Source organism: Tessaracoccus sp., assembly GCF_016714275.1.
In the GTDB taxonomy this organism is placed as follows: Bacteria; Actinomycetota; Actinomycetes; order Propionibacteriales; family Propionibacteriaceae; genus Arachnia.
In genome coordinates this window covers 451514-679353 of record NZ_JADJNP010000001.1, presented here as the reverse complement: position 1 = coordinate 679353, position 227840 = coordinate 451514, and the positions used below count along the sequence as shown (strand labels likewise).

At 69.0% G+C, this 227840-nt stretch carries 197 protein-coding genes, 1 tRNA gene, 3 pseudogenes, 1 riboswitch and 2 other annotated features (2 of these 204 running past the window's edge); of the genes and pseudogenes, 121 read left to right on the top strand and 80 right to left on the bottom strand.

Annotated elements, in window-relative coordinates:
• From IPJ61_RS03165 to IPJ61_RS03155, 3 genes are all read right to left on the bottom strand, one after another.
• Positions 1–994 carry the 5' portion of a sensor histidine kinase gene (locus IPJ61_RS03165; protein ID WP_297102931.1) on the bottom strand. 446 nt of this gene lie to the left of the window's left edge, so 994 of the gene's 1440 nt are visible here — the first part of the coding sequence; its start codon is at positions 992–994; its stop codon lies off the left edge, out of view.
• The gene (locus IPJ61_RS03160) at positions 991–1716 is read right to left on the bottom strand and encodes a response regulator transcription factor (protein ID WP_297102928.1); all 726 of its coding nucleotides are present in this window, start codon (positions 1714–1716) and stop codon (positions 991–993) included. The genes IPJ61_RS03165 and IPJ61_RS03160 overlap by 4 nt, the downstream gene beginning before the upstream one ends.
• A 90-nt stretch (positions 1717–1806) precedes the next feature.
• On the bottom strand, positions 1807–3003 hold the full coding sequence (locus IPJ61_RS03155; RefSeq protein WP_297102926.1) for a cytochrome P450: 1197 nt from the start codon (positions 3001–3003) through the stop codon (positions 1807–1809).
• A gap of 38 nt (positions 3004–3041) precedes the next feature.
• On the opposite strand from IPJ61_RS03155, the gene IPJ61_RS03150 reads away from it, so the two are divergent.
• The gene (locus IPJ61_RS03150) at positions 3042–4430 is read left to right on the top strand and encodes a cryptochrome/photolyase family protein (RefSeq protein ID WP_297102923.1); all 1389 of its coding nucleotides are present in this window, start codon (positions 3042–3044) and stop codon (positions 4428–4430) included.
• Between the two features lie 58 nt (positions 4431–4488).
• On the opposite strand, the gene IPJ61_RS03145 is transcribed toward IPJ61_RS03150, so the two are convergent.
• From IPJ61_RS03145 to IPJ61_RS03120, 6 genes are read right to left on the bottom strand one after another with little or no spacing between them, the layout of a single operon-like run.
• Complete coding sequence (locus tag IPJ61_RS03145) at positions 4489–5544, bottom strand: FAD-dependent oxidoreductase (RefSeq protein WP_366505142.1); 1056 nt, start codon at positions 5542–5544, stop codon at positions 4489–4491.
• Positions 5484–5756: an FAD-dependent oxidoreductase gene (locus tag IPJ61_RS03140; RefSeq protein WP_297102917.1), complete on the bottom strand. Its 273-nt coding sequence runs from the start codon at positions 5754–5756 to the stop codon at positions 5484–5486. The genes IPJ61_RS03145 and IPJ61_RS03140 overlap by 61 nt, the downstream gene beginning before the upstream one ends.
• Complete coding sequence (locus tag IPJ61_RS03135; protein WP_297102913.1) at positions 5753–6475, bottom strand: class I SAM-dependent methyltransferase; 723 nt, start codon at positions 6473–6475, stop codon at positions 5753–5755. Before IPJ61_RS03135 ends, IPJ61_RS03140 begins: the two co-directional genes overlap by 4 nt.
• A complete protein-coding gene (locus tag IPJ61_RS03130) occupies positions 6472–6783 on the bottom strand; it encodes a lycopene cyclase domain-containing protein (protein WP_297102910.1) in 312 nt (103 codons plus the stop codon). The genes IPJ61_RS03135 and IPJ61_RS03130 overlap by 4 nt, the downstream gene beginning before the upstream one ends.
• Positions 6776–7183: a lycopene cyclase domain-containing protein gene (locus IPJ61_RS03125; protein WP_297102908.1), complete on the bottom strand. Its 408-nt coding sequence runs from the start codon at positions 7181–7183 to the stop codon at positions 6776–6778. Before IPJ61_RS03125 ends, IPJ61_RS03130 begins: the two co-directional genes overlap by 8 nt.
• Before the next feature lie 60 nt (positions 7184–7243).
• A complete protein-coding gene (locus IPJ61_RS03120) occupies positions 7244–7795 on the bottom strand; it encodes a MarR family winged helix-turn-helix transcriptional regulator (RefSeq protein WP_297102903.1) in 552 nt (183 codons plus the stop codon).
• 221 nt (positions 7796–8016) lie between these two features.
• On the opposite strand from IPJ61_RS03120, the gene IPJ61_RS03115 reads away from it, so the two are divergent.
• The 5 genes from IPJ61_RS03115 to idi are packed head-to-tail and all read left to right on the top strand — an operon-like array spanning position 8017 to position 14287.
• Positions 8017–9078, top strand: coding sequence for a polyprenyl synthetase family protein (locus IPJ61_RS03115; RefSeq protein ID WP_297102900.1), 1062 nt, complete (start codon positions 8017–8019; stop codon positions 9076–9078).
• Complete coding sequence (locus tag IPJ61_RS03110; protein ID WP_297102896.1) at positions 9078–9950, top strand: phytoene/squalene synthase family protein; 873 nt, start codon at positions 9078–9080, stop codon at positions 9948–9950. Before IPJ61_RS03115 ends, IPJ61_RS03110 begins: the two co-directional genes overlap by 1 nt.
• A complete protein-coding gene (gene crtI / locus IPJ61_RS03105; protein WP_297102893.1) occupies positions 9947–11533 on the top strand; it encodes a phytoene desaturase family protein in 1587 nt (528 codons plus the stop codon). Before IPJ61_RS03110 ends, crtI begins: the two co-directional genes overlap by 4 nt.
• Entirely contained in the window at positions 11530–13764 is a 2235-nt protein-coding gene (locus IPJ61_RS03100) for an MMPL family transporter (RefSeq protein ID WP_297102890.1), read from the top strand. Before crtI ends, IPJ61_RS03100 begins: the two co-directional genes overlap by 4 nt.
• On the top strand, positions 13757–14287 hold the full coding sequence (gene idi, locus IPJ61_RS03095) for an isopentenyl-diphosphate Delta-isomerase (protein ID WP_297102887.1): 531 nt from the start codon (positions 13757–13759) through the stop codon (positions 14285–14287). The genes IPJ61_RS03100 and idi overlap by 8 nt, the downstream gene beginning before the upstream one ends.
• 12 nt (positions 14288–14299) lie before the next feature.
• On the opposite strand, the gene IPJ61_RS03090 is transcribed toward idi, so the two are convergent.
• Together IPJ61_RS03090 and IPJ61_RS03085 are read right to left on the bottom strand one after the other, a co-directional pair.
• On the bottom strand, positions 14300–14758 hold the full coding sequence (locus tag IPJ61_RS03090; RefSeq protein ID WP_297102884.1) for a DoxX family protein: 459 nt from the start codon (positions 14756–14758) through the stop codon (positions 14300–14302).
• Between the two features lie 3 nt (positions 14759–14761).
• Complete coding sequence (locus tag IPJ61_RS03085) at positions 14762–16117, bottom strand: NAD(P)/FAD-dependent oxidoreductase (protein WP_297102882.1); 1356 nt, start codon at positions 16115–16117, stop codon at positions 14762–14764.
• A gap of 171 nt (positions 16118–16288) precedes the next feature.
• Between IPJ61_RS03085 and mptB the strand changes: the two genes are divergently transcribed.
• The 14 genes from mptB (at position 16289) to IPJ61_RS03015 (ending at position 31910) form a co-directional block, all read left to right on the top strand.
• Positions 16289–17653: a polyprenol phosphomannose-dependent alpha 1,6 mannosyltransferase MptB gene (gene mptB / locus IPJ61_RS03080; RefSeq protein WP_297102880.1), complete on the top strand. Its 1365-nt coding sequence runs from the start codon at positions 16289–16291 to the stop codon at positions 17651–17653.
• Positions 17654–17702: 49 nt separating this feature from the next.
• Complete coding sequence (locus IPJ61_RS03075; protein ID WP_297102878.1) at positions 17703–18662, top strand: ABC transporter ATP-binding protein; 960 nt, start codon at positions 17703–17705, stop codon at positions 18660–18662.
• Positions 18662–19537 carry an ABC transporter permease subunit gene (locus tag IPJ61_RS03070; RefSeq protein ID WP_297102876.1) on the top strand — a complete coding sequence of 292 codons (876 nt, stop codon included), beginning with the start codon at positions 18662–18664 and terminating at the stop codon, positions 19535–19537. Before IPJ61_RS03075 ends, IPJ61_RS03070 begins: the two co-directional genes overlap by 1 nt.
• Before the next feature lie 27 nt (positions 19538–19564).
• Complete coding sequence (gene thrC / locus IPJ61_RS03065; RefSeq protein ID WP_297102874.1) at positions 19565–20983, top strand: threonine synthase; 1419 nt, start codon at positions 19565–19567, stop codon at positions 20981–20983.
• Positions 20976–21662 (top strand): DUF1707 SHOCT-like domain-containing protein, encoded by a 687-nt coding sequence (locus IPJ61_RS03060; protein WP_297102872.1) that lies wholly within the window; start codon positions 20976–20978, stop codon positions 21660–21662. Before thrC ends, IPJ61_RS03060 begins: the two co-directional genes overlap by 8 nt.
• Positions 21655–22263: a DUF1707 SHOCT-like domain-containing protein gene (locus IPJ61_RS03055; protein WP_297102870.1), complete on the top strand. Its 609-nt coding sequence runs from the start codon at positions 21655–21657 to the stop codon at positions 22261–22263. Before IPJ61_RS03060 ends, IPJ61_RS03055 begins: the two co-directional genes overlap by 8 nt.
• A 63-nt stretch (positions 22264–22326) precedes the next feature.
• Positions 22327–23307 (top strand): vWA domain-containing protein, encoded by a 981-nt coding sequence (locus IPJ61_RS03050; RefSeq protein WP_297102868.1) that lies wholly within the window; start codon positions 22327–22329, stop codon positions 23305–23307.
• Positions 23213–24205, top strand: coding sequence for a hypothetical protein (locus IPJ61_RS03045; RefSeq protein ID WP_297102867.1), 993 nt, complete (start codon positions 23213–23215; stop codon positions 24203–24205). Before IPJ61_RS03050 ends, IPJ61_RS03045 begins: the two co-directional genes overlap by 95 nt.
• A gap of 59 nt (positions 24206–24264) precedes the next feature.
• Positions 24265–26538 carry a maltose alpha-D-glucosyltransferase gene (gene treS / locus IPJ61_RS03040; protein ID WP_297102865.1) on the top strand — a complete coding sequence of 758 codons (2274 nt, stop codon included), beginning with the start codon at positions 24265–24267 and terminating at the stop codon, positions 26536–26538.
• A 158-nt stretch (positions 26539–26696) separates the two neighbouring features.
• The gene (gene dnaK / locus IPJ61_RS03035; RefSeq protein ID WP_297102863.1) at positions 26697–28538 is read left to right on the top strand and encodes a molecular chaperone DnaK; all 1842 of its coding nucleotides are present in this window, start codon (positions 26697–26699) and stop codon (positions 28536–28538) included.
• Entirely contained in the window at positions 28535–29080 is a 546-nt protein-coding gene (locus IPJ61_RS03030) for a nucleotide exchange factor GrpE (RefSeq protein ID WP_459251247.1), read from the top strand. Before dnaK ends, IPJ61_RS03030 begins: the two co-directional genes overlap by 4 nt.
• Positions 29081–29167: 87 nt before the next feature.
• On the top strand, positions 29168–30328 hold the full coding sequence (gene dnaJ / locus IPJ61_RS03025; protein WP_297102861.1) for a molecular chaperone DnaJ: 1161 nt from the start codon (positions 29168–29170) through the stop codon (positions 30326–30328).
• 10 nt (positions 30329–30338) lie between these two features.
• Positions 30339–30764, top strand: a complete 426-nt coding sequence (locus IPJ61_RS03020) for a heat shock protein transcriptional repressor HspR (RefSeq protein ID WP_297102859.1) — start codon at positions 30339–30341, stop codon at positions 30762–30764.
• Between the two features lie 195 nt (positions 30765–30959).
• Positions 30960–31910 carry an L-lactate dehydrogenase gene (locus IPJ61_RS03015; protein WP_297102857.1) on the top strand — a complete coding sequence of 317 codons (951 nt, stop codon included), beginning with the start codon at positions 30960–30962 and terminating at the stop codon, positions 31908–31910.
• 37 nt (positions 31911–31947) lie between these two features.
• Here IPJ61_RS03015 and IPJ61_RS03010 read toward each other — a convergent pair whose 3' ends face one another.
• From IPJ61_RS03010 to IPJ61_RS02990, 5 genes are all read right to left on the bottom strand, one after another.
• Positions 31948–34341: a CHAT domain-containing protein gene (locus IPJ61_RS03010; protein WP_297102855.1), complete on the bottom strand. Its 2394-nt coding sequence runs from the start codon at positions 34339–34341 to the stop codon at positions 31948–31950.
• A 2-nt stretch (positions 34342–34343) separates the two neighbouring features.
• Positions 34344–34811 (bottom strand): hypothetical protein, encoded by a 468-nt coding sequence (locus IPJ61_RS03005; protein ID WP_297102853.1) that lies wholly within the window; start codon positions 34809–34811, stop codon positions 34344–34346.
• Positions 34808–35380 (bottom strand): RNA polymerase sigma factor, encoded by a 573-nt coding sequence (locus IPJ61_RS03000; RefSeq protein WP_297102851.1) that lies wholly within the window; start codon positions 35378–35380, stop codon positions 34808–34810. The genes IPJ61_RS03005 and IPJ61_RS03000 overlap by 4 nt, the downstream gene beginning before the upstream one ends.
• The gene (locus tag IPJ61_RS02995) at positions 35377–36957 is read right to left on the bottom strand and encodes a S8 family peptidase (RefSeq protein ID WP_297102849.1); all 1581 of its coding nucleotides are present in this window, start codon (positions 36955–36957) and stop codon (positions 35377–35379) included. Before IPJ61_RS02995 ends, IPJ61_RS03000 begins: the two co-directional genes overlap by 4 nt.
• Positions 36958–37114: 157 nt before the next feature.
• On the bottom strand, positions 37115–37810 hold the full coding sequence (locus IPJ61_RS02990; RefSeq protein WP_297102848.1) for an MgtC/SapB family protein: 696 nt from the start codon (positions 37808–37810) through the stop codon (positions 37115–37117).
• 188 nt (positions 37811–37998) lie between these two features.
• Between IPJ61_RS02990 and IPJ61_RS02985 the strand changes: the two genes are divergently transcribed.
• The 9 genes from IPJ61_RS02985 (at position 37999) to IPJ61_RS02945 (ending at position 48897) form a co-directional block, all read left to right on the top strand.
• Positions 37999–40548, top strand: a complete 2550-nt coding sequence (locus IPJ61_RS02985; RefSeq protein WP_297102847.1) for a glycogen/starch/alpha-glucan phosphorylase — start codon at positions 37999–38001, stop codon at positions 40546–40548.
• A gap of 225 nt (positions 40549–40773) precedes the next feature.
• Positions 40774–41892, top strand: a complete 1119-nt coding sequence (locus tag IPJ61_RS02980; RefSeq protein WP_297102845.1) for a chymotrypsin family serine protease — start codon at positions 40774–40776, stop codon at positions 41890–41892.
• Positions 41893–41933: 41 nt separating this feature from the next.
• Positions 41934–42284, top strand: a complete 351-nt coding sequence (locus IPJ61_RS02975; RefSeq protein ID WP_297102843.1) for a hypothetical protein — start codon at positions 41934–41936, stop codon at positions 42282–42284.
• Between the two features lie 101 nt (positions 42285–42385).
• Positions 42386–42480, top strand: a riboswitch (TPP riboswitch).
• Positions 42469–43272, top strand: a complete 804-nt coding sequence (thiM, locus tag IPJ61_RS02970) for a hydroxyethylthiazole kinase (RefSeq protein WP_297102841.1) — start codon at positions 42469–42471, stop codon at positions 43270–43272. It overlaps the preceding riboswitch by 12 nt.
• A complete protein-coding gene (thiE, locus tag IPJ61_RS02965; RefSeq protein ID WP_297102839.1) occupies positions 43269–43949 on the top strand; it encodes a thiamine phosphate synthase in 681 nt (226 codons plus the stop codon). Before thiM ends, thiE begins: the two co-directional genes overlap by 4 nt.
• Entirely contained in the window at positions 43946–44803 is an 858-nt protein-coding gene (thiD, locus tag IPJ61_RS02960) for a bifunctional hydroxymethylpyrimidine kinase/phosphomethylpyrimidine kinase (protein ID WP_297102837.1), read from the top strand. The genes thiE and thiD overlap by 4 nt, the downstream gene beginning before the upstream one ends.
• Positions 44804–44895: 92 nt before the next feature.
• Positions 44896–45567 (top strand): TenA family protein, encoded by a 672-nt coding sequence (locus tag IPJ61_RS02955; protein WP_297102835.1) that lies wholly within the window; start codon positions 44896–44898, stop codon positions 45565–45567.
• A gap of 74 nt (positions 45568–45641) precedes the next feature.
• Positions 45642–48209 (top strand): ATP-dependent chaperone ClpB, encoded by a 2568-nt coding sequence (gene clpB, locus IPJ61_RS02950; RefSeq protein WP_297102833.1) that lies wholly within the window; start codon positions 45642–45644, stop codon positions 48207–48209.
• 67 nt (positions 48210–48276) lie between these two features.
• Positions 48277–48897 carry a DUF1707 SHOCT-like domain-containing protein gene (locus IPJ61_RS02945; RefSeq protein WP_297102830.1) on the top strand — a complete coding sequence of 207 codons (621 nt, stop codon included), beginning with the start codon at positions 48277–48279 and terminating at the stop codon, positions 48895–48897.
• 61 nt (positions 48898–48958) lie between these two features.
• Here IPJ61_RS02945 and IPJ61_RS02940 read toward each other — a convergent pair whose 3' ends face one another.
• Genes IPJ61_RS02940 through IPJ61_RS02930 form a run of 3 tightly spaced genes read right to left on the bottom strand, consistent with a single transcriptional unit; the run spans position 48959 to position 52239 of the window.
• The gene (locus IPJ61_RS02940) at positions 48959–50197 is read right to left on the bottom strand and encodes a PQQ-dependent sugar dehydrogenase (RefSeq protein WP_297102828.1); all 1239 of its coding nucleotides are present in this window, start codon (positions 50195–50197) and stop codon (positions 48959–48961) included.
• A 49-nt stretch (positions 50198–50246) separates the two neighbouring features.
• Positions 50247–51563, bottom strand: coding sequence for an MATE family efflux transporter (locus IPJ61_RS02935; RefSeq protein ID WP_297102826.1), 1317 nt, complete (start codon positions 51561–51563; stop codon positions 50247–50249).
• A gap of 34 nt (positions 51564–51597) precedes the next feature.
• Complete coding sequence (locus IPJ61_RS02930) at positions 51598–52239, bottom strand: LysR substrate-binding domain-containing protein (RefSeq protein WP_297102825.1); 642 nt, start codon at positions 52237–52239, stop codon at positions 51598–51600.
• Between the two features lie 302 nt (positions 52240–52541).
• Here IPJ61_RS02930 and IPJ61_RS02925 point away from each other — a divergent pair, with 302 nt between their 5' ends.
• Together IPJ61_RS02925 and IPJ61_RS02920 are read left to right on the top strand one after the other, a co-directional pair.
• Positions 52542–52892 carry a DUF5997 family protein gene (locus IPJ61_RS02925; protein WP_297102823.1) on the top strand — a complete coding sequence of 117 codons (351 nt, stop codon included), beginning with the start codon at positions 52542–52544 and terminating at the stop codon, positions 52890–52892.
• 25 nt (positions 52893–52917) lie between these two features.
• Positions 52918–53724, top strand: a complete 807-nt coding sequence (locus IPJ61_RS02920) for a spermidine synthase (protein ID WP_297102821.1) — start codon at positions 52918–52920, stop codon at positions 53722–53724.
• A 1-nt stretch (position 53725) separates the two neighbouring features.
• Here IPJ61_RS02920 and IPJ61_RS02915 read toward each other — a convergent pair whose 3' ends face one another.
• Positions 53726–55201: an alpha/beta fold hydrolase gene (locus IPJ61_RS02915; RefSeq protein ID WP_297102819.1), complete on the bottom strand. Its 1476-nt coding sequence runs from the start codon at positions 55199–55201 to the stop codon at positions 53726–53728.
• A gap of 127 nt (positions 55202–55328) precedes the next feature.
• Between IPJ61_RS02915 and IPJ61_RS02910 the strand changes: the two genes are divergently transcribed.
• The 10 genes from IPJ61_RS02910 to fbaA all read left to right on the top strand — a co-directional run bounded on the left by IPJ61_RS02910 (position 55329) and on the right by fbaA (position 63749).
• Entirely contained in the window at positions 55329–56483 is a 1155-nt protein-coding gene (locus tag IPJ61_RS02910; RefSeq protein ID WP_297102817.1) for a sensor histidine kinase, read from the top strand.
• A complete protein-coding gene (locus IPJ61_RS02905; RefSeq protein WP_297102815.1) occupies positions 56480–57133 on the top strand; it encodes a response regulator in 654 nt (217 codons plus the stop codon). The genes IPJ61_RS02910 and IPJ61_RS02905 overlap by 4 nt, the downstream gene beginning before the upstream one ends.
• 43 nt (positions 57134–57176) lie before the next feature.
• On the top strand, positions 57177–57845 hold the full coding sequence (locus tag IPJ61_RS02900) for a sortase (RefSeq protein ID WP_297102814.1): 669 nt from the start codon (positions 57177–57179) through the stop codon (positions 57843–57845).
• Complete coding sequence (gene pyrE, locus IPJ61_RS02895) at positions 57842–58408, top strand: orotate phosphoribosyltransferase (RefSeq protein ID WP_297102812.1); 567 nt, start codon at positions 57842–57844, stop codon at positions 58406–58408. The genes IPJ61_RS02900 and pyrE overlap by 4 nt, the downstream gene beginning before the upstream one ends.
• Before the next feature lie 62 nt (positions 58409–58470).
• On the top strand, positions 58471–59166 hold the full coding sequence (locus IPJ61_RS02890) for a LemA family protein (protein ID WP_297102810.1): 696 nt from the start codon (positions 58471–58473) through the stop codon (positions 59164–59166).
• Positions 59167–59552: 386 nt separating this feature from the next.
• Positions 59553–60095, top strand: a complete 543-nt coding sequence (locus tag IPJ61_RS02885) for a YceI family protein (RefSeq protein WP_297102808.1) — start codon at positions 59553–59555, stop codon at positions 60093–60095.
• A 111-nt stretch (positions 60096–60206) separates the two neighbouring features.
• A complete protein-coding gene (locus tag IPJ61_RS02880; RefSeq protein WP_297102806.1) occupies positions 60207–60839 on the top strand; it encodes a TrmH family RNA methyltransferase in 633 nt (210 codons plus the stop codon).
• A 10-nt stretch (positions 60840–60849) separates the two neighbouring features.
• Positions 60850–61386, top strand: coding sequence for a hypothetical protein (locus tag IPJ61_RS02875; protein WP_297102805.1), 537 nt, complete (start codon positions 60850–60852; stop codon positions 61384–61386).
• A 109-nt stretch (positions 61387–61495) separates the two neighbouring features.
• Complete coding sequence (locus IPJ61_RS02870; protein WP_297102804.1) at positions 61496–62677, top strand: glycerate kinase; 1182 nt, start codon at positions 61496–61498, stop codon at positions 62675–62677.
• A gap of 46 nt (positions 62678–62723) precedes the next feature.
• Positions 62724–63749 (top strand): class II fructose-bisphosphate aldolase, encoded by a 1026-nt coding sequence (gene fbaA / locus IPJ61_RS02865; protein WP_297102802.1) that lies wholly within the window; start codon positions 62724–62726, stop codon positions 63747–63749.
• Between the two features lie 239 nt (positions 63750–63988).
• Here the strand turns inward: fbaA and IPJ61_RS02860 are convergent, their stop codons facing one another.
• Positions 63989–66652, bottom strand: a complete 2664-nt coding sequence (locus IPJ61_RS02860) for a glycoside hydrolase family 32 protein (protein WP_297102800.1) — start codon at positions 66650–66652, stop codon at positions 63989–63991.
• Positions 66653–66826: 174 nt separating this feature from the next.
• Here IPJ61_RS02860 and IPJ61_RS02855 point away from each other — a divergent pair, with 174 nt between their 5' ends.
• Positions 66827–67876 carry an LLM class flavin-dependent oxidoreductase gene (locus IPJ61_RS02855; protein ID WP_297102798.1) on the top strand — a complete coding sequence of 350 codons (1050 nt, stop codon included), beginning with the start codon at positions 66827–66829 and terminating at the stop codon, positions 67874–67876.
• A 278-nt stretch (positions 67877–68154) separates the two neighbouring features.
• Here IPJ61_RS02855 and IPJ61_RS02850 read toward each other — a convergent pair whose 3' ends face one another.
• Positions 68155–70380 carry a S8 family peptidase gene (locus IPJ61_RS02850; RefSeq protein WP_297102796.1) on the bottom strand — a complete coding sequence of 742 codons (2226 nt, stop codon included), beginning with the start codon at positions 70378–70380 and terminating at the stop codon, positions 68155–68157.
• Between the two features lie 214 nt (positions 70381–70594).
• Entirely contained in the window at positions 70595–73300 is a 2706-nt protein-coding gene (locus IPJ61_RS02845) for a S8 family serine peptidase (protein ID WP_297102793.1), read from the bottom strand.
• 293 nt (positions 73301–73593) lie between these two features.
• Here IPJ61_RS02845 and IPJ61_RS02840 point away from each other — a divergent pair, with 293 nt between their 5' ends.
• From IPJ61_RS02840 to IPJ61_RS22495, 9 genes and pseudogenes are all read left to right on the top strand, one after another.
• Complete coding sequence (locus tag IPJ61_RS02840) at positions 73594–75111, top strand: sugar ABC transporter ATP-binding protein (protein WP_297102791.1); 1518 nt, start codon at positions 73594–73596, stop codon at positions 75109–75111.
• Positions 75108–76121, top strand: a complete 1014-nt coding sequence (locus IPJ61_RS02835; protein WP_297102789.1) for an ABC transporter permease — start codon at positions 75108–75110, stop codon at positions 76119–76121. The genes IPJ61_RS02840 and IPJ61_RS02835 overlap by 4 nt, the downstream gene beginning before the upstream one ends.
• Positions 76122–76228: 107 nt before the next feature.
• Positions 76229–77272, top strand: coding sequence for an ABC transporter substrate-binding protein (locus IPJ61_RS02830; protein ID WP_297102787.1), 1044 nt, complete (start codon positions 76229–76231; stop codon positions 77270–77272).
• 202 nt (positions 77273–77474) lie between these two features.
• Entirely contained in the window at positions 77475–79244 is a 1770-nt protein-coding gene (locus IPJ61_RS02825; RefSeq protein WP_297102786.1) for an L-fucose isomerase, read from the top strand.
• A gap of 139 nt (positions 79245–79383) precedes the next feature.
• The gene (locus IPJ61_RS02820; RefSeq protein WP_297102783.1) at positions 79384–80793 is read left to right on the top strand and encodes a rhamnulokinase; all 1410 of its coding nucleotides are present in this window, start codon (positions 79384–79386) and stop codon (positions 80791–80793) included.
• A gap of 7 nt (positions 80794–80800) precedes the next feature.
• Positions 80801–81784, top strand: a complete 984-nt coding sequence (locus tag IPJ61_RS02815) for a LacI family DNA-binding transcriptional regulator (protein ID WP_297102781.1) — start codon at positions 80801–80803, stop codon at positions 81782–81784.
• A 79-nt stretch (positions 81785–81863) separates the two neighbouring features.
• Positions 81864–82301, top strand: coding sequence for an RbsD/FucU family protein (locus tag IPJ61_RS02810; RefSeq protein WP_297102779.1), 438 nt, complete (start codon positions 81864–81866; stop codon positions 82299–82301).
• A 62-nt stretch (positions 82302–82363) separates the two neighbouring features.
• Positions 82364–83821: pseudogene (locus IPJ61_RS22120) on the top strand (TIM-barrel domain-containing protein); the annotation flags it as partial.
• A gap of 55 nt (positions 83822–83876) precedes the next feature.
• Positions 83877–84743: a glycoside hydrolase family 31 protein gene (locus IPJ61_RS22495; protein ID WP_459251246.1), complete on the top strand. Its 867-nt coding sequence runs from the start codon at positions 83877–83879 to the stop codon at positions 84741–84743.
• 235 nt (positions 84744–84978) lie between these two features.
• Here the strand turns inward: IPJ61_RS22495 and IPJ61_RS02790 are convergent, their stop codons facing one another.
• The 4 genes from IPJ61_RS02790 to mmsA all read right to left on the bottom strand — a co-directional run bounded on the left by IPJ61_RS02790 (position 84979) and on the right by mmsA (position 90974).
• Entirely contained in the window at positions 84979–86889 is a 1911-nt protein-coding gene (locus tag IPJ61_RS02790) for a hypothetical protein (RefSeq protein ID WP_297102773.1), read from the bottom strand.
• Between the two features lie 103 nt (positions 86890–86992).
• Positions 86993–88099, bottom strand: coding sequence for a substrate-binding domain-containing protein (locus tag IPJ61_RS02785; RefSeq protein WP_297102771.1), 1107 nt, complete (start codon positions 88097–88099; stop codon positions 86993–86995).
• Between the two features lie 78 nt (positions 88100–88177).
• On the bottom strand, positions 88178–89401 hold the full coding sequence (locus IPJ61_RS02780; RefSeq protein WP_297102769.1) for a sugar ABC transporter permease: 1224 nt from the start codon (positions 89399–89401) through the stop codon (positions 88178–88180).
• Positions 89402–89420: 19 nt separating this feature from the next.
• Positions 89421–90974: a multiple monosaccharide ABC transporter ATP-binding protein gene (mmsA, locus tag IPJ61_RS02775; RefSeq protein ID WP_297102766.1), complete on the bottom strand. Its 1554-nt coding sequence runs from the start codon at positions 90972–90974 to the stop codon at positions 89421–89423.
• A 215-nt stretch (positions 90975–91189) separates the two neighbouring features.
• On the opposite strand from mmsA, the gene IPJ61_RS02770 reads away from it, so the two are divergent.
• From IPJ61_RS02770 to IPJ61_RS02755, 4 genes are all read left to right on the top strand, one after another.
• On the top strand, positions 91190–92314 hold the full coding sequence (locus IPJ61_RS02770) for an ROK family transcriptional regulator (RefSeq protein ID WP_297102764.1): 1125 nt from the start codon (positions 91190–91192) through the stop codon (positions 92312–92314).
• A complete protein-coding gene (locus IPJ61_RS02765; protein WP_297102762.1) occupies positions 92314–93093 on the top strand; it encodes an ATP-binding cassette domain-containing protein in 780 nt (259 codons plus the stop codon). Before IPJ61_RS02770 ends, IPJ61_RS02765 begins: the two co-directional genes overlap by 1 nt.
• 314 nt (positions 93094–93407) lie before the next feature.
• Complete coding sequence (locus IPJ61_RS02760; RefSeq protein WP_297102760.1) at positions 93408–93944, top strand: SigE family RNA polymerase sigma factor; 537 nt, start codon at positions 93408–93410, stop codon at positions 93942–93944.
• Positions 93937–94971 (top strand): hypothetical protein, encoded by a 1035-nt coding sequence (locus tag IPJ61_RS02755; protein WP_297102758.1) that lies wholly within the window; start codon positions 93937–93939, stop codon positions 94969–94971. The genes IPJ61_RS02760 and IPJ61_RS02755 overlap by 8 nt, the downstream gene beginning before the upstream one ends.
• Before the next feature lie 20 nt (positions 94972–94991).
• On the opposite strand, the gene IPJ61_RS02750 is transcribed toward IPJ61_RS02755, so the two are convergent.
• Positions 94992–95753, bottom strand: coding sequence for an IclR family transcriptional regulator (locus IPJ61_RS02750; RefSeq protein ID WP_297102756.1), 762 nt, complete (start codon positions 95751–95753; stop codon positions 94992–94994).
• A 133-nt stretch (positions 95754–95886) separates the two neighbouring features.
• Here IPJ61_RS02750 and eda point away from each other — a divergent pair, with 133 nt between their 5' ends.
• From eda to IPJ61_RS02730, 4 genes are all read left to right on the top strand, one after another.
• Entirely contained in the window at positions 95887–96504 is a 618-nt protein-coding gene (gene eda / locus IPJ61_RS02745; protein WP_297102754.1) for a bifunctional 4-hydroxy-2-oxoglutarate aldolase/2-dehydro-3-deoxy-phosphogluconate aldolase, read from the top strand.
• 1 nt (position 96505) lies between these two features.
• Positions 96506–97606, top strand: a complete 1101-nt coding sequence (locus IPJ61_RS02740; RefSeq protein ID WP_297102752.1) for a sugar kinase — start codon at positions 96506–96508, stop codon at positions 97604–97606.
• 27 nt (positions 97607–97633) lie between these two features.
• Positions 97634–98398, top strand: coding sequence for a 2-dehydro-3-deoxy-D-gluconate 5-dehydrogenase KduD (gene kduD, locus IPJ61_RS02735; protein WP_297102749.1), 765 nt, complete (start codon positions 97634–97636; stop codon positions 98396–98398).
• A gap of 120 nt (positions 98399–98518) precedes the next feature.
• Entirely contained in the window at positions 98519–99073 is a 555-nt protein-coding gene (locus IPJ61_RS02730; protein WP_297102747.1) for a Uma2 family endonuclease, read from the top strand.
• Positions 99074–99104: 31 nt separating this feature from the next.
• On the opposite strand, the gene IPJ61_RS02725 is transcribed toward IPJ61_RS02730, so the two are convergent.
• Positions 99105–100877 (bottom strand): glycoside hydrolase family 35 protein, encoded by a 1773-nt coding sequence (locus IPJ61_RS02725; RefSeq protein WP_297102745.1) that lies wholly within the window; start codon positions 100875–100877, stop codon positions 99105–99107.
• A gap of 123 nt (positions 100878–101000) precedes the next feature.
• Here IPJ61_RS02725 and IPJ61_RS02720 point away from each other — a divergent pair, with 123 nt between their 5' ends.
• Complete coding sequence (locus IPJ61_RS02720; RefSeq protein WP_297102743.1) at positions 101001–102032, top strand: LacI family DNA-binding transcriptional regulator; 1032 nt, start codon at positions 101001–101003, stop codon at positions 102030–102032.
• 116 nt (positions 102033–102148) lie between these two features.
• Positions 102149–102778, top strand: coding sequence for a hypothetical protein (locus IPJ61_RS02715; protein WP_297102741.1), 630 nt, complete (start codon positions 102149–102151; stop codon positions 102776–102778).
• 28 nt (positions 102779–102806) lie between these two features.
• On the opposite strand, the pseudogene IPJ61_RS02710 reads toward IPJ61_RS02715, so the two are convergent.
• The 4 genes and pseudogenes from IPJ61_RS02710 to IPJ61_RS02695 form a co-directional block, all read right to left on the bottom strand.
• Positions 102807–103142, bottom strand: a pseudogene (locus tag IPJ61_RS02710) (transposase); the annotation flags it as partial.
• Positions 103123–104472 (bottom strand): IS30 family transposase, encoded by a 1350-nt coding sequence (locus tag IPJ61_RS02705; protein WP_459251260.1) that lies wholly within the window; start codon positions 104470–104472, stop codon positions 103123–103125. The pseudogene IPJ61_RS02710 and the gene IPJ61_RS02705, both read right to left, overlap by 20 nt.
• Positions 104412–105248 (bottom strand): DDE-type integrase/transposase/recombinase, encoded by an 837-nt coding sequence (locus tag IPJ61_RS02700; RefSeq protein WP_297102739.1) that lies wholly within the window; start codon positions 105246–105248, stop codon positions 104412–104414. Before IPJ61_RS02700 ends, IPJ61_RS02705 begins: the two co-directional genes overlap by 61 nt.
• Positions 105159–105290: a sequence feature (AL1L pseudoknot), on the bottom strand. Its footprint overlaps the gene before it by 90 nt.
• Positions 105245–105574 carry a transposase gene (locus IPJ61_RS02695; RefSeq protein WP_297102737.1) on the bottom strand — a complete coding sequence of 110 codons (330 nt, stop codon included), beginning with the start codon at positions 105572–105574 and terminating at the stop codon, positions 105245–105247. (Overlaps the previous feature by 46 nt.) The genes IPJ61_RS02700 and IPJ61_RS02695 overlap by 4 nt, the downstream gene beginning before the upstream one ends.
• Before the next feature lie 162 nt (positions 105575–105736).
• Between IPJ61_RS02695 and IPJ61_RS02690 the strand changes: the two genes are divergently transcribed.
• The 4 genes from IPJ61_RS02690 to IPJ61_RS02675 all read left to right on the top strand — a co-directional run bounded on the left by IPJ61_RS02690 (position 105737) and on the right by IPJ61_RS02675 (position 110310).
• Positions 105737–106051 (top strand): DUF3502 domain-containing protein, encoded by a 315-nt coding sequence (locus IPJ61_RS02690; RefSeq protein WP_366505124.1) that lies wholly within the window; start codon positions 105737–105739, stop codon positions 106049–106051.
• A 91-nt stretch (positions 106052–106142) separates the two neighbouring features.
• The gene (locus tag IPJ61_RS02685) at positions 106143–106775 is read left to right on the top strand and encodes a YesL family protein (RefSeq protein WP_297102735.1); all 633 of its coding nucleotides are present in this window, start codon (positions 106143–106145) and stop codon (positions 106773–106775) included.
• Between the two features lie 7 nt (positions 106776–106782).
• Positions 106783–109155, top strand: a complete 2373-nt coding sequence (locus tag IPJ61_RS02680; RefSeq protein ID WP_297102733.1) for a glycoside hydrolase family 2 TIM barrel-domain containing protein — start codon at positions 106783–106785, stop codon at positions 109153–109155.
• Positions 109156–109275: 120 nt separating this feature from the next.
• Positions 109276–110310: a LacI family DNA-binding transcriptional regulator gene (locus IPJ61_RS02675; RefSeq protein ID WP_297102731.1), complete on the top strand. Its 1035-nt coding sequence runs from the start codon at positions 109276–109278 to the stop codon at positions 110308–110310.
• On the opposite strand, the gene IPJ61_RS02670 is transcribed toward IPJ61_RS02675, so the two are convergent.
• From IPJ61_RS02670 to IPJ61_RS02645, 6 genes are all read right to left on the bottom strand, one after another.
• Entirely contained in the window at positions 110275–111378 is a 1104-nt protein-coding gene (locus IPJ61_RS02670) for a Gfo/Idh/MocA family protein (protein ID WP_297102729.1), read from the bottom strand. The genes IPJ61_RS02675 and IPJ61_RS02670 overlap by 36 nt on opposite strands.
• The gene (locus IPJ61_RS02665; protein WP_297102728.1) at positions 111357–112058 is read right to left on the bottom strand and encodes a ThuA domain-containing protein; all 702 of its coding nucleotides are present in this window, start codon (positions 112056–112058) and stop codon (positions 111357–111359) included. The genes IPJ61_RS02670 and IPJ61_RS02665 overlap by 22 nt, the downstream gene beginning before the upstream one ends.
• Positions 112055–113239 carry a Gfo/Idh/MocA family protein gene (locus IPJ61_RS02660; protein WP_297102726.1) on the bottom strand — a complete coding sequence of 395 codons (1185 nt, stop codon included), beginning with the start codon at positions 113237–113239 and terminating at the stop codon, positions 112055–112057. The genes IPJ61_RS02665 and IPJ61_RS02660 overlap by 4 nt, the downstream gene beginning before the upstream one ends.
• Positions 113240–113473: 234 nt before the next feature.
• Entirely contained in the window at positions 113474–113746 is a 273-nt protein-coding gene (locus IPJ61_RS02655) for a hypothetical protein (RefSeq protein WP_297102724.1), read from the bottom strand.
• Between the two features lie 9 nt (positions 113747–113755).
• On the bottom strand, positions 113756–115027 hold the full coding sequence (locus IPJ61_RS02650) for an ATP-binding protein (RefSeq protein ID WP_297102722.1): 1272 nt from the start codon (positions 115025–115027) through the stop codon (positions 113756–113758).
• 114 nt (positions 115028–115141) lie between these two features.
• Positions 115142–117385: a beta-L-arabinofuranosidase domain-containing protein gene (locus IPJ61_RS02645; RefSeq protein WP_297102720.1), complete on the bottom strand. Its 2244-nt coding sequence runs from the start codon at positions 117383–117385 to the stop codon at positions 115142–115144.
• Between the two features lie 155 nt (positions 117386–117540).
• Here IPJ61_RS02645 and IPJ61_RS02640 point away from each other — a divergent pair, with 155 nt between their 5' ends.
• Entirely contained in the window at positions 117541–118860 is a 1320-nt protein-coding gene (locus IPJ61_RS02640; RefSeq protein WP_297102719.1) for a glycoside hydrolase family 27 protein, read from the top strand.
• A 12-nt stretch (positions 118861–118872) separates the two neighbouring features.
• Positions 118873–119802: an aldo/keto reductase gene (locus tag IPJ61_RS02635; protein ID WP_297102718.1), complete on the top strand. Its 930-nt coding sequence runs from the start codon at positions 118873–118875 to the stop codon at positions 119800–119802.
• An 88-nt stretch (positions 119803–119890) separates the two neighbouring features.
• Here the strand turns inward: IPJ61_RS02635 and IPJ61_RS02630 are convergent, their stop codons facing one another.
• Positions 119891–121000 carry a LacI family DNA-binding transcriptional regulator gene (locus tag IPJ61_RS02630; RefSeq protein ID WP_297102717.1) on the bottom strand — a complete coding sequence of 370 codons (1110 nt, stop codon included), beginning with the start codon at positions 120998–121000 and terminating at the stop codon, positions 119891–119893.
• Positions 120997–122823 (bottom strand): heparinase II/III domain-containing protein, encoded by a 1827-nt coding sequence (locus IPJ61_RS02625; protein WP_297102716.1) that lies wholly within the window; start codon positions 122821–122823, stop codon positions 120997–120999. The genes IPJ61_RS02630 and IPJ61_RS02625 overlap by 4 nt, the downstream gene beginning before the upstream one ends.
• Positions 122824–122938: 115 nt before the next feature.
• On the opposite strand from IPJ61_RS02625, the gene IPJ61_RS02620 reads away from it, so the two are divergent.
• The 8 genes from IPJ61_RS02620 to kduI all read left to right on the top strand — a co-directional run bounded on the left by IPJ61_RS02620 (position 122939) and on the right by kduI (position 131018).
• Positions 122939–124900 carry a DUF2264 domain-containing protein gene (locus IPJ61_RS02620; protein ID WP_297102715.1) on the top strand — a complete coding sequence of 654 codons (1962 nt, stop codon included), beginning with the start codon at positions 122939–122941 and terminating at the stop codon, positions 124898–124900.
• 25 nt (positions 124901–124925) lie between these two features.
• A complete protein-coding gene (locus IPJ61_RS02615; RefSeq protein ID WP_297102714.1) occupies positions 124926–125450 on the top strand; it encodes an ABC transporter substrate-binding protein in 525 nt (174 codons plus the stop codon).
• Positions 125451–125482: 32 nt separating this feature from the next.
• A complete protein-coding gene (locus IPJ61_RS02610; RefSeq protein ID WP_459251245.1) occupies positions 125483–126256 on the top strand; it encodes an extracellular solute-binding protein in 774 nt (257 codons plus the stop codon).
• A gap of 113 nt (positions 126257–126369) precedes the next feature.
• The gene (locus IPJ61_RS02605; RefSeq protein WP_297102713.1) at positions 126370–127302 is read left to right on the top strand and encodes a carbohydrate ABC transporter permease; all 933 of its coding nucleotides are present in this window, start codon (positions 126370–126372) and stop codon (positions 127300–127302) included.
• On the top strand, positions 127302–128186 hold the full coding sequence (locus IPJ61_RS02600) for a carbohydrate ABC transporter permease (protein ID WP_297102708.1): 885 nt from the start codon (positions 127302–127304) through the stop codon (positions 128184–128186). The genes IPJ61_RS02605 and IPJ61_RS02600 overlap by 1 nt, the downstream gene beginning before the upstream one ends.
• A 2-nt stretch (positions 128187–128188) precedes the next feature.
• Positions 128189–128872 (top strand): hypothetical protein, encoded by a 684-nt coding sequence (locus tag IPJ61_RS02595; protein WP_297102707.1) that lies wholly within the window; start codon positions 128189–128191, stop codon positions 128870–128872.
• 14 nt (positions 128873–128886) lie between these two features.
• Positions 128887–130068, top strand: a complete 1182-nt coding sequence (locus tag IPJ61_RS02590; RefSeq protein ID WP_297102705.1) for a glycoside hydrolase family 88 protein — start codon at positions 128887–128889, stop codon at positions 130066–130068.
• Positions 130069–130199: 131 nt separating this feature from the next.
• On the top strand, positions 130200–131018 hold the full coding sequence (gene kduI, locus IPJ61_RS02585; RefSeq protein ID WP_297102703.1) for a 5-dehydro-4-deoxy-D-glucuronate isomerase: 819 nt from the start codon (positions 130200–130202) through the stop codon (positions 131016–131018).
• Here kduI and IPJ61_RS02580 read toward each other — a convergent pair.
• Together IPJ61_RS02580 and IPJ61_RS02575 are read right to left on the bottom strand one after the other, a co-directional pair.
• Entirely contained in the window at positions 131002–132684 is a 1683-nt protein-coding gene (locus IPJ61_RS02580; RefSeq protein WP_297102701.1) for an ATP-binding cassette domain-containing protein, read from the bottom strand. The two genes, kduI and IPJ61_RS02580, sit on opposite strands and share 17 nt — an antisense overlap.
• A gap of 405 nt (positions 132685–133089) precedes the next feature.
• A complete protein-coding gene (locus tag IPJ61_RS02575; protein ID WP_297102699.1) occupies positions 133090–135150 on the bottom strand; it encodes a type 1 glutamine amidotransferase family protein in 2061 nt (686 codons plus the stop codon).
• A 121-nt stretch (positions 135151–135271) separates the two neighbouring features.
• Between IPJ61_RS02575 and IPJ61_RS02570 the strand changes: the two genes are divergently transcribed.
• From IPJ61_RS02570 to IPJ61_RS02560, 3 genes are read left to right on the top strand one after another with little or no spacing between them, the layout of a single operon-like run.
• Positions 135272–135757, top strand: a complete 486-nt coding sequence (locus IPJ61_RS02570; protein WP_297102697.1) for a SigE family RNA polymerase sigma factor — start codon at positions 135272–135274, stop codon at positions 135755–135757.
• Positions 135754–137157 (top strand): serpin family protein, encoded by a 1404-nt coding sequence (locus IPJ61_RS02565; RefSeq protein ID WP_297102695.1) that lies wholly within the window; start codon positions 135754–135756, stop codon positions 137155–137157. Before IPJ61_RS02570 ends, IPJ61_RS02565 begins: the two co-directional genes overlap by 4 nt.
• Positions 137154–138371, top strand: coding sequence for a serpin family protein (locus IPJ61_RS02560; RefSeq protein ID WP_297102693.1), 1218 nt, complete (start codon positions 137154–137156; stop codon positions 138369–138371). The genes IPJ61_RS02565 and IPJ61_RS02560 overlap by 4 nt, the downstream gene beginning before the upstream one ends.
• Positions 138372–138389: 18 nt before the next feature.
• On the opposite strand, the gene IPJ61_RS02555 is transcribed toward IPJ61_RS02560, so the two are convergent.
• Genes IPJ61_RS02555 through IPJ61_RS02535 form a run of 5 tightly spaced genes read right to left on the bottom strand, consistent with a single transcriptional unit; the run spans position 138390 to position 144093 of the window.
• Positions 138390–140306 carry a glycoside hydrolase family 127 protein gene (locus tag IPJ61_RS02555; RefSeq protein ID WP_297102691.1) on the bottom strand — a complete coding sequence of 639 codons (1917 nt, stop codon included), beginning with the start codon at positions 140304–140306 and terminating at the stop codon, positions 138390–138392.
• A gap of 7 nt (positions 140307–140313) precedes the next feature.
• The gene (locus tag IPJ61_RS02550) at positions 140314–140919 is read right to left on the bottom strand and encodes a YesL family protein (RefSeq protein WP_297102689.1); all 606 of its coding nucleotides are present in this window, start codon (positions 140917–140919) and stop codon (positions 140314–140316) included.
• A 6-nt stretch (positions 140920–140925) separates the two neighbouring features.
• A complete protein-coding gene (locus IPJ61_RS02545; RefSeq protein ID WP_297102687.1) occupies positions 140926–141810 on the bottom strand; it encodes a carbohydrate ABC transporter permease in 885 nt (294 codons plus the stop codon).
• Positions 141807–142712, bottom strand: a complete 906-nt coding sequence (locus IPJ61_RS02540; RefSeq protein WP_297102685.1) for a carbohydrate ABC transporter permease — start codon at positions 142710–142712, stop codon at positions 141807–141809. The genes IPJ61_RS02545 and IPJ61_RS02540 overlap by 4 nt, the downstream gene beginning before the upstream one ends.
• Before the next feature lie 4 nt (positions 142713–142716).
• A complete protein-coding gene (locus IPJ61_RS02535; RefSeq protein WP_297102683.1) occupies positions 142717–144093 on the bottom strand; it encodes an ABC transporter substrate-binding protein in 1377 nt (458 codons plus the stop codon).
• A 118-nt stretch (positions 144094–144211) separates the two neighbouring features.
• Here IPJ61_RS02535 and IPJ61_RS02530 point away from each other — a divergent pair, with 118 nt between their 5' ends.
• The gene (locus IPJ61_RS02530) at positions 144212–145216 is read left to right on the top strand and encodes a LacI family DNA-binding transcriptional regulator (protein ID WP_297102681.1); all 1005 of its coding nucleotides are present in this window, start codon (positions 144212–144214) and stop codon (positions 145214–145216) included.
• 32 nt (positions 145217–145248) lie between these two features.
• Here the strand turns inward: IPJ61_RS02530 and IPJ61_RS02525 are convergent, their stop codons facing one another.
• The 4 genes from IPJ61_RS02525 to IPJ61_RS02510 form a co-directional block, all read right to left on the bottom strand.
• A complete protein-coding gene (locus tag IPJ61_RS02525; protein ID WP_297102679.1) occupies positions 145249–146568 on the bottom strand; it encodes a glycoside hydrolase family 2 TIM barrel-domain containing protein in 1320 nt (439 codons plus the stop codon).
• Positions 146569–146708: 140 nt separating this feature from the next.
• The gene (locus tag IPJ61_RS02520; RefSeq protein WP_297102677.1) at positions 146709–147101 is read right to left on the bottom strand and encodes a sugar-binding domain-containing protein; all 393 of its coding nucleotides are present in this window, start codon (positions 147099–147101) and stop codon (positions 146709–146711) included.
• A gap of 18 nt (positions 147102–147119) precedes the next feature.
• The gene (locus tag IPJ61_RS02515; protein ID WP_297102675.1) at positions 147120–148946 is read right to left on the bottom strand and encodes a glycoside hydrolase family 127 protein; all 1827 of its coding nucleotides are present in this window, start codon (positions 148944–148946) and stop codon (positions 147120–147122) included.
• 151 nt (positions 148947–149097) lie between these two features.
• Positions 149098–149838 carry a transposase family protein gene (locus IPJ61_RS02510; protein ID WP_297102673.1) on the bottom strand — a complete coding sequence of 247 codons (741 nt, stop codon included), beginning with the start codon at positions 149836–149838 and terminating at the stop codon, positions 149098–149100.
• A 238-nt stretch (positions 149839–150076) separates the two neighbouring features.
• On the opposite strand from IPJ61_RS02510, the gene IPJ61_RS02505 reads away from it, so the two are divergent.
• Entirely contained in the window at positions 150077–151081 is a 1005-nt protein-coding gene (locus IPJ61_RS02505) for a LacI family DNA-binding transcriptional regulator (RefSeq protein ID WP_297102671.1), read from the top strand.
• A gap of 23 nt (positions 151082–151104) precedes the next feature.
• Here IPJ61_RS02505 and IPJ61_RS02500 read toward each other — a convergent pair whose 3' ends face one another.
• A complete protein-coding gene (locus IPJ61_RS02500) occupies positions 151105–152559 on the bottom strand; it encodes a DEAD/DEAH box helicase (RefSeq protein WP_297102670.1) in 1455 nt (484 codons plus the stop codon).
• A gap of 212 nt (positions 152560–152771) precedes the next feature.
• On the opposite strand from IPJ61_RS02500, the gene IPJ61_RS02495 reads away from it, so the two are divergent.
• The 7 genes from IPJ61_RS02495 (at position 152772) to IPJ61_RS02465 (ending at position 162757) form a co-directional block, all read left to right on the top strand.
• A complete protein-coding gene (locus IPJ61_RS02495) occupies positions 152772–153992 on the top strand; it encodes an MFS transporter (protein ID WP_297102668.1) in 1221 nt (406 codons plus the stop codon).
• Between the two features lie 105 nt (positions 153993–154097).
• Positions 154098–154850: a DeoR/GlpR family DNA-binding transcription regulator gene (locus IPJ61_RS02490; protein WP_297102666.1), complete on the top strand. Its 753-nt coding sequence runs from the start codon at positions 154098–154100 to the stop codon at positions 154848–154850.
• 44 nt (positions 154851–154894) lie between these two features.
• Positions 154895–156247 (top strand): dihydrolipoamide acetyltransferase family protein, encoded by a 1353-nt coding sequence (locus IPJ61_RS02485; protein WP_297102664.1) that lies wholly within the window; start codon positions 154895–154897, stop codon positions 156245–156247.
• A gap of 5 nt (positions 156248–156252) precedes the next feature.
• The gene (lpdA, locus tag IPJ61_RS02480) at positions 156253–157614 is read left to right on the top strand and encodes a dihydrolipoyl dehydrogenase (protein WP_297102663.1); all 1362 of its coding nucleotides are present in this window, start codon (positions 156253–156255) and stop codon (positions 157612–157614) included.
• A 23-nt stretch (positions 157615–157637) separates the two neighbouring features.
• Positions 157638–160097 carry an alpha-ketoacid dehydrogenase subunit alpha/beta gene (locus IPJ61_RS02475; RefSeq protein WP_297102661.1) on the top strand — a complete coding sequence of 820 codons (2460 nt, stop codon included), beginning with the start codon at positions 157638–157640 and terminating at the stop codon, positions 160095–160097.
• A 174-nt stretch (positions 160098–160271) separates the two neighbouring features.
• Positions 160272–161603: a PHP domain-containing protein gene (locus IPJ61_RS02470; RefSeq protein WP_297102659.1), complete on the top strand. Its 1332-nt coding sequence runs from the start codon at positions 160272–160274 to the stop codon at positions 161601–161603.
• Positions 161600–162757, top strand: coding sequence for an SDR family NAD(P)-dependent oxidoreductase (locus IPJ61_RS02465; protein WP_297102657.1), 1158 nt, complete (start codon positions 161600–161602; stop codon positions 162755–162757). The genes IPJ61_RS02470 and IPJ61_RS02465 overlap by 4 nt, the downstream gene beginning before the upstream one ends.
• Here the strand turns inward: IPJ61_RS02465 and IPJ61_RS02460 are convergent.
• Positions 162747–163070, bottom strand: a complete 324-nt coding sequence (locus IPJ61_RS02460; protein ID WP_297102654.1) for a hypothetical protein — start codon at positions 163068–163070, stop codon at positions 162747–162749. The genes IPJ61_RS02465 and IPJ61_RS02460 overlap by 11 nt on opposite strands.
• Positions 163067–163867, bottom strand: a complete 801-nt coding sequence (locus IPJ61_RS02455; protein ID WP_297102652.1) for a class I SAM-dependent methyltransferase — start codon at positions 163865–163867, stop codon at positions 163067–163069. The genes IPJ61_RS02460 and IPJ61_RS02455 overlap by 4 nt, the downstream gene beginning before the upstream one ends.
• Before the next feature lie 729 nt (positions 163868–164596).
• Here IPJ61_RS02455 and IPJ61_RS02450 point away from each other — a divergent pair.
• From IPJ61_RS02450 to IPJ61_RS02430, 5 genes are all read left to right on the top strand, one after another.
• Positions 164597–166090 carry a methylmalonyl-CoA carboxytransferase subunit 5S gene (locus tag IPJ61_RS02450; RefSeq protein ID WP_297102650.1) on the top strand — a complete coding sequence of 498 codons (1494 nt, stop codon included), beginning with the start codon at positions 164597–164599 and terminating at the stop codon, positions 166088–166090.
• A gap of 28 nt (positions 166091–166118) precedes the next feature.
• On the top strand, positions 166119–167657 hold the full coding sequence (locus tag IPJ61_RS02445; RefSeq protein ID WP_297105473.1) for an acyl-CoA carboxylase subunit beta: 1539 nt from the start codon (positions 166119–166121) through the stop codon (positions 167655–167657).
• 12 nt (positions 167658–167669) lie between these two features.
• Complete coding sequence (locus IPJ61_RS02440) at positions 167670–167930, top strand: hypothetical protein (protein WP_297102649.1); 261 nt, start codon at positions 167670–167672, stop codon at positions 167928–167930.
• Positions 167931–167938: 8 nt separating this feature from the next.
• On the top strand, positions 167939–168298 hold the full coding sequence (locus IPJ61_RS02435) for a biotin/lipoyl-containing protein (protein WP_297102647.1): 360 nt from the start codon (positions 167939–167941) through the stop codon (positions 168296–168298).
• A gap of 96 nt (positions 168299–168394) precedes the next feature.
• The gene (locus IPJ61_RS02430; protein WP_297102645.1) at positions 168395–169138 is read left to right on the top strand and encodes a CDP-alcohol phosphatidyltransferase family protein; all 744 of its coding nucleotides are present in this window, start codon (positions 168395–168397) and stop codon (positions 169136–169138) included.
• Here IPJ61_RS02430 and IPJ61_RS02425 read toward each other — a convergent pair.
• The gene (locus tag IPJ61_RS02425; protein ID WP_297102643.1) at positions 169074–169985 is read right to left on the bottom strand and encodes a hypothetical protein; all 912 of its coding nucleotides are present in this window, start codon (positions 169983–169985) and stop codon (positions 169074–169076) included. The genes IPJ61_RS02430 and IPJ61_RS02425 overlap by 65 nt on opposite strands.
• Positions 169986–170004: 19 nt before the next feature.
• A complete protein-coding gene (gene cls, locus IPJ61_RS02420; RefSeq protein WP_297102642.1) occupies positions 170005–171444 on the bottom strand; it encodes a cardiolipin synthase in 1440 nt (479 codons plus the stop codon).
• A gap of 336 nt (positions 171445–171780) precedes the next feature.
• Between cls and IPJ61_RS02415 the strand changes: the two genes are divergently transcribed.
• Together IPJ61_RS02415 and IPJ61_RS02410 are read left to right on the top strand one after the other, a co-directional pair.
• A complete protein-coding gene (locus IPJ61_RS02415) occupies positions 171781–172485 on the top strand; it encodes a FadR/GntR family transcriptional regulator (RefSeq protein ID WP_297102640.1) in 705 nt (234 codons plus the stop codon).
• Between the two features lie 46 nt (positions 172486–172531).
• Positions 172532–172726 carry a twin-arginine translocation signal domain-containing protein gene (locus IPJ61_RS02410; protein ID WP_297102639.1) on the top strand — a complete coding sequence of 65 codons (195 nt, stop codon included), beginning with the start codon at positions 172532–172534 and terminating at the stop codon, positions 172724–172726.
• 12 nt (positions 172727–172738) lie between these two features.
• Here the strand turns inward: IPJ61_RS02410 and IPJ61_RS02405 are convergent.
• Positions 172739–174035: pseudogene (locus IPJ61_RS02405) on the bottom strand (IS3 family transposase).
• Positions 173627–173755 (bottom strand) — a sequence feature (AL1L pseudoknot). It overlaps the preceding pseudogene by 129 nt.
• Between IPJ61_RS02405 and IPJ61_RS02400 the strand changes: the two are divergent.
• Complete coding sequence (locus IPJ61_RS02400) at positions 173925–174407, top strand: dihydrodipicolinate synthase family protein (RefSeq protein ID WP_459251259.1); 483 nt, start codon at positions 173925–173927, stop codon at positions 174405–174407. The pseudogene IPJ61_RS02405 and the gene IPJ61_RS02400 overlap by 111 nt on opposite strands.
• A 52-nt stretch (positions 174408–174459) precedes the next feature.
• A complete protein-coding gene (locus tag IPJ61_RS02395) occupies positions 174460–175833 on the top strand; it encodes an AI-2E family transporter (RefSeq protein WP_297102635.1) in 1374 nt (457 codons plus the stop codon).
• Positions 175834–175894: 61 nt separating this feature from the next.
• On the opposite strand, the gene IPJ61_RS02390 is transcribed toward IPJ61_RS02395, so the two are convergent.
• The 3 genes from IPJ61_RS02390 to phoU form a co-directional block, all read right to left on the bottom strand.
• Complete coding sequence (locus IPJ61_RS02390; protein ID WP_297102634.1) at positions 175895–176647, bottom strand: phosphoglyceromutase; 753 nt, start codon at positions 176645–176647, stop codon at positions 175895–175897.
• Positions 176648–176664: 17 nt separating this feature from the next.
• The gene (locus IPJ61_RS02385; protein ID WP_297102632.1) at positions 176665–177645 is read right to left on the bottom strand and encodes a polysaccharide deacetylase family protein; all 981 of its coding nucleotides are present in this window, start codon (positions 177643–177645) and stop codon (positions 176665–176667) included.
• A 104-nt stretch (positions 177646–177749) separates the two neighbouring features.
• Positions 177750–178415, bottom strand: a complete 666-nt coding sequence (gene phoU, locus IPJ61_RS02380) for a phosphate signaling complex protein PhoU (RefSeq protein ID WP_297102630.1) — start codon at positions 178413–178415, stop codon at positions 177750–177752.
• 201 nt (positions 178416–178616) lie between these two features.
• Here phoU and IPJ61_RS02375 point away from each other — a divergent pair, with 201 nt between their 5' ends.
• Together IPJ61_RS02375 and IPJ61_RS02370 are read left to right on the top strand one after the other, a co-directional pair.
• A complete protein-coding gene (locus IPJ61_RS02375; RefSeq protein ID WP_297102628.1) occupies positions 178617–179765 on the top strand; it encodes a sensor histidine kinase in 1149 nt (382 codons plus the stop codon).
• 1 nt (position 179766) lies between these two features.
• Positions 179767–180444, top strand: coding sequence for a response regulator transcription factor (locus IPJ61_RS02370; protein WP_297102627.1), 678 nt, complete (start codon positions 179767–179769; stop codon positions 180442–180444).
• Between the two features lie 105 nt (positions 180445–180549).
• On the opposite strand, the gene IPJ61_RS02365 is transcribed toward IPJ61_RS02370, so the two are convergent.
• On the bottom strand, positions 180550–181047 hold the full coding sequence (locus tag IPJ61_RS02365) for a hypothetical protein (protein WP_297102625.1): 498 nt from the start codon (positions 181045–181047) through the stop codon (positions 180550–180552).
• Positions 181048–181240: 193 nt separating this feature from the next.
• Between IPJ61_RS02365 and IPJ61_RS02360 the strand changes: the two genes are divergently transcribed.
• From IPJ61_RS02360 to ispF, 12 genes are all read left to right on the top strand, one after another.
• Positions 181241–181726 (top strand): CarD family transcriptional regulator, encoded by a 486-nt coding sequence (locus IPJ61_RS02360; protein ID WP_297102623.1) that lies wholly within the window; start codon positions 181241–181243, stop codon positions 181724–181726.
• A 314-nt stretch (positions 181727–182040) separates the two neighbouring features.
• Positions 182041–182736, top strand: coding sequence for a triose-phosphate isomerase (locus IPJ61_RS02355; RefSeq protein ID WP_297102621.1), 696 nt, complete (start codon positions 182041–182043; stop codon positions 182734–182736).
• A gap of 13 nt (positions 182737–182749) precedes the next feature.
• Positions 182750–183598 (top strand): class II fructose-bisphosphate aldolase, encoded by an 849-nt coding sequence (locus IPJ61_RS02350; RefSeq protein WP_297102619.1) that lies wholly within the window; start codon positions 182750–182752, stop codon positions 183596–183598.
• Positions 183599–183616: 18 nt separating this feature from the next.
• The gene (locus IPJ61_RS02345) at positions 183617–184147 is read left to right on the top strand and encodes a YjbQ family protein (protein ID WP_297102617.1); all 531 of its coding nucleotides are present in this window, start codon (positions 183617–183619) and stop codon (positions 184145–184147) included.
• A 170-nt stretch (positions 184148–184317) separates the two neighbouring features.
• Positions 184318–184923 carry a PTS glucitol/sorbitol transporter subunit IIC gene (srlA, locus tag IPJ61_RS02340; RefSeq protein ID WP_297102615.1) on the top strand — a complete coding sequence of 202 codons (606 nt, stop codon included), beginning with the start codon at positions 184318–184320 and terminating at the stop codon, positions 184921–184923.
• Positions 184920–185942 carry a PTS glucitol/sorbitol transporter subunit IIB gene (srlE, locus tag IPJ61_RS02335; protein WP_297102613.1) on the top strand — a complete coding sequence of 341 codons (1023 nt, stop codon included), beginning with the start codon at positions 184920–184922 and terminating at the stop codon, positions 185940–185942. The genes srlA and srlE overlap by 4 nt, the downstream gene beginning before the upstream one ends.
• Before the next feature lie 40 nt (positions 185943–185982).
• The gene (locus IPJ61_RS02330) at positions 185983–186354 is read left to right on the top strand and encodes a PTS glucitol/sorbitol transporter subunit IIA (RefSeq protein WP_297102611.1); all 372 of its coding nucleotides are present in this window, start codon (positions 185983–185985) and stop codon (positions 186352–186354) included.
• 1 nt (position 186355) lies between these two features.
• Positions 186356–186847, top strand: coding sequence for a transcriptional regulator GutM (locus IPJ61_RS02325; protein ID WP_297102609.1), 492 nt, complete (start codon positions 186356–186358; stop codon positions 186845–186847).
• The gene (locus tag IPJ61_RS02320; RefSeq protein WP_297102606.1) at positions 186823–188130 is read left to right on the top strand and encodes an NAD(P)H-dependent oxidoreductase; all 1308 of its coding nucleotides are present in this window, start codon (positions 186823–186825) and stop codon (positions 188128–188130) included. The genes IPJ61_RS02325 and IPJ61_RS02320 overlap by 25 nt, the downstream gene beginning before the upstream one ends.
• A gap of 164 nt (positions 188131–188294) precedes the next feature.
• On the top strand, positions 188295–189218 hold the full coding sequence (locus IPJ61_RS02315; protein WP_297102604.1) for a sugar-binding transcriptional regulator: 924 nt from the start codon (positions 188295–188297) through the stop codon (positions 189216–189218).
• Between the two features lie 61 nt (positions 189219–189279).
• Positions 189280–190041, top strand: coding sequence for a 2-C-methyl-D-erythritol 4-phosphate cytidylyltransferase (ispD, locus tag IPJ61_RS02310; RefSeq protein WP_297102602.1), 762 nt, complete (start codon positions 189280–189282; stop codon positions 190039–190041).
• Complete coding sequence (gene ispF, locus IPJ61_RS02305) at positions 190038–190511, top strand: 2-C-methyl-D-erythritol 2,4-cyclodiphosphate synthase (RefSeq protein ID WP_297102599.1); 474 nt, start codon at positions 190038–190040, stop codon at positions 190509–190511. Before ispD ends, ispF begins: the two co-directional genes overlap by 4 nt.
• Before the next feature lies 1 nt (position 190512).
• On the opposite strand, the gene IPJ61_RS02300 is transcribed toward ispF, so the two are convergent.
• Genes IPJ61_RS02300 through cysS form a run of 4 tightly spaced genes read right to left on the bottom strand, consistent with a single transcriptional unit; the run spans position 190513 to position 196603 of the window.
• Entirely contained in the window at positions 190513–191949 is a 1437-nt protein-coding gene (locus tag IPJ61_RS02300; RefSeq protein ID WP_297102597.1) for a glycine hydroxymethyltransferase, read from the bottom strand.
• Positions 191950–191993: 44 nt separating this feature from the next.
• Positions 191994–194177, bottom strand: a complete 2184-nt coding sequence (locus IPJ61_RS02295; protein WP_297102596.1) for a glycoside hydrolase family 3 protein — start codon at positions 194175–194177, stop codon at positions 191994–191996.
• Between the two features lie 27 nt (positions 194178–194204).
• A complete protein-coding gene (gene rlmB / locus IPJ61_RS02290; RefSeq protein ID WP_297102593.1) occupies positions 194205–195146 on the bottom strand; it encodes a 23S rRNA (guanosine(2251)-2'-O)-methyltransferase RlmB in 942 nt (313 codons plus the stop codon).
• A gap of 8 nt (positions 195147–195154) precedes the next feature.
• Entirely contained in the window at positions 195155–196603 is a 1449-nt protein-coding gene (gene cysS, locus IPJ61_RS02285; RefSeq protein WP_297102591.1) for a cysteine--tRNA ligase, read from the bottom strand.
• A gap of 101 nt (positions 196604–196704) precedes the next feature.
• On the opposite strand from cysS, the gene IPJ61_RS02280 reads away from it, so the two are divergent.
• Complete coding sequence (locus IPJ61_RS02280) at positions 196705–197316, top strand: class I SAM-dependent methyltransferase (protein WP_297102589.1); 612 nt, start codon at positions 196705–196707, stop codon at positions 197314–197316.
• An 8-nt stretch (positions 197317–197324) separates the two neighbouring features.
• On the opposite strand, the gene IPJ61_RS02275 is transcribed toward IPJ61_RS02280, so the two are convergent.
• Together IPJ61_RS02275 and IPJ61_RS02270 are read right to left on the bottom strand one after the other, a co-directional pair.
• Positions 197325–199067: an ABC transporter ATP-binding protein gene (locus IPJ61_RS02275; protein WP_297102587.1), complete on the bottom strand. Its 1743-nt coding sequence runs from the start codon at positions 199065–199067 to the stop codon at positions 197325–197327.
• On the bottom strand, positions 199064–200698 hold the full coding sequence (locus IPJ61_RS02270; protein WP_297102585.1) for an ABC transporter transmembrane domain-containing protein: 1635 nt from the start codon (positions 200696–200698) through the stop codon (positions 199064–199066). Before IPJ61_RS02270 ends, IPJ61_RS02275 begins: the two co-directional genes overlap by 4 nt.
• 38 nt (positions 200699–200736) lie before the next feature.
• Here IPJ61_RS02270 and IPJ61_RS02265 point away from each other — a divergent pair, with 38 nt between their 5' ends.
• Entirely contained in the window at positions 200737–201453 is a 717-nt protein-coding gene (locus tag IPJ61_RS02265; protein WP_297102583.1) for a DsbA family oxidoreductase, read from the top strand.
• Positions 201454–201584: 131 nt separating this feature from the next.
• On the top strand, positions 201585–204485 hold the full coding sequence (locus tag IPJ61_RS02260; protein WP_297102582.1) for a hypothetical protein: 2901 nt from the start codon (positions 201585–201587) through the stop codon (positions 204483–204485).
• Positions 204486–204494: 9 nt separating this feature from the next.
• Here the strand turns inward: IPJ61_RS02260 and IPJ61_RS02255 are convergent, their stop codons facing one another.
• Complete coding sequence (locus IPJ61_RS02255; protein ID WP_297102580.1) at positions 204495–205871, bottom strand: DUF4032 domain-containing protein; 1377 nt, start codon at positions 205869–205871, stop codon at positions 204495–204497.
• Positions 205872–205923: 52 nt separating this feature from the next.
• Between IPJ61_RS02255 and IPJ61_RS02250 the strand changes: the two genes are divergently transcribed.
• The gene (locus tag IPJ61_RS02250) at positions 205924–207330 is read left to right on the top strand and encodes a sulfatase family protein (RefSeq protein WP_297102578.1); all 1407 of its coding nucleotides are present in this window, start codon (positions 205924–205926) and stop codon (positions 207328–207330) included.
• Here the strand turns inward: IPJ61_RS02250 and metB are convergent.
• Positions 207327–208487 carry a cystathionine gamma-synthase gene (metB, locus tag IPJ61_RS02245; RefSeq protein ID WP_366505109.1) on the bottom strand — a complete coding sequence of 387 codons (1161 nt, stop codon included), beginning with the start codon at positions 208485–208487 and terminating at the stop codon, positions 207327–207329. The genes IPJ61_RS02250 and metB overlap by 4 nt on opposite strands.
• A 110-nt stretch (positions 208488–208597) precedes the next feature.
• On the bottom strand, positions 208598–209695 hold the full coding sequence (locus IPJ61_RS02240) for an ABC transporter ATP-binding protein (protein ID WP_297102575.1): 1098 nt from the start codon (positions 209693–209695) through the stop codon (positions 208598–208600).
• A gap of 187 nt (positions 209696–209882) precedes the next feature.
• Between IPJ61_RS02240 and IPJ61_RS02235 the strand changes: the two genes are divergently transcribed.
• Positions 209883–210641: a DedA family protein gene (locus tag IPJ61_RS02235; RefSeq protein ID WP_297102573.1), complete on the top strand. Its 759-nt coding sequence runs from the start codon at positions 209883–209885 to the stop codon at positions 210639–210641.
• 30 nt (positions 210642–210671) lie between these two features.
• Here the strand turns inward: IPJ61_RS02235 and IPJ61_RS02230 are convergent, their stop codons facing one another.
• The 3 genes from IPJ61_RS02230 to manA all read right to left on the bottom strand — a co-directional run bounded on the left by IPJ61_RS02230 (position 210672) and on the right by manA (position 212656).
• Positions 210672–211277: a class I SAM-dependent methyltransferase gene (locus tag IPJ61_RS02230; RefSeq protein ID WP_297102571.1), complete on the bottom strand. Its 606-nt coding sequence runs from the start codon at positions 211275–211277 to the stop codon at positions 210672–210674.
• 59 nt (positions 211278–211336) lie between these two features.
• Positions 211337–211412 (bottom strand) — tRNA-Thr (locus tag IPJ61_RS02225).
• Between the two features lie 56 nt (positions 211413–211468).
• Positions 211469–212656 (bottom strand): mannose-6-phosphate isomerase, class I, encoded by a 1188-nt coding sequence (gene manA / locus IPJ61_RS02220; protein ID WP_297102569.1) that lies wholly within the window; start codon positions 212654–212656, stop codon positions 211469–211471.
• Between the two features lie 149 nt (positions 212657–212805).
• On the opposite strand from manA, the gene IPJ61_RS02215 reads away from it, so the two are divergent.
• Positions 212806–213081 carry a DUF3263 domain-containing protein gene (locus IPJ61_RS02215; RefSeq protein WP_297102566.1) on the top strand — a complete coding sequence of 92 codons (276 nt, stop codon included), beginning with the start codon at positions 212806–212808 and terminating at the stop codon, positions 213079–213081.
• On the opposite strand, the gene IPJ61_RS02210 is transcribed toward IPJ61_RS02215, so the two are convergent.
• The gene (locus IPJ61_RS02210; RefSeq protein ID WP_297102564.1) at positions 213014–213520 is read right to left on the bottom strand and encodes a hypothetical protein; all 507 of its coding nucleotides are present in this window, start codon (positions 213518–213520) and stop codon (positions 213014–213016) included. The two genes, IPJ61_RS02215 and IPJ61_RS02210, sit on opposite strands and share 68 nt — an antisense overlap.
• Before the next feature lie 184 nt (positions 213521–213704).
• Between IPJ61_RS02210 and groL the strand changes: the two genes are divergently transcribed.
• Positions 213705–215336: a chaperonin GroEL gene (gene groL, locus IPJ61_RS02205; RefSeq protein WP_297102562.1), complete on the top strand. Its 1632-nt coding sequence runs from the start codon at positions 213705–213707 to the stop codon at positions 215334–215336.
• 255 nt (positions 215337–215591) lie between these two features.
• On the opposite strand, the gene IPJ61_RS02200 is transcribed toward groL, so the two are convergent.
• The 3 genes from IPJ61_RS02200 to IPJ61_RS02190 are packed head-to-tail and all read right to left on the bottom strand — an operon-like array spanning position 215592 to position 218697.
• Entirely contained in the window at positions 215592–216119 is a 528-nt protein-coding gene (locus tag IPJ61_RS02200) for a GNAT family N-acetyltransferase (protein WP_297102560.1), read from the bottom strand.
• A gap of 26 nt (positions 216120–216145) precedes the next feature.
• Positions 216146–217585, bottom strand: coding sequence for a DUF6297 family protein (locus IPJ61_RS02195; RefSeq protein WP_297102558.1), 1440 nt, complete (start codon positions 217583–217585; stop codon positions 216146–216148).
• A complete protein-coding gene (locus IPJ61_RS02190; protein ID WP_297102556.1) occupies positions 217582–218697 on the bottom strand; it encodes a Fic family protein in 1116 nt (371 codons plus the stop codon). The genes IPJ61_RS02195 and IPJ61_RS02190 overlap by 4 nt, the downstream gene beginning before the upstream one ends.
• A 375-nt stretch (positions 218698–219072) precedes the next feature.
• On the opposite strand from IPJ61_RS02190, the gene IPJ61_RS02185 reads away from it, so the two are divergent.
• The 4 genes from IPJ61_RS02185 to IPJ61_RS02170 are packed head-to-tail and all read left to right on the top strand — an operon-like array spanning position 219073 to position 225723.
• A complete protein-coding gene (locus IPJ61_RS02185; RefSeq protein ID WP_297102554.1) occupies positions 219073–220542 on the top strand; it encodes a DUF3375 domain-containing protein in 1470 nt (489 codons plus the stop codon).
• A gap of 2 nt (positions 220543–220544) precedes the next feature.
• Entirely contained in the window at positions 220545–221183 is a 639-nt protein-coding gene (locus IPJ61_RS02180) for a DUF4194 domain-containing protein (RefSeq protein WP_297102552.1), read from the top strand.
• Positions 221180–224500: an ATP-binding protein gene (locus IPJ61_RS02175; RefSeq protein WP_297102550.1), complete on the top strand. Its 3321-nt coding sequence runs from the start codon at positions 221180–221182 to the stop codon at positions 224498–224500. Before IPJ61_RS02180 ends, IPJ61_RS02175 begins: the two co-directional genes overlap by 4 nt.
• On the top strand, positions 224497–225723 hold the full coding sequence (locus IPJ61_RS02170) for a Wadjet anti-phage system protein JetD domain-containing protein (protein ID WP_297102548.1): 1227 nt from the start codon (positions 224497–224499) through the stop codon (positions 225721–225723). Before IPJ61_RS02175 ends, IPJ61_RS02170 begins: the two co-directional genes overlap by 4 nt.
• Here IPJ61_RS02170 and IPJ61_RS02165 read toward each other — a convergent pair.
• Together IPJ61_RS02165 and IPJ61_RS02160 are read right to left on the bottom strand one after the other, a co-directional pair.
• Positions 225720–227135: an FtsX-like permease family protein gene (locus IPJ61_RS02165; RefSeq protein ID WP_297102546.1), complete on the bottom strand. Its 1416-nt coding sequence runs from the start codon at positions 227133–227135 to the stop codon at positions 225720–225722. The genes IPJ61_RS02170 and IPJ61_RS02165 overlap by 4 nt on opposite strands.
• Positions 227132–227840: the 3' portion of an ABC transporter ATP-binding protein gene (locus tag IPJ61_RS02160; RefSeq protein WP_297102544.1), read on the bottom strand. It continues 17 nt past the right edge of the window; only the last 709 of its 726 coding nucleotides appear in the window; its start codon lies beyond the right edge, outside the window; the stop codon is at positions 227132–227134. The genes IPJ61_RS02165 and IPJ61_RS02160 overlap by 4 nt, the downstream gene beginning before the upstream one ends.

Genomic DNA, 227840 nt, shown 5'->3' with positions numbered 1-227840 from the left:
CGACGGCATCGACGGGGCGGGCCTCGACCCGCGCGTCGGCGTCGAGCCGGGCCAACAGCAGCAGGTCGCCGACCAGCTTGCTCATGCGCTGCGACTCCGACCCGATCCTGCCCAGCGCGAACGACGAGTCCGCGCCGTCGGGCGAGCGGTCCGCCAGCTCGGCATAGCCGCGGATGGCGGCCAGCGGGTTGCGCAGCTCGTGCGACGCGTCGGCGACGAACCGGCGCAGCTTCACCTCGGATTCCTCGCGGGCGGTGAGCGCTCCCTCGACGCGGTCCAGCATCTGGTTGAACGCGGTCGACAGCCGCGTCACCTCGCTGTCCTCCGGCATGTCCGGAGCATCGACGCGGGGTACCGCCACCGCGCCCTTCTCCAGCTCGAGGCTGCCCACCTCGTCGGCGGTGTTCGTCAGGGCGACAAGGGGTTTCACGGCCCGGCCGACGACCTCGCGGGTGACGAGTGACACGACGATGACCGCGACCAGCGCGACGCTGCCCGCGAAGGAGCCCAGCCAGAACAGCGACCGGTTGATCTCGCTCGTCGGGAGGCCGACGAACACCCGCCCCTGCGAGCGGTCGCGCGCCTCGACGCGGTACTCGCCGATCTCGGAGAGTCGTACAGTGTGCTTCGCGCCGTCGGCCGGGACGGCGAACAGCTGTTCCTGGGCGTTGACCGGGAGGATCGTGGCCTCCGGGGGCTTGTTAGCTGTGCTGCTGTCGGTGAGCATGAACGCCAGCCCGCTGCCGTCAGTGAGGACGATGCCGCGGATGGTGTTGACCCGCGTCCCGGGGTTTGTGAGGCCGAGGGTGTCTGCCTGACCCGGTCCCTGGGAACGCTTCTGCGCGGCGTCGAGTTCTCGGTCGAGCTGGTTCACCAGGATGCCGCGCGCACCGAGAACCGTCGCCAGGCACATCAGCACGGCCATCACCGCCACGGTTAGGACGATCCGAGGCTGGAGCTGCGCGGCGAGCGTGCCGCGACGGGGCGAGTTCACGCGCCCGCGGGGCGCAGCACGTAGCCGACTCCGCGCATGGTGTGGATCATGGGCTCGCGGTCGGCGTCGATCTTCTTGCGCAGGTAGGAGATGTAGAGCTCGACGACGTTGGCCTGGCCGCCGAAGTCGTAGTTCCAGACGCGGTCGAGGATCTGCGCCTTCGACAGCACGCGCTTGGGGTTGCGCATGAGGTAGCGGAGCAGCTCGAACTCGGTCGCGGTGAGTTTCACGGGCTCCCCGCCGCGCGTGACCTCGTGCGAGTCCTCATCGAGGATCAGGTCGCCGACGACGATCTGCGTGTCCGGGCGTGCCGTCGTCGCGCCCGAGCGGCGCAGCAGCCCGCGCAGGCGGGCGATGACCTCTTCGAGGGAGAAGGGCTTGGTGACGTAGTCGTCGCCGCCGGCGGTGAGGCCCGCGATGCGGTCGGCCACGCCGTCCTTCGCGGTGAGGAAGATGACGGGAACGTCCGCCTGCTCCGTGCGGATGCGCCGCATGACCTCGAGCCCGTCGAAGTCGGGCAGCATCATGTCGAGCACGAGCGCGTCGGGCTGCACCTCGCGCGCCACCCGCACCGCCTCGGTCCCCGACGTCGCGGTGTACACCTCCCAGCCCTCGTACCGCATGGCCATGCTGAGAAGCTCAGTCAGGCTGGGCTCGTCGTCGACGGCGACGACGCGGATGGGCGTGCCGTCGGGCCGGGTGAGGGGTGCAGTTGTCGCCATGGCACAACCTTGGCACCGGAACCCCGCGCATGGCTATGGGTTTCCTGTGTCCTTGCTGTGAACACGTGTGTCGGCCAGGTGGTCTCCGGATCAGGACCTAAGGCTCACGCGAAAGCCGCGGAGGCAGTAGCCCGCGATCAGGTCGTCCCATTCGATACGAGGCTCGGCCACGATCCGAGGGGCGAGCGCGAGCATCCGCGTCAGGAGGACGTCCGTCTCCCGCAGCGCGAGTGCCTGGCCGGGGCAGCGGTGGGCACCGTCTCCGAAACTCAGCCCCACAGCATGGACTCCCCGGCCGAGGTGGCGGCCGGGACACAGCGAGCCCGGATCAGGGCCGACCGCGGACGGATCGACATTCGTCTGCCGTACGTGCACGTCGACGAGGTCGCCGGGTTCGAGCCGCCAGTGCTGGTCGCCGTCAAGCAGGACGAGGGGCTCGCGGATGCGGCGGTACAGGTGTCCTACGACCGGCTCAAGACGGATGAGCTCTTCGAGGAGGACGAGACGTGCGTCGGCGTCGCCGGCGCGGTACGCGGAGCGGAGGTCGGCGTCGGTGAGCAGATGCCACAGCGCCATGGCGATGAACTCGCGGGTGGTCACCATGCCCGCCGTGCCGTAGGTGACGCACTCGACGAGGATGTCGGTGTCGGTGTACCCCTCAGCGATCAAGTGACTGATCACGTCATCGGCAGGGTCTCTGCGGCGCTTCCTGATCGCTGGCCGGACATCGGAGAGGTAGAAGCTCAGGAGGGGGCGCAGTCCGTTGATCGCGGCCGCCGCCCACTGCCGCCGGGTCCGGCCGAGATCGGGTTTGGTGATGTCGAAGGAGGGCTGGTTGAAGAAGCGCGCCAATCGCGCAGCAAGCGCCTCTACCGGGGACTCCGTCAAGCCGACGACCTGGCGGGTGACGTCGACGGAGTAGAGGAGGGCGAGGTCCTCGATGAGGCACTCCCGGGCGGCCTCGGCACCGGCCAGGAGGCGCTCTGCGGCGTCCACCATGAGCGGCTGGTAGCGCTCGGTGACCACCCGCGGGGCGAAGAAGCGGCCCACCTTGCGCCGCTGTTCGTCGTGCAGGCTGCCGTCGGAGAACAGGATCGGGTGGTGCTTCAGGAGCCCCTTTGGCACGAACTCGGAGGTGAAGCCTGCCTGGGTCGTGGACCCGCGGGCTTGCAGCACCTGGCGTGCGGCGTCGTAGGTGCCGATCCGCCAGATTCCGGGGGCCTTCTCCACCGCTGGTTCCTGAGACTCGTCGGGCGGCACCGCCCGGCGCCTGCGCGGCTCCGCCATCGGGACTCCTTTGGGTCGCTGCGGCAATACTACCGACCATGAGCGATGCGCCCGGTGTGAGTGTTGTGTGGTTTCGCGACGACCTTCGCGTCCGCGACAACCCGGCTGTGACCGCGGCCGTAGACAGCGGCCTGCCCGTCGTGGCGCTGTTCGTCCTCGACGACGAGTCCCCTGGCATAAGGCCGCTGGGCGGGGCCGCCCGGTGGTGGTTGCACCACAGCTTGGAGGACCTTGCGGTCTCCCTCGATCACCTCCGCATCCCCCTGATCCTGCGTCGTGGGCCTGCCGCCACCGAGGTGCGCCGAGTGACCGACGCGGTGGGTGCGGCGGGCGTTTACTGGAATCGCCGCTACGGCGGCGCGGAACGAGCTGTCGACACCAGCCTGGGGCTGAGCCTGCGGAAGGCCGGCACGATAGTCGACAGCCACGCGGCATCGCTGCTGTTCGAGCCGTGGGCAATCAGCACGCGCACAGGCGACCCTTACGCGGTGTTCTCGCCGTTCTGGCGGGCCTGCACGTCCGGTCCGGAGCCTCGGCCACCGCTTCCCGCCCCTCGTGTCGTCGACCGCCCCGCGGATGTCTCTGCCGTCGACTCTCTTCCCCTTGCCGCCCTTGCGCTGCGCCCGGTGAGCCCCGATTGGGCGGGCGGGCTCAGGGAGGCATGGAGGCCCGGCGAGGCCACGGCCACGCGCATGCTCGACGACTTCCTCGCCGACCACGTCGATGGCTACAGCGACACTAGGGACGTGCCGTCGAGCCCGACCACCTCGCGCCTGTCGCCGCATCTCAGGTGGGGCGAGGTCAGCCCCTATCAGGTGTGGCACGCCGCGCAGGAGGCGCGCGGAGGAGCGGCCCGCAATGAGGGGATCTCTCGTTTCCTCACGGAGATCGGGTGGCGGGAATTCGCCTGGCACACGCTCCATCACTTCCCGCACCTTGCCACCCAAAACTGGCGAGGCGGCTTCGACCATTTCCCGTGGCCGACGATGCGACCGACGATGCTGCGAGCGTGGCAGGAGGGGCGCACGGGCTTCGGACTCGTCGATGCAGGTATGCGCGAGCTCTGGCGGACGGGATGGATGCACAACCGGGTCCGCATGGTGACCGCGTCGTTCCTCACCAAGAACCTGTTGATCGACTGGCGCCGGGGTGAGGAGTGGTTCTGGGATACGCTCGTCGACGCGGACCCAGCCAGCAACCCGTTCAACTGGCAGTGGGTCGCGGGCTCGGGCGCCGACGCCGCACCCTACTTCCGCGTCTTCAACCCGGAGCTGCAGGCGAAGAAGTTCGACCCCGACGGTGCCTACGTCCGCGCCAATGTCGCCGAGTGGGGTACTGAGGAGTATCCAGAGCCGATCCTCGATCTCGCGGTCTCCCGCGAGGAGGCGCTGGCCGCGTATGCAGTGGTGCGACAGATTGGCCCCTGAGCCAGGTCACAGAGCTGATCCTCGGGTTCGCCGCGATCCGGGTTGGAGACACCGAAGCTCAGGGAAGGGCCGTCCAGGTGCGCTGGGTGGGGGAGGCCAGAAGCCCGCTCATCGGGGTGGTCCAGACGTCTTGTCCTTGCACTCCCCATCGGTTGAGCAGGGTGTTGGCCGCGAGGAAGCCGGTTGTGGCGGCCCGCTCCATCAACGCGACCGGCAGATCACAGGCCACCCAGTCACCCGCGAGAACCAATGCTGGCGACGGCGTCCGCACCCCGGGCCGTTCGTTCCATCCGCTGGGGCCGATCACCGTGCAGTCGTCCTTCGCGAGCACCTCGCGCTCCAGGATGCCGAAGCCGGTCGTCTCGGGGAAGACGCGGTGGAGTTGCGCGACGAGTTCGGCAACCACGCCGTCGAGAGACGCCCGCGTGCTCACGGCCGTCGGATCGCATGCGTAGGCATGCAGCTCGACGACCGACGCGCCGTCGTGCTCGGAGGACCAGCGCGCGGCTCCCCTCTCGAAACGCTCCAGGACGGAGACGTTGTCGAGCGGTCCGTAGCCGCTCGTGCCGAGGAATGGCGGCCGGTCTGCCGCAACCGCCCTGTCGAGCCAGAGCCTGACGACGACGAACGGCGGCGCGTTGTGCGTCCGCGCGACGGACGCCCGCCATGCGTCCAGGGGAGCTGAGGTCGTCGACGCCGCCAGCAGCCGTGCAGCGCGCGGGTCAGTCGCCACGACGACGGCATCGGCCGTCAGGACACCGTCGTCGAGGGTGAGCGTCGCGCGGTCGCCGGTGACCTCCACCGAACGCACCGGGCTCGACAGGCGAACGTCCACGCCGTTGTCGGCCAGGAGGCGTCCGAGCGGTGCCCAGAAGACCCGGTCGTAGTCGTCGTCGGGCACGTCGAAGACCAGCCCTTCCGCCGATCCCAAGAAGTAGGTGTGGAACATCGCGACCAGTTCGCCGGCCGCGAAGTCCTCGGGGTCCGCGAAGAAGGACCGCGCGAAGACCTCGAGCGCCAGGTCCCCGGCGTCCGTCGGAAACTTGAGGCGATCTACTGGCGGAAGAACGCATGAAAGCCCCGGCTCATTGTGCGGCCGCCGTCGAGCCCCCACGACGACACCCGCCCCCCGAGCCGGCCGTCGGACTCCAGCAGCGTCACGCGAACGCCTCGCTCGGCGAGCACGGTTGCCGCGGCGAGCCCGGCGATACCGCCCCCCACGACGGCAACGTGCCGGTCCTCGGTGATGCGCGGCCGCCCGGCAGGAGCGGCGTGTCGCACGGCGCGGCGGTCCCTGCCGGGACGTGAGGAGCGATGCCGGGTCACGATGCGAGGGCCTTTCGCGCCACGAAGGTATGGAGGATGCCGTGCTGCCAGCCGGACACGCTGCGGCACGCGACATCGACGAACCCGGCGGTGGCGAGCCGATCCATGAACCTCGTCGTCGAGTCGAAGGCTCGCACGCTCTGCCAGAGGTAGTGGTAGAGCGCCGGGTTCCGGTCGATGACCACACCGAGCGGAACGATGACACCCCACGAGACGGCGTCCCAGGTCGCGGTGGCGCGTGGGTTGCCGGCCACCGAGTACTCCTGAGTGACGAGCCAGCCTCCTGGAGCCAGGAGGTCGTACACCTCCGCGACGGCAGCGTCGCGTTGGTCGGCTGCCACATTGCGGAACAGGTAGCCGGCGAAGACCCCGTGCCAGGAGCCGCGCCGGAGTTCGTCGAGGTCGAGGCCTCCCGATCGGCCCTGCAGGAACCGGACTCCATCGGGCCAGCGCTTAGCACGGGCCTGCTCGAGCATTCCTTCGGAGAGGTCGACGCCCCAGATCGTGGGGCCGTTGCGTGACGCGCGAAGCAGCGCGCGGGTCGACGCCCCGGAGCCGCAAGCGAGATCGACCAGCCGGAGCCCGCCAGGACGGGGGCCGACTCGGGTCACCAGCTGGGACGCGGCCGAGTCGAGGTGGCGGTGGTAGCCGGGGTTGAGAGAGACCATGAGGTCGTAGTTGCCCGCTCCCCGGTCGAAGGCCCGTGCGAGGTCCCTCATCTCGCCTCCCTCGGCTCGAGCCGGATCCAGCAGATGATCGTGAGCGTCACCATGGCGAAGCCGAACCCGAAGTCCTCGACGGGGATGTCCCACGGAAACCTGACTCCTACGTGCTGCGTGGGGTTGTAGATGACGATCGGCGCCGAGAGCTTGGTGAGCCAGCCGTCGACCCAGATCTGGAAGAAGAACACGATGGCCATCGACGTCCAGTAGCGGCCCGATCGGAAGATGCCGGTCTTCGCCCAGCCGAGTTCCCAGGCGATGACCGCGGCGACGCCGACCAGCGTCAAGCCGGTGTACTCAGGCACCGTCGCTGCTCCTTTCCGGGTGGGTGCGGCTCTCGTCGGTGACCCGCACCAAGCCGTCGGGCCAGCGGTACCTCAGTCGCCCAGGGGTACGAGCCAACGTGAGGATGCGGCCGACGGCGTCGTAGGTGAGCAGAGCGCACAGGGGGATCACGATGAAGAACAGCAGTTCCTCCAGGGGGAGGGGTCCCAGGTGCACTCCGGAGACGAACCGCTCCTCGTACCACCAATGACGACGCAGGATGCCGACCACGTCCCAGGTGACGAACAGCACGAGCATCGGCATCATTGCCAGCACGAGCCTTCGCGGGGCGCGGTAGACCCGGGCGCCGATGCCGAACTCCAAGGGCAGTGTGACGGCCAGGCAACCGGCCAGCACGATCAGATACTGCCAACGATCCACTGATCTTCCTCCCGCTCGTCGTGAACGCGTAAACCCTCCTGTGTGCGCCCCATACCCAATTCAGTGCGGGCCGCCATGTGCCCAGGGAGCGTGTGTGAGGGACAGCTCGTCGGCCATGTCGGTGAGGAAGCGGATGACGACCTCGCGCTCGTGCGGAGTCAGCCGGGCGGCAGCGTTGAACCGGCGCGCCTGCTGTCGTCCGACGGTCGACATCGCTGCTTGATGGGTCTCGGAAGTGACACGGATGACGAGGGCGCGGCGATCGCTGGGGTGCGACTCCCGTGTGATGTGGCCGCCGCGTTCCAGCCGATCCAGCAGTTTGGTGGTCGAGGCCGTGGAGATTCCGAGATGGCTGGCGATGGCGCTGGGTGTCACGACTTCGCCTCGGTGGGCGCTGGCGATCAGGAAGTGAAGCGTTCTCATGTCGGTGCGGTTCAGCCGCATGTAGGCGTTCGACGCCTCCGTCAGCAGGTCTTCCGCCTTCCGCAGGCGAGCCAGGGCGGCCATCAGATCGTTGATCTGCGCGATGTCGGCGCTGGAGAGTGACGAGCGATCCACCAGTTGACTGTGCGGATCGCTCGTTTCGACATCGAACAAGCTGAACCCGCTCATCTGGGTATGGGGCTCGTGACTCACACGAAGAGATTACCACCTATGACTAGATGCATACTATACAAGATGCTAGCTAAGCTAGTAACGTGCGAGGCGCGTAGATCAAGGAGGAAGGGGTTCATGGTGAAGCATGGCTTCAGACCCGCCTGCCCGTGGCTCATCCACGGGGGTACACGGTGAATGCGGTGGCGTGCTCTGGCCAGTCGTGCGAAATGACGTGCTTGACCGCGCTGCTGGAGGATTTCTTCGACCGCGAGAAGGCTCGAGCCGCGGCTTACGGACCGCACTTCGCGCGCCTGTGGACCTTGGCCGGACGGGCGGTGTCCGGCGGGAAACTGGTGCGGCCGCGACTGCTGATCGACAGCTATGAAGCCCTGATCTCGGACGATGCGTGGTCGGCGGATGGGGTTGCGGCGGTCACTCACGACGAGGTGGCGCGCCTTGCGGTCGCCGTCGAGTTGCTGCACTACTCGTTCCTGCTGCACGACGACGTGATCGACGGCGACCTCCTGCGCAGAGGCCGGCCCAACCTGATCGGGGCGATGCTGGACGACAACCGCACGCCGCTGGGCGACATGTCCCGCTCGATGCACTGGGCCCAGACCTGCGGCATCCTCATGGGAGACCTGCTGCTTTCCGCGAGCCACCAGATCTTCGCTCGCGCCGAGGTGCCCGATGTGCAACGCCGCCGCCTCCTCGACCTCCTCGACTCGACGATCCTCGACTCCGTCGCCGGGGAGCAGATCGATGTCGGGCTGAGCGACGCGATCATCCCGCCGGACCTCGCGACGATCCTCGACATGACAACCCGCAAGACGGCCACGTACACCTTCGAACTCCCGATGCGGATGGCCGCCGTGCTCGCAGGGGCATCGGGCGGCGTCAAGGACCTGTTGGGGGCCATCGGACGGCATCTCGGTCTCGCGTTCCAGCTGCAGGACGACCTGATGTCCGTTTTCGGTGACCCCGCCCACCACGGCAAGGACCACTACTCCGACCTGCGCGAGGGCAAACAGACGGCCATCATCGCCGCCGCCCGAACGACGCAGGGGTGGCCCCGTATCGAGGCCCTGCTCAGGATGGAGGTCTTCTCGACCGCCGAGGCCACCAAGCTGTCCGCTCTGCTTGTCGAATGCGGGGCGCGGGCTCGCGTCGTCGGCCTCGCCGAGCAGGAGCTGCGTGCGGCAGGTGCGCTGATCTGCAACACCGGCGACGAGCTCCCGTACCGCATGCGCACCGTGCTGCTCGACCTGGTGGAGCGCCTGCGTGGGAGGTGTGTGTGATGCCCCGCGCGCTCGACGCGTATACCCGAACCGCCGAACGTGCCGCGGGGGAGGTGATCGCCTGCTACTCGACCTCGTTCGGCATGGCCACGCGGCTGCTGGGCGTGCGGCACCGCCAGCACATCAGGAATGTGTATGCGCTGGTCCGGGTGGCCGACGAGATCGTCGACGGCGTGTGTCAGGAGGCAGGTCTCGATCTCGAGGCGCAGGAGACCACGCTGGAGAGGTTCATCGCCGAGACGCACCGCGCCGTCGAGAGCGGCTTCAGCAGCGACCTTGTCGTGCACGCTTTCGCGCGCACGGCCCGCGAGGCAGGCATAGGGCGCGATCTCATCGACCCCTTCTTCGCCTCCATGCGTTCCGATCTTCATCACGACGACGCTCCCTTCGACGATCGAGCCCACGACACCTACGTCCACGGGTCGGCAGAGGTGGTCGGCCTGATGTGCTTGGCTGTCTTCGTTCGCGACGAACGGCTCAGCCCCGCAGCCCGTGACCAGCTCGCCTTCGGCGCAAGCAGGCTCGGCGCGGCCTTCCAGGACGTCAACTTCCTCCGCGACCTCTCCGACGACACCTACCGGCTCGGCCGCGCCTACCTGGGAACCGCGCAGCGGCTCACGACTGCCGACCGCGACCGGATCGTCGCGCGGATCAGGAACCAGCTCGCCGACGCGGAAGCTGCCATCTGCTTGCTCCCCATCGACGCGAGGGTCGCCGTCCGTAGCGCCGCCGCGCTGTTCTCGGCAGTGACCGACACGGTCGCGAGAACCCCCGTCGAGGAGCTTTATCGTCGCAGGGTGCGGGTGTCGGACATGCGGAAGGGAACCATCGTCGCCCGCGCGCTCGCGCGGACGTGGAGGGAACGGGCATGACGCGAACCATCATCATCGGAGCCGGCGTGGCGGGGCTTGCCACCGCGGCGCTTCTCGCGCGCGAGGGGCACGACGTAGAGGTCTTAGAACGCCGGCCCGTCGTGGGTGGCCGCGCCGGCAGCGTGGAGCGCGACGGCTTCCGGTTCGACGCCGGCCCTTCGTGGTACCTGATGCCCCGGGTCTTCGACCACTTCTTCGACCTCCTCGGCACCACCAGCGTCGAGCAACTCGATCTGCGCATCCTCGATCCCGCCTACTCGGTGTTCAGCGAGCCTTTTCAGGACGGGTCGCCAACCCCGCCGCTCGTCATCCCTTACGGTCAGGGCGCGACGGAGGAGGCGTTCGAGCTGCGCGAACCGGGCGCGGGCGCGGTGCTGCGCCGTTACCTTGCTTCGGCGGAACGGGCCGCGGTCATGGCCGAAAAGTACTTCCTCTACAACCCCTACACCCGCCTGGGCTCGCTGCTGCGCCGCGACATCCTCCGCGCCCTGCCAGAGCTGGTCAGGCTCCTGACGACGTCGCTCGGCACCTATGTGGCGCGCCGGTTCCGTGACCCCGTCCTTCGCCAGGTGCTGGGGTACCCGGCGGTCTTCCTGGGCGCCAGCCCCGCGTCGGCGCCAGCCATCTACCACCTGATGAGCGCGCTCGACCTCGCCGAGGGCGTTCAGTATCCGATGGGTGGATTCTGGGAGCTGGTGCACCGCCTGAGGGCGCTGGCCGAGGCGCAGGGTGCAAAGATCACCACCGACGCCGACGTGACGGCGATCGTCACCTCGGCAGGACGCCGCCGACGGCGTGTCGTCGGGGTCGACTGGCGAACCGGGGACGGCGTCGAACGGCGCAGTCCCGCAGACCTCGTGGTGTCAGCCGCAGACCTGCACCACACGGAGACGCGGTTGTTGCCAGAGGACGCGCGCACCTACCCGGAGAGCTGGTGGCGGCGGCGGATCAGCGGCCCCGGGGCGGTGTTGGCGCTGCTCGGGGTCCGCGGCGCGCTGCCGGAGTTGCCGCACCACTCGTTGTTCTTCACCCGCGACTGGGACGCCAACTTCGAGGCCATCTTCGGTGAAGCACCCCGCATCCCGGACCCCGCGTCGATCTACGTGTGCAAGCCAAGCCACACCGACGCGACCGTTGCCCCTGCAGGCCACGAGAACCTCTTCGTGCTCGTGCCCGTCCCCGCCGATCCCGGGCTGGGCCACGGCGACGTCGACGGCAGGGGGTCGCCGGCCGTCGAACGCGCGGCAGACGCCGCGATCGCGCAGATCAGCCGGTGGGCGGGGGTCCCCGATCTCGAGAGCCGTATCGTGGTGCGGCAGACCGTCGGGCCTCAGGACTTCGCCGAGCAGTACAACTCGTGGAGCGGCGGGATGCTCGGTCCCGCCCATGTCCTGCGCCAAAGCGCCATGTTCCGGGCACCGAATCAGTCACGCAAGGTCGCCGGCCTCTACTACGCGGGTGCGACAACGGCACCCGGCGTCGGCGTCCCGATGTGCCTGATCAGCGCCGAGCTCGTCAGCAAGCGCATCAAAGCCGACCACAGCGCCGGCCCCACCTCGCCTCAACCCAGGAGTACTCGATGACCATCCGCCCTGCGCGTCATGCCGGACCAGCAGCTCAGCCGCGCGACGCGCCGCCCGTTCCCCGGCACCGGGCGCCGCGGCGGTGGACCCGGGTGTTGCTGTCTGCCGCCTTGATCCTCATCTGGCTGACCGCGTCAGGCATCGGCGGGCCTTACTTCGGTCGTGTGAGCGAGGTGTCCTCGAACGAGCAGGCCAACTATCTGCCGACCTCCTCGGAGGCCACCCAGGTTAACGCGCTGCTCGGCGACTTCAACGACTCGGAGGCCATTCCGGCGATCGTGGTGTTCACCTCCGAGGCCGAACTCGCCCCCGATGCCGTCGAGACGATCAACCGGCTGGTCGCCGACCTTCCGACGCTCGACGGCGTCGCCGACGAGGTTTCCCCTGCGATCCCGTCCGAGGACGGACTCGCGTTCCAGGCGTTCGTGCCCATCGACGCGTCGGCGGATATCGGCGAGGTGGTTATCGCCGTCGGCGAGCAACTGCGCGCGGGCGCGCCGGAGAGCGTCGCTGTTCACATCACCGGACCGGCAGGCTTCACCGCCGACCTTGTCGAGGCGTTCTCCGGCATCGACGGGCTCCTCCTCGCGGTCGCACTCATCGCCGTCTTCGTCATCCTCATCGCTGTCTACCGTTCCCTTTTTCTTCCGCTCGTGGTGCTCATCACCAGCTTGGCGGCCCTGACCGTCGCGCTCCTGGCCATCTGGTGGCTCGCGAAAGCGGGCATCCTGCTGCTCAGCGGACAGACCCAGGGCATCCTCTTCATCCTCGTGATCGGCGCGGCCACCGACTACTCGCTGCTGTACGTCGCCCGTTACCGCGAGGAGCTGCGCGCCGAGCGTGACGCCTGGCGTGCGACGGTGCGCGCCCTGCGCGGTTCTCTTGAGCCGATCCTCGCGTCGGGGAGCACGGTCATCGCCGGCCTCGTGTGCCTGCTGCTGAGCGATCTGAAGTCGAACAGCACGCTGGGTCCGGTTGCCTCCATCGGCATCGTGTTCTCGATGATGGCCGCGCTGACGCTGCTGCCCGCGCTGATGTTCCTGCTCGGACGCGCGGCGTTCTGGCCACGCCGGCCGATCTACGAGCCCGAGGTCGTAGCCGCCGAGCACGGCGTCCACGCGACAGGAGCCTGGGCCTGGGTCGCCCGCCAGATCCGTCGCCGTCGTCGTCCGATCTGGATCGTGACCGTCGCGCTGCTCACGGTGGGTGCCTTCGGCGCGACCCAGCTCGACGCCGTCGGGGTGCCGCAGTCCGAGCTCGTGCTCGGATCGTCGCAGGCCCGCGAGGGCCAGGTGCTCCTCGGGCGCCACTTCCCTGGTGGATCTGGCAGCCCGGCCATCGTCGTCGTGCCGGTGGATCGACGTGACGACGCCTCCGCGGTGCTGCTCGGCAGCCCGGGGATCGACGGGGTCAGCGTGGTGTCGGCCGACTCTCCCAGCGGGTCGGCGCCGGTCACGGCTGACGGCATCCAGGCTCTCGGCCCGCCGGGCACCCCGGCGCCCGAGCCGACCGTCGTCGACGGCTCGGTGATGCTCCAGGGAACGCTCACCGAGGCACCCGACTCCGGGGCGGCGGCGGAAACCGTTCGCGGTCTCCGCGCCGAACTGCACGAGAAGGTGCCCGGCGCGATCGTCGGCGGCGTCACCGCCGTCGCGATAGACACCAACGACACCTCGATCCGCGACCGCACACTGATCATCCCGGTCATCCTCGTGGTCATCCTGCTGGTTCTGGCGCTGCTCCTGCGTTCGCTGCTCGCCCCTGTGCTCCTGATCGCCACCACGGTGTTGTCGTTTGGCACCGCGCTCGGCGTCGCCGCGCTCGTCTTTACCCATGTGCTCGGCTTCCCGGGCGCGGACCCGGCCGTGCCGCTCTACAGTTTCGTGTTCCTTGTGGCGCTCGGCATCGACTACAACATCTTTCTCATGACCCGAGTGCGCGAGGAGTCGCTGCACCATGGCACGAGACAAGGCATCCTTCGGGGCCTGACGATCACCGGTGGCGTCATCACATCCGCAGGGCTCGTGCTCGCCGCCACCTTCGCCGCGCTGTCGGTGATCCCGATCCTTTTCCTGGTGCAGATCGCGTTCATCGTCTCCTTCGGCGTGCTGCTCGACACCTTCATCGTCCGCTCACTCCTCGTCCCCGCGCTGTCCTATGACATCGGCCGGGCCATCTGGTGGCCCTCCCGGACCCTCACCCGCCGTTCGAAGGCTCGCCACCATGGCTGACCTCGTCGTGCTCCTCGATCCAGACGGCCGCCCCTCCGGTGTGGCCGACCGGGTCAGCGTCCACACCGACGACACGCCCTATCACCTCGCGTTCTCCAGCTATCTCTTCGACGCTGAGGGCCGCGTGCTCCTCACGCGGAGAGCGCTCGGCAAGAAGACATGGCCCGGTGTCTGGACCAACAGCTGCTGCGGCCATCCCCGACCTGTTGAGGCGGCGCACGACGCCGTCGTGCGGCGGATCACCGAGGAACTCGGGCACCGGCCTCACGGCCTTCGACTGGTGCTGGACTCGTTCGCCTACCGCGCGGTCGACGCCAGTGGAGTCGTCGAGAACGAGTTGTGCCCGGTCTGGGTCGGCAGGTTCGACCCTGAGCTGCTCGCGCCGAACCCGGATGAGGTCATGGACGCCGCGTGGGTGCCCTGGCGCACCTTCGTGACGGCGACTGCCGAGGCCCCGCGGCTTTTCAGTCCGTGGGTCGTCCTGCAGGTGCCGATGCTGGAGGCCGCGCTGAAGGACGTCTGATCCCGGGGAGCCTCAGTTCTTGTCGGACCCGTCGTCGATCAGGTCCGAGCCATCACCGGGCGGGCGGACGAACAGGTGATCGACGCCGAGGCGACCGCTGCCGTGGGCAAGGAACAGCAGGCCGAGCACGCCGAGGACGGCGTTGTACTCCCACCCTCCGTCGTTGAGGTACAGCCCGTTGTCCCAGCGCACGACGAACACGATCACACCGTTCATCGCCGCCATGCCAAGGCCGATCAGGCGAGTGCCCAAGCCGAAGGCCAGCAGCGTGCCGCCGATCAGCTCGAACGCGATGGTGACGACCACGATGCCGAACCCGATGGGCAGTCCCGCCCCTTGGACGATGGTGATCTGCGAGTCGATTCCGGCGACCTGCCAGCGGTGCCAGCCGTGCGCGATCAGCACGAGCGCTGCGACGAGGCGCGCCACGAGCAGCGCGATGTCCTGGACCACCCGAAGGAATGCCTTCACCGTCTACCCCCTCAGGGGGTCGTCATCCCCTTCGATCAGCTGATCCGACACGTGCGTGCCGAGTCGTTCGAGGGCCAACCTACCCACCATTTGCTGGTTGGTGACGACCAACTGCGATCTTCCGTTCGAAAGGAAGGTCATCGCCCAGCTGAGAAGCGTGGTCACGCGCTGCTTGAACCCGGCAATGTAGAACAGGTGGAGGAACAGCCAGGCCACCCACGCGAGGAACCCCGTCAACCGCATCTTGCCGACCATGGCGACGGCCTTGAACTTCGCGATGGTCGCCATCGAGCCCTTGTCTTTATAGACGAACGGGCCCGGTGCGGCCGTGTGCTCGATCCGCGAACGAATGGTCGCCGCGACGTGGCGTGCACCCTGGATGGCGCCCTGCGCGACCCCGGGGACGCCGGGCACGAACGCCATGTCGCCGACGACGAACACCTCGGGGTGGCCGGGCACCGTCAGGGTGTCCGGCTCGACGACGAGGCGGCCGGCGCGGTCGAGATCGGCGGCGGTCTGATCGGCCAGCAGCTTGCCCAACTCGCTGCCCTGCACGCCTGCCGCCCACACCTTGCACGATGACGGGATGAACTCGTGCGTCCCGTCCTTGAGCTTGATCGTGACGCCCTCCTTGTTGAGGTCCGTGACGATGGCGTTCAGCTTCACCTCGACGCCCATCTTCTCCAGGGCTTGCTGTGTCGCGGCGCCGAGTTCCGGTCCGAAAGGCGGCAGTACCTGGGGGGCGCCGTCGATCAGGACCACGCGCGCGGTTGCCGGGTCGAACGTGCGGAACTCGTTGCGGAGCGTTGAGCTCGCCAGTTCGCGGATCTGTCCGGCCATTTCGACGCCGGTCGGCCCGGCGCCGACGACGACGAACGTGAGCCGACGCCGTCGGCCCTCCTCGTCGGGGGTGAACTCGGCGACCTCGAAGGCCTTCAGGATGCGGGCACGCAGCTCCAGCGCGTCGTCGATCGACTTCATGCCCGGCGCGAACCTCGCGAAGTGGTCGTTGCCGAAGTACGACTGCCCGGCGCCCGCGGCGACGATCAGCGTGTCGTAGGACGTCTCCCGGTACTGGTTGTGGAAAGACCACTTGACCACGCGGTTCTTGACGTCGATGTCGTCGACGAGGCCAAGTAGCACCTGGGCGTTCTGCTGGTTGCGCAAAATCTCGCGGGTGGGAGGGGCGATCTCGCCCTCCGACAGCACACCGGTTGCCACCTGGTACAAGAGCGGCTGGAACAGGTGATGGGTGGTCTTCGCGATCAGCGTGACCTCGACGTCCGTGCGGCGCAGGGCCTTGGCGGCGAAGAGGCCGCCGAAGCCGGACCCGATGATGACGACGCGGTGCTTTGCCATGCTGTGCTCCAGGTTTCGTGCTCGGTGCTTCCTGAGGCAACCCTAACCTCCGGCGGCCTATTCCCCGTATCTTCCGTCCACCGGAAGCGTCGACCGCACGACACCTACCGACAACACCACGAGGAGCGGGCTCCTCGGTAGTCTTCTCCCGACAGACAGAGAGGTGCGCGCGTGAGTGAGCATCGGCCGTGGTGGTGGGTGGTCGCCGGGCTCGGCGGCGTTCTGCTGGTGCTGTTCGGCCTCAACCTCGACCTGACCGGGCTTTTCGAGCGGCCCGCTTCCTGGTGGGTCGTACTGTTCACGCTGCCGGGCTACGCCCTCTTGCTCTTCGCGTGGGGGAGGCTCGGCCCAGGCTGGCGCCGCCCGCGGCTGACGGCCGCGATCTGGGGGATTCCGCTGCTCCTGGCCCTGCCGATGCACTCCCGCGACGCCTACGCCTACGCCGCCGCCGGCCGCCACGTCGCCCAGGGGATAGATCCGTACCGCGTGCCGCTCGGTGAGGCGGGCCAGCCCGGGCTGCTCGTCGGTGAGCACTGGGCTGACACGACCTCGGTCTATCCGTCGCTGCAGCTCGACGTCTTCGGGCTGGTCTCGCGGCTCACCGGCGGCGACCTCTTCTGGACGACGGTGGCCCTGCGCCTGCCCAGCGTGCTCGCGTTGGCGATCCTCGCCGCCGTGCTGCCCGTGCTTGCCGGCAGGCTAGGTATCGACCCGCGGTGGGCGTTGTGGGCGGGCTGGCTGAACCCCGTGCTGCTCGTCCAGTGGATCGGCGGCGCCCACAACGACGCGCTGATGGTGGCGCTGGCGATGGCGGCGCTGCTTGCGGCCACCGACGTCGGCTGGCGGGGGTGGCGCGGGCTGGTCGTCGGCGGCGTGCTGCTCGGGCTCGCGATGGGGTTCAAGCAGTCCGCGGCGCTGTTCGGCCTTGGACTCGTCGCGGTCGCCTGGGCTGCGCGAGCGGGAGAGGCCACCCGGTTGGAGGCGCCGTGGCGTGGGTGGCCCCGCCTCGCCGCGACCGCGGTCGTCCCCGGAGCGATCACCGTCGCGGCCTTTCTCGCCTCCTCGCTCAGTTGGGGCCTCGGCTGGCGCAACCCGACGGCGGGCAGCCCCGCCGAGGCGGTCAGCCTCGCGCCGTTGTCCTGGGCGGCAACGGGCCTGCGCGTCGCCGGCGTCCCGGGGGAGACCGTGAACGTCGTCGTCACCGGCGTTTCTGCGCTCCTGATCCTCGTCGGTGTCGTGTGGGTGTGGGTCCGGTTCGGGCCCCGGGGCGACGCCGTCGGACACCCCCTTCCCTTCCTGGCTGCGGTGCTCGCCATCGCTTGCGTCGCAGGCCCCGCGCTTCAGCCCTGGTATGCGACCTGGCTCGTCCCTGTCGTCGTCCTGTGCCCGCTCACCCCTCGTCAGCGCGGCGCCTGGGCGGGGGGTGTCGCCGCCGTCGCGCTCCTCCCCGCGCTGCAGGACGTCCTCCCGCCCCCGCTCGCGCTGCTCGCCGTCGCCGTGCTTGTCCTTCCGGCCGTCCTCCGGCGTACGCGCTAAAGACCGGGGTGTGATGTCCGGACCGTGGACGGGACCTAAGGTCGGGGACATGTCGACTGAATCCTGGTCCCGTGGCGAATGGGCCATCCAGGCGTCGGGGCTTACCAAGCGCTACGGCGGCCGGCCGGTCCTGCGGAGCCTCGAACTCAACGTGCCCCGCGGCGGCGTCCACGGCCTGCTCGGCCCCAACGGCTCCGGCAAGACCACCACCATCCGCATCCTGCTGGGTCTGGTGCGCGCGAACCACGGCCGCGCGCACATCCTGGGCCACGACGTCCCGAAGGACCTGCCCGCGGTCATCGGCCAGGTAGGCGCCATCGTCGAGTCGCCGAAGTTCGCGCCCCGGATGACCGGCAGGCACAACCTCGATGTCCTCGCCGACTCCATCGGCGTCCCTCGCCGTCGCGTCACCGAGGTGCTGCTCGAGGTCGGCCTTGCCGCTGACGCGGACCGTCGCTTCGCCACCTATTCGCTCGGGATGAAGCAGCGCCTCGCCATCGCCGCCACCCTGCTCAAGAGCCCAGAGGTGCTCATCTTCGACGAGCCCACCAACGGCCTCGACCCCGTCGGCATCCACGACATCCGCTCCACCATGCGCGCCCTCGCTGACAGCGGCCGGACAGTGCTCGTTTCGTCGCACATCCTGAGCGAGATCGAGCAGATCGCTGACTCGATGTCGATCATCGCGCAGGGTCGCACCGTCGCCGAGGGAGACATGCAAGGCTTTCTGCGGCGCGGCGAGCCCCACGTGCGCGTCGGCATCGACCGGCCGACCGCGGCGGCAGACGTGCTCCGCATGGCGGGCTGGCGGGTCGAGCCGGGCGACGGCACGCTGCGGGTGCTGAGCCGGGGAACCGCGGAGGTCGACGCGGCTGCCGTCGCCCGCGTCCTCGGCCTCGCCGGCCTCTGGCCGCACGAACTGACCACCGAACGTCAGAGCCTCGAGCGGGTCTTCTTGGAGCTGACCGCCGGAGGCGACTTGAACTCGACGCAGGGGAGGGCGGGCTGATGCTGGGCAACCTGTTGCGCGCGGAGTTCTCGCGCCTCCTCTACCGCCGCCGCGCCACCTACAGCATCGTGCTGATGCTGGCGGTTGGTCTGCTCGCGCCGACCCAGTGGATGCCGGAGATCGGCCCCCTGAGCGCGGAGGACCATGCGTTTGCGCGGGAACAGTACGTGGCCTGCCTCGAATGGGAGGACATTCCCGGCGCCTGCGTATACGAGGACTTCCTGCGCTCCCCGTGGGGGTTCCCGGACGTCGTGTCGTCGCTCGCGTCGAGCGTCCTGCTCTTCGCGTTCATCGTGTTCCTGATCGTTGTCACCTACGTGGGATCCGACTTCGCCTCTGGAGCGCTCGGCACGCAGCTCACGTTCACGCCGCGCCGGTGGGCCGTCGTGTTGTCGCGCACGCTCGCCGCGGGCGTGTTGGGCGCGGTGCTGATGGCTGTCGGCCTCCTTGCCGCAACCGTCGAGTCCGTCGTCTGGTACATGGCGATGTTCGGGTTCAACGCGGCGACGCCGGCGGTCGGGCTGCTCGGAGTCATCGGCGCCTCGATCACCTACGGGGCGCTGCTCGGCGCCATCGGCGCGTTGCTTGTCTTCCTCCTGAACGGCACCGTGCTCGCCATCGCCGCCGGCCTGCTTGCGGTCACCGCGACCGGGTGGGGTGCCATGATCATGGGCGACGGCTCGGCGAACCTCTGGTACTACTTCGGGCCGGTCTGGCAGGGCCTCACGTTGGTCCAACCGGAGCTGGTGAGTGGGGATGTCTCTGCGGTCCTGCCGGTCCAGCGACTGACCGGACTCGCCTACCACCTCGTGGTCATCGCGGTGCTCGCCGCGCTCGCCGTCCCCCTGTTCGAGCGCCGCGACGTCAAGGGGTGACCATCCCACCCCGGTAGGATTCGGCGCATGCGTTACGTCTCGACCCGCTCGACCACGCCCGGCAAGGGATTCAGCGACATCCTGCTCGAAGGACTCGCCGCCGACGGCGGGCTGTTCCTCCCTGAGACGTACCCCCAGGTGTCGACCAAGACGCTCGACGCGTGGCGCACGCTGCTCGCCAAGGGAGGCTACGCCGCGCTCGCGTTCGAGGTCGTCCGGCTGTTCGTCGACGACATCCCCGACGACGACCTCCGCGGCATCGTCGACCGCGCCTACGCGCCCGAGAAGTTCCTGGATCCCGCGATCGTTCCGGTGACCCGCCTCTCTGATGGGTTGTTCCTTGCGCACCTCAGCAACGGGCCGTCGGCGGCGTTCAAGGACATGGCCATGCAGCTGCTCGGCGAGCTGTTCGCCTACGAACTGGCGCGGCGTGGTGAGACCATCACCATCGTCGGCGCGACGTCGGGCGACACGGGGTCGTCGGCGGAGTACGCGCTGCGGGGCAAGCCCGGGGTGCGGGTGTTGATGCTTTCGCCGCGCGGGCGGATGAGCCCGTTCCAGCAGGCGCAGATGTTCTCCATCGACGACCCGGCCATCGTGAACCTCGCCGTCGATGGCGTGTTCGACGACTGCCAGGACCTTGTCAAGGAGCTCAACGCGGACGCGGACTTCAAGGCCCGGCACCGCATCGGCGCCGTGAACTCGATCAACTGGGCGCGGCTGATGGCCCAGGTCGTCTACTACTTCGCCGCCTGGTTGCAGATCTCCGACGGCGGCCCGGTCAGCTTCGCCGTGCCGTCTGGCAACTTCGGCAACATCGCCGCCGGGCACATCGCCCGCCAGATGGGTCTGCCGATCCACCGCCTGATCCTTGCCACCAATGAGAACAACGTGCTGGAGGAGTTCTTCCGCACCGGTGTCTACCGCGTGCGGGGCGCCGCGGAGACGCTCGCGACCAGCTCCCCGTCGATGGACATCTCGAAGGCGTCCAACTTCGAGCGCTTCGTCTTCGACCTGCTGGGCCGCGACGCCGCCCGCGTCGTGGAGCTTTTCGGCCGCGACCTTCCCTCCGACGGTGCCTTCGACCTCGGCTCGACGATAGAGTTCCGCACGCAGATCCTCCGGTACGGATTCCTCGCCGGCACCTCGACCCACGCGGATCGCCTCGCGGAGATCCGGCGCGTCTACGAGGCCGACGGCGTCGTCATCGACCCGCACACCGCCGACGGGGTGCATGTGGCCAGGGGGAGCGAGGTCGAAGGCCCCATCGTGGTGCTGGAGACGGCGTTGCCGGTGAAGTTCGCGGAGTCGATCGTGGAGGCCATCGGCATCACGCCGCCGCGCCCTGAGCGGTTCGTCGGCATCGAGGAACTGCCGCGCCACGTCGTCGACATCCCGAACTCGGCCGACGCCATCCGGGCGGTCATCGAGGACGCGCATGGCTGATGAGTACCCCGACGCCGGCCTCCGTGTGACGGCGGCCCAGCGCGACCGCGCCGCCGCTGAGCTGCGGGAGGCTGCCGCGGACGAGCGCCTGAGCTTCGACGAGCTGGAGGCGCGGCTGCCGGTGGCGCTGGGGGCGAAGACCCGCGGAGACCTGGTATCCGTCTTGAAGGACCTCGTGCCCGCGGCCGACATGGGCGCGGTCGTCGGTGCCGAGTCGCCGATGGGTCACGGCGTCGGCTTCGACTGGGAGGACCCGTGGGTCATCCAGACCCACTGGGACACGGTGCGCCAGATCGGCGAATGGAAGCTGCCGCCCTTCATTGAGCTCGTCTCCGGCGGCGGAACGATCGTGTTGAACGCCGTCCACGCCCGGGTGCTTGCTCCGATCATCGACATCGTCCTGACGGGGAGGGGTGGCATCCGGATCGTCGTCCCGGAGGGCTGGGGCGTCGACACCGAGGGTTTGAAGGTGGATCGTGGAGAGGTCCCGGGGCTGCACTCGAGCGTTCGCACGCGCCCCGAGCGCGGGCAGCCCCGCCTGATCCTTCGCGGCAACTTCTCCGGATGGGTCCAAGCCCGGCACCCGAACTGGTCGGACCGCAGGGCCCTGGCGAAGTGGGACCGCCTCGGTCGCCCTTCGCCCGTGTTGGCGCTTCCCGTAGGCTCGGAGCATGTCTGACGCGAACATGCCGGCGAATCGCATGAGGGCCGGAGATCGGGAGCGCGACGACGCGCTCGTAGCCCTGCAGCGTGCCTATGAGGCCGGTCGCCTTGAGCTGGACGAGATGCACGAGCGTCAGGAGTCGGCCTTGACGGCGAAGTTCGCCGACGAGCTCGCCCCGCTGCTCGCCGACCTCCCTGAGGGTCAGGAGCTGGCGACGACCTCGCCCGCGCCGGTCGCACCTACGCACAAGGCGCTCCCCGCCGTCGTGCCTGCCGACGCCGGGTTCAGCCTTACGGTGATGTCCGGCAAGGACGTCGTCGTCGAGTCCGGCACCCAGACGCTCACCGACTTCGCCTGGTGGGGCGGCAACAACTACGACGTCACCCGCGCCATGGGGCCGGGCCGTGTCGTCACCCTCAACCTCCACGCGGTCATGGCGGGCAGCGATATCTTCGTGCCGGCAGGGGTGCGCGTTATCGACCAATCGATGGCCATCATGGCGGGCAACGAGATCAAGCCGGAGGCCCAGGGCGACGGTTCCAACGGCACGCTCATCATCAAGGGCTTCCTGTGGTGGGCGGGCAACGAGATCAAGCGCGCGCCGGACGCGCCCTGATCAAGTTTGCATCTGCGAACACGTCGTGATAGTTTGCAGGTGCAATCTCTCGAGGAGGAGCGCATGTCTGTCTCGCGTCGAACGAAGTGTTTTCGGTTGATGGTCGCCGCGACGGTGGCTGCCACTGGATGGGTCGGGGTCTCGGTCGAGGCTCACGCCGATCCGACCAGTGACCAGGCGACGACGCCGACGATGATCATTCTGGACGCGTCGGGGTCGATGAAGAACGACGACGCGCCCGGCCCTCGCATCGACGCGGCGAAGGATGCGGTTCGCGAACTGGTGTCTGGGCTGCCTGCGGGGGCACAGGTGGGTCTGATGGTCTACGGCACTGGCACGGGAAGCGCCAAGGCCGACAAGGCCGCCGGCTGCAAGGACGTCAAGACGTTCGTTCCTGTGGGGCCGATCGACAAGACGTCGTTCCTGGCCACGGTGGACGGGATCGAGGCATCCGGCTATACGCCGATCGGCGCCGTGCTGCGCGAGGCTGCGAACCAGCTCCCTCAGGAGGGCCCGCGGTCGATCGTGCTGGTCAGCGACGGACAGGACACGTGCTCTCCTCCGCCGCCGTGCGAGGTGGCCAAGGAGATCGCGGCCGACGGCCTCGAGCTCACCGTTCACACCGTCGGCTTCAAGGTGGACAAGGACGCGCGCAAGGACCTGAAATGCATCGCAGAGTCCACCGGCGGCTCGTACGCGGACGCGAAGGACGCCAGGCAGCTGGACAAGGCGCTGCGGCAGAAGGTGGAGATCGCGATCCGGGGCTACGACGCCATGGGCACGCCGGTCAGGGGAGGCGCGTCCCGCACCGCAGCCGACCTTCCCCTGCTCGAGCCCGGCCAGTACGTCGAGACGTTTCCTGCTACGTCGTCGTCGCCGAACACCGCGGAGCGGTACTACCGCATCCAGCCCGCCGAGGGCTGGACGCCGCACATCACCGTCACGGGGCGTGGTTCCCCCGAACTCCGTGAAGGACACCTCGGGTACTCTCAGCCGGCTCGCGCTCGCGACAGTCACGCCCGATGGCGAGAGGTGCGCGTATGACGGCGACGCGAAGATCTGGGCGGCCGACGTCAACCAGCCGGTGGTCGCCTCGGTGGTCTCGAAGTGCGAGGGTGACGCGACCATCGTCAAGGTGTCCCGTGAGGACCAGGTCCTCTACGCCGCTGCGATGACGGTGGAGATCATCGTGCGCTTCCAGCCGCCGACGGACACCTCGAACGTCCCGGAGCCTGAGAAGAGGGGGGTCCCGAAGCCACCGCAGATCGGCCCGGCTCCCGTCGCCATCGCCGGTGGCACCTCGTTCAACTCCGCGGTGGAGATCGAGTCCGGAAAGACGTACGCCGCCACCGCAGCGAAAGGTGAGTACACCTACTTCAAGATCCCCATGACCTGGGGCCAGCAGCTCGCTTACCGGTTCCGGCCGACGGCGGCGCCGGTCACGGAGTCCATCCACGGAGGGCGACTCGGCGTCTGGCTGCATGACCCCATGCGGATCAACCGTGGCTACGAGGCGGAGATCTGGCGTGACCCGAACAAGAGCGAGAATGCCGACGTGACGGGCGGAACGGAGGAGGTCCTCCGGGCGACGTCGCGGAAGGCGAACCTGGACGGCTTCTACTACCTGGCGGTCAACTTCTGGACACTCGGCCAGGAACTCGGCGACTACCAGGAGTACGCCTTCGTCGTCGAGACGTCGGGCGAGATCGAGAAGGGCCCCGTCTACCTGACGGGCGCGACGCCGTCGGTCTCGGCGACGCCCGAGTCCGCCCCGACCCCCGAGCCGACACCCCTGGAGCCGTCCCCGACCTCCGAACCCGCGCCCCCGTCGGGCGGCGACGGCGGAGGCTCGGTCTGGCCGACGGTCGGCATCGCGGCGGCCGCGGCCGCGGCTGGTGCCGGGGCCGTGTTTCTGCTCCGCCGCCGTGGGGGCGCTTCCTGAGTTCACGCGTCCGGTGGTTGGCGCGCCGCTACGCTGACGCTGGCAAGGAAGGAGCTCCCGTGAGCGAAGAGCACGAGCCGCACGCCGATACCATCCCGATTCCGGCACCGGGTGTCCTGGAGGCCCATCCGGCGGTCGCCGACGCGGTCGAAAGGGAGATCAACTTCGACGAGGCGTTCTACCCGGCGCGACCCCGGGCCTTGCGGCCGCGGGCCAGGCGGAGGCTTGCGCCGAGCGGGTCGCTCGTGCCGCCCTTCGAGCCCGTCGCCACGAACCGCGCCTATGTCGAGTGGCTCGAGAATCACGCGATGCTCGGCGACGCGAAGACGCTCAGCCGCCAGCTCTCGGGCCGCCCCGAGATGTGGAGCCAGGCCTACGCCAGCCCGCATCCCCGCCGTGCCGTCGACACGGCCTCGGTGTGGTTCACGGCCTACCCGCTGTCGCAGATCACCGCCGACGGGGAGTCATTCCTCAAGGCCCTGGGGTCGGAGGCGTTGTGGGCGGCGTTCGCGAGGATCGGCATCCGCGCGGTCCACACGGGGCCGGTCAAGCTGGCAGGCGGCATCTCGGGCTGGCGGCACACCCCGTCGATCGACGGCCACTTCGACCGGATCTCCATGACCATCGACCCGCTGTTCGGGACCGAGGATGAATGCCGTGCCATGCAGGCGACGGCGGCCTCGCATGGGGCGACGATCATCGACGACCTCGTCCCCGCACACACCGGAAAGGGCGCGGACTTCCGCCTCGCCGAGATGAACCACGGCGACTACCCGGGCATTTACCACATGATCGACATCCCGAGGGAGGCGTGGCATCTGCTACCCGACGTGCCCCCGGGGCGCGACTCGGTGAACCTGGACGCGGAGGCTGAGCGGCGGCTGAAGGACGCTGGGTTCATCATCGGCGAGCTGCAGCGCGTCATCTTCTACGAGCCCGGCGTCAAGGAGACGAACTGGTCGGCGACGGCGGCGGTTGTCGACACCCTCGGCGAGCCGCACCGGTGGGTGTACCTGCACTACTTCAAGGACGGGCAGCCGTCGATCAACTGGCTCGACCCCACGTTCGCCGGGATGCGGCTGGTGATGGGCGACGCCCTGCACGCGCTGACCGACCTCGGCGCGGGCGGCCTGAGGCTCGACGCCAACGGCTTCCTCGGCGTCGAGCGGGCCAGCGAGGACGACGAGGGCCCGGCCTGGTCCGAAGGTCATCCGTTGTCGGTGGCCGCGAACCAGCTGATCGGGTCGATGGTGCGCAAGGTCGGCGGGTTCACCTTCCAGGAGCTGAACCTGTCGATGGACGCGATCCGCGCGACGTCGGCCGCGGGCCCCGACCTCTCCTACGACTTCGTCACCCGCCCCGCCTACCAGCACGCGCTGCTGATGGCCGACACCGGGTTCTTGCGGTTGACGCTGCGCGAGGGGCTTTCGATCGGCATCGACCAGGCCTCGCTCGTGCACGCGCTGCAGAACCACGACGAGCTCACCTACGAGCTGGTGCACTTCGCAACGGTGCACCGTTCCGACACCTATCTTCTCGGCGGCGTCGAGTACCTTGGCGCGGAGCTGGCCGAGAAGATCCAGGACGACCTGCGCCGTCGGATGGCCGGCCCGGCCGCGCCGTACAACGCGATCTTCACCACCAACGGCATCGCGTCGACGACGGCCTCGGTGATCACCGCGGCGCTCGGCATCGTCGACCTCGCGGCCATCACCGACGACGACGTGCGCCGCATCCGCGACGCCCACCTCCTGCTGGCCTCGTACAACGCGCTCCAGCCCGGCGTTTTCGCGCTGTCCGGATGGGACCTTGTCGGCGCCCTGCCCGTCGATCGCGATGACGTCGCCGACCTCATCGCCACCGGGGATACCCGGTGGATCGAGCGCGGCGCGTTCGACCTGATGGGTGCCAACCCGGAGGCGGCGCGCTCGGCGTCGGGCCTCCCGCGGGCGCGGACGCTGTACGGTCCGCTGGGCGCGCAGCTGGACGACCCGGAGTCGTTCGCGAGCCGTCTGGCGTCGATGCTCCATCTCCGCGAGGCGCACGGCATCGCGACGGGCGCGCTGCTGGACGTGCCGGAGCCCGACGACGCGGCGATCCTCGTGCTGGTCAACCGGCTTGCGGTCGGCGCCGTGCAGGTGAGCGTCTTCAACTTCGCCGAGCGCGAGGCGTCGACGGCCATTCGATCCGAGGAGTTGATCGTCGGCGCGACCGTCGTAGACCTCGGCACGTCCGACGAGGTCGGCGTCGTCGAGGCCGACGGTGGCCGGGGCGGGCGCCTCGACGTCGTCCTTGCCCCATTCGGCGTGAAGGCGCTGATCCTCACTTACTGACCGGATGTGGGTCTTCGCCGAGGGGAATAGACGCGGTGGACGCAAGGTTGAGTCTGATGTACTCAATCTTGAACTTGAGTGTGGCGGGCTCATGTGCTTAACTTGAGCCAGCCCCGCTCAAGGGAAAACCTAGACATCCATCCGCAGGAGGAAAACTCATGGCTCGTGCAGTAGGCATTGACCTCGGCACCACCAACTCGGTCGTCGCCGTCCTCGAGGGCGGCGAGCCCACCGTCATCCCCAACGCCGAGGGCGCGCGCACCACGCCGTCCGTCGTCGCGTTCACCCCTTCCGGCGAGGTCCTCGTCGGCGAGGTCGCCAAGCGTCAGGCGGTCACCAACGTCGACCGCACCATCCGTTCCGTCAAGCGCCACATGGGCACTGACTGGAAGGTCACCGTCGACGGCAAGGACTACCGTCCCCAGCAGATCTCCGCGTTCGTGCTGCAGAAGCTGAAGCGCGACGCCGAGGCGTACCTCGGTGAGGCGGTCACCAACGCCGTCATCACCGTTCCCGCGTACTTCTCCGACGCCGAGCGCCAGGCCACCAAGGAGGCCGGCGAGATCGCGGGCCTCACGGTTGACCGCATTATCAACGAGCCCACGGCTGCTGCGCTGGCCTACGGCCTCGACAAGTCCGAGCAGGAGCAGACCGTTCTCGTGTTCGACCTCGGCGGCGGCACGTTCGACGTCTCGCTGCTCGACATCGCCGACGGCGTGTTCGAGGTCAAGGCCACAAAGGGCGACAACCGCCTCGGCGGCGACGACTGGGACCACGTGGTCGTCGAGTGGCTGGCCACGCAGTTCAAGAACAAGCACGGCGTCGACCTGCTCAAAGACAAGATGGCCCGCCAGCGTCTCCAGGAGGCCGCCGAGCGCGCGAAGATCGAGCTGAGCTCCGCCTCGGAGACCTCGATCAACCTGCCTTACATTACCGCCTCCGCCGAGGGGCCGCTGCACCTCGACGAGAAGCTGACCCGCTCCGAGTTCCAGCGCATGACCCAGCACCTGCTCGACCGCTGCCGCGCCCCGTTCAACGCGGTCATCTCCGACGCCAAGACCTCGGTCAACAAGATCGATACGGTCCTGCTCGTCGGCGGCTCGACCCGCATGCCCGCCGTCGCGGAGCTCGTCAAGGAGCTGACCGGCGGCAAGGAGCCCAACAAGGGCGTCAACCCCGACGAGGTCGTCGCCCTCGGCGCCTCGCTCCAGGCCGGCGTGCTCAAGGGCGAGGTCAAGGACGTGCTGCTCCTCGACGTCACCCCCCTCAGCCTCGGCATCGAGACCAAGGGCGGCGTGATGACCAAGATCATCGAGCGCAACACCACCATCCCGACCAAGCGCTCCGAGGTGTTCACCACGGCCGAGGACAACCAGCCCTCCGTGATGATCCAGGTGTACCAGGGCGAGCGCGAATTCGCTCGCGACAACAAGTCGCTCGGCAACTTCGAGCTGACCGGCATCCTGCCCGCGCCCCGCTCCGTCCCGCAGATCGAGGTGACCTTCGACATCGACGCCAACGGCATCGTGCACGTCGCCGCGAAGGACCTCGCCACCGGCAAGGAGCAGTCGATGACCGTGACCGGCGGCTCCGCCCTCGGCAAGGAGGACATCGACAAGATGGTCAAGGACGCCGAGGCGCACGCCGAGGAGGACCGCAAGCGCCGCGAGGCCGTCGACATGCGCAACGAGGGCGACGCGCTGGTGTTCCGCACCGAGAAGCTGCTCGCCGAGCACGCCGATACCATCGGCGAGGACGTCAAGGCCCCGGTCGTCGAGGCGACCGAGGCCCTGAAGGAGGCCCTGAAGGGCGAGGACAACGACGTGGTCAAGGCCGCCATCGACGACCTCAACACCAAGGCCGCCTCCATGGGCCAGGCGATCTACGCCGCGGCCCAGGCCAAGGCGCAGGAGTCGGCTCCGGCCGAGGACGCCGAGGCTGCCGGTGACGACGACGTCGTCGAGGCGGAGATCGTCGACGAGGAGAAGGACGACAAGTGACCGATTCGCAGTTCGATCAGAACGGCGAGGCTCTGGGCGAGGGTGCCACCGCGGCACCCTCGCCCGAGGGCGTTTCGCCCGAGGTGACGGCCGAGGAGGTCGCCGTCGTCGACCGAGAGGCGGAGTTGGAGGCGCTGGTCGCCGAGCGCACCTCCGACCTGCAGCGCCTGCAGGCCGAGTACGTCAACTACAAGAAGCGCGTGGACCGCGACCGCGACCTGGCCCGCCAGGCCGGTATCGAGCGGGTGCTCAGCGACTTCCTGCCCGTTCTCGACTCGATCGCGCTGGCGAAGCAGCACGACGACGTCGCCGGCGGGTTCAAGCTGGTGGCCGACGAACTCGAGAAGGTGACGGCCCGGCATGGGTTGGTCGCGTTCGGTGAGGTCGGCGACGCGTTCGACCCGGTGCGCCACGAGGCGCTGATGGCGGTCCCGATGGATCAGCCCGTCGAGGTCGTCACGGTTTCGCAGGTCATGCAGCAGGGCTATGAGCTGGGTGGCCGCGTGATCCGCCCCGCGCGCGTCGCGGTGGCGAACCCCTGAGCCGGGGCCGCTGGTTGAGCCGACGCGCGAGCGCTAGCGAGCCGTCGTGTCGAAACCAAGAAACGGGATTGAGGAGATGAGCGAGAAGTGAGTCAGAAGGACTGGGTCGAGAAGGACTACTACAAGGTTCTCGGCGTCTCCAAGAACGCGTCCGCAGACGAGATCAAGAAGGCGTTCCGCAAGATCGCCCGGGATAACCACCCGGATCAGAACCCTGACGACAAGTTGGCCGAGGCGCGCTTCAAGGAGGCGTCCGAGGCCAACGCGGTGCTGAGCGACCCCGACAAGCGCAAGGAGTACGACGAGACCCGGAGCCTTTTCGGCGGAGGGTTCCCGTTCGGCCGTCCCGGCCAGCGACCAGGCGCGCAGCCGGGCGGGTTCGAGGACCTGTTCCGCAGCGGCGCCCAGGGTGGCGGCGCGGGACAGAACCTCGGCGACATCTTCGGCGGACTGTTCAACAGCGGCGCGACGCGTCGAGCATCGGGTCGCGGGCCTCGTCGGGGAGCCAACATCGAGGGCGAGGCGAGCATCTCGTTCGAGCAGGCCGTCGAGGGAACGACGATCACGCTGCGCACGGTCTCCGACCAGCCGTGCGCGGCCTGCCGGGGGACCGGCGCGAAGGCGGGAACGCTGCCGCGTGTCTGCCCCACCTGTGAGGGTTCGGGTATGCGTTCGACGCAGTCCGGAGGCGTGTTCCAGCTCAGCGAGCCATGCGAGGACTGCCTCGGTCGCGGCCTCATCGTCGACGACCCCTGCCCCGACTGCGGCGGCTCGGGTCGCGGCAAGTCGACGAAGACGATGCAGGTCCGTATCCCGGCGGGCGTCGAGGACGGGCAGCGCATCCGGCTGAAGGGCAAGGGCGCGCCCGGCGAGAACGGCGGCGAGCCTGGAGACCTGTACGTCACCGTGCACGTGGCCGCGCACAAGCTGTTCGGCCGCAGCGGGTCCAACCTCACGCTCGAGGTCCCCGTCACGTTCGCCGAGGCGTCGCTGGGAGCGGAGATCGAGATACCGACGCTGCAGGGCGCCAGGGTCCGGCTGCGGATCCCCGCGGGCACCCCGAACGGGCGCACCATGCGCGTCCGCGGCAAGGGTGCGAAGAAGAAGGACGGCTCTTCCGGGGACCTCCTGGTCACCATCAAGGTCGCCGTGCCGGACTCGCTGAGCGACGAGGCGAAGGCCGCGCTCAAGGAGTACGCCGAGAAGGCGCCGCAGGCCAACCCTCGCGACGCGCTCTTCGGCGGGTGACGGCGGCGCGATGAGCCAGCACCTCCAGCCGTTCGACCCCGACGCCGCGGTTTTCCCGGTGTCGGTGGCGGCGTCGCTCGCGGACATGCACGCGCAGACCCTGCGCGGCTACGACCGGCTCGGCCTCGTGGTGCCTCAGCGCGCCCGGGGCCGGGGCCGTCGGTACTCCCTGCGCGACGTCGCCAAGCTGCGCCACGTGCAGCAGCTGAGCCAGGTCGAGGGCATCAACCTGGAGGGCATCCGCCGCATCCTCGCGCTCGAGGCGGATGTCGACGCGCTGCACGACCAGATCGAGCGCCTCACCGAGACGCTGCGCCGCGTCCAGTCCGACGACGCGGCCCGGCGAATCTTCACAGCGGAGTCCGGCGGTGCCGTCCACCATGGCCGGTTCCGCCCCGTCTCACCGCTCGCCCTGCCGCCCGCGTCGGGGCGTTAGTGGCCCGTCGCGCCTAAATGCGCGGGTACGCGGCGCCATGCGGGCGATTGACGTCGTTGTCGTCGGTCGACGTAGTGCGCCGCTATGACTCCCTCCTCCGCCTTGTCACTCATCCCGCCTGACGCCGCGTCCTGATCCGCACCTTCAGGCGCGACGGGCCACTAGGATCATGCTCGTCTACAGAAAGGCGAGCACATGGGTACGCGCAAGGGGACGAAACTGTCCATCGTCGGGGCGGGTGCCGTCGGCACGTCTCTCGCCTATGCGGCACTGATCAACGGCCTGGCCTCGGAGGTCGCGCTACAGGACATCAACGAGAAGAAGGTCCGCGCGGAGGCGCTCGACCTCGCCCACGGCGCCGCGTTCATGCCGCCGGCGCGGATCAGCGGGTCGTCCGACGTCGCCGTCACGCAGGGCTCCGATATCGTCGTGATCACCGCCGGCGCGAAGCAGCAGCCCGGGGAGACCCGCATGGATCTGGCGGGCAAGACCGTCGACCTGATGAAGAAGATCGTCCCCGGCATCGTCGAGCAGTCACCCGACGCCGTCCTGCTGCTCGTCACCAACCCCGTCGACGTCATCACGCAGGCCGCGCTGAAGATCTCCGGGCTGCCCTCCGGGCGGGTCATCGGCTCCGGCACCGTGCTCGACTCCTCCCGCCTGCGGTGGCTGATCGCCAGCGAGTGCGAGGTGGCCATCAGCAGCGTTCACGCCGTCATCTGCGGTGAGCACGGCGACTCCGAGGTGCCCATGTGGAGCACCGCCTCCATCGGCGGGGTGCCGCTGCTGGAGTGGGAGGAGCAGACGGGCAAGCTCGGCCGCGGGCGCCGCGACGTCATCACCCGGCAGACGATCGACGCGGCCTACGAGGTCATCGAGGGCAAGGGCGCCACCAACTACGCCATCGGAGTGGCCGGCAGCCGCATCCTCGAGGCGATCCTGCGCGACGAGCACGCCGTCCTCCCCGTCGCCTCCCGGCTGGACGGCTGGCACGGCATCTCGGACGTGTGCATGTCGGTCCCGAGCGTCGTCGGCCGTCACGGTGTGCTGCGCACGCTCGAGCCGTCGGTCAACGCGATGGAGTTGCGAGGCTTGCAGGCGAGCGCCGCGCACATTCGCGAGGTCGCCGCCGGCCTCGGGTTCTAGGCCGCTCCCTCTCCCCGGCCTGAGGAGCGACAGACCACTAGTCGACCCTCCAGGAGGAGCCGAAGCAGGCGAACACGCCAGCCTCCTGCCGATCCTCGGTGGCGCGGGCGAGCGCCGTGGCGGCGTCGGCCCCTCGGGCCAGCTCCTCGTGGTAGCGCGCCATCACGGCGGCTGACGTACGGTCGCCGACGGGGGAGACCGGCGCGACGACGCAGCCCACCCCCGAGGCGAGCAGCGTTGCGGTCAGCCCCAGTGGCTGATCGCCGGGGCGGTGAGACGCGCGGCCCACCTCGCATGCGGACAGCACCACATGGCTCGCGCGCATCTCCACGCCCTCGAGTTCGTGGGCGACCACCGTTCCCTCATCGAGTCGCAGACTGGAGAACAGCGGGCTGTCACTGCGGTGCCGCCCGTGCGCGGCGACGTGCACCAGGTCCGACGACGCGAGCGCGCCCGCGAGCGTCCCCGGACGGTCGCCGCGCCAGAGTGCCAGCACGCCGTCGACCTCGGCCGCGGCCGACGGCAGATCCGGCCCGCCCAACGCCGCGACCCGTGGACGGGTCACGGTGACGGCGCCCGTGGCCCAACTCGAGGCAGTGGGGGCGACGGTGACCGGCCGGCCGCGCAGGGCGGGGAGCGCCAGCCACGGGACGCTGGTGAGGATCCGCGAGGGTGTGATCACGAGCGGGCGGGTGCTCGCCAGGGGCGCACCGACGGCGTCGGACAACGCCTGCAGGCGCGCGGCGAGAGAGGCGTCTACCACCGCCGACAACGGATGCGACGGCGAAAGGTGCGCCCGCGCGGCGAGATCGGAGTGCACCGCGGAGACCAACGACTCGAGCTGATCGATCTCGCCGAGCCGGACGAGGTGGCCGCGGTGGCCGTCGGTGACCGCCGCCCAGAACTCGCCGCCTCGGGGCACCACGACGGCGAGCCGCGCCCCGGCCTCGCGCACGGCGCGCCGAAGCTGCGCGGCGGGCAGCGTGACCGCCATCGGGGGAAGCCGGGACTCCGCGGTCCAGCTGAGCGTGCGGAGTTCCTGTTCCGCGTCCGCGAGCTGCGCGAGCGTCTCGGTCGTCGGGGTCTCGGCCCGGAGGCGGCGGAGCCGGCTAGCGGCGTCGGCCAAGCGTGGGTCGGGGAGCGGGTGCACTCTCGGCACGGGCCGCGTGGCGGCCCGCCAGCGCTCGGTGGCGTCGATGAGGCCGCTGACGGAGTCTCCCGCAAGCCCGATGTCCAGCAGCGCCGCCGCTTCGCCGTGCAGCGCCACGGCGGCGCGAAGGTCGAGGCTCGCGACCCCGAGCTGCGCTCGGAGAAGAGTGGCGTGCGCGGCGCGGAGTCGCCGGCGAGCCGCGGTGCGGTCGCCCCGCGCGGAGGCATCCGCGGCGAGGGCGACGAGGCCGGCGAGGCGACGCGAGGTCACCGGGGACTGCGCGAGGCCACGCGCGGCGCGGGTGACCACCGCGCGCCGTGGGTCGTCGGGAGACAGCGTGGCAAGCGCGATGGCCGCGGCCTCGGGGGCGACCCAGCGGTCGCCGACCTCCGAGGCTTCGCGCCACAGCGCGAGCGCGCCGTGCGCCGTCGGCCGGGCAAGGACGGCGATCAGGCGACTCCGCCGACGCAGCGCCGGCTCCCCCCGCGCCGCGAACCGGCGCGCCGCGGCCCGTGCCCGCGTCACCGCCTCGTCCGGGAGACCGAGCAGCAGCGCAGCCCGCGCCAGTTCGTGGTCAAGCTCGGCCCGCGTCTGACACGAGCCCCGCGGGGGGATGATGCCCCGCAGCAGTGCCCTCGCCTCGGGAATCAGGCCGGCCTCCAGCATCACCCGGGCGCGATCGAGACGGGCGACGGTGCGGTCGAAAGGAACGTCGATCTCGTCGGCCCGCGCCGTCGCCGCGAGCGCGGCCGGAAGGTCGCCGCGGAGGAACTCGAGCCAGCCGAGGTTGTGCCGCGCCATCGACTCCAGCGGGGCCGCACCGACGGCTGCGGCCAACTCCGCGGCGGCGGCGAGGTCCGCGGTCGCGTCGTCGAGGTGCCGCAGCTCGGACGCGAGCGTCCCGCGGTTGATCAGCGTGCGCATCCGATCCTCTTCGGTGAGCGCGGCGGTGTCGACGGCGGTCAACGTGCGCCAGGCGGCCTCGAGCTCGCCCGCGCGGGCGCGCATCGTGCCGGCCTGCGCGGCTGCCGCGGCGGCCAACTCTGCGAACCCCTCTCGCCGGGCGGCCGCCTGCGCGTCGGCCGACGCGGCCAGCGCCGCGTCGAGGCCCTCCCGTTCGAACGCCACCCAGGCGGCGGAGATGGACAACCGCACACGGAGTCTTTCCTCGCCAGGTCCGCACAAAGCGACCGCGCGCCGGAGCAGCGCGTCGGCGTCGGCGATGCGCTGCTCCTCAAGCGCGGTGCGCGCCTGCGCGTGGAGCTCCTGGGCGGGACGCACCACTAGACCTCGATCGTGGGGGTGACCACCACCCTCGCCCCAGGCTGCGGCGTCCGGATCCGGAATCGGATGGCGCCGTGCCCGATGGTCGGCCACGTGAGTCTTCCCGTCGCGTCCGACGTCGCCGCCAGTGACTCGCCGCCAGCCATCAGGTCCACCTCTACGCCGCCGCCCGTGACCCAGCCATCGACGCGGACGCCGTCGTCGACGCTGCTCATCGTGACCATGAGGGAGAGCGAGGAGGCGGTGAACGTGATCGAGTCGACAGCGGTGTCGGCCCGGGCAGGCTCTAGCGCCCCGGCCGTGAGGACCGCGAGTTCCGCCTCCATCAGTTCGAGCGAGATCGCGAGGCTGAGCCGTTCGATCAGGCCGGGCGGGATGGGGTCGTATTGGTCCTGGGCGGCGGCGAGCGCCGTGAGGAGGGCCTTGTCCTCCGCAGTCAGCGGGCGGTCGGCGTCGTAGGCGGTCATGACGGGCTCCAGCGGGGATCGTTGCTGAGGGAGGTGCGAAGAGTGGCGAGGCAGCGGCCTCGCGTGGGTCCGATCGAGCCGACCGGCATGCCGAGCGCCGCGGAGATGGCGGCGTAGTCGGGTTTGGCGGCGAAGGCCACCACCCGCAGCAGCGCCTGACAGCGCGGGTTCAGCGTCTTGACGTGCTGCCAGAGGATCTGGGCGGTGTCGGCCTCCTCGGCCGCAGCCTCCGGACCTGCCGTCATCGACGGCGGGTCGTCGGGCAGTTCGTCGTGGGCGGGTCGGCCCGCCGCGCGCCAGGCGTCGCGTCGCACCGTCGTCAGGAGCCAGCCGAACACCGCCTGCGGGTCACGGACGCCGTCGGCATGCTGCACGAGGCGCACCCACGCGCCCTGCACGACGTCCTCCGCTTGACTTGCGCTGAGCCCGGACGAGCGGGCGGCGGCCCAGAGCGGCTTTGTCAGCAGGGAGACGAGGTCGGCCATGCGGCCCGTGTCACCGTCGAGATAGTCGCGGAACGCGTCCGCGGCGTCGGCGGCGAGCGAGCCGGTACCTGTGTGGGCGGTCATGGCGTCCACCCCACTTCGGCGCTGACGGCCCGCCAGGCACGCTCGACGGCGGACGTCTGGTCGACCTCGGCCAGCGTGGGGTCGTCCGCCAGCCGTGCGGCGATCTGGCCGGCGAGCACCGGGCCTGCGAACGAGGTGCCCGACCAGGTGCCGAACCCGCCGCTGAAGTTGTCGGGGTCGATCGTCGCGCGGGTGCGGCCCTTCGCGGTCCCGGCCAGGCCTGTCGCCGGGTCGAACGTCCGCCGTGCCCGGGGCTCGAGTTCGCCGTCGATGTCGGTGGGAAGGGTGCTGACGAGCGCCGCCCCCGGCCGCCAGCAACCGACCCAGTCGCCGTCGTTGGAGAAGTAAGCGACGGTGCCGTCGGGGTTCAGCGCCCCGACGCTCACCAGGGGCACGCGGCCGACATCGAACGCCTCCGTCTGGCCCGAGAATGCCGCAGGGTACAGCTTGTCGGTCGTCGACTGGTTGCCCGCCGACGCGACGACGGCGACGCCCAGCCTGCCGAACTCCTGGAGCACGTTGCGCAGCGGGGCGTCCTCGAGCTGGTCCTTCGGGTCCTCGTGGTAGTAGCCGAGGGAGAGGCTGATGACGTCGATCAGGTCCGCTTCGTCGCCGCTGCCGGCGAGAATGTCGAGCTGGCGCTCGAGCAGCTTGGTGAGAACGGGGATGAGGGCTCCCTCGGGAACGGTGCCCGCGTCGTCGAGCATGTGGACGACCTGAATGCGAGCCTCCGGGCAGGTCTGGCGGATGAGCCCCGCGATGAACGTGGCGTGCCCACGGTAGGGCGCGACCGACCCGTCGAGCGGGTTGCCGGGCTCGCTGGGCGTTGTCTGGGGCAGGTCGCCACCGATGCCGAGCGTGAGGCCCTGCGCGGACACCTTCTCGGTGATGCGGTTCTCGTCCGCGAACCAGGGGTGCGGGCCGAGTCCGGAGTCGGGAACGACGACCAGTGGGGCGCGCTTCAGCTCGCGCGCCCGGCACGCGGGGTCGTCGAGGACGACGGCGACAGGCGTGCGTCCGCCCGAGCCCGGGTGCTGGTACTCGCCCGCGGGCTGGACCGGTAGCGGCACGTAGTAGGGAAGCGGAACGTAGTACGGGAGGGGCACGTAGTACGGCAGCGGGACGTAGTACGGCATCGACTCGTAGCCGGCCACGGACATCACGTGGTCGAGTTGGAGTTGGCGCGCGACGCGCAGCCGTTTGAGGTGCTCAAGGCGATCCAGGCGGCGGATCAGTTGAGGTTGGGTGAGCCGCCGGCGGGCGGCGAGCAGGATCGGCCAGGCGTCGACCGGCGTGTTGGCAGGCGAGACGAGTTCGACGCTCGTGACCCAGATGCGGTCGAGGACCTCGATGTCGCGTCCCTCGCGCGCCCGCTCGACCCCGGGGGTCTCGTGGATGCGCACCTCGAGGCCGAGCTCCTCCGCGACGTCGGTCAGCGCCTTCAGCGGGATGTCGCGGCTGAGGCCGGGGAGTCCGCGGACGAGGACGCGGTCGTTCAGGTAGGGCGTCGGGCGCGGGGCGCGGCCGTCCGGGAGCCGTTCAGCGGTCTGCGGGTCGAGCACGCGAAGTGTGGACATGGGGTTCCTTCCGATCACGGCGTCCGTTCAGGAACCGCTCGTCAGCGCTTCCTTCACCCCTCAGGAGCGCCGCCGCGCGCTCCTGATACATCGGATTTTTCCACTCGGCCGTTCGATGCGGAACCCCTCGTCGGCCGCGCTTTCGGCGAACGTCGAATCAGAGTTCGTCGTCGCGGGGGAAGTCGACGCCGAGGACGCCGTCGATCTCGCTCAGTTGGGTCATGACATCGCGCAGCGGCGGGCCGGATCTGAACCGCATCTCGGCGCGCACGACCTTGAGTCCTTCCAGCTTCGCTTGGCGGGTGTTGATCAGCGTTGTCTCGCAGCCGAGCGCCGTCGCCTCGTGGAGGAGGTCGCGGAGGACGCCCCTGCCGTCCTCATACGTCACGACCACTGTCGATCGTGCCCCAGCCTGGGGGATGAGGCGTGCGAGCGGCGCGATCGCCATCACAGCGACGAAGTGCAGCACGGTCGCCGCCGCGGCGAGGGGCAGCAGACCTGCGCCACAGGCCATGCCGATGGCGGCGGCCAGCCAGATCGACGCGGCCGTGGTGAGTCCGCGCACGACGTCGCGGTTGACGAAGATCACGCCCGCGCCGAGGAAGCCGACGCCGGAGACGATCTGGGCGGCGATGCGCGACGGATCGCGGGTGACCTCGTACTCGGCGAGGTAGACGAACCCCTCGACGGAGATGAGGGTGAAGACGCACGCCCCGAGGCCGACGAGCGCGTGGGTGCGGAATCCGGCGGCCTTGTGCCGGAACTGCCGCTCCAGCCCGATGAGTGAGCACAACACGAACGCGATCCCCACCAGCAGCAGCTGCAGCGGGACGACGCCCCAGTCGAAGATCATGTCCGCTCCTCACCGCTGTGTAGCCTGGTTCCCGGCACTGTAGACCGGCCAGTACCGGGTCCGGGTGACCGGCTCGCCGTGTCTCTGAGCCTTCGACCCGCGTTCGCGACGATGGCGAGCGCCCTGCGCTCCGCGGACAGCGGTCGGGCGAATGTGCCAATCCCGGGACCAGTTACTACTCTTTGCTCATGCCTGAGAACGCCCAGCCGACCCTGGCCGACGAATCGCCGAACACGGACACCCGCAACTACGGCCCCACCAGCACGCCGAAGCATCCCCTGGCCACCGCGCCGGTCGGGATGCCCGCGCACTCGGTAGACGGGTTCGTTCGCGAGTTCCTGCACGAGCTCAACACCAACCAGGGCGTCACCCTCTCCCGCTCTACCGTCAACGACCAGTACCTCGCCCTCGCCAGCACCGTCAAGAACTACTTGATGGCGCGCTGGCTTGAGACGGGTCGCAAGACCCGCGAGGCACAGGTCAAGACCGTGGGCTACCTCTCCGCCGAGTACCTTCTCGGCCGCCAGCTGGGCAACGCCCTCTTGGCCACCGACCTCAACGACATCGCGGCCCGCGGCCTCGAGCTCTGCGGCCTCGACCTCGCGACCCTGCGTGCGCAGGAGGTCGAGCCCGGCCTCGGCAACGGCGGCCTCGGCCGTCTCGCCGCGTGCTTCATCGACTCACTCGCCACCATGGACGTGCCGTGCATCGGCTACGGCATCCGCTACGAGTACGGCATCTTCCGCCAGACCTTCGTCGACGGCCGCCAGGTCGAGCAGCCCGACACGTGGCTGCAGCTCGGCGCCCCATGGGAGTTCCCGCACCCCGAGGCGTCGGTCCAGGTGAACTTCGCCGGCCACACCGAGCGCTACGAGGGCGAGGACGGCCGCGAGCGGACCCGCTGGGTCCCGGGCTGGAACGTCCTCGGCGTGCCCTACAACTACATGGTCCCCGGCTACCTGAACGGCCGCGTGAACACGCTGCGCCTGTGGTCGGCCACCGCCTCGAAGGCGTTCGACCTGCAGATCTTCAACTCCGGCGACTACGCCCAGGCCGTTCGCGCGCAGACCTTCGCGGAGAACATCTCCAAGGTCCTCTACCCGGAGGACTCGACGCCGCAGGGCAAGGAGCTGCGCCTGCAGCAGCAGTACTTCTTCGTGGCCTGCTCGCTGCGCGACTTCATCGACAACGAGCTCGAAGAGGGCTTCGACCTGCACAACCTCGCCGAGCGGATCCATTTCCAGCTGAACGACACGCACCCCGTCATCGCGGTGCCGGAGCTGATGCGCATCCTGATCGATGAGAACGACTTCGAGTGGGAGGAGGCGTGGGAGGTCACCCGCAACTGCTTCGCCTACACCTGTCACACCCTGCTGCCGGAGGCGCTGGAGGTGTGGTCGACGGAGCTGCTCGGCCGCCTGCTGCCGCGCCACCTGGAGATCATCTACCGCATCAACGACGACTTCCTGGCCGAGGTGCGCGAGGCGTTCCCCGGTGACGAGGTCCGCGCCCGCCGCATGTCGATGATCGCCGAGCACCCGGAGCGCGGCGTCCGGATGGCGTTCCTCGCCACCGTCGCCGGCACGAAGGTCAACGGCGTCGCCGCTCTGCACTCGCAGCTGCTGGCCGACAAGGTCCTTCCGGACTTCTCGGAGATGTGGCCCGCCAAGTTCACCAACGTCACCAACGGCGTGACGCCCCGGCGCTTCGTCCGCATGGCGAACCCGAAGCTGTCGGAGCTCGTCAACGACGCCATCGGCACCGGCTGGGTGACTGACCTCGAACGCCTCAAGGAGCTCGAGCCCTACGCCGACGACCCGGACTTCCGCGAGCAGTTCCGCGCCGCGAAGGCCTGGAACAAGGTCCGCCTGACGAATGTGCTCCGCGCTCGCGACGGCATCGACCTGCCGGAGGGCCACCTGCTCGACGTCATGGTCAAGCGCCTGCACGAGTACAAGCGCCAGTCGCTGAAGCTGCTGCACATCGTCTCGCTATACGAGTCGGTGCTGTCGGGCCGCGTGGCGGCGTCGGATCTGACGCCCCGCACCGTCGTGTTCGGTGCGAAGGCCGCCCCCGGCTACAAGATGGCGAAGGACACCATTCACCTGATCAACAAGGTGGCGCAGAGGATCAACGGCGACGCCGTGCTTGAGGGCCGTCTCAAGGTCGCGTTCCCGGCGAACTACAACGTGACCCTCGCGGAGAAGCTGATCCCCGCCGCCGATCTCAGCGAGCAGATCTCGCTGGCTGGCATGGAGGCCTCCGGCACCGGCAACATGAAGTTCGCCCTCAACGGCGCGCTGACGATCGGCACGGACGACGGCGCCAACGTCGAGATCCGTCAGTTGGTCGGTGACAAGCACTTCTTCCTGTTCGGCATGGACGAGCCCGCGGTCGCAGAGCTCGGCGCAAAGGGCTACAACCCGGAGTCGTTCTACATGGCCAACCCCGCGCTGAAGGCGACGATCGACCTGATCCTGTCGGGCCACTTCTCCGAGGGCGACCCGCACCTGTTCGACTCGGTGATCTACAACCTGCTGAACCAGGACCGGTTCATGGCGCTCGCGGACTTCGAGTCCTACGTCGCCGCGCAGGAGAAGGTCGAGGAGCGCTACGCGGACCAGGACCTCTGGACCCGTTCGGCCATCCTGAACGTCGCCCGCACGGGCTTCTTCAGCTCGGACCGCTCGATGCGCGACTACCTGCAGCGCATCTGGCACACCGCGCCGATGCTCTGACCGATCCCGAACCGACTGTCGTGTGAGGGGGTGCCACCGTCCAAGGTGGCACCCCTCCCGTATTCCGGTCCTGCTACTGGGATGCCTAGGCGCACGGAGTCTGTGCCGACCGCTCGATTTTCACGGGCACTCGTTGCCCAGGTGCCTGTCGTGCTACCCTCACGTTGAGGTCGCTCAATTTGACTGAATTCAAGATAGACGGTGGTGTCTAGCGATGGAGGCAAAGTGGCTGCGAGTATCAGGCGGTGGCAGGCGTTGTTCGCCGCTGTCGCGTTGGGTCTGTCAGTGTTCGTCGTGACGGATGCTGTCGCGGAAACGGGGCCAGATGAGTTGGAGAAACTCGCGCAAGAAGCTGCCCCAGCCCATGCAGATGGTGACTATGGGCGCTCTAGTTCACTAGAGGAGGAGGAGCGGTTGCGAGCGGCGGCCCTCCCCGAGGCGGTGTCGCCAGGGTTCTACCTCGAGGGCGACGAAATCGTGGTGCGCATCTACTCGGATGTCGAGGCTCCCGCCGTTGAGTCGAGGACTGTTCCGAGCAGGTTCACCAGGGCCTCCCTTGAGGCACTGAAGACCTCCGTGGCTGGCCTGGCTGGCGCGGAGGGTGTCTACTTCGGGCTGTGGTACGACGCTGAGCGCGATCTGGTCCAAGTCAGTGGCAACCTGTCCGAGGATGCGTTGCCGGAGGAGCCCCTTCGATTGGGCGAACTCCGTCTGGAGACCACCGAAGGAGGTGGGCGGCTCTCGCGCTCGAGCGACACCTCTCCCCATTGGGGTGGTGCCAAGATTGTGAAAAGCACTGGAGGCGGGCCCTGTTCGACGGGTTTCGCGGTGAAGAACTCGGCAGGCACGAAATTTATGCTGACGGCAGCCCACTGTGGCGCGCTGAACACGGTGTGGAAGTCCGGCAGCTATACCGTCGGAAAGATTGTGAAAAGGGCCCCTTACCCCACCTTTGACCTGGCTCTGATTGGCGAAAAGAGTTACGGTACCTACATCTACATGGGTGGATCAACCGGATCCGGGACGGCCACGGGTGCCGCCGCCAATCCGGCTCTCTACACCAAGTACTGCACGAGTGGTAGCTCCTCTTACGAGAACTGCGACATGGACACACTCTCGCTCACCGGCGTGCTCTGCGCCCCTGACGGATGTACGAGTGGACTCGCCGTACTGGTCGGAATCAGTCCCGTTCGCCCTGGCGACTCGGGAGGCCCCTTGGTGCTGAAGGGCGCAAGCAAGGTGTATCCGCGTGGAATCGTCATTGCCGGAAGCGGACTGACGACCTACGCGGAGCGGTGGGGACCCATACAGTCCTACTTCTCAGTGTCAAGCGTGACGTCGTGACCCGGCGTACTCGCGCGTTGGTAGGTATCGGCCTCTCGCTGATGTTCATTCCTCTGGGCTGTTCCAGCGACTCGTCGGCGTTAACGCTCGACACGAGTGAGACCGCGAGCCTTCGTCTGGCGGGCCTCATCGTGGATCCTCTTCACGGCGAGGTGAAGGATGGGCACGCCTGCTTCTGGGTGTCCGGTACCGAGGGTTGGTCCACATCGCTGATCTGGCCGCCGGGAACAGTGGCGAAGGACAACCCGCTGCGGGTTGAGGACGGCCACGGAAACGTGCTCGCCACAGTCGGTGACACCATCGAAGGCTGGGGAGGCAACTCCACCGACGGTGAGGGCTGCCACGAGGGGAGCGAGCGCTTCTACCTCAGGGCTATCGAGCCTCCCTCCTGACCGCGGTCCTGCGCCGCAGCGAGGCTGCCCGGTGGTCGAAGTCTCTGACTTGGCTCGGCCTCGTGGGCGCGCCCTCCGCCCATAGGTGGAGCCCGCTATCGTAAGACCTGCCGGGGTGCCCCAGAAGGGGCTGAGATCACACCCGCAGAACCTGATCTAGGTAGTGCTAGCGATAGGGAGCCAGATGAGCCACGTGTCCCAGGTCCTCGATGCCGTGCGTCGCACGACGCCGCTCGTCCACTGCATGACCAACACCGTCGTGCCGGAGATCACCGCCAACGTGCTGCTGGCCGTCGGCGCCGCGCCCGCGATGATCGACCTGCCCGAGGAGGCCGAGATCTTCGCGGGCATCGCGTCCGCGGTGCTGATTAACGTCGGCAACGGCTCGGCGCAGCAGCATGCGGGCATGCGGCGCGCGGCGCCCGCCGCGTCCGCGGCGGGGCGGCCGTGGGTGCTCGACCCGGTCGCCGTCGGCGGGCTGCCTGTCCGGACGGCGCTGGCGCGCGAGCTGCTGGCCCATCGGCCTGCGGCGGTGCGGGCGAACGCCTCCGAGATCCTCGGCCTTGTCGGCGACGGAGCGGGCGGCCGCGGCGTCGACGCCACCGACGAGGTCGACGCCGCCGTGGGCGCGGCACGCCACCTGAACGAGACCTGCGGCGCCGTCGTCGCGATCTCCGGACCGGTCGATGTGGTCGTCTCCGCAGACCGGCTCACCCGAATCACGGGCGGCGACGCGCTCATGCCGCTGGTCATCGGCACCGGCTGTGCGCTCGGCGCGACGACGGCCGCGTGCCTGGCCGCGGCCCGTGGCCTCGGCCTCTCCGAGCACGACGCCGTCGTGGCCGCACATGCGCTGTTCGGCGCTGCCGGGCTTGTCGCGGCACGTTCTGCGGCCGGTCCCGGCAGCTTCCGGACGGCGTGGCTCGACGCGCTGTACGCACTGGCGCCCTCCGAGGTCGTCGATCTCGTCGCGATCGACGAGGCATGACGACCGCCGCGCCTGGCGTGGCCGAGGCGATCGACTGGCGGCTGTACTTCGTCACCGACACGACCCTCAGCGGCGGCCCGGACCGCGTGCCGTGGGTCGTCGAACAGGCGGTGCTCGGAGGTGCGGGCGTCATTCAGGTGCGGGACAAGGAGCTCCCCGACGACGAGTTCCTCGCGCTCACCCGCGCCGTCGTCGCAGCCAACGAGCGCGCCTTCGCGGCCGACGGACGGAGCGCGAGCATCGTCGTCAACGACCGGCTGGACGTCGCGGCGGAGCTCGGGCTGCACCTGCACCTCGGTCAGTCCGACGGCGACATCCGCGAGGCGCGCCGCCGCCTAGGTGCGGGGGTGACGATCGGTCTGTCGGTGGCGGCCCCCGCCCACCTGGAGGCCGAGCTGGCCGACCCGACGGCGGACGTCGTCGGGCTCTCGCCCATCTGGGCGACGCCGACCAAGACCGACACCGACCCCGCGCTCGGCCCCGACGGCGCCCGCGCGCTGGTGCGCCAGGCCGCGGGGCGGGTGAAGACCGTCGCCATCGGCGGCGTCAACGCGCGGAACGCGCGCGCGGTGATCGAGACCGGGGTCGACGGCATCTGCGTCGTCTCTGCGATCGCCGCAGCTCCCGACCCCCGCGCCGCAGCCCAGGAACTGCTGGCGCTCTGGAGGAACCCGTGACCCCGAAGATCGCGCTCAGCATCGCCGGCTCCGACCCGAGCGGGGGAGCAGGCATCCAGGCGGACCTCAAGACGTTCAGCGCGCTCGGCGCCTACGGCTGTGCGGCGCTGGCCGGGCTGACGGTGCAGAACACGCAGGGCGTGCGCGCGGCCATCCCCGTCGATCCGCGGTTCGTCCGCGACCAGATCGTCGCGGTCATCGAGGATCTTCCCATCGCCGCGACCAAGCTCGGGATGCTGTCCAACGCCGAGGTCGCGGGCGCCGTCGCTGACCTGATCGAGGAGCGCCGCGACGACTTCGGAGTGATCGTCCTCGACCCCGTGATGGTCGCCACCTCCGGCGACCGGCTGCTGTCCGACGACGCCGTCGAGACCGTGCGCGCGCGCCTGATGCCCCTTGCCGACGTCGTCACGCCTAACCTTCCCGAGGCCGCCGTCCTGCTCGGCGAGGCCCCGGCGCAGACCGTCGGGGAGCTCGGCGAGCAGGCGTCGGCGCTGGTGACCGCGGGGGCCCGCGCGGCGCTGGTCAAGGGCGGTCACATGGCGGGCGACGAACTGACCGACGCGTTCGCCGACTCCCAGGGCCTGATGCTGCTTCGCGGACCCCGGGTGGACACCCGAAACACGCACGGCACCGGATGCACGCTCAGTTCGGCGATCGCGGCGTCCGCAGCCCTGCTCGGTGACACCCGCGTGTCCGGCGTCTCGCTTGCGGCCGTCGAGCGCGCCCGGGGGTATCTGCTGTGCGCGATCGTCGCCGGCGCCGACTGGCGGCTCAGCCGCACCCCCGACACCGGCCACGGCCCGGTGAACCACCTCATCGAGGGGGCCCGCGTCAACCCCTTGGCGTTCTAGCCCACGACTCGCCGGATCCTGCTCGATCCGGCACCAGCGACCGCGTTGTGCGCCAAAACTCCATGGGGCTCCGACAGATCGAAAGGAAACAGATGTTCAGCGAAGAAGCATGGGACGCGACGGCGGGGATTCGCGCGCGGATCGACTGCCTCCCGCTCCTCGTAGAGCTGGCCGACGGGACCCTCGCCCCCGCGCGGTTCGTCGAGTACCTCGTTCAGGATGACTTCTATCTGCGCGGATACGCCCGAGCGCTCGCGATGCTCGCCTCCCGCGCCCCCTCGCTGGAGGCTGCGGGCTTCTGGGCCGCCAGCGCGGGAGGCGCGGTCGCGGCGGAGCGGGAGATGCACGGCTCCCTGCTCGGTGACCCGGTCCTCGCCGCGATGCCCCGTTCCGGACAGCCGTCGCCGACGACGCGCGCTTACTCGGCCATGCTGCAGGCCGCTACCGCCTATGAGCCCTATGCCGTCGGGGTCGCCGCGGTGCTGCCGTGTTTCTGGGTGTACGCGGAGGTCGGCCGCGCGCTGGCCGCGACGGCGCAGGGGATCGCCGACCACCCCTACGGCTCATGGGTTGCTGCCTACGACGACCCGGCGTTCCAAGAGGCGACCCGCACCGCGATCCGGCTGATGGACGAGGCGGCAGAGGCAGCCGACGCCGCGACGCGTGCCGCGATGCTCGAGGCCTTCGTCGAGGCCACCTGGTACGAGGAACAGTTCTGGGCCCGTTCCTACGAGCTTCAGCGCTGGGACGTGAGTGTCGGCTGAGGAATATTCCGCTTGCCCCTGGGATTGAGTGAGATAGACTCAACTTTGAATTCAACCGAGGAGACACTCACTTCATGAACACGGAAAGGCTCACCACCAAGTCTCGCGACGCCGTCACCGCGGCGGTCCGCCAGGCCCTGACCAACGGAAACCCGAACGCGGAGCCGGTGCACCTGCTGCACGGGCTCCTGCTCACGCCCGACAACACCGTCGGCGCGCTGCTGGAGGCGGTCGGGGCCGATCCCGCGGCCATCGATGCCGCCGCCGTCGCCGCCATCAAGAAGCTGCCCGCCACCAGCGGCAGCTCCGTCAGTCAGCCCGGGATCAGCGGGCCGCTGGCGCGCGTCCTCGCGCAGGCTGAGACCCTTGCCGACGCCTTGGGCGACAGCTTCGTCGCGACGGAGCACCTGCTGATCGCGCTCGCCACGGTCCCGTCGGACGCGCTGACCCTGTTGACCAAGCAGGGCGTCGATGCTGATGCGCTGAAGGAGGCCTTCGAGGCGTCCCGCGGCGGCAAGCGCGTGACGTCGGCCGAGTCCGAGGGCGGCGAGTCCGTCCTCGACAAGTACTCGCTCGACCTCACCGAACGCGCCCGCGAGGGCAAGCTCGACCCTGTTATCGGCCGCGACTCCGAGATCCGTCGCGTCGTCCAGGTGTTGGCCCGGCGCACGAAGAACAACCCTGTGTTGATCGGCGAGCCGGGCGTCGGCAAGACCGCCGTCGTCGAGGGCCTCGCGCAGCGCCTCGTCGCGGGCGACGTGCCCGACTCGCTGAAGAACCGCCGCCTCGTCTCGCTCGACCTGGCCTCCATGCTCGCCGGCGCGAAGTACCGCGGCGAGTTCGAGGAGCGCCTCAAGGCCGTCCTGAACGAGATCAAGGAGGCCGAGGGGCAGATCATCACGTTCATCGACGAGTTGCACACCGTCGTCGGCGCGGGCGCGTCCGGCGAGGGCGCGATGGACGCCGGGAACATGTTGAAGCCGATGCTCGCCCGCGGCGAGCTCCGGATGATCGGCGCGACGACGCTCGACGAGTTCCGCGAGCGGATCGAGAAGGACCCCGCGCTGGAGCGCCGCTTCCAGCAGGTGTTCGTCGGCGAGCCGTCCGTGGAGGACACCGTCGCGATCCTGCGCGGCCTCCGCGAGCGCTACGAGGCGCACCACAAGGTGCGGATCACCGACTCCGCGCTCGTCGCCGCCGCCAGCCTCTCCGACCGGTACATCACCTCGCGGCAGCTGCCCGACAAGGCCATCGACCTCGTCGACGAGGCCGCGTCCCGGCTGCGGATGGAGATCGACTCCTCGCCGGAGGAGATCGATATGCTGCGCCGCGACGTCGACCGCATGACCATGCAGAAGTTCGCCCTCGAGAAGGAGGACGACGACGCCTCGCGCGAGCGCCTCGCCGCGCTCACCAGCGAGCTGGCCGACGCCGAGGAGGAGCTGCGCGGCCTCGAGGCGCGCTGGGCGGCGGAGAAGTCCGGGCTGAACCGGGTCGGCGACCTCAAGGAGCGGATCGACCAGCTGCGCGTCGAGGCCGAGCGCCTGTACCGCGAGGGCAGGCTCGAGGAGGCGTCGCGGATCAGCTACGGCGAGATCCCCGCCGTCGAGCGCGAGCTCGCTGAGGCCGAGGAGAGCGACAAGACGACGTCGATGGTCTCGGAGGAGGTTTCTGCCGGCGACATCGCCGAGGTCGTGGCCTCCTGGACGGGCATCCCCGTCGGCAGGCTGCTGCAGGGCGAGTCCGAGAAGCTGCTCCAGATGGAGGAGCGGATCGGCGCGCGACTGATCGGCCAGCGGGCGGCCGTCAAGGCCGTGTCCGACGCGGTGCGCCGCAGCCGCGCGGGCATCTCCGACCCGAACCGCCCCACCGGATCGTTCCTGTTCCTCGGCCCCACCGGCGTCGGCAAGACCGAGCTGGCCAAGGCGCTCGCCGACTTCCTGTTCGACGACGAGACCGCGCTCGTGCGCATCGACATGAGCGAGTACTCCGAGAAGCACTCCGTGGCCCGCCTCGTCGGCGCGCCCCCCGGCTACGTCGGCTACGAGGAGGGGGGCCAGCTCACCGAGGCCGTGCGCCGTCGGCCCTACTCCGTGATCCTGCTCGACGAGGTGGAGAAGGCCCACCCGGACCTGTTCAACATCCTGCTGCAGGTGCTCGACGACGGTCGCCTGACCGACGGTCAGGGACGCACGGTCGACTTCCGCAACACGCTGCTGATCCTGACCTCGAACCTCGGCTCGCAGTTCATGGCCGACCCGCTGCTCTCGCCGGAGAACAAGCGCGAGTCGGTGATGGGTGTCGTCAGGCAGGCTTTCCGGCCGGAGTTCCTGAACCGGCTCGACGACGTGGTGCTGTTTGATGCGCTGTCGGCGGAGGACCTGGCGCGGATCGTCGAGATCCAGCTGGAGCGGCTCAACCGTCGCCTTGCGGGTCGGCGGATCACTGTCGAGGTGTCCGAGGCCGCGCGGTTGTGGTTGGGCGAGGTCGGCTTCGACCCGATCTACGGCGCCCGTCCGCTCCGCCGGCTGGTGCAGAGCACGCTGGAGGACCAGCTAGCCCGAGGCCTGCTCTCCGGCGAGATCCACGACGGCCAGACGGTGCGGTTCGACAAGGTGGGCGACGGCGTCGCGATCGTCTGACCCACTCCCTGAGCTGGTATCGGGCTGCGTCGAAAGGTGAAGCCCGTCACGGAGTACCCTGGTGCGCATGGCTGGCGACAACATGCGTATCGGGGACTCGGAACGCGACGAGGCCGTCTCCATGCTGCAGGAGCACCACGCCGAAGGCCGTCTTTCCACCGAGGAGTTCGACGAGCGCATGGGCAAGGCCCTCGAGGCGCGCACTGGCAGCGACCTCGTTGGGCTCTTCACGGACCTGCCAGCGCCCCGCCCCGGTCTTACTCGGACGTCGGCACCGCAGCCAGAGCCTGTTGTCGCGCCCTGGGCAGGTGCGCCGCAGGTGCCTGCGACCTGGGGTGCCGACGACGACCAGATCCAGCACCGCCCCATGGCCCGGCCGTGGTTCGCGCAATGGTGGATCATCCTTCCTTTCGTCCTCATGGGGACCCGCGGCATCTGGTGGATCATCCCAATGGTGGCGCTGTGGATCTGGGTGATCTGGCCGGCGATCGAGCAGAACAAGCGGCGCCAGCAGGTGGCCGCCGCCCCGATGCGCCCACTGACGCTCGAGGAGCGGGACCAGGTGATCTTCGCGCTGAACACGGCGGGCGACGTCGCGGCCATCAAGCGCTACCGCGAACTCACCGGCGCCGACCTGTACACCGCCACCATGACCGTCAAGGCCATGCAGCGCGAGTTGGGTCGATAAACCTCGCTCCTTGAGCCCGACGCGAGGCACCAACCGAGCGCTGTGCCGACAGGTCGAAAGGTCAGGCGGGCCGCAACTCCAGCAGGCGCCCGCCCGAACCGTCCTCGAGCAGCCAGATCGCGCCGTCCGGCGCCTCCGCGACCGCGCGGATGCGCTCGCCCATCGGCCAGTCCTCCGCCAGTTCGGCGTCCTCGCCGTCGAGGTCGACCCTGATCAGGGCCTCGCCGGAGAGCGCGCCGAGGAACGCGTCGCCGGTCCATGCGGGGAACAGGTCTCCGGTATAGATCAAGAGGGAGCCGGGTGAGACGCTCGGGTTCCACCAGACCTTGGGCGCCGCGAACCCGTCGCCGGGGTCGTGGTCCGGGATCTCGCCGCCGCCGTAGTGCGAGCCGTTCGACGCGACCGGCCAGCCGTAGTTCGCGCCGGGCTCGATGAGGTTCAGCTCGTCGCCGCCTTGGGGGCCCATCTCGGAGGCCCACAGTCTGCCGTCGGCGTCGAACGCGAGACCGAGAACGTTGCGGTGGCCAACCGACCAGAACTGCTGCGCGACGGGGGAGTCCTCACCCTGGAAGGGGTTGCCCTCGGCGGGCTGGCCGTCGAGGGTGAGGCGCAGGATCTTGCCCAGGTTGCCGTCCATCTCCTGCGCCGGGTCCATCTTCTGACGGTCGCCGGAGCTGACGAAGAGGTAGTCGCCCTGGATGGCGAGGCGATGAGAGAAGTGTCCGGTGCCGCCCACCTTCGGGGTCTGTTCCCAGATCACATCGAGGTCCGCGAGGCGGGCGGCAGCGACGTCGAGGGTGCCCGTTCCGACGACGGCACCGGAGGTTCCGCCGCCGCCCTCGACCCAGCTGAGGTACACCCGCCCGTCCTCCTCGAACGTAGGCCCGGGGATGATGTCGCCGAGACCGCCCTGGCCGGCGACGACGACGTCAGGCGCGCCGCCGACCTCGCGGACGCCGTCGGGCCCGCGGAGCCAGATGTCGCCCTGGCGGCCGGTGATGACCAACTGGTCGGTTCCGGGAAGGAAGGCCATCGCCCAGGGCTCGTCGAAGGTCTCGTGCTCGGTGATGTCGAGCTCATGCGTCTCGGGGATCGGGCTGGTGGTCTCCGTCGGTGCGGGTTCCGCGGAGGGCGACGGCGAGGCCGTCGGCGCGCTCGGTGACGGAGCCGGGGACGCGGGGCCGGATGGCGCCGGCAGCGGCGTGGAGGTGCACCCCGCCACAGCCAGGAGGGGAAGGCAGCAGGCAAGGGCGAGGCACCCCGTCAGGGCCGTGCGGGGGAGCAGCGCCAGTCGTCTCATGCACCGACGGTACCCGGCGGTTCCGCATCTGTGTCCGCAGACTGCCGGTTCAGGGTTGGGAGGCGCCGAGCGCGAGCCAGCGGTCGCTGCGGGCGCGGAGGCCGAGCGTGAGCGCGCGGGCCCCCATGAAGACGACCGTGAAGGACACCCACAACCAGGTCATTCCGGGTCGGCCGGCGGGGACGAGCAGCGCGCCGAGTGCGACAGGGGCGTAGACCGCGACGGTGAGGGCGCCGGCCTTTGCGAGGTAGGCGCCGTCGCCCGCGCCGATGAGCACGCCGTCGAGGAGGTAGACGTAGCCGGCGAGCGGCAGCGTCGCCGACACGATGAACAGCAGCCAGGAAACCAGGGCGCGCACCTCGTCGTCCGGGGCGAAGAAGGACGCAATGGGAGCGTGGAGCGCCACGACGGCGAGCCCGATCAGCAGGCCGCCGCCGACGGACCAGCGCGTCATGAGGCGGGTCGATTCGCGTGCCTCGCGCGCGTCCGCGGCCCCGAGCGCGGTGCCGATGATGGTCTGTCCGGCGATCGCGAGCGCGTCGAGTGCGTAGGCCATCAGGCCCCAGACCTGCATGACGACGTGGTGTGCGGCCAGCCCGGCCGCGCCCTGCGCCGTCGCGACGAAAGTCGTGACCAGGAGCGCGAGCCGCAGGGTAACGGTGCGCAGCAGAAGGGGGACGCCGACGGCGAGGCTACCCATCATCTCGTGCCAGCGCGGCCGGAGGCGCGCCGAGCGGCGTCGCGCCCGCCGGGCGACGAGCGCAGCGGCGGTCACGCCGAGGGCCGTCTCGGCGAGCGCCGTCCCCAGGCCGGCGCCGCCGATGCCCAACCCGAGCCCCAGCACGAGGGCGACGTTCAGCACCAGGTTGAGCGCCGCCGCGCCGATGGAAAGAACGAGGGGTGTACGAGCGTCGGCCAGGCCGCGGAAGGTGCCCGTCGCAGCCAACATCACGAGCATTCCGGGGAGCCCGGGGAGCGACCAGCGCAGGTACGCGACTGCCTGCGCGTGCACCTCGCCGGCCCCACCGAGCGCTGAGACCAGCGCGGGTGCCGCGAGCCACGCCGTCGCCCCCGCGACGACGCCGATCAGGCCCGCCAGCCACATCGCCTGGACGCCCAACTCGATGCCGCGGACGGTCTCGCCCGCGCCGATCCGCCGCGCGACGACCGCCGTCGACCCATAGGCGAGGAAGATCATCAGCCCCGTGACGGTGGTGAGCAGGCTGCTGCCGAGCCCGAGTCCCGCGAGCGGGACGGTGCCGAGCAGGCCGACGATCCACGTGTCGGCCAGCATCATCAACGGCTGCGCGACGAGCGCCGCGAACGCGGGGATGGCGAGGGAAAGGATGCGGCGGGTGAGGGTCATGGCGCGACCACCCTAGCCGTCCGCGGGGCAGCTCCTAGCGCCGTCGGCGTCGGGGCTTCGGCGCGGACGCGCCGCGTCGGACGGGCGCCCGGGCGGAGGCGCCGCCGCTCTCGGCCTGAGGGGTCGGGTGCGCGGCGGCGGTGCGAGAGCTGTTGACGGTGCGGCCGCGGACGACGCCGATGAAGTCCTCGATGGACGGGTGCTCGTTGTCTTGCCGCCAGGCGAGACCCACCGGCGAGGGGGCGGCATCCGCGATGGGCCGGTAGACCAGGTCGCGACGGTTGTGCATGCGCGCGATCGACATCGGCACCCGCAGCACGGCGACCTCGGCGACGGCGGCGTCGATGCTCACCTGCCCGTGGTCGTCGAGGACGTTCTCGTCGGCGAGGTCCGCAAGCGTGATCTCGGCGAACGCCGCGATCGGGTGCTCCTTCGCCGCCCACGCGACGACGACCTCGTCGTACAGCGGAATTAGGTGCAGTCCCGCTGTGTCGATCGGTCGTCGGACGAAGCACATGTCGACGTCTCCGACGACCAGCGCCCGGCGCTGGTCCGCTTCGGCGACCTCGACGACGCCGAGCGGCGTCGGGAACCGCTCGTCCCAGACCCTCCGCCACTTGGTGAGCGTCACGCCCGGCACGAAACCGATCCGCAGTGGGGCCGCCGTGCTGATCATGGGGCAGAGCCTAGTCCCGCTGGCCGAGCCAGGTACCGCTGGTTGAGCGTCGCCGCTGGTTGAGGTACCCACTGCTGGTTGAGGCAAGCACCGCTGGTTGAGCCGGGCCGCGAGGTACGAGCGCCCGTGTCGAAACCAATGAGCTGGCGCATGTCCATGCACGATCCACGGCTCATTGACTTCGACACGACGGTTCGCTAGCGCTCACGCGTCGGTTCAACCAGCGGGACCAGCTCAACCAGGGGTGCTCCGGCCCAACCAGGGGTGCTCCGGCCCAACCAGCGGGGGATAGGCTCTCCTCCATGAGCCAGACGATGAAGCCGCAGACGGCGGCGGGGAAGCTGGGCATCTACCTGCCCGCGGCGCCCGAGGAGTTCCGCACGCAGCCGATCACCCGGGCAGAGCTGGATGCGCTGCGCGCGGACCCGCCGCAGTGGCTCGTCGACCTCCGCAAGAACGGGCCGTTCCCGCGCGAGGTGATGGCGCAGAAGCTCGGCGTCTCGCGCTCGGGCCTCGCCCGCGGCGGCATCACGGAGGCCCTCGATGCCGAGCAGATCGGCGTCCTGCTCGCCGACCCGCCGGACTGGCTGATCCGCGAGCGCGAGTCGCTGCGAAACGTCCTCGCCGAGCGCGCCCGGCTCCAGCAAAACTAGCCGTATCCGAGACCGTGGCGGACAGATGAACGACCGCGTCGTAGCGGACCGCGACGTGACCGGCGCGTTCTGGGTGCGCTTCGGGCCGACCCAGCAGTCGTTCGTCGATCCCGACCGCCCCGACTTCCTGCTCTTCGAGTACGTCCAGCACGTCGCGATGCTGCTCGACCACACGCTGCTCGACGCCCCTGCCGGCCGGCGGCTGCGCGTCGTCCACATCGGCGGGGCGGGCATGACACTGCCGCGGTGGATCGCGTGGCGCCGCCCGGGGACAGCGCAGGTGGTGTGCGAGCCCGACGTCGCGTTGACCGAGGAGGTGCGGCGGAAGGTGCCGCTGCCACCGCGCTCCGGGATCAAGGTTCGTGATGTCGACGGCCGCGCCGGACTGCGGGCCATGCCCGACGGGTGGGCGGACGCGGTGATCGTCGACGCGTTCGACGGCGCCCAGGTGCCCGGCGAGCTGGCGACGGCAGAGGCGCTCGACGACCTGCGGAGGGTCTCGCGCGAGGAGGCCGTCGTCGTCTTCAACGTCACCGACCGCGCCCCCTTCGCCTGGGCCAAGCGGCTCGCCGGCGGCCTGGTCGACCGCTGGCCGCACCTGATGGTCGGCATGGAACCGGTCGTCCACAAGGGGAAACGCTTCGGTAACGTGCTGCTCAGCGCCTCGGACGCCCGCCCCGACGTGCGCGGCGTCGAACGCGAGTCGCGAGGCCTCCCCGTTGGCTACCGTTGGCTGACCGCCCGCGATGCCCGTGCCTGGCCCGGGGGCGCGGAGCCCTTCGCCGACGGCGCGGCCGAGCCCTCGCCCGGCCCCGCAGGTCGCGGCTGGTGACCTAGAGCACCTTCTCGGCGAACGCCCGCGCGAACTCGCCGGGCTGCTGGAAGATGGGGCGGTGGCCGGAGACGTCCAGCTCGATCCACTCCTTGGACGGCGCCCGCAGCGCATCGAACCACTCGCGCGCGGGCTCGGCCCGGCCGGGGGCCTCGTTCCGGCCCTGGATCAGGACGACGGGCACGTCGAGGGCTGCGGCGTCGCGGCGGAGGTCGATGTCCTGGAGCTGCGGGTACAGCACCGCGAACGTGTCCAGGAACGCCGCGAGATTGTGGACGCGTTCCAGCGGCGTGTACTCCTGCGCGAACAGGTGCTCTGAGAAGCCCCCCTGGCCCTCGGCGCCCCGCGAGTGGTCATACGGGTACACCTTGTGCTCGTGCGCGAGCGCGTCCTCGTAGGAGAAGAGGTCCGCGTACGGCGGGGGACCGTTGCGGACGAGGTCCCGCTCCAGGTCGTCGCGGCCGGTGGCGCGCGCCCAGGCCAGGGTGTCGTCGTAGAACCGCCGGTCGGTCTCCGGGATGCTCACCATCTGGCCGGTGCCGACGAATGCGTGGTAGAGGTCCGGGCGTTCCTTTGCAGCCAGCACCCCGAGCAGCGTTCCCCACGACTGCCCGACGAGGTAGACCTTCTCCACCCCGAAGCGCGAGCGCAGGTACTCGGTGACCGCGATGGTGTCGGCGACGGCGCCTTCCAGCGTCAGCGTGGAGACCGGGTCCAGCTCGGCGTACGACTTTCCGGCTCCGCGCTGATCCCACGTCGCAACGATGGCGTGCTGCTCGAGCGAGACGTCGGCCGTCATCGCGCCCATCTCGCTACCGCCGGGGCCGCCCGCGAGGAACAGCACGACCGGCGCCGAGGTGGACCGGCCGCGGATGAGCAGCGCGAGCTCGTGGCCGTTCGCGGGGACGGTTGTCAGTTCCGCGATGCTGCCTGGGAGCTCGTGTCCGTCGGCGCCGACGATCGGGGCGGTGCGCGCCGGCGCCATGATGACCGCGCACACGAAAAGCAGCACGGCAAGCCCGCCCGCTCCGACGATCCGGCCCGCCCATGCTGCGGCGTCCCGACGGCGGGCGGCCGCGCCGAGCGACACCAGCCCGAACAGAGCCCCGAGCGCGAGCGGGAGCAGGGTGAAAACGCCGTGGACGCCGCGCCCGGTGACCAGCATGACGAGCCCATAGGTCGACTGCTTCGGCCAGATCGCGTACGCGCCCAAGGTCGCCCAGCGCGCGGCCTCGAACGCGACGGCGAAGAGGAGCGGGGTGAGAGGGACGGCCAGGCGCGACTTCGATAGCCAGCCGGCCGCAAGGCCGATGGACGCGCTGAGGCTCGCCGTCACGATGGCCTCGACGGCTGTGAACGGGCCGCGGGGGAGCAGCACGCCTTGGATCACGCCCCACCCGACGGCGAGGGCTGCGGCGAGCGCGGACATCGGGATGGCGACGGCGGCGCTGCGGGATGGGGCTTCGATGGCGGGCATTTCTCCTCCTGGGTCTTCTCCCTCCAGGCTCCTCCGCGCCAGCGGCGGCGTCGTCGGGCCGGCGGCGGAACCGCGGATCCATCCCCAGACGGATGTGAGGGCGCCCCCGTCGTCCTACCCTGGGAGGATGAGGCGCAGGGAAGCGACGTGGGCGTCGCCGTGGCTAGCGGATTCGCTGGTCGCGGTCGCCCTCGCCGCGGTTGCGCTGGGGCTCGCGGTCAGCGCGCCGCACGGGCCTGCGGGTCGGCCGGCCGACGGCGCCACGTACGCGCTGATCGCGCTCGGCGCCCTGCCCTACGCGGTGCGGTCCCGCTGGCCGCTCGCCGCGTTGGTCGTCGCGGCCGCCCCGCTCGCCGTCCTCATCGTCCGCGGCGACTCCTCGTCGGCGCTGGGCGCCGGCGCCTTCCTGCTCGCCTACTCTGTCGCCTCGCTTGCGCCGCGGCGGCACCTGTGGGCAGCCGTCGGCGTCGTCGCGATCCTGCTGATGGTGCTTCGAGGGCTCGTGCCCGCCTATATGACGGTGCCGCAGCTGATCAACAACGCGTTCCTGTTCACGGGCGCGTTCGTGCTGGGCGATTGGGCGCGGCGACGCCGCGAACAGCTCTCCTGGGCCGAACAGCGGTCGGCGATGATCGAGCGCGAACAGGCCCAGCTGGCTGCGCAGGCGGTGATGGAGGAGCGACTGCGCATCGCGCGCGACCTGCATGACATCACGGCGCACTCGCTGGGCGTGATCGCCGTGCAGGCGGGTGTCGCGGCGCACGTCATGCGGTCCGCGCCGGACGAGGCGGAGGCGACGATGCGGTCGATCGCGGGGACCAGCCGCGAGGCGCTCGGGGAGATCCGCGGCCTCGTCAGCGCGCTGCGCACCAGCTCCGACGACGACTATGCACCCACCCCTCGGCTCGCCGATCTCGAGCGCCTGGCCGACGAGGCGAGCGCCGCGGGCCAGGACGTCGACTGGCGGCTGGGGCCCGTTCCCGAGGACGCGATCCCCGCCACCACGCAGGCTGCTGCTTACCGGATCGTCCAGCAGGCGCTCAGCAACGCGCGCGAGCACGCGTCGAGCCGTCCAGTCGTCGTCGAGCTGGCGACGAAGGACGGCGAGCTGATCCTCACCGTCGCCAACCCGTTGGGCGCAGCCCCGCCGCGTGGGGAGAAGGGCCACGGGATTCTGGGGATGCGGGAGCGCGCCGAGCTCGCCGGTGGCAGGCTGGAGGCGGGCGCCGCCGACGCGACCTACCGCGTCGCCGCGCGCTTCCCGATGCGGAGGCCGTCATGATCAGGGTCGCCATCGCCGACGACCAGGCGCTCGTCCGCGGCGCCTTCGCGCTCCTGCTGCGCTCCGATCCCCGCGTCGAGCTCGTGGGGGAGGCCGCCGACGGTGTCGAAGCCGTCGCCCTCGCCCGCCGCGAGCAGCCCGACGTCATGCTCATGGACGTGCGCATGCCGAGGCTCGACGGCGTCGAGGCTACGCGCCGCATCGTCGGCCTGCCCGGCAACCGCACCCGCGTGCTGATACTGACCACCTTCGACCTCGACGAGTACGTCTTCGGCGCACTGCGCGCCGGGGCCGCAGGATTTCTGGTGAAGGACGTCGAACCCGAGGGCCTGCTGCGCGCCATCGAGGTGGTCGCGGCGGGTGAGTCGCTGCTGGCACCGCGGGCGACGACGCGGCTGATCGAGGAGTACCTCGCCCGCGGGCACGCGCACCAGGGTCCGCCGCCGCCCGGCCTCGTCGACCTCACGGCGCGCGAGCGCGAGGTGCTCGCCGCCGTCGGCCGCGGCAGAACGAACGCGGAGATCGCCCGGGAGCTCTTCATCACCTACGCCACGGCGAAGAGCCACGTCAGCCACCTGCTGACCAAGTGCGACGCCCGCGACCGCACCCAGCTGGTCATCCTCGCGCACGAGTTCGGGCTGCTGGGTTGAACGGCGGCCTCGGGCTGTCGGCGGCGGCTGCAAGAATGGGGGCATGAAGGCGAAGCGGGAGGACCGACGACGCGTCTCGCCGTTACTCGTGTTCGCCGCGGTTCTACTCGCCGGCGTGCTCATCGCGGGTGGGGCGCTGGCGTGGTACGTCTGGGGAACCACCGCGATCGCCATCCGGGTCGCCGAGCGCGAGGCGACAGAGCTTCGCGCGGCCTGGGCGGCCTCCCCACCCCCAGTCGCGCCGTCTGAGCCTCCAGCCATCGACCCGCCCGGGCTCGGCCATGCCGCGTGGGTGCTGCGGATCCCTGCGATCGACGGCGAGTGGCCTGTCATCGCCGGGGTCGACGGCGACGAGCTCGCCCGCGGCGTCGGCTGGTATCCCGGCAGCGCGCTGCCCGGGCAGGTCGGCAACTTCGCCGTCGCCGGGCACCGGATCTCGCACGGCGAGCCGTTCCGGCGGCTGCTTGAGTTGAAGGTCGGCGACGAGGTGATCGTCGAGACGGGCGCTGCCACCTTCACCTACACACTGGTCTCCGCCCCCGGCGACCTCACCGTCCAGGCCGACGACTCCTGGGTACTCGACCCCGTCCCCGGCCACCCGGACGAGGTGCCCACCCAGGCCCTCCTCACCCTGACCACCGCAGAAGACCTCGTAACCACGCCGGACCGCGCCGTCGGCTTCGGCACCCTGACAAAGACGGAGACTCCATGACCGACCGCACCGCTTCCACTGAACGGATCGACCGCGCCGCCCTCATCGAACAGATCAAGAACCTCGCCGTCGTGCATGGCAAGGTGACGCTCGCCTCCGGCCGTGAGGCCGACTACTACGTCGATATGCGCCGCGTGACGCTCGACGGCGTGGCGTCCCCGCTTGTCGGGCGCGTGATGAACGAGCTCATCGCAGACCTCGACTTCGACGCCGTCGGCGGACTGACGCTCGGCGCGGACCCCGTCGCCACCGCGATGCTGCACGCGCGCGCCGCGGAGGGCGGCCGTCTCGACGTCTTTGTCGTGCGCAAGGAGGCGAAGGCCCACGGCATGCAGCGAAAGATCGAGGGCACGGAGGTCGCGGGCCGGCGCGTGCTCGTGGTGGAGGACACCTCGACGACGGGCGGGTCGGCCTTGACCGCCGTGGACGCCGTCCGCGAGGCGGGCGGCGAGGTCGTGGCCGTCGCCGTCGTCGTCGACCGGGCAACGGGAGCCGCCGAGCGCGTCCGGGAGGCGGGCCTCGAGTACCGCTACGCCGTCGGGATCGACGACCTGGGGCTCTGACCTCCTGCCCCTCTGGGGAGGGGTCCGGTACCGTGAATGCAGATCGTTAGGAGAAACCGACCATGACCTACGTCCTCATCGTGCTCGTGCTCGTCGTGTTGGGCGTCCTCGCCTGGGGCGTGGGCGCGTACAACGGGTTCGTCCGCAGCCGCAACGTCATCCAGGAGTCGTGGCGCCAGATCGACGTCGAACTCAACCGCCGCTATGACCTCATCCCCAACCTTGTTGAGACGGTGCGCGGCTACGCGGCGCACGAGCGCAACACGCTCGAGGAGATCACGGCGCTGCGAAACCAGGCCCGCGCCCTCGCGGGCCAGGCCGGCGGGCAGCCGAGCGAGCAGCGGGCCGCCGTCGAGTCCGAGCTGACGCAGGCCGTGCACAACCTGCTCGTCTCGGTCGAGGCGTATCCGGATCTGAAGTCGAACACGAACTTCCTCGAGCTGCAGCGCGAACTGACCGACACGGAGGACCGCATCGCCGCCGCCCGCCGGTTCTATAACGCGAACGTGCGCGACTACAACACCCGGGTCGAGTCGGTGCCGAGCAACATCATCGCCGGCTACGCGAAGTTCGAGAAGGCCACCTACTTCGAGGTCAACGACCCCGCGGTTCGCCAGGCCCCCGGAGTGAACTTCGGCGAGATCTCGCAGCGCCCGGCGGCGCAGCCGCCACAGGTCGGCCAAGGCCTCGGGCAAGAGCCCCCGGTCCAGGCGCCGCAGATCCAGCAGCACCAGCAGCCGTTCGAGCAGGAGCGCTAACACCGGTCCTGTGGGGCGGAGCTGGGGCTAAGGCTCGGCGGCGTCCCAGGCATTGCACGACGGCCCGACCCCGCTCTGGGGTCGGGCCGTCGTCGTCGATGCCTGCCGTGCTCCGTGATGCCTGCTGTCCGTATCGCGACGCCTGCTGTACTCCGCGACGCCTGCCTCCCGACGAAGAAGCCTGGGCTGCACCGTCCCGCCTGCCCTTGAAGGCCCTCAAAGGCAGGCGTCGCGACGTAGCGCAGGCGGCATCGGTGGGAGGCAGGCGTTGCGGATCGGGAGGCAGGCGGCGCGCGTCTGCTGAGGGCGAACGAATGACGCAGTAGTTGAAGACTCAATCAATTTGGTCTAGGGTGGGACTCACAAGCCAAGAAAGGACCTCCACAATGAGCCTCGCCGATCTCAAGGGCACCTTCGTCCTCGATCCCACCCACACCACCTTCTCCTTCGTGACCCGCCACGCGATGGTCACCAAGGTCCGCGGCTCGTTCGAGCAGTTCGAGGGCTCGGCGGAGGTCGACGGTGCGAACCCGGCCGCCAGCTCGCTGAACGTCTCGATCTCCACCGCGTCGGTCAACACCCGCAACGCCGACCGCGACGCGCACCTCCGCTCCGCCGACTTCTTCGATGCCGACCAGTTCCCCTACATCACGTTCGTGGGCACCGGCTTCGCCATCCAGGGCGACGTTGTCGAGGTGACCGGCGACCTCACCATCAAGGACGTGACGAACTCCGTCACCTTCCCGCTCGAGTACCAGGGCTCCGCCAAGGATCCGTTCGGCAACACCCGCGTCGGCTTCGAGGGCTCCATCCAGGTGCTCCGCTCCGACTTCGGCCTCACCTGGAACGCCGCGCTCGAGACCGGCGGGTTCCTCGTCTCCGACAAGGTCACCCTCGAGCTCGAGATTTCCGCGATCCAGACCGCGTGACCCCGTCCCGCTGACGGAAAAGTGCGGCGAGATGAACCTTCCGCCCCTTCTTGGGGGAGGATGTGGCATCTCGCCGCACTTTTCCGTCAGATCCTCCAGTAGCCTCGGCCCGTGACTGACGAGCCCCACGACCCGACCGCCCTGGCGGTGGGCGTGGGGCCGCACGCGTTTCCGTGGCCTGACGATGAGCGGCTCGACCCCGAGCTGCTGCGTGACGGTGACCGGCGCAACGTCGTCGATCAGTACCGGTACTGGCGGTTGGACGCCATCGTCGCCGACCTGGACCGCACCCGTTCTCGCCTCCACGTCGCCATCCAGAACTGGGAGCACGACTTCAACATCGGCTCGATGGTGCGCACCGCGAACGCCTTCAACGTGGCCGCAGTCCACATCGTCGGGCGCCGGCGGTGGAACCGCCGCGGGGCGATGGTCACCGACCGCTATCTCCACGTCCACCACCACGACGACGAGGCCGCGCTCTTCTCGTGGTTGGCGGAGCGGGGAGTCACTCCCGTCGGCGTCGACAACCTTCCCGGCTCCGTCCCGCTCGAAAGCGCGACGCTGCCCGCCGACTGCTGCCTGATCTTCGGCTCGGAGGGACCCGGGTTGACCGACGACATGGTTGCCGGTTGCGAGGGGCTCGTCGCCATCACGCAGCACGGCTCGACGCGCTCCATGAACGCCGGCGCCGCCGCGGCCATCGCGATGTACCACTGGCAGCTTCTACACGGGCCGACTCAGTAGAGTTGCGGCCATGCCAGATCGCTTCTCGGCGGGCCTCACCCCGCTGCCGACCGCAGCCCGCGTCACCCGTCAACGCGGCGCGCTGCGCTGGCGGATCGGATCGACGATCATCTCTGCGCTGATCCTGACGGCCGTCATCTATTTCCTCGGCCGCGATTGGCCGCAGGCGTGGACGTACACGTTCATCGGGCTGTGGGTGGCGTCGTCAGTCTTCTGGCTGACGGTCTCCATCGTCGGCCTTTACCGCGCCAAGCGCGACCTGGCGCGTATCCAGGAGGGCGTCGCGTTCCACTTCGACATCGCGGGGGTCGAGTTCGTCAACCCCGCCGCCGGGCGGGTCCTCTGGGAGGATGTCACGGCGCTGCGGCTCGTCGGCCGCAGCGGCGGCGCAGGCCCAGCCGTTGCGGTGTTCGCGCAGGGGAAGGAACTGGCGCGCGTCCCGCTGAGCTTCCTCGACGCGAGCCCGGCGGTCATCGACTCCGCCGCGCGGGCCTACTCGCTCGGACGGGCGCATCTCGACGTCGCGGCGCTGGACAGCGTCCTATAGGAAGCAGTGATCAGTGCTTCCTTAGGGACCCGGTCGAGCGGCCGGGAGGGGCTGTGACAAACCAGACATTTGCCCGTCTGATCTCGGAGGTGCGTGGTGGAATGTGCCCATGCGCATCGTGATCGCTCCCGACAAGTTCAAGGGTTCCCTGGAGGCCGGTGAGGTAGTCACGGGGCTTTCGCGTGCTCTTGCCGATGGCGGGCTGGACGCGGAGATCGTCGGGGTGCCGATGGCCGACGGCGGGGAAGGCACGGTGGATGCCGCGCTGAGCGCCGGGTACCGTCCGGTCCGGGTGTCTGTTCATGGCCCGCTGGGCGGCGTGGTCGAGGCGACGATCGCGGTGGACGCGGCCTCCGCGACTGCCGTGATCGAGATGGCCGCCGCGTCCGGCCTCGGCACGCTTCCGAGGAACGCAGAAGGCCAGCCGGCCTTCGATGCGCTCCGGGCCTCGAGCCGTGGAACGGGGGAGTTGATCGCCGGCGCGCTCGACCTGGGCTGTCGGCGGATCGTCCTCGGCGTGGGGGGCAGTGCGAATACCGATGGCGGCGCGGGGATGCTCGCCGCCTTGGGGGCGCGCCTCCTGGATGCTGCCGGGAATGCGGTCCCGGACGGCGGTGGCGGCCTGGGAGAGCTCGGCTCCGTCGACCTCGGCGGGCTGGATTCCCGCCTGGCCGACGTCGAGTTGATCCTTGCCGCGGACGTCACGAACCCGCTCCTCGGGCCGCGGGGCACCGCTGCCGTCTTTGCACCCCAGAAGGGGGCGGATCCCAGGGAGGTCACGCTCTTGGAGGCGAACCTCGGGCGGCTCGTCGAGGCACTGGCGGCCGCGCGGGGCGAGTCGGCGCGGCGCGTCGCCGACGAGCCGGGGGCCGGGGCGGCCGGTGGCGTCGGCTACGCAACTCTCCTCGTGGGCGGCGTGCAGCGCGCGGGCGCGCGCGTCGTGATGGAGCTGGTCGGGCTCGACCGCGCCGTGCGCGGGGCCGATGTCGTCATCACGGGGGAGGGCAGCCTTGACGGTCAGAGCCTGGGAGGCAAGACACCCGTGGGGGTCGCCGTGCGGGCCCGGGAGCTGGGAGTGCCGGTGGTTCTGGCGGTGTGTGGACGCGCGGCGCTGAGCGCCGCAGAGCGGGATTCGGTGCCCTTTGACCGCATCTGGGCCCTCACGGACATCGAGCCAGATCCCGCCAGCTGCATGCGCAACGCGGCGGCGCTGCTCGCCCGAGTAGGCAGGGAGATCGTGGACTACTTGGACCCCGGCCTCCCAACGGACAGTCCTCTCGCGATAGGGTGACCCCGTTGGCGAAACCGTCAGGTTACACACGAGAAAAGGGGCTTCCATGCCAGTTGCAACTCCTGAGGTCTATGCGGAGATGATCGATCGGGCCAAGGCGGGCAAGTTTGCCTACCCGGCCATCAACGTCTCGTCGTCGCAGACCCTGAACGCTGCCCTCCAGGGCTTCACCGAGGCCGGCTCCGACGGCATCCTCCAGGTCTCGACCGGTGGCGCCGAGTACTTCTCGGGCCCGACGATCAAGGACAAGGTCACCGGTGCAGCCGCCTTCGCCGTGTACGCCCAGGAGGTCGCGAAGAACTACCCGATCACCGTCGCGTTGCACACCGACCACTGCCCGAAGGACAAGCTGGACAGCTTCGTCCGGCCGCTGCTCGCGATCTCCGAGGAGCGCGTCGCCCGCGGCGAACTGCCCCTGTTCCAGTCGCACATGTGGGACGGCTCCGCGGTGCCGATGGAGGAGAACCTCCAGATCGCCGACGAGCTCCTTGCCCGCACGTCGAAGGCGCGCATCATCCTCGAGATCGAGGTCGGCGTCGTCGGCGGCGAAGAGGACGGCGTGAAGGCGGAGATCAACGACAAGCTGTACACCACCATCGAGGACGGCCTCCGCACCGTCGAGGTCCTCGGCCTGGGTGAGAAGGGCCGCTACATCACGGCGCTCACCTTCGGCAACGTGCACGGCGTGTACAAGCCGGGCGCCGTAAAGCTGCGTCCCGAGGTGCTCAAGGAGATCCAAGACGCCGTCGGCGCCAAGTACGGCAAGGAATCGCCGTTCGACCTGGTGTTCCACGGTGGCTCCGGCTCCACCGCGCAGGAGATCTCCGACGCTGTCGACTACGGTGTCATCAAGATGAACATCGACACGGACACGCAGTACGCCTTCACCCGCCCCGTCGTGGACCACATGTTCCGCAACTACGACGGCGTGCTGAAGATCGACGGCGAGGTCGGCAACAAGAAGGCCTACGACCCGCGTGCATGGGGCAAGGCCGCCGAGTCCGGCATGGCCGCCCGCATCCGCGAGGCCTGCGAGCAGCTCCGCTCCGCCGGCACCTCGATCGGCAACTAGGGAAGCACTGATCAATCGGGCACCGGCTGCGGCGCACCAGGCGGGCGATCTGAACTCTCAACATCTTCGGCGTTATGTCCAATAGCACCCTCAGATCTTGAGAGCCCAGCTCATCCCGCCTGGCACGTCCTCGCTCGGCACCCCATTGATCAGTACTTCCTAGCGCTCGACACGACGAACCGGGCAGGAGCTGCACGCTCCTGCCCGGTTCTTTGTCGCCTACCGGCTCTGCCGTCGGGTCACTTCTTCCACATGGTCGGCTTGACCGGCGTCACCTTCAGCGAAACGATCTCGCCCTTCCCTCCTGTGGCGAAGCCGTCGATTCGGGTGGCGCCCTTGTCGGGGAACACCTGATCGGTCATGGTGCCCAGGCCGTCGGCGGTGAACAGCTCGACCGACGCGCGGTCGAGGTAGACGGTGAAGGCGACGGTGCTCGTCTTCGTGGCCTTGTGCCCGCGCTTGTGCGTGGACTTCTTGCCCGGCTTCGTGACCTTCTTCGTCACCGGCAGTTCCTGCACGGACGCGAAGTTCGCGGCGAAGTCGGTGGTGCCCGAGTTGGTGCGGTCGATGAAAAGGCGACCACTCGTGGCGTCGTACCCGATCAGCGTCCCGTGCTCACGGTTGCCATACACGCGCAGGCCGAGGGTGTCGGCGCTGCCGGGCCGCAGCACGACGTCGAGCTTGACGACGTCGCCGCTCAGGCCCAGCGGGGTGGTGCCGGACCGCAGGGTCTTCCCCTTCACCGACCGTGCCTTGCGCTTGTCCAGCCGCGTGTCGAGCTGCCCGATGACGGACTGCTGCAGGCGCGGGCCCTTCGGCGTGGAGACGAGCTTCACGGTGCGGGGCAGCGTCATCGAGCTGCGCCAGGTCGAGGTGGGGATGTCCTGGGCGTAGTCCCAGTTGTTCATCCAGCCCTGCATGACGCGGCCCTTCACGCCGCCGACGTTGCTGTAGCTCACGGTCGCGTAGTAGTCGCGGCCCCAGTCCAGCCAGTCGTAGGCCTCGAGGCGGCTGCGCGCCTCCTGGTCGCCGAACATGATGTGGTCGACGAGGATGTGACCCCAGCCTGCGCGGTTGTTGTCGACGATCTGAAGCTCCGCCTTCTTGCCCCGGAGGTCCGACACGTCCCACGAGGCCCAGTTGAGGGTCTCGCTGTTGTTGCCGGTCGCGCTGCGCACGACCTCGCCGTCGACGACGAGGTTGATCGCCGTCGCGCCCGAGCGCACCTGCGCAGGCTCGTCGGCCTGGACGACGTGGTCCAGCGTGAGGTGGCCCCATCCGCCGGTGGCCTGGTCGTTGATGCGGAGCTGGGCGGACTTGCCCTTCAGGTCCGCGACGTCCCACGCCTGCCAGTTCAGGGCGCCGTCGTTCTGGCCGGTCGCGGTCCGCACGACCTGCCCGTCGACGACCAGTTGCGCCGCGAGCGACCCGTCGGTGCGCTTGCCGCCACCGACGAGCATCGACACGTAGTCCTTGTCGATGGTGAACGACGGCGAGGTGAGGGTGCCGACGTTGTCGTCGCCCTTCGGGCCGCCCTCCCAGGTGTTGATCCGCCATTCGCCCTTGTAGTAGTCGCCGCCGGCGTTGGAGGGATTGCGATCGGCGGTGAAGTCGCCGCTGACGGTCCAGCCCTGGCCGGTGATGGGTTGGCCCTGCTCGAAGTCGAAAAGCACCTCGGCGCCCGCGGGGGCCTCGTTGCCGAGCTGTGCCCCCTCAACCCACGGGTGGCGGCCGCCGCCGACGAGGAAGTTGATGTGCGGGGAGCTGATGGTGAACTCGTCGGACGTCATGGTGCCGATGGGCCAGTCGTGGTCGAGGAAGCCGTTGACGAGCCCGTTGCCCTCGAACCCGCTGACGGGGCTCTGATCCGGGAGCGTGCCCTGCGCGGGCGCATCGCCCCAGGGACCGTTCTTCCAGTTGCCGGGCTCATTGGCGACGGTCCACTTGTCGTAGCCGCCCTCGAAGTCGTCGAAGACGGTGCCCTGCGGAAGCGCGTGCGACGTCACCGTCGACTCGCTGGTGAACGTCGTGCCGTCGAAGTTTCCGACGAAGTACTGGCCGCCTGAGCCTCCTCCTACCGCGCCGGGGTTGAGGTTGACGACCATGACCCACTTGGTCTTCCTCGGGTTTCCGTCGACAGCGAGTTCGAACAGATCCGGGCACTCCCAGATGCCGGCGGTGGAGTTGGCAGGACCGAAGTCGGAGAGGTGCGTCCAGTCCTTGAGGTTGTTCGACTTGTAGATGACGACCTTGTGCTCAGTGGCCTCGACGGCGACCATCACCCAGTAGGAGCCCTTCTTTCCCTCGTACCAGAACACCTTCGGGTCGCGGAAGTTCGCGGACGAGCGGTCGAGGACCGGGTTGTAGGCGTACTTGGTCCACGTCTTGCCGTTGTCGAGGCTGTAGGCGAGCGACTGCGCCTGCCTGCCCGCCAGCGTCGGGTGCTGATCCGTGTACGCGGAGGTATAGACCGCCACGAGGGGAGCGGGCCCCTTGCGGCTCTTCTTGAAGCCGGCGCTGTTGTGCGTGTCGATCACGATCGAGCCGGAGAAGATGTCCTCGATCGAGCGGCCGTCGTCGTTCAGCGTCTGCGGGATGGCGATCGGCTGCTCCTTCCACGTGAGCAGGTCGGTGCTGGTGGCGTGTCCCCAGCTCATGTTGCCCCATGTCGTTCCGTAGGGGTTGTGCTGGTAGAACAGGTGGTAGGTCCCGTCGACATAGACCATGCCGTTGGGGTCGTTCATCCAGTTCTTCTTCGGGGTGAAGTGGTAGAGCGGGCGGTACTGCTGATCGGCCGGATTGACCGGGCCGGCCGCGGTCGGCGAGGCGATCGCCGAAGCGGCGAGGCCGCCGATGATGAGCGCGGCCGTGGCGGTTCGCCAGGCGCGGCGGGGACGTAGCATGTGTTACTCCTTCTCCGATCACCGACGGTGGTGGGATGACGCCGGTGTCGGAGCCGACGCTAAGTGGGGCCCCAAAGCCGGTCAAGGACCTAACCTGTGTAACCAACCAAGGTAGATCGTTGAATTTTCTATCACATTGGGAATGATCTGAGAGCCCCGCTCGTTGGAGTCGATGTGAGAGCTTTCGGTTTCCTGTCCTTCGGGCATTACTCGCCAGCACCTGGGTCGCGGACGCGCACGGCCGGCGAGATGCTGAAACAGACCATTGAGATCGCCGAGGGGGCCGACGAGCTCGGCGTCAACGGCGCCTACGTGCGTGTGCACCACTTCGCCCGCCAGGCCGCGTCGCCCATTCCGCTGCTGACGGCGATGGCGGCGCGGACGAAGCGGATCGAGGTCGGCACCGGCGTCATCGACCTGCGCTACGAGAACCCGCTGTACCTGGCGGAGGAGGCGGCGTCGCTCGACCTCATCGCCGACGGCCGCGTGGCGCTCGGCGTGAGCCGGGGATCGCCGGAGACCGCGATGCGCGGGTACGAGGCGTTCGGTTACACCGGGTCCGCCGACCCTCGCGGCGCTGACATCGCGCGCGACCACTTCGCGCGGTTCTGGGCGGCGGTCAACGGCGAGAAGGTCGTCGATGCCGATCCCCGGATGGCTCCTCCCGGCAGGCTTGCCATCGAGCCGCGCTCCGCGACGCTGCCCGAACACATCTGGTGGGGCAGCGGGTCCCGCGACTCCGCCGTCTGGGCGGGACGGATGGGCCTCAACATGATGAGCTCGACGCTGCTGACGGAGGCGACGGGTCAGCCGTTTCACGAGCTGCAGGCCGAGCAGATCCGGCTGTTCCGCGACGCCTGGCGGGAGGCGGGTCACCCGCGCGCCCCGCGCGTATCCGTATCCCGCAGCGTCTTCCCGATCGTCCATGAGCTGGACGCCGCGTACTTCGGCAACGGGGGGCGTGGCGACCGCGACCAGATCGGCATCATCGACGACATGCGTTCGACCTTCGGCAAGACCTATGCCGACACGCCTGACCGGCTCGTCGAGCAACTCCTCGCCGATGATGCCGTCATGGCCGCGGACACGCTCATGCTGACGATCCCCAACCAGCTCGGCCCGGAGTACAACCTCCACGTGCTGGAGTCGTTCGCGACGCACGTGGCCCCCGCCCTCGGCTGGAAGCCGAACGGGGAGGGCCCCGTTCAGGGTGACCCCGCCTAGGTTGTGCGAATGAGCGAAGTCCGGTTAGGCGGTTACCTGATCTGCGGCAATGCCGATGAGTCCGAGCTCGTGGACAAGCATCTGCCCGTGCACGCTGAACTCACCCGCGCTGAGTCGGGGTTCATGTCGTTCGAGGTGACCCCGACGACGGATTCGACCTCTGTGGCGATCAGTCTCGCTCCGGCGATGTGGCGCGGATGTCGTTCCCGGAGGGGCGGTGAAGACGGAACTCCGCAGTGCCCAACACCGAGGCCACGTGGTCGGCTACCCGGGATGAGCTATCCCTGACGCCCGTCGAACGCGAAGGAAGGGCTCGTCCAGCTCTGGTAGTTGCCGTCGCCGTCGGCCTTGAGTGCCGTCATACGCAGGACGTACCTGCCCGGGGCGGCGAGCACAAACGCGCCTCTCCGGTCCGGGACCTTTCCGTCCCAGGAGAACAGGTTGAACAGCGGTGAGCGGCCGACGTAGTCGAGGCGCTTGACCTCGACCTTCCTCCGTTCGTCAGGCTTTCCGTTCACCACCGGGATCAGTTCGAAGGTGAGCCGGCGCAGGGGGTAGGCCAGGTGCGTTGCGATCGTCGCGGGGTCCTTGCCGCCGCGGAACACCTTCGCAGGGGCGACGTTGTACACGTCCATGTTCGGGTCGACGCAGTCGGAGCCGCGCCACTTCCCGCAGATCAACCCGACGAGTGCCGGCATCCCGACACCGACGCTCGGGAACACGTTCAGCTTGCCGTAGTCGCCGGCCATGCCCGCAAACGGCACCCGCAACGTCGCACCCTCCGCGGAGGTCAGGACCACATAGCCCGAGTAGACGGCGCCCTGCAGGGCCTCGCGGTCCGGCTGGATCGTCACGGTCACCTTGGCAGAGCCGCGCGCCGGGACCCGGACTCGCGTCGTCGAGAAGGCGACCCTGCTGTTGTACCGCACGGCGACGAGCTCGTTCTGCCAGTCTCCGGGGTCCGTGGAGACCGCGTCCTGCTTCGACAACGTCCAGGTGGCGGCGCGCGACGAGGTGTTGCTGATGGTCAGGGTCCTGCGGAACGCGCCGTCGGCCGACTCGCCGGCCGACAGCTTGCTCGGCGTGACGAGGGTTGTGCTCTGGATCGCTCGGTCGACCTGGATCAGGCCCGCGCCCTGCCGGTGCGCGGCGTCGAGGATGCCTTCAGAGGGCTTCTCGCGGAACTTCGCGGGGACGGCGGTGTTCTGCAGCCGGGTCCGTACGTCGTCTGGGCGCAGCCTTGGGTTGGCCTGCAGCATCAATGCGGCGGCGCCCGCCACGTGGGGTGTGGCCATGGAGGTGCCGGAGACCACTTCGTAGCCGTCGCCGCGCTCGACGGGCAGCAGGGAGTTGATCGATCCGCCCGGCGCGCCGAGGTCCGGTTTCAGCGCCAGGTTCGCCGCGAGGCCCCACGAGGAGAACGCCGACACGAGCCGCGAGCTGTCGAACGACGCCACGGCGATGGCCTTATCGGACGCTGCGGGGGAGCCCAACGTCTGCGTGTAGAGGTCGCCGTCGTTGCCCGCTGCGTTCACCACGACGATCCCCCTCTCCCACAGGCGGTCCGAGGCGACCGACGTCGGATAGGTCGGCCAGGACTGGAAGCCTGCACTGATGCTCATGTTGATCACGTTCATGCCGTCGCGCTGGGCGCGCTCCAGCGCCGCGAGGATGACGTCGGTGTCGGTCGAGCCGCTGCAGCCGAGCACGCGGTAGGCGCCGATGGTGACCTGAGGGGCAACGCCCTTGATCTTTCCGTTGGCGCCGAGGATGCCCGCGACGTTCGTGCCGTGCCCCGAGCAGTCGTCGGGAGACCTGTCGGGCTTGAGGGTCGGGTTATAGGTGGGCGACATCGGATCGGCGTTGTAGGCATCGCCGACGAAGTCATAGCCGTACCGCACGCGGGCGGTAGGGAAGGGCGTCTTCCCGTTCCTGCCGGAGCCGCCGAGGTCGGGATGGTCGTAGTCGACGCCGGAGTCGATGATGCCGACCTTTATCCCCTTACCGCTGAGCCGGAGCTTGCCCTGCGCGACGTCCACGCCCGTGAGTTTCAACGCCTGCGCCGCGGCCGGCTTGCTCGCCTGGCGCTTCGGCGCCGCGACGGCGACGACCGGGTAGACGGCCTTGACGCCCGGGAGACTTGTCAGGCTGCGGGCGGTCTCGGTGTCGGCGGAGACCGTCACCCCGTTGAACAGCGTCGTGAACGTGCGCTGGACACTCGCCTTCTTCCCGCTCTTCCTCAGGGTGTTGGCAAACCCCTGATGTGTCTTGTCCACGGTCGCCTTCTTGCCGCCGGCTGCCGTCGGCTGCCCGTTGAACTCGACGAACCACTTGCCGTTGCCGAGGTTCTGGTAGTCCCCCGCCTTCCGCGCCGTGCTGGGTGTCGTTCCGTAGCGCCCGAGCCCTTTGTCCTTGGGTCCCGCCGACGCGAGTCCTGGGCTGAAGGTGAGCGCGAGTGCCGTCGCGATGACAGCCCCTCGCCAGAGCGTCTTTCCCTTTGCCATCCTTGGCCTTCCTGTCATGGATCCCCCCCACGGTGCCAGGGCCAACTTATGGCATGAAAGTCGAAACCATGTAGCCGGATGGCCTTATTGACCGCGTCAAGGGCCAAGTCAGACCGCGTTTCGTGGGACATAGCCGCCCCCGCCGACCCCTACCTCTGGGGGTTACCGGCGAGGCAGGAGTCGGCGGGGGCGAATGGGTCGGGAGTGGGGTCGGTTAGCGCCCAGGCTGTTCAGCCGTCGTGCCGATCCTGTCCTTGTTCGACGGCCGACCGGCGTCGGGTCGGGGGTCGAAGCGGAACGCCGGGGTCGTCCAAGCCTGGGTGTTCCTGTCACCGTCGGCCTTCAGCGCCGTCATCCGGAGCGCGTAGGTGCCCGCGGGTGCGTCCACCCGAGCGCCCTTCTTGCCGGGGACCTTGCCGTCCCAGGAGAACAGGCTCAGCTCCGGCGAGCGACCCACGTAGTCGAGGCGCATGACCTCGCGACCCCGGCGCTCATCCAGCTTGCCCGCGGGCGTGACCGGGATGAGGTGGAAGGTGAGCCGGCGCACAGGGTACGCGACGTGCGTGACGATCGTCGCGGGGTCCTCGCCGCCGTGGAAGACCTTCGACGGGTCGGGCTCCTGTACCGTGACGTCGGGGTCAACGCACTCGCCCTCGAACCACTTCCCGCAGGTCACCTCGACGAGCGCGGGAACGCCGATGCCGAGGTCGGGGAAGACGTCGAGGTTGCCGTAGTCGCCCGCCATGCCGGCGAACGGCACGCTCAGCGTCGTCCCCTCGTTCGACGTCAGGACGACGTAGCCCGAGTACACGGTTCCCTCCGGGGCGGCGCGGTCCGGGGCGATCGATACGGTGACCCTTGCGGTGCCGCGCGCGGGCACCCGCACCTTGTTCCGCGAGAAGGCCACCCGTGTGTCATAGAGCGCGGGGAGGAACTCGTTCTGCCAGGCCCCGGGCTCCGTCGAGACGGCGTCCTCCTTCGACAGCGTCCAAGTGACGGTGCGCTTCGAGGTGTTCCTGATGGTCAGGGTCTTGCGGAAGCGGCCGTCGGCGGACTCACCCGCCGACAGCTTGGCCGGAGTGACGAGCGTCGTGCTCAGGATCGCCTGGTCGATCTGGATCAGCCCGGCGCCCTGGCGGTGCGTGGCGTCGAGGATCCCGAGGTCCGGCAGCTCGCGCAGGTTGGCGGGCATTGCGGTGTTCTGCAGCCGGGTCAACACCTCGTTCGGCCGCATCGATGGCCTCGCCTGCAGCATCAGCGCGACGGCGCCCGCAACATGCGGCGCGGCCATGGAGGTGCCCGAGTTCACCACGTACCCGTTGCCCATCTCGACGGGCTCCAGCGAGTAGATCGATCCGCCCGGTGCGCCCAGGTCTGGCTTCAGCGTCAGGTCGGCCGCAAGGCCCCACGAGGAGAAGTCCGACACCAAGCCGGCGGATGGGTTCGGGCGGTCGATCCCGTTGCCGGTGACGGTCGCGGTGAGCGGTCCGGAGGAGAGGGCTGCGACGACGGCCTGGCCGTCCTCCTGCGAGACGGTCACCACGGGAATGGTGATCGGGGTCTCACCCTCGACCGTCGCGCTGACGAAGCCCGGCGCGTTGTTGTAGATCACGAGCGCGCTCGCGCCCGCATTTTGGGCGTTGACCGCCTTTATGTGGAACGCGCAGGTGCCGCGCGAGACGATGGCGACGGCCCCCGTCGCGTCACCGCCGGCCTCGCAGCCCAGCGGGTCGGTCAGTCCCGTGACCGGTAGCCCGCGGATCGCGGTGGTGGCCGCGGGCGATCCCGTGGCCGGCTGATATCCCGCCGAGATCGGGGTGCCGTAGACGGGCGCGAAGGTCATCTCGGAGAGGCGCACCTGGCTGTTGTCGAACGACGCCACGGCGATCGCCTTGTCGGAGCTGGCGGGGGAGCCGAGCGACTGCGTGAAGTAGTCGCCCTCGTTGCCCGCGGAGTTCACCACGACGATGCCGTGCCGCCACAGGCGGTCGGAGGCTACCGATGTCGGATAGCTCGGCCACGACTGGAAGCCGGCGCCGAGGCTCATGTTCACGACATCCATGCCGTCGCGCTTCGCCCGCTCGAGGGCGGTGAGGATGATGTCGGTGTCGGTTGAGCCGTCGCAGCCGAAGACGCGGTAGGCGCCGAAAGTGACCTTCGGTGCCACGCCCTTGATGGTGCCGTTGGCGCCCACGATGCCGGCGACGTGCGTGCCGTGGCCCTGGCAGTCGTCCGGGTACTTGTCCGGCTTCGGGACCGGGTTGAAGGCGGGCGAGGTCGGGTCGGCGTTGTAGGCGTCGCCGACGAAGTCGTAGCCGTACCGCACGCGCTTGGTGGGGAACTTCGTCTTCCCGTTCTTGCCGGAGCCGCCGAGGTCGGGATGGTCGTAGTCGATGCCCGAGTCGATGATGCCGACCTTCACGCCCCTGCCGCTCAGGCGCAGCTTGCTCTGCGCGATGTCCGCGCCCGTCAGCTCGATCGCGTGCGTGATGTCCGGAGTGCTCGTCTGGCCGCGAGGCACCTGCACGGGGAACACCGGATAGATCGCCTTCACGCCCGGGAGTTCCGTGAGCGCCTGGGCTGTCTCGCTGTCGGCGTCGACGGTGACCCCGTTGAACAGCGTCGTGAAGCTGCGCTGAACGCGTGCCTTCTTACCGCTCTTCCTCAGGTTGTCGGCGAAGCCGCGGTGCGCCTTGTCGACGGTTGCCCGGCTTCCACCGTCCGCAGTGGGCTGTCCGTCGAACTCGACGAACCATTTGCTGCTGCTGATGTGCTGGTAGCTGCCCGAGCGGCCGGGCGGCTGGCCGTAGCTGCCCAGGTCCTTGTCTTCGGGGCCGGCCGTCGCCAGTCCCGGGCTGAGTGTCAGGGCGAACGCCGTCGCTACCGCGGTGGCGTGCCATAGTCGTGTCGAAACTGCCATCGTTGGCCCTTTCATTGTTGTTCCCCCGGCCACCCACAACCTATGCCGATGGGTGGCGGTGGCGGAACCCCCGAAAGTTGACCCGGTGTAGAGGGTGCCCCGTCGCCGGGGTGGCGCCGGCTGCAGCTCGGAGGAGGCGCCGTCGCCGGCCCTGGCTCGGCCGAGATTACGATTGTGTAACGAATCCCCCTGGTGCAGCGATCTCTGCTAGCGTTAACAAGGAGTCGCTGCTAGCGTTAACATCGCGTCGGGTCGGAGGCCCGATCGAGGCGACACGGTACGAAGGAGTGCGGGTGACGAAGCTGCTTGAGCTGAAGAACGTGAGCAAGACGTTCCCAGGCGTTAAGGCGCTGCAGGGGGTGAACCTCGACCTGAATCCAGGCGAGGTGCTCGGCCTTTGTGGCGAGAACGGGGCCGGGAAGTCGACCCTGATGAAGATCCTGACCGGCATCTACACGCCGGATCCGGGCGCGGAGATCTGGCTGAAGGGCGAACAGGTCGTGGTCCGCGACGTGAACCACGCCCGGTCGCTGGGTCTCAGCATCATTCATCAGGAACTGAACATGGTTCAGGACCTGACGGTGGCGCAGAACCTCTACATCGGGCGCCCCGGCAGCCACAAGGGAGGCTGGATCGACGACAGGGCGCTGAACCGCCAGGCGGAGGAGCTCTTCTCCCGGCTCGGCATGAGGATCAACCCGAGGGCCAGGATCGGGGACCTCTCGGTCGCCGTCCAGCAGATGATCGAGATCGCCCGGGCGCTGTCCTACGACTCCCGGATCCTCGTCATGGACGAGCCGACCGCCGCCTTGACGGTGGCCGAGACCGAGGCGCTGTTCGGCATGATCCGCGACTTCATCACCCCCGAGACGGGACTGATCTACATCTCGCACCGCATGCCGGAGATCGAGGAGATCACCAACCGAGTCACGGTGATCCGCGACGGCCAGTACGTGGGCAGCGTGAACACGCCCGAGGTGGAGATGCGCGAGATCATCTCGATGATGGTCGGCCGCGAGGTCTCCGCGGAGGCGCGGCCGCGCAACAAGCCGCTCTCCGACGAGGTCGTGCTCAAGGTGAGCGGACTCAACAGCAAGAACCTGCTGCGCAACGTCAGCTTCGAGGTCCGCAAGGGTGAGATCCTGGGCTTCGCCGGGCTGATGGGTGCGGGGCGCACTGAGGTGGCCCGCGCCATCTTCGGGGCGGACCCGCGCACCAGCGGGGACATCGAGATCCACGGTCGGCAGGTCCAGATCAGGACCGCAGCCGACGGCGTGCGCTGCGGCATCGGGTACCTCTCGGAGGACCGCAAGCACTTCGGGCTGCTGCTGGACCAGGACATCAAGGCCAACACGGCGATGGCGGCGATGAAGGACTTCAGCGTCGGCGGCTACATCCTCGACTCCAAGATCCGCGAGGTCGGGATCGAGTACGCGAAGAAGCTCCGGGTGAAGACCCCGTCGGTCAACCAGCTGATCGGCAAGCTGTCAGGCGGCAACCAGCAGAAGGTCGTCATCGCCAAGTGGCTGGTGCGCGACTGCGACATCCTCATCTTCGACGAGCCGACGCGCGGCATCGACGTCGGAGCCAAGGAGGAGATCTATGCGCTGCTCGAGCAGCTGAGCGCCGAGGGCAAGGCGATCATCATGATCTCCTCCGAACTGCCCGAGGTGCTGCGCATGTCCCACCGGATCGCGGTAATGGCGCAGGGACACATCACAGGCTTCCTCGACAACGCGGAGGCCACCCAGGAAAACATCATGGAACTCGCCACCGTCGGCAGGGCCCAACTGACAGGAGAAGTCGCGTGACCACCACCAACAACCAGCAGCCGGCAAAGGACGCCGGAACGCCGGGCCCGCTGATGGGGTTCCTGAAGTCGTCGCTCCAGCAGGTCTTCGTGTTCGCGGCGCTGCTGCTGATCTACGTCTTCTTCCTGTTCGCTGCGCCGAACTTCGCGCAGTTCTCGATCGTGATCGACATCGTCCAGCAGTCGGCCTACATCGGCGTGATGGCGCTGGGCGCCACGTTGGTCATCGCCACCGGCGGCATCGACCTGTCGTCCGGCACCGGCATGACCCTGGTGGCCGTGATGGCGGGCGTGTTCCTGTCCGGAGACTGGCTCAACATGCCGCTCGGCGGCGGCCTCCTGCTGATTCTCGCCGTCGGCGCCGTCGTCGGCCTGATCAACGGCCTCAACATCGCGTTCCTCGGCCTGCCGCCGTTCATCGCCACGTTGGCGATGATGATGGTCGCGCGCGGACTCGCGCTGATCATCTCCGGCAAGGCGTCGATCTCCATCAAGAACCCCGGCTACGGCTGGATCGCCAACGGGCAGGTCATCCCCGGGGTGCCGAACGCGGTGCTCGTGTTCATCCTGCTCGCGATCATCGCCTCGCTGATCCTGAACAAGACCCTGCTCGGCCGCTATGCCCTCGCGATCGGCTCGAACGAAGAGGCGACCCGCCTGTCCGGCGTCAACATCAAGATCTGGAAGATGCTCGTCTACGTGGTGGCGGGCGTGTTCATCGCGCTCGGCGCCATCCTCTACTCGGCCCGCTTCGGCTTCGTGCAGCCGGCCGAGGGCCTCGGCTTCGAGCTGAACGTGATCGCGGCGGTCGTCATCGGCGGCACCTCGCTCGCGGGCGGAAGGGCCAACATCCTCGGCACCGTCGTCGGCGCACTGATCATGGAGACCCTGAAGAAGGGGCTCCTCATGATGAGCATCGCGCAGGAATGGCAGTTCGTCGTGACCGGCATCGTCGTGGTCATCGCGGTGTTCGTCGACAACGTCCGGCGCAAGCGGGCCGCGGCCATCTAGCCGCCGCCCCGTGAGCCTCCTGCCGAGACACAACTGAATACGAAACTCGGGGGCGACCGCTCCCACAAACCGCCAGGCGATGCAGTCTGGCCACAGAAAGGTATGACATGCGTCTACTGCGTTCCGCTCTCGTCGCGTCGTCGGTCTTGGCCCTCGGCCTGACCGCTTGCGGCACCTCGACCTCGGGCACGACCACGGATCCGACCCAGCCGGCCAAGACCACCCCGGCACCGGGCGCGACGGATACCGCGACCACGCCCGCCACCGGCGACATCCCCAAGGGCAACGGCGAGCTCATCTACCTCGTCTCCAAGGGCTTCCAGCACCGCTTCTGGCAGGCCGTGAACGAGGGCGCCGAGCAGGCGGGAACCGAGTACGGCTACAAGGTCCAGTTCGTCGGTCCGGACGACGAGACCAAGGTCACCCAGCAGCTCGACCAGCTGGGGGCGGCCCTCGACGCCAAGCCGATCGCCATCGGCCTCGCCGCCCTCGACACCGGCGCGGCGCAGCCGGTGCTCGACAAGATCCAGGCGGCGAACATCCCGCTGGTGGCCTTCGACTCGGGCGTCGACTCCGACCTGCCCGTGGCCACGGTCCAGACCGACAACCAGGCCGCCGCCGAGGAGGCAGCCAAGCACATGATCGAGCTGCTGGGCGGCACCGGCACCCTCGGCGTCATCTGCCACGACCAGACCTCGCAGACCGGCAAGCAGCGCTGCAACGGATTCGTCGACTACGTCAAGGCCAACGCCACCGGCATCAAGCTTCTAGAGCCCCAGGTCGCGGGCGAAGTCGGCCTCGCGGCGAACACCGCCAAGGCGATGATCCAGGCCAACCCCGACATCACCGGCATTTATGGCACCAACGAGGCAGCCGCCACCGGTGCCGTCCAGGGCGTCACCGAGTCCGGCGCGAAGGACATCAAGGTGGTCGGCTTCGACTCCGGAAAGACCCAGCTTGAGGCGATCCGCGACGGCCGGATGGCCGGCGCCATCACCCAGGCCCCGGTCAAGATGGGCTATGAGACCGTCGTCGCCGCGATCAAGGCGGTCAACGGCATCGAGCAGCCGAAGGTCATCGACTCCGGCTTCGCCTGGTACGACGCCAGCAACATCGACGATCCGGAGATCGCCGCCAACCTCTACGAGTGAGCCTCACTCTCTCTGGGAGGCACTGATCATCATGTCCTGGACGCAGCGCACCGGCTCATCCCGCTCGGCGCCTCCTCGTCGAGGACGGCATTGATCAGTGCTTCCGTAACCCCGCAGCGGCACCGTCCCTTCCGGGGGCGGTGCCGCTGCACATATCGCCCCTAACCAGAAGCAATCGAAGTCGAAGAAGGTGTTCTTCTCCATGTCCAACTACCCCAAGATCGGGATCCGGCCCATCATCGATGGGCGGCGGCGCGGCGTCCGCGAGAGCCTCGAAGACCAGACCATGAACATGGCCCTGCGCGTCAAGGAACTCTACGAGTCCGAGCTGCGCTACACGGACGGCAGCCCCGTGCAGGTCGTCATCGCTGACTCCACCATTGGCCGCGCCCCCGAGGCCCAGGCCGCGGCGGCCAAGTTCAAGCGCGAGAACGTCGGGCTGACGCTCAGCGTCACCCCGTGCTGGTGCTACGGCTCCGAGACCATCGACATGGACCGCACCATGCCGCACGCGATCTGGGGCTTCAACGGCTCCGAGCGCCCCGGCGCGGTCTACCTCGCGGCGGCGCTCGCGGGGCACGCCCAGCTCGGCATCCCCGCCTTCGGCATCTACGGCGAGGAGGTGCAGGACGCCGACGACGACTCCATCCCCGATGCCGTGCGCCAGCGCCTGCTGGAGTACGCGACCGCGGGCCTCGCCGTCGCGCAGATGAAGGGACAGTCCTACCTGTCCATCGGCGGCGTGTCCATGGGCATCGCCGGCTGCGTGGTCAAGGAGGAGTTCTGGAACTACTACCTCGGCATGCGCAACGAGTACATCGACATGGTTGAGATCGAGCGCCGCATCAAGCTCGGCATCTACGACCCCGAGGACTACGAGAAGGCCTACGCGTGGGTGCGCCAGAATCTCGTCCAGGGCGAGGACTTCAACGACGAGGCCTTCCAGCGCCCCGCCGAGGAGCACGAGGAGTGGTGGCCGTACGTCACCAAGATGGTCCTCATCGGCCGCGACCTCATGGAGGGCAACCCCAAGCTCGCCGAACTGGGCTTCGAGGAGGAGGCCGCCGGGCACGGCGCGCTCATCTCCGGCTTCCAGGGGCAGCGCCAGTGGACGGACTACCTGCCCAACGGCGACCTGATGGAGACCCTGCTCAACACGTCCTTCGACTGGAACGGCAAGCGCCGCCCCAGCCTCATGGCGACTGAGAACGACAACCTCAACGGCGCGTCCATGGTGTTCAACTACCTACTGACCAACCGGGCGCAGATCTTCTCCGACGTCCGCACCTACTGGAGCGCCGACGCCATCGAGCGCGTCACCGGGTACCGCCCGGAGGGCCGCGCGGCCGACGGCATCATCGACCTGCGAAACTCCGGCGCCACGACGCTGGACGGCACGTTCGGGGCCTTGGACGCCGACGGCAACCCCACCATCAAGCCCTGGTGGGACGTCACCGAGGCCGACATCCAGGCGATGGTCGAGGAGACCACGTTCCACCCGGCCAACACCGGCTACTTCCGCGGCGGCGGCTTCTCCACCCACTTCCGCTCGGCAGGCGACGTGCCCGTCACCATGACGCGCATCAACTGGGTCGACGGCCTGGGACCGGTCCTGCAGCTGGCCGAGGGGTACACCGTCGAGCTGCCCGACGAGGTGGCGAAGACGATCGAGCTGCGCACCGATCCCGGCTGGCCGACCACGTGGTTCGTCCCGACCCTGACCGGCGAGGGCGCCTTCTCCTCGGTGTATGACGTGATGAACGCGTGGGGCTCCAACCACGGCGCCATCACCTACGGGCACATCGGCCACCAGCTGATCACGCTGGCGTCGATGCTCCGGATCCCGGTGAACATGCACAACGTGTCGAGGGACCGGATCTTCCGGCCCAAGAACTGGCTCGGCTTCGGCACCGCTGATCTCGAGGGCGCCGACTACCGCGCCTGCCAGACCTTCGGCCCGCTGTACGCCTGATCAATCCCGACCTCGGAGCCGGGAGGCGTACACAAATCTGCCTATACGTGGCCAGCTGTGCGTAGTGCACACGGCTGCGGCTGTGCGCAGATTTGTGTACGCCGACCGGCCCGGAAGACCTGATTTCCAAGGAGCAAGAGTGTCTGTTACCGCCCTGGCAGTAGATCTCGGATCGTCTTCCGGCCGCATCGTCGCCGGCACCTTTGCCGACGGTCGCGTCGTGGAGACCGAGGTGCGCCGCTTCCCACACCAGGCGCGGATGGTCGACGGGTACCTCGCCTGGGACCTGGACCTCATCTGGTCCGAGGTCACGGCGGGGCTCCGCGACGCCGTCGCCCGTTTCCCCGACGCCGTCTCCGTGTCCGTCGACACCTGGGGCGTCGACCATGTGCTCCTCGACGCCGACGGCAACCGCGTCGCCCCAGGCCGCGCCTATCGTGACCTCCGCACGGCGCGCACGCACGACGCGTTCCGTGCCCGGCTGGGCGACGACGCCGCCTGGGCCGCGACGGGTATCGCCCCGGCCACCATCAACACGGCGAACCAGCTTTTCGCGCTTCTCTCCGAGGAGCCCGACCTCGCCGCCGCGACGGCGCAGGTTCTCATGCTCCCGGACTATTTCACCTTCCTGCTTTCGGGTGTCCGTGGCTGGTCGCGGTCCCATACGTCGTCGTCTGGCCTGTGCCGGCCGGGTGCCCGGGAGTTCTCCGACGAGGTGCTGGGCGCTCTCGGGATTCCCCGGTCGTGGTTCGGCGAGGTCACTCCCGAGCACAACGTCGTCGGCCCCTGCATCGTGGAGGGCCTCGATCAGCTGACGGTCGTGCGCGCCGGCGCCCACGACACCGCCTGCGCCGTCCACGCCCTGCAGCGCGACGACAGCCGGGAGTCCTATTTCCTGAGCTGCGGCTCCTGGTCCGTGCTCGGCGTGCTGCGCGACGAGCCGCTGCTGAGCGAGGCGGCTCACCGGATGGGCCTCACGAACGAGGCCCGCGGCGATGCAGGTCTGCGCCCGCTGTTCAACATCACCGGGCTGTGGATCCTGCAGGAGTGCCAGCGCGACTGGGAGTCGGCAGGCAACGTGCACGATATCGTCGAGCTCATCCGCCTGGCCGAGGCCGCGCCGTCGCTGGGTGTGCTGATCGATCCGGACGAGCCGCAGTTCGCCGAGACCGGCGGCATGGTCGCTCGGGTCACCGCCGCGTTGGCGACCCAGGGTGTCGACGCCGCCTCCCTCAGCGAGGGCGACATCGTCCGCGTCGTGCTCGAGTCGTTCGCGGCCCGGTATGCCCGCGGCGTCGCCGACCTCGCGGCCCTCACCGGCAGCGCGCCGACCCAGCTGAACCTCGTCGGCGGCGGCTCCCGCAACGCGCTGCTCTGTCAGCTGACGGCCGACGCGCTCGGCGTCCCCGTCATCGCGGGACCGGTCGAGGCGTCGGCGCTGGGGTCGATCCTCGCGCAGCTGGAGATCATGGGTCATCTCGATGAGCAGGATCGGGGCGACGTCATTGCCGCCACCGCCCGCACCGTTCTCTACGGACCGGGGGAGTGAGCACCGCGTGAACGCCGCTCGGCGGGCGAACCTCCGCGACATCGCGGAGGCGTCCGGCGTCTCCATCCAGACCGTTTCGCGCGTCGTGCGTGGGCTCGACGTCGTCGCAGAGCCCACCCGCTCCCGCGTCATGGAGGCCGTCGCGCGCCTGGGCTACCGGCCCAACCTCGCCGCCCGTTCGCTGTCGGCCCACCGCACCGGGCAGGTGCACGTGATCGTCACGACGCCGCTGTATCACGGACACGCCACGACCTTCGTGTCCATCTGTCAGGAGCTGGACAAGCTCCAGTTCCACGCCATCACCACGGTGCCGCCCGTCGGTTCGGTGCGTGACCTCGACCCCGACGGCCTCGTCCCTGTCAGCGCCGACGGCGCCATCGTGATCGGCGGCCGGATGGTGCCCGCGCCGTGGGTGAAGGGCCTCGCCGCGCGCGTCCCCATGGTGATGGTTGGGCGCCTGCACGAGCTGCCCGAATCGGTACCCGGCGTCGCCGTCGACCACCGTGCCGGCGCCGTGGAGGCGGTGCGGCACCTCGTTGCGCGGGGGGCGCGACGGATAGCGCACGTCGCAGGGCCCCTGCACTGGGTCGACGCGCACCTGCGCCTGGCCGGCTATCGGGAGGTCTGCGCGGAGGCGGGGATCGAGCCGCTCGTCCTGGAGGCAGACTCCTGGGACGCGCGCGCCGCGCTGTCCCTCGCGAAGGACCTTCCCGCCGACGTCGACGCCGTCTTCGCCTCCAACGACCAGCTGGCGCTCGGCTGCATGACAGCCCTCCAGCAGCGCGGCCTGCGCGTTCCCGAGGACGTCAAGGTCGTCGGCTTCGACGACATCTCCGGCGCCGACGCATTCCTCCCGGCGCTCACCACCGTACGACAGGACTTCACGCGGGTCGGCGAGCTCGCCGTCGCGTCGCTGAGCCAGATCCTGGCGGGGGAGCCCGCCAGGCTCTCAACTCTCACCCCCAGCCTTGTCGTGAGGGCCTCGACATGAGCCCCCGACGGGACGGTCACCTCCCCCGATCGGGTAGTCGACTGTCCCCGAACCGCAGAGAACAAAGAAAGGAACCCGCATGCTCCACGGACCCATGCTCCACCCCGAACTGATCGGTGCGCTCGGCCGCGCCGGCCACAGCAGCAAGATCCTGATCGGCGACGGGAACTACCCGGCGATGAACGGCGTGAATCCCGCCGCCGAGCGGATTTACCTGAACCTGGCCCCCGGCCTTTTGACGGTGAGCCAGATCCTCGCCGTGATCAAGGAGACCATCCCGATCGAGGAGGTCTCGCTCATGGTCCCGGCCGACGACGCCGTCGGCATCGAGCGCCCGGACAGCATCCCGGCGCACGACGAGTACCGCGCCACCATGGAGGGCACACCGTTCGCTGAGATCAAGCGCTGGGACTTCTACGAGGTGGCGAAGTCGAGCGACGTGACGGTCTTCATCCAGTCGGCCGACCAGCGCCTGTACGCGAACGTGCTCCTCACGGTGGGCGTTCGCACGAACTGACCTCGCGTGCCGGTAGCTTGTGTCGCTGACTCCCTGCCACCGACCAAGAGACCGAGGCCGTCGTGACCAGCTACGACAACTACGTCCGCTACACCCAACTCGGTTCCGTGGCGGCGACGCCCACCGGCATCGTCGGTGACCTGCACGGTGAGCGGTTCCGAGTCGACGTCCTGCGCGCCGACATCGTGCGGTTCAAGGTCAGCCGGGGCGGTGTGTTCGACGAGGCGCCGACGCACGCCGTCTCGGCAGACCTCACCGATGTGCGCGCCGCGTTTGCCGTCGAGGAGTCCGACGGCGAGCTGCGCGTCGTGACCGAGGCGCTGACCGTTCACGTCGGCCTCGACCCGTTCCGCGTCGGCGTGCGGCGCGCGGACGGCAGCGCGGTGCTCGAAACAGCGCCGCTGCACGACGGCGGGTTCGCCGCCTACGCCACGTTGAACGACGCGTTCACGTTCGCGCGCCGTCGGACCCCCACCGACTCGTTCTTCGGGCTGGGGGAGAAGACCGGCAGCGGAAACCGGAGCGGCCGCGACTTCACGCTCTGGAACACCGACGTCCTCAACCCGACGGCGTCAGGCGAGTTCACCGCGGGGCGCGCGGCCGACGACCCCCGCGCACGCAACACCAGCGCAGAGTTCGACCCGTACTACATGTCGATCCCGTTCTTCTATCACCGCGACGGCGTCACCGGTGCCATGAGCGGGTCGTTCGTCGACAATGGCTACCGCGCCACGTATGACTTCGCGCCCGGCCACCAGTACCGCGTGCACTTCGCCGGCGGCCAGTACACCGAGTACGTCTTCGCGGGGCCGACGATGAGCGACATCCTCGAGGCGTACACCTGGCTCACCGGACGGATGGAGCTGCCCCCGCTGTGGGCGCTGGGCTATCACCAGTGCCGCTGGCATCGCTACACGCAGGAGGACTTCGAGGTGTTGGCGGACCGCCTGCGGGCCGACGAGGTGCCCTGCGACGGCCTCTGGCTCGACATCGAGTACATGGATGGCTACCGCGTCTTCACCTGGAACCGCGAGGTCTTCCCGGACCCGGAGGGGATGATCGCCCGGCTCACGGAGAGGGGATATCGCCTGACCAGCATCATCGATCCCGGCGTGAAGGCGGAGCCCGGCTACTGGGTCTTCGACCAGGCGAGGGAGCGCGACGTGCTGTGCCGCACCGAGGGCGGCGACACCTACATCGGCCAGGTCTGGCCGGGGAACACCGCGTTCCCCGACTTCGCCACCGAGGAGGCTCGCGCCTGGTGGGGCGAGCTCAACGCGGCGCATGTCGCGTCGGGCATGGCGGGCATTTGGAACGACATGAACGAGCCGGCCACCGGCGACATCTCGCCGTTGTCGATGCGGTTCGACAAGGGCCGCGCCTCGCACGAGCGGTACCACAACCAGTACGCCTTGCTGATGGCGATGGGCACCGTGCAGGGGTTGCTCAAGGCGCGTCCCGACGAGCGCACCTTCGTGCTCTCGCGCGCGGGTTCGCCGGGCATCCAGCGCTACGCCGCGAACTGGATGGGCGACAATATCTCGAACTGGGAGCACCTCGGCCTCAGTCTCCCGAATGGCCGCCGGCGTGGGCGTGTCCGGCCAAGCGTTCGTCGGTGCCGACATCGGCGGTTTCGGCGAGTCGACCACCTCCGAGCTGTTCGCCCGCTGGATGCAGTACGGCGCGCTGACGCCGTTCTGCCGCAACCACTCCGTGATCTTCCAGCGCGATCAGTACCCCTGGTCGTTCGGTCCCGCGGTGCTCGACATCGCCCGGAGCGCCGTCGAGCTGCGCTACCGCCTGCTGCCCTACATCTACACCGCCTTCGTCGAGGCTGCGGAGACCGGAGCCCCGGTCCAGCGGCCGCCGGTATTCGAGGACCAGTACGACGGCGTGGTCGTCGACATCGACGACGAGTACCTGTTCGGCCCGAACCTGCTCGTCGCGCCTGTCCTGGAGGAGGGCGCCGTCGCGCGCTCGGTCTACCTGCCGCGTGGCCACTGGTACGATTGGCACACCGACGACGTTCTGGACGGCTACCGCTTCGTCTCCGCCGACGCCCCGCTCTACCGCATCCCCCTCTACGCCCGCGCCGGCGCCGTGATCCCGATGTGGCCGTCGGCGCCGCTCACCACCGCCGGTTATCGCCCGGAGGAGATCGAGCTGCACGTCTTCCCTCCGGTCGTCGACGGCAAGTACACCTCGGAGCTTCAGGAGGACGACGGCCACTCGCGCGCGGCCACGACCGGCGCACGGCTGCGCACCCGCCTCGTCGTGACCAGGGCAGGCGAGGACGTGACGCTCCGCGCGGAGACGACAGGCGACGGCTTCGAGGGCTTCGCCCGCCAGCGCTTCACGGTGGTCGTCCACGGCGAGAACACTCGCGTGCTGACGGTGGACGACGCCGGCGCAGGCTTCGAGCTGGACCTGTCGACCTCCTGAGAAGGTTCTTTGGTCGGTGAGTCGTTGGCGACCCGCGTGCGTGGCCATGCGGGTAAGCAGCGACCGGTTGCAACCGGGTCTGGATCGCCGAGGACGTGATCGATGCGTTCGCCGATCGCGTGGGTCGCCGAGGCTGAATCGGTCGGGTACCCGCGGTCGTAGAGGTCAGATCCGTCAACGGCCTGTGTCTACTAAGAGTTGGTGATTCCACCAGAGGTGGTGGAATCACCAACTCTTAAGACGGACTATGCCTTGTGCTTGCAGCTCGGACGCGGTGGCGGAGGGCGAAGACCAGCGCCCAATCCTGGTCGTTGGCGAACGGGTCGTCGCTCGCTGCGGGCTCGCCGTTGACCGTGCGCGGGAAGACGTGGGCGCAGGTCGCGCGACCGTCGTCGTGGATCAGGGAGAGCACGGCGCGCAGCGACGCCTCCGCGCGAGCCACGTAGGTTTCGTCGCCGGTGGCGGCTGCGAACAGCGCGAAGGCGTTGCCGCTCAGCCCGCTCCAGTAGTGCGGGAACGTGTCGCCGTAGAGCCGGCGCTTGCCGAACCAGAACCCGTCCCAGTGCCGGATGGCCACCTCGTGCAGGCGATAGTCGGGCTGGATGCCCTGGAACTGCTCGAGGGCGGGCAGTTGCGCGCGGGCCGCTGCCAGGAGGTCCGGATCCGCGCTGAGGAGGTGGGCCTGGAGCAGAATGTCGACGGCGGGGGCGACGATCGACTGCTCGTAGCGCACCTCGTGCGGCGGGTAGGCCGAACCGGTGGCGGCGATCCGGCGGGCATGGTCGAGGAAGAGGGCCTCTGCTTTGTCGCGGTCCGCGGCTCGCCCGGCCCGGGAGAGGGCCCCGCAGAGGTCGAGGATGGGGAGCTCGATCGGGTAGAACCGCGCGCCGCCGTCGTCGTAGAACCGCAGGATCACGCGCAGGGCCGTATCGAGGTCGGCGTCGACCCCGGTCAGCCGGTGGAGCGCGAGGAAGAACGTGGCGGCCCAGGGGCTGTTGTAGAGGCGGCGGACGCTGCCGTCGCGACCGGCGTCGTCGAACACCTCGCCGGTATCGGTGTCGACGAACTCGCGGCGGACGAATCCAGCGAAGCGGGCGAGACTCGCGGTCAGCTCTGTGACGATGTCGTCGCCGGGCGTCGCAACGGCGCCGCCCTGGATCGCGGCCAGGTACCCGGCCAGGAGGACGCCCATGCCGATGCGCTCGCGCCCGGCGTTGTAGTCGCCGAGGTGGTTGTAGTAGACGCGATCGGTCTCGTTGTCGTAGATCAGGTAGGCGCCGTCCAGCGTGGGCAGCGGGCCCGTGTACTGCTGCCGTCGGGCGATGAAGAGGACCCGGTTCAGGAGCAGCTCCACCAGCGTGGCCTTGACCAGGATCCTGGTCCGGACGGTCTGTTCGTCGGCCGTGACCGTGATGGTGTGCGCGCCGAGGGCGGGAGCGGGGAGCTCGTACCGGAACGAGCCGTCGGGCTGGCGCTGCAGCGGCGTGCCGTCGGCGGTGACCCTGCGCGCAGCGAACGACGGCCGCACCACGAGCGCCGCTGACTCGCCCGCGAAGAGCACATGCCGGTCCCAGGCGGCGGAGACGAAGCGGGTGTGGGTTCCGGCCTGGGCGAGGAAGTCTTCCGGTCCCGCGCACGGGAAGATCGCCCAGGCGATCGTCGTCGCCTCGCCGGGCGCGAGGACAAGGAAAGAGGGGTGCAGGATGAGGCAGCCGCGGTCGTTGCTCGAGAGGCTCAGGTCGCGCTCGATCGAGTAGGAGTCCAGCGACCCCTCGGTGAGGACGAGGCCCAGATGCGGGGCCGCGCCGCCCATCCGACGCGCGAACACGTAGCTGGAGGTGCCGCCGCAGAACACATGGGCGTGACAACGGAGCTTCTGCTGGTCGACGGTCAGGTCGTAGCGGTCCTCGAGAGGCAGGGTGATACCGAGGTCGCCCTCGGACGAGAAGTACGGCTTCGTGCCCTCGTTCCTGATGGTCACCGTTGTGCGCACGACATCGCCCTCGCGAGTGTTCTCGGAGGTCGTGACCAGGCCCGAGGTGACCGAGGCGCCGCTGCGCGGGTCGGCCATTCTGACCTCGGCGTAGGGGAAGTCCGGCCGAAGCCAGTTCATGGAGTGTTCGTCGCCGGAGAAGACGAGCTGCATCGTGATGTCGATTCTGCGGCCGGGATGCGCGGGTCAGTCGAAGGGGCCGAAAGCGCCAGATGGGGGTGTCCGGCGAACCGGACACCCCCACTTTTGCTTTTTGTCAGCCCTCGAGCAGTGCGAGGCGCTCAGGATCGTTGGCGAAGACTTCCTTGATGTTGGCCTTCGTCACGACCACCGGGTCGAGCTGGAAGATCGGCACGTCGATCTGGCCATTGTTGGCCGTGTCGTCGCCGGCGGGAAGGGCCTCGCCCTTCTGCGCGGTCTGGATCAGCTCGATCGTCTTGGTCACCAGCTTGTCGGTGGGCTTTGCGACGGTCGAGTACTGCTTGCCTTCCCAGATCCACTTCACCGACTCGTTCTCGGCGTCGAGGCCGGTCACGACGGGCTGGTCCTGGCCGGCCTGCTGGGCAGAGGTCAGGATGGCTCGGGCGATGCCGTCGTTGGGCGAAAGCACACCGTCGATCTTCTTGTCAGCGTAGAAGCCCGACAGCAGCGAGTCCATGCGGGACTGAGCCTTGGCGTTGTCCCAGTCGGGGGTCGCGGCCTGGGTGAACTCCTTCTGGCCGGACTGGATCACGAGCGTGCCGTCGTCGATCTTCGGCTGCAGGACCTTCATGGCGCCCTCGAAGAACAGCGGGGCGTTCGGGTCGGCGGGGCCGCCGGCGAACAGCTCGATGTTGTACGGGCCGTCACCCTTCAGTTCCTTGAGGCCGTCGAGGAGCGACTGGCCCTGCAGCTCACCGGTGCGGACCGAACCGAACTGCACCACGCCGTCGATGGCCTTGGTGTTCTCGATCAGGCGGTCGTAGCCGAGGATGAGGATGCCGGCGTCCTTGGCGTTCTGGAGGACCGGGCCGAGCTGCTTGCCGTCGACGGGGCCGACGACGATCGCCTTTGCGCCGTTCTGGATCATCGACTCGATCTGCTGCTGCTGCTGCGGGACCTTGTTGTCGGCTGCCTGGACCAGGGGCTTGAAGCCGGCCTTGCTCAGCTGATCCTTGAACATGACCTCGGCCTCCTTCCAGTTCTGGGTGCCGAGCCAGGGGAGCGCGACGCCGATGGTCGCGTCCGCGGCGAAGCCAGCCGCGGGAGCGCCGCTTCCGGTGCCGCCGGGCTGGGGGGCGGGCTCGGTGCCGCGGCCGCCACCGCAGGCCGACAGGCTGAGCGCCGCGACGATCGCCGCGACGGCTGCTGTCTTGAACTTCATGGGGTTTCCTTTCCTATGCGCCTGCCGGACGGTCCTGCAGACGGCGGGCCCGTGGCCCGAGGTGGTCGTTGGGATGGGTTACTGGGAGACGGTCACGGCGGGCTTCGCCGCGGCCGGCTTGCGCTTGAATATCGATGAGCCGCCCTGCTTCTTGTTGGCGACGTCGATCGCGACGGCGGCCAGCAGCACGAGGCCCTTGATGACCTGGGTCTGATCGGCGCCGACGCCCATCAGGATCAGGCCGGAGTTGAGGACGGCCATGACAAGGCCGCCGATCATGGAGCCGACGACGGTGCCGATGCCGCCGGACACGGCCGCGCCGCCGATGAACACCGAGGCGATCGCGTCGAGTTCCCACATCGTGCCGTCGTTGGGGCCTGCGGCGCCCGTTCGGCCGATGAAGAGGATGCCGGCCAGCGCGGCGAGGAACGACATGTTCGCCATCACCAGGAAGTAGACCTTGCTGACGTTGACGCCGGACAGCGCCGCGGCCTGCCGGTTGCCGCCGACGGCGTAGATGTGACGGCCGAAGCGGGTGCGCTGGGTGATCACGGTGTAGATGATGACCAGCGCGACGAGGATCAGGCCGGGAACCGGGAACGAGGTTCCGGGGCGGCCGCTGCCGAACAGCCAGGTCACGTAGCCGATGACCACGAGGAACAGGATCACGCGGGTCAGCGTGACCCACATCGGCAGCTCGTGGCCGCGACCGATGATCGCCTTGCGGCGGCGGATCTCACTCCACACGAACCAGGCACCGCCGACGATGCCGAGCAGCAGCGTCGAGTTGTTCAGGCCGAGGTCCGGGCCCCATTCGGGCAGGTAGCCGGCGCCGAAGAACGCGAACTCGCTGGGCGCGGGGACGGAGATCGACTTCGACACCCAGATCGTGAGGCCGCGGAAGACCATCATGCCGGCCAGCGTCGTGATGAAGCCGGGAATGCCCATCTTCGCCAGCCAGAAGCCGTGCCAGGCACCGATCAGCGTGCCGACGAGCATGCCGAGCAGCAGGCCGACCCACCACGGAAGGCCCCACTGGCTGGTCGAGATGGCAACGGTCATGCCGACGAAGGCGGCCACGGAGCCCACCGAGAGGTCGATGTGCCCGATGACGATCACCATCACCATGCCGATGGCCAGCACGAGCACGTATGCGTTGCCGGCAAGCAGCGCCTGGGCGTTCGACGGCGTGAGCATCTTGCCGTCGGAGAGCACGTTGAAGATGATGGCCAGCAGCACGAGCGCCAGCACCATGGTGTATTGCTGGAGATTTCCTCCGAACACCTGCTTCAGATACTTCATGAAAGTCCTTGTCCCGTCGTCAGGAGAGCGATGCCGGGTCCGCCGGCGCGGTGGAGGTGGTTGTCATGCGCCGCATCAGGCTTTCCTGATCGGCGTCCGCGGCGGCGAGCTCGCCCGTGATCTCGCCCTCGCGGATGGTGTAGATGCGGTCGCTGATGCCGAGCAGCTCCGGCAGCTCGGAGGAGATGACGATGACGGCCTTGCCCTCGTCGGCCATCGCATGGATGAGCTTGTAGATCTCGTACTTGGCGCCGACGTCGATGCCACGGGTGGGCTCGTCGAGGATCAAGACCTCGGGGGTCGTGAACATCCACTTGGCGAGCACGACCTTCTGCTGGTTGCCGCCGGACAGCGTGGCCACGCCGGCGTCGACGCTGGACGTCTTGATCCGCAGGTCCTTGCGGTACTGCTCGGCTATCTCGCTCTCCTCGTCCATCTGCAGGAGGCCGTTCTTGACGATCTTCCGCAGGTTGGCGGAGACGATCGTCGTCTTGATGTCGTCCAGCAGGTTCAGGCCGAGCACCTTGCGGTCCTCCGTGACGTAGGCGAGGCCCGCCTGGATGGCCTGTTCGACCGTCTTGGGGGCGACCTCTTTGCCGTCGATGAACATGTGACCCGAGCGCCAGATGCCGAAGCTGCGGCCGAAGATCGAGCGCGCCAGTTCGGTGCGGCCGGCGCCCATCAGCCCCGCGAACCCGACCACTTCGCCGCGGCGGACGTGGAACGAGGCGTTCTTGGTGATGAATCGGCCCGGGATCGTTGCGCTCTCGACGTTCCAGTCCCTGACCTCGAGCAGCACCTCGCCGATGTGCGGTGTGTGCTCCGGGTAGCGGTTCTCGAGCGAGCGACCGACCATCGCCTTGATGATGCGGTCCTCGTCAACTTCGCCGGCGACGACGTCGTAGGTGTCGACGGTCTTGCCGTCGCGGATGACGGTGACGGCGTCGGAGACGGCCGCGATCTCGTTGAGCTTGTGCGAGATCATGATGCAGGTGATGCCGCGGGCCTTCAGGCCGAGCATCAGCTGGAGCAGGTTCGCCGAGTCGTCCTCGTTGAGGGCCGCGGTGGGCTCGTCGAGGATGAGCAGCTTCACGTTCTTTGACAGCGCCTTCGCGATCTCGACCAGCTGCTGCTGGCCGACGCCGAGGGTCTTGACGGGCGTGTCCGGGTCAACCTCGAGGCCGACGCGCGCGAGCAGGTCCATGGCCTGCAGGCGGGCCGCATCCCAGTCGATCAGGGCACCCTTCATCACCTCGGAGCCCAGGAAGATGTTCTCCGTGACGGAGAGCTCCGGGATCAGCGCCAACTCCTGGTGGATGATGACGATGCCCTTCTCCTCCGAGTCCTTGATCTTGGAGAACTGGGCCTCCTGCGCCTCGAAGATGATTTTTCCTCCGTAGCTGCCGTGTACCCAGACGCCGGACAGCACCTTCATCAGGGTCGACTTCCCGGCCCCGTTCTCGCCACAGATGGCGTGGATGTCACCCTTGCGGACGCGCATGGTGACATCATCGAGCGCCCTGACTCCAGGGAACTCCTTGACGATGTGAGACATCTCCAGCAGGACGTGCATATACCCCGTGTCTCCTTCGACTCTGGACCGCTCGTCACCGAGCGGTCGTTGGCATCAACTGCTGAAGGCAACCGTAGGAATCGAGCGGCTTGGCGTCAACTAGTAAACTCAAAAGTTACCAAATCGAGACCTAAGGCCTCGTGTGCCGTCGTTAGGCGGGGTGTTGAGTTCTCGTAGTGAACCCAAGGCTCAGGCGGCGATGGTAGCGTGAAGGGGTGGTAGAAGCCCCTGCGGCGCGGGGCTCGCAGTCCTCGCTGCGGGAAGCCAACAGCGCCAGCATCGTCGAGGCCGTGCGGATCTATGGGCAGATCACGCAGGTCGAGCTTGCTGCGGCAACTGGGCTCTCTCCGGCCACGGTCTCGAACCTCGTCAAGAGCCTGCAGTCGGCCGGCATCGTGGAGACGTCGGCGACCGTGCGGTCCGGCCGCCGCGCCCAGGCCGTGTCGCTCGCCCGCTCCTCGGACCTCGGCGTGGGCGTGCACATCGGGCACCGCACGGTGGAGGTGCTCCTCGCCGACGCCTCGTGGAGCGTCACCGCCACGCAGCGCCTTCCCCTCCCGGCCGATCATCGCTTCGACACCACGCTCGACCGAGTGGCCCTCCTGGTTGCGGAACTGACGGAGCGCGTTGGCGCCACGCCCAGTGACATCGGCACCGTCGGCCTCGCGATCCCCGGCTCCGCGCTCGCCGGGTGGGAGCAGGTCGACGTCGCCGACATCCTCTCGCGACGGCTGCAGCGCCCGATCTCCCTGGTGTCCGAGACGGATGCCGTCGGGATCGCCGAGACCCGCTTCGGCGCGCTGCGGGGCGTCGGATCGGCGATGGTCATCCGCGCCTCTCACACCACGGAAGCCAGCGTCCTGTTGCACGGCCGCCCCCTCCCCGCAGGCGGGGGCTTCGGGCACGTGCGGGTTGATCCGACCGGCCTGATCTGCTGGTGCGGAGCCCGCGGCTGCCTCAACACGGTGGTCTCCCTCGACGCGCTGACCGACTTGTTGCGCGTCTCGCACGGTCCGCTCAGCCTGCGCGCCCTGGTGCAGCGGGCCAAGGACGGCGACGCGGGCTGTCGCCAGGCCGTCGCGCACGCGGCCGACGTCATCGGCGCGGCCGCGGCAGACGCCGCCATGCTGTTCGCACCCGAGCGCATCTGCTTCACCGGTGAACTGGTCAGCACCGGCGACGTCTTCCTTGGCCCCGTGAGGGCGGCTTTCCGCGCCAGGCCACTGCTGGCCGACGTCGGCTCCCTCGCCGTGGTGGCCGACTGTGCCGACGCCGAGGCCCGCGGGGCGCTCGCCCTGGCGACCGATGACGCTGGCCCGGGGGCGGAAGGAGCCTTCTGATGGATACCCCTACGGGATCGCCGCACGCGCACAACCCCGCCGCGCTGCTGAGCGTGCACGGCGTCAGCAAGCACTTCGGTGGGGTGCAGGCCCTCGTCGACGTCGACCTCACCGTGCATGCCGGGGAGGTCGTCGCGCTCGTCGGAGACAACGCGGCGGGAAAGTCGACGCTGGCTCGGATGATCTCCGGCATCTACCAGCCCGACGGCGGCGTCATCGCGATCGACGGGACGCCCGTCCAGATCCCGAGCGCGCAGGCGGCCTTCGCACTCGGTATCGCCACCGTCTTCCAGGAGTTCGCCCTGGTCGAGGAGCTCGACATCACCGCCAACATCTTCCTGGGGCGGGAGTTGGAGGTCGGCGGCCTCCTCGACCAGCCGCGGATGGACGAGCTCGCCCGGCGCTACCTCGGGCGGCTGAACACCCGCATCCCGGACCTGCGCGTGAAGCTGAGGAGCCTCTCCGCCGGCCAGCGGCAGTGCGTCGCCATTGCGCGCACCCTTGTGGCCGAGCCCCGGCTCGTCGTCCTGGACGAACCGACGGCGTCGCTGTCGGTCGCTCAGACCGCGGAGGTGCTGAGTTACATCGAGGACCTGCGCGACCGCGGCCTCGGCGTCATCTTCATCAGCCACAACCTCACCGACGTGCGCGCCGTCGCCGACCGCGTCGAGGTGCTGCGCCACGGCCGCAACAACGGCACGTTCGGCGCGGCGACGGCGACCTTCGACGAGATCATCGCTGCCATCACCGGTGCCAGGATGCTGCCGCGGCTGGTCTAGGGAAGCACTGATCAATCGGGCACCGGCTGCGGCGCACCAGATCGGGCGATCTGAACTCTCGATATCTTCGGTGTTATGTCCAATAGCACCCTCAGATCTTGAGAGCCCAGCTCATCCCGCCTGGCACGTCCTCACTCGGCACCCCATTGATCAGTACTTCCCTAGCGTTCCTGCATCCTCGGCCTCAACACAGATCTCTCTATAGGTCCGGCCAGGCCGATATACGGGCTGGCTCGGCGTATACAGAGATTTGTGTCGGGGAGGGGCGTCAACCGAGCGCGGGTGCGACCGCGTTGAGAGGGTGAGGAGGAAGCATGACCGAGCATCCCGCGGCCTCGGCGACACTGTCGCTGGAGGAGGAACGCGACTTCGACCGGTTCGTCGCCGCAAGGGGCGGCCGGCTGTGGCGCGCCGCGTGGCTGCTCACCGGCGACAGGCACAAGGCGGAGGACCTGGTCCAGACCGCGTTGGCGAAGTCGTTCTCGCGCTACGTGGCGCTGGGCGACGACGAGTCGTTCGAGGCCTATGTGCGCACCGTGATCTACCGCACCTACGTCAGCTGGTGGCGCCGCCGCTGGAACGGTGAGGTTCCCACGGAAACCCCGGTCGAACCGGGCGGTGGGCTCCGGCAGGCGGACGGCGCGGAACGCGTCGACCTGGTCCGGGCGCTCGCCGAGCTGCCGAAGATGCAGCGCGCGGTCCTGGTGCTGCGGTTCTTCGAGGACCGCTCCGTCGCCGAGACCGCCGCGCTGCTCGGCATCGCCGAGGGCACGGTCAAGACACACACCTCCCGCGGCTGCGCGACCCTGCGCGGCTCAACTCACCTGACTGAGAAGGCGCACCATGACTGACATCCACAACCTGCTGCACGACAACACGCCCGACGAGCCCTCGACCGAGGGGTGGGCGGAAAAGGTCCGCGGCCACCGTCGGCGCGGCAGGACACTGACCGGCGTCGCGGCGGGTGTGCTCGCCGTCGGCTTGGCCATCCCGGTTGGCGTCTCGCTGATGAACCGGCCCACGCAGGTGACGCGGCCCGCCGACGCGGTGTCACCCGCCCCGGCACGCCCGACGCTGCCCGACCGTGACGCAGCGGAGGTGTGCGCGGAGACGCGCGAGTTGATGACCATCGCGATCGCGGCCACCACGTACGCACACCCGGGCGCGCCTGTGCTCAAGGAGGGTGCCGTGCGGGCCTGGCTCTGCGGCGACGATCAGGCGGACACGACCTTTGGCACCCGCGGCCCGCTCGACCCCCTCACGGCCGATGTCGACAAGGCCGTCTCCTGGTTCCTGAACGCCACCCCCGCGGACTCGGACCAGGCGTGCACCATGGAGTATCGGATGACGTACACGGTCGCTTTCGAGTACGCCGACGGATCCATCACGCCCGTCCAGGGTGAGTTGCACGGCTGCCGCACGACCACCGACGGTTCGAAGTACGCCAATGGCGGCGAGGAGTTCCTCGACCTGCTGACCGACCTGTGGACCGCCAACCGCGCCGCCGACCTCTCGGCCGACGCCACGCTGTGCTCCACGCAGGCATCGATCCTGCCCGCGAAGCCGGAGAACGCCGTATCCGCCGCGGTGTGCTTCATCGGCAACAGCGGAACGCTGGGCACCGCCCAACTGGGCGACGTTGCGCCCCTTGCCGCCTCCATCGGCGCGAACACCGTCGTGTCGGACGGGATGAACCTGGACTTCGGCGTGGAGACTATCATGCTCGACCTCGCCGACAAGGCCGGCGACATGATCCAGTTGCAGCGTCTCGCCGACGGCAGCTACGTGTTCTACGCCGACAGCCAGGCCAAGGTCTGGACGCCGACGGCCGACGAGTCCGCCCTCCTCGACGCGGCGATCGCCAGCGCGAAGGGCTGACCGGCAGGCCGTGGCGACCGTCACAGCAGCAGGCGGAGGCCCTCTGGGAGAAGCGGGGGGACCTCGCGGGCGATGATCCCCGCGAGGTCCGCCTCGCGCTCGCGCGTCATCCGCGTCGCGAGTGCGGTGATCGACAGTGCGCCCACGGGCGTCGAGCCTCGCAAGACGACGGTGCCGAGGCAGGCGACGTCGGGCTCGTTCTCCCCATGCTCGACGGCGTAGCCGAGCGTGCGCGCAGCCTGCACCGAGTCGTGCAGCCGGTCGGCGCTGACGGGGCGAGACTCGGGGACGCTGCGCAGGTAGCTGGGCAGGAGCCGGTCGGGGACGCCGCGCGCCGCGAGCAGGGCGCGGCCCATCGCCGTCGACGCCACGGGCATGCGCTGCCCGACGGCGGACCAGACGCGGATGGCGCGCTCCGGCTCGACCTTGTCGAGGTAGAGGACGTGGTCGCCCGCGAGGACCCCGAAGTGCACGAGCTCATTTGTGGCGTGCGCGAGCGCGACGAGCGCCGGGTGCATCGCGGTGGCGAGGTTCCGCGGGCCGTAGCTGCGCTCGGTGAGCTCGAACGCCATGGTGCCGAGGCGGTAGCTGCCCTGCTCGCCGTCTTGTTCCGCGAATCCCCGAAGCCGCATGGTGGAGAGCGCCCGGTACGCCGTCGACTTGTTGACGCCCGTGGCCTCGGCGAGTTCGGCGAGGGTCGCGCCGTCGGGGCCCGCGTCGGCCAGTGTGAGGAGGAGTTGCAGGGCGCGGTCGACCGACTCGACGCGCGGCGGCTCGGTCATGGGCGCTCCCTTCAACAGGTCATTGTGTCACCTTCGCTTGCGGCCGTGAGGCGCGTGTGGCAAGCTGAATCCAGCATATTGAAACACAGCGTTTCATACAATGAAATCTTGAGACCTGGCCAAAGGGGGCCTCATGCAACTGGGTGACAACCGGATCGTCCCGGTGGTGGTGATCGAGCGGGCCGACCGTGCCGCAGGGCTCGGCGAGGCCCTGGTGGCGGGCGGCATTCCTGTCGCTGAAGTGACGCTCCGGACCGCGGCGGGGATCGATGCGATCGCGGCCATGGCGGAGAACTCCGACCTCCTGATGGGGGCGGGAACGGTGCTGACTGCCGACCAGGTCGACCGCGCGGTCGATGCCGGGGCCAGGTTCATCGTCAGTCCGGGCCTGAACCCGCGGGTCGTCGAGCGGGCGCTCGCGCGCGGCGTCGATGTCGTGCCGGGCACGGTCACGCCGTCGGAGATCATGGCCGCCCTCGAACTGGGTCTGACGACGCTCAAGTTCTTCTCCGCGGATGTCTACGGCGGGGTGAAGGCCCTCAAGGCCCTCGGCGCGCCGTTCGGCGGTGTGCGCTTCATACCGACGGGCGGCGTCTCGGCCGCCAACATCGCGGAGTACCTCGCGCTGCCGAACGTCGCCGCAGTCGGCGGCTCGTGGATGGTGCCGTCGGCCGCCATCGACGCGGGGGACTTCGACACTGTTCGCCACCTGTGCGCGTCCGCGGTGGCCGCCATGAACGCGGAGTTCTGACATGGCGCTCGATCTTCGTAACCCCGAGGACTGCCGCTACCAGGCCGTCGGTCTCGGCGAGGTCATGCTGCGCCTCGACCCGGGCGACTTCCGTGTCCGCACCGCCCGCTCGTTCACCGCGTGGGAAGGGGGCGGCGAGTACAACGTCGTGCGCGGCCTCTCCCGGGTCTTCGGGCTGGATACGGCGGTGTTGACGTCGTTCGTCGACGACGAGGTTGGCCGCCTGATCGAGGGCTTCATTCTCGCCGGGGGCGTCGACAACCGGTGGATCCACTGGGCGAAGAGCGACGGCGTGGGGCGCAACGCCTCCAACGGGCTGAACTTCACCGAGCGCGGCTTCGGTGTCCGCGGCGCGAGGGGCGTCTCGTACCGCGGGCAGACGGCCGTCTCGCAGCTGCGCCCGGAGGATCTCGACCTCGACGAGCTGTTCGGCCGCCAGGGCGTGCGCTGGCTGCACACCGGCGGCATCTTCGCGGCGCTGTCGGAGCAGAGCGCGGCGACGGCCCTCGCGGTGATGAAGGCCGCGAAGAGGCACGGCACGTGCATCTCCTACGACCTCAACTACCGCCCCAGCCTGTGGAGTGCGATCGGCGGCCAGGCCCGCGCGCAGGAGGTCAACCGCGAGCTCGCCCACCTCGTCGACGTCATGATCGGCAACGAGGAGGATTTCACAGCCGCGCTCGGCTTCGAGGTCGAGGGCGTCGACGAGAACCTCACCACCCTGCCGATCGAGGGCTTCCGCGCCATGATCAACCGCGTCGCGGAGGCCTATCCGAACTTCGCGGCGATCGGCACGACGCTGCGTACGGTTCGATCGGCGTCGAATAACGACTGGGGTGCCGTCGCCTGGTCCCCGGATACGGGCTTGGTGCAGGCGACGCATCGTGAGGGCCTCGAGATCCTGGACAGGGTCGGCGGCGGCGATTCGTTCGCATCCGGCCTGATCTACGGCCTGCTCACCGGCCGGGGACTGCAGGCCGCCGTCGAGCTGGGCGCCGCGCACGGCGCGCTGGCCATGACGACCCCAGGCGACACGTCGATGGTCACCGGCGCCGAGGTCGCGAAGCTGGCCGCCGGCGGTGGCGCCCGTGTCGACCGATAGCCTCCGACTGACTCTCAAGGAGAAAGCATGATTCTCGACTCGTTCCGGCTCGACGGGAAGGTCGCGCTCGTGACGGGCACCTCTCGCGGCCTCGGCCAGGCCGCCGCGCTCGCGCTGGCCGAGGCCGGCGCCGACCTTGCGCTGCTCGACCGTTCTGTTCCGACGGAGACCGTCGCGCTGCTCGAGGGCCTCGGCCGCGCGCCGCTCGCCCAGCAGCTCGACTTCGCCACGGCGACGCCGGAGGAGTTGGAGGCTGCGGTCCAGGCCGCTGTCGACCGCTTCGGACGGATCGACATCCTGGTCAACAACGCAGGCACCATCCGCCGCGCGCCGCTGCTCGAGCATCCGGCCGAGGACTGGGACGAGGTTCTCGCCGTCAACCTCGACTCGGTGTTCCACCTCTCGCGCGCCGCCGCCCAGCGGTTCGTAGGCCAGCGGAGCGGAAAGATCATCAACGTCGCGTCGATGCTTTCCTTCCAGGGCGGCATCCTGGTGCCGGGATACACGGCGAGCAAGCACGCCATCGCCGGCCTCACGAAGTCGTTCGCGGCCGAGCTCGCCGCTCAGGGTGTGAACACGAACGCGATCGCGCCCGGGTACATGGCCACCGACAACACCGCGGCGATCCGCGCCGATGTCGAGCGGGAGAAGGCCATCCTCGGCCGCATCCCCGCCGGGCGCTGGGGCACGAGCGCCGACCTGCAGGGAGCGTTCGTGTTCCTCGCGTCCTCGGCGTCGGACTACGTCAACGGCGCGATCATCCCGGTCGACGGCGGCTGGCTCGTCCGCTGACCGACGTCGCCGTCGCGACGGGCGACTGAGTTATCCACAGGTTAGCGGTGGGTTTGTGCTCGTCCTGCGGCTCCGGTGTGATGGGCGGCATGAGCGAAGGGGAGAGGTACCATGAGCGTCATGACGACCGAGGCGCCGAGCTTCCTGCCATACGGGCGGGAGTTGACGCGCGCGGATCTTGAGGGTGTGCCCGATGACGGGCACCGATACGAACTCGTTGACGGGGCGCTCATCGTGACCCCCGCGCCTCGCGTCCGCCACCAGGACGTCTCGGGCAACCTCTATGTCGCCCTTCGGGACGCGGCGCCGAGTGGACTTCTGGTGCTCTACGCGCCGGTTGACGTCGTGCTCGCCGAGGACACGGTGATCCAGCCCGACCTACTTGTGGCGCCGAAGGAGGCGTTTACGGAGGTGGACCTTCCGACCGCCCCGCTACTGGCTGTCGAGGTGCTGTCTCCGTCCACGCGCGGGGTGGATCTGCTGCTGAAGAAGGACCGTCTCCAGCGTGCCGGGTGCGCGCACTACTGGGTCATCGATCCGGATGTCCCGTCGATCATCGCGTGGAGTCTCGTGGACGGGGCCTATCGAGAGGTTGCTCGCGCCTCGGGTTCGGAGTCGTTCGAGGTGGCGGAGCCGTTCGCGGTGCGCTTCGCGCCGGCGTCGCTCGTGGGCTGAGGGACGGCAGCTTCTTCGTTCGGTAGGAGGGCTACTCCTCGGCCGGGCCCAGGTCCGGACGCGGAACGAATCGTGCAACGGTCTCGGCGGTGCCCTCCAGCTCCAGGAAGACGACGACGTTCGCTCCAGCCCGCGTGGCGGGGCCGGGCACGTACAGCGTTCGCTGCGGGCCGTTCGACCAGTAGCGCCCGAGGAAGAAGCCGTTCACGAACGCGTATCCCTTCGCCCAGCCGTCGGTGCTGAGGAACAGGTCCGACGGCGCGTCGAGTGCGAACTCGCCGCGCAGCGCGACCGGCCCGGGGGCGGGCGACGTCGCCTGCTCGCCGTCTGCCTCGTCGCCGGTCAGCGCGGCGCCGATCGCGGCGACATCGATGGGCGTGGCCGTCCATCCGGTCAACGGCACCCCGCCGACGCGCGGCTGGCCGATAAGGCCCTTCGCCTCGCCGATCCGCGGGCCATAGTTCACGCGCCCGAGGTCCTCGACGAGGATCGAGATCGCGCAGCCGCGGGGGATCGCGAGTGACCGCTCGTGCCGCATCCGCGACATCCGTCCGACGCGCACGGCGTCGACCTCGACCCAGGCCAGGTCGCGCACCGCGTCGTCGACGGTGAGGAGCGCTGTCGACTCCTCGCCGAAGGCGGCCGCAGGGAGCTCGGCGGTGTACTCGATGAGCGCGCCGACGTGGCCCAGGTCCTCGAAGGTCGGGGGAGTCTCTCCCTCCACGGTTGGCGCAGGCAGAGCCAAGCGCCAGTCGCCGAGAACGGAGAGCGGGGCGGCCACCTCGGGGCGGGCGATGGCGGGAGCGGGCGGCTCGTCTGCCACCGGAGCATATCTGGCGATGACGTCGCGGAACGCGAAGTACTTCGCCGTCGGGTCGCCGGCCTCGTCGAGTGGGGCGTCGTAGTCGTAGGACGTGGCCAACGGCAGGTACCGGCCCTTGTGGTTCGCGCCGTTCGTCAGGCCGAAGTTCGTGCCGCCGTGGACCATGTAGATGTTGACCGAGGCCCCCGTCGCGAGCAGCGCATCGAGCTCCGCGGCGGAGTCGGAGGCCGATGTCGTGTGGTGCGTGTTGCCCCACCAGTCGAACCAGCCGCACCAGAACTCCGAGCACATCAGCGGACCCGTGGGCTGATGCTCGCGCAGCGTCGCGAGGCGTTCCACGGCGCGCGACCCGAACGAGCCTGTGAGATGCAGTCCCCGAAGGCTGCCGTCGCGCAGCATCTGCGGCTGCGGTTGATCTACCGTCGTCAACGGCACCGTGATGCCCGCGTCCTTCGTGACGCGGACGAGTTCTGCGAGGTACTCCTTGTCTGCGCCGTAGGCCCCGTACTCGTTCTCGATCTGGACGAGGACGACGTTGCCGCCGAGGTCGATCTGGCGCGGACCGATGATCTCGTAGACGCGACGAAGATACGCCTCGACCTCGGCCAGGTATGTCGGCTCCGAGCGGCGTAGGCCGATGCCGGGCATGGCGGTCAGCCAGGCCGGAAGCCCCCCGTTGTGCCATTCGGCGCAGATGTAGGGTCCGGGACGGACGATGGCGTGCATGCCGGCCTCAGCGACGAGATCGAGGAAGCGGCCCAGGTCGGTCGTGCCCGACGCGGACCACTCGCCCCTTCGCGGCTCGTGAGCATTCCAGGCGACATAGGTCTCGATGGTGTTCAGGCCCATCCGACGGGCCTTGGCGATGCGGTCCGCCCAGTCGCCAGGGTGAGTCCGGAAGTAGTGCAGCGCCCCGGATAGGATGCGGTGCGGCCGACCGTCCAGGAGGAAGTCGTGGTCACCGATGGCGAAGCGTGACATGCGCGCGAGACCTCTCGTGAGGGGTTGAGCGATCGCGATGTTTACGCAATCATTGTGGGTGACTCTAGCGCACGGCGGCGCGGGAGGACAGGTTTCCTGCCCGTCTCGGAGGGCGAAGGTGAGATGACAGATACAGCGGCAGGCCGCGGCGGCATCGCGCACCGCGGCGCCACCCAACGCCAGGTCGCCGAGCGTGCCGGCGTGTCCGCCCAGACCGTCTCGCGGGTGGCCAACGACGCGAGCAACGTCGAACCAGCCACCCGGGACCGGGTGCTCGCGGCCATGCGTGAGCTGGGCTACCGGCGCAACCGCATAGGTCTCGCGCTGCGCTCGGGCGAGTACCGCAGCATCGGCGTCGGCATGTTCACGCTGGCCACCTACGGCAACGTGCGGACGTGGGAGGCGATCGCGCTGGCGGCGAACGAGGTCGGCTACTCGGTGATCCTCGTCCCCGTCGACGGGTCGAATCCCTCGGGGCTCGCCGCCGCGCTCGAGCGGCTCGGTGAGCAGCCCGTCGACGGCATCCTCCTCCTGTTCGAGCGGCGAACGCTTGCCCGCAGCGAGGTGGAGTTGCCCGCAGGGTTGCCGGTGGTGCTCATCGACTCGGTCGGCGACGCCATCATCGACACCAACCAGGCTATGGGCGCGTGTCAGGCCACCGAGCACCTCCTCGGCCTCGGGCATCCGACGGTGCACCACGTCGCCGGCCCCGTCGACTCGTACGCGGCCGTCCGCCGCGAAGAGGCGTGGCGCTCGTGCCTATGGGAGCGGGGCATCGCGGCGCCTCCGGTGCGGCGCGGCGATTGGTCCTCCGGGTCCGGCTATCGGGCGGGCCTTGAACTGCTGAGCAACGGCGGTGCCTCCGCGATCTTCGCGGCCAACGATGAGATGGCCCTCGGGGTGCTTCGGGCGCTGCACGAGAACGGCGTGGACGTGCCGGGTGAGACCAGCGTCGTCGGCTTCGACGACATGGCTGACGCCGCGTCGTTCTGGCCGCCGCTCACTACCGTCCGCCAAGACTTCGCCGCCGTCGGCCGCGCCGCGGTGCAACAACTTCTGGATCGCATCGCCGGCGTCCGGCTGTCCGAGCCGGTGCCGCCGGTCCCGACGGAGCTCGTGGTTCGCGCGAGCACGGCGCTCTATAGGGGGAGGTAGGCCGCAGGGGGGACGTGACAAGGGGCGCTGGATATGCTTTCCTTGTATCGATACATATTGCCGCGCGGTGCTGACTCTCGGGAACCGCACCGCGGGTAGGGGACAAAGGAGCACCCGTGACCGCCATTCGCACAGACGCCCATCGTCATACCCTCGACCGCCGCATTTACGGCCAGTTCGCCGAACACCTGGGCCGCGGCATCTACGAGGGACTCTGGGTCGGCGTCGACTCGGGCATCCCCAACCGCAACGGCCTACGCATCGACGCCATCGACGCGCTGCGTGCGATCAAGGTCCCCGTCGTCCGCTGGCCGGGTGGCTGCTTCGCTGACGAGTACCACTGGCTGAAGGGCGTCGGCGAGCGGCGTGAGGGCATGGTGAACACGCACTGGGGCGGCGTCGTCGACCCCAACGAGTTCGGAACGCACGAGTTCTTCGAGCTGCTGGACCAGCTGGGCGCGGAGGCCTACATCAACGGCAATGTCGGCTCAGGAACCGTCGCCGAGATGCGGGACTGGGTCGAGTACATGACCCTGAGCTCGGGCACGATCATGGCCGACCTCCGCAAGAAGCACGGCCGGGAGGAGCCGTGGACCGTGCCGTTCTTCGGGGTCGGAAACGAGTCCTGGGGCTGCGGCGGCAACATGGACGCGGACTACTATGCGGCGCTCTACCGCCAGTTCCAGACCTACGTGCGCAACTACGGCGACAACGAGATCGTCAAGATCGCCTGCGGCGCCAACTGAACCGGCCTGGGTTCGTCGGAGGGTGTTGTTAGGCGGCGACGGGGTTGTCGTGGCCTCGGGTTAGAGCATAGTGGTTGTCTTCGTACTCGACCGGTGGGATGTCTCCGATCGAGGAGTGGAGACGTTCGTGGTTGTACCAGTGGACCCAGGAAGCGGTGGCTTGCTCGACTTGTCTCCAGGACGTCCAGACGTCTTGTTCGTGGTCGATGACTTCGGTCTTGAACAGCCCGATGGTGGATTCCATGAGCGCGTTGTCGAGGGCGTCACCCACACTCCCGATGGAGCCGGTGATCCCGGCCTCGTGGAGGGCTTCGGTGAACGCCAGCGAGGTGTACTGGGCGAGTTCAACCGGTCGATGCAACACCGGGTTGTTGAAGCGAGCGTAGCTGCTCTTCGAATACCTCGGCGGGTGTCTTCCAGTCCAGGCTCTTGCGTGGCCGGTTGTTGAGCGCGAGAGCGACCGCTTCTAGCTCCTCGGCGGACCATCGCGAGAGGTCGGTGCCTTTCGGGAAGTACTGACGCAGCAGTCCGTTGGTGTTCTCATTCGTCGGCCGCTGCCAGGGCGAGTGGGGATCAGCGAAGAACACCTTTGTGCCGGTCTCGAGCGCGAACTGGGCGTGCGCGGAGAGCTCCTTGCCGCGGTCCCAGGTGAGCGTCTTGCGGAGCTGTTCGGGAAGCTTTGTCATCGACGCGATCAGCGCGGCGTTCATCGCGATCGCCCCGTAGCCGCTCAGCGCGGGGCCGTTCTTCACCGGCGGGATCTCACCGTAGCCTTCAAGCCGCGGCAGATGCACCAGCAGGGTCGAGCGGCTTTTGCGCTCGACGATCGTGCCGATCGCGGACCGGCCCGTGCCGATGATCAGATCGCCCTCCCAATGCCCGGGGACGGCGCGGTCTGCGGCCTCCGCAGGGCGTTCGGAGAACACGACATCCTCGGTGACATGCCCGTGCGGGCGGTTCTGTGATCGAGATCGTGGGCGTCGTAGCGCGCGGCCGGTTCGCAGGCAGGTGACCAGCTCGCGTTTGAGCGCACCACGGCCCTGGATGAACAGCGACTGGTAGATCGCCTCATGGCTGATGCGCATGGATTCATCATCAGGGAAATCAACCTTCAGCCGGTGCGAGATCTGCTCCGGACTCCATGCAGTCGCCCACCGCCGATCCTGCCGATGCGGCTTGTTCAGCCCCTTCCATGCCGGCGGTTCCGGCCCGACGACGATGCTGCCGTCCGGTCTGCGGACGTTGCCAGCAAGGCGCTCCTGGACGTACTCACGCAACCGGTCGTTGGTCGCGAGCCTTGCCGTCTTCGGTCGCTTCGCTGCCTGCTGCGCCTTCCACTGCGCCACCAACGCCCGATACTCCAGTGTCCCGCTGCGCGTGGCCGCGTTGCGGCGCAGCTCTCGGGAGATCGTCCCCGGATCGCGGCCGATCCTCCGCGCGATCTCACGCACCCCGACCTGCTTAGCGCGCAGCAGCGCGATCTCCTCACGCTCTTCGAAGGACAAATAGCGGCCGGTCGGATCGGCCAGTGAGATCGGTGGCATGCCGCCAGCGTGGCGAAACCACCGGGACCCCACCGGGGTCGACACGCCGACCTCGGCCGCAGCGTCCTCGCTGGACATTCCCGTGGCGATCAGCCGCCAGAACGCACGCTGCACCGCGCGTGAGGGCTCCGGCCTGCCCGGTGAACGCATCGGCGGACGCAACGCCCGATCCGCCCGCCATTGCCGACGCCGACCGGACAGCCCCTGCTCCGCCATGGCCGTCTTCTTCTGCTCCCTTGTCGCCACAACCCACCTCCGTCATCGAGGTGTTGCGACGACCGCTTGATTCCGCCCTGGGAGCCGGCGTCGGAGTGGTGGAGCAGCCCGTCGCCGGTGAACTCCATGCTGGTGCGTCGGCGGGTGAACAGGGCTTGTTCGAGCGCTGAGAGCACGAGCGGGGTGGTCTTCGTGGTGGTGACGCGCCAGCCGAGGATCCGGCGGGAGTACACGTCGGTGATGAAGCTGATGTAGCAGAACCCCGCGATCGTCCACACGTAGGTGAAGTCCGCGACCCACCACAGGTCAGGCCGCGACGGCCATGCCCAGCGCCGTCGAACGTGGTCCGGGTGTCGGGGCGCTCGGGGATCGCGTCGTGTGGTGACCGTGCGGTGTTTCCCGCGCCGGACACCGTCGATCCCGACGAGTTTCATCAACCGTTCGACCTGGTCACGACCAATTTCGATGCCGGCCCGCAACGCGGTCTTCCAGAGCTTCCGGCGCCCGTACAGGCGCCGGTTCTTGACCCACAGCGTGAACAGCGCGTTCGCCGCGTACGCGTCGTCGAGTTCTTGCTCGGTGGGTTCGAACCCGCGAGCGGCGTGGGCGTAGTACGTCGACGGGGCGATCCCGATACCGTGCTCGTTCAGCACGGTCAGGATCGGCTCGACCCCGAACTTGTCCGCGTAGGTGCGGGTGTAGTCGATCACTGTCCGAGTCGGCGGTCGAGCTCCGCTGCCGCGAAAAACGCCGAGGCGGTCTTCAGGATCTCGTTCGCCCGGCGGAGCTGGGCGATCTCGCGGCGGAGCCGCACGACCTCGGCATCAACCGACTCACCCCCGGCAGCAGCGGGGGTGACGCCCTCGCCTCGGTCACGGCGGATCCAGTTCCGCAGCGTTGACGGGTTGATCCCGAGGAGCTCGCCGACCTCCTCACGGGCCTTGCTCTGTGACACCCCACCCTCAGCGAGCCGGTCGGTATACATCCGAACCGCCCGCGCCTGGGTCTCCGTGTCGTACTTCTTCGTTGCTGGCATGATCCCTTCCCTTCGTGTGTTAGATCATGCCCTCCGACAACCCCAGGCCGGTTCAGCATCGAGGGAGTCGACTACATCATCACCGATGACGGCCTGCTCGACCGCCCCGAGGGCTGGGACCCGTCGAAGGATGGCCTGGACTCCAACTTCTGGGCCGGCCGCATGGACGAGTTCGAGCCGCGTCGCACCACCGACCACCCGGACATCGACAAGATCTACGAAGACCTCATCAGCCGGGCGAAGCAGTACCCGTATGAGACGCTGATCATCGACAAGGACCCGATCGAGTCCGACCTCGCCGCCATGGCGGCCGTGCTCTCGGAGTACGTCCCGCAGCTCCAGTACGGCAAGTTCGACGATCCGGCCGCGGCCGTCGCCGAGATGCGCGAGAAGCTGAAGGCAGCCGGCTACGAGACGGTGCGCGAGAACATCCAGGGCCAGGTCGACGCCTGGGCCACCGAGCGCGGCCTGAAGTAGTCCTCCCCTAGAGAGGGGCTGTGCGGGCCGTCCGAGCGCCGACCCGCACAGCCCCTCACTTACCTTTTCCTTCCACGATCAGGAGTAGAGCGTGCGCAACCTGTTCACCGCGGACTCCCCGCTGATGCGGTTCCTTGGCCGCTTCGCCGACTTCATGCTCCTCAATCTCCTCTTCGTCTTCACCTCGATCCCGCTCGTCACCCTCGGCGCGTCGGTCACCGCGCTGAACGCCACGGCCATCAAGCAGGTCAAGGGCGACGACGAGTCGCTGATCGCCGACTACTTCGACGCCTTCAAGCAGAACTTCCGCCAGTCGACGGCGATCGGCCTGATCGCCGGGGGTCTGCTCCTCGTGCTGGCCGCCTGGTACGTCGTGATCGACAACCTGAACATCAACGAGCTGCTTCGGGTTGGGCTATGGATCGCCTTCTCCTTCGTGACCTTCCGGGTGGCGCTGATGCTGCTCTGGGTCTTCCCCTACCACGCGGTGTTCGACGACAACATCCGCACGGTCTTCCGCAACGCCCGCCTGATGTCGCTGCGGCACCTCCCGTGGTCGCTGATGATGGCCGTCGTCCTGGGGCTGCCCGTCGTCGTCACGGTCTTCTATCCGCAGTTCGTCGGCTACGGCCTGCTCTGGCTGCTGGTCGGCTTCGCGGCACTCGCGTACGCCAACGCCACCTTCTTCGTCCGCATCTTCGCGGCCTACGCCCACGACTTCTAGGAAACGCATGCGCTCCTTCCCTGTCCCCGCCTGGTCCTTCCTGCTCGCCGACGAGCCGGACGCGTGGAGGAAGAACTTCGACGACGCGGGCTGGCGCCCCGTCGTCGTGCCGCACGACTGGAGCGTCGAACAGCCCTTCTCGTCCGCGTGCTCCAGCGGCACGGGCTACCTTCCCGGCGGCGTCGGCTGGTACCGGGCGCACGTCGACCTCGGCGGCCTCGGCCTCACCGAGGGGCACCGCGTGCGGTTGCGCTTCCGCGGTGCTTACAAGAACGCCGACGTATGGGCCAACGGCTACCACCTCGGCTCACGGCCGTCGGGCCATGCCGAGTTCTCGTTCGATCTCACCGAGATCCTGTCCTACAGCCCCGACGACGACCTCGTCGTCAGCGTCCGCGTCGAGCGCACCGACCTCGCCGACTCGCGCTGGTTCAACGGCACCGGCGTCACCCGTCCCGTTGAGCTCGAGGTGCACGACGCCGTGGGCCTCGCCGAGTACGGCACCACCTTCGTCACCCTCGGCGCGGAGGCGTCGACGGCGACCGTGCGGATCGCCCAGGTGGTGGAGAACCACCTCGCGGAGCCCGCCGTCGTCACGCTCCGGCAGGAGCTGCGCGCGCTCACGGGCGACGCGGTGCACGCATACGCGCGCACCGTCGAAGTCCCGGCCGGCGGCTCGCTGGAGGTCGTCTTCGATGAGGACATCGCCTCACCCCGACTGTGGTCCGATGACCGCCCCAACCTCTACCGACTGGTGACAACGCTGACTCACCCCGGTGGCGAGAGCGAGTACCGGGAGACCGTCGGCATCCGAAGGTTCGCATTCGATCCCGACAAGGGATTCTCCGTCAATGGCGAGCCACGAACCTTCAAGGGCGTGTGCCTGCACGAGGACGCAGGCTGCCTCGGCGTCGCCGTCCCGGCCGAGGTGTGGCTGCGGCGGCTGCTGACGCTGAAGGAGATCGGCTGCAACGCCGTCCGGATGGCCCACAACCCGCACGGCCCGGACCTGTACGCGCTGTGCGACCGGCTCGGCCTCTTCGTGATCGACGAGGCCTTCGACGAATGGGAGAACCCGAAGAACAAGTGGTGGCAGGGCCACAACGTGTACCCGCCGAAGCACGAGGGCTACGCCAAGCACTTCCCGGCCTGGCACGAGCGCGACCTCGCCAACATGGTGCAGGCGCACAAGAACCACCCGTCGGTCGTCGCATGGAGCATCGGCAACGAGATCGACTACCCGAACGACCCGTACGTGCATCCGCTGTTCGCGGAGATGACCGGCAACAACGATGCCAACAAGCCGGCGGCCGAGCGCATCTACGACCCTGACCGCCCGGACATCCGGCGGCTGACAACCATCGCCAACCGGCTGATCGACATCGTGAAGGCGACCGACGGCACCCGGCCCGTCACGCTCGCCGCGGCCTTCCCCGAGCTCTCCAGCCTCACCGGGCTGCTCGACCGGCTGGACCTCATCGGCTACAACTACAAGCAACACCTGTACGAGGAGCATCACGCGCGGTTCCCCGATCAGCCGCTGCTGGGCAGCGAGAACGGGCATGGTTACCGAGAGTGGCGCGCCGTCATCGACAACGACTACATCTCGGGTCAGTTCCTCTGGACGGGCATCGACTACCTCGGTGAGGCGCACGGCTGGCCGATCCACGGCTCTGGCGCTGGACTGCTCACCCTTGCCGGGTTTGTGAAGCCGCGCGGGCAACTGCGCCGCAGCTGGTGGTCCGACGAGCCGTTCGTCCACCTCGTGACGCGCCCGTCCAGCGACTCGGACTGGACCTTCTGGCAGCCCGGGTCGTCCCGTTCCTGGGAGCCGGACGAGCCCGTCGAAGTGCTGTGCTTCACCAACGGGGAGGAGGTGAGCCTGACCACGGGCGGCGTGGAGGTGCTGATGTCGGTCGACGAAGAGGAAGGACTCTGGCGGGGAACCGTCACTCCCGGGGCCGACCCTTTGCTTGCGCAGGCCCGCCGCGGCGACGTCGTCGTCTGGGACCGCCTGGAGCGCCGCGGCCCCGCCGTGGAGCTGACCGCCGGGGTGTGGGCGCCGACCTGGCCGGACGCTGGGCCGGGCGATGCGGCGCCCTGGCCCGACCTGGCGGCGCCGCAGGGGGAGCGCGTCCTCCAAGTCGAGGTGACGCTGCGCGACGCCGACGGGAACCCCGCAGCGGACGACCTGCTGGTGACCGCCGTCGTCGAGAACGGCACGCTGCTCGGCCTGGAGAACGGAGACCTCGCCGACAACACGCCCTACGGCTCGTCGTCGCGCCGCACGCTGGACGCCCGCCTCGTGGTCTTCGTTCGCGGGGACGACTCGACGACGCTGCACCTGGCCGCCGATGGCCTCGCCACGCTTACGCTGTAGGAGTCCGTTGTCCCGCGCAAGGATTTACCAGTAACTGCCCCCAACTGGCACGATCGTGCCAGTTGGGCCGGGTTCTTGGCGTTTCCGTGCGGGCCCGATCTCGAAGGAGGGCGTACACCTATGGTCACGATGCAGGATGTCGCCCGGCACGCCGGCGTGTCCGTGATGACGGTCTCCAACGTCGTCAACGAGCACCCGCACGTGCGCAAGGCCACGCGGGAGAAGGTCGTCGCATCCATCGCGGAGCTCGGATACCGGGTCAATACCACCGCGAGGAGCCTCCGCCAGGGCCGCACCGGGGTCATCGGGCTCGCGATTCCCGAGATCGACCGCCCGTACTTCGGGTTGCTCTCCACCCTGCTGATCGAGCGCGCGCGAGAACACGACTACGAGATCGTCATCGAGCAGACGGGGTCGCGCCGCGAGGGCGAGATGGACGCCATCCAGCACTCTCGGCTCCGCAGCTACGACGGCCTGCTGCTCCACGCGGCCCAGCTGGCGCAGGACGACGCCGCGCTCCTGCGCGGCGACTACCCGATCGTCGTCCTCGGCGAGCGCGCCCACTCCGCCCCGGTCGACCACGTGGTCATGGCCAACGAGGCAGGGGGAGCGCTCGCGGCCCGGCACCTCATCGAGCGCGGCTGTCGACGGCTCGCCATGGTCGGTGGCCGGCCGTGGTCCCCGGGCGACGTCGACGTCGCGACCATCCGGACGAAGGGGTTCGTCGAGGCGATCGAGTCGGCAGGCCTCCCATTCGAGCCGGAACAGGTGGTCCGAACTCGCTACGGCCTTGAGGAGAGCCGCGACGCGGTGCGGGGCCTGCTCCGCGACGTGCCGGACGTCGACGGGGTCTTCTGCGCCACCGACTGGGTCGCCTTCGGAGTGCTCCGCGGGCTGGCCGACGCGGGCAAGAGCGTCCCCGGCGACGTGCGCATCGTCGGCTTCGACGACGTCCCGCAGGCGGAGTTCACCACGCCTTCGCTGACGTCCATCGCGCCCGACCATGAGGCGATGGCCGACGCCGCGGTCCGACTGCTCGTCGGCCGCATCTCGGGGGAGCGTGCCCGCGACGACTACCAGGAGGTCGTGGGGCAGGTCACGCTGCGCGTGCGCGAGTCCTCAGGCGCCGACCTTCGGGTGGTCCCGCCAGCCTGAGGTTAGCGGCACGCGGGGCGGGATCGTCGTCCGAGACCCGATCTCGACGAAGCGGTGTCCCCGGGCCGAGGTCAGGACGCCGGTCATGATCTCGAGCGCGTGCAGGGCAAGGTCGCCGCTCGCCCGGTGGGTGCCGGTGCGCATGTAGTCGATCAAACCGATCCCGCGTGAGCCGTCGGCATAGCCCGCGGCGGGCGGGAGCGTGCGCCAGTCGTCGTCGCCGAGCTGGATGAGCCGCACCTCGCCGCCGAACGTGTTCGGGTCCGGGACGACGAGCGACCCCACCTCGCCGTGGATCTCGATGTTGTTCGCGTCCGTGCGCACGGCGTCGAAGCTCACGGTGATCGTCGAGAGGACGCCGTTGGCGTGCGTCAGGATGCCCGTCACGTGGGTCTCCGTCTCGACCGGGATGGTCTCGCCGGCGCGCGGGCCGCTGCCGATGACCCGCTCGTCGCGGGTGCGGCTCGCCGATCCGACGACGCCCGCGACGGGTCCGAGGATCTGGAGGAGGGCCGAGATGTAGTACGGCCCCATGTCGAGCAGCGGACCGCCGCCGTCCAGGTAGTAGAAGTCCGGATTCGGGTGCCAGAGCTCGTGGCCCGGGGCCACCCACGTGGCGATTGCGGAAACCGGCCGTCCGATGAGCCCATCTTCGACCGCGGCGCGCGCGGTCTGCGTCCCCGTGCCGAGGACCGTGTCGGGCGCGCAGCCGACGGCGACGCCGGCGGTCTGGGCAGCGGCCACGATGGCCCTCGCCTCGTCGAGGGTCGCGGCCAGCGGCTTCTCGCCGTAGACACCCTTGCCGCGCGCAATGGCTGCGAGCGCGACCTCGGCGTGCGCTGCCGGAACGGTGAGGTTCAGCACGGTGTCGACGTCGGCGTCGGACAAGAGCTCGTCCACCCCCAAGGCGCGGGCGCCAGGGACCGTGGCGGCGACGGCCTCGGCGCGCGCCCGGTCGAGGTCGGCGACGGCGACCACCCGCACGTCGTCGCGCCCGACGAGCGTGTCCAGGTACGCGCCGGAGATGACCCCGGCGCCGACGATGCCTATGCCGTGCGGGCGGCCCACAGCATTCCCCTCTCGATGACGGTGCGGACGGATGCGTCCCGGAGGACGTCGACGCTGTGCCCGGGAGTCGCGACGAACACGCGGCCGGCGCCCCACAGGCGCGTCCAGACCGCTGGGGAGGTGATGGGCCGGTGCCACGGGTGATAGGGCTGCACGGGGTGCGTCGTTGTCGCGAGCACGTCGATGAGGTCGTCGTGCAGCACCCAGTACTGCTCCGTCGTGAGCTCGAAGTCGCTGAGACCCGCGGTGATCTCGTGGCCGCGGCCGAGTTCGGTGAGTTCCACGCGGTACGTCAGGTAGTTGTCCGTCTCATCGCCACGGCGCTCCGCGGGCGGCCTGCCGGGATGCGTCGCGAACTGGCCGCCGACCAGCTGCAGGTAGTCCGAGTTGTTGCGGTAGGAGTCGGCGATGCCGCCGTGCCAGCCGGCGAGGCCGATGCCGTTCTCGACGGCGGCGCGGAGACCGTGGAGCGCCTCGGGGGAGATCTCGGACATGGTCACCGACTGCACGACGAGGTCTGTCGCGGCCATCGCGTCGGCGTCGGCGTAGACCTCGTTCGACTCCTCGACGCGCACCGTGAACCCGTTGCTCTGCAGGAAGGGGATGAACAGCTCGGTCGCCTCGACGGGGTGGTGTCCCACCCAGCCCCCTCGGACGACGAGCGCGCTGCGGGTGGTCATGGCATCTCCACTGCCGTCATACGACTGTCGTCTGCCGCGCTGGCTTCGATGGCGGCAAGGACCCGCTGCACGTCCCGCGCGTCCGCGAACGACGGCGATGCATCGCCGCGCTCGTCGCCCGCGATGGCCCGCACGAAGTCGACGACCTCGTGCGTGAAGCCATGCTCGTAGCCCAGCCCGTGGCCGACGGGCCACCAGGCCGACACGTAGGGGTGGTCGGGCCCTGTCGCCTGGATGCGGCGGAAGCCGGTCGTGGCGGCGTCGTCTCGCGCGTCGTAGTACTCGAGTTCGTTCATGCGCTCGAAGTCGAACGCGATCGAGCCGAGCTCGCCGTTGATCTCGATGCGGTTGGCGTTCTTACGCCCTGTCGCCATGCGGGTCGCCTCGAAGACGCCGAGGGCACCGCCTTCGAACGACGCGGTGAAGGCGACGGCGTCGTCGACGGTGACGGGGAGCCGCTCGGCGTCGGGTTCAGCCTGACCGCCGAGCCCGACCTGCTCGCGCAGCACCGGGCGGGAGTCGACGAAGCGTCGGGTCACGGCAGAGACGGCGGTGATCGGCGAGGAGATCAGCCACTGCGCCGTGTCGATGCTGTGCGCGCCGATGTCGCCGAGGGCGCCGGAGCCCGCGCGCTCCTTCGACATGCGCCAGGTCCACGGCGCGTCGGCGTCACTCAGCCAGTCCTGCAGGTACTGTGCGCGCACGTGCCGGATCGTGCCGAGGAGGCCGTCGCCGATCATGCGCCTCGCGAGGGAGAGCGCGGGTGTGCGGCGGTAGCTGAAGCCGCACATGGCGACGAGGCCGGGGGCCGCGCCCGCTGCGGCGGCCATCGTCTCCGCCTCCTCGAGCGAGTTGGCCAGCGGCTTCTCGCACAGGACGTGCTTCCCGGCGGATAGCGCCGCGAGCGCGATCTCGGCGTGCGTGTCGCCGGGGGAGCTGATGTCGACGACGTGGATGTCGGGGTCCGCCACCACGGCGCGCCAGTCGGTCGAGGCGGCCTCCCATCCGAGCGTCTCCGCGGCTGCGGCGGTGCGGGCGGGGTCGGTGCCGACGATCACCGCGGCGCGCGGGCGCAGCGGCAGGTCGAAGAAGCGCGGCGCGGTGTGCCACGCCTGGCTATGGGCCCGGCCCATGAAGCCGGTGCCGATGAGGGCGACGTTCAACTCGTGCGTGGGAGACATCTTCGTTCCTTGGGGTGAGGTGGTCGAGATGGAGTCTGCCAGGGCGTTGGCAGGAATTACCACTAACTCGGCCCAACGGGCATGACTGTGCCAGTTCGATGCAGTTCTTGGTAGTTCCTTCAGTGCAGGGCGAGCGTCAGTGAGATCCAGGAGTCGGGTGGGGTGTTGAGGTAACGCCGCGCGACAAATCATGTATCGTTACAAGATACGATGCCGGGACCTCCTTTTGCACAACTACGTGCGAGCGGCCCAGGTCGCGAGGTTGGCGATGAGGGAGTGGTGCCCCTCAGAGTCGTACGAGCGGGCGTCGTGGCCGAGGAGGTCCCCGGCGTTGACGACGAGCAGGCCCACGCCGGCGAGGCGGGTCATCGCGCCATCGACGTCCTCGTCGATCTCGACGGCGAAGCCGGCCCCGCGCAGGGTCTCGGCGAGGAGAGGGCTGGTCTCGGGGAACGGGTGCCAGGGGTCGGCATAGCGTCCAGAGCCGCTGGCGATCACTGCGCGCATTGGTTTCACCTATCCGAGCAGAGCCAGCGGAACCACCGCTACGCCGTCCTGGCGTCGATAGGCCTGCTGACCTGTGCTGATGACGACCTTGTCGACAAGCCGATCTCCCAGTCGGTGTTGGAGGAAGTGTAGGTGGCGCACGTCTCGGTCGCCGATGACCGCCGCGAGCTTCACCTCGAAGGCGAGGATGCGGCCGTCGTAGCGCTCCAGCAGCAGGTCGACCTCCTGCTCTCCGCCGCGTGTCCGGAAGTGGTGGGTCGTCGCTTCGGCCGCCTGACCAGCTGCTCGTACCGTGAGTGTCGACAACGACTCGAAGAGCTGACCGAAGAACTCGGCATTCCCCGAGCCGGGCGATGTCAGCGAGCTCGGTGTGACGTCGAGCACCTGGGCGGCGAGTGCCGGATCCACGAGTTGGTGCTTTGGTGCCGCGGTGAGCCGTGAGAAGTGCGACCCCGTGGGCGCCCACGCCGTCACAGGGTCGAGGATCCAGAGGGACTCAAGCGCTTCGCGATAGCGCTGTGTCGTCGCCTTTGCGGGTTTGTCGTGCTCTCCCGGCGTAGCCGCATTGACGATCGAATCGTAGGACGCGGTGGTCGATGAGGCCGCCGCGTAGGCGCGCAACCAACGAAGCAGCGACTCGGAGGAACGCACGACGAGATTGTTGTCCGGCAGTTCTCGTTCGAGGAGGTTGGTGACGTAGCCCTGCAGGGTGGCTCGCTGCCGCCGCCCGTCCATCTGGTTGATCCGGGGGAAACCAGATGCGCAGACTTGCTCGGCGTAGTCGGCGAGCGTGAACTCCGTGCTGCCCTGGATCTCTGCGGACCCTTCGAAGAGGTCGGCGATCGATACCGTCGGTGATGTCATGGCCCGTTCTGAGAGTGCCATCGGGCGCATGCGTACCGACATGATGCGCCCGGCCCCCGTATGTATTGCCGTCCCGCGAGGTACTACGGCGCTACCGGTGAGGAGGAACTCCTGATCGGTGTGGTCATCGACCAGCCGTCGAATCGCGTCCCACAGGGGAGGGTGGATCTGCCATTCGTCTATACACATCCGACGGTGGGATGTCAGCTGCATCCTGGCGTCGGCCTGGACCAGCTGAAGTGTGGCCTGATCGTCGAGCCGGAGAATGGCATCGCTGCGCCGGACCGCTGTCTCTGTTTTCCCGATCCCTCGGGCGCCCTCGATGCTGATCGCGGTGCCGGGTCCGATCAACGCGTCAAGCTCGACGTCCAGATACCGCGGAAGATAGCCCGCAGCGCGGTGCGCTCCACTTAGCATGCGTTGATACTAGTCCATCTGCCGGACTGAAACTAGTCTATCTGCCGGATAAAAACTAGCCCATCTGCCGGGCCAAAACTAGCCTATTTGCCGGACTGGAACTAGGGCTGCCTCTCAGCGGAGCAGGCGGACGGTGGCGACGCCGGGGGTTGGGAGGCCGTCAGCGGCGGAGAACTCGACGTCGACCGTGTCCCCGGTGTGGGCGTGCAGGGCCTCGGTGACGTCGTACTCTCCGGTGAGCCACTCGCCCGCCGAGTCGAATGTCTCCTCGCCGACGACGTGACCCGCGACGGTGACGACGACGCGGCCCGGGCCGGCGGTGACGTAGCTCACAGCCAGCCGGCACCAGGGGTTCTCTTCACGGCGGAGCCGCACGCCCATGGACGCGCGGGTGGAGCGCCAGCGGCGGTCGCCGGTGAGGCCGACCTCGGTGGCGGTGCCGCGGAAGCCGTGGTCGGACTCGGGCTGCTGTTCGCCGAGCGCCACCTTGTCGATCGTGCGGGCGTCCAGCGAGACGCCCTCGTCCTGGGTGACCAACCCGGCGCGCCGGGCGGCGACCTCGCCGTCGGCCACGGGCCAGTAGACGGTGTAGCGCGCGTCGTGCAGGTGCGCGAACGGCTCAAGGTCGATGGTCGCGCCCGGCGGATCCAGCGCGGGGACGCGGTAGGTCAGCCGGCCGGTCTCCACGATGTCGGTGGCCCCGTCCGCGACGATCGGAAGGTCGCCGAAGCCCATCAGCGCGCCCTGGGCGATGTGACCCATCCTGCTGTCGTCGGCCATCAGGCCGGCGAGGTGATCCGTGCCAGCGCGGGCAGCGAGCACGATCGGGCCCGCGAGGTAGGCCTGCCACGGGGACCCGTTGGGCAGGCGCTCCGCGCGCGGCGTGAGGGGAACCCGGAAAGAGACGACGTCGCCGGGGGTCCATTCGCGGTCGAGGAGCAGCGCGCCAGGCGTCCCCTCGCCGACGACCGACTCCCCGTTGATCACGACGTCGACCAGCGCGCCCCAGCCGGGAACGCGCAGCCGCAGCGGGAACCGGTGGGGCGCGTCCAGCAGCAGTGTGAGGCGCACGACGTCGTCGAACGGAAAGCCCGTCTCCAGCCGCACTCTGCCGCCGAACTCGGGCGCGTTCAGCTCGGCGGGCACGAACAGGTTGACCGCCAGCGCATCGTCCTCGATGCCGAAGACGAACTCGCCGTGCTTGGCCTGCACCTCCATGCCGGTACCGACGCAGCACCAGAAGCCGAGGTCGCGCGCGGAGTAGTTGCGGTAGTGCCGCGGACGCATGCTAGTGAAGTAGACGAACCCGCCGCGCTCGGGGTGCTGCGAGGCCAGCACATGGTTGAAGAGGGCGCGCTCGGCGAAGTCGAGGTGCTCCGGGCGAAGCTCCGCCTCGGCGAGCGCCCGCGTCAGCTTCAGCATGTTGTACGTGTTGCAGGACTCGGGGCCCTCGCGGTCCTCGATCACGGGCGTGAAGTCGCCCGCGTCGTGGAAGTGCTCGCGGACGCTGTTGCCGCCGAACGCGACGGTGCGGCGCTCGACGACCGTGCGCCAGAAGAAGTCGGCCGCGCCGCGGAGGGCCTCGTCATCGGCGACGGCCGCGGTGGTGGCGTAGCCGACGGCCTTCGGGATCTGCGTGTTGGCGTGCAGCCCGGTCAGGGCGTCGCGGCGGTCGAGGAGCGGGTCGAGGATCGCGCGGTGCGAGAACCGGCGCGCCATCGCCGCGCAGTCCTCGCACCCGGTGAGCGCCGCGAGCTGTGCGAACGCGTCGTTCATGCCGCCGAACTCCGTGTCCAGCATGGCCTCGAACGTCTCGTCGTCGAGGTCGGCGGCGATCTCCAGCCACCAGTCGGCGAGCCGGACGATGACGGCGAGCGCCGCGTTGCTGCCGGCGATGACGTGCGCGTCGATCAGGCCCTGGAAGGTTTTGTGCAGGTTGTACCACGGCACCCAGTGCGCGCTGGAGCCTAGCCTCCGCGCGGCCTCGACACCGCCGGCGAGCGACGCGAAGAGCGCGGCCCCGCCGGGGACGCCGCCGACGTAGCCGGTGCCCAGCGCGTCCTGCGCCCGGGCCAGCTCGGCGACCATCGCGTCGAGGCGAGCCTTCGGCGCCGACTCCGCGGTCGCGGCCCAGAGCAGGGCCAGTGCGGAGAGGTAGTGGCCCGCGGTGTGACCGTCGAGGCCCGAGTCCTCCCAGTTGCCGTAGCTCGCGGCCTTGGCGGGCAGGCCGGCCTCGCGGAGAAACGGGGCCAGCAAGCGGTCGGGGTGCAGGCCCATGACGTAGTCGAGGTCGATGCGAATGGCGTCCGCGAACGGGCCGGGCAGCAGGCGGATGCGGTCGAGGGGGAAGAACTTCATCGGTTTCCTGTGATGGTGGACACGGCTGAGCCTGACCCTACTATGATCATGTATCGATACAAGAATACGCGCGTATCGCGCCCCGAGCACAAGACCTACGTCGCGCACCGGCTCCCCGTTGGCCGCCGCATCACGGAAGATGAGGAAACCGCACCATGACCCTGAAGCCCGCACTCACCCCGCCCATGGGCTGGAACAGTTGGGACTGCTACGGCACCACCATCACCGAGGATGAGGTCCTTGCCAACGCACGATTCATGGCCGAGCACCTTGCGCCCTTGGGCTGGGACACGATCGTGATCGACGCCGACTGGTCCGATCCCGGCGCCCGCTCACACGGCTACAACCAAGAAGCCGAGCTGCGGATCGACGAGTTCGGTCGGCTCGTGCCGGACCCGATCCGCTTCCCCAGCGCGGCCGACGGCGCGGGCTTCGCCCCGCTCGCCGCCGAGATCCACGCGCTGGGTCTCCGTTTCGGCATCCACATCATGCGCGGCATCCCGCGCCGCGCCGTGTCGGCCAACACCCCGATCCTGGGCAGCGACGCGCGCGCTGCCGACGTCGCCGACCCCGTGAATCGCTGCGAGTGGAACCCGCACTACGTCGGTCTCGACCACACGAGACCGGGTGCGCAGGCCTACTACGACTCCCTCGCCGCGCTCTACGCGGAGTGGGGCGTCGACTTCGTCAAGGCCGACGACCTTCTCTGGCCGTACCAGCGCCCGGATATCGAGTCGTTCTCGGGTGCCCTGCGCCGGTCCCCGCACGACTTCCAGCTCAGCCTGTCGCCCGGCCGCGACATGTCGCTCGCGCGGCTTGACCACCTGCGCGAGAACGCGACCATGTGGCGCATCTGCGACGACGTGTGGGATCGCTGGCAGGACGTCGTCGATAACTTCGCGCGGTTCGCACGCTGGGCGCCGTATGCGAGCGAGAAAGGCTGGCCCGACGGTGACATGCTGCCGCTGGGCAGGATCGGCATCCGCGCCGAGCGTGGCGAGCCGCGCCAGGACGGGTTCACCCGCGCAGAACGCGTCTCGCTGATGACGCTGTGGGTGATCGCGCGCTCGCCGCTGATGATCGGCGGCGACCTGCCAACAGCCGACCCGGCGACCGTCGCGCTGCTCGCCAACACCGACGCAATGAAAGTGCTTCGATCATCGTCGAACAATCGCGAACTGGCGCGGGAGGGCGCCTTCGTGTTCTGGGGCGCCGACGGTGACGACGGCGTCCGCTACGCCGCTGTCTTCCACCTCGGCGACGCGCCGGTCGACATCGCCCTCGACGCGCAGGCGCTCGGGCTGCCGCCGTCGGGAGGCGAGGTCCGCGAGCTATGGACGGGCGCCGTCGTCCCGCTGGAGCCTGTGACGGTGCAGAGCGATGCCGCCCGCGGCGTCGCGCCCGGCAGCGCGGCCCTGCGTCTTTCCCTTGACACCCACGGCGCCGTGCTCCTCCGCTTCACCCCCACCATCTGAAAGGATCGACCCATGAAGTACCTCTCTCAACGATCCGTCCCGCTGCCCGCGTCCAACGTCGTCCTCGGCCTCATGCGCATCCAGGGGCTCAGCGACGAGGCGCTCCGCACGCTCATCCGAACCGCCCGCGACGCCGGCATCAACACCTTCGACCACGCCGACATCTACGGTGATCCGCGGCACGCCTGCGAGCAGCGCTTCGGCGACGCGGGCGCCGTCCCCGCCTCGGAGCGCGACCAGGTCGTGATCCAGTCGAAGGCCGGCATCCGTCCCGGCTTCTTCGACTTCTCGAAGGACCACATCCTCGCGACGGTCGACGAGTCGCTGGCCGCCTTGAACACCGACTACCTCGACGTCCTCCTCCTGCACCGCCCCGACACCCTCGTCGAGCCCGACGAGGTGGCTGCGGCGTTCGACGAGCTGGAGGCGGCGGGCAAGGTCCGCGCGTTCGGCGTGTCGAACCACACCCCGGGGCAGATCGAGCTGCTGAAGCAGTCGGTCCGTCAGCCGCTGGGCATCAACCAGGTCCAGCTGAGCGTTACGCACGCGCCGCTGATCGCCCACGGGGTGGCGATGAACATGGCCGGCGAGACGCAGGCGGCCAGCCTCGACAATGGCCTGCTCGACTACTCCCGCCTGAACAAGATCACGCTCCAGGCGTGGTCACCGTTCCAGGCCGGGTACTTCAACGGCATCTTCCTGGGTGACCGCGAGAACTACCCCGAGCTGAACGACGTCATCGACGAGCTGGCCGCGGCCTACGACGTGACGCCGACCGGCATCGCGGTGGCCTGGATCACCCGTCACCCTGCGGACATGCAGGTGGTGCTCGGCACGACGAACCCGCAGCGCGTCGTTGACTCCGCCGCCGGCTCGGAGATCCCGCTCACCCGCGAGGAGTGGTACCGGATCTTCCGCGCCGCGGGCCACCGCCTGCCCTGAGCGGACACAGATCTCTCCATACGCGAGGCCAGGCCGGATATGGGCCTGGCCTCGCACATACAGAGATGTGTGTCGGCGAATCAGTCCCTCAAGAAGGGATGTCGACCGCAGCTGTGGTCTCGCGGACGTTCAGGGTGGGGCTCACCACGACGCGCTGCGCCGGAGCGCCCGGGTCGGCGAGGCGTCGGATCAGCAACTCGACGGCGGCCTCGCCGACGGCGGCGCGCGGCGGGCTGACCGCCGTCAGGGCCGGGTTGTACAGCTGGGCGACCTCGTCGTCATAGGCGATCACCGACAGGTCGCCCGGCACCGAAAGGCCTCTGGCAAGGGCATATTCGACCACGGTTATCGCCTCGGGGTCCGAGTGGACCAGCAGGGCGGTGGTGCCCGAGGCGATGACGGTGTCGATGATCGCGGTCACGACGTCGGAGAACTCGGCGGAGCGGTGGTCGGGGATGAAGCGCTCGAAGTGCTCGGTCCGGTCCAGGCCGAGCTCCTCGCATGCCCGCTCCCAGCCCGCGGCGATCTTCCGCGACGTCGGCGACAGACGCGAAACGACCAAGCCCACCCGGCGGTGCCCGAGGCTCGCCAGGTGGTGCGCGGCCAGCAGGCCGCCGAGCGCGTGATCGGTGGTGGCCGACTCCATCGGCTGCTTCGTGTCGGGCCGCACGACGTCGCGTTCCACGAGTACGACGGGAAGGTCCTGCGCGCTCAGCCACTTGGCGACGTCGGCCGCGTACGGGCTGTCGACGCTCGGCGCGAACACGAGGCCTTCGACCTGCTCGGTGTGGACGAGGCGCTCCAGGACGGGTCGCTCGTCGATCAGCTCGTAGGAGGACCCGCGCAGCAGCAGCCGCATGCCGTGGCGCTCCGCCGCGGCCTCCATGCCGCGGATGACGCCCGGCCAGTAGTAGTCGAGGGACGGCACAAGTACCGCCAAAGACGGCGCCCCGTCTCGGGTCTTGGGCCTCGTGGTCGGTGCAGAGGCGAGTGCCCGGCCCGCGACCGGGACGGCGCCGCCGTGAACGCGCTCGAGAAGGCCCTCCTCCTCGAACTGTGCGAGGTCGCGGCGCAGCGTGACGGGGCTGACGCCGAGGTCGGCGGAGAGGTCGGAGATGCGGACCAGCCCGTCGCGCTCCAGCGCGGAAAGGATGTGTGCGCGCCGCCCGGCGGGAAGGGCGCCCCGGGAGACGCTCACGGCCCGACCTGCCGCACGACGACCTCGCACGCCTCGCGCCCTGTCACGTCGAGCTCGATCCGAGCCAGTTGGGAACCCCACACGCTGCTGAGCATAGGGTCGTCCAGCGGCCGGAGCGAAACATGTGCCTTGATCTCCCCGGACCATTCCATCCGGACGGGAGGAGCGCCGTCGAGGGGGGCGACCGTCGCCCCTCCCTCGTAAAGAGTCACCGCGCCCGCTGCCAGGAAGTAGGAGACCGTGCGCGGTTCCGGCCGGTCGCCGGCCCGGGGATCCAGGCGCCACGCGTCCCGGACGGTGACGACGCCGTCGGTCAGCCGCGCGGTTCGCCGCCAGCTGTGGAGGCCCCGAACGTCGTAGGCCTCGTGCAGATCGAGCGCCAGGCCGTCCGGCAGCACTTCTACGGTGGACGCGCGGCGCTCCCTGCCAACGGCCTGCGCGGTGCCGCGGACCAGCGGGACGTTGTGCCACGCGCTCTGCGTCATCCACAGACGGTACCGGTTCGGGCCGAAGGTCTCGGCGGTGTAGGTCGGGCGGCCCGCGTCGACGAGCACGGGCACGCCGTCGCTGGCGACGACGACCTCGCCGACGTCGTTGTGGTTGTGGTGTTCGTCGTTGTGCCCGCCCTTGACGGCGAGCGTCAGTCCCGCGGCGCTCCCCGCGCTCGGGCGGACGAGGCGTACCTGGATCGACTCCAGCCACACGTCCGCCGGCAGCGGGGGAGGCGCGGGCTCGACGCCGACCCAGGCGGGATCGGTTGCCGCGAGCAGGAGACGCCCGAGCTCCGACCACTCGTTGGCGACAGGCTCGCCGGGCCGACGGCGCGAGGCCGCGAAGGCGGCAGCCTCGTCGTCGCCGACCCTCCGCGCCGCACGGTGCAGCGCGGCCCAGGCAACCTCGGCGCTGTCGCGTGCCTGGCCGTCGGCGAGGTTCAGGACCCAGCCGTCGCCCAGCTGCATGCGGTGCGGGAAGCCGACGGTCGCCCGGAGCGCGGGTGAGGTGGCGAGCGGGTCGAGGGCGCCGTCGGTGGCGTGGCGCAGGATCTCCGCGGCCTCCAGCGCGCGACAGGCACCGTTCCACCAGTAGTGGTAACCCTCGTCGACCGCGCCATCCGGCGGCAGCGCCGCGAGGTAAAGGCCAAGCCCGTAGCCGGCAAGGTCCACGACCCGGTCCCGGAAGGGGGCGTCGCCCTCGCCGTCGAGGAAACGCAGCGCCCCGACGAGCACGTTGCCGTGAATCCAGGGGTTCCAGTTGTGGACGTCGCTGCCTTCGCCGATCCAGTGCCAGTCGCGGCGTCCGACGAACGGATCGAACACGCGGCGACGGGTCTCGCGCCGGACGCGGGCGCGGAGACCGGGGTAGGCCTCGTCGAGCTGAGCGCCCAGCAGGTGGTCGGTCCACGCGAGCTGCGCGACGACGTCCCCGGCGCCGAGGTCGAGGTACGGGTCGTCGGGGTCCGGCAACACGTGGGCGCGCTTGGCGAAGGTGTCGTCGTGCGCGGGCCAGCACCACGAGCTCTGCTCGCACAGCTGCAGGACGCCGTCGGCGACGGCGTCGACGTAGCGGTGCTCAAGGGTGGCGGCCGCGGCGACGGTGGCGTGGGCCAGCCGCCGCTGCCGGCCGAAGACGAGCGCCTCGTGTGCGGCACGGTCGCCGTCGCGGTGTACCCGCGCTGCCGTGCTGGCCAACGGCAGCGGCCACGGCGCATCCAGGTCCGCCGTTGCGCGGTCGACGCGGTCGCGCAGCGTCGGCTGGTCGGCGGAGCCGGACCCGAGAGTCCAGACCGAGCGGTCGCCGGCGGGAGGGAGGGGGAGCGCTGTCATGCCGCTATCCTATCCTAAACGATCAATAACGATCATTACAGTTCAGTAACAAAGGTTGCGCGTCGTAAAACGATCGTTTATGGTCGTCCTATCGCACTCCAACAGTGAGGATGCAATGGAGCTCGCACACGACGCCTACGGGCGTGATTGGTGGACACGGTTAGCCGACGATCTGCTGGCCGCGCTGCGCCCGTACGCCTCTGCCAACAACGCGCGGATCACTCCGCCGGGGGCCGAAGGCGGGTACGGCCGCGACGTTGACGGCCTCGAGGGCTTCGCGCGCAGCCTGATGATCGCCGGCTTCCGCATCGCGGGAGAGCGCGGCGAGGGCGTGGATGACCTGATCGAGTTCTATGCCTCGGGCATCGCCGCGGGCGTCGACCCCGCCGCCCCGGACCGGTGGGTGCGCCCGAGCGAGCATGCGCAAGCGAAGGTGGAGTCGGCGTCGATCGCGCTCGTGCTCGACCTCACCCGCCCCTGGATCTGGGACCGCTTCTCGGACACCACGAAGCAGCAGGTGATCGGCTACCTCGGCGAGCTCGTCGGCGACGACACCTTCCCCCGCAACAACTGGCTGTGGTTCCGGATCGTCGTCGAGACGTTCCTCCGCTCGGTCGGCGGGCCCTGGTCCGCCGACGACATCGCGGCCGACCTCGCGCTCCACGAGTCCTTCCTCCGCCCGGACGGCTGGATCGCGGACGGCGATTCGCAGGCCTTCGATCAGTACACCGGCTGGGCGCTGCATCTGTACCCGGCGCTCTGGCCGCGCATGTCGGGAGCTGCGGAACTGATGGGCGACCGCGCGCCGGCCGACACCGCGCGCCTCGACCGTTTCCTCCTCGACGCGCGTCAGCTGATCGGCTCCGACGGCTCCCCTCTCATCCAGGGCCGCAGCCTCATTTACCGCTTCGCCGCCGCCGCCCCGTTCTGGGCGGGCGTGCTCTCCGAGGTCCCAGCGACGTCGCTCGGCGCCCTGCGCGTCGCCGCGGGCCGGATCGTCGAGCACTTCGTCGACCGCGGTGCCCCCAACGTGGCCGGCCTGCTCGACATGGGCTGGCACCACGAGTGGCGCCAACTCGCGCAGTCCTACTCGGGACCTGGCTCGCCGTACTGGGCCGCGAAGGGCCTCATCGGCGTCATGCTTCCCGCCGATCACCCGGTGTGGACGGCCCCCGCCGAGCCGCTCCCCATCGACGAGGGTGACATCCTGGCTGCCATCGCCGCGCCCGGCTGGGTCGCGCACGGCACTTCCGCGGACGGGATCGTCCGCGTCGTGAACCACGGCACCGACCATGCGATGCCGGGAACTCTGGTCGGCGATTCACCGCTCTACGCGCGCATCGGCTACTCGACAGCCACCAGTCCGCTCCTCGACGACGACGCCTGGGTTCGCCCGCTTGAGCAGTCCGTCGCGGTGGTCGACGTCGTGGGGCGCGCCACGCATCGCGCCGCGCTCAGGCTCCTCGGCGCCCGCGTCGAGGGCGAGGTCGGCGTCGCGGGATCGACGTCGACGGCGCACTGGATCACGCCTGGGCCCGAGCGGGTCAACCACGGCTCGGGCCTTGAGGGGGAGACGGAGCCCGCGGGCGCGCTCACGGTGTGGTCGCTCGTCCGTGGTCCCTGGGAACTGCGGCTGGCCTCCCTCGACGACCTGCCCGAGGGCCTCGACCCCGAGACCCTCAGGCTCAGGTTCGGTGGCTGGCCGCTGGCCGCCGACGCCCGGGACGCCATCGCGGGCGAGAACCCCCTCTCCACCCGCGGCCTGACCAGTCGACTGACCGCCGTCGTCGGCCGCGCGGAGACCACGTCTTACACCCACCACGAGGCCAGCCCCCTGGGCGCGGTCTCCGTCACCCCCACCCTCACCTTCGGCGTCCGCGCCGGCGAATGGGTCGGAGCAGTCGTCGAACTGTCCGGCCGCCCCGTCGGAGACGACGAGTCGACGGTGACCCTCACCGAGGACGGCGACGTCCTCATCGCGGAGGTGACCTGGCCCGATGGCCAGGCCACCACCACTCACCTCATTGGGACCCGAGGCGCGACGGACGCGCCGGAGGCGGATCGCGACCTCATCTAGGGGTCCGGAAAAGGAGATGCAGACCATGAACCGTGTGATCAAGGGAGCAGTGGGTCTCGCCGTCGGCGCCACCATACTGCTCACTGCCTGCGGTAACGGAGCCACCCCGCCCGCGGGCGGGCAGAACACCGGCGGCACCGAGAAGCCCGCCGGCGACGTCACGCTCACGATGTCGGGCTGGAGCCTCGCGACCACGCCAGAGTTCCAGGTGTTGGCCGACGGCTTCGCCGAGGCGTTCCCTGGCATGAAGGTGGAACTCAAGGAGTACGACGCGGGCGAGTACAACACGCTGCTCACCGCCGACCTGGCCGCGAAGGCAGGCCCGGACATCATCACGCAGAAGGAGGTCAAGTTCACGCCCGTGTTCGTGCAGGGCCAGCAGCTGATGGACGTGTCCGACGTCGCGCTTCCCGACGGCATCGGCGGTGCCGCCTCCTACAACGTCGACGGCGTGCAGTACGCGACCCCTTACCGCCAGGACAGCTGGGTCATCTACTACAACAAGGACCTGTTCAAGGCCGCGGGTGTCGAGGAGCCCAACGGCACCTGACCTGGGACGACTATGCCGCCACCGCAAAGAAGGTGACCGACAACCTCCGCGCGGCGGGCAACGACAAGGCCTACGGCGCCTACCAGCACGGCTGGCAGTCGGTCGTGCAGGGCTTCGCGAACGGGCAGACGCCGGGCGCCGACATCCTCGCCGGAAAGTTCGACCAGTTCAAGCCGTACTACGAGCGCGCGCTGAAGCTGCAGGACGAGGGCGCGCAGATCGACTTCAACACGCGCCAAGCGAACCAGCTCACCTACCAGGGCGAGTTCGGCACACAGAAGGCCGCCATGATGCCCATGGGCACCTGGTACGTCGCCACCCTGATCGCGCAGCAGGCGTCCGGCGAGGCTGAGAAGTTCGACTGGGGGTTTGCTCCGGCGCCGCAGTTCGACGCCTCCACCACGGGCCTGGACAAGACCCCGGTGACGTTCGGCGACCCGACCGGTCTCGGGATCAACGCCAACATCGCACCCGAGAAGGTCGACGCGGCCAAGAAGTTCCTGACCTACGCGGCCAGCGAGGAGGCCGCGAAGGCTCTCGCGGGCATCGGCATCACGCCCGCGCTGATCAACGACGCCGTCGTCGACGTCTACTTCTCCGCCGACGGCGCCCCGCAGGACGACCTGTCGAAGTTCGCATGGTCGACCCACGAGGTCAAGCCGGAGAACCCGGCCAGCGCCAACACCGCAGCGATCCAGACCATCCTTGGTGACCTGCACACCGCGGTGATGTCCGAGTCGTCCTCCATCGACGCCGAGATCGCCACGGCGGTCGACCGGGTCAAGAACGAGGTCGGGATCGGCTGATCGCGTGAGTTCCGGGCGGGGCGCCCTCGACGAGGGTGCCCCGCCTCCGGAGGAAGCATTGATCAGTGCTTCCCTAGCCCACGACCAGCCGCCTACAAACGAGAGGAGAGCCGATGACCAGCGCAGTGCAGTCGACCGCGGTCGCGCCGCCGTCGCGACGACATCGCCCCGGCGCGAAGCTCAAGCGCCGCAACACGATGATCGCCTGGACGTTCATCCTGCCCAACTTCACCGGTTTCGCCGTCCTGACGCTGATCCCGGTCCTGACGCTGTTCTACATCGCCTTCACCAACTGGAACGCCTTCGGCGTCGCCGACTGGGTGGGTCTCGCCAACTTCCAGCGTCTGCTCAAGGACAACAGCTTCCGCATCGCGGTGACGAACACGTTCGCCTATGCGCTGATGTACATCCCGCTGACGCTGGTCGTCTCCCTCGGGCTCGCGATGCTGCTGAACACCAAGCTGCGGGGCGTGGCGTTCTTCCGCACCGCGGCGTTCTTCCCCTACATCACATCCATCGTCGCCATCGCGATGGTGTGGAACATCCTGTTCAGCCCCGAGTACGGCCCGATCAACCAGATGCTCCGCCTGATCGGTCTGGACAACCCTCCTGGCTGGCTGACGTCGACGACCTGGGCGCTGCCCGCCGTCGCGCTGATCAGCATGTGGCGCGACGCCGGCTACTACATGATCCTGTTCCTCGCGGGCCTCCAGACCATCCCGCGCGAGCTGTACGAGGCCGCGCAGATGGACGGCGCAAACGCCGTCCAGCGGTTCTGGAACGTCACGCTGCCGGGGCTGCGCCCGACAACGTTCTTCGTCACGGTGATGATGACGATCGGTTCGTTCAAGATCCTCGACCTGATCCTCGTCCTGACGAAGGGCGGACCCGGCCAGGCGACGCTGGTGATCTCTCAGTTCATCTTCCGCGAAGGCTTCGAGCGCAACAGCTTTGGCTACGCCTCGGCCGCCGCGATCGTGCTGTTCCTGATCTGCATCACCGTCACCGTCGTCCAGTTCCTCGTGAACAAGAGGAGGGAGGCCTGATGTCCGCCGCACTCACCCGCACGCTCCGCCTCCCGGCGCGAGGCGTTGGTCGCAATCCCGTGCTCTACCGCGCCGGCCGTGTCCTGCTGTACCTCGCGCTGATCGGGTTCTCGTTCTGGCTGCTGCTGCCGTTCTTCTGGCTGGTGATCAGCTCGCTGAAGATGCCCAACGACGTCTTCAGCATCCCGATCAAGTGGTGGCCGGACCCGCTCACCTGGAACAACTACGCCGACATCTGGGCGAAGACCGACATGGTGACCTGGATCCGCAACACCATGCTGCTGGCCACCGTCGTCACCTTCCTGCAGGTGTTCACCGGTTCGTTCGCTGCCTACGGCTTCGCCAAGATGCGCTTCCCCGGCCGCGACGTGCTGTTCCTCGCCTATGTCGGCACCATCGCGGTGCCGTGGCAGTCGTACATGATCCCGCAGTTCATCATGATGTCGCGGATGAACCTCTCGAACACCTTGTGGTCGATCATCCTGCTGCAGGCGTTCGGCGCCTTCGGCGTGTTCCTCATGAAGCAGTTCTACGAGTCGATTCCCGAGGAGCTGTCAGAGTCCGCTCGGCTCGACGGCCTCTCCGAGTACGGGATCTGGCGCAGGATCATCCTGCCGCTGTCGACCCCGGCTATCGCGACGCTCGCGCTGCTGACGTTCGTCAACACCTGGAACGACTACATGGGTCCGCTCATCTACCTGCGCGACCGCAGCCTCTGGACCATCCAGATCGGCCTGCGGAACATGGTGAGCAACCTGCTCGATGCCAACTTCTCCCTCATGTTCGCGGGCCTCACCATCTCGGTGATCCCCATCGCGATCATCTTCCTCCTCGGCCAGCGCTACTTCGTCGAGGGCATCGCGACAACGGGAATGAAGGGCTGATCGTGGCGAGGTTCACCCACGACAACTACGCGCTGGTCTTCGGCGTCGCCTACCTGGGGCTGATGACCAACGCGCTGCTCGTGCTGTCGTGCCTGCCGATCGTGGTGCTGCTGCTGGCCACCGACCCGGCCGACACGTGGCTGCTGCTTGCCGTCGTCTCCCCGCTGGGGGCGCCGGCGTTGACAGCGGCATTCACCGTCTTCCGCCGGTACTCCGACGACGGCAGCGTCGACGTGTTCCGCGGTTTCTGGCGCGCCTGGTGGGCGACCGCCCGCCGCGCGCTGCCGCTGGGCCTCGTCGGCGGCGCGGTGCTCGTCGTCGCGGTGCTGGACATCCGGGTCCTGGCGACGACGGAGTATGCGGCCCTCGCCGTGCCGCCGTTGGCCGTCCTCGCGCTGCTGGTGGTCGCGCTCGTGCCGATCGCGCTGGCCGCGATCGCCGAGGCCCCCGCGACGAGGCTCCGCGAGGTCGTCGTCATCGCAGCGGTGCTCGGTCTCCGTCGCTGGTACCTGACCGTGGTGTCGCTCGTCGTCGTCTCCAGCCTCGCCGCGTTCTTCGTGGTGAAGCCGGCCCTGGCGCTGGGTCTCGCCGCCGCGCCGCTCCTGTATGCGGTCTGGGCCAACGCCCGCTACACCCTGAAACCTGCCATCGTCGACGGCGCGCCCTCCGCCGTCGGCGCCGAATGAAAGCGACTGCTCCCATGACGAACGCGACCACCGGCCACGCACCGGCTGATCTCCTTGTCCCCGACGCGGTGGACGCCGCGCTGCGGACGCTGCGCCGCAACATCGCCGCCTTCGGCGCCGTCTATCCCGACGACACGACGGCCGAGGGCAGATACCTGCCGCGCAGCCCCCGCGGCGGCCTCGCCGAGGGCGGCAACTCCGGGTGGACGACGGGTTTCTGGCCCGGGATGCTCTGGCTCGCCTGGGAGCTCAGCGAGGACGACACCTTCCTCACGGCCGCGAGGGAGCACGCCGTCGACTTCGATCGCCGCGTCCGAGCTGACGAGGACCTCGACCACCACGATCTCGGGTTCCTCTACACGCTCGCCTGCGTGAGCGCCTGGCGGCTCACCGGCGACGAGGCCGCCCGCGCCGCCGCGCTGGCGGCGGCCGACCGGCTGATGCGCCGGTTCCTGGAGCCTGCGGGGATCGTCCAGGCCTGGGGCGATCTCAGCGATCCTGCGCAGCGCGGACGCACGATCATCGATAGCTTGATGAACATGCCGTTGCTGACGTGGGCCCATGAGCAGACGGGTGAGGAGCGCTTCGCCGAAGCCGTCCGCAGGCACTCCGAGCAGCTGCGCCGCCACATCCTGCGCGACGACGACTCCACCTTCCACACGTTCTACTGGGACGCGGAGACGGGCGAGCCGCTGCGCGGCGGCACAGAACAGGGCGCTGCCGACGGATCCTGCTGGGCCCGCGGTCAAGCCTGGGGGATCTATGGCTTCGCGCTGAACCACCGCGCGGTCGGTGATCCCGCGCTGCTGGAGGCGTCCCGGCGCTGCGCCGACTACTTCCTCGCACACCTGCCCGCCGACGGCGTCGCTCACTGGGACCTCGTCTTCGGCGAGGGCAGTGGCGCGGAGCGCGACTCGTCCGCGGCGGCCATCGCCGTCTGCGGCCTCGCGGAGCTGGCCGCCCAGCTCGACGACGACGCCGCCGCAACCCGGTATCGCGAGGCCGCAGACCGGATCCTCGCGTCGCTGATCGCCGGCTACGCCCCGGGCGACGGCACCTCCGACGCGTTGCTGCTGCACGGTGTCTACGACCTGCCGAAGGGCAACGGCGTCGACGAGGGCAACCTATGGGGCGACTACTTCTACCTCGAGGCGCTCACGCGCGCCACGAAGCCCGACTGGGCGCCGTACTGGTGACACCCGCTGGTTGAGCCGGAGGCCGACCACATGGCGACTGCCGCCGAACCGCTGGTTGAGCCGCCGCACGAGGCGCAGCCGAGTCGGCGTGTCGAAACCAATAACCCGACAAAAACAACCAAGGAGAAACAATGGAACAGCGTTACGCCGTGAACCCCTACCAGGTCCCGGGCATGGACACTTCCGAGCTGCGGGACCGGTTCCTGGTGGCCGACCTCTTCGCGCCCGGCGAGGTGAGGGCGGTGTACACGCATCACGACCGGATCGTGCTCGGCGGCGCCACCCCCGTCGGCGCCCCGCTGCCGCTGCCGACGTTCCCGGAGATCCGCGCCGAGTACTTCCTCGAGCGGCGCGAGGTCGGCATCATCTCGATCGGCGAGACCGGAACGGTCACCGCTGACGGCGAGAGCTACGAGCTGCCGAAGGGCGCCTGCCTCTACCTCGGCCGCGGCGTCCGCGACGTCGTGTTCGACGGCGAGGGCGCGCAGTTCTACCTGTTCTCCGCCCCTGCCCATACCGCGTATCCGACGGCGCTCGTCCTCCCCGGCCAAGGCACGGTCCGAGAGCTGGGCGACCAGGTGACGTCGAATCGCCGCTCGCTGAACCAGTACATCCACGAGAACGGCGTCAAGAGCTGCCAGATCGTGATGGGCGTCACGCAGCTACATGAGGGCTCGATGTGGAACACCATGCCTGCCCACACGCACGACCGCCGCACCGAGTGCTACCTGTACTTCGACGTCCCCGCCGACGCGCGCGTCGTGCACCTGATGGGCGAACCCAGCGAGACAAGGCACCTCGTCGTCGCCGACCGCGAGGCAGTCATCTCCCCGAGCTGGTCGGTCCACTCGGGCGTCGGCACCGCCGCCTACTCGTTCGTCTGGGCCATGGCCGGCGAGAATCAGGCCTTCGACGACATGGACGGGTTCCCGATCAGCGAGATGCGCTGAGCCCCTGAGGCTGCCATCCGCCGGTCAACTGCGCTCGGAACATCCTCACGAACTCGCCGTCGCCTGCCACGAGGTCGTCGAAACTTCCCACCTCGACGATGTGACCGTCCCGAAACACGTAGATGGCGTCCATTTTTCGCAGGGTCCATGCTCGGTGGGACACGACGATCGTCAGGCGTTCGGCGCGCTGCCGGTAGAGCTCGTCGAAGATCTCCTCCTCTGCCACGGCGTCGATCGCGGACGTGGGCTCGTCAAGCACCCAGATCGCAGGCGCCCTGAGATGGATCCTCGCCAGAGCCAGGCGCTGCCACTGCCCTCCAGAGAGGCCGACCCCTCCCCACTGCTGGCCGAGCTGCGTGTCGAGGCCATCGGGCATGCCCCGCACGAATGCGCCGAACTGGGCGGCTTCGAGCGCCTGCCACACCCGATCGTCGGACACGCTCGCGTCCGGCGTACCCAGCAAGACAGCCTCTCGGACGGTGAACTCGTAGCGGCCGAACTCTTGAGACAGGAGGCCGAACAGCGAGAGCCTTGCTTGGGGCGCTAGCGTCGCGAGGTCGACGCCATCCACGGCGACGCCGCCGGTTCGCGTCGGAACTACGCCCAAGATCGCGTTGACCAAGGTTGTCTTCCCCGCACCGTTCATACCCACAAACGCGATCATCTGTCCGTGAGCTACCTTTAGGCTGGCCCCGCTCACTGCCGCGGACTCCGCGCCTTCGTAGACGACGGTCACGTCCTCGACCTCAAGGATCCCCACCGAATGAACGATGGCCTGCGGAGTCGCTTCGGGAACTGAAGCAAGGAACTCGCGATAGCGGGTGATCATCGGCGCGGTCTGCACCAGACGAGCCAACGCATCCCCGGCGGCGGCAGTGGCCTGGACGCCGGAGAGAACGGCCACCACGCCAACGGCGACGCCGCCAGCGCCTGACCCTGCGCGAACGAGAAAGGCGAGGGCGCCACACAGTAGTAGCGAGGTCGTTGCCGCGCCCAGGACATTTCCTCGAAGCAGTCTCGCCATCATCGAGTTCTTCAGTTTGTTGCGCCGACGCTGATGCTCGGTGACCATGCCCACCAGACGCTCCCCGCTCCCGAGCGTTGCCAGCTCGGTACCGGTCCGCTGCGAAACCGATTGTTCGGAGCCGTAGCCAACATGCCGATTCTCGGCGCCGATGGAGGCCCAGCCAGCGTCGAGCACCCGTGCGGCCCAGGAGGCAACCATGAGCAGTGGTACCACTGCGAGCACCACCAGGATGCCGGCGATGGCGTCGATATGCATCACGGCCGCGCACACACCAATCGCTGCCAGGATGCTGCGAAGCCCGGTCACGACGGCAAAGCTATGCCCAGCCACTTGGTCCAGTGAGTCGCGACAGGCTTGGAGCTCGGCGTTCGTCTCCTCCGTAGCGAGGCGATCCGGAGTGAGGCGACAGACCGCCTTCAGCATCGTCCGCTGTTCCTGGAGGTAGACCTCGCTGGTGATGCGCTCTGTGACGAAACCACCGAGATCTCCAGCGACCTGTGCAACGCCGACAGTGACACCGAGCGCGATCAGCGCAACTGCGACATTCTCACCGCTGTCGAGCGCAGTAGTGACCCACTGAAGTAACAGAATCTGTGCGGCAGGGAGCGCAGACAGCGCGAGATTCAGCCCCAGGGTCAAAGCGAACGACCATGGTGCGGCCCGCCAGGCACGTACAAGCCCATACCACGCGCCTTCCAAACACGTTCCGGATCGGCTGGTCGCGCTGGTTGGGCATCTACGGCTCCTTTAGGGACGGGCTTCGACTACACTAGCCGCGCCCACGCGGGGCGCCGGGTCTGGATGTCCGGTCGGTGTGCGAACTGTGACGCACCGGCTTCGGGGACGCCGGCGACGAAGAAGGTCGGTTGCCTGAGCTGGCGCTACTTGGCGGACCGAACGGATCCGACGCTACTTGGCCGTTCTTGGAGGGATTCCTCCCAACGGGGCCGGTTAGCGTCGGATCGGTCCGCTGTCCCGGGTATCCCGGGGTCAAGTGCTCCGGGACTCGCCGAGTCGGCTCAACTAGGGCTGGGGGAATCTGAGTCAGACCTCTACGTAGGCTGCTGCGTGGCCCGGCAGCCAGCCGGGGGCTCCGGGCACCTGCGAGATGACGCGCCGGCCGCTCAGCGCGCCGATGTCGATCGGATGGCTGCGGTGGTTGATGACGACCGCGCGGTCGCCGAACCGCGCCACCTCCAGGCCCCGAGACGGAGGTAGCACCGCCAGCGGGGAGGACCCGATGAGCGCCTCGACCGGCGTGCGGCGCAGCAGCACCAACGGGTGCTGTTCGCGCTTGCCGTACTGCGGCGGGACGATCGGCATGTGCTGGCGGCAGTACGCGTACCCGTACTCGAACCCGAACGAGTAGACGGTGCCGGCACCGCGCCGCGTCTCCGCCAGGGCGGGCAGCCCAGAGCCCAGGTAGCTGCCCAGCGCGGTGGCCGCGGGGTAGGCGACGATCGACCAGCCGTGGGGGATGAGCTCGTCCTCCCAGGCGATGCAGTCGAACTCGTGGGGTTGCTCGACGATGCCCAACGCCCGGGCGGGGCCGCAGCCGGGGCCGTGGAACACCGTGCCGCCGCCGTCGACGAACGCGGCGACGGCGGACTCGAGCGCCGCGTTGTCGCCGACGTCATACAGGGGGTTGGCGGGGATCACGAGGGTCGCGTAATCGGCGAGCGCCCCGGCCGCGACCTGGTCCGGATGCAGGATGTCGACGTGCCAGCCGAGATCGGTGAACTGCCGGTACCAGCCGAGCAGATCCATCCGGTGCCTGCCGCCCTCGTCGAGCTCCAGGGGCTCGTACAGGTTGGTCTCCGCGGGGAACAGCAGCGCGACCTCGCGGGCCCGGGGCTCCGTCAGGAGCGGGATGACCTGGGCGGCCCACGCGTTGCCGTCGCGCACCGACTGCTTGACGCCGTCGTCCATCCGGTAGAGGACGCCGCCGTCGTCGAGGCCGCTGTAGCCGTACGCGTGGTACCCGTTCGCCCCGCCGGCGACGAGCGTCGCGACGGCCTCCGCAGGAGTCACGATGTCGTAGATGCCCTGGTTGACATGCCTCCCGAGGTAGACGCCCGCGCTGAACCGGGATCCGCCGTTGGCCGCGCGCATGATCGCGGCGTCGACGCTCACCACCATCGCGTCCGGGCGGCTTTCCGCGTTCAGCGGCGCGGTGATGAACCAGGCGTTGTCGACGTGCGGCGCGATCCGGTAGACGTCGAGCGCGCGCTGCCCGGTCTGCCACTCCGGCCGCCCCGGGGGAGTGAAGAAGTAGCCCCATTGGTGGAGGATCGGCTCGGCGGAGACGCCCAGCCGGCGCCAGTGCGGCGCCATGTCCGCGAAGTAGTTGACGAGAACGTCGGCGAGGTAGGCCTGGTTGTCGACCCAACGTCGGAAGTCCGGGGTCCGGGCGGCGATGTCCGCGGCCGTCGGCAGCGCACAGTCGAGCCAGCCGACCTCCTCGGGCCGGAGCCAGTACTGGCTGGGCTGGAGATCGTCGAACGAGCTGGCCTCGACGCCGTAGGCATCGGCGAGCCGGGTGACGTCGCCGGCGTACCGGTTGCTGAGCCAGTTCAGGTAGTGGCGCCGGCCGTCATCATCGAAGCTGGGCTTCGCGATCGGGTCGAACATGGTCTGCATCAGCACCCTGCCGTCGGCGCTGCGGCGCATGCCCGCGCCGTAGAGGTCGAGCAGCCCGGTGACGTGCGCGACCATGGACTCCTGCGCGCGCGACGACCAGTACTTGTAGGTGCCCATCGGGGTCCCGTCCGGCCGGATCGTCTCCTCACCCCGCACCGGAGGCACGTCGCGAATGGTGGGGTAGAGGTTGTCGCCGGAGAGGTAGAGCGCCAGGCAGGTGTAGTCCATCCCGCGCGCCGCGGCCTCCGCCATCATCAGCTCCTGCATGCCGACGTACCCGCTGGCGGGCTCGCCGCGGTAGCGCGCGAAGAAGTCCTCCCACGGCTTGGAGTCGAGGTTGATCGTCGTGAATCCGAGGTTGGCCACCTCGGCGAGACCGTGCCGCATGGCCTCCGCGTCGCTGTGGAACGGCTCGAAGAAGTTGCCGAACCACAGCTGCAGGCGGGGGTTCTCGGGGGAGGTCATGGTGGCCTTTCGGTCGGAAACAGCACAGGTCTACCAAAGTCGTCGGACATTTTCATCAAGTGCGCAACAAGGGGGACAACCTTTGAGGGGGCCCGCAGCGTCGTAGGGTCAGGAGGTGGACATGGGCGGGCTCGAGGCCTTCCTCGCCGAGCGCGGCGGGGTGCTGCTGCGCGCCGCCCGCGTGCTGACCGGCGATCCCGGCCACGCCGAGGACCTCCTCCAGACGGCGCTCTCGAAAACGTTGGGCGCCTACGCCACCCTCTCCACCGAGCAACAGTTCGAGGCCTACCTCCGCACGACGATGTACCGCACGTACGTGTCGTGGTGGCGACGGCGCAGCTGGCGGTCGGAGGTGCCGAGCGAGGTCGTCCCGGAGCGACGGCACGACGAGCCGGGCCCGGAGCAGCGCGTCGACGTGCTGCGCGCGCTCGCGGGCCTGCCCAGGATGCAGCGCGCCGTCGTGACGATGCGCTACCTGGACGACCAGCCCATCGCCGAGGTGGCCCGCGCGCTCGGGATTAGCGAGGGCGCCGTCAAGAAGTACGCCCACCGAGGGTGCGCCGCCCTGCGCGGGTCCGCGCACCTGACCCAGGAGGTCGAACCATGACCGACGATCCCGAGATCTCCCGCGCGCTGCACGACGCAGCGTCCATCCCCGAAGTGCCGACCGGCCTGCTGGCGGGCGCCCATCGACGGCGCACGGCCCGGCGCCGCGCCGCCCTGCGCGCGGGCGGAGTCTTCGCGATTGTCGCGGCCGCTGCTGTCATCGTCCCCGTCCTTCCCCTCGGCGGGAGCATGCCCACGGGAGCGCTCGATAGCGGGTCCGCGGCAGGTGGGAAGAGTGAGTCCCAGGACGAAGGGGTGTCCGGCGGCGGAGCCCCGGCCGCGCCGCTTCCGAACCCGCAGTTCGCGCACACCGAGGGCATGGCGGAGGCCGCGACCGCCAGCGAGGCGCTCGCCTGGTCCGGTATCCATTCGAGCGTCGGGCCCAACCGGATCCTGTCGCCGAGCTCGCTGTCGTTGTCCCTGGCCGTGGCCGCGGAGGGTGCAGGCGGAGCCTCGCTGGCGAGCGCGAACGCCGCGCTCGGCCTGGAGGGTGAGACGCGGTCCCTTGCGTATGGCGCGCTGCGTCAGTCGTTGGAGGAGTACGAGGCGTCGCCAGGGTCCGTCGACCTGGATGAGCCGCCCGCGACCCCAGCTGTTCATCAGGCGAACCGCCTCGTCACCCTCGGTGTGCCGCTGGAACCGAGCTTCCTCGCCGCCCTCGACCGCTACTTCGCGGTGCCTGTGGAGGACGTCGAGCGGTCCGTAGCGCAGGCGAATCTCGACGCGTGGGTGCGTGAGGAGACCGGTGGGCTGATCGAGCGCTCCGGCGTGAAGGTCCAAGACGACACGGTTGCGGTGATCCAGGACGCGCTCCTCTTCGCGGCCGCCTGGAGGACGCCGCTGGAGGACGAGGACAGCGTCCGGTTCGACGGGCCCGACGGTGATGAGCGGATCCCGGGGGTGAGTGGTGAGGTCGAGGCGCGGATGGCGGAGGGCGCGCGCTGGACTGCCGTCCGGCTCCCGTACGACGACACGCTTGCGGCCGACGTCATCCTCCCCCGCGAGGGGGTCGCGCCTCTCGACCTCACCGCGGAAGACCTCGCCGAGGCGAGGGCGGCGCTGGACGCCGCGGAACCGACGAAGGTGTGGGTGCGCATGCCCACGTTCGACCTGGCCGTGAAGACGGACCTGCTGGAGGCGCTGCCCCAGGTGGACCTCTCCGACCTCAGCGGCATGGGCGCCGGTCTCACCGTCGACCAGTGGGTGCAGCAGGCGCGGCTCCGCGTGACGGCCAGGGGAACCGTCGGCGCGGCGGTAACGGAGATCGTGGTCGGGGAGTCAGCGCAGTCGCGCGACCGGGAGTTCGTCGTCGACCGACCCTACGTCTTACGCGTGCTCGACACCCGCACGGGCTGGCCGCTGTTCCTCGCCGCCATCTCGGACCCCAAGGAGCAGCCGTGATCCGTTCGAAGAGACTGATTCCGGTCGCGCTGGCCTTGACCGTGGCGTCGATGTTCGCGTGCTCGTCGGGGGCGGCGTCGGAAGAGGTGACCGGCGCGGGTGCCGTGCTCTCCCTCCCGTTCGACAGCACGCCGGGCGTGAAGGACGCCGCTGCGGCGAGCGAGGCGCTGGCCTGGGAGGTCATCGGCGGCATGGACTCCGCGAACCGGGTGACGTCGCCGAGTTCGATGGCGATGAGCCTCGCCATGGTGGGGGAGGGTGCCGTCGGGCCGTCCGCGGCGAGCATCGACGAGACCCTCGGCCTCGCCGGCGACGAGCGGTCGATGGCGTTCGGTGCGCTGCGGCAGTCACTCGCGGGCTACGCGGGGCTGCCGAAGAAGGTCGATGCGAAGAACCCGCCCGACACCCCGGTCGTCCACCAGGCCAGCCGCGTGCTGGTGATCGGCGAGCCGATCCACCAGCCGTTCCTCGACCGGCTGAAGAAGTACTACGACGCGCCCGCGGCGCAGGCGGAACGCGAGGGCGCCCAGGGCGACCTCAACGCCTGGGTGCGCAAGAACACGGCCGGGCTGATCGACAAGTCGGGGATCAAGGTGACGTCGGACACCCGCGCGGTGGTCCAGGACGCGGTGCTGTTCGCGGCGGCATGGGAGCAGGAGTTCAGCTACGAGCCGAGGCTCCCGTTCCACACGCCCGACGGCGACAAGGACGCGAGCTTCGTGTCGGGAACCCCGGAGGCGCGCTGGGCCGACGGCGATCGGTGGAAGGCCGTGCGCCTCTCCTACGACGGCGTGCTCGCCGCCGACGTGATCCTCCCGAACGAGGGCGTGACACCGAGCCAGCTGACCGCCAAGGACCTGGCGGACGCCACGGAGGAGTTGGGCGCGTCGGCGCCGGATGCGGGCACCGTCGTCATGCCGTCGTTCGACGTCGCGGCGAAGATCGACCTGCTCGAGGGCCTCCCGGAGCTGGATCTCGACCACCTGGACGGGATCCTTCCGGAGGGCTACCTCGAGCAATGGGTCCAGCAGGTGCGGCTCCAGGTGAGCGCCAAGGGCACGGTCGGGGTCGCGGTCACCGAGGCCGGCGCCGCCGGGGGCGCCGCGCCCACAGAGCCCTTCGTCGTCGACCGCCCGTACGTGTTCCGCGTCCTCGACACGCGCACGGGCTGGCCGCTGTTCCTCGCCGTCATCGCTGATCCCACCGCTGACTGAGCGCCGAGCTGATCCCCGTCAGCGCTCGACGGTCTCCCGGATCCAGACCGTCATATCCGATTGGCCGCGGTTGCCCCAGGTCGCGTAGGGGACCGCGCGGAGTTCGGCGGTGTTGGTGGCCGGAGGTTCGGAACAGTACAGCGCGCCGTCGTCCCACTGCTCGACGCGTCCGTGGGCCTGTAGCACGACCATGTCGGCGTCGTCGCTCCGCGACGCGGTGATCTCCGCGCTCCTGGGGAGGGTGAGCGTGGCCACAGGCGCCGTGTGGTCGACGCCCTCGAGGCAGTAGACGATCGGGCCGAGCTCAAGGGCCACCTTGCCGAGATTCTCGGCGACGCGGAGGTTCGACCATGTCCGGCGCGGCGACAAGCAGAGGTCGAGGGTGACCGTGTCGCCGGCGTGCCACTCGCGATCGATGCGTAGGTAGCCGTCAACCGGGGACGCGGTGAAGGGCACGCCGTTGATGCGCGCGGTGTGGGCTGCCCAGGATGGGATACGGAGGGCCAACGCGAAGGCCTCGCCGTCGTTCTCCGGGATCACCGAAATCTCCACCACGCCGTCGCGAGGGTAGCTGGTCTCCTGACGGATCGTGGCGCCCGCGCCGTCGAAGTCGAACCGCGCGGTGCTGCTCGCGTACAGGTTCACGACGGCCTCGCGCTTGCCCTGCGCGTAGAGGTAGCGGCCCAGCTCACTGATCAGGCGTGCGAGGTTCGGCGGGCAACAGGCGCAGCCGAACCATTCGTGGCGGTGGACGTCGCCGTCGCTGGCGAGCGGGTTGCCGTAGAAGTAGTGCGTGCCGTCGGCGGACGCGCCGGACAGCACGCCGTTGTAGAGCGCGCGCTCCAAGACGTCGACGAACTGACCTTCGCCGGTGAGGTTCCCCATTCGCTGCGCCCACTGGACGAGGCCGATGGCCGCGCATGTCTCCGCGTAGCCGCGGAGGTTCGGCAGCTCGTACGGGGCGGCGAACCCCTCGATGGACGGATCGGCTCCGAGACCTCCTGTGATGTAGAGCTTGGTGTCGGCCATGTCCCGCCACAGTCGCCGGGCGGCCGCGAGGAGGTCGCCGTCGTCGTACTCGGCGGCGAGATCCGTAACCGCGCTCAGGTGGTACATGGCGCGCACGGAGTGCCCGACGATGGCGTCCTGTTCCCGGATGGGGAGGTGGCTCTGGTTGTACTCGCGGAAGCGCTGTGGTTCGCGCTCGCGCTGCGGGAAGGCGCACTCGAAGTAGCCAGGGGTCCCGCGCCGCTCGGCCTCGCGCTCGTAGTAGAAGGGCTGCGTGCCGCGATCGTCGATCATCTTCTTTGAGAGGTCGAGGTAGCGACGGTCACCGGTGACCCGATAGAGCTTGACGAGCGCCAGCTCGATCTCCTGGTGGCCGTCGTAGCCGCCCTCGCACTGCCCGCCGGGACCGAAGACCTGAACGAGGAGGTCGGCGTACCGTCGCACGATCGTCAGCAGGGTCTCCTTGCCGGTGGCTTGGTAGTGGGCCACTCCGGCCTCGATCAGGTGACCGGCACAGTACAGCTCGTGGGCGTCGCGGAGGTCGGTGAAGCGCGCGTCGGGCCGCACGAGCGTGAAGTAGACGTTCAGGTACCCATCGGGCTGCTGCGCACCCGCGAGCAGGTCGATGACCCGGTCCACGGCGGCGTCCAGCTCGGCGTCCTCGCCCTGCGCGAGACAGTAGCTGGCCGCTTCGAGCCACTTGGCGACATCGCTCTCCCAGAAGATATGGGGCTCGTTGGGGTCGCCGGGGCGCCAGTTCAGCGAGAGCGCGCCGAACTGTCCCGTGCGGTGCAGCATCTCTTCCTGATGCCACAGCGTCTTGGTGTGGATCTGCTCCTGTCGTGGCGACCAGAAGGAGTCGTGGATCTGGACGTCGGTCAGGGCGAGTGGACGACGGGGGTACCCGCCGGCGGATGTGGGATGCACAGGTCTCCTAAGGGGTTGGTTGGAGTGAGCGGACGGGACCGCTGAGGGATCTCAGGATCGTCGCGCGGCTGAACTGGATGTGCGCCCCGACGAGCAACGGGAGCGTCACGGGGAGGAGCACGCCGACGGCGGTGAGCGTGATCCCGAGTCCGAATACCGCCGCCGCGGCTGTGGGACGACCGACGGCCAGCACGACGGCGTCGCCGAGGGACGCCGGCCCGCCGTGCTCACCGGCGATGATCGCGAGGTAGGAAGGAAGGACGACAGCGCCAAGGAGGAGGAGAAGGCCGACCGCGAGCACCGGTGCGATCACCCACCCCGGCACGGCAGCCCTGCCTGCCCAGTGGAGGCCGACGGCAAGGTCGGAAAGGCCGATGACGAACGCGCCGAGTACCACGAGCTGGGGACCGACGGCTCGCTTCAGAGCAGAGCGAAAGGCGCGGAGGAACCGCGTGGGCACTGAGCCGCTCCCTTCGCCGCCCAGCGTGGCCGAGCCCGCCGTGAGGGCCGCCAGTGCTGTCACGAGTGGCAGGCTGGCGATGAGGACGAGAAGGCCGACGACGGCGCAGTCGGCTACGCGCTCCAGGAACCGACGCAGCGGCGTGCCATTCATCTCCGGTCACCCCTTCACGCCGGTCAGGGCGATGCCTTCCATGATCTGGCGCTGGGCGAAGAAGAACAGCACGAGCAACGGCGTGATCACCATGACGGATGCGGCCATGAGCAGCCCCCACTGCGAGTTGTACAGGCCGCGGAACGCCGCGAGGCCCAGGCTGAGGGTCGCCTTGTCGGGGTCGGAGAGGTAGATCAGCGGGTTCAGCAGATCGTTCCACGCGGCGATGATGGTGAAGACGGCGACGAGAGTGAGCGGACCCTTGTTGAGCGGCAGGATGACGCGCCAGTAGACGGTCCACGGGCTTCCGCCGTCGATGTAGACCGCGTTGTCGAGGTCGTTGGGGATCGTGAGGAAGAACTGACGCAGCATGAAGATGTTGAACGCCCCGCCAGCGGCGAAGAATGCGGGAATGGTCAGAGGCACGTAGGTGTCGACGAACCCGAGCTTCTGCCACGCGATGAACGTCGGGATGAGCGTCACCGCATAGGGCAGCATCATTCCCGTCATCAGGAGCCCGAAGAACAGGTTCCGACCGCGCCACTGCAACCGCGAGAACGCGAATGCTGCCGCCGAGCAGCTGAGCAGGGTTCCCGGCACGACCATGACGATGATGTTGAGGGTGTTGAGGAGGTAGCGGCCGAACGGCGCCGCGGCGAGCGCGTCCGGGTAGTTCGACCACACCACCGGGTCGGGGATCCACTTCGGCGGCGAGGTGAAGATCTGGACCTGATCCATCAGCGAGCTGCGGATGAGCCACAGGAATGGCCCGAGAGCGAACACGGCACCGCCGATGAGGAGGATCAGCACGACGGCTTGGGCGAGCCTGCCCGATGCCTTGATCGACCGGTTGCTGCGCGAAGCCCTTGGCTCGGGTGGAGCAGCTGTCATCGCTTTCCTCCCTCATAGAAGACCCACTGCCTCGACGTGCGGAACAGGAGGACGGTGACGACGAGGATGATCAGGAACAGGATCCAGGCCAGCGCGCTCGCGTAGCCGAGCTGGCCCTCGCCGAAGGCCTTGGAGTACAGGTAGAACACATAGACGAGGGTGGCGTTGTTGGGTCCGCCCTGCGTCATGACGTAGGCCGCGTCGAAGATCTGGACCGCCGCGATCATGCCGGTGATGAGGTTGAACAGGATCACCGGGCTGATGGAGGGCAGCGTGATGTGCCACATTCTGCGGAGCGGGCTGGCGCCGTCGCATTCGGCCGCCTCGTAGAGCTCCCGCGAGACGCCCTGGAGCCCGGCGAGGAAGACGAGCGTCATGTTGCCGAATCCCCAGATCGCCATGAGCGCGACGGAGGGGATGGCGGTCTCCTCGCCGTAGACCCAGAGCGACGGCGGAAGCCCGAACAGCTTGAGCACCTCGTTCAGTAGCCCCGAGTCGGGGTTGAAGAGCCAGAGCCACAGCACGGCGCTCGCGACGGGAGGGACGAGGACGGGGAGGTAGTAGATCGTCCTGAACGTGCTCCTGCCGCGCTTGGCCTTGTTCAGCAGCGACGCTGTGAGGAACGCCACGATGAGGCCACCGGGCACGGCCAGAATGGCGTAGTAGCCGGTGACGCTGAGCGACTTCCAGAACAGCGAGTCCTGGGCGATGGCGGTGTAGTTGCCGAGACCGACGAACTGGGGCGACTGTCCGATCGTCCAGCTCGTCGTACCGATGACGCCGGAGGCGATCATCGGGCTGAGGGTGAACACGAGGAAGCCGACGACCGCCGGCAACGCGAAGATCCACCCCCATCGCCCTTGGCTGCGCTGAAGCCCGTTCCGCGGGCGCGTGCGTCTCATCGGCTCAGCTGGCGATGTCGCGGTAGGAACCCTGCATCTGCTTGTTGACCTCCTCGGCCAGCTTCTTCACGGCTGCAGGGATGTCGGTCTTCTTGGTGAACAGCGCGCCCAGCCCGTTGTTCAGCGTCGTGGAGATGGTGCTGGTGAAGTTCTTGATCTTGTACGACGGGTACGGCACCGGATTGTCCAGGGTCGAGGCGATCACGGATGAGCGGTAGTTCGAAGGATGCACATCATCGTTCACCCAGGCCGCGATGCCGGCCTCGTCCGTGTGGTACTTCTCCTGGAGCGGCATCCACAGGCCCGAGGCGAAGAGCGGCACCTTCGACGGATCCGCCATCTTCAGGAGGAGCTCGAGGCCGGCATCGACGTGCGGGCTTCCGCTGAACACCGCGCTGGCCCCGCCGATGATCGTGGTCACCGGGCGCTCGAACTTCGGCAGCACGGCCGAGTTGTAGTTCAGGTTCGGGGTCTGCGAGAGGTCGAGCAGCGCCCATTGCCCGTCGACGGCCATGGCGACGCGCTTGCTGGCCAGCAGTAGCCCGGTGGATGCGCCGAAGGTGCTGGCCTGCGCCGGTGTGGGGGAGACGCGGTGGGTGAAGATGAGGTCGGAGATGTTCTGCAGCACCTCGATCGCCTCGGGCGTGTCGATGTTGGTCTTCGTGCCCTCCTCGTCGAACAGGTCGATGCCGTTGCTCTTGAACAGTGCGACGAGGCTGGGAAGCGACGTCGGGGCTGCGACGCCGTAGACGCGGACCTTCTGCGCGTTGAACCCGCTGTCCGACGGGTGGCGGCCCTCGTCGTCGACGGTCATCTTGTCGGCCGCCTCGGCCAAGGCGTCGAACTTCCACGCCTCTCCGGGGGACGCCGGTGGCGTGACCCCTGCCGCAGAGGTGACGTCCTCGTCGAACCACATCACCATTACTTCCACGGCGCTCTGGCTGACCGCGCCGTCGTCGGACCAGTGATGCACCGTGCCGGGGATGAACTCGTCGAAGCCTGGCCGGCCCGCGATGCTGACGATCTTTCCTTGCTCACCGAGGCGCATGGCCATGCTCTCGGTGAGGTAGCCGGCGTCCGGGGGTGTGTTCGCGGCGAGCAGCGTGTTGAGCTTGGTCTCGTAGTTGTCCGGGATGCTCTGGGGCTTGGGGTTCAGCCCGGCCTCCTTGGCGAAGTCGTTGACCACGCGCGAGACGGCCTCCTTTTCGCCGCCCGTGCCCCAGAACGTGAAGACGAAGTCCTTGCTCGCCGGGGCACCGGAGCCCTGTGGAGCCGAATTGCTGCTGGTGAAGTTGGAGCAGCCGGCGCCCGCGAGCGCGACCGCTGTGAGCCCTCCTGCGGAGAGACCGAAGAACTGACGACGTGAGGTGGAGATGGCCATGTGAGTACTTCCTTGTAGGTATGGCTGGTCGAAACCGGTGTGGAAACCGGTTTCGACCCCGGTTTCTGTAGCGTAGGCCGCAGGCGTTGGTGTGTTAATGCCTGCGGGAGGGGTCGTGATGGGCATCGCAGATCGAGCGGAGATGGTGACTCTTGCGGACGTGGCCGAACGCGCAGGCGTCTCCAAGTCCACAGCGTCCAAGGCGCTGACCGGTCGCTACGGGGTCAGCCCTGCTACGCGCGACCGCGTGACCCGGGTGGCGGAGGAACTCCGTTTCGTGCCGAACCTGTTGGCGCGCGGCCTGGGCGGCGGCCGCACCCACACGGTCGGGATCGTGACGCCGGACATCGACGGCAGGTTCGCGCCCCAGATCATGGCGGGCGTCGAAGACGCCCTGGGGGCTGATCGCTCGTCGGTGATCATGTGCAACTCCCGCGGACGCGAGGACTGGGAGGTCCACCACATCCGCGAGCTGCTGCAGCGATCCGTCGACGGCTTGATCATGGTCGGCAACCGGCCGGAACCCCGCGCCCCCATCGCCGTCGACTCCCCGGTGCCGGTGGTCTATGCCTTCGCCCCGTCGACCGAGGAGAACGACACGTCGGTCGTCTGCGACAACGTGGAGGCGGGACGTATGGCCGTGCGTCACCTCGTCGCCCTGGGCAAGCGCAGGATCGTGCACTTCGGAGGCCCCGACGACGAGGATGCGGCGCGAGACCGACGGCGCGGTGTCGAGGAGGGACTGAAGGAGGCCAACCTCGCGCCGGTTCCCTGCGGGATATCGGGCACGTGGAGCGAGCAGTGGGGGTGGGATGCCGCAGCCCGCCTCCTCGATGAAGGCGTTGCGTTCGACGGCGTCGTCGGCGGGGATGACCAGGTGGCGAGGGGGGCGCTGGACCAGCTCCTCTCGCGGGGTCGCAAGGTGCCGCAGGAGGTGGAGGTGATCGGATTCGACAACTGGATGGTCATCAGCCAGTACTCCCGCAACCCGTTCTCCAGCGTCGACCTCGACCTGTACGAGGTGGGACGCGTGGCCGCGAACGCGCTTCTGGAGCTCGACGGCCCAGCCCCGGGAGTCCGACGCGTGGCGGGCAAGGTCGTCGTTCGCCCCGAACGAGGCTGAACCGTCATCCTTTCTCGAGGTGATGACGACGGTCATGCTTCCTCCTCGCGAGGGGTGACGGTCGGCACATTGAGGGCCTCGTATGCGGCCCGGCGGGTTTGGATGGCGTGCAGGCGCGCCAGGTCGAACTTGGGGTGCCGGGTGAAGTCGAAGACGCCGTTCTCCTCCTGGAAGGTGTCGGTGAGCTGCGTGTAGCAGTATCCGAACATCCTCGGATCGTCGAGGAGCGCGTCGGTCAGCCCCGCGAATCGGGCGAACCATTCCTCTACGGAGCGGACGCGCTCCCCGTACCCCCATGAGCCGACCCGGTCCGGGTCCTGGGGCTCTTCGGCGACCGCCGCGTTCCACCAGATGCCGCCGTACTCCGAGACGAAGTAGGGCTGCCCGCGCCAGGGCACGGATATGGCGCTGCCGTTGTGGTCATTGACCCACGGGCGGCCGTCAGCGAGGCCGCCTACCTGTTCCGCGAACCGACGCGGGTCCTGCTCGTAGTTGTGCGAGTCGTAGATGTCAGCGCCGTCGACGCGGTGGGAGTATCCGGACGCGTCCAGCACGGGTCGGGTCGGGTCCGCCGCGCGGGTGGCGAGGTACATGCCGCGCGTGACGTCGTCCAGTTGGGTGATCCGGTCCGTGATCGGCTGGTAGGTCTCGTTGAGAGGGCACCACCCGACGATGGACGGATGGTTGCGGTCCCGGACGACGGCTTCGACCCACTGAGTGATGAAGGAGGCGCTCGGTTGCTGATGGTCCTCCAGGCTGCGCGTCGACTCCGCGGCACCCCAGTCGCCGAACTCGCCCCACACCAGGTAGCCGAGCCGGTCGGCGTGGAAGTGGAACCGTTCCTCGAACACCTTCTGGTGCAGCCGTGCGCCGTTGAAACCTGCCTGCAGCGAAAGCGTGATGTCGTCGATCAACGCCTGGTCGCTGGGCGCGGTCATCAACGACTCGGGCCAGTAGCCCTGATCGAGGACGAGCCGCTGGAAGACCCGCTGGCCGTTGATGAGCACGGCATCGCCGACCACCGTCACGGTGCGGAGGCCCGCGTAGGAGGCGACCGCGTCGACCACGTGATCCCCGTCGATCAGCTCGATGCGCAGGTCGTACAGATGCGGATCCCCCGGGAACCACGGGCGCACGCGATCCGTGGGGATCGGTAGCCTCACGGAGGGTTGCTGCGCAGCATCGGCCGAGACGTGTCGGCAGACCACCTCGCCGTGTGCGTCGGATACGGCGACCCGCAGCGTCAGCTCCGGGCGGGTGCGGCGCAGCGTCGCTGTGACGTCGAAGGCGGGATCGTCGAGGTGCGGAACGATGTGGACGGACTCGACGGCGTCGTGCGGCACCGCCTCCATCCACACGGTCTGCCAGATCCCGGTCGTCCTCGTGTAGAAGCACTCGTAGTTGCCGTACCGGGGAGACTGTTTGCCCCGGGCTTGTGGTCCGTGGAAGGGGTCCCTGGCCCGGACGACGACCACCGCACGAGAGCCGGGCGCTACGTTCGCGGTGATGTCGGCGCTGAAGCCGGTGAACCGCCGCGGTGACGGGCGACCTCGGCCCCGTCGACCCAGACGGTGGCGTCGTGGTCCACCGCGCCGAAGTGCAGCAGCACCCTGTGCCCGCTCCAGGTCTCGGGAACGGCGAACTCGCGGCGGTACCAGACCGCCGCCATGACGTCGACATGTCCGACCCCGGACAGGACGCTCTCGGGGGCGAACGGCACGAGGATCGTGTCCGTCAAGTCACGGTCTAGGAGGCCGCGCTCCAGGCCGGTGTCCGAGGGGTCCTGCTCGAACTGCCAGGTGCCGTTGAGGTTCAGCCAGGTTGTGCGAACGAACTGCGGCCGCGGGTGCTCAGCCCTCGGGACGGGGGCGACGTCAGTTGTCATCGTGGGTCTTCCTCTCATTCAGATCGTGGGGAGCCAGACGCGCATCGGCCCGACCGAGCGGTTCGCCCACATGAAGTACGGGATGGCGACGGCGCGCAGCGGCTCGCCGTCAGGTCCGCTGCGCGCCGTGCCCAGCACGGCGGGAACCCCGCCGAGAATGTCTCGCCACTCCACCGCCATGTGTAGGTCGACGAGCTGGAAGTCCTCGACCTCAAGGCCCGACGGCTGGTCCATCTGCTCGACCGCGTAGACGAGCGGTCCGCGCTCGATGGCGACGGCACCGCGTGTGGAGTCGACCTGGGGATGGCCGCGCACGACGCGGGGTGCGGTCGGCAGCACGAGCGCGATCCGATCGCCCGCGCTCCAGGTCCGCAAGATCCTCGCGTAGTCGCCTGCCGGCGCTTCGACCGGGTCGCCGTTCACGGTCAGTGTCGCGCCGGCCGCCCAGGAGGGGATACGTAGTGCGAGCTCTCGCGGGTCCTCGGGTGCGCCGGTGACCTGGATGTCGACGTCGAGGCCCCAGGGGTAGGTCGTCGTCATGGCGAGGCTCACGTCGCCCGCGGAGACCTCCGCCGAGGCGAACTGGTGGATCTGGACGCCGCGCTCGGACGACGTCGCGATGAGGTCGTGCAGGGTGGCGATGGTGCGCATCAGGTTGGTCGGGCAGCAGGAGGTGCCGAACCATGGCTGTCGCCCGTTGGCGGGCATACGGCCGTCATACACGAGCGCGTCGCGGTGCACCTGCAGCGCGTTGACGTAGAAGTACTTGTCGCCGTCGAGCGAGACGCCGGAGAGCACCGCGTTGTACAGCTGCCGCTCGATCAGGTCCGCGTACTTGGCATCGCCCGTAGCGAGCAGCAGCCGCCAGCTCCACTGGATCGAGGCGACGGCCGCACAGGTCTCGCCGTAGCCGCGATCGTTGGGCAGCTCGTACGGATCTCCGAAGGCCTCGCCCTCCCACCGGGAACCAAGGGATCCATTGACGTACATCTTGGCGCCGACCATGTTGTCCCACTGGGTGCGCAGGGCATCGAGCAGTTCCTGGTCGCCCGTCTCGATCGCGACATCCGTGGCGCCCGCGGCGAAGTAGACCGCCCGGACCGCGTGGCCCTCGGGATAGACCGTCTCCCGGACAGGGATGCGGTCGCTGAAGTACACCGAGGTCCAGCCCTGCCATGTCGGGTCTGTCAGCGTGCCGTGGCCGCGATGCTCCACGAAGTAGGAGGCGAGATCGAGGTAGCGCTGCGCTCCCGTCACCCGGTACAACTCGACGAGGGCCATCTCCACCAGCGGGTGGCCGCACAACTCCGCTCGCTTGTTGAAGCCAAAGGTCTCCGCAAGATGGTCGGCGGCGCGGCAGGCCACGTCCAGCAGGACCGTCCGTCCCGAGGCGCGATACTGCGCGACCGCTGCCTGGATCAGGGTCGCCATGTTGAAGATCTCGTGGTCGTAGGAGATCCACTCGTATCGCCCTCGCTTGCCCGCCGCCTGGTTGAAGGTGCTGAGGTAGCCGTCGTCCGCCTGCGCACGCCGCGCCAGGTCGCTGTAGTCGTCGAGCCACCGGCCCATGACCTCGTCCGCGTCGAGACCCTCGTGCCAGGCAACGGCCTCAAGCCATTTGAAGACCTCGCCGTCCTCCCACATGGGGCCGTGGTAGGCCTCACCAACCCTACGGGCGGCAGCGTTCTCGAGGTTGGCCCATGCCTGTTGCTCCGAGAGGTGGACATGTCCGTGAGGGATCGACGTTTTCCGGTTTCCGTCTTGAAGTTCCGCTAGGAAGCCGTCCGTGATCCGCGCCGCGCCGTGGCGGAGCGGCCGCAGCGTTGTCGGGACAAGCGGCTGCACTGGCCCTGATCCCCGACTACGGAGGCACTATCCGTGCGGTGGTGAGCCCGCGGGCGGTGCGGGGGTAGTGGCGTCGGGATCGACTGCTGTCACGCCGGAACTCCTTTGCTCGGAAACCTAAAAGAGATACTGAGGCTTATTCACGGGTTGGTTAGGAAGTAGAGCCCGAGGACCGCGGTGATTGTTGTGGCGATGGTGTTGAGGGGGCGTCGGTAGTCGGTATGGTATGGAGGATGCGCCAGTTTTTGAGGTGGGAGATGGCTTGTTCGACGGGCCAGCGGAGTTGGTTCACGGTCTTGTTGTATTCCTTGTCGTTTTCGGTGAGTTCTCGGCCGATGGGTTTCTTTACTGGTGTGGTCATGCCGCGTCCGATGTAGCCCTTGTCGGCGATGAACTGGGTCGGGTCGTGGCCGTCGAGGAGACCGTGGGTGTCGAGGGCTATGACGTCGTGTGTCGAGCCAGGCAGTGGGTCGGAGACCCACAAGATCCGGCCCTCCAGGCTGGTGGCGACCTGGACGTTGACGCCGGTGGTGTGGTGTTTGCCCGAGTACAGCTCTGAGGTGTCGGTCCAGGACCAGCAGGGCAGCAGGGATCCGTCGATCAGGTAGGCGATGCCGGTGGACAGGTCCTCGGCGGTAGGGATCAGGTCGGCCAGGGCGTGGGCCAGGACCGGGGTGACGGTGGTGATGGCTCGGCTGATGGTGGGCTGGGAGAGGTCGTGATCGTCGGCGATGTCGGCTTGGGTGCGGTTGCGGCGCAGGTACTTCAGGGTGATCTTCACCGATGCAGCGAGTCCGAGGATTGGTGGCACGGCGTGTTTCAGGTCTGTGGTGTTGAGGATGGTCATCAGTTCGGTGAAGAGCGATCGGGTCAGTCCTGTGCTATTCTTCATGCGGAGCGGCTCGTTCTGGAGTATTCAGTGTGCAAACTAAATTCTCTCAGATAGCGGGTCGTTCCTTTGTTAGACGCGCGGTTCTATACGAAGTTACTCATCCCGCCAGAATAAGCCTCACTAAGAGGCTATTTTCTGTTTCCGCAAGGAGTTTCCGTATATCCTTTTGCTGTTTTCTGACAATCTAGGCGCAGGCTCACGACGCGTGGGCCGCAGCCCCATGCCGAGGAGTGATGTCGTGGTGGAAGGACGCAAGACGATTCGGGATGTTGCCGCGCGCGCCGGGGTGTCCCCAGGGAGCGTGTCGAAGGCGCTGAACGGAACGGGGCAGCTGCGCGCTGAGACGCGCTCGCGGATCATCGCAGATGCTCAGGAACTCAACTTCCAGCTCGGGGCCCATCCTCGGGGGACGGCCGCGTCGCCCAAGCGCAGCTACACCGTCGGGCTGATCACCACCGACAGCTTCGCGCGCTTCAGCGTGCCCATCCTGCTGGGCGTGGAGGATGCGCTGGGCGCGGGACAGATCTCGGTGTTCCTCTGTGACAGCCGAGACGATCCGATCCGGGAGCGGCACTACGTCGAGACGCTGCAGCGCCGCCGGGTCGACGGTTTCATCGTCACAGGACGCAGCTCGAACCGTCGCTCTCCACTTCCCGTGGATCCGTCGTTCCCTGTTGTCTACGCATTGTCCCCCTCGTCGGATCCGAGGGACTGTTCCGTCGTGGTCGACGACGTGGCGATCGGGCGCATCGCCGGGGAGCACTTCATCCGGATGGGGCGCACGAAGGTCGCGCATGTGACGGGGCCCGAGCGGTTCGATGCCGCACGCGAGCGCGCGGAAGGCCTGGCCGCGGCACTGACGACCGGCGGGTTGGAGCTCGTTGATCAGGTCTACTACGGAAACTGGAGCGAGGCGTGGGGGAGGCAGGCAACTCAGATGGTGCTGCGAGCCAACCCGGACGTCGACGCGATCTACTGCGGATCGGACCTCATCGCCCGTGGCGTCGGCGATGCGCTGCGAGACCTCGGCAAGGACGTCCCGAGCGACGTGGCGCTGATCGGCACCGACAACTGGAATCCGATCGCCGTAGGCGCGCGGCCCGCCCTGACGACCATCGACCCCGACTTGCATCACATCGGCCGAATAGCGGCCGACTGCCTCCTCGACGCGATCGACGGCCGACCGCATTCGGGGGTCATGCGGATCGCGGGGCAGCTCGTCGTGCGCGGATCCACGAACTGAGGCAGTCCTTCGGAAGCGTCGGGTCAGCGGCCTCGGCGGTAACCCTTCGAGAAGTCGGCGGCGCTGCGCGTGGTCGTCGAAGCCGCGCCGGAGCGGGAGCGCGACGGCGCCTGCCCCCGGGTGGACGACGGGTTCTTGGTCGCGCCCTGGCCCGACTGGCCGTTGCGCTGGCGGGGACGTGCGGTGCCCCGGCCCGAAGGGCGGGAGGCGGGACGGCCCGAACCGGCGGCGGTCTGGGCCTTCGGCTTGCCAGGCCCCTGTGGCTGCTTCGGGGTGACGCCCGCCAGCTTCGCTGCCTCCGACGAGGAGAGGAACGTGCGCTCGCCAGGGGCGATGCTGGTGAGGACCGGCGCGCCGGGGGCGGCGTTCGTGAACGTCGGGCGAATCTTGGCCTGGCGCAGCACGGATTGTACGTCCGCGCGTTGTGACGGCAGCTCCAGCGTCACGACGGTGCCCTCCGCGCCGGCGCGCGCGGTGCGGCCCGAGCGATGCAGGTACGCCTTGTGCTCGACCGGCGGGTCCGCGTGCACGACGAGCGCGACGTCGTCGACGTGGATGCCGCGCGCGGCGATGTCGGTGGCCACCAGGGTGCGAACGCGGCCCGAATGGAACGTGTCGAGGTTCCGGGTGCGCGCGTTCTGGCTGAGGTTGCCGTGCAGGTCGACGGCGGGAATGCCCAAGCTGATCAGCTGCTTCACCAGCTTCTTCGCCCCGTGCTTCGTGCGGGTGAACATGATGGTGTTGCCCGGCGCGGCGGCCAGTTCCGCCAGCACCTGGGTGCGGTCGTCGCCGGCGATGCGCAGCACGTGGTGCGACATGGTGCCGACGGGGGAGAGCGCCGAGTCGGCCTCGTGCGTGACCGGATCGGTCAGGAACTGCTTCACCAGCGTCGAGACGCCGGCATCGAGCGTGGCGGAGAACAGCATCCGCTGGCCGCGCTTCGGCGTCGCCTGCAGGATGCGGCGGACGCTGGGAAGGAAGCCCATGTCGGCCATGTGGTCGGCCTCATCGATGACGGTGATCTCGACGGCGCTGAGGTCGGCGAGGTGCTGTTCCATGAGGTCGAGCAGGCGCCCGGGGCATGCGATGAGGATGTCGACGCCCCTCGCGAGCGCTGCCGCCTGCGGGTTCTGGCCGACACCGCCGAACACGACGGTGGAGGTCAGCTTCGCGGGTCCGGCCAGCGTGGAGAGCGACTCGTGGATCTGCGAGGCCAACTCGCGGGTGGGGGCGAGGATGAGGGCGCGCGGCCGCTTGGCCTGCCGCCGCGATGTGCTCTGGCCCAGCCGCGTCACGAGCGGGAGGAGGAAGGCGAAGGTCTTGCCCGAACCGGTGCGTCCGCGGCCGAGGACGTCGCGTCCGGCCAGCGAGTCGGGAAGGGTGGCAGCCTGGATGGGAGTTGGGGTGGTGATGCCCCGCTGCTCAAGCGCGGCGACGAGGGTCGCGGGCACGCCGAGGCGGGCGAAATCGTTGGTCAAAGAAAATCCTGTCAAGAGACGAACTCCCTTACTCTACTCCGCCGCCGCCGATTCCTCGCTTTCCGCATCTCCACACCCGTCCCAGCCCCCGCGCTCCTTCCCGCTCCACCTCCCGAAATCGGCCACTGGCCGATTTCCCGAGAGAGCTCGCGGGAGGAGGTAGTCCGTTGAGGGGCGCGCGAGGGCGAGAGGCGCATGCAAGGATGGCCGTCGTGCTCACGGCCCGCTACGCGGTGGTCCAGTCGTCATACTGGAGCGCCTTCTGCCTCATCGTCAACTTCGCCAGCGTCTACCTGCTCGCGCACGGGCTGAGCAACGCGCAGATCGGCGTGCTGCTGGCCGTCGCAGGCGCCGTGGCGACGGTGGTGCAGCCCATCGTCGCGGGTATCGTCGACCGGTCGCGCGTGCCGCTGAGGTTGTGGCTCGTGCTGGGTGGCATCGTCGTCGCGGCCCTGGCCGCCGCGCTCCTGCCGCAGGGCGAAGGGTTCCTGACCGCCGTCACCTACGGCCTCCTCGTGGCGCTCGTCCAGGTGGTCCAGCCGCTCGTGAACTCGCTGGGCATGGCGGCCGTCGCCCAGGGATTCCGCGTGAACTTCGGGGTGGCGCGCGCCTGCGGTTCGGTCACGTTCGCCCTCCTCTCCGTGGGTGCCGGCGCCCTCATCGCCGCGAGGTCGGCCAAGGCCGTCGCGCTGCTGCTGATCGTCGCCGCCGCCGTGTTCGTCGCGGGATCCGCGACGTTCATCCTCCGCCACCCCGCGGCTCCGGCCACCGACTATGCCGCCTCTTCGGTGTCAAGGAAGCGCGCTGCTGCTGAGGCCGCCGGGGAACCGGCCGTCGGCCATCGGGACCCGGCGCGACTGAGCGATCCCCCGGCGCTCGACCGCCGCGCCTGGAAGCTCTTCTCCCTGCTGCTCGTCGGCATCATGCTCGGGATGACGAGCCACACCCTAGTCAACGCCTTCCTCTTCCAGATCGTCGACTTCCACGGCGGTGACGCCGGGGCCATGGGCCTGGCCGCGATGGTCGCGGCCATGGTCGAGCTGCCCACCATGGTGTTCTTCGAGCGCCTCATCTCCCGCTGGACGCCGGGCACGCTGCTCATCGTCGGCGGCATCGGGTTCGCGGTGAAGAACCTCGCCGCCTACCTCGCGCCCAACCTGGCCGTCCTCTACCTGTCCCAGGTCTTGCAGTTCGCCGGGTTCGGGCTCGTCATCCCCGCGACGGTGTACTACGTCAACCGGCTGTTCCCGGCCGCGCTGCGCGTCCGCGGCCAGGCGTACATAACGATGACGTTCTCCGCGGGCAGCGTCGTCGGCGCCTTGATCGGAGGCGTCGTGCTCGACGCCGCAGGCGTCCCCATGCTGCTCCTCGTCGGCACCGTGGCCGCGACGGTGGGCGCGGTCTTCGTCTGGTTCGGCGCCGACCGCCGCTAGCTCCGCCAGATCCCACCTATCTCTGCTTTCGAAAGCGCCTTGAAGCGTGTTATCGTAAGTCTAACGAAAGCTCTTCGATGGGTTAACGAAGGCGGTGACAGGACCATGACGGTCGAACGCACGGAGCGGGAGAGCGAGATCATGGCGCGTCTCAGCGACGACGGCACGCTCATGGTCTCCGCGCTCGCGTCGGACTTCGGAGTCTCCGAGGTCACCATCCGCGGCGACCTCCGCGCGCTCGAACAGCAGGGAATGCTGGTGCGCACGCGAGGCGGCGCGAGGCCCGCGACACTCAAGACCATCCTGCAGCGCGAGAAGCTGAACGTTGAAGCGAAGGCGCGTATCGCACAGGCCGCGGCGGCGATGGTCCGCGACGACGACAACGTCATGGTTGAGGCCGGCACCACAACGGCGATGATCGTGAAGTACCTCTCCGGGCGTAGCGGCGTCCAGCTCGTCACCAACAACGCACTCGCCTTCGCCAACGCCCGCGCGCTGCCGATGCTGACCGTCATCCTCACGGGCGGGGTGTTCCGACGCGAGTCTGAGTCGTTCGTCGGCCCGACGGCGGAACGCGCTATCGCGTCGTTCAACACCCGGATCGCGTTCCTCGGCACCGACGGGTTCTCCCCCGAGCGCGGTCTCACCACCCGCTTCGTCGAGGGTGGGCAGGTCGCCGCGCAGATGCGCGACCGCGCGGAGGAGACGTGGCTCGTCGTCGATTCATCGAAGTACGGCCAGGCCGGTTTTGTCAGTTTTCTGCCGCTGAGCGGAGTCACAGGGGTCCTCACCGACTCCGGGCTCTCGCAGGAGGCAGCCGAAGCAATCCAAGAGCACACGCAGCTGCGCATCGTCTAGCGCGCGCTCCGTTGTGCACACCTAGGGAAAGAGGAACAGGGAGTATGGCAACAGTCGTAGTCATGCCGCAGTTAGGCAACTCCGTGGAGTCGTGCCTCATCGTCTCGTGGCAGGCAAAGGTCGGCGACGAGATCGCCGAGAACGCCATCGTCTGCGAGGTCGAGACAGACAAGGCCACCATGGAGGTCCCGACCAGCGCCGGCGGCACCGTGCTCGCGCTGCTGTGGGACGAGGGCGACGACGTCCCCGTCAAGGAGCCGCTGCTCGTCGTCGGCGCCGCGGGCGAGGACCCGAAGGCCGCGCTCGACGCTGCCGGCTGGAAGGGCAAGGACGGCGAGCCGGCCCCTGCTGTGGCAGAGGCCGCTGCGGAGCAGGCCGCGCCCGAGGCCCCGGCCGCCGAGCGCGCCGCTGCCACCGGCGCCTCCAGCCCGCGTGCCCGCGGGCTCGCCACCGCCAACTCCCTCGACATCGCCGAGGTCGCGGAGGGATCCGGCCCCGGCGGCCGCGTGATCGAGCGCGACGTCAAGGCCGCCCTCGCCGACGCCACCCGCGGCGCGGCCCGTGCCGGCGCGCATGGATCGGGCGCGCAGGGCACCGGCCTCGGTGGCCGCGTGACCACCACCGACCTGACGACCCCCGCCGCGGTCCCGGCTGCTGTCGCCGCTCCCGTTGCTCCGGTCGCTCGCGGCGAGTTCCCCGGGGCGAGCACCACCGCGCCGCTCAAGGGCATCCGCAAGACCATCGCGGACCGCATGATGTACTCGCTGGCCAGCTCGGCGCAGCTGACCTACACCACGACGGCGAACGCCGCGGGACTGCTCGCCCTCCGTAAGCGGCTGAAGAACGCGCCCGCGGAGCTCGGCCTGAACGCCGTCACCATCGGCGACCTCGTCGGCTTCGCCGCCGTCAAGACGGCGGCCAAGCACACCAGCCACAACGCTCACCTGGCCGACGGCGTGCTCACAACCTTCGAACAGGTTCACATGGGCTTCGCGTGCGACACCCCCCGCGGCCTCCTGGTACCGACAGTGCGGCACGCCTCCGAGATGGGCCTGCGCGAGTTCTCCGCGACGTCGAAGGAGTTGGCCCAGCAGGCCATCGTCGGCAACATCAACCCGGACCTGCTCTCCGGCGCGACGTTCACCGTCTCCAACCTCGGCGGCCTCGGCATCGAGTCCTTCACCCCGCTGCTGAACGTGCCGCAGGTGGCCATCCTCGGCGTCGACGCCATCTTCCCGCGCGCGAAGGTCAACGCCGACGGCTCGTTCGGCGTCGAGCAGCGGATCGGCTTCTCGCTGACCGCCGACCACCGCGTGATCGACGGCGCGGACGCCGCCCGCTTCCTGGCCGACCTCGTGCGCTACGTCGAGAACATCGACGTGACGGTGCTGGGGTGACGGGCGTGGCTGAGTTCGACGTCATCGTCCTGGGTGGCGGCCCCGGTGGCTACATCGCCGCCGAGCGCCTCGGACACGCCAAGAAGAGGGTCCTCCTCGTCGAGGCCGACTCCCTGGGCGGCACCTGCCTGAACGTCGGGTGCATCCCCACGAAGGCCCTGCTCAACGCGGCGAAGACCTATGAGCACGCGCTGCACGGCTCCCGGCTGGGCGTCACCGCCACGGGACTCACGGTCGACTGGTCGGCTATGCAGAAATGGAAGGACAAGACGGTCGCAGCCCTCGTCGGCGGCGTCGGCGCGGCCGAGAAGAAGGCCGGCGTCACCGTCGTCCCGGGCTACGGCACCTTCGACGGTCCGGGCCACGTCTCGGTGAACGGCACGACCTATGCCGCGGACCACGTCATCCTCGCCACCGGCTCGGTGCCCGTCATGCCGCCGATCCCCGGCGCGAAGGACAACCCACGGGTCGTCGATTCGACCGGCATGCTGTCGATCCCCGAGGTGCCGAAGCGGCTCGCCGTCATCGGAGGCGGCGTGATCGGGCTGGAGTTCGCCAGCCTTTTCGCGATGCTCGGCTCCGAGGTCACCGTTGTCGAGATGCTGCCCGAGGTGGCACCGTTCATGGACGCCGAGCTCGCCGCGCAGCTCCGGAAGGGCCTCGACGGCGTCACCGTGCATCTCGAGTGCCGCGTGACCCAGATCGACGGCGGCACCGTGCACTACGAGACGAAGGATGGCGCGAGCGCGACCATCGAGGCCGAGGCCGTGCTGATGGCTGTCGGGCGCCGCCCCGCCGTGCAGGACTGGCAGGCCACCGGGCTCGAGTATTCGGGCAAGGGGGTCGTCGTCGACGATCGCATGCGCACCAACCTGCCGAACGTGTGGGCCGTCGGCGACGTCACGGGCCGGTCCCTGCTGGCGCACGCCGCCTACCGCATGGGCGAGATCGCCGTCGCGAACATCCTCGACCCCGAGGCGCACCGCCGCGGCGAGGTCATGCGCTGGAACGCCGTCCCGTGGGCCATCTACACCAACCCCGAGGCGGCCGGGATCGGCTACACCGAGGCGGCGGCCAAGGCCGCAGGGCTGAACGCGACCTCGGTCACCGTCCCCGGCTACATGTCCGGCCGCTTCGTCGCCGAGCAGGGCCTGGGCGCTCCCGGCTCCGCGAAGCTCGTCTACGACGCCGACACGCTGCGCGTGCTCGGCATCCACGTCCTCGGCGCGTACGCGTCCGAGATGATCTGGGGCGCCTCCGTCGTCCTCGAAACCGAACTCAGCGTGACGGATCTTCGCCAGATCGTGTTCCCGCACCCCACCGTCAGCGAACTCATCCGAGAGGCGGCCTGGGCCGCCAAGGCCTGAGCCCAGAAGGAGAACGAAAACTCATGCCACGCAACCTCATCGTCGACCCGAGCAACGTGCGTTCGCGGTCCGTCATCACCGCGCCCGAGGTCCCGGTCAACGCCTACGAGGCGAACTTCGAGGCCGAACTCGACGCCTACGGCAAGGATGGCCTCGTCGACATCCTGCACGACATGATCGCCGTGCGTCAGTTCGAGACGATGCTGAACTCGATCAAGACAACGGGTGCCTGGAACGGTGTCGAGTACAACCACCGCGGCCCCGCGCACCTGTCGATCGGGCAGGAGTCAGCCGTCGTCGGCCAGGCCTCGCAGCTCGATCCCTCGGACTTCCTCTTCGGCTCGCACCGCAGCCACGGTGAGATCCTCGCCAAGTGCTACTCCGCCGCCCGCAAGCTGGACCCGGCCGAGCTCGAGAACATCATGAAGACGTTCCTCGACGGCGAGACCCTCGGGTTCGCCGAGCAGGTCGGCCACGACTCGCTGCTCGACCTCGCCGAGAACTTCATCCTCTACGGCACCGTCGCGGAGACCTTCGCCCGCAAGGCCGGCTTCAACCGGGGCCTCGGCGGCTCGATGCACGCCTTCTTCGCGCCCTTCGGCTCGATGCCGAACAACGCCATCGTGGGCGGCTCCGCCGACATCGCAACCGGCTCGGCGCTGTTCAAGCTGATCAACCGCCAGGACGGCATCGTGATCGCCAACATCGGCGACGCGTCCATGGGCTGTGGGCCGGTGTGGGAGGCCATGATGATGGCCGCCATGGATCAGTACCGCAACCTGTGGAACGACGGCGTGAACGGCAACCCGCCGATCTGGTTCAACTTCTTCAACAACTTCTACGGCATGGGCGGCCAGACCTCCGGCGAGACCATGGGCTACGACATCCTCGCCCGCGTCGGCCTCGGCGTGAACCCCGAAGGCATGCACGCCGAGCGCGTCGACGGCCTGAACCCGCTTGCCGTCGCCGATGCCGTGCGTCGCAAGCGCGAGATCCTCACCGAGGGCCGCGGTCCGGTGCTGACCGACACCATCACCTACCGCTTCTCCGGTCACTCGCCGTCGGATGCGTCGTCGTACCGTTCGCGCGACGAGGTCGAGCTGTGGGAGCAGCACGACGGCCTCAAGAACTACGCCGCATACCTGGTCGAGAACGGGGTGCTCAGCCAGGGCGAGGTCGACGACATCCAGGCGAAGTTCGACGAGCGTCTCACCAAGATCATCGCGATCGCCACGAAGGACGAGGAGTCCTCGCCGCGCGTCGGCATGGACTTCATCGAGTCGGTGACCTACTCCAACGGGAGCGTCGAGGCCCTCCTCGACGTCGAGCCCGAGCTCAAGCAGCCGCTGGAGGACAACGCCCGCGTCAAGTCGCTGAAGGCCAAGGCCCGTTACGGCTTCGACGCGAGCGGCAAGGCCGTCTCCAAGGCGAAGGCCTACTCCTACCGCGACGCCATCTTCGAGGCCGTCGCGCACCGCTTCGCGACCGACCCGACGCTGGCCGCATGGGGCGAGGAGAACCGCGACTGGGGCGGCGCGTTCGCCGTCTACCGCGGGCTTACCGAGCTGCTGCCGTACCACCGCCTGTTCAACTCGCCCATCTCCGAGGCCGCCATCATCGGTGCCGGCGTCGGCTACGCCCTCTCCGGCGGTCGTGCGATCGTCGAGCTGATGTACTGCGACTTCCTCGGCCGTGCAGGCGACGAGATCTTCAACCAGGCGGCCAAGTGGCAGGCCATGTCCGCAGGCCTGCTGCAGATGCCGCTCGTCATGCGCATCTCCGTCGGCTCGAAGTACGGCGCGCAGCACTCGCAGGACTGGTCTGCGCTCGTCGGCCACATGCCCGGCCTCAAGGTCTACTACCCGGCCACCCCGTACGACGCGAAGGGCATGATGAACCTCGCGCTGCGCGGCACCGACCCGGTGGTCTACTTCGAGTCGCAGCTCCTCTACGACGTGGCCGAGCAGTTCGAGACCGACGGCGTGCCGGAGGGCTACTACGAGGTCCCCGAGGGCGAGCCGGTCGTCCGCCGCGAGGGCACCGACCTCACCATCGCGGTGATCGGCCCCATGCTCTACCGCGCCATCGAGGCCGCCGACCTGCTGCAGGAGAAGTACGGCATCTCCGCCGAGGTCATCGACCTGCGCTTCATCGCGCCGCTCAACCTCGACCCGGTCGTGGAGTCGGTCAAGAAGACCGGTCGCCTGGTGCTGACCTCCGACGCCGTAGACCGCGGCTCGTTCCTGCACACCATCGCCTCGCAGGTCCAGACCCTGGCCTTCGACTACCTCGACGCCCCGGTCACCGTTGTCGGCTCGCGCAACGCGATCACCCCGGCGGCCGAGCTCGAGAAGATCTTCTTCCCGCAGCCCGAGTGGCTGCTGGACGCGATCCACGAGCGCGTGCTCCCGCTGCCGGGCCACGTGCCGAGCTCGAACCAGACCGACGCGGAGCTGGCCCGCCGCTCGCGCCTGGGCCTGTAGTCCACCGCTGGTTGAGCCGCCGCGTGAGCGCTAGTGAACCGGCGTGTCGAAACCAATGAACCCGACCACCGTGCACGAATCTCTCTATACGGGAGTCCAGCCCTATATGGGGCGTGGCCCCGGACATAGAGAGGTTTGTGCACGGCACCCGGGAGTTTCAGAGGAAGAGAAGCGATGAAGCAAAGAATCAACGACGCGACGGCGACACCCGCCGAGCGGCTGGACGCGCTGCGGGAGTACCTGCAGAGCGCGCCCGCGTTCCCGGACTTCGTGCCGGAGTCCAACAACCACGTGCACACCATCTACAGCTTCAGCCCGTACGCTCCGGCGGGGGCGGCGCTGCGCGCCCGCGAGGCGGGGCTGATGGTCGTCGGCTCGGTCGATCACGACTCCGCCGCGGGCGCCGCCGAGATGGCCGAGGCCGCGCGCCTGCTCGGCATGGGCGCGGTCACCGGCTTCGAGTGCCGCGTCTACCTCTACAGCGAGGAGGAGATCGCCGAGGGGCGCGCGCCGCTGAACGACAGGAAGCTGAACAACCCGGACACGGCGGGCATCGCGTACATGACGGTGCAGGGCATCCCCGCGAGCCGCCGCGACGAGGTCACCGAGTTTCTCGTGCCGATCCGCGAGGCGCGCCTGGCGCGCACCGGGCAGATGGTGGAGCGGGCCAACGAGATCCTCGGCCGACTCGGCGCGCCGCTGATCGACCTCGACGCCGACCTCGTCGCCCGTTCGCAGTTCCGTAACGGCGGCGAGGTGACCGAGCGCCACCTGCTGTCGGCCATGGCCGCCAAGCTGATCGATCGGTTCGGCCGCGGCCAGGCGCTGGTCGACGGGCTGTCCGGGCTCGGCCTCAGTCTGTCGGGCAAGGTGGCGGATCAGCTGGCCGACGAAGCCAACCCGCACCTCAACTTCGACCTGCTGGGCGTCCTCAAGGCCGAGTTCCTCGACCAGATCTACATCGTCCCGGACCGCGTGGAGTGCCCGACGATGGCCGAGGTGATCGCCTTCGCCACGTCGATCGGAGCTATCCCGTGCTACGCCTACCTGGGCGACGTCACGGCGTCGCCGACTGGGGACAAGAAGGCGGAGAAGTTCGAGGATGACTTCCTCGACGTGCTGTTCGACGAGCTCGATCGTCTGGGTATGCCGGCCATCACCTACATGCCGCCGCGCAACACGGCCGAGCAGATGGCCCGGATCGCAACGCTGGCCGCCGAGCACGGGCTGCTCGAGGTGTCCGGCGTGGACATCAACACGCCGCGCCAGGTGTTCAACTGCCCGGAGCTGCAGCGCCCCGAGCTGGGCCACCTGAACGAGGCGACATGGGCGATGGTTGCGCACGAGTTGCTCGCGGAGGTCGACCCCGACCTCGGCCTGTTCGCGCCCGGCTCCTCGCTCGCGGGGGCCTCCTTGACCGACCGCATCGCCCGATACTCGGCTGCCGGCCGCGCCGTCGTCGCGGGCGGGACCACCGTCGAAGAGGCCGCAAGGGAGATCTCATGAGCATCGTGCAGATCGCGCCCCTTGTCAGGGGTGCCTACCTCGATCGCCTGGGCATCCCGGTGGCCGTGACCCGCGTGGCTGGTGAGGACGAGGTGGGCTACAAGCTCGACGTCGTCCCCGTCCCTTACGACCTCCCGGACGGCTCGGGTTGGGCCGTCAGCTGGGTCGAGGCGGGCACCGTCGACGATCTTCCGGCGGCTCTTGCCGCGGCCGAGCTCCCTAGCCAGATCGGCGTCGTCGTCGGCGAGGAGAAATACGCGTTCAGCGTGGGCACCGTCGGGGCGCCGACCCCGCTCCCGCACGGCAAGGACGCCGCGGCCTCCGCGGCGGACGCCCGTGCGGGCGTCGTGCGGGGGAAGGTCGCCATCGTCACCGGCGGCGCGCAGGGCTTCGGTGCCGAGATCGTCAAGGGTCTCGTCGCCTCGGGTGCTTTCGTGTACATCGCGGACCTGAACGGCGACGGCGCGGCTGCGCTCGCCGCGGAGCTGGGCCCGACGACGTTCCCGATCACCGTCAACGTCGCGGACGAGGCTTCCGTGGCGGCGATGGCCGAGCAGATCGCGGCCATCACCGGCGGCCTCGACCTCGTCGTCTCGAACGCGGGCGTCGTCCGCGCCGGGGGAGTGCTGGAACAGGATCTGTCCGCGTTCCAGCTGACCACCGACATCAACTACACGGCGTTCTTCCTGATCGTGAAGCACCTGGGCGGCCTGCTGGCCGCGCAGCACCGCACAGCTCCGGCCTGGCTGGCCGACATCGTGCAGATCAACTCGAAGTCCGGCCTCGTCGGCTCGAACCGCAACGGCGCCTACGCAGGATCGAAGTTCGGAGGGATCGGCCTGGTGCAGAGCTTCGCGCTGGAGATGGTCGACCACGGCGTCAAGGTCAACGCGATCTGCCCGGGCAACTTCTATGACGGCCCGCTGTGGTCGGACCCGGACCGCGGTCTTTTCGTGCAGTATCTCCGCTCCGGGAAGGTTCCCGGAGCGGAGACCGTCGACGACGTGCGTGAGTTCTACGAGGCGAAGGTGCCGCTACGCCGGGGCACGTACGGCGCCGACGTCATGCGTGCGCTGTACTACCTGGTCGAGCAGGAGTACGAGACTGGCCAGGCGGTCCCCGTGACCGGCGGCCAGGTGATGCTCAGCAGCTGATCTCGCGGCCCGCCAGCGGCTCGACGGCGAGCTGACACGCGGCGACGGTCAGCACCGTCGCCGCCGCGTAGGGGACAAGCACCGGCAGCAGCGCGTGGGCAGCTGCCAGCCTGGTGTCGGCGGGGACCAGCGCCACCCCGACGGCGACAGGGCCGGTAACCAACAGGAGCCACATGGCGACGCCGCGCAGGTGCGCCACGGCGTCGCGGCGCCAGGAGGGGAGCCGGCCCGTCCTTCCCTGCGCCGCGCGGTACCCGCTGAACGCGCCGTCGAGCAGAGCGATGACGGCGACGGTCCACAGCGCCGCGCTCACCGGCGTACCCCAACCAGCGGGCGGAAGGCGTGCAGCAGGCTCTGGCCGTCGCGGCACGCGAGCTCGAACGATGGTGCGGCCATGGCTCCGGTGTGCAGCAGGAAGCGCGCAGGGTGCGCTCGTCGCATGGAGAGATTGCCGTCGTGCCGCGAGATCGGCTCGCGCATCCGACTCCGGTGGAACACCCGCGACCCGAGGTTCGTCAGCCAGCCGGGTTCCGGGTCGTAGTGCAGGAAGCCGACCACGTCCGGCGTCTCGTGCCGGGCAAGGAACGGCCCGACGTCGTCGCGGCGCAGGTGGTGCAGGAACCCTGTGGAGATCACCACGGTAGGGGTGCCGTCGGTGGCGACGACGAGCGCGTCGGCCACGCGAAAGGTCACGTCGCAGCCGTCCAGGGCCGCGAGCTCCTGACCCATGTCGATGAGCTCTGCGTCGAGGTCGGTGGCGATCAGTTCCACGCCGGGCAGGGCCCTGGCACGGGCGAGGCTGCGCAGGACATAGCCGGCTCCGCAGCCGACGTCGATGACGCGGGTGAACCGGCGCCGTGAGGAGATGATCCGGAGTTCCTCAGCCACCCGACGCGGCAGTTGCAGTTCCTCTCCGAGGCGCTGGATCTCCGCGTGGATCCTTCTCAACAACCGCCGGCGTTGAGCCTCGTCGAGCACGCCGTCGACGGCCGGGAGCGCCTCGACCAGGCGGGCCGCGCTTTCCTGTCCAGACGCGCGCAGCCGCGCAGCTGCCTCCGCCTGTATCACGTGCGGGTGCGCGATCAGGTCGGTTATCTCGAGCGGCTCCACGCGGGCCATGTTGGCAGGTGCACGACCGCGGTACAAGGAGGTTCGCTCACCCTTCGCCGAATTCACATCCGGCAGGCTCTCGTTCGATTGCTTGGCTCCGTGGGGCCATCCCGTGCGGAAGAATCGAACATATTGGCGCGGGTGGTGGCGCGAGGCTCCCGTCGGCCCTCTCTTCGATGGCCCGTCCTGGGCGGCGAGGCGCCTCAAACGGGACTGACAAGGGATGGAGAGCGTTCCCGCGGTCTGTGCGAACAATTTTGAAGATTCCTCTTGAACTCTCGCGGAACCGGGCGTAGCCTACTTCCTAACCTGTTGGTCGCACCTTAGGAGGTAACTTGGATAACAACGTAGTCACCAATCACACCGCCAACGATAGGGTCGGCGAAACGATCGTTTTGAGGTAATAGCTTCACCACGATAACTAGCCGGTTACTAAACTTCAGCGCGAGTACGTCATGCGTGGAGTTACAGGTTAAGCGGCGCGGCTATTGGATGGTCGAAGAATCTAGGAAGATCCAGTTCGACGACGAGTAGCCAGGCACCTATCGCATACGTGGACGGGCCGCCCCGACGGGGCGGCCCGTCTCCCTGTTCCGCGCCTGTCCTGCGGTGCCCGGAACGCCCGCGTCACGCGGCGGAAACCCGGTCGGGAGACAGGCACACGCTTCCCATACGCGGAAACCGGGGGTCCCCTCACGGGGCGAAGTTGCCCATGGTTTGATTGACCTCATGACAGCTCGGAAGATCGGCGTCACCGAGGTAGTGCTCCGTGACGCGCATCAAAGCCTGATGGCAACGCGTATGGCCATGGAGGACATGGTTGCCGCGTGTGACGACATCGACAAGGCCGGATACTGGTCCGTTGAGTGCTGGGGCGGCGCCACGTTCGACTCCTGCATCCGCTTCCTCAATGAGGACCCCTGGAAGAGGCTTCGCACCTTCCGTGAACTGATGCCCAACTCGCGTCTGCAGATGCTGCTCCGCGGACAGAACCTCCTCGGCTACCGCCACTACGAGGACATGGTCGTCGAGAAGTTCGTGGAGAAGTCCGCGGAAAACGGCATGGACGTCTACCGCGTGTTCGACGCTCTGAACGACCCCCGCAACATGGCCCGTGCCATGGCCGCGGTCAAGGCCGTCGGCAAGCACGCGCAGGGCACCATCTGCTACACGGTCTCGCCGGTCCACACCGTCGATGGCTACATCAAGCTCGCGGGCCAGCTCCTCGACATGGGCGCGGAGTCGATCGCGCTGAAGGACATGGCCGCGCTGCTGCAGCCGCAGCCGGCCTACGACATCGTCAGGGGCATCAAGGAGACCTACGGCGACGTGCAGATCAACGTGCACTGTCACTCCACCACCGGCGTGACCCTCGTCTCGTTGATGAAGGCCATCGAGGCCGGCGCGGACGTCGTGGACACCGCCATCTCGTCGATGTCGCTCGGCCCGGGCCACAATCCCACCGAGTCGCTCGTCGCGATGCTGGAGGGCACCGAGTACACCACGGGCCTCGACATGGAGCGCCTGCTGCGCATCCGCGACCACTTCGCCGAGGTGCGGCCGAAGTACAAGGAGTTCGAGTCGGCCACCCTCGTCGACACCGACATCTTCTCGTCGCAGATTCCCGGCGGCATGCTCTCCAACATGGAGTCCCAGCTGAAGGCGCAGGGCGCAGGGGACCGCATCCGCGAGGTGATGGAGGAGGTGCCGCGGGTCAAGGCCGACGCCGGTCACCCGCCTCTCGTCACCCCGTCGTCGCAGATCGTCGGCACGCAGGCCGTTTTCAACGTCCTGATGGGCCGTTACAAGGTGATGACCGGCGAGTTCGCCGACCTCATGCTCGGCTACTACGGCGAATGCCTCGGTGAGCGCAATGAGGAGGTCGTCGAGCTGGCGAAGGCCCAGGCCAAGAAGGAGCCCATCACGGAGCGCCCTGCCGACCTGCTGCAGCCCGAGTGGGACCAGCTGGCCGAGTCGGCCGCGCTGCTCGAGGGCTTCGACGGCTCTGAGGAGGATGTGCTCACGAACGCGATGTTCCCGGGCGTCGCGCCCAAGTTCTTCGCCTCGCGTGCCGAGGGTCCGAAGAATGTCGGCAAGACCCCCGCCCAGCTGGCGGCTGAGGCCGCGAAGGCCGCAGGCAATCTGCCCGGCATCCAAGTCCCCGTCAACTACAACGTGACCATCGGCGGCAAGGCGCACAGCGTCACCGTCGAGCCCGTCTAAGGAGAACCCAGTGGCTCACCAGTACACGATGGAAGAGCGCCTCGAGCAGCTCGCCGAGCGTCGCGCGAAGGTCGAATGCGGCGGCGGCGAGGCAAAGCTCGAGAAGCAGCACACCCAGGGCAAGCTGACTGCCCGCGAGCGCGTGGCAGCGCTCCTCGATGACGGCTCGTTCCAGGAGACCGGCGCGTTCCGCCGCAACCGCACCACGACCTTCGGGATGGACAAGGCCGACATGCCGGCCGACGGCGTGATCACCGGCTCCGGCCTGGTGTTCGGTCGTCCGGTGCACATCGCCAGCCAGGACTTCACGGTCATGGGTGGCTCGGCGGGCGAGGCCCACTCGATCAAGGTCACCGAGGCGCTGAAGGCCTCCCTGATGACCGGCACGCCGTTCGTCTTCATCAACGACTCGGGCGGTGCCCGCGTCCAGGAGGGCATCGACTCGCTGTCCGGCTACGGCAAGGTGTTCTACGCCAACGTCCTCCTGTCGGGCGCGGTGCCGCAGATCTCGATCATCTCCGGCCCCTGTGCCGGTGGCGCGGCTTACTCGCCAGCGCTGACCGACTTCATCATCCAGACCCGCAAGGCCCACATGTTCATCACGGGCCCGGGCGTGATCAAGCAGGTCACGGGCGAGGAGGTCACCCAGGATGATCTCGGTGGCGCGGACGCGCACATGGGTCGCTCCGGCGTCGTGCACTTCGTGGCCGACGACGACGAGCAGGCCATCCTGATCGCGCAGAAGCTGCTGAGCTTCCTACCGCAGAACAACACGGAGGATGCCCCGGTCGTCGATCCCGACGATGTGGTGGAGTCCAACCCGAAGCTGCGTGAGATCATCCCGGTCGAGTCGAACAAGGGCTACGACGTCCGCGAGGTCATCCACGAGATCGTCGACCATGCCGACTTCCTTGAGGTCCAGGCCGGTTGGGCGCGCAACATCGTCGTCGGCTTCGGCCGCGTCGTGGGACGCACCGTCGGCATCATCGCGAACCAGCCGAGCGTCATGTCCGGTGTGCTCGACATCGACTCCTCGGACAAGGCGAGCAAGTTCGTCCGCTTCTGCAACGCGTTCAACATCCCGATCGTGAACCTGGTCGACGTCCCCGGCTTCCTTCCCGGCGTCGCGCAGGAGCACAACGGCATCATCCGCCACGGCGCGAAGATGCTCTACGCGTACTCGGCGGCGACGGTTCCGAAGATCACCGTCGTGCTCCGCAAGGCCTACGGCGGCGCCTACCTGGCGATGTGCTCGAAGGACCTGGGCGCCGACAAGGTGTTCGCGTGGCCGACGGCGGAGATCGCCGTCATGGGCGCCGAGGGCGCGGCGAACGTGGTGTTCCGCCGGGAGATCATGGCCGCTGAGGACCAGGACGCGAAGCGCGCCGAACTGGTGGAGGAGTACCGCGAGACGTTCTCGACGCCGTACATGGCGGCCAGCCGTGGACTCGTCGACGACATCATCGACCCCGCCGACACCCGGCACGAGATCGCCATGGCGCTGGAGTTGCTGGCAAGCAAGCGCGAGCTGCGTCCCGCCAAGAAGCACGGCCTCGGGCCGGCCTGATCGGAGGCGGACATGGAAGACACCACGCTCAAGGAGTTGCGCGACGCCGTCGTGGCGCTCACCGAGAAGGTCTCGAGTCTCGAGGCAAAGGTCGCCAAGCTGGAGGCCCAGCAGGCGGTCCCTGAGGAGGATCTGGTTGCGATCGGCGCCGCGCTTGCGGCGTACTTCGGATACAAGCCGAAGATCCGCGCCATCAGGTTCGGCCAACAGAACCGCTGGGGCGCCGCCACCCGCGGCCGCGTCCATGACCGCTCCGTCCCGCACGTACGCTAAGGAAAAGCATGAAGCTCAAGGTGACCGTCAATCAGACGGAGTATGAAATCGACGTCGAGGTGGAGCAGGAGGAGCGTCCGCAACTGGGTCCGATCGTCATCGGCGTCAACGGGGGTTCGAACCAGATCCCCACGAAGGCGTCCGTGTCGGCCGTCAGCAGCAACGCCGTCGTGGCGCCGCTGGCCGGCTCCGTCGCCCGGATCCTCGTGGCCGACGGCGACGAGATCGAGGCCGGGCAGGTCCTGCTCGTGCTCGAGGCCATGAAGATGGAGACCGAGATCACCGCCCCCGCGGCGGGTAAGGTCGTCGCCGTCCTTGTCTCGCCCGGCGACGCCGTCCAGGGCGGACAGGCATTGATCGAGCTCTGACCAACGCACGGGGCCTGGTCTGGGGATGAGACCCGGACCAGGCCCTTTCCTGTGTGGTTTCTGTGAACGCGGGCGGGGTGCGGCAGAATGCGCCCCATGCCGACACTCAACCGCGCCCGTGTGGCCCGCGCGTGGGCCGTTCACGTGCTCACCATGACGGGTGTCGTATGGGCGTGTCTCGCCGCCCTTGCGCTGCACGAGGGGCAGGTCGCGTGGATGTGGCTGTGGCTGGGGATCGCGCTCCTCGTCGACGGCATCGACGGGACCCTCGCCCGCAAGGCCGAGGTCAAGGTCTACGCCCCGCACTTCGACGGCGCGGTGCTCGACAACATCGTCGACTACCTGACCTGGACGTTCATCCCCGCGCTCTTCATGTACCTCCATCTGCCGTTGGGGCCGCCCTGGCTCGCCGCGACGATGCTCGTCCTTGTGTGCGTGTCGTCGGTGTTCTGCTACTGCAACACCGGACTGAAGACCGACGACTACTACTTCATGGGCTTTCCGGCCGCCTGGAACATCGTCGCGGTGGTGCTGTGGCTGACCGCAACCGGCGCGGCGTTCAACGTGACGGTCGTCGTCGCGCTCGCTGTCCTCACCATCGCGCCGCTCACCTTCGTTCACCCGTTCCGGGTGAAGCGGCTGATGGGCTACAACGTGGCGGCGACGCTCTGTTGGACGGTGACGACGGCGATGCTGATCGTCCAACGACCCGACGCCGACCCGCTGGTCCAGGCTGTGTGGTGGGGGAGCGGCGGCTGGCTGATGCTCGTCAGCGTCATCCGCACGGTCGCCGAGTTGCGTCGGCGGAGTAGCGGCGCTCGAGCCCGCGTTCCTGCCTGAACTTGCGGATCTCGATCCACAGCCCGCACACGATCATCGCGGCGATCACCACGAGCACGTGCGGGGGGTAGTGCGTGCCGTGGGTCCAGAAGTAGACGTACGGCGCGACGAACGTGGCGATCGCGGTCGCCGCACCCGCAAGCCGGAGGCCCCGGGTGGCGCCGGTCACCATGGCGATCAGTCCCCACGTGTACGGAATGGCGGTCAGCACGTCGATCAGCCAGAGCACCGCGATGCTGCCATGGAACTGCTCGACGAACACCAAAGGCAGCGCCCGCAGCGCCGAGTAGATGAACACAACGAGGTACACGTAGAGCTGCGGGTTGCGGATGAGCCGGGAGAGTGGGGAGCGACGCCACGTCGGCACGTTCAGCTCCGTCAGCCGGGTGACGATGTCGGGTGGGAAGCCTGTGATGTTGGCGCCTCGGAAGGCAGCGGCCTGCTCGGGGTTGGTGTCGAGGACCCGGCGGGCCGCTCCCGACGGGGTGAGCCCATAGGCGCGGCGGCCGTCCGCGGCGTGCGGACCGAGCGGCGAGAGCGCGCCCGGAAGGGCGGCGTGGAGCGTGTGGAGGGTGTCTTCGTCGGCGACCGCTATCACCCAGAGCAGGCAGCCGCCGGTCAGCGATGCACGTGCGGCGCGAGCGAGGTCTTCCGGGTCGAGGAGCAGATCAGGAGTGACCTCACGAACCTCCCGCGGCCCCAGGGCCGCGAGCCGTTGGGAGTGTGCCGTCCGTCGGACGAGGACGGGATCGAGGGGCAGGTCCTCTATGGCCGTGCCGCTGAAGACGGCGTGCGGCCGGGTGAGGAACGCGTCCCGCAGCGCGGTCAGGCCGTCCCGTCGGTTCACGCGCAGGTCCGGGGGTGGGTCACAGCAGGTTCGAAAGGAGCCGGGCCGCGGAGTTGCGGAAGCGGCGCGCCCACCCCCAGCTGTGGACATCGTCGAGGGTAAGGGGGACACACTCCTTGAGGTCCTCCTCGAAGATCTCCTCGGAGCGGCGGGCGGCATCCTCGTCGTAGATCCACACCATGAGCTCCTTGTGGAGGCGCAGGCTGCGGATGTCGAGGTTGAGCGTGCCGATGCTCGTGGCCTTGCCGTCGACGGTGAGCGACTTCGCGTGGAAGAACCCCTTGTTCCAGCGGTAGATGTTGACGCCCGCCTTCAACAGCTTCTCGAAGTAGGTCTCTGCCGCGTACCACGGGAGGTTCTTGTCCAGCCAACCGGTCAGCATCAGGTCCACCCGCACCCCGCCGGCGGCGGCGTTGGTGATGGCCTGGAGCATCTCCGGATCGGGAACGAAGTAGGGGGACTGGATGAGAACCCGGTCCTTCGCGCCGGTGATCGCCACCTCGTGCGCCCGGGCGACGGTCAACCAGGGGTCGTCGAAGCCGTGGTGCACGGTCTGGACGATGATGTCGCCGGACGGCAACGACGGGTCAGGATAGTAGCGCTCGTGGAAAAGGTCCTCTCCGTCGACCTCTAGCCACCGCACGTCGAACAGTTTCTCCAGGTCGGCGACGCCCGGGCCGGTCATGCGCAGGCCGGTGTCGCGCCAGGCGGGGAATCGCTTCCCGCCATCGATGTACTCCTGAGCGACGTTGAACCCGCCGGTGTGGCCGATCTCGGCATCGACGACGGTGATCTTACGGTGGTTGCGGTAGTTGACCTTCGAGATGCCGGTCATGTCGAACTTGACGATCGCGCCGGCGTCGCGCAGCCGCTTCGTCGTCCGACGGCTGAAGGGAGCGGAGCCGAACCAGTCGTTGAGGACTCGGACCTCGACGCCCGCGTTCAGCCGCTCGACGAGGACGTCGGTGATGCGGTCGGTGAGGACGTCGTCCTTCCAGATGAAGTAGCTGATGTGGATGAACCGCTGGGCGCCCTTGAGGTCGGCGATCAGCACGTCGAAGTACTCGTCGCCGTGTTCGTAGATGTCCAAGGTGCGCACGGTCATCGGCGGCGTCTCGGCGAGGTTCCTGATCAGGTTGGCGTTGTGCAGGGTCCAGCTCTCAGGGTGCCGCGCCTCGAGCTGGGGAAGGGCTTGGTCGTGGCGTTCGTAGTAGGGCTCCATGAAGCGCCGCGCGGTCGCCCGGGTGTGCTGCACCTTCTTGGACCGTTGCGCGATGACGGGCCAGTTGCGGCCGAAGAAGAAGTAGAGCACGAGGCCGGCGCCGGGGAGGGCGATCAGCACAAGTAGCCAGCCGAGCGCCGCCGTCGGGTCCCTGTCCTCGGCGACGATGAGCACGGCAACGGCCAGCCAGTACACGACGAGGATGATGTCGATCGTCAGCCACAGGTCCGAGATCATCGTTGGCTCCCTCCGGTCGGCGTGCTGGTGTCGGCAGATTATCAGCCCACGGGGCGGTCGCGAGGTCACCGATCTTCGGAGGGATCGGGGGATCTCCCTCGCCCCGGATCCGCCGATCCGCGCTCCTGCGAGGTCTGGCCGAACGCGCTCCACTCACCCCGGCACCGCGGGTGAAGGCGGATCGGGTGCCGCGGTAGCCAGGACCGCCCTCGGGCACTTAGCAGACATCTTGCCCAATCTTGTCTGACAAGCGCCGTTGACCTCTTGAGGCTCCTGGCAGAAGCTTGCTGAAGAGCATCGATGCTTCGCGTTTCAGACAGCCGACTGGAGGAGAACATGTCCGACAAGCTGAGTCACGACGGTCTTGTCGTGCGGCTCGCCGCGCGTCTCCGGGAGGGTGGGACGAAGGCGGGTGCCCTGCTGCCCAGCGAGTCGGCCTTGATGGCCGAGCTCGGCATCGGGCGGCAGCAGCTTCGGGAGGCCCTCGGGGTGCTCGAGGCGTTCGGGGCGATCAGCTCGCGCCAGGGCGCCCGGCGTCGCTGGGTGGGGACCGATCTCGGGTCGCTCGTCGCCACCAGCGCGGAGCTGACGGGGGCGCCTCGGACGACGGTTGCGGAGCTGCTCGTCGTCCGTCAGGCGTTGGAGACGTCCCTGCTCGCCAAGGTGATGCCGCTGCACACCCCGGCCAGCAGAGCGGAGATCCGCGAGATCGCTCACGAGATGGAGGATAGGGCGGCGCAGGGCCGCTCGTTCGCCGAGCTGGATCAGCAGTTCCACCTCAGCCTGTTCGCGCCCCTGCGCAACTCGACCCTCGAGGGCATCCTCGGCGCCTTCTGGACGTTGCTCGAGGTCGTCGAAGGGCCCGGACCCGACGTCGCCATCGATCCGGAGGTGGCGGCCATGCACACGGCCATCATCGATGCGATCGAGGCCGGCGACTTCAATCACGCTCGCTACGAGCTGGACACGCATTTCTACGGAGTTCGACGACGGGTCGTGCCGAGTCGGCTTCGGAACAAGAACCGGCAGGCATCGAACTAGTCGATCCCTGCACCACATCACACAACTCATCTCACAAGGAGACCTCATGAAGCGACGGAGCTTTATCGGCGGCGCGCTCGGCGTCACGGCTGGCCTAACCCTGGCAGCCTGCGGCGGAGAACAGGGCGGCGCCCCCGGTGGCGGCAGCGGCGGAGGGACGACGGAGGTCGTCTACTGGCTCTGGCAGGACGACGCTACGGACCCCACCTGGACCAACCTTGCCAAGGGCTTCAACGAGTGAACCACCCCGGGTTTAGTGGAGAGTTGTGTGTTCTTCGGCGGCGGTCGCCGCGGAAGGGTTCTGAGCAGCATCGTAGGCGTGCTCGTATGCGGCGGGTGCGAGGTAGTCGCACCAGGTGTGTGGCCGGGCCGTGTTGTACCAGTCGACCCATCGGAGAACTTCCAACTCGACGTGCTCAAGAGTGCGCCACGGCCCTCGACGCCGGATCAGCTCGGTCTTGAAGACACGGTTCAACGCCTCGGCGGCGGCGTTGTCGTAGGAATCGCCCTTGGACCCGACCGAGGCGACGATTCCGAGTTCCTCCAACCGTTCGGTGTAGCGGATCGCTCGATACTGGACGCCGCGGTCGGCGTGGTGGACCAGACCCGACAGCACCCGCCCGTCGCGCTGCCGCTGCCAGATGGCCTGCTCGAGGGCGTCCAGGGCCAGGTCGGTGTGCAGTGATCCGGAGACCCGCCAGCCGACGATCCTGCGGGAGAACAGGTCCATCACGAACGCCACGTAGACGAACCCGGCCCATGTTGGCACGTAGGTGATGTCAGCGACCCACCGGTTGTCCGGCGCCGGGGACGTGAAGTCGCGGTTGAGTTGGTCTGCCGGATGGGCGTCCTTGGCCGGTAGGGTCGTGCGGGGCCGCTTGTGATCACCGGCGACCGCTCCGGTCAGACCCAACGCCCTCATACGGCGGGCCACGGTGCACCGGGCCACCGGTGGATAGTGGACCCCGGTGGTCCGGCCGTGCTCGTCTCGGACCTCCTGCCGGTTGAGGACCTTCCACATCTTCATCACCCCGTAGACCTGGTAGTTCGCCTGGTAGGTCGCTTGGATGCGCTCATCCAGCGCCGCGTCGGCCAGCGCCCGCTGCGACGGTGAGCGCTTCTTGGCCGCGTAGTAGGTGCTCGGGGCGATCTGGGCGCCGGCTTGTGTGAGCACGGCGCAGATCGGCTCGACCCCGAAGCGGTCCTTGTGCTGATCGATGTAGTTGATCAACGTGGAGAGGGGCGGTCGAGCTCCGCCGCGAAGAAAGCCGAGGCCGACCTCAGTATCGCGTTCGCTCGACGGAGCTCCCGGTTCTCCTTCTCCAGCTGCACGAGCCGAGCATGCGGATCGGTCTCCACCGCCGACGACCCGACCCCCAGCCCGGGGGCCTGCAGCCAGTTCCGCAGCGTCGATCCCGGGATCCCAGCTGCTCGCCCACCTGGTTGCAGGCGCGCTTGACCGGCATCCCCGGGTTCTCCCTGATCGTCTCGTTGACCGTGCGGACCGCACGCTCACGCAACTCGTCGTTGTACTTCCTTGGTGCAGGCATGACTCCACTCTCCTGAAGCGGTCAAGACCCTCCACCAAACCCGGGGCGGTTCACGCTGGTGCTACCGGTTCGATCGGCACGACAATCAGCCTCCAGACCGATTGCTTCAAGGCCGTGCGTGCGCTCGTCCGAGCCGGGGACCTTCCCCTAGCCCAGGCGTTCCAGCGCAGGATCAACGACGTGATCGAGGAGCTTGTCGCCGTGAGCGTCTTCCCGGCGGCCAAATGGGTCGAGTCACGGCTCACCGGCATTGATCTCGGCCCCTGTCGGGCGCCGTTTGCCGAGCTCAATGCGGAGGGGCAGCGAAGGCTGGACGCCCTCGTCGAAAGGATCGACGACGACGTCGCCGCGGCGCGCGCGGTGCTCGGGTAGGAGGGCACGGGTAGGCTCTTGGCGTCCGCACTGCACGCTCTGAGGAGGCCGCGTGACCGACGACTCGACCCAGCCGCAACCCGAGCGGCCCGACGCGTTCGTGGAGCCCGAACAGGGTCTCGACGAGTCGACGCTCGAGGCCCTTCCCGCTCCCGACCCGGACGAGCCCGTCGACAGGGCCGACGTGATCGGCGCCGGCGCGCGGTCTCTGGCCGCGTGGTGCGGCCGGTTCCTGCTGTTCGCCGCCGCCGTCGTCGTCGTCGGCCTGGTGACGGGGAAGCTGTGGGGAGCGATCCTCCCCATCGTGCTCGCCCTGCTCATCACGTCGGTGCTGTGGCCGGTGGTCGCCTGGCTCAAACGCAGGGGCGTGCCGTACGCGCTCGGCGCGGCGATCGGGCTGCTCGGCGGCATCGCCGTTGTCGTCGGCCTGGTCAGCGCCATCGCACCCAGCGTTGTCAAGCAGTGGCCCCAGCTATGGTCGCAAGCCCAGGAGGGCATCCAACAGCTCAAGGTCTGGGCCGCGGGGCCACCGCTGAACATCAGCGACGACAAGCTCTACGAGTGGGTCGACCAGGGACTCAACTACCTGCAGACCCACAGCGGCAACCTGCTCGGCCAAGCGCTCAGCTTCGGCGGGAGCATCGGCTCCGGCGCGGTCACCGGCCTGCTGACTCTCGTCCTCACCTTCTTCTTCCTGAAGGACGGCCACCAGTTCCTCGGCTTCACCCGCAAGATGGTCGGCCGCCGCGCCGGCTTCCACGCCGGCGAACTGCTGACCAGACTGTGGCAGACGCTCTCCGGCTACATCAGCACGCAGGCCATCGTCAGCTTCGTCGACGCCGTGTTCATCGGCCTCGGCCTCGCGCTGCTCGGGGTGCCCCTCGCGCTGCCCATCACGGTGCTGACGTTCCTCGGCGGCTTCATTCCGATCGTCGGTGCCGTGACGGTGGGTACGATCGCGGTTCTGATCGGACTCGTCTCCAACGGGTTGACCACGGCGCTGCTCGTGCTGGGCCTCATCCTCCTCGTCCAGCAGCTCGAGGGCAACATCTTGCAGCCGCTGCTGCAGTCGCGCGTCATGCAGCTGCACCCCGTCGTCGTCCTCCTCGCGGTCATGCTCGGCGGCTCCTGGGCGGGCATCGTCGGCGCGTTCCTCGCCGTGCCCGTCGCCGCGTCGCTCGCCGTCATCCTGCGCTATCTCGGCGACCTGATCGACCTGCGCACCGGCGAGCGCGCGCCCACCGAGATCGCCTGGGCGACCGACGACGGCCACCAGGTGGCCACCGAGTCGATGGCCTCCGCGGCGCTCTTCCGTGCGCTGGCCCGCAACCGCACCAAGGACAAGGTGCATGTCGTCGACGAAACCGAGGCGGAGCACGCCACCTGGCGCGACCGGCTCCGCGGCCGCACCCACAAGCAGCCGTAAGAGGGACAGCGAAAGACCCCGGCCAACTGGCCGGGGTCTTTGTGCATCGTGGGGCAGGGGGCTACTTCTTCTTGCCCTGGTTCTTCACGGCCTCGATGGCCGCTGCTGCAGCGTCGGGATCGAGGTAGCGGCCGCCCGGCGTCACCGGCGTGAAGTCCTCGTCCAGCTCGTAGTACAGCGGGATGCCCGTGGGGATGTTCAGGCCGGCGATGTCGGCGTCGGAGATGCCGTCGAGGTGCTTGACCAGCGCGCGCAGCGAGTTGCCGTGTGCCGTGATCAGCACCGTCTTGCCCTCGGCTAGATCCGGGACGATGTGCGCCTCCCAGTACGGCAGCATGCGCGCGACGACGTCCTTCAGGCACTCCGTACGGGGACGCGCGTCCTCGGGGATGTCCGCGTAGCGCGGGTCGTACCACTGGCTGTACTCATCGTCGATGTCGATCGGCGGCGGCGGGGTGTCGTAGCTGCGGCGCCACAGCATGAACTGCTCCTCGCCGTACTGCTCAAGCGTCTGGGCCTTGTTCTTGCCCTGCAGCGCGCCGTAGTGGCGCTCGTTCAGGCGCCAATGGCGGCGCACCGGAATCCAGTGCCGGTCGCACCCGTCCAGGGCCAGGTAGGCGGTGTGGATGGCGCGGCGCTGCAGCGAGGTGTGCAGCACATCCGGGAGCAGATTCTCGGCCTTAAGGAGCTCTGCGCCCCGCTTGGCCTCCTCGATGCCCTTCTCGTTGATGTCGACATCAACCCAGCCAGTGAACAGGTTCTTGGCATTCCACTCGCTCTCGCCGTGGCGGAGGAGGATCAACTTCGCGGTCATGAGAGCACCCTACAGCGCTAGCTGATCACGCCGAAGGTATACCCGGCCTTCTTGTACGCCTTGATCATCGCGGGGGTGGACTTGGCGGTCAGGCTCTTGTCGGGGGTGTCGTGGCCAAGAACGACGGCGACGTGGTAGCCGGCGCGGATGGGCATCGTCGCGTTGGCCACCAGCTGGTCGATGGTGGAGGGGCGACGGCTCTTTGGGGCGCTGTCGGCGGTGTCGGCGTTCCAGTCGACCCAGGCGACGCCATGCTTCGCCAACGCCTTGTCCGCGGGCTTCATGTTGTTCCAGGACATGTGGCCGCCGGGGTAGCGCCAGCCCTCGGTGTTGAAGTCGTCGCCGAGGATCTCGCGCACCTTCGCCAGCGTCTTGAGATACTCCTCCTCGATCCGCTTGGCGTTCGCCGAGCGTCCCGGGTACAGGTGCGAGTAGTCGTGCGACCAGCTGTGCAGGTTGATCGAGTGGCCCTCCGCGATCTCGCGTTGCAGCAGCTCGGGGGCATCGTTCAACATGGAGCCGACGACATAGAACGTGGCGTGCACGCCCGCGTCCTTCAGTGCATCGAGGATGATCGGCGTCGTCTGGTGGTTGGGGCCGTCGTCGAAGGTCAGGAAGACGATCTTCTTTTTCTTCGGCGGCGCGTCCTTGCCCTGCAGCCAGCGCTGCACCTGCTTCGCCGAATAGACGTACTCGGCGGCGGCGCCGATGTGGTTCTTGCCCGGGATCAGCACGTCGGGGTTCACCGGGGGCTCGGGCGACGTGGTCGTCTCCGGTGCCGACGGGGTGGTCGCGGGAGAAGAGGGGGTCTCGGAGACCGACGGGGTGGACGTCGGCGACGCGGGGGCCGCGGTCGTCGGGGGAGTGGCGGTGGTCGTCGCGGACGTGGGGGTCTTCGAACCGGTGCCGGGCATCGCCAGGCCCGCAGGCGCGCAGCCGGCGGCTGCGAGCGCGGCCACCGACAACGTGACGAAGCTTCGGCGGGTGAACGGCTTCATATGGAATCGACCCCTTACGAGATGGAGGGCGCCGTACGGCGCCCTCCCAGCACTCTACCCCCGGCCCCGGCAGGCTCGCCGAGCGGGAACGGCGCGTCCCGGTGTCAGGCGTTCGGCCAGTCCTCGCCCTCGGGCACCTCGCCGGTGATGATGTAGATCACGCGCCGCCCGACGGCGACGGCATGGTCTGCGAAGCGCTCGAAGTAGCGGCCGAGTAGCGCGACGTCGACAGCACCCTCGATTGTGATGTCGGAGTCCTTGCGGAGCATCCGGGTGAACTGCTCCCGGCGGAGCTCATCCATCCGGGAGTCGATGTCTGCGAGGCGGTGGGCCTCCTTGGCGTCGCGGTCCTTCAGCGAGATGCGGGCCAGGTCGATGATCTCCGTGGCGATCAAGGCCATCTCGCGGAAGCTCGGCTCGAACTCCTCGGGCACGGCGTGGGCCGGATAGCGCAGCCGCGCGATCTTCGCCACGTGCGCAGCGAGGTCGCCCATGCGGGCCAGTTCGAACACCACCCGGATGGCGGAGACGATCGTGCGAAGCTCACCGGCGACGGGCGCCTGCAGCGCGAGGAGGGAGAGGCACTTGTACTCCATCTCCTCGTGGATCCGGTCCAGCTCGCCGTCGTTGGTGACGACGGCCTCCGCGCGAGCCAGGTCGGCGGTCAGCAGCGACTCGGAGCCCTCCTTGATCGCGGTCTCGACGAGTTCGGCCATGTGGACGAGACTGTCGATGATCGCATCCAACTCCTCGTGGTAGCTAGTGCGCATATGCGGGTAACCCTCCTTGGGTTCTGGGTCGCGAAAGAGTCTAGTTGCTCACTTGTCTCCCCCGAGGCTAGGCCCGGTTGGGGACGCGGCCGTTGCCCCCTCATGAACCGTCGGTGAACGCCCGGTGAAGTCTTCGCGAAGCGGGTGGAGGGGTGCCGACGGACAACCCCGCGGCATCCGACGGGTGCCTATGATGGCGGCATGCATCCAGCCGTCGCCGGCCTCATCGGGGCCGGCATTGCCCTTCTCGGCTGCCTGTTCGCGTATCTCATCCACCGCGGCCGCGAGGGTCTGCGTCAGATCGAGACGCAGCGGGCGGAGGCGCGTGTCTCCGCCGAGCTGCGGCAGGTTCTGGAACTCATGCAGACGGGCGCGCTGCTCGTCGGGCCCCATGACGAGATCCTCGTCGTCAACGAACCAGGGGAGACGATGGGCCTCGTCAGGGGCACAAGGGTCGGCTTCACGGAGCTGCTCGACGTCGTTCGCGCGGTGCGGACGTCGGGCATCGCCTATGACGGCGCCGTGATCCGCGAGCGCCAACCGGGCATGGACGCGTTGGAGCTGACCGTGCGCGTCTCCGCCATGGACGACGAGGACGTGCTGGTCTTCGCGGTCGACGAGTCCGCCGCGAAGCGCGTGGAAGCGGTGCGGCGCGACTTCGTCGCCAACATCTCGCACGAGCTGAAGACCCCCATCGGCGCGATCAGCGTGCTGTCCGAGGCCGTCGAGGCGGCCAAGGACGACCCCGAGGCGGTAGAACGGTTCGCCGGACGCCTGCAGCGCGAGACCGCGCGGCTCGCGGAGCTGACCAACCAGATCATCGACCTCAGCCGCCTCCAGACCGAGAACCCGATGCTGGCGCACGAGATCGTGGAGTTGTCCGAGGTGATCGATGAGGCCGTCTCCCGTTCGCGGGAGCGCGCGGCCCAGCGCGAGGTCAGCGTGATCATCGCCCGCGCGGCCGACGCCCGGGTCCTCGGAGACCGCTGGCAACTCGCCGACGCCGTCGCCAACCTCGTGCAGAACGCCATCAGCTACTCCGGAGAGCGCGCCCGCGTGACGATCAGCCTCACCGTCGAGGGTGAGCACGCCGAGGTGAAGGTGTCCGACAACGGCATCGGCATCAGGCCGGAGGATCAGGACCGCATCTTCGAGCGGTTCTTCCGCGTCGACTACGGCCGCTCGCGCGAGAGCGGCGGCACGGGCCTCGGCCTTTCCATCGTGCGGCACATCGCCGTCTCGCACGGCGGGGAGATCCGGGTGTGGTCACGCCCGGGCCAGGGATCGACCTTTACGCTCAGCCTGCCCGCCTACCTGGGCGCCCATGACGATCTGGAAGACGAGGAGTGACGTGGCACGGATTCTGATCATCGAGGACGAGGAGTCCTACCGCGACGCGACGGGGTTCATGCTCCGCAAGGAGGGCTTCGAGGTGCTCGAGGCCGCCGACGGGGCCCAGGGCCTCGCGCTCTTCGACAAGCACGGCGCAGACCTCGTGCTGCTGGACGTGATGATGCCCGGCATGCCCGGCACCGAGGTGTGCAGGCAGCTACGGGCGCGCGGCAACGTCGGGATCGTCATGGTCACCGCACGCGACTCGGAGATCGACAAGGTCGTCGGTCTTGAGCTGGGTGCCGACGACTATGTCACCAAGCCGTTCAGTCACCGCGAGCTCGTCGCCCGCATTCGGGCGGTGCTACGCAGGGGCCAGGACCAGGCGCTGCTTCCCGAGGTCGTCGAGGTGTCCGGCGTGCGCCTCGACGTCGAGCGTCACGAGGTTCAGGTCGACGGCCGGGAGGTGCGGCTCGCGCTGCGCGAGTTCGAACTCCTGGAGTTGCTGCTGCGCAACGCGGGGCGCGTGATGACAAGAGGCCAGCTGATCGATCGGATCTGGGGGTCCAACTACGTCGGCGACACCAAGACGCTGGATGTCCACGTGAAGCGCCTGCGGGCGAAGATCGAGGATGACCCGGCCCAACCGCGTCGGCTCGTCACCGTGCGCGGCCTGGGCTACAAGTTCGAGGGCTAGCGAAGCTAGGGGTTGTTGCGAAAGGGAGGGTTGCCTCCTGCGCAGCGCCCGGGCGCGACGTCTGCGTCGTTGCACTCGCCGCCAGAAGCGCCAAGCCCGCGAGCCTCAGGCCCAGACGCTGTTCCAGGCCTCGGCGAAGTCCGGGTGATCCGATGCGTACACGGGCACCTGGAGGCTTGCGGTCTGACCGTCGGCGAACCCGACGGTGACGCCGGCCAGTCGCCCGAGGATCAGGTCGGGGTCGGTGAACTTGGTGCGTGAGCCGTCGAGCGTGATGGTCTGACCCCTGGGGATCTGCTCGGAGAAGTCGACGACCTGCTCCGCGCCGAATGAGCCGTCCGCAGCCTGCGCGGTGATCCCGATCGCGGTGACTTCGTTTGCCGCGTCACGGGAGGTGATGCCGCCCACGAGGATGGCTTCGCCACCCATGTCGGAGATGACGACGAAGTTGCGCAGCTTGATGGCGCCGTCAGCGGCGTCGGTCTGTGTTCCTGCCGCCGGGGGAGCCTCCGGCTCCCAGCGTCCGCCCGTGCATGCGCTGAGGGAGACCGCGAGCGCAGCGGTCGCGACGATGGCCGCGGCGCGGCGCATGGGCTTGCTCATGTGTCCTCCGAGGGCATGTCGGTCAAGTGTGGACATACTAACCACTTGCGCGCCCTCGTGCGAGGCGTTCTGCAGGGGCGGACCGCGGCGGGTCGGGGACAGGCCGGAGCGCGGGGCGTCTCCCCCACTGAGCACGCCTGGGCCCCAGCTGGCCCACCTGCTAGAATTGATTCTTGGAAAGGGGTCAATGAGTATGACTTTTTCGATCGGTGAGACGGTTGTTTACCCCAATCATGGGACGGCTGTCATCGAGGACATCGAAAACCGGACCATCAAGGGTGAGGACAAGCTCTTCCTCGTATTGCGCGTAATCGGCCAAAACGACTTGGTGATCAAGGTGCCCGCCTGCAACCTGGATCTGGTGGGTGTACGTGACGTGGTCGACGCGGACGGGCTGGAGCGCGTGTTCGCGGTGCTGCGCGCCGAGCACACGGAGGAGCCGGCCAACTGGTCGCGCCGCTTCAAGGCGAACATGGAGAAGCTCCACTCCGGCAACGTGATCAAGGTGTCCGAGGTCGTCCGCGACCTGTGGCGCCGCGACCGCGACAAGGGCCTCTCGGCCGGCGAGAAGCGAATGCTGGCCAAGGCGCGCGCCATTCTGGTCGCCGAATTGGCGCTCGCCGAAAAGGTCGAGGAGGACAAGGCGGAGATCATGCTCGACGAGGTGCTCGCCTCCTGAGGCGCACATCGGGCTGAGGCCCTCGCCGAACAACACGATCAAAGGTGGCCGCTCTCTGTAGAGAGCGGCCACTTTTTTTGTTGCCGTCTGGGCGGCGCGGGCTTCGTGACGTGTGCCCACGTCATCGACGTCACCCCTGGGAATCGGGCCGCCGTCTGTGTGTGACGAAGCGACCACGCTGACGCCCATCAGCACATACGTGCATATGTGAAGCAATTCCTTGCTTCACGGTCGGTCCGTGTGTCACGATCTGCCTATCAGCAATAACGTACGCATGTAAGCAATTATGTGCGAATCGTGGAGATGAGGGCAGTATGAGTAGACGACATGTGGTCCAGCCACCCTTCTTGATCGTGAACCCCAAGGCCTACCTGGGCAGTGAGGAAACCCTTGCGTTGGCGCGGCTCACGGATGAGCTCGCCGCGTCGTTCGGCGTCGACGTGATCTTCACGGCCCAGCACGTCGATCTGAGGTCAGTCGCCGACGCCACAACCCACCTGACCGTGACGGCGCAGCACATGGACCCCATCGGCAAGGGGCGGGGAATGGGGCACATCCTGCCCGATTCCCTGCGCGATGCCGGTGCGGCGGCCGTCGTGCTGAACCACGCAGAACACCCGCTGACCCTCGCGGTGCTCGACGCCACGATGGAACGCGCGCGCGAGGTGGGTCTCGCGACCATCGTCTGCGCGGATTCCGACGCACAATGCAAGGCGATCGCGGGTATGGGGCCTGACGTCATGATCTGCGAGCCGACCGCGAATATCGGCACTGGACGCATGGACGCTGGCGACTACATCGAGCGGACCACGCGCATCGTCAAAGAGGTTGACCCGTCGATCCTCGTCATCCAGGCGGCAGGCGTCTCCACCGGCGAGGACGTGGCGCGCGTGCTCGCGCAGGGCGCGGACGGCTCAGGTGGCACCAGCGGCATCGTCGCCCATCCCGACTGGCGCATCATCCTCACCGAGATGTTCACCGCGATCTCGAACCACAAGAACCAAGCCTGAAAGGACACGAGCCATGCTTATCGGATTGGGCGAAGCCCTCGACTACGCCGAAAAAAACGACGTCGGCCTCGCCGCCGTGAACACCCCCTTCTTCGAGGCGCTACTCGCCACCATCGACGTCGGCGAGCGCACCGGTGTGCCGATTATCCTGCAGTTCGCGCAGGTCCACGAGGGCATCGTCAGCATCGAGGACATGGGGCCGGCCATGGTAGCGCTGGCTGAGCGCTCGTCAGCGCCGTTCGTGCTGCATGTCGATCACGGCGACGACATCGACTACATCAAGAAGGGCCTCGACATCGGGTTCAACTCCTGCATGATCGACGGCTCCCATCGCAACTACGAGGACAACGTGCGGGTGACCCGCGAGGTTGTCGAACTGGCCAATGAGTTCGGCATCGGCGTCGAGGGTGAGATCGGGATGATGACCGGCAACGAGAATGGTGATCCCTCCCAGGGTGTGGCCGACGAGTCGCTCTACACCGACCCTGACGTTGCGCGTGACTTTGTGGCCGCGACGGGAGTCACCTGCCTGGCTGCGTCCTTTGGCACCGTGCACGGCGTCTACCGGCAGAAGCCTCAGCTGCGCTATGACCTGATTGCGAAGCTGCGCGCCACCACGGGCGTACCGATCGTGATGCACGGCGGCTCCGGGCTCACCGACGAGGAGTACCGGGAGAGCGTGCGCAACGGCGTGCGCAAGATCAACTACTACACCTACGCCGCGAAGGCGGCCTACGACGCGGTGCTGCCGCTGATCGATGACGAGAACGTGATTCTGTTCTCCAACCTGGCCGCCGCAGCACGCAAGGGCGTCGAAGCCGACGTCGAGCGCTTCGTCGACATCCTCGCCGGGCGCAAGTAGTTAGGAACCAGAGGAACCATGACCGTATTCCACGCCACGCTTTCGCTCACCTCGCACGGCGGCACCCCGAGCTTCATCGACGTCACTGACGAGGTTCGTCAGGCGGTGACCGACAGTGGGATTAGCAACGGCATCTGCGCCGTGATGTCCCCGCACACGACCTGCTCCGTCTACTACGACGAGTGGGCCCACGATCTGCTGCCCGATGGCACGGACTTCCTCCAGCACGACCTCGACACCGCGCTGGGCAAGATCGTCCCCGAGCAGCGCGAGTTCCCCCCCGCCCACGGCTACCACTACCCCGGCGAGGAACACTTCCTCGCGGTGGAAAGCTGGCCGTCCGCGAGGGAATATCTGCCTGGCGGTGACCGCAGCCAGCTACTCAATGCCGATGCTCACCTGAAGGCGAACCTGATGGGGAGCAGCCAAGTTTTCCCGGTCGTAGACGGCTCCCTGGCCTTCGGCATCACGGGCTACATCTTTTTCGTCGACTGGGATCGCGCGCGTGAGCGCACGCGCAAGTGCCAGGTCACCGTCATCGGGGAGTAAATCCTCCACTCCCGCGCTGGAAACCGCAGCCGTCGGATCTTCGGGGAAGCCCCCTGCCGACGAGCGGTCCGACGAGTGCACGACTCGGCTAGAGGAAGGAGTCCTGGTCGTTTGAGCCGGGCGACGAATACCAGTTTTCCATCACACCCAACCAAGACATAGGAGTCCCCATGGGAGATCACCCCGTGATGCGCGCCATCACCTGGTTCGCCGAACACTTCATCGGACTGTTCAACGAGGCGGCAGCCTCGTTCACCGGCCTGGTAACCGGCATCGTGCCCCTGCTCATGGTCATGCTGACGGCAATGTACGCCGTGACCACCTGGATCGGCGAAGAGCGGGTTACCCGCGCCGTGAAGTGGGCGGGCCGATGGGCCCTCACCCGATACACGATCATGCCGTTCCTTGCCATGCTGCTGCTGACGAATCCGATGGCCTACACCTTCGGCCGTTTCCTGCCGGAGCGTTACAAGCCTGCCTTTTACGACGCCGCGGTGTCCTTCTGCCACCCGATCACGGCGCTCTTCCCGCACGCCAACGCGGGCGAGATCTTCGTCTGGGCCGGCGTCTCTGCTGGCGTCATGACCGCCGCCCCCGAGAAGTACGCCACGTTGGCGATCCTCTACTTCCTCACCGGTCTCGTCGTCATCCTCATCCGCGGCATCGCGACGCAGTGGATGACGGGATATCTCATCAAGAGAGGCGGTCACCGAGACACCTTCAAGCGATACGACGAGGCGTATGCCGCTGGCCGCATTCAGGGGGTTGCAGAATGAGTTACGAGACGATTCAGGTAGTGAAAGGCTCCGGCGGCTGGGGCGACGGCCTCGTACTGACCCCCACCGCCGAGAAGAACGTGATCCTCTCGGTCACGGGCGGCGGCATCCATCCCGTCGCGCAGAAGATGGCGGACCTCTGCGGTGGTGAGGCTATCGACGGCTTCAACAATCACGTCGAGGACGCGCAGGTACTTGCCGTTGTCATCAACTGCGGCGGGACCGCGCGGATCGGCGTGTACCCGAAGAAGCGCATACCCACCGTGGATGTCTTCCCGGGATCGCCGACCGGTCCGCTGGCCCAGTTCATCACGGCAGACATCTTCGTCTCCGATGTCGGCGTGAAGCAGATCACTCTCGCGAGCGCTGACGATGCACGTGCGGTGGCGCCCTCGGCATCCGCGCAGGCTGCCGTCGGCGGGACGGCGGCAGCCACGTCCACAGAGGCGCGTCCGAAGACGGTGAGCCAGGCTCAGGCCGAGAGGGGCGGCTTCATGTCGCTCGTGGTCCGCTTCGGCAACTTCATCGGTTACGTGATCAACACCCTGCTGTCCTCTGGACGCCAAGCGCTGCAGATCATCATGCAGACCGTGCTGCCGTTCATGGCCTATGTCGCCTTGCTGATCGGCATCGTGAACTTCACCGGCGTCTCGAAGGTGCTGGCCAACTGGGTGGCGCCCCTCGCAGGCAACCCGCTCGGGCTTCTCCTTCTCGGCTTCATCGTGGCCATCCCGCTGCTGTCCCCGATCCTCGGACCAGGCGCCGCGATCGCCCAGGTCGTCGGCGTCCTGATGGGTACCCAAATCGGGGCCGGCGTGTTGCCCGTTCAGTATGCGCTCCCAACGCTGTTCGCCATCGACGGCCAGGTGGGTGCTGACTTCATCCCCGTGGGCCTTTCGTTGGGCGAGGCAAAGCCGGAGACGGTTTCGGTCGGCGTGTCCGCCGTCCTGTTCACCCGCATGGTGACGTCGCCACTGGCTGTCGCCATCGCCTACTTGGTGTCGTTCCTGTTGGTCTAGCCCACCACCCTCCCAGACATCTTTGAGAAAGGAAATACTCATGCCGACCACTCTCTGGAGTACACAAGTCACCCTCGTCGGGTCCGGTGCCGGCGACATGATCGATGCCGGCGTCCTCATCCTCTTCGGGCAGCCAGTCCCAGAGGCCCTCGCCGAGTTCAGCGTCGTTCACGAGGGCGCCACCCCCCTGGCGCGGCCTCTGCAGGCGGGCGATACGTTTCACTTCGCCGGCACTGACTACACCGTCGATCAGGTGGGCGATCGGGCATGCGAGAACCTGGTCACGCTAGGCCACGTCGTTCTCTATGCGAACCAGCCCGAGGAAGCCCTCCTGCCCGGCGCCATCAAGGTGAGTGGCCCTGGCTATCTTGCACCGCAGGTGGGGAGCGTCATCTCGTTCAGCGGGGCCTGACATGCCGGACTGGAAGTTCCCCGCGATCCTGATCAGCGTCATGCTGGTCGGAATCGCCCTCACTTACCTGCAGCAGCGCGCCTACGCGCGCGAACTCAATCGGCTTCTGAGCGTTCACAGCGGTGAGCACCTGATGCTCGTCTCCGGCCGGGGCCGCACGTGGCGCGGAGGGGCGATCGTGATCCTGGTGGTTCACCGTCTAACCGCCCACATCGTCACGGCGTCGAGACTGTCAGGTCTGACGGTGTTCGCCCGCTTCCGTCCGGTGCCGGCGCTGCTCGGCCCAGCTGAGGGCGCCGTCGACCGGATCAAGGGAAGGCCGACCAAGGCCGCCGTCGCCATGGCGCTGGAACAGGTCAAGCCCGGCGGACCCGCCGGCCTGCCCTCGAACACCTTCCGCGCGCCGCTGACACGCCGCCGCGCGCAATCTCCTGCCAACTCCTCCACACACAAGAAAGAAGAGAGAAAATGGGCTACACCAAGGGTCTCCTAGAGCGCCAGCAGAAGTTGGGACGTCCGGTCCAGGTCGGCGTCGTCGGCGCCGGGCAGATGGGGTCCGGCCTCGTCGCCTCGATCCAGAAGGCGCCCGGCCTCAGCGTCGTCGCCGTCGCCGACATCCTCATCGACAAGGCCGAGTCCGCGCTGCGTAACGCGGGCCGCGACGACGTCGTCGTGGTGGACCGCGATCTCGAAGCGGCGACGGAAGCGATCCTCTCCGGCCAAGCCGCGGTGATCAGCAACGGGCTGCAGATGCCCGATCTCCCCGTCGACATCGTCGTCGAGGTCTCCGGGATCCCGGAGATCGCGGCGCAGATCGCTTACACCTGCATCACCCGCAGCAAGGATGTGGCTCTGATGACGGTGGAGGCCGACATCACCGTCGGTGTGCTGCTGAGCAGCATGGCCAACGCGGGCTCCTCCGTGTATACGATCATGCGTGGGGATGAGCCGGTCGAGTGCCTAAAGCTTGTCGAGTACGCCCAGGACCTTGGCTTGACCGTCATTTGCGCGGGCAAGGGCAAGAACAACGTCAACATCATCCATTCCGTTCCGGCCGACAATGAGGCCGAGGCCGTGCGGAAGAAGATGAGCCCGCGGATGCTCACCGAGTTCACCGACGGCACCAAGACGCAGTTGGAGATGGCAGCGCTGTCCAACGCGACGAACCTGCCCGTCGAGGTGGAGGGTATGCACGGCCAGGAGATCATGCTGGCCGACCTGGCAACCCAGCTGATTCCGGAGGCCGACGGCGGCATTCTGTCTTTCGAGAAGGGCGCAGTCGTCGAGTATGTGACCGGCGACGTCGCCCCCGGGGTCTTCGCGATCGTCAAGTCGGAGTCGGACGTGGTGACACATGAGCTTGACTACCTGAAGCTCGGCAAGGGACCGTACTACGTGCTTTTCCGGCCGTGGCACATCGCATCGATCGAGGCACATCTGTCGATCGGCGAAGCGGTCCTGAACCGCAACGCGGACTTCCAGTCGCGCTACGCCTGCACTGAGGTCGTCGGGCGGGCGAAGTCCGACCTTGCGGCTGACACCGTCCTGGAAGGGCTCGGCGGTAACCACTTCTACGGCTGGGCCATCCCGGCGGAGCGGGCCCGCGAGATCGGCGGCGTGCCGATCGGCCTGCTGCAGAACAGCCGGCTGAAGGCGCCTAAGGCGCAGGACGAGTTCATCACCTACGACGACCTCGAGATCGATGAGACCCGGCCCCTGGTAGCGATGCGTCGGCTTCAGGATTCCCTGGTGGCGCGCGGGATCATCGGGGGGTAGCCGACCCTGACATCCGACGGTGCAGTCCGGCGCGGACTGCACCGTCGGTTGGATCAACTCCGTCGGCTTCTGCCACACTGGACGCGGATTCCAGTGACGTGTGGCCGAGGAGGACGCGAATGCCCGCGAAGCGCGATCAGCAACTGCTTATCGACGCCGCGCGCATGTACTACATCGAGGGGCTCGACCAGGGACAAGTGGGTCGTCGCCTCGGACTCTCCCGCTCGGGGGTATCCCGGGTTCTGGCCACCGCCCGGGAGCGTGGCGTCGTTCAGGTGCGGATCGTCGGCGATGAGCACGTCTCCCGGAACCGAGAGCTGGAGAGCGCGCTGATCCGAGGTTTCGGGCTACGTGAGGCGCTCGTCGCCGAGACAGCTTCTGAAAGCGCGGGTCTTCGAGCTGTGGGCCAGCTGGCCAGCCAGGTTTTCACCCGCCGCAGTGCAACTGCCTCGCGGATCGGCCTCAGTTGGGGATTCACCGTTGGTCAGCTCGTCGAGGCCGTTCCTCAGGTCACATTGCGGTCGGCCACGAGGTTCACTCCGCTCGTCGGTGGCATGCCGCTCCTCGATACCGGACCATCCGGAAACTCGTACATTCAGACGTTGGCGGAGAAGTGCGGCGTGGTGGCGGAACGGTTCGACGCGCCTGCGGTGGTCGAGTCATCCGCGACGTATCACGCCATGATGTCCGAATCCACGGTGAGGGGCGCGCTGGAAAGAGCGCGGGCCTGCGACCTGGCTTTCGTCGGCATCGGATCGTTCGGTGTGTATACGAGCAAGCAAGCCGTTGACGGGATGCGCCTGAGCGAGCAGGAATGGGAGGCGGTTCTCCGGCAAGGTCCTGTGGGAGACCTCGCTGGACGGCTCTTCGATATTGAGGGGCGTCCCCTGGGTGCACCGGCGTCAGAGCGGGTTATCGGAGCAACCATTGAGGAGATCCGCGAGATGCCCGTCGCGGTCGGTCTGGCCGCGGGAAAGGAGAAGGCTCCAGGCGTGCTGGGTGGGCTCCGGACGCAAGCCTTCGACATCGTCGTGTTGGACGAGTCACTGGCCGCCGCCGTTCTCGCCTTGGCCGACGCCCGCCGCTGATACGCCGTCGCGAAGGCGTCCCCAGGCATCCTGGGCGTAGCGCGCTGGCATACTTGGCGCCATGTCAGAGCCCGTCGTTGCCGTTGTCGTCGCCGCTGGTCTGGGACGGCGGTACGGAGGCACCAAGCCGAAACCAACTCTGCGAATCCTCGGCCGTGCCGTGATCGGTCTTGCGGTAGAAGGCCTTGCGGCAGGCGGCTGCACCCATGCCGTGGTGGTGGTCAATGGGAAGCTGTCCGGGCTGTACCGGGCCCTGCTGAAGAGTTCCCCGATTCCCATCATCACCACCTCCGGCGGCGACACTCGCCAGCAGTCCGTGCAACGCGGGTTAGAGGTGATCCGGGGCAGCGAAGATCTGTCCCGGGCCAAGATCGTCCTTGTGCACGACGCTGTGCGTCCCCTCATGCCCGCCTACGTGATCCAAGGCGTGATCTCAGCCGTGCGTGACGGTGCCGTTGCCGTGGCTCCTGCGCTGCCCGTGGCCGACAGCGTCCGCGAGATCGGCGAGGATGGCCAGGTGAACCACGCGGTCGACCGCTCCCGGTTGCGTGCCATCCAGACTCCTCAGGGCTTCGACCTGCAGGTGCTGCTCGCCAGCCACGACCGCATGGCTGAAAGCGGGATGGAGTTCACCGACGACGTAACCTGCTGCGAGCGTAATGGGCACCCCGTGACGCTTGTCCCCGGATCGAAGATGGGGATCAAGATCACGGAGCCGGCCGATCTCTCGATGGCTCGCGCATTGTGGCTCACACGGGCGAGCCTCGGTCATCATTCTGGACGCAGGATCCTACAACGACGGGGAAAGACCGGGACCTCATGAGAGTGGGGATCGGGAGCGACGTGCACCGGTTGGAGCCGGGCGTGCCGATGTGGGTGGCCGGGCTGCACTTCCCCGACGAGCCCGCGGGGCTTGCCGGGCACTCTGACGGCGATGTCGCGTGCCACGCCGCGTGCGACGCGCTGCTGAGCGCGGCGGGACTCGGCGACCTCGGCTCGAACTACGGCACGGCCGAGCCCGAGTGGGCAGGCGCCAGCGGCGTCGCCTTCCTCGCAGAGACCGCGCGCCGGGTGCGCGCGGCGGGATTCGAGATCGGCAACGTGTCCGTGCAGGTGATCGGGAACCGCCCGAAGCTGTCCCCGCGCAGGGCCGAGGCAGAGGCCACGATGACCGCGGCCTTGGAGGCCCCGGTCACCGTGAGCGCGACGACGAGCGACGGCCTGGGTCTGACCGGCCGCGGCGAGGGCGTCGCGGCCATCGCCGTCGCCGCCCTCGCCGTGCAGGGAGCCTGAGCTACAGCTCCAGGCCGGGGTACAGAGGGTGCGCGCCGACGAGCGCGGACGCGCCGTCGAGGGTCGACTGGCGCACGTCGTCGGAGAGGTCGTATTTCGCCTTGCTGGGGGCACCCGCCGCGGTGGTGGTGGGCTTGGTGCTGCGGAGCACGCCTGCGATGAGGTCGGCGACGGCGTCCATGTCGGAGGTCGTGAACCCGCGCGACGTCAGCGCCGGGGTGCCGACGCGGACGCCGGAGGTGTACCAGGCGCCGTTCGGATCGTTCGGCACGGAGTTGCGGTTGGTAACGATGCCCGACTCCAGCAGCGCGGCCTCGGCCTGGCGGCCGGTCAGCCCGAAGTTGTTGACGTCCAGCAGGACGATGTGGTTGTCGGTGCCGCCGGTGACCAGGTTCACGCCGCGGCTCAGCAGCCCCTCGGCCAGCGCCTTCGCATTGTCGGCGACCGCCTGCGCATAGGTGCGGAACTCCGCGGTGCGGGCCTCCGCCAGCGCGACGGCCTTCGCCGCCATCACATGCGACAGCGGGCCGCCGAGCACCAGCGGGCAGCCGCGGTCGACCGACGGTGCGAACTCCTCGGTGGCCAGCACCATGCCGCCACGCGGGCCGCGCAGGGACTTGTGCGTCGTCGTCGTCACCACGTGCGCGAAGGGGACCGGGTCCTCTTCGCCGGTGAACACCTTGCCGGCCACGAGGCCAGCGAAGTGGGCCATGTCGACCATGAGGACGGCGCCCACCTCGTCGGCGATCTCGCGCATCTTCGCGAAGTTCACGCGGCGCGGGTAGGCCGAGTAGCCGGCGACGAGGATCAGCGGCTTGAACTCCCGCGCCTGCGCGAGGACGGCGTCGTAGTCGAGGAGCTGCGTCTCCGGGTCGGTGCCGTAGTGGCGCTGGTGGAACATCTTGCCGGAGACGTTCGGGCGGAAGCCGTGCGTGAGGTGGCCGCCGGCGTCGAGCGACATGCCGAGCAGGCGCTGGTCGCCGAAGCGGCGGCGGAGCGTCTCCCAGTCGGCCTCGGAGAGCTCCGCGACGCCCTTCGCGCCGTACTCGGCCAGCGCGGGCTGCTCGATGCGGTTGGCGAGGATGGCCCAGTAGGCGGTGAGGTTTGCGTCGATGCCGGAGTGCGGCTGGACGTAGGCGTACTCGGCGCCGAACAACTCGCGCGCATGCTCCGCGGCGACGGCCTCGACCGTGTCGACGTTCTGGCAGCCCGCGTAGAAGCGGTGACCGACGGTGCCCTCGGCGTACTTGTCGCTCAGCCAGGTGCCCATCGTGGCGAGCACGGGAAGGCTGGCGTAGTTCTCCGAGGCGATCAGCTTCAGCGAGTTGCGCTGGTCGGTGAGCTCCTGGCGCGTCGCCTGGGCGATGCGGGGCTCGACGGCCTCGACGGCGCTGAGGATGGTCTGGTAGGCGGCACTGAGGGCAGAGGCGTCGGTCACGTCACTCCTATATCTGTGGGATTCGGCACCAGTCTAGAGAATCGTCACCTGGCGACAGAATCGTCGAGCGTGCCGATCACCCGGCCGCCGACGATCACATCGGCGCCGCGCTCACCGGTGCCGGGCGGGAGCAGCCGGTCGTGCGAGAGCACGAACGTCGCCGTCGTCCCGTTCGGCACCCGCGTGAACGCCACGAGTTCGAGGAGCCGGGGGAGCGCGTCGCCGCCGCGTCGCCGGACGAACACAGGCACCACGGTGTCGCCAGGCCCATCGGGGACCGCGACCGCGACGCGCGCGACTTCGCCGTGGTGCTCCATCGTTGCGACCCAGCCGTCGGCCGTCGCGCCGTGGCCGAAGGACAGGAGTACGGGCTCAGGTGCGTCCCGGTAGACGCGCGCCGCCGACCAGCGGTCGTTGTAGCGCACCGGCGTCGCCATCGGGGTGCTCGGCAGGGTGAAGGGGAGCCGTCCTGCGGGAATGGCCTCGCCGAGAAGCGCGTCGACCACCGTCGCCGGCCCGTAGGGTCCGGCGTAGCCGGCCCAGATCGCGGAGTCGGAGGAGGCGAGCACGCCGCTGAGGACGTGCGGCCGCCCGGCGACGATCACCGAGACGACGTGGGCCGAGGTCGCGTCCCTGACCCGGGCCATCATTTCGTCCTGGCGTCCGGGGAGGCTCACGTCGGCGAGGTCGACGCCCTCGCCGCAGTCGGCCGCAGTGCCGAGCGCAGCGCCGTTGACGTCGAACTCATCCGCATACGAGCGGCGGCTGGTGCCGCCCAGGACCGCGACCACCACGTCGGCGGCAGCGAGAACAGCGTCGGCGTCGTCGTCCGTGGGAGAGATGGCGCGCACGACGCCGGGCAGCCGCGCCTGCAGCTCGCCGAGCACGGTGCGGTGCGCGCCGGGGCGGAGGGGGGCGACGTAGTCACCGAGGAAGCAGTCGAGGTCATCAGCGCCTCCGCCGATGACGGCGACCCGGGCCGACGGCACCAGCAGCCTCGCCGCGGGCAGGGAGCCGGAGAGCGGCACGAGCGCCTGGGCCGCGAGGCGGCGCGACAACTCCGCGGTCGCGGCGAAGGAGGCGCCCAGGTCACCGCGCGCCTCGATCCGCTCCCGGTCGTCGACGTCCTGTTCCGGCATTCGGGGAAGGAGCCCGAGCCTGTCCTTGAGCGTGAGGACCCGGCGCGCCGCGGTTGTCACCGCGTCGAAGACCTGCTCCGAACGCTCGGCGGACCCGACGAGCGTGGTGAACCCCTCATCCCAGAGCGAGAGGTCGACGCCGGCGAGCAGAGCGGCTCGGCCGGCGGCGGGAATCGAGCCCGCGAGGGGCCGCAGCTGATCGACGGCCACGCCGTCGGCCATGACGATGCCGGCGAAGCCGCGCTCCTCCCGAAGCCAGGTGGTGAGCAGCCAGGAGTTGGCGCAACAGGGGACGCCGTCGATGTCGTTGTAGGCCGCCATGACCCCGACGGCACCCGCCTCGACGCCGGCGGCGGCCGCGGGGAGATGAATCTCGTGCAGGTCGCGCGGCCCGATCACCGCCGACTGCCCGTTGCGGCCGCCGACCGCCTCGCCCTGCGCGGCCAGATGCTTGAGGACCACCCCGACGCCGCCCTGGCCGAGTCGTTCATCGTCTCGCCCTTGCATGCCGCGGACGGCGGCGCGGACCAGCTCGGCGGCCAGCAGCGGGTCCTCGCCGAAGCACTCCTCGCTGCGTCCCCAGCTGGGGTGGCGGAGAATGTCGAGGCCGGAGACCAGCGCGACGTCGACCCCGCTGGCCGCGAGCTCCGCGGCGACGGCGGCGCAGGCCTCCTCGAAGAGGTCGGGGTCCCAGGTGGCGCCGACGGCCAGGTTCTGCGGGAGGATGGTGCCGCCGAGGGCCTGGTGCCCATGCGGCGCCTCCTCGACGACGAGCGCCCCGATCGACTCGGGGCTCGCGTCGCGGACCGCCTCCTGCACCAGCGCGATCACTTCGCGCCGGTCGTCGGGCGTCACACCGTTGGCCCACGACCTGCCGGACCAGGCATCGGCGCGGAGCAGACCGTAGATCGCTCCCAGCCCGGACCAGCGCTCGATCTCGCGCAGCCCCTCCTCGGTCAGTCGCCACCCGCGCGGCCCGCGCTCGACGGCGCGCCAGCCCAGCAGGCGCTGATTCAGCTGCCCGACCCGTTGGGTGAGGTCGAGCCCGGCGAGCACCGACTCGACCCGTGCCGTCCGTTCCACGTTCATGCCGTCGCGACGCTTAGGACGAGGCCGTCAGGAGGCGCGCTGCTGGGCGACCTCGTACAGCGCCACGGCGGCTGCGACGGAGGCGTTCAGCGACTCGACGGCGCTGGCGATCGGGATGGAGACCAGCGCGTCGCAGTGCTCGCGCACCAGCCGCGCGAGGCCCTCGTCCTCCGAGCCGACGACGATCACCAACGGCCCGGTGATGCCCGGTGCCGCGGAGATGGGAAGCTCACCCTCGCCGGCGAGACCGACGACGGCGAAGCCCATCTTCGACGCCTGCACCAGCGTGCGGTTGAGGTTGGTCGCCATCGCGACGGGCAGGCGCGCGGCAGCTCCCGCCGACGTCTTCCACGCGGCCGCGGTCATCGACGCCGAGCGGCGAGCCGGGATGACGACGCCCGTGGCCCCGAATGCCGCGGCGGAGCGCACGATCGCGCCCAGGTTGCGCGGGTCCGTGATGCCGTCGAGGGCGACGACGATGCCGTCGGTTGTCGCGGCGTCGGCGAGGACGTCATCGGCGTCGGCGTACTCGTAGGCCGGCAGCTGCAGGGCGACGCCCTGGTGGACGAGCCCGCCAGTGACGCGGTCGAGTTCGGCGCGGGTGACCTGCAACATGGGCAGGCTGTGCTCTGCCGTGAACTTCAGGATGTCGCGGAGGCGGTCGTCGCGCTCCGCGCCCTCGGCGACGTAGGCCTGCTTGACCGGCAGGCCCGCCGTCAGGGCCTCGAAGACGGGGTTGCGGCCGACGACCCAGTCGGCGCCTGCCGCGGACCGATGCTGCTTCTTCGGCTGCGCCCCCTGGCGGCGCTGCGCGGCCTGCTTCTGCTTGTACGCCTTGTGGTAGACGCGGTCCTCGGCCTTCGGCGTCGGCCCGCGGCCCTCAAGGGACTTGCGGATGCGTCCGCCGGAGCCCGCGGCCTTGTTCTTGCCCTTGCTTGTCGCGCCGCGGCGCGAGGAGTTGCCTGCCATGTGTGTGCCTACTTCTCCAGGCTCCAGGTGGGCCCGGCGGGGGTGTCGGTGATCTTGAGGCCGAGGTCGGCCAGGGTGTCGCGGATGGTGTCGGCCGCCGCCCAGTCCTTGGCGGCGCGGGCCGCGGCTCGCTGTTCCAGGAGGGCGCCGACCAGGCCGTCCACCACTGGGCGGAGGTCGTCGTCGGATGAGGAGCTGGCCCATTCCGGGGCGGTGGGGTTGATGCCGAACACGTCGAGCATTGTGGTCACGGCGACGTAGGCGTGGGCGAGCGCCTCGTTGTCGTCGCTTGCGAGGGCCTGGTTGCCTGCCCGCACCGCATCGAAGAGCGCGGCGACGGCTGCTGGGGTGGCCAGGTCGTCGTCCATCGCAGCCGCGAACGCCTCGTAGGCCGGGTGCCGCGGGGGAGGGGCGTAGGCGAACCAGCCCCATTCGCTGACTTTCTCCGTGGCGCGGCGGACGAAGGAGTCGATCCGCTCGATCGCCTTCTCGGCCTCGGCGAGCGAGCCGCGGGTGTCGTCGTCCTCGGGGGAGAACTCGATGGTCGAGCGGTAGTGCGGGGCCAGCAGGAAGAAGCGGACGGCGCGCGGGTCGTAGCGTTTCGTCACCTCGGAGACCAGCGCGGTGTTGCCCAGCGACTTGCTCATCTTCTCGCCGGCCATGGTCACCCACGCGTTGTGCATCCAGTAGCGGGCGAAGTCCTTGCCCGCCGCCGCGGACTGGGCCAGTTCGTTCTCGTGGTGCGGGAAGCGCAAGTCGATGCCGCCGCCGTGGATGTCGAACGTGTCGCCGAGGTACTTGCCCGCCATCGCCGAGCACTCCAGGTGCCAGCCGGGGCGCCCCCGTCCCCAGGGAGACGGCCAGGACGCCGTCGCCGGCTCGCTGGGCTTGTGGCCTTTCCAGAGGGCGAAGTCTCGGGGGTCGCGCTTGCCGCGGGGGTCGGCGTCGGCGGCGGGCTCCATCTCATCGACCTTCATGCCGCTGAGTTCGCCGTAGCGGGGCCAGGACCGGACGTCGAAGTAGACATCACCGGAGCCGTCGGGGGCGACGTAGGCGTGCCCGCGCTCGATCAGGGCTTCCGTCAGTTCCAGCATCTCCGGCACGTGGCCGGTGGCGCGGGGCTCGTAAGTGGGTGGCTTGCAGCCGAGCGACGCGTACGCCTCGTGGAGTTCGCGCTCGAACTTGTAGGCGTGCGCGAACCACTCGACCCCCTCCTCGGCCGACTTGGCGAGGATCTTGTCGTCGATGTCGGTGACGTTGGCGACGACGGTGACGTCGTAGCCCTTGTGCTCAAGCCAGCGGCGCAGGACGTCGAAGACGACCTCCTTGCGGATATGACCGAGGTGCGGTGACGCCTGCACGGTGAGCCCGCAGTGGTAGATGGACACCTTGCCGTCGACGAGCGGGACGAACTCGCGCACGGCGCGAGCGGCGGTGTCATACAGGTTCAGGGTCACAGCAGGGCAGTTTACCGTGGCGGTCGCCCCAGTCGTCGTGTCGTCCTCCCGCCATCCTGGTTCTTCGCTTCCCGGGAGGACAGAGCGGGGATACTTGAACGATGACGCCCAGCCAGGAACGTGTGCGCAGGTACTGGGATGGCCACGCCGCGCGGTTCGACGCGATGATCGCGCCCATGGAGCGCCGGTTTCTGGCCGCCAGCCGGGAGTGGGCCGCCGGACGTGCCCGAGGGAGGGTGCTCGAGGTGGCCGTCGGGACCGGGCTCAACCTGCCCTACTACGGGCCGGATGCCCGGCTCACCGCCGTCGAGTTCAGCGACGGGATGCTCCGTGGTGCGCGGGCTCGCGCCGCGCGGCTCACCGCCGTCGACTTCGCGCTCGCCGACGGTGAGCGGCTGCCTTTCGCGGATGCACGCTTCGACGCGGTCGTGTGCACCTACTCGCTCTGCGGATTCCGCGACCCGCGCCGCGCCGTCGAGGAGATGCTCCGGGTCCTGCGCCCGGGAGGCGACCTGCTCCTCGTCGACCACATCGGCTCGTCCAACCCGTTCCTCCGAGTCGGCCAGTTGCTGCTGGAGGCTGCGACCTACCCGCTGCAGGGCGAGCGGTTCACCCGCCGCCCGCGTCGGATCGTCGAGGCCCTCGGCGTGCCGATTGTCGCGACGCAGCGCCTGCACCACGGCATCATCGAGCGGGTCCACGCCCGCCGGTAAGCTGAGGTTCAGGCCGACCAAGCGGCCCAGAGTTCGGCGTAGTGGCCGCGAGCAGCGACGAGGTCGTCGTGGGTTCCCAACTCGACGATTCGGCCGCCCGACATGACCGCGATCACGTCGCAGGCGCGCGCCTGCGTCAGGCGGTGCGCGACGACGATCGCCGTCCGGGCCGCCGTCACTGCCTCCGCCGAGCGCTCCAAGGCGCGGGCACCCGCGCTGCCGGCTTCGGCGGTCGCCTCGTCGAGCACGACGACTGGCGGCGCAACGAGCACGATCCGAGCCAGCGCGAGCTGCTGCGCCTGATCGACGGTGAGCGGGTGCCCGCCGGTGCCTACCCGGGTGCCGAGACCCTCCGGCAGCGCCGAGACCCAGTCGAGGGCGCCGACCGCGCGCAGCGCCGCTGCGAGGTCGTCGTCCGTCGCTTCTGACCGGGCCAGGCGGAGGTCGTCGGCGAGCGTGCCCGCGAACGTGTGCACCTCCTGGGTCACGACGGCCACGCGACGCCGCACGGACCGCGGATCGAGGTCATCGACGGCGTCCGCGCCCAGCAGGATCTGCCCGGCAGCTGCGGGGAAGACGCCGCCGATCAACGCAGCCAGTGTCGTCTTTCCGGCCCCGCTCTCCCCGACGACGGCAAGGCTGCTGCCGGGGGGAACCGCGACCGAGACATCGTGCAGCACCGTCGGACCGTCCGGGTAGTGGTGGCTGAGGCGATCGACGACGACCCCGAGCGGCGGCGAGAAGGGACGGTCCGACGGCGTAGGCAGCGGCAGATCCGCCACCCCGACAAGGCGCGTGAGCGCGGCGGCCGCGCGCAGGACGTTCGCGAAGCTCATGAAGAGGACACCCAGCGGACCGAACAGCCGGTGGAAGAGCAGCGCGGCGGCGGTGACGGCGCCAACCGTGACGATGTCGGCGCGGACGAGGAAGAAGCCCGCGGTCAGGATCGCGGTGAAACCGACCGCCTCGGCGTAGTTCATCAGGTTGTCGAACGTCAGGCTCGCGCGAAGGGCCGTCAGGCGCTTGCGGTTGGTGTCGAGGGAGGCCTCCTCCACGATGCCGACCCGCCGGGGCACCATCGCGTAGGCGCGGACAGTGGCCGCGCCGTCGAGCGTCGTGAGGATCTCCTGAGTCCGGACGGCGGCCGACTGACGTTCGGCTGCGAACCGCGGCGCCAGCACCGGCAGCACGAACCGGATGCCGATCCAGTGGACGGGGAAGACGGCGGCGAACGCGCACGCAAGGCGCCAGTCGAGGGTCAGCAGCCCGACGGCCGTGACCGCCACCGTGATCAGGGCCATGACCACGCGCGCCATCAACGAGATCGAGGAGTTGATCTGCTCGACGTCCTCCGTCACCCGGGACGTGACATCGCCGCTGCCGGCCGCCTCAAGGACGTGGGGGTCGAGTTGGAGCGCGTGTTCGAGGACGTCCTCGCGGAGCCCCGCCGCGACGGTGACGCCCAGCTGCTCGGTGAAACGGCGGGCGAAGCCCAAAAGCACGCCCGCGGCGAGCGCCGCTCCGACGAGCCCGGCCGTCAGCGCGAGCACCGTTCCCCGCGCCGTCGGCCCGCCCGTGGTGACAGCGTCGATGATGCGGCCGAGCAGCAGCGGCGCCGCCACGGCCGCCGTGCTCGCGGCGACGTTGAGCAGCAGCGTCAGGGCAAGGATGCCCGGGTGTCGCGCGATGGCCTGCCAAAGCACGGCGGCGGATCGGCGCGCGGTGGCGGTGGGCAGGATCCGGCGGCTCATCGGAGCACCAACTCCGCGTACGCGGGGTCGGCGACGAGGCCCGCGTGGGTGGAGGTGACGCAGCGGCCCTCGGGCCCGAGGAGGACGACGCGGTCGCAGCTGGCCAGTAGGGGAGGGCTGGTCGTGATCACGACGGTGAGGCGGCCGGGACGCGCGCGGTAGCGACGGATGCCCTCGGCCATGCGCGACTCGGTGACGGCATCGACGGCGGTCGTCGGATCACGCAGGACGAGGATCGGGGCGTCGGCCAGCAGCGCACGGGCCATCGCGATGCGCTGCCGTTGCCCGCCCGACAGGTTGAGCCCGTGATCGGTGAGCGGGTGCTCCAAGTCCGGGTGGGCGCCCGCGAGGTCGTTCAGCGCGACGGCGGACAACGCCTCGTTCAGGACCTCGTCGTCGGCGCCGTCGCCAACAAGTAAAGCCTCCCGCAGCGTCGCCCCGAACAGGTGGACGGCGTGCGGCTCGACGAGCAGTCGCCCCGACACGCGCACGCTCCCAGCCTCCGCGGCCCCCGTGCCGTCGATCAGCGCCGTCAGCGACCCCGCAGCCGCCGCGCCGGACGGGACGACGCCGACGACCTCGCCGTCGCCTAACGTGAGCGAAAGCCCCGCGATGCCGGGTGCATGGACGTCCTCGAGCGCCAGAGTCGGACGCCCATTCGTCGACTCGTGTTCCGGGACGTCGCCCTCCAGTGACAGCAGCTCGGCGACGCGGGCGGCGCTCGCCCGGCTCGCGGCGAGCTCCGGGATCAGGTGGCTGATGGTGTTGACGGGATCGCTCACGAACATCGCCAACCCGACGACGGTGACCAGCTCGCCGATCGTCAGCTGGCCGTCGAGCGCCATCAGGCCGACGACGCCGCCCACCACCGCGAGCAGGATGCCGATGCTGAACGAGGTCGCGCCTGCGAACTGCGCGGTGGCGGTGATGGCGGAGACGTGGGCGTCGCGCGAGCGGCGGCTGGCGGCCTTGTAGCGGCGAGTCGCCTCGGGGACGCCACCGAAGCCGCGCAGCGGGCGCATCCCGGCGAGCAGGTCGGCGGCCATGCCGGCGGCGAGACCGACGGTCTGCTGCTGATGCGCGGTGCGCCGCTCCAGGCGCGGCCCGAGCCGGGAGAGGCCAAGCATCAGCAGCGGAACACCGATCAGGATGCCGAGGCAGAGCACCCAGTCGATCCGGAACAGGAAGAACGCGGTCCAGCCGAGGCCGATCGTCGCGCCGACCATCCACCCGACGACCTCGATGATCTCGGTGGTGGCGAGCGCGTCGGACGTCGCGATGGACAACTGCTCGCCGGTCTGCCGGTTGCCCGGTCGGGGCCGGCGGCCGAGGATGCGGGTGATCATCTCGAGGCGGAGCCGGTGGGACTCCTCGAGGATCGCCTGCGTGGCCATCCAGTGCCCGCCGCGCGCACTGAAGGTGAGCGCCGTGAAGAGCAGCATGATGCCGACGGCGGACAGCCACATGGCCCCGCCGTCGCCGGTGCGCACGGCGCGGTCGATCACAAGCCCGAAGGCGACAGGAACGAGCGCCTCGCACGTTTGGTGTCCGACCATGCCGAGTGTCGCAAGGACGGTTCGCAGCCGCTGCCGGCGGTAGACGTCGGCGATCACCGCACCGGGGGTCAACACGCAGAGCACCCTATCGCCCGAGGTGGTTCAATCGAGGCATGAGTATCGACATCCAGATCTGGTCCGACATCGCCTGCCCGTGGTGTTTCATCGGCAAGCGGCGGTTCGAGCGGGCTCTCGCGGCGTTTCCGCAGCGCGACCAGGTGCGCGTGACCTGGCGCAGCTATCAGCTCGACCCCACGCTTCCCGCGCACTACGACGGCAGCGAGGTCGACTACCTCGTCGCCTCGAAGGGCATGCCGCGTGCGTCGGTCGAACAGATGATCGGGCATGTGGCCGAGCAGGCGCGCGGAGAGGGCCTCGACTACGACTTCGGAGCGCTCACGGTGGCGAACTCTCGGCGTGCCCACCGCCTCCTGCAGGCCGCCAAGCGCGCGGACGTGGCCGACGGTGGGAGCCGCACGGACGCGCTGGAGGAGGCGCTGTTCTCTGCCCACTTCGAGAAGGGCCGCGACATCGGCAATGCGGAGACCCTCGTCGGCCTGGGCGTGGATGCAGGCCTGACCGACGACGCCGCGCGCGCCGCCCTCGACTCCGAGGAGCTGGACGCCGCCGTCGATGCCGACATCCGCGAGGCCGCGGCCATCGGCGTGCGGGGAGTGCCGTTCTTCGTCGTGCAGAACACCTACGGCGTCTCCGGCGCTCAGCCTCCGGAGGTGTTCACGCAGGTCCTGGAGACGGTCCTCGGGGAGCAGAAGCCCCAGCTGATCGACGTCGGCGACTCCGGGGAGGCCTGCGGCCCGGAGGGGTGCTGACAAAGGGGCTATGCCCGTGCGTCGGGGCGGTGCCATGATGGGGCATGTCCGCGCATGGCGCGCCAGTGGCGCCTTCTCTCGGTGAACTCAGGACGGCAACGCCGGTCCTACCCAGCCTTGCGCTCGGGCTGGTGACACTTGTCGTCGGGTGCTACACCGTGCTCGGGGAGCTGGACCGGCTGATCGGCAGCGTGCCTGCGGGGGGCTACGCCGCGAGCCTCACGGCCGCCAACACCGCCCCGAGCGAACGCGTCTACACCCTCCTGAAGGAGCTCCACGGCAGCGCCAACGGCTTCGTCGTCGCGTTCGTGCTCGTCGACTGCGGGTTGGCCATCACGTACGGCTATCTCCTCCACCGCGCCCTTACCGAGGTGCGGCGGCGCCGCGTGATCCCCGCCGACGCGCCCCTCGGCCTGCTCACGACCCCGCGGCCCCGGCTGGCGCTGATCGCCGCCGGCGCCGACGTCGTCGAGAACCTGCTGCTGCTCGGGCTCGTGGTGGGAGGCCTCCCGCTCGACGTCTTCGCGATGGGGGCGACGGCGGTGAAGTGGCTGAGTCTGGTGGGCGTCCTCGTTCCGCTGCTCTTCGCCGCGTTCGGGACGGCGCGCGGACGCAAGGTGGGCGCGGACCTGCTCCGGGCGCTCGGCGTGCACCGGTTCTCGCTGCTCGCGGTGCTGCCGGTCACGCTCCTGGCGCTGGTGCCCGGCCCCGGCATCCTCGACCAACTCCCGGACATCCAGCGCGCCTGGCTCGACGCCGCCGATGGCAGGTCCGGCCCGCTGCACGGCGTCATCGCGATCCTTGCCTTGGGCGCGGTGACCGTGGGCGTCTTCCTGCTGGGCCGGCTCGAGACCGACGACCTCTACCGACGGCGCGCCATGGCTCGACGCGGCGAGGAGCAGCGCCCGCAGGCGTTGCTGTGGCAGTGGCTGTTCGGCCCGGTCCTCGTCGGCGTCCTTGCGATGCTGTCCGCGCTGTCCGGCGGAAGCATCCGCTGGGGCGTCGCGGCGATCTTCGCAGGCATCCCGCTGACGCTCATGGCCTCATCCTGGTGGCTGCGGCGTCGAGGAGGGCTGGTCCAGCCGCGCCCGCGCGAGCCCAAGGCGCCGGTCCGGCTGGTGTGGGCGGTCGGGGACATCCTGGCGCTCGCCGGCGTCGTCGCCGCCTCGCTCGGGTTGCTGCGGTCCTTCACCGTCCTGGCGGCCGTGCCGGAGGCGGGCGCCAACCCCGCCGTGGTGTGGCCAGCCATACTGCTCGGGCCGGGGGCCGCGGTCAGCCTGTGGTGGGTCGGCATTCCTGCCCTCACGTTCCTGTGCGGCCGCTGGCCGAGCGTCCGTGCCTTGGTGCGGCCGGGTGCAGGCTGGGGGATGCGCAACCTGAGCGGTGACTCCGACCATTCGGCGCGCCTCCGCGCCATCCGAGGCGGCGCCTGGGCGGGCATCGTCGGCAGCACCGTGCTCCTCGTCTTGATCGGGGCCGGTCCGCGCCAGGCCGCGGACATCTTCGGCGTCCTCGGCGTCGTGATGATCTCGCTGGGGCTCCTGATGCTGCTCGTCGGTACGACGGTCGCGGTTCACGTCACCTACGCCCCGCCGGAGCTGTTCTGGACGAAGGCGCTGCGGCTCCGCGAGGTTCCGGTGGTCGGGCTGCTGCTAGTGGTGTTGCTGGCCGCCACGATGCAGGCCAGCTCCCACGAGGTCCACGGCGCCCGCGCGCTCCCGGAGCCGGCGACCGTCGGCGACACCCCGCAGACGGTTGTGGGACAGTGGCGGCAGCGGATCGACGACACGGGATGTCGGGTCAACGCCGGCTCCGCCCGAAACCCCACCTGGGTACGTCCGATGGTGTTCGTGGCCGCCGAGGGAGGCGGCATTCGCGCCGCCTATTGGACGGCGGCCGTCCTGTCCCAGCTGGGCTCGACCTGCGCCGTCGACGCCGTCGTCCTCGCCTCGGGCGTCAGCGGCGGCTCGGTCGGGCTCGCCGTCCTGCGGGTCACCGCGGCGGGTGATGCTGCTGACGCAGTGTGGGGGATCGGCGACGCCGCGGCCCTCGGCCAGGCGGTCGACGGCATGCTTGTGCGCGATCTCGCCTACTCCGTGACCGGCGTTCCTGGCGTCATCGGCGGCGAGTGGCTGGACCGCGCGGGCCTCATGGAGACGGCCTGGGAGGCGCGGACGCCCGGCCTCGCCGCCAACTTCTACACGCCGGCGACCGGGGCGCTGAAGGCCCCGCTCGTGCTCAACGTCACCGACGCCAACACCGGCTGCCGCGTGCTCGCCACCCACCTCGTCCTCGACCGCCCGCGCCTCGAACGATGCCGGGAGAACGCCGCACCGTTGGCGAACAGCCGTGACCTGCGCGACTACCTCGCCGACGCCGCGCGCCCCGCGAACGACGACGACCGGTGCCTCGACGGCGTCCGCCTCTCCACCGCGGCCATGTTCTCGGCGCGCTTCCCTTACGTCACGCCGTCGGGCGTCGTCGGTCCCTGCCGGCAGGCCGCAGCCACGCAACTGATCGACGGCGGATACGCCGAGGGCAGCGGCCTCGGCTCGCTGGTCGACCTGGCCCCGCGCCTCCTCGCCGTCGCCCCGAACGACGATGTCCCCGTCCTGCCGATCGTCGTCTACCTCGACAATGGACGCGGCAGCGACCTCGCCCCGCCTCCTCCTGGGACGCTGCCGGAGCTCCTCGTCCCGCCGCTCGGGCTGCAGAACTCGCGCGGCAGCCAGCAGTCGCCGACGGCGTGGCTGCAGCGGGCGAAGGAGCTGTCGGTCGGCCGGACAACACGCCCCCCACGGGTCTTCGTCGTCGCCCAGGACAGCGTCCCCGGCGTGCAAGCGCCGCTGGGGTGGGTGCTGTCGTCGGCGAGCAGGTCGGACATGGACCGGTCGATCAGGATCGCGGTGGAGCGCGCGGCTCAGCATGGGCCCGACCTCGGCGACGAGGAACTCCAGCAGGCAGAGCAGGAGCAGCGGCAGGGCTACCCCGGGCTGGCGGAGCTGATTCGGCTGTTCACCACCAGCGAGTGACCGCCGGGCTCATCCCTTCTTCTTGGCAGCCTTCGCACGCAGCGCATTGATGTCGAACGTCTCCATGACCTCGATGTCGGGGTCGTTGGCGCCGTCCTCCCAGGGGTCGTACGGCTCGTCGTCGTCATCTTCGTCCACGAAGCCCTTCGACGGGTCGTACTTGTCACGCAGCTCGCCGCCGATGGTGGCGAGGTCGCCCAGCAACTCGTCCGGCAGTGTGGTGAGGATCTCGTTGATGTAGGCCGTCGCCGCGTCCTCCGTCGACACCTCGCGGTTCTCGCGCTGAGAGGCGTACCAGCGGTGCTCGAGCACCTCGTGGAAGATCTGGGCGGCGTCGCGCTTGCTGCGCAGATGCGCGGGGACGCGGCCGACGGCGGGCTCGAACACCTCGGCCAGCCACTTGTGCGCCGCGACCGACTCCGGCAGGTGTGGCCCGGCCTTCGCTCGGAAGGTGTCCATGTCGTTCAGCATGCGCCGGGCCTGGTGCTCCTCGGCGTCGAGGCCGGTCAGCCGCATGAGGCGGCGGGTGTGGTGGCCGGCGTCGACGACCTTCGGGCGCATCCGGATGGTGCGGCCGTCGGGCGAGGCGTCGATGTCGATCTCCGCCACGTCGAAACCCAGGGCGTTCAGGCGCCGTACGCGCCCCTCAAGCCGGTACAGCTCCGACTCGTCGAACTCCTCGACGCCGGTCAGCTCGGCCCACAACTGGTGGTAGCGCTCCTCGATGGTGCCGACGAGCCACGCCGGGTCGAGGGACGGATCGAGGATGCCGCCGGCCTCCAGATCGAGGAACTCGCCGAAGAGGTTGGTGCGGGCGATCTGCAGGTCGTGGGCGCGCTGGCCGTCGGTCAGCTGCTCGTGGATCTCGCCGGTCTCGGCGTCGACCAGGTACGCGGCGAACTCGCCGGCGTCGCGGCGGAACAGGATGTTGGAGAGCGAGACGTCGCCCCAATAGAAGCCGCTCAGGTGCAGCCGGACGAACAGCACGACCATGGCGTCGAGCAGGCGGCCCACCGTCTCGTGCTTGACGCCCGGGTAGAACAGCGAGCGGTACGGCAGCGAGAAGGGGAGATGCTTGGTGAGGAGGACGGGGTCGAGCGGGTCGCCGTCGATGTTGACGCGCCCCAGCACGACGCCCACGGGCTCGACCGAAGGGATGCCCAGGTGCCGCAGCTCGGTGAGCAGCCGGTACTCCTGGACCGCGACCTCCTCAAGGATCTCCTTCGCGGCGAGGATCTCGTCGCCCACCTGCAGGAACCGCACGACATGGCGGGAGATGCCTCGCGGCAGCGCGACCAGGTATTGCGTCGGCCACTGGTCGAGCGGCGCCGCCCACGGCAGCCGGATGAGATCGGCATCGGGCTTGGCGGCAAGGAATCTGGGCACGCGTCAAGCTTAGTGGTCTCCGCAGCATGCAAGAAGGGGCGAGGATAGGGGCATGAGTGCGCGCCCGAACATCGTCTTCCTCCTCTCCGACGACCACGCCGCCCAGGCGATCGGCTGTTACGGCTCGAAGGTCAACGAGACACCCGGGATCGACCGGATCGCTGCGGCGGGGGTCAGGTTCGACACCGCGCTGGTGGAGAACGCCCTATGCACGCCGAGCAGGGCCGCGTTCCTGACCGGCACCTACGGGCACGTCAGCGCGGTGACCACGCTGTCGACCTATCTGACCGACGACCAGCCGACCTTCATCAAGGAGCTGCGCGCCGCGGGCTACCGCACGGCCATCTTCGGCAAATGGCACCTGGGACACGGCGAGGGCTACGACCCGGCGGGATTCGACCACTGGGAGGTGCTGCCGGACCAGGGTGACTACTTCGACCCTACGTTCCTGACTCCTGACGGTCCGGTGCGGCGCGAGGGCTACGTCACCGACATCATCACCGAGCGCTCGCTTGCCTGGATGGCCGAGCAGGGCGACGAGCCGTACTGCATCCTGATCTGGCACAAGGCCCCGCACCGGCCGTGGGAGCCCCATCCGCGGTACGCCGACGCGTTCACCGACCCGATCCCGCTGCCAGAGACCTTCTTCGACGACTACGACGGCCGCGGCACCCCCGCCCACTTCGCCGCGATGCGCGTGGCGGACCACCTCACCGACACCGACCTCAAGCAGGACCCGCCCACCGAGCTGGCCTACCGCGACCTCGCCGTCTGGAAGTACCAGCGCTACCTGCAGGACTACCTGCGCTGCGTGGCGGCGCTCGACGACGGCGTCGCCGAGGTCGTCGCCGCGCTCGAGGAGCGGGGCCAGTGGGACGAAACGGTCACCATCTACGCGTCTGACCAGGGCTTCTACCTGGGCGAGCACGGCTGGTTCGACAAGCGGTTCATGTACGAGGAGTCGCTGCGGATGCCGCTGGTGCTGAGCTATCCGGCCAGGATCGGGGCCGGGCAGGAGATCAGTAGCATGGTTGCCAACGTCGACATCGGGCAGACGATCCTCGACCTCGCCGGGGTTGCGGCGCCGGGCCGGATGCAGGGCCACAGCCTCCTGCCCCTGATGACGGAGGGCCCGACGGCGGCGGTGCGCGACGCGCACTACTACCGCTACTACGAACACGACGACAACGCCCATCACGTCTGGGCGCATTACGGCATCCGCACCGAGCGATACAAGCTCATCTACTACTACGCCGACGGCATGGGCCTGCCCAACACGTCAGGGACCACGTATCCGCCGGAGTGGGAGCTTTTCGACCTCGAGAAGGACCCGCAGGAGTTGCGCAGCGTCCACCTCGACCCCGCTTACGCCGACATCCGCGCGGCCCTGACGCGGCGCTTGGAGGAACTCCAGCGCGAGCTGGGCGACACGCCCTACCGCAGGGGAGTCGGCTCCTAGACCACGGCGCGGTCGAGGGCCTCGGCGATGACGGCGACCAGGTCGTCGGCAGCCTCCACGCCCACGCTCATCCGGATCAGCGCGTCGCTGATCCCGGCCTCGGCTCGGGCCTCGGGCGTCATGCCCGCGTGCGTCATGGTCGCGGGCACGCACACCAGCGACTCGATGCCGCCGAGCGACTCCGCAAGGTGGAAGATCTGCAACCCGTCGAGGAAGGCCTCGACGGCGGGAGTCCCGCCTCGCAGCTCGAAGCTCAGGAGCGAGCCCATGCCGGACTGCTGCTGGGCCGCGAGCTCGTGGCCCGGATGGTCCGGCAGGCCGGGGTAGTACACCCGCGCGACGGCGGGGTGGTCCCGCAGCACGGGAACGAGGGCCTCGGCGTTCTCCGCGTGCACCCGCAGCCGCGCGTCGAGGGAGCGAAGGCCGCGCAGCGTGAGGTAGGCGTCGAACGGGCTGCCGGTCAGCCCCAGCACGTTGGCCCACGTCCGCATCTGCTCGTGCAGCGCCTCCGTCGCGGCGATGACGGCGCCGCCGACGATGTCCGAGTGCCCGTTCAGGAACTTGGTCGTCGAGTGGAGCACCAGGTCCGCGCCGAACGTGAGCGGGCGCTGCAGCAGCGGAGAGAGGAACGTGTTGTCGACGGCGACGAGGGCGCCGACGGCGTGCGCCGCCTCAGCCGTCGCGCGGATGTCGGTGATGCGCAGCAGGGGGTTCGACGGCGTCTCTACCAGCACCAGGTCCGGGCGCCGATCGATGGCGGCCGCGAAGGCCTCGGCGTCGTTGAAGTCCACGAAGTCGACGGCGAACCGTCCCTGCTCGGCGAGGAAGACGAGCAGCCGCCACGTGCCGCCGTAACAGTCGTGCTGGGCGAGCACTCGTCCGCCGACAGGGACGAGGGACTCGAGGACGAGCGTGAACGCGGCGAGTCCTGTCGTGAGCACCGTCGCGCCGGCGCCGCCCTCCAGGGTGGCGAGCGCATCGTTCAACTGGTCCCGGGTCGGGTTGCCGGACCGTGAGTAGTCGTAGGCGCGCGGCGATGACGGCCCCTCGAACGTGTAGTTGGTGCTGAGGTAGATCGGCGGCACAACGGCCCCGAAAGCCGGGTCCGTCCCTAGTCCCGTTCGCATACCCGTCGTCCAACGTCCCAGCTCAGCCACCGGATCAACGTAGCCCACCGGGCCGTCCGCCGTCGCCCCTGTTCGCGGCGGGCGGGACACACGAAGGCCCCGCGGCGAACCGCGGGGCCCTCAAGGCGTTCGGGGATGCGTCAGCTGAGGCGCAGGCCGGACTTGGTGCTGAACACGTGCAGGTTGACCGGGTCGGCCACCAGGCGCACGACCTCGCCGCGGTGCGGCGCGGTGCGGGCCGGGACGCGGGCGATGATCTGCTGCGCGGTGAGCTTCGCATCGTCGGAGAGGCCGGCGAGCGTGCCGTACAGGTACGAGTCAGCGCCGAGCTCCTCAAGCACCGAGACGTCGATGCCGATGCCGGTGCCGTCGGCCGAGACCTTGAACGCCTCGGGACGGATGCCGACGGTGAGGGTGGTGTCGTCGGTGGCCTTTGCGAGGACCTCACGGGGAACGCGAACGACGTAGTCGCCGACCTGGACGCCGTCCTCGGTGCGCTTGCCCTCGAGCAGGTTCATGGCGGGCGAGCCGATGAAGCCGGCGACGAACAGGTTGACCGGGTTGTCGTACAGCGCCAGCGGGCTGTCGCACTGCTGCAGGATGCCGTCCTTCATGACCGCGACGCGGTCACCCATCGTCATGGCCTCGACCTGGTCGTGCGTGACGTAGACGGTGGTGACGCCGAGACGCTGCTGCAGAGCTGCGATCTGGGTGCGGGTCGCGACGCGCATCTTGGCGTCGAGGTTCGACAGCGGCTCGTCCATGAGGAACACCTGGGGGGAGCGGACGATCGCGCGGCCCATGGCGACGCGCTGGCGCTGGCCACCGGAGAGGGCCTTCGGCTTGCGGGCGAGGAAGTCCTCGAGGCCCAACATCTTGGCCGCCTCCTGGACACGCGCCTGGCGCTCGGCCTTCGGAACGTTGGCCATCTTGAGGGCGAAGCCCATGTTGTCCGCGACGGTCATATGCGGGTAGAGGGCGTAGTTCTGGAAGACCATCGCGATGTCGCGATCCTTCGGGGGCAGGTCGGTGACCTCACGGTCGCCGATCCAGATGCCACCGGCGTTGACCTCTTCGAGGCCGGCGAGCATACGCAGCGAGGTCGACTTGCCACAGCCGGAGGGGCCGACGAGAACCATGAACTCGCCGTCCTCGATCTCGAGGTTCAGCTTGTCGACGGCTGCGCGATCCGAGCCGGGGTAGACGCGAGTGGTGTCGCGAAAGCTAACGGTGGCCATGCCACACTTCCTTTCCACGGGCAGGTACGTGCCCGACGATCCGTAGTGGATAGGAACCCTGTGTTTAGGTGTCCTGCGCGGCACTCTACACCGGGCATGCCGGGTCCAGGCAATGGGTATGAAGATGAGATTGAGGCCGTCAGCGCGACGGGACGACGGACTCCGATCGGTCACGTACCATTCAGCCGTGAGCGAGCAGCGCGAGATCCCGAGCCCGGGCGACGAAGAGCCGACCTCGGAGGAGGAAGAGGCCTGGTGGCAGGCCGAGGGCATGCCCTGGAAGAAGGAGCCGCAGCGCGCCGACTACGTGTGCCTCACCTGGTTCGGCGTCATCGCCGTCTTCAGCCTCATCCTTCTGCCGACGAGGGCGTGGCTGCTCGCCGTCGCTCCCGACTGGCTGGCGATGATCACCGGTGGTCGCACGTCGGTGGCCGCGAGCGGCGCCATCGCCTCGACGGGGGCGATGCCGCACTGGCCGATCGTGCTCGTCGTCGCATCGGTCCTCAGCCTCAAGTTCGACTGGGTCTACTGGTGGGCGGGTCGTCTGTGGGGCCGGGGCATGATCGAGATATGGGCGGGCCAGTCGAAGCGCGCCGCCCGCAACTATGCGCGTGCAGAGCGGTGGGCGGAGAAGCTCGGCCCCATCGGCTTTCTCATCGCCTACGTCCCCATGCCGCTACCGCTGATGCAGGTCGTCTTCGTGCTGGCCGGCGCGTCCGGCATGACGCTCCGGCGCTTCCTAATCTACGACTACATCGCCTCGACGATCTGGCTGATCGGCTTCTTCCTTGCCGGCTGGTGGCTCGGCGACGGCGCGGTCCAGGTCCTCGACTGGTACGCGAAGATCGCCGGCTACGTCGCGATCGGGCTGATCGTCGTCATCTTGGTGACGACCACGATGCGGGCCCGGCGCAAGGCGGCGGAGTCAGCCGAGAAGAAGAAGTAGCGTCAGCGCTCGCACACGGCGAAGTAAGCGTCAGCGCTCACACACGGCGACGAGGAAGTCGGAGTCGGCGGTGAACGGGCGCAGGTCCCATGTCGACAGCGCGAGGCCGAGGGTGAGCCCGGCGGCCTCGACGTCGGCCAGGAACTCGCTGAACTCGTAGCCTCGGCCCGCCCCGAAACCGATGATCGCGCGGCCGTTCGGCGCCAGGTGCGCGGCGAACCGGCGCAGCACCTCGACCCGGGTCGACGGCGCGAGGAACCCCATCACGTTGCCCGCGCAGACGATGACATCGAAGTCCGCCTCGACGCCGCGCGCGGGGAGATCGAGCTCGGCGAGGTCGCCGACCAGGAACGTCGGCCCGGGGTGGTCCTCCTCTGCGGCCGCGATCAGGACGGGGTCAACGTCGACTCCCACGACGGCGTGCCCGCGCTCGTGCAGGTACCCGCACAGGCGACCGGGGCCGCAGCCCGCGTCGAGGATCCGCGCATTGCGCCCGACCATGGCGTCGACGGTGCGCGCCTCGCCGTACAGGTCGTGCCCGTTGGCCTCCATCATTTTGAAACGCTGGATGTAACGGTGCGAATGCTCGGGGTCGGCCGCGATGATGCGGGACCACTTGCTTGGCTCAGGAGTCATGGGGCAATTCTGGACCACCCGCGTCGGAGCCGGCCACTCGTCGCTCGCCGAGGGGTCGATGGAGCCTCCTGAGGGAGTCGAACCCTCGACCACTCGCTTACAAGGCGAGCGCTCTGGCCGCTGAGCTAAGGAGGCGCGGCCTGCCCATTGTGCCCGATGGCGGGTGCATTGCCCTATTTCGTGGCCGGGGGTCAGGCGCCGGATGCGGCGACGAACAGTTGACCGTTGCCTTTCACGGAGATCTGCTCGTCGGCCGGGACGAAGACGGACTCGCCGACGCCGAGGTGGACGTCGCCGTCGTCGCCGGTGAGGGCGAATGAGCCGGAGGCGACCAGCGCGATGCGCCCCGAGTCGGGCCGCGGCATCATCTGAGAGCGGCCGTCCACGGGGGAGATCAGCCAGAGCTCGAACTCAGGGAACGACGTGGGGTACACGTAGGTGCCGTCCGCGCCCTCGGCCACGAGGACGTCGGGGGTCATGGGTTGGAAGGCGACGACCTGGAGGAGACCGTCGACGTCGATGTGCTTCTTGGTGAGGCCGCCGCGCACGACGTTGTCCGAGTTCGCCATCGCCTCGACGGCCGTACCCCGTAGGTAGGCGTGCATGACGCCTGCCTCCAGGGCGATGGCCTCGCCGGGCTGCAGCGTGAAGCGGTTCATGAGCAGCGCGGCGATGATGCCCGGGTCACCGGGGAAGTGCTCGTCCAACTCGACGGCGGTGCGGGCGAACTGGCCCAGCTCGCCCGGCGCGTCGAGGTTGGCGACGGCGGCGGCGAGCAGGACGTCGACGAGGTGGCGCCGCTCGTCCTGGTGGTCGAGCGTGAGGACGTCGAGGAAGACCTCCTGCAGCGCGGGATAGGGGCAGCGGTCGCGCAGGGGGCCGATGATCGAGGCGAGGTCGTCGCCGATGCCGAGTCCCTCGAAGAGGGCCGCGGTGAGCTGCGGGTCGCGGAAGCCGATCAGGCCCTCGAAGGGGGTGAGGGCGACGATGGTCTCGGGCTTGGGCCAGTCGTCCTTGTACGAGCGTCGCGGATCGTCGGGCGCGAGGCCCAACAGCGACTCGCGGGCGTAGCCGGCCTCGGCCTGCTCGCGGGAGGGGTGGGCCTGGAGGCTGAGCGGCGAGCCCGCGGAGAGGAGCTTGAGGAGGAACGGCAGCTGCGCGCCGTACGCGGACTCCGTCGCGACGCCGAGCACCTCCGGATGTTCGCGGACCAGGAGTTCGAGCGTCGAGCCGTCGGCGAGGGTGGCCGGGCCGTTGGGGTGCGTGCCCAGCCAGTACTCCGCCCAGGGTCGGCCGTCGGGCTCGCGGCGAAGCAGTTCTGGGAGGTCCGTCCTGCTTCCCCAGGCAAAGTGTTGGACGTGCCCGTTGAGTCGGCGCATGGCGAGTCGATTGTTCCTAGTTCTCGGGGGAGCTGTGCCCTCAGACTCTACCTTGTGGCCGGAAGGGCGCCGAGATCGCGTGAGCCGATGGTGCCGACGGCGTGGACCTTCGAATGACAGCGGTGTGATTCGGGCGTAGACTGCCCGACATGTCGGAGGCCCTTTCCCTGCACGGCTCGGTCGAGTTGACCGAGCGTGACGCCGCCATCCTCGACTTCGAGGACAGCTGGTTCACGTCGTCGGTGCCCAAGGAACAGGCCATCATGGAGCGCTTCTCGATCTCCTCGGCGCGCTACTACCAGCAGTTGAACGCGCTGATCGACGACCCGTCGGCGCTCGCGTACAAGCCGCTGCTCGTCAAGCGCCTGCGCCGGATGCGCGGCCAGCGCCAGGCGGCGCGGTCCGCCCGTCGCCTCCACGGCTGAGCAGCGTGTTGATCCCCTCGCGCACGGTTCGCCGTGGGCGTTCCCGGTAGCCGCCGTCGCGTAACCCCGCCTGCCGTTCGAAGTGGTTGGCCGACGCGCGGTCACCCGTGCGCAGGATCGACCAGCCCGCCGCCGCGAAGTAGAGCGGCAGGAAAGGGAGCCCGAGGCAGTAGGCCCACTGCCAAGCGTGCGCGTCCTCGTGGGGGAGAAGGTTCGGGGTCCGTTCCTCGGCCTGCTCCAGGGATTGGCGGAACACGAGCACGACGCTGCCTACCGTCATCGCCCCGGCAGTGGTGACCGGGAGGTGAACGTTGTCGGCGACGATGAGCCCGGCGCGCCGGCGCAGCCGTCCCCGCCCGGCAAGGCTCAGCGCGATCCCCAGCGGCGTCGACAGGTTCGCGACGTTGCCGGCATTGCGGAGGATGAGCGACACGTCCATCGGGGGTCTCCTTTGCACTCGCTTGGGGAGAGTGCTAATAATGGGTGTTAGCACTCTCCGCTGGGGAGTGCTACCGAATCGCAGGTGAGGCAGTTGCCGTCCGTCGCGGGCACCCGTGGTTCACCCCAGAAGAGTAAACGCACCGGGGCGCAGGCCCCAATGACGGGAGGACTCCCGAACTACCATGGCAAAGCTGATTGAGTTCAACGAGGACGCGCGCCGCGGCCTCGAGCGCGGCATGAACACCCTCGCCGACGCAGTGAAGGTGACGCTCGGCCCCAAGGGCCGCAACGTCGTCCTTGAGAAGAAGTGGGGCGCCCCCACCATCACCAACGACGGCGTGTCCATCGCCAAGGAGATCGAGCTCGAGGATCCCTACGAGCGCATCGGCGCCGAGCTCGTCAAGGAGGTCGCCAAGAAGACCGACGACGTCGCGGGCGACGGCACCACCACCGCCACCGTGCTGGCCCAGGCGATGGTCCGTGAGGGCCTGCGCAACGTGTCGGCCGGCGCGAACCCCATCGAGCTGAAGAAGGGCATCGAGGCCGCCGTCGCGGCCATCTCCGCCCAGCTCTCCGAGCTCGCGATCGACGTCGAGACCAAGGAGCAGATCGCTGCCACCGCGTCGATCTCCGCTGCTGACCCCACCGTCGGCGAGATCATCGCCGAGGCGATGGACAAGGTCGGCAAGGAAGGCGTCATCACCGTCGAGGAGTCGAACACCTTCGGCCTCGACCTCGAGCTCACCGAGGGCATGCGCTTCGACAAGGGCTACATCTCGCCCTACTTCGTCACCGACGCGGAGCGCATGGAGGCGACCCTCGACGATCCGTACGTCCTGATCGTCAACTCCAAGGTCTCCTCGCTGAAGGACCTCCTTCCCGTGCTGGAGAAGGTCATGCAGTCGAGCAAGCCGCTGCTTGTCATCGCGGAGGACATCGACGGCGAGGCCCTCGCCGGCCTGCTCGTCAACAAGATCCGCGGCACCTTCAAGTCGATCGCCGTCAAGGCGCCCGGTTTCGGCGACCGCCGCAAGGCCATGCTGACCGACATCGCCATCCTGACCGGCGGCGAGGTCATCTCGGAGGAGGTCGGCCTGTCGCTCGACGCCGTCACCCTCGACCTGCTCGGCCGCGCGCGTTCCGTCCTTGTCACCAAGGATGAGTGCACCATCATCGAGGGCGCCGGCGACTCCGCGCAGATCGAGGGCCGCGTGGCCCAGATCCGCCGCGAGATCGAGAACTCGGACTCCGAGTACGACCGCGAGAAGCTCCAGGAGCGCCTCGCGAAGCTGGCCGGCGGCGTCGCTGTCATCAAGGTCGGCGCGGCCACCGAGGTCGAGCTGAAGGAGCGCAAGCACCGCATCGAGGACGCCGTTCGCAACGCGAAGGCCGCCGTCGAGGAGGGCATCGTGCCTGGTGGTGGCGTCGCGCTGCTGCAGGCGTCGAAGGCCGCCGTCATCGAGGGCCTCTCGGGCGACGAGGCGATCGGCGCGCAGATCGTGCTGACCGCTTCCTCCGCCCCGCTGAAGCAGATCGCCGGCAACGCCGGCCTCGAGGGCGGCGTCGTTGCGGAGAAGGTCGGCAACCTGCCGGCAGGCGAGGGCCTGAACGCGGCCACTGGCGAGTACGTCAACATGGTCGAGGCGGGCATTATCGACCCGGCCAAGGTGACGCGTTCGGCGCTGCAGAACGCGGCCTCCATCGCGGCCCTTTTCCTCACCACCGAGGCCGTCATCGCGGACAAGCCCGAGAAGGCTGCCCCGATGCCCGGTGGCGACGACATGGGCGGCATGGGCGGCATGGGCGGCTTCTGAGCCACCCGCTTCCGAGCGAGCCAAGAGGGCGGTCCCGTTGCGGGGCCGCCCTCTTTCGCATCTGGGGCTGAAAACGTCAGCGCCGGAAAGTCAGCGGGGCTGAAAACGTCAGCGTTTGACCTCTTAACGGGTTATCTGGGCTGCAAAAGTCAGCATGCTGACGTTTTCAGCCCGGCTAACGCCAAACGCGGCCGGGGACTGACGTATTCGACCCCGCTGGCCGAAGCGAGTGACGAAATCAGCCCCGTTGGCTGCTCAGGAGCCGAGGCGGACCATGCGGTGCATCGCGACATCGCCCCAGCTGGGGCCGGTGGAGAAGGTGATCGGCTCGTCGACGAAGCCCCGGCGGCGGTAGAAGGACTGGGCGGCGGCGTTGCCGTCGATCAGCCAGAGATACAGCGGGGTACCGTCGTCGATGCCGGCGAGCAGCCGGGAACCCAGCCCCTGGCCGTGGAGGTCCGGGTGGAGGTACAGCCGGTCGAGGCAGCGGGCGGCGGGTGCCGGCACAAGGCCCATCTCGTGTTCCCAGTCGGCAGGGGCGTCGTGGATCGAGGCCACGCCGACGACGGCGTCGCCGTGCCGCGCGATCAACCGTCGGGCCGTCCCCGGGGTGGCGAACGACGCGGCCAGCTCCAGCACCCACGCGTCCCGGAAATCGCGCTGGGCGTCGGCGAAGTCCGGCCGGACGATGCCCGCATAGGTTCGGGCCTGCTGCTCCACGACGAAGTCGAACCAGGCGCCCGCGTCGTCGGGTTCGGGCGCGGAGATGGAGAGTGCGGTCATGCGCCTGTTCCTCCGGTCGGTCGTGTTCAAACGGCTCCGGGGCGCGAGACCCCGATGACCGACCACCCTAAGGCGAGGCCGGCGAGGACCGCGCAGAGGACCGGCGGGGTGCCCACCAGAAGGAGCGTCGCCATTGTGAAGGCGACGTCGAAGCCGGCTGTGGCACGCAGCAGGGCAGTGACCGGGACCGGGCCGACATCCGTCATGAGGACGCCTCCAGCGAAGTTCGGGGGAGGAGCGGCAGCCCAGCGCATCGCACCCGCCAGCCCTGAGGCGGCGACGGCCCATGCGAGCAGGGAGGTGCTGAGAAGGGACAGCCCTGACGCGACGAGCACAAGGCAGCAGACGACGGCCCACGTACCACTCGCGAGGGCCGCGCCGGTGGCAAGCGCCGATACCTGTGCCTCGCGCGCGAGGCCGAGGGCGCGGGAGAGACCGCGGGATCGCTGCACCGTGCGGAGGCTGGAGAGCATCAGTCCGAGGGCCGGCACGAGTACGACGCAGGCCGCTGCCAGGCCGAACGTCGGGTGCACCGGGATGAATGCCGTGGCGAAGACGGCGATGGCCACACCCCAGAGCAGGCGGGGAGATCGTCGCACGAGCCGACTGACCTCGTAGCCGGCCAGGGCGTGCCAGCCGGTCCGACGGGTGGTGAGTGCCCCGGTGGGCGCTGTGCCTCCGAGCTTCAAGGCCACGATGTCCAGGGCGAGGCCGGCATCGGCCCCTGAGGCCGCGCCCGCGAGACCCGTGCGGGTCTCCGAATGGTGCGCCAGGGAGAACCTCGACATGGTTCTGAGGCCGCTCTTGGCGTGCACCGCTGCTCGCCAAGCCAGGAGCGTCGCGCAGGCCGTCGCGGCGACGGCGACGAGCACCGGCGAGGTGGCGCCTGTCAGCGCGAGAGCCCCCAGTAGCGCCCAGGATGCCGCAACGGCGACGGACTTCCTCAGCCCATGCCATCCTCCGCCTTGTTGCGCCAGGACGGCGGCGAGGACGGCCAGCGCGGCGGTCGACGTGCAGACCGCGATCCACAGCGGTGATCCGCCCGCCACGGCCCACAGCAGGCAGCCGGAGAGGAGCCCCACCCCCAGGCCCACGACGATGAGTTTGGTGAGCCCGGGTGACAGAAGGTCTTCGCGGTCGAGCGGAGTGGAGAGGATCCAGGACGCGGTGGCAGTGGTCGCCGCCAGCGGACCGAGAAGAGAGGAGATCGCGCCCATGGCGAGGGAACTCATCGCCACCCAGGTGAATGGGAGCAGGCCTAGCGCGGTCCCACACACCGTCGAGGAGGCGCAGGTCAGCAGCGGAAGCCGAGTGTGAGCGGCGAGTGAGACGCCCATGGGGAGCAGGATGGCCGCCGCGAGGAGCAGGTAGTACCAGTCCGACCAACTCCGACGGGGCCGTCGTCGTCGATCGAGCAGCCACGCCTTGAGCTCGCTGACGGTCCACTCAGCGTGGGGCGCGGTCATCCGGTCGCCTGGGCGGACAAGACCACATCGGCGATGCGGGGCGCGTAGTAGAGACGGTTGTACTTCCGGTCACCTACCGAGCTCAGGATGCCGAGTGACTGCAGCGACTCGATGAGCTTCGCCGCGCCCTGAGGCTTCATACCCAGGGCTGTGGCCGCATCCGCTGTTGTGAAGACCAAGCGATCAACGGCGACATCGATGAGGTGCAACGCGTTGGCTGTACGGAGTCCTCCGACACGGATCTGCTCCTTGACCTCCCGCATCGCCTTGGTGAGGGAGAGCATCCGGTCGCGGGTCTGCACAGCAGATGCTGCGATGCCGTCCGCAAACAGGCCGATCCAGGTTGACCAGTCACCTTGGGCGGAGACGCCGAACAGCGCGTCGTAGTAGGCGGCGCGCCGCGCCTCGAACCAAGGCGAGACGGTGAGGCTTGGCTCGCTCAGTAGCCCGGCCCGATAGAGATGGACCACGATCAGGAGGCGGCCGAGGCGTCCGTTGCCGTCGTGGAAGGGGTGCAGCGACTCGAACTGATAGTGCGCCATCCCGGCGGCGACAACCGGGTCCAGGCCGGGGCCGGGAACGGCGTCGATCCACCGGAGGAGATCACGGAGTCGAGCCTCAAGATCGATGCCCGGCGGTGACGGGATATACCTTGCGCGTTGGACCGGCAACAGGGTCGCGGCAGCTTCAGGCCGGTGACCGACGACGACCTGAATGGGGCGGACCTGGCCGGAGTAGGGGCCCTCAGAGTCGGTACCCGCCATCAGTCCTGCTTGGAGTTCGGACAAGAGAGGGATGGTGAGAGGACGGCCCTCTGCAACGGCGCCAAACGCCGTGTTGGCGACATCGATGAAGTTGAGTACCTCGCGCATCGATGCGGACTGGGTTTCTGTGGCAGCTGCAGACAGGACCCGGGCCAGCGGCTCGTAGGTTCCTTCGAGGGCGGCTGTTGCCTGGGCCTCGACGCGCAGGTTCTGATGGCGGAACAGACGTGGGTTGGGGAGCTGCCGGGCCGTGGCATCGAGCGCGCCGAGCGCCGCGCGAGCGGCAGCCACGCTTCGGTAGGCGCGACCGCTGAGTTCCGGGTCCTCATCGCCCAGCGGATGAGGCACGAAGGCAGAGTGCGTCCATGGTGTGCCGTCGGGGGAGCTACCGGAGATCGGCACGAGCGATCCAGTCGCCGTGGTTTGGAACAGTTCGAGGTCCACAATGTAACTGTATGCGAGTTGTGGAGAGATTCGCTCACGGATTGATCCACAAGTTGGTATCTGTCTGCCCGTCCGGAGCGCCCGCGCGCGACAGCAGGTCTGGCGACATGTTCAAAAATCCGAGAAATTTGAACACGTCCCGGGAACGTGTTCACGGCTTGAACATGTCCCGAAAAGAGCCCTGGAAGGCTGGCAATCAGCGGGAGCCCGGCGGCAGAGGACGGTAGCCTGAGCGGGTCCGATGGCCGTGCGTCGGGCGGGTCGAGGCCAGGAGGTGCGATGGCTGGTGTGGCGGCGACGGCGCTGAAGGCCCGGCGCGCGGCGGAGGGGCCTCTGCGGTTGATGCGCGCGGAGCTGCTGCCAGTAGTCGTGGCGGTGCTGTCCACGCGGTTCTCGGCCGAGCGCGTGATCGGGTACGCCGAGTTCGTCGAGCGCGTGGCCGACGACCTGGACGAGTTGCGCGACACCGGCTTCACGCTCCCGCGGAGCGCGCAGGAATACGTGGGCGACTGGATCTCCAACGGCTACCTCGTGCGCAGGGCCAGTGGGGCGGCCCGCGAGGAGACGGTCGAGCTGTCGCGCTCGGCCGCCGACGTCGTGCGGTTCGTGGGCGAGGCCGAGGAGTCGCGTTCGTCGGTCACGTCATCGAGGCTCGCCAACGTCACGGGACTGCTCGATGCGCTCGCCCGGGAGTCCGACCCCGACGCCACCGCCCGCGTCGAGGGGCTACGGGCGGAGCGGGACCGGATCGACGAGGAGATCGCACGGATCGAGGCCGGCGAGTACCGACCCATGGACGACCTGCTCGCGCAGGAGCGTCTCACCGAGATCCTGCGCCTCGCGAGCGAGGTCCCGGGCGATTTCGCGAAGGTCGCCGACGACCTCGAGGGGCTGAACGGCCAGCTCAGGGAGCAGATCATCAACAACGACGGCTCGCGCGGCGGCGTGCTCGACGAGGTCTTCGCCGGCGTCGACCTGATCGAGAACAGCGACGCGGGACGCACCTTCAACGCTTTCCACGAACTCCTGCTCGACAGGGTCCTCGCGGACCGGTTCGACACGGCGGTCGACGCGATCCTTGAACGGGGCTTCGCCGTCGACCTCGCGGGCGGCGACGCCGTCTTCCTCAGGCGGTACCTCACGGTGCTGCAGCGCGAGAGTCACCAGGTGCGGCTCACGTTGACCGAGTTCTCCCGCAGCCTGCGCCGATTCGTCGCGACGCAGGAGTACCGCGAGCACAAGCGGCTCGCCGACGCGCTGACCCGTGCCGAGCAGGCCGCCCTCGGCGCGCTGAGAGACCACCCGCCCACGGCGCTGCTCGGCCGCGACCTCGACCTCACCTCCACGAGGATCTCCTCCGTCGGGTCCTGGACGCTGCACAACCCCGCCGACCTGCGCACCGTCGACGACGTCGTCGCGCACCCGAGCGACCCGCTCGACCTGGAGCTGCTGCGGCAGCAGGTCCGGCTTACCGAGATCGATTTTCCCGAGCTGCAGCGCCACATCGCCGACACCCTCGCGGAGGTGCCCGCGGCGACCGTCGCCGACGTACTCGACCGCAACCCGGCGTCGCAGGGGCTGGCCTCCATCGTCGGACTGCTCGTGCTCGCCGAGGAGAACGCCACCCGCGGCCCGGGGGAGGAGACATGGTCGTGGAGGTCTTCGCAGGGGGCGGCCAGAACTGTCAGTGCGCCCCGATATGTTTTCACGCAGCTTCCCTCGCACTGGAGAATCGAGAGCCACGGATGAGCATGCAGAGCGCGCCTCGGCGGGCGGACGACGATGCCGTCGACGAGTTCGACGACGTCGACGACGCCGCCGTCGAGGCGCCCGACGACCCCGGGGAACTCGACCCGGGGACTCGCAGGGTGCTGCTCAAGCTGATCAACGGGCCGTACGTGCGGGCGCAGGACCACGCCCTCTTGTGGGCGGCGCTCGAACGCCACGAGAAGGTGGTGCGGTCCCGCCTGGCAGACCTCTACCTTGAGCTCGTCGTCGACCGCGACGCCGGGGTCGCCTTCGTCCGCAACCTCGCGCTCGACGACGCGCCGAAGGTGGTGCGCCGCCACCCGCTGACGCTCCTGGACACCGTGCTCGTGCTGTTTCTCCGCCGCCTGCTCCTGGCGAACCAGGGCGCCGCCGCACGGGTTTTCGTCGGACGCGACGAGATCGAGGATCAGCTGCGCGGCTTCCTGCGGGGCGACACGACGGACAAGAAGTCCCAGGAGGACAAGATCACCCGCTCGATCGCCAAGATGACCGGCAACTCGATCCTGCTGAAGGCGGAGGCCGACGACCGGTGGGAGATCTCACCGGTGCTGCGCCTGGTCTTCGGGGCAGACGAGGTCGCCGCGGTCACCACCGACCTCGAGAGGATGGCCGCTCCGTGAATCAGCACCGACTCGCGCGCGTTCAGCTGATCAACTGGGGGACCTTTGAGGGTGCCTGGGCGTTCGACGTGCCGTGGAAGGGCATGCTGCTCACCGGGCCGTCGGGCGCGGGGAAGTCGTCCGTGCTCGACGCCATGGCCGCGATCCTCGTGGCGCCCGCGAAGGTGCGGTTCAACGCGGCGGCGCAAGGGACCGACACCCGGGATCACGACCGCAGCCTCGTCACCTACGTCCGCGGCGCGCACAAGCGCGAGGCCGACGAGGAGACCGGGGAGGTGGGCGCGGCGTTCCTGCGCAAGGGGCCGACGTGGAGCGGGATCGCGCTCACGTTCGTCGACGAGGCGCGCCGCGAGATCACGCTGCTGCGGTTGTTTCACATCAGCGGCAGCTCCACCAACCGGGACGACCTGCGCTCGCTGTACGCCATCGCGCCCGGGCGCCCCGACCTGCTCGAGGTGAAGGACTTCGTGGCCAACGGCCTGGAGTACCGGCGCATGAAGAACGCCTACCCGGGTTGGCATCTCTACCGCCATGAGGGGTATTCGGCCTTCTCGGAGCGGTTCCGCAAGCTGCTGGGCATCGGCTCGGAACAGGCGCAGGTGCTGCTGCACAAGACGCAGTCGGCCAAGAACCTCACCAACCTCGACGCGCTTTTCCGCGACTTCATGCTCGACGTGCCGGAGACCTTCGCGCTCGCGGAGACGACGATCGCGCAGTTCGGCGAGCTGCGCTCGGCACACGCGTCGGTCGTCGATGCGCGGCGGCAGGTGGAGGCACTGGCGCCGCTGCGTGCGCTGGACAGCGAGCTTCGCCTGTTGGAGGATCAGCGCCGCGAGGTGCGCGAGCAGCTGACCCACCTCGGCACCTGGGTGACGACTCGGCGGCGCGAGGAGTTGCGCACCGAGGCCGACCTGGCGGGCCCCCTGCGCGACCGCCTCGTGGCGGAGGTCGATGCGGCCGGCGGTGAGGCGCGGGACGCGGAGGCGGAGCGGCGACGAAGCCAGCAGGCTGTCGACGGGTCTGGCGGCGGCGACATCCAGACCCTGGAGGAGCTGCTCGACGTCCATGTCGCGAATCGCGACGCGGCGGCCAAGGCACGCGACAGGCTGCAGCTGGCGGCAGACGCGATCGGTGCGGCGCTCCCCGTGAGCCCGGAGGACGTCGCGGGCTTCGGGGAGCGGATTGCCGAGGCCCAGGCAGAGCTGGCGGCCCGCGCGGCCCGCTTCGGGCGGGCCCAAGGCGAGCTGCTGCAGCGCAAGGGTCGACTGGCCGACGCCCATCGTCGGCTCGCCGACGAGCTGGATGCGGTGCGTCGGCATCGGTCCAACCTCGATGCGCGGCTGCTCGGCGTGCGCGAGAACCTGGCCCAGCTGCTTCAGGTGCCGGTCTCCACCCTGCCCTTCGTCGGCGAACTGCTCCAGGTGCGCGCCGAGGAGGCCGGGTGGACGGGCGCCATCGAGCGCGTGCTCGGCGGCTTCGGCCGTACCCTCGTCGTCCCCGCGCGGCACTACCTGGCGGCGGCGGAATTCATCGACGGCGAGTACCTCGGCGCGCGGCTCGTCTACGAGCGCGTCGAGCCCGAGGAGCGTGCGGCACCACCGGTTGCCGCCGAAGGGCTGCTGCCTGGCAAGGTGGAACTCGCCGACGGGCCCTACACCGGCTGGCTGGCCGAGCGGCTGCATCGCCGCTACGGCTACGCGTGTGTCGCGAACGTCGGTGAGTTCGCCGCCCACGACCGCGCCGTCACCCGCAACGGCCAGGTCAAGCACTCGACCCAGCTGCACGAGAAAGACGACCGGCGCCGTGTCGACGACCGGTCGCGCTGGGTGCTGGGTTTCTCCACCGAGGCGAAGGAGGCGGAGCTCGAGCGCCTCCTCGCGGTCTCTCGCGAGGAACTGGAGGGGATCGAGGCTCGGCTGCGCACACTCGACGCCGAGGATGCCGAGCGCCGGGACCGCGAGCGGGCGCTGCGGGCGCTGGAAGGCTTCGCGTGGGAGCAGGTCGACCTTGCCGCGCACGACGCACGGATCGCTGCCGTCGAGACGCAGCTGGGGCAGCTGAGAGACACCCACCGTGACCTGCGGGCCTTGGAGGTTGCGCTCAGGCGGGCCGTGGAAAGGAAGGCGAAGGCCGACGATGCGCTGGAGAAGCTTCGCGTCGCTCTGCTGCGGCAGGAGGACCGGTTGACCACCCTCGCGAGGGAGATCGGGGCAGTCGAGCGCCAACTCGCCGACGCGGAGCCGGTCCCCGATCCGGTCCGGGAGGCCCTCGATGACAGGGCCGCCAGCCTCGCGGCCACGGCCACCGAGCTGGACGGCCGGCTGCGGGAACAACTGCACGGCGCCGACACCGGCCTCTCGGAAGCGATCGGCAAGGCCGACCGCAAGGCAACCCAGCGGATGGAGCACTATCGCGACACCTGGAGGGCCGCGGCCGCGGACTGGGACAGCAGCCGCGAGTTCCTGCCAGAGTTCCTGGACCGGCTCGACGACTTGGAGGGCGACCGGCTCCCGGAGTTCGAGGACCGCTTCTTCGACCTGCTCGACCGCCAGGCCCGCAACAACATCTCGACGCTCGCGCAGCAGATCCGCAACGCGCACCGCGAGATCCGCAGCCGCGTCGACGAGGTGAACCGCTCGCTGCTGATGACCCCGTTCGGCCGCGAGGGCAGGCTTCAGATCAAGGTGCTGCATCGTTCGCTGCCCGATGTCGACACCTTCTTGCGCACGCTGAACCAGATCACCGAGGGCTCGATGCTCGACGTCGGCGGCGCGGAGGATCGCCGCCAGGCGGAGGAGCGTTTCGGCCGGATGGAGGCGCTGCTCGACCGGCTCGGCTCGGCGGACTCCGCGGACAGATCCTGGCGCGACCGGTGTCTCGACACCCGGCAGCACGTCCAGTTCCAGGCGCGGGTGATCGACGATGACGGCGTGCAGGTCGACGTCTACACCGGGTCCGGCGGGCGTTCCGGCGGCGAGCGGCAGAAGCTGGTCACGTTCTGCCTCGCCGCGGCCCTGCGGTTCCAGCTCGCGCCCGAGGGGCAGGCTGCGCCGACCTACGCGCTTGTCGTCATCGACGAGGCCTTCGACAAGGCCGATCACACCTTCACCCAAGCCGGCCTCGAGGTGTTTCGTACCTTCGGCTTCCAGCTGCTGCTCGCTACTCCGATGAAGATGCTCCAAACCATCGACGACTACGTCGGCGGCGTCGTCATGGTCACTAACCAGCCGGGGCGAGGGTCGATGCTGCAGCAGCTGCACTACGACGTCGAGGCCCCGTCGGTGGGGAAGGAACCCGAGCAGGGCGTGCTGCTGTGAGGACGGTCGACGATTTCCGGTCCTATGCCGCACGGGCGTGGGCTCGGCGCTTCCCGGCATGGCTGGGAGCGTTGGCCGAGGACGTGCCGGCCGAGCCGTTGAGCTGGCCCTTGCATCCGCCCACCGAGCGGGAGGCGCTCGTCGCGCCCGACCGCGCCGCCGCGTGGGCGACGGCGTGGCGCCGGTTCGGGGAGAGCGAGGGCGTCGAGGTGAGGTGGGCGACGCGCTCCTGGCCGTCGCTCGGCCATCAGGTCCTTCCCGCGCGCGTGTCCTGCGCCCCGGCGGCCGTCGCGCGCATCGCCGGCCAGGCCGACGGCTGGGGCGTCTCGGAGGCGACGGTCGACACTCTGCGCCGCGGTTGGCCCGACGTCGCGTTCGGGGAGGCCGTGCAGAGCGCGGCCCGGGCGCTCGTGAAGATGACGATCGAGGACGTGCCGAAGCTGGCAAGGGTGCTGGGCTGGCTCGTCGCACATCCCGGCTCGGGCCTCTGGGAGCGCGAGCTGCCGGTGGCGGGCGTCGACACCAAGTGGTTCGAGCGGCACCGCGCGGTCGTCGAGCCGCTCGCCGCGGCGATCACCGGCGAGGCCACCGGACTGCGACGCCACGGCGTTGGCTTCCGGGTGAGGATTCTCGACCCAGGGTCGTGGAGCGGCGCCGCGGAGTTCACCGTCGGTCTGGACGAACTGGTGGCCCTGGCACTCACGCCGGCGTACGTCCTGGTCTGCGAGAACCTCACGTCGGTATCGACGCTGCCGGAGTTGTCAGCGACCGTGGCGGTGCACGGGATGGGCTTCGCAGCGCCGTCCCTGGCCGAGGTGGGGTGGATCCGCGACGCCGCCGTCGTGTACTGGGGCGACCTGGACACCTATGGGTTCCAGATCCTCGGCTCGGTGCGGGCGGCGCTCCCGCAGACCAGATCCGTGTTGATGGATGCCTCGACGCTGGAGGCGCATCGTGAGTTCGCGGTTCCGGAGCCGCGGCCCTATCGTGGGGAGATCGGCTACCTCACCGTCGCCGAGCTGGAGGCGCTGGCCCTCCTCCGCGCCGACGACCTCCGCCTAGAGCAGGAGCGCATCCCCCGCGCCGCGGCCGCCGGTGCGTTGGGTAGCGCCGTCGGCGTGGTTCCCTACGCGGCGGGTCAACCGAGACGATTGACCACTAACTCGGCCGAACTGGCACGATCCTGCCAATTCGGCCGAGCTATAGGCGATTCCTCTCGCTAGTCGTTGCGGCGCTCGACGACGGCGAGGACCTGGCGCTGCAGCGGCTGGGTCGCGGCCAACGCGCCGACGGTCAGGGCGATGCCCGCGGCGAGCACCGCGCCGAGGACCAGCGGGCCCGAGGTCGCCTCCGCGCCGACGGACTCGGCCGCCTGGGACATCGGAAGGGCCAGCGCGGCCCCGGCGAGGGTGCCCATCGCGAGCGCCACCACCAGCGGTCCGAGGGTCTCGAGCCAGGTGACGCGCGAGATGTAGCCGCGGGGCGCCCCCATCCTGTCCAGGGCGCGCGACTGCTCGGCCCGCTCGAGGACGGCGGACGCCTGCGTGATCAGGATGGAGGTCGCCGTCAGGACGAGGCCGACGGACAGGGCGATCACGGAGCCCTTGGTGAAGTCCCACAGCGTCGCCTCGAAGAAGCCCGCGCGGTCGCCGGCGTCGGCGTTGAGCGTGATCGGCATCATCGCGATGTAGCCGCCGATCAGGGTCAGCAGCATCAGCCCCGACACCCGCTGCCAGGTACCGCGAGGGTTGGCCTGCACGCGCCGGGCCGCCCAGACCAGCGACGGGGAGGGGGCCTGGGCGACGAGCCTGCTCGCCTGCTGCAGCAACCATGGGGCGACCAGGTTGATGCCCCAGACCACGACCAGGATCACCGTCCCCATGACGAGGAACGGCAGCAGCGAGCGCCCGGGCGGGAACACCGTGAGCGTCACGAAGGCCAGGGCGAGGACGACGACGAAGGCCGCGAGCCGCCAGGCCCGCAGCGCGGGTCGAGAGGCGCGTCGGGCGACCCCGAGCGGCGAGATCCGGACCTGGCGCAGCCCCCACCAGGACGCGGCGAGGCCGATCAGCACGGTGCTGCCTAGCACCGCGGCGAGCAGCCACCACGGCAGCCACATCTCGTGCGCCTCGACGGGGAGCGCGATGAGCGTGAGGGTGTGCCACAGCGGAAGGGTCGCCCAGTAGACGATGAACCCGACCGCGCTGCCCAGGGCCGCCTGGATGAGCGTGTCGATCAGCGACATCCGCGTGACCTCGCCCGACGACAGCCCGATCAGGCGCAGCGTCGCGAGCCTGCGCTCACGGCCGCGGGCACCCAATACCGCGGCGGACGCCGCCAGCGACACCATCGACGGCACCACCAGCGCGCAGGCGATGAGGGCGAGGACGAAGTAGAAGAGCAGCACGCTCTCGAAGGTGGGGTCGGCCTCGACCATCTCCGCCAGGACTCCCGTGGGGTGCTGCCAGCGGTTGAAGAACATCCAGGTGCCGCCCGCGACCGTCAGCGCGAGCGCCGAGCACACGACGTAGGCGAAGATCGACGCCAGGTACAGCAGGGATTCACCCTGCCTGCTGCGGAAGCGTGACCGGGTCAGTTGCAGGCTCAGCGTGGAGAGGCCCCTCGCGCCGCTCATCGCGCGACGCCGTCCGCGTGTGCCTCAGACCACCCGGCGGCGAGGATCCTGTCGGCGTGGACGAGCCCGTCACGGATCTCGATCAGGCGGGAGCACCAGCGCGCGACGTTCGGGTCGTGCGTCACGAGGACGAGGCTGGCTCCTTCCATGGCGGCGGTGGTGGTGAGCAACTGCATCACCTCGTGACCCGTCGCCTGGTCGAGGGCGCCGCTGGGCTCGTCGGCGAATACCACCTTCGGCCGCCCGACGAGCGCCCGCGCGATGGCGACGCGCTGAGCCTGTCCGCCGGACATGTCACCGGGGCGTCGGGTGCGCAGGTCGGGGATGCCGATCCGGCCGAGCACGCCGTCGGCCTCCTTCAGCGCGCGGCCACGGGGCGTCCCGGTAAGCATGAGCGGGAGGGCGACGTTCTCGCGGGCCGAAAGCTCGGGGATGAGCTGGTTGTCCTGGAAGACGAACCCGAACTGGTTGAGCCGTACATGCGAACGGTCCCTGTCGCTTAGCCGGGCGAGGGCCGCGCCGTCGAAAGCGACCTCGCCGTCGTCGGGGGTGAGCACGCCGGAGAGGCAGTGCAGGAGGGTCGACTTCCCGGACCCGGAGGGGCCCATGATCGCGACCGTCTCGCCGGCGCGGATATCGAGGGAGACGCCGGCAAGGGCACGGACCTGGCCGAACGATCGCGTGATGTCGCGGGTGGTGAGCAGA

What these genes read in the sequence shown, in the direction of transcription:
- IPJ61_RS02625 (WP_297102716.1), bottom strand. Translation starts at nt 122,823, where the DNA reads ATGACAGCGCTCCCCCTCCCTCCCGCCGGCGACCGCTCGGTCTGGACT.
- IPJ61_RS02690 (WP_366505124.1), top strand. Translation starts at nt 105,737, where the DNA reads ATGGACGAGTTCGAGCCGCGTCGCACCACCGACCACCCGGACATCGAC.
- IPJ61_RS02535 (WP_297102683.1), bottom strand. Translation starts at nt 144,093, where the DNA reads ATGGCCATCTCCACCTCACGTCGTCAGTTCTTCGGTCTCTCCGCAGGA.
- cls (WP_297102642.1), bottom strand. Translation starts at nt 171,444, where the DNA reads ATGATCTCGGACCTGTGGCTGACGATCGACATCATCCTCGTCGTGTAC.
- IPJ61_RS02330 (WP_297102611.1), top strand. Translation starts at nt 185,983, where the DNA reads ATGCCGACCACTCTCTGGAGTACACAAGTCACCCTCGTCGGGTCCGGT.
- IPJ61_RS03135 (WP_297102913.1), bottom strand. Translation starts at nt 6,475, where the DNA reads ATGAGGGACCTCGCACGGGCCTTCGACCGGGGAGCGGGCAACTACGAC.
- IPJ61_RS02165 (WP_297102546.1), bottom strand. Translation starts at nt 227,135, where the DNA reads ATGAGCGGCGCGAGGGGCCTCTCCACGCTGAGCCTGCAACTGACCCGG.
- IPJ61_RS02215 (WP_297102566.1), top strand. Translation starts at nt 212,806, where the DNA reads ATGTCGGAGGCCCTTTCCCTGCACGGCTCGGTCGAGTTGACCGAGCGT.
- IPJ61_RS02640 (WP_297102719.1), top strand. Translation starts at nt 117,541, where the DNA reads ATGACCCTGAAGCCCGCACTCACCCCGCCCATGGGCTGGAACAGTTGG.
- idi (WP_297102887.1), top strand. Translation starts at nt 13,757, where the DNA reads ATGGCTGACCTCGTCGTGCTCCTCGATCCAGACGGCCGCCCCTCCGGT.
- IPJ61_RS02725 (WP_297102745.1), bottom strand. Translation starts at nt 100,877, where the DNA reads ATGTCACGCTTCGCCATCGGTGACCACGACTTCCTCCTGGACGGTCGG.
- IPJ61_RS02520 (WP_297102677.1), bottom strand. Translation starts at nt 147,101, where the DNA reads ATGACAACTGACGTCGCCCCCGTCCCGAGGGCTGAGCACCCGCGGCCG.
- IPJ61_RS02615 (WP_297102714.1), top strand. Translation starts at nt 124,926, where the DNA reads ATGAACCGTGTGATCAAGGGAGCAGTGGGTCTCGCCGTCGGCGCCACC.
- IPJ61_RS02915 (WP_297102819.1), bottom strand. Translation starts at nt 55,201, where the DNA reads ATGCCCGCCATCGAAGCCCCATCCCGCAGCGCCGCCGTCGCCATCCCG.
- IPJ61_RS03015 (WP_297102857.1), top strand. Translation starts at nt 30,960, where the DNA reads ATGGGTACGCGCAAGGGGACGAAACTGTCCATCGTCGGGGCGGGTGCC.
- IPJ61_RS02180 (WP_297102552.1), top strand. Translation starts at nt 220,545, where the DNA reads ATGCAGAGCGCGCCTCGGCGGGCGGACGACGATGCCGTCGACGAGTTC.
- IPJ61_RS02720 (WP_297102743.1), top strand. Translation starts at nt 101,001, where the DNA reads ATGACAGATACAGCGGCAGGCCGCGGCGGCATCGCGCACCGCGGCGCC.
- IPJ61_RS03070 (WP_297102876.1), top strand. Translation starts at nt 18,662, where the DNA reads ATGCTGGGCAACCTGTTGCGCGCGGAGTTCTCGCGCCTCCTCTACCGC.
- IPJ61_RS02195 (WP_297102558.1), bottom strand. Translation starts at nt 217,585, where the DNA reads ATGACCGCGCCCCACGCTGAGTGGACCGTCAGCGAGCTCAAGGCGTGG.
- IPJ61_RS03060 (WP_297102872.1), top strand. Translation starts at nt 20,976, where the DNA reads ATGGCTGATGAGTACCCCGACGCCGGCCTCCGTGTGACGGCGGCCCAG.
- IPJ61_RS02945 (WP_297102830.1), top strand. Translation starts at nt 48,277, where the DNA reads ATGGCTGGCGACAACATGCGTATCGGGGACTCGGAACGCGACGAGGCC.
- IPJ61_RS02975 (WP_297102843.1), top strand. Translation starts at nt 41,934, where the DNA reads ATGTTCATTCCTCTGGGCTGTTCCAGCGACTCGTCGGCGTTAACGCTC.
- IPJ61_RS02250 (WP_297102578.1), top strand. Translation starts at nt 205,924, where the DNA reads ATGAGTGCGCGCCCGAACATCGTCTTCCTCCTCTCCGACGACCACGCC.
- IPJ61_RS02320 (WP_297102606.1), top strand. Translation starts at nt 186,823, where the DNA reads ATGGGCTACACCAAGGGTCTCCTAGAGCGCCAGCAGAAGTTGGGACGT.
- IPJ61_RS02765 (WP_297102762.1), top strand. Translation starts at nt 92,314, where the DNA reads ATGGATACCCCTACGGGATCGCCGCACGCGCACAACCCCGCCGCGCTG.
- IPJ61_RS02435 (WP_297102647.1), top strand. Translation starts at nt 167,939, where the DNA reads ATGAAGCTCAAGGTGACCGTCAATCAGACGGAGTATGAAATCGACGTC.
- IPJ61_RS03120 (WP_297102903.1), bottom strand. Translation starts at nt 7,795, where the DNA reads ATGAGCGGGTTCAGCTTGTTCGATGTCGAAACGAGCGATCCGCACAGT.
- IPJ61_RS02510 (WP_297102673.1), bottom strand. Translation starts at nt 149,838, where the DNA reads ATGAAGAATAGCACAGGACTGACCCGATCGCTCTTCACCGAACTGATG.
- IPJ61_RS03155 (WP_297102926.1), bottom strand. Translation starts at nt 3,003, where the DNA reads ATGGCGGAGCCGCGCAGGCGCCGGGCGGTGCCGCCCGACGAGTCTCAG.
- crtI (WP_297102893.1), top strand. Translation starts at nt 9,947, where the DNA reads ATGACGCGAACCATCATCATCGGAGCCGGCGTGGCGGGGCTTGCCACC.
- IPJ61_RS02465 (WP_297102657.1), top strand. Translation starts at nt 161,600, where the DNA reads ATGAGCATCGTGCAGATCGCGCCCCTTGTCAGGGGTGCCTACCTCGAT.
- IPJ61_RS02185 (WP_297102554.1), top strand. Translation starts at nt 219,073, where the DNA reads ATGGCTGGTGTGGCGGCGACGGCGCTGAAGGCCCGGCGCGCGGCGGAG.
- IPJ61_RS02240 (WP_297102575.1), bottom strand. Translation starts at nt 209,695, where the DNA reads ATGGCCACCGTTAGCTTTCGCGACACCACTCGCGTCTACCCCGGCTCG.
- IPJ61_RS02890 (WP_297102810.1), top strand. Translation starts at nt 58,471, where the DNA reads ATGACCTACGTCCTCATCGTGCTCGTGCTCGTCGTGTTGGGCGTCCTC.
- ispF (WP_297102599.1), top strand. Translation starts at nt 190,038, where the DNA reads ATGAGAGTGGGGATCGGGAGCGACGTGCACCGGTTGGAGCCGGGCGTG.
- IPJ61_RS02570 (WP_297102697.1), top strand. Translation starts at nt 135,272, where the DNA reads ATGGGCGGGCTCGAGGCCTTCCTCGCCGAGCGCGGCGGGGTGCTGCTG.
- clpB (WP_297102833.1), top strand. Translation starts at nt 45,642, where the DNA reads ATGAACACGGAAAGGCTCACCACCAAGTCTCGCGACGCCGTCACCGCG.
- IPJ61_RS02705 (WP_459251260.1), bottom strand. Translation starts at nt 104,472, where the DNA reads ATGCGTTCACCGGGCAGGCCGGAGCCCTCACGCGCGGTGCAGCGTGCG.
- IPJ61_RS02955 (WP_297102835.1), top strand. Translation starts at nt 44,896, where the DNA reads ATGTTCAGCGAAGAAGCATGGGACGCGACGGCGGGGATTCGCGCGCGG.
- srlA (WP_297102615.1), top strand. Translation starts at nt 184,318, where the DNA reads ATGGGAGATCACCCCGTGATGCGCGCCATCACCTGGTTCGCCGAACAC.
- IPJ61_RS02990 (WP_297102848.1), bottom strand. Translation starts at nt 37,810, where the DNA reads ATGATCTTCGACTGGGGCGTCGTCCCGCTGCAGCTGCTGCTGGTGGGG.
- IPJ61_RS02355 (WP_297102621.1), top strand. Translation starts at nt 182,041, where the DNA reads ATGAGTAGACGACATGTGGTCCAGCCACCCTTCTTGATCGTGAACCCC.
- IPJ61_RS02925 (WP_297102823.1), top strand. Translation starts at nt 52,542, where the DNA reads ATGAGCCAGACGATGAAGCCGCAGACGGCGGCGGGGAAGCTGGGCATC.
- IPJ61_RS02590 (WP_297102705.1), top strand. Translation starts at nt 128,887, where the DNA reads ATGACGAACGCGACCACCGGCCACGCACCGGCTGATCTCCTTGTCCCC.
- IPJ61_RS02930 (WP_297102825.1), bottom strand. Translation starts at nt 52,239, where the DNA reads ATGATCAGCACGGCGGCCCCACTGCGGATCGGTTTCGTGCCGGGCGTG.
- IPJ61_RS02210 (WP_297102564.1), bottom strand. Translation starts at nt 213,520, where the DNA reads ATGGACGTGTCGCTCATCCTCCGCAATGCCGGCAACGTCGCGAACCTG.
- IPJ61_RS02385 (WP_297102632.1), bottom strand. Translation starts at nt 177,645, where the DNA reads ATGAAGCCGTTCACCCGCCGAAGCTTCGTCACGTTGTCGGTGGCCGCG.
- IPJ61_RS03055 (WP_297102870.1), top strand. Translation starts at nt 21,655, where the DNA reads ATGTCTGACGCGAACATGCCGGCGAATCGCATGAGGGCCGGAGATCGG.
- IPJ61_RS02470 (WP_297102659.1), top strand. Translation starts at nt 160,272, where the DNA reads ATGAAGCAAAGAATCAACGACGCGACGGCGACACCCGCCGAGCGGCTG.
- IPJ61_RS02620 (WP_297102715.1), top strand. Translation starts at nt 122,939, where the DNA reads ATGGAGCTCGCACACGACGCCTACGGGCGTGATTGGTGGACACGGTTA.
- IPJ61_RS02360 (WP_297102623.1), top strand. Translation starts at nt 181,241, where the DNA reads ATGACTTTTTCGATCGGTGAGACGGTTGTTTACCCCAATCATGGGACG.
- IPJ61_RS02350 (WP_297102619.1), top strand. Translation starts at nt 182,750, where the DNA reads ATGCTTATCGGATTGGGCGAAGCCCTCGACTACGCCGAAAAAAACGAC.
- IPJ61_RS02755 (WP_297102758.1), top strand. Translation starts at nt 93,937, where the DNA reads ATGACTGACATCCACAACCTGCTGCACGACAACACGCCCGACGAGCCC.
- eda (WP_297102754.1), top strand. Translation starts at nt 95,887, where the DNA reads ATGCAACTGGGTGACAACCGGATCGTCCCGGTGGTGGTGATCGAGCGG.
- IPJ61_RS02695 (WP_297102737.1), bottom strand. Translation starts at nt 105,574, where the DNA reads ATGCCAGCAACGAAGAAGTACGACACGGAGACCCAGGCGCGGGCGGTT.
- IPJ61_RS22495 (WP_459251246.1), top strand. Translation starts at nt 83,877, where the DNA reads ATGGCCGCCGGCGTGGGCGTGTCCGGCCAAGCGTTCGTCGGTGCCGAC.
- IPJ61_RS02280 (WP_297102589.1), top strand. Translation starts at nt 196,705, where the DNA reads ATGACGCCCAGCCAGGAACGTGTGCGCAGGTACTGGGATGGCCACGCC.
- IPJ61_RS02200 (WP_297102560.1), bottom strand. Translation starts at nt 216,119, where the DNA reads ATGACCGCACTCTCCATCTCCGCGCCCGAACCCGACGACGCGGGCGCC.
- IPJ61_RS02825 (WP_297102786.1), top strand. Translation starts at nt 77,475, where the DNA reads ATGTCCAACTACCCCAAGATCGGGATCCGGCCCATCATCGATGGGCGG.
- IPJ61_RS02850 (WP_297102796.1), bottom strand. Translation starts at nt 70,380, where the DNA reads ATGGCAAAGGGAAAGACGCTCTGGCGAGGGGCTGTCATCGCGACGGCA.
- IPJ61_RS02985 (WP_297102847.1), top strand. Translation starts at nt 37,999, where the DNA reads ATGCCTGAGAACGCCCAGCCGACCCTGGCCGACGAATCGCCGAACACG.
- IPJ61_RS02540 (WP_297102685.1), bottom strand. Translation starts at nt 142,712, where the DNA reads ATGAGACGCACGCGCCCGCGGAACGGGCTTCAGCGCAGCCAAGGGCGA.
- IPJ61_RS02830 (WP_297102787.1), top strand. Translation starts at nt 76,229, where the DNA reads ATGCGTCTACTGCGTTCCGCTCTCGTCGCGTCGTCGGTCTTGGCCCTC.
- IPJ61_RS02675 (WP_297102731.1), top strand. Translation starts at nt 109,276, where the DNA reads ATGGTCACGATGCAGGATGTCGCCCGGCACGCCGGCGTGTCCGTGATG.
- manA (WP_297102569.1), bottom strand. Translation starts at nt 212,656, where the DNA reads ATGCGCCGACTCAACGGGCACGTCCAACACTTTGCCTGGGGAAGCAGG.
- IPJ61_RS02905 (WP_297102815.1), top strand. Translation starts at nt 56,480, where the DNA reads ATGATCAGGGTCGCCATCGCCGACGACCAGGCGCTCGTCCGCGGCGCC.
- IPJ61_RS02575 (WP_297102699.1), bottom strand. Translation starts at nt 135,150, where the DNA reads ATGACCTCCCCCGAGAACCCCCGCCTGCAGCTGTGGTTCGGCAACTTC.
- srlE (WP_297102613.1), top strand. Translation starts at nt 184,920, where the DNA reads ATGAGTTACGAGACGATTCAGGTAGTGAAAGGCTCCGGCGGCTGGGGC.
- IPJ61_RS02415 (WP_297102640.1), top strand. Translation starts at nt 171,781, where the DNA reads ATGTCCGACAAGCTGAGTCACGACGGTCTTGTCGTGCGGCTCGCCGCG.
- IPJ61_RS02450 (WP_297102650.1), top strand. Translation starts at nt 164,597, where the DNA reads ATGACAGCTCGGAAGATCGGCGTCACCGAGGTAGTGCTCCGTGACGCG.
- IPJ61_RS02410 (WP_297102639.1), top strand. Translation starts at nt 172,532, where the DNA reads ATGAAGCGACGGAGCTTTATCGGCGGCGCGCTCGGCGTCACGGCTGGC.
- fbaA (WP_297102802.1), top strand. Translation starts at nt 62,724, where the DNA reads ATGCCAGTTGCAACTCCTGAGGTCTATGCGGAGATGATCGATCGGGCC.
- IPJ61_RS03020 (WP_297102859.1), top strand. Translation starts at nt 30,339, where the DNA reads ATGAGCCAGCACCTCCAGCCGTTCGACCCCGACGCCGCGGTTTTCCCG.
- IPJ61_RS02315 (WP_297102604.1), top strand. Translation starts at nt 188,295, where the DNA reads ATGTACTACATCGAGGGGCTCGACCAGGGACAAGTGGGTCGTCGCCTC.
- IPJ61_RS02600 (WP_297102708.1), top strand. Translation starts at nt 127,302, where the DNA reads ATGTCCGCCGCACTCACCCGCACGCTCCGCCTCCCGGCGCGAGGCGTT.
- IPJ61_RS02365 (WP_297102625.1), bottom strand. Translation starts at nt 181,047, where the DNA reads ATGAGCAAGCCCATGCGCCGCGCCGCGGCCATCGTCGCGACCGCTGCG.
- IPJ61_RS03000 (WP_297102851.1), bottom strand. Translation starts at nt 35,380, where the DNA reads ATGACCGCCCACACAGGTACCGGCTCGCTCGCCGCCGACGCCGCGGAC.
- IPJ61_RS02550 (WP_297102689.1), bottom strand. Translation starts at nt 140,919, where the DNA reads ATGAATGGCACGCCGCTGCGTCGGTTCCTGGAGCGCGTAGCCGACTGC.
- IPJ61_RS02525 (WP_297102679.1), bottom strand. Translation starts at nt 146,568, where the DNA reads ATGGAGGCGGTGCCGCACGACGCCGTCGAGTCCGTCCACATCGTTCCG.
- IPJ61_RS02445 (WP_297105473.1), top strand. Translation starts at nt 166,119, where the DNA reads ATGGAAGAGCGCCTCGAGCAGCTCGCCGAGCGTCGCGCGAAGGTCGAA.
- IPJ61_RS02275 (WP_297102587.1), bottom strand. Translation starts at nt 199,067, where the DNA reads ATGAGCCGCCGGATCCTGCCCACCGCCACCGCGCGCCGATCCGCCGCC.
- IPJ61_RS02325 (WP_297102609.1), top strand. Translation starts at nt 186,356, where the DNA reads ATGCCGGACTGGAAGTTCCCCGCGATCCTGATCAGCGTCATGCTGGTC.
- IPJ61_RS02870 (WP_297102804.1), top strand. Translation starts at nt 61,496, where the DNA reads ATGCGCATCGTGATCGCTCCCGACAAGTTCAAGGGTTCCCTGGAGGCC.
- IPJ61_RS02730 (WP_297102747.1), top strand. Translation starts at nt 98,519, where the DNA reads ATGACGACCGAGGCGCCGAGCTTCCTGCCATACGGGCGGGAGTTGACG.
- IPJ61_RS02790 (WP_297102773.1), bottom strand. Translation starts at nt 86,889, where the DNA reads ATGCAGCTCGTCTTCTCCGGCGACGAACACTCCATGAACTGGCTTCGG.
- rlmB (WP_297102593.1), bottom strand. Translation starts at nt 195,146, where the DNA reads ATGGCAGGCAACTCCTCGCGCCGCGGCGCGACAAGCAAGGGCAAGAAC.
- IPJ61_RS02645 (WP_297102720.1), bottom strand. Translation starts at nt 117,385, where the DNA reads ATGAAGTTCTTCCCCCTCGACCGCATCCGCCTGCTGCCCGGCCCGTTC.
- IPJ61_RS02940 (WP_297102828.1), bottom strand. Translation starts at nt 50,197, where the DNA reads ATGAGACGACTGGCGCTGCTCCCCCGCACGGCCCTGACGGGGTGCCTC.
- IPJ61_RS02545 (WP_297102687.1), bottom strand. Translation starts at nt 141,810, where the DNA reads ATGACAGCTGCTCCACCCGAGCCAAGGGCTTCGCGCAGCAACCGGTCG.
- IPJ61_RS03110 (WP_297102896.1), top strand. Translation starts at nt 9,078, where the DNA reads ATGCCCCGCGCGCTCGACGCGTATACCCGAACCGCCGAACGTGCCGCG.
- IPJ61_RS02995 (WP_297102849.1), bottom strand. Translation starts at nt 36,957, where the DNA reads ATGTCCACACTTCGCGTGCTCGACCCGCAGACCGCTGAACGGCTCCCG.
- ispD (WP_297102602.1), top strand. Translation starts at nt 189,280, where the DNA reads ATGTCAGAGCCCGTCGTTGCCGTTGTCGTCGCCGCTGGTCTGGGACGG.
- IPJ61_RS02375 (WP_297102628.1), top strand. Translation starts at nt 178,617, where the DNA reads ATGCATCCAGCCGTCGCCGGCCTCATCGGGGCCGGCATTGCCCTTCTC.
- IPJ61_RS03160 (WP_297102928.1), bottom strand. Translation starts at nt 1,716, where the DNA reads ATGGCGACAACTGCACCCCTCACCCGGCCCGACGGCACGCCCATCCGC.
- IPJ61_RS02345 (WP_297102617.1), top strand. Translation starts at nt 183,617, where the DNA reads ATGACCGTATTCCACGCCACGCTTTCGCTCACCTCGCACGGCGGCACC.
- IPJ61_RS02680 (WP_297102733.1), top strand. Translation starts at nt 106,783, where the DNA reads ATGCGCTCCTTCCCTGTCCCCGCCTGGTCCTTCCTGCTCGCCGACGAG.
- dnaK (WP_297102863.1), top strand. Translation starts at nt 26,697, where the DNA reads ATGGCTCGTGCAGTAGGCATTGACCTCGGCACCACCAACTCGGTCGTC.
- IPJ61_RS02750 (WP_297102756.1), bottom strand. Translation starts at nt 95,753, where the DNA reads ATGACCGAGCCGCCGCGCGTCGAGTCGGTCGACCGCGCCCTGCAACTC.
- IPJ61_RS02650 (WP_297102722.1), bottom strand. Translation starts at nt 115,027, where the DNA reads ATGCTAAGTGGAGCGCACCGCGCTGCGGGCTATCTTCCGCGGTATCTG.
- IPJ61_RS03005 (WP_297102853.1), bottom strand. Translation starts at nt 34,811, where the DNA reads ATGACCGCCTACGACGCCGACCGCCCGCTGACTGCGGAGGACAAGGCC.
- IPJ61_RS02875 (WP_297102805.1), top strand. Translation starts at nt 60,850, where the DNA reads ATGCCAGATCGCTTCTCGGCGGGCCTCACCCCGCTGCCGACCGCAGCC.
- pyrE (WP_297102812.1), top strand. Translation starts at nt 57,842, where the DNA reads ATGACCGACCGCACCGCTTCCACTGAACGGATCGACCGCGCCGCCCTC.
- IPJ61_RS02660 (WP_297102726.1), bottom strand. Translation starts at nt 113,239, where the DNA reads ATGTCTCCCACGCACGAGTTGAACGTCGCCCTCATCGGCACCGGCTTC.
- IPJ61_RS02900 (WP_297102814.1), top strand. Translation starts at nt 57,177, where the DNA reads ATGAAGGCGAAGCGGGAGGACCGACGACGCGTCTCGCCGTTACTCGTG.
- IPJ61_RS02810 (WP_297102779.1), top strand. Translation starts at nt 81,864, where the DNA reads ATGCTCCACGGACCCATGCTCCACCCCGAACTGATCGGTGCGCTCGGC.
- IPJ61_RS03075 (WP_297102878.1), top strand. Translation starts at nt 17,703, where the DNA reads ATGTCGACTGAATCCTGGTCCCGTGGCGAATGGGCCATCCAGGCGTCG.
- IPJ61_RS03100 (WP_297102890.1), top strand. Translation starts at nt 11,530, where the DNA reads ATGACCATCCGCCCTGCGCGTCATGCCGGACCAGCAGCTCAGCCGCGC.
- IPJ61_RS02440 (WP_297102649.1), top strand. Translation starts at nt 167,670, where the DNA reads ATGGAAGACACCACGCTCAAGGAGTTGCGCGACGCCGTCGTGGCGCTC.
- thrC (WP_297102874.1), top strand. Translation starts at nt 19,565, where the DNA reads ATGCGTTACGTCTCGACCCGCTCGACCACGCCCGGCAAGGGATTCAGC.
- IPJ61_RS02230 (WP_297102571.1), bottom strand. Translation starts at nt 211,277, where the DNA reads ATGACTCCTGAGCCAAGCAAGTGGTCCCGCATCATCGCGGCCGACCCC.
- IPJ61_RS02490 (WP_297102666.1), top strand. Translation starts at nt 154,098, where the DNA reads ATGACGGTCGAACGCACGGAGCGGGAGAGCGAGATCATGGCGCGTCTC.
- IPJ61_RS02655 (WP_297102724.1), bottom strand. Translation starts at nt 113,746, where the DNA reads ATGCGCGCAGTGATCGCCAGCGGCTCTGGACGCTATGCCGACCCCTGG.
- IPJ61_RS02635 (WP_297102718.1), top strand. Translation starts at nt 118,873, where the DNA reads ATGAAGTACCTCTCTCAACGATCCGTCCCGCTGCCCGCGTCCAACGTC.
- IPJ61_RS02935 (WP_297102826.1), bottom strand. Translation starts at nt 51,563, where the DNA reads ATGACCCTCACCCGCCGCATCCTTTCCCTCGCCATCCCCGCGTTCGCG.
- IPJ61_RS02885 (WP_297102808.1), top strand. Translation starts at nt 59,553, where the DNA reads ATGAGCCTCGCCGATCTCAAGGGCACCTTCGTCCTCGATCCCACCCAC.
- phoU (WP_297102630.1), bottom strand. Translation starts at nt 178,415, where the DNA reads ATGCGCACTAGCTACCACGAGGAGTTGGATGCGATCATCGACAGTCTC.
- IPJ61_RS02265 (WP_297102583.1), top strand. Translation starts at nt 200,737, where the DNA reads ATGAGTATCGACATCCAGATCTGGTCCGACATCGCCTGCCCGTGGTGT.
- IPJ61_RS03150 (WP_297102923.1), top strand. Translation starts at nt 3,042, where the DNA reads ATGAGCGATGCGCCCGGTGTGAGTGTTGTGTGGTTTCGCGACGACCTT.
- IPJ61_RS02390 (WP_297102634.1), bottom strand. Translation starts at nt 176,647, where the DNA reads ATGACCGCGAAGTTGATCCTCCTCCGCCACGGCGAGAGCGAGTGGAAT.
- IPJ61_RS02430 (WP_297102645.1), top strand. Translation starts at nt 168,395, where the DNA reads ATGCCGACACTCAACCGCGCCCGTGTGGCCCGCGCGTGGGCCGTTCAC.
- IPJ61_RS02910 (WP_297102817.1), top strand. Translation starts at nt 55,329, where the DNA reads ATGAGGCGCAGGGAAGCGACGTGGGCGTCGCCGTGGCTAGCGGATTCG.
- thiE (WP_297102839.1), top strand. Translation starts at nt 43,269, where the DNA reads ATGACGACCGCCGCGCCTGGCGTGGCCGAGGCGATCGACTGGCGGCTG.
- IPJ61_RS02565 (WP_297102695.1), top strand. Translation starts at nt 135,754, where the DNA reads ATGACCGACGATCCCGAGATCTCCCGCGCGCTGCACGACGCAGCGTCC.
- groL (WP_297102562.1), top strand. Translation starts at nt 213,705, where the DNA reads ATGGCAAAGCTGATTGAGTTCAACGAGGACGCGCGCCGCGGCCTCGAG.
- IPJ61_RS03050 (WP_297102868.1), top strand. Translation starts at nt 22,327, where the DNA reads ATGTCTGTCTCGCGTCGAACGAAGTGTTTTCGGTTGATGGTCGCCGCG.
- IPJ61_RS03085 (WP_297102882.1), bottom strand. Translation starts at nt 16,117, where the DNA reads ATGGCAAAGCACCGCGTCGTCATCATCGGGTCCGGCTTCGGCGGCCTC.
- IPJ61_RS02740 (WP_297102752.1), top strand. Translation starts at nt 96,506, where the DNA reads ATGGCGCTCGATCTTCGTAACCCCGAGGACTGCCGCTACCAGGCCGTC.
- IPJ61_RS02920 (WP_297102821.1), top strand. Translation starts at nt 52,918, where the DNA reads ATGAACGACCGCGTCGTAGCGGACCGCGACGTGACCGGCGCGTTCTGG.
- IPJ61_RS02475 (WP_297102661.1), top strand. Translation starts at nt 157,638, where the DNA reads ATGCCACGCAACCTCATCGTCGACCCGAGCAACGTGCGTTCGCGGTCC.
- IPJ61_RS02785 (WP_297102771.1), bottom strand. Translation starts at nt 88,099, where the DNA reads ATGAAGTTCAAGACAGCAGCCGTCGCGGCGATCGTCGCGGCGCTCAGC.
- IPJ61_RS02530 (WP_297102681.1), top strand. Translation starts at nt 144,212, where the DNA reads ATGGGCATCGCAGATCGAGCGGAGATGGTGACTCTTGCGGACGTGGCC.
- mmsA (WP_297102766.1), bottom strand. Translation starts at nt 90,974, where the DNA reads ATGCACGTCCTGCTGGAGATGTCTCACATCGTCAAGGAGTTCCCTGGA.
- IPJ61_RS02295 (WP_297102596.1), bottom strand. Translation starts at nt 194,177, where the DNA reads ATGAACGTGGAACGGACGGCACGGGTCGAGTCGGTGCTCGCCGGGCTC.
- IPJ61_RS02780 (WP_297102769.1), bottom strand. Translation starts at nt 89,401, where the DNA reads ATGAAGTATCTGAAGCAGGTGTTCGGAGGAAATCTCCAGCAATACACC.
- IPJ61_RS02845 (WP_297102793.1), bottom strand. Translation starts at nt 73,300, where the DNA reads ATGGCAGTTTCGACACGACTATGGCACGCCACCGCGGTAGCGACGGCG.
- IPJ61_RS02665 (WP_297102728.1), bottom strand. Translation starts at nt 112,058, where the DNA reads ATGACCACCCGCAGCGCGCTCGTCGTCCGAGGGGGCTGGGTGGGACAC.
- IPJ61_RS02860 (WP_297102800.1), bottom strand. Translation starts at nt 66,652, where the DNA reads ATGCTACGTCCCCGCCGCGCCTGGCGAACCGCCACGGCCGCGCTCATC.
- kduD (WP_297102749.1), top strand. Translation starts at nt 97,634, where the DNA reads ATGATTCTCGACTCGTTCCGGCTCGACGGGAAGGTCGCGCTCGTGACG.
- IPJ61_RS02485 (WP_297102664.1), top strand. Translation starts at nt 154,895, where the DNA reads ATGGCAACAGTCGTAGTCATGCCGCAGTTAGGCAACTCCGTGGAGTCG.
- thiM (WP_297102841.1), top strand. Translation starts at nt 42,469, where the DNA reads ATGAGCCACGTGTCCCAGGTCCTCGATGCCGTGCGTCGCACGACGCCG.
- IPJ61_RS02605 (WP_297102713.1), top strand. Translation starts at nt 126,370, where the DNA reads ATGACCAGCGCAGTGCAGTCGACCGCGGTCGCGCCGCCGTCGCGACGA.
- IPJ61_RS02760 (WP_297102760.1), top strand. Translation starts at nt 93,408, where the DNA reads ATGACCGAGCATCCCGCGGCCTCGGCGACACTGTCGCTGGAGGAGGAA.
- kduI (WP_297102703.1), top strand. Translation starts at nt 130,200, where the DNA reads ATGGAACAGCGTTACGCCGTGAACCCCTACCAGGTCCCGGGCATGGAC.